This window comes from Pantoea sp. M_9, from assembly GCF_008631385.1.
Classification (GTDB): domain Bacteria; phylum Pseudomonadota; class Gammaproteobacteria; order Enterobacterales; family Enterobacteriaceae; genus Pantoea; species Pantoea eucrina.
In genome coordinates this window covers 1-163,290 of record NZ_VWUF01000008.1, presented here as the reverse complement: position 1 = coordinate 163,290, position 163,290 = coordinate 1, and the positions used below count along the sequence as shown (strand labels likewise).

The following is a 163,290-nucleotide window of genomic DNA, read 5'->3' as shown; positions in this document are numbered from 1 at the left end:
GAGCGAGGGAACCGCGCAGCGGCGGACGGGGCTGGCGCAGGGCCGGGGAGTGCAGAGGGCGCGGCCAGGCGTCCTCTGCCCGGTCGCCGTGCCGGGGCACAGGCTGCCGCCGCAGCTGACGGCGAACGGAACCGGCACCAGCCTCCGTGGCGAACGGAACCTGCCCCGGTGCAGCAGCACGCGGCCAGGGCGAAGGCTACCGCCCCATCTGACAACGAACTTACCGCCTCGCCTGCATCTCCGGCGCAAGCTGCTATGCTTGAAGATGGCAAAACATGGCTGAACCGATTACGCCGCCTCTCTCTCCGCCACGCCATAATCAGAGAAAACGCATTTTAATCAGCGGGCGTCTGTAGCACTGTGTGGAACCACTATTCCCAGCAAAGGGCGCAGACAAGGCGACGGTTGCCCGGCATTCTTTTGCCCACAATATTGCTAATCAAGGAGTTAAGCGATGAACCAGCTAGACGCACTAAAACAGTTCACCACCGTGGTGGCGGACAGTGGCGATATCGAATCCATTCGTCATTACAATCCGGAAGATGCCACTACCAACCCTTCTCTGATCCTGAAAGCTGCCGGTCTTGACGCTTATAAACACCTGATTGATGACGCCATCGACTATGCGAAAAAGCAGGGTGGCAGTAAAGAGACGCAGATTATCAACGCCAGCGACAAAGTGGCTGTCAACCTCGGCATGGAAATCCTGAAAAGCGTGCCGGGCCGCGTTTCAACTGAAGTTGACGCCCGCCTCTCTTTCGATCGCGGTATGTGCGTAACCAAAGCGGAAAAGCTGGTACGCCTGTATGAAGAGCACGGTATCGACCGCTCACGTATTCTTATCAAGCTCGCCTCAACCTGGGAAGGGATCAAAGCGGCTGAAGAGCTGGAGAAAAACGGTATTAAGTGCAACCTGACGCTGCTGTTCTCCTTTGCACAGGCGCGCGCCTGCGCCGAAGCGGGCGTCTATCTGATCTCGCCTTTTGTGGGCCGCATTTACGACTGGTACAACACGCGCAAGCCGATGGACCCCTATGTGGTGGATGAAGATCCGGGCGTGAAATCTGTGCGTCGCATCTATGACTACTATAAAAAGCATCGCTACAGCACGGTGATCATGGGCGCCAGCTTCCGCAAAGTTGAGCAGATTCTGGCTCTGGCGGGCTGCGATCGTCTGACTCTCTCCCCTAACCTGCTGGAAGAGCTGGCGAACAGCAATGCGCCGGTTGAGCGCAAGCTGGAACCTTCTACCGAAGGTTTCCATCAGCCTTCCCCGCTGTCAGAAGCGGAGTTCCGCTGGGAGCACAACCAGGATCCGATGGCGGTTGAAAAACTCTCTGAAGGTATCCGCCAGTTCGCCGTTGACCAGCAGAAACTGGAAGATGTGCTGGCAGCACGCCTCTGATTGCACCACCGTTGAGTGCGGGCGAGCCGAGGCGGACCCGCTGATGCTTCACTACAAGGGAGAACCCTATGTCTTCACGCAGAGAGTTGGCTAACGCGATTCGCGCGTTGAGTATGGATGCGGTACAGAAAGCAAATTCCGGTCACCCAGGTATGCCGATGGGCATGGCCGATATCGCGGAAGTGTTATGGCGCGACTTCCTGAAACATAACCCCACTAATCCGGCCTGGGCCGATCGTGACCGCTTTATCCTTTCTAACGGCCACGGCTCAATGCTGCTCTATAGCCTGCTGCATCTCAGCGGTTACGATCTGCCGATGGAAGAGCTGAAAAACTTCCGTCAGCTGCATTCAAAAACGCCGGGACATCCGGAAATTGGCTATACGCCAGGCGTCGAAACCACCACCGGCCCGCTCGGCCAGGGTCTGGCGAATGCGGTAGGTCTGGCGATTGCTGAGCGTACGCTGGCCGCGCAGTTCAACCAGCCAGGACACGATATTGTCGACCATTTCACCTATGTGTTTATGGGCGACGGCTGCCTGATGGAAGGTATCTCGCACGAGGTCTGTTCGCTGGCGGGCACGCTGGGGCTCGGCAAGCTGATCGGCTTTTACGATCACAACGGCATTTCTATCGATGGTGAGACCGAAGGCTGGTTCACCGACGATACGCATAAACGCTTTGAGTCCTATAACTGGCACGTGATCGGCAGCGCTGAAGGCATTGATGGTCACGACGCCGACGCCGTTGCCGCCGCGATTAAAGAGGCGCAGAGCGTCACCGATAAGCCATCGCTGATTATCTGCCGCACTACCATCGGCTTTGGTTCGCCAAACAAGGCGGGCAAAGAGGAGTCGCACGGTGCCGCGCTGGGCGATGAAGAGATTGCGCTGACGCGTAAGCAGCTCGGCTGGAACTACGCGCCGTTTGAAATCCCGCAGGATATCTATCAGCAGTGGGATGCAAAAGAAGCGGGTTCCGCGCACGAAAAAGCCTGGGATGAGAAATTTGCCGCTTACCAGCAGGCGCATCCGCAGCTGGCGCAGGAGTTTAGCCGTCGTCTTAACGGCGAAATGCCGGCAGAGTGGGAAAGTCAAACCGCTGACTTTATCCGCGACCTGCAGGCGAATCCGCAGAAAATCGCCAGCCGCAAGGCGTCACAAAATACGCTGGAAGCCTTTGGCAAACTGCTGCCGGAATTCCTGGGCGGATCGGCTGACCTGGCACCGAGTAACCTCACCATCTGGTCAGGCTCAAAATCGATCAAAGAGGATGCGGCCGGGAACTATATCCACTACGGCGTGCGTGAGTTCGGGATGACCGCGATTGCAAACGGCATTGCGCATCATGGCGGCTTTGTTCCTTATACCGCAACCTTCCTGATGTTTGTTGAGTACGCGCGTAACGCCGCACGTATGGCTGCGCTGATGAAAGCGCGCCAGATCATGGTCTATACCCATGACTCTATCGGCCTGGGCGAAGATGGCCCGACGCACCAGCCGGTCGAGCAGCTGGCGAGCCTGCGTCTGACGCCTAACTTCAGCACCTGGCGTCCGTGCGATCAGGTCGAAACCGCAGTGGCATGGAAAGCAGCCGTTGAGCGTCATCACGGCCCGACCGCGCTGATCCTCTCCCGTCAGAACCTGCTGCAGCCCGAGCGCAGCCAGGCGCAGGTCGAAAACATCGCGCGCGGCGGCTATATCCTGAAGGATTGCGACGGCACGCCGGATGTGATTCTAATCGCCACCGGTTCAGAAGTGGAGATCACGCTGGGAGCGGAAGCCAAACTCAGCGCGGATGGCCACAAGGTCCGGGTCGTCTCACTGCCCAGCACCGATGTGTTCGACAAGCAGGATAGCGCCTACCGCGAATCTGTGCTGCCCACCACCGTACGCGCCCGCGTCGCGGTTGAAGCAGGTATTGCAGACTACTGGTACAAATATGTCGGCATCGACGGCAAAATCGTCGGTATGACCACCTTTGGTGAATCTGCGCCGGCCGGCAAGCTGTTCCCGGCCTTCGGCTTTACCGTTGAAAACGTGGTAAGCCAGGCGGAATCGCTGCTGAAACCGGCATAAGCCCCGCGGCCCTCCCCCGATAACGGTGAGGGCCGTTTTTTTTTTTCACTTTCTATACAAAAAAATCGCGTTTTCCCCTTCCCGCTCTGCGCAAACTGATTACTATAGGTTTTCTTCCGATCCTGATAGCGGACGCACTCCCGTTGAAAAAACCGACTTCATTTTTACTGGCCCTGATGGTCTCCGTGCTGCCTGTCAGCGGTATGGCACAGGTATCACCAGATCCCCTGCTGGCATCGCAGATTGTCGATCGCTATGCCGAACATATTTTTTACGCCAGCGGTGCAACCGGCATGGCGCTGGTCGCTATCGACGGCAATCAGCGCGTCTTTACCAGCTTTGGCGAAACCCGCCCCGGTAATAATGTCCGGCCGCAGCAGGACTCCGTTATCCGCATCGCGTCACTCAGCAAGCTGATGACCAGCGAAGTGATGGTGAAAATGGCCGAGCGCGGGCAGATCCGCCTGGATGACCCGCTCAGCCGCTACGCCCCGCCGGGGGCGCGCGTTCCGGCCTATAACGGCCAGTCGATCCGTCTGATCAACCTCGCCACCCACACCGGCTCGCTGCCGCGCGAACAGCCCGGCGGTAAACCGCACCGTCCGGTGTTTGTCTGGCCAACTAAAAGCGATCGCTGGCAGTGGCTGCGCAACGCCACGCTGAAAGCCGCGCCCGGCACTCAGGCGGCCTACTCCAACCTCGGGTTTGACCTGCTGGCTGACGCGCTGGCGAAAGCGGGCGGCACGCCCTATCCGGCGCTGCTGCAGCGGTTAGTCACGCGCCCGCTGGGGATGAAGGACACCACCTTTACCCCCTCACCGGACCAGTGCCAGCGCCTGATGGTGCCGGAAAAAGGTGCCAGCCCCTGTAATAACACGCTGGCGGCGATCGGCAGCGGCGGCGTCTACTCCACCCCTGATGATATGGCGCGCTGGATGCAGCAGTTTCTCGACTCAGCGGTAAGCCACCGCACGCCGCAGATCGATCGCCTGCAGACGCTGATCTACCGGCGCGATCAGCTGACCAAAGTGGAAGGGATGGATGTCCCCGGACGTGCCGATGCGCTGGGTATGGGCTGGGTCTATATGGCTCCCAAGGCGGGCCGGCCCGGTATCATCCAGAAAACCGGCGGTGCCGGCGGCTTCATTACCTATATGGCGATGATTCCGCAGCATAATCTTGGCGTGTTTGTGGTCGTCACCCGTTCACCGCTCAGCCGCTTTACGCCCATGAGCGATGGCGTAAATAATCTGCTGGCAGAGCTGGCGGGCAACAAGACGGGTTCGCCGATGATGATCGGCGCGATCCCCTGAAATCCGGATAGTCGCTCAGCGCGCCGGCTGGCTTACCCACAGCGTGGGCCAGTCGTCGCTGCTGTGCCAGGCATCGCAGATCTGCTCTTCCGCATATTCCGCCAGAACAAACGCGCTGCCATCAAACTGCCAGCGTGTTGCCGTACCGCAATCACCCAGCCCGCGATTTTTACTGAAGGTATAGAGCAGGCCATTACTGGCATCAAACTCGGCGTTCACCAGCTCCAGCTGCGTGTCGCTGCGCGCGGGGGGAGTAAAAGGCAGATTCAGCGTCAGCCCGCGTGATACGTAGGGCTGGCTGCGCGTCACTTCAAACGCCAGATCGATAACGTTATAGGCACCGGTTTCACAGCTGACCAGCAGCAGCGCTTTGCTGTCGGTCAGCGGCGCAACGCTCACCTCGCGCCGGAGCGGATCCAGCGAGCAGTTATCGGTAGTGATGCGCCAGGTTCCATAGTCGATCAGTCCGCTGGTCTCCTCCTGCGTCAGCGGCGCGGGCGGCGGGCCTGATGACGGCAGCGATGGCAGCGATGGCGGTGGCGGGAGATCCCACTTCGCTCCACGTCTGACCCATGCGCTGGTCCCGTTTACGCGCCCCTGCACATCATCCATCAGCAGCAGCGCCGCTTTCAGGCCGCGCAGCGGAACCACCGCTTTGGCCTGGTATGTCAGCTGTAGCGTACTCGCGTCCAGCGTCTGTCCCAGAAACTCATCAATCGCGATAGCGTTGCTGGTAGCAAGATGATGCGGCTCAACCGTCCAGTGTTTAAGGTCGGGCTTCAGGCGACGCTGATCCAGCAGCAGGTTATCTTTCAGCGGGCCACCCGGCAGCGCGCCGGTATAGGCGCTGCCGTAATCGATACGCAGCAGCGGGCGATCGTCGACGCCGGCGTGGCGCGACAGCGTCATCACCAGACCATTGTCGCCGGGAAAGCTGCGCGCCACGCAAAAAGCCGCATTGTTACAGGTGAGCTGCCAGTCAGAAAAAGACTTCTGCAGAGGTTCAGCCTGCACGCTGGCGCTGGCTGCCAGAGAGCTCAAGAGCAGTGACTTTATCCAATACGACATTAACAACCCGGTCCCCGAATTCCTTGAAAGAAAATCATAGCGCACTGCGTGCGTTATCAGCAGGCTGGAAGTGTGAAGCGGCCTGAAAAGCAGCATTAACTGCTTATTAAATCAGCGATTCATCATCGTACGGACAGGTTGTGCGCTGCGTTCCTATCATCCACTGCGCCTGACAGTGGCTCAATCAGATTTCCCCGACTATCAGGGCGGAGTCTGAAACGGTCAATCCCGCACAAACGGTCATAAACAGTCATGCTATGGTAGCTATGGATTAATAAGCTGGTGATCGGATCTGTTTTAACTGTGACGCTTCAGGGGTTAATTATGTGAGCCATATCAACATTGCATGCAAATAACCGTTAATCATTACATTGATAACCGAACTTATATCACTCAATAACGGGCCTCTTTTTTTACCACCGTGGACTCCTGCCCAGTCCACATTTTCCCGTGCCCGCTTCCAGTAATTTATAGCCATCGGAGGATAAGTATGTTGCCGATTGAGAGACAACAAAGAATTATTAATGAACTTAATATAAATGGCCGCGTAATTGTCTCAGAGCTGGTCACGCTATGTCAGGTTTCGCAGGAAACCATACGGCGCGACTTAAGTCAGCTGGAAAAAAGAGGATTATTACAGCGCAGTCATGGTGGTGCTGTTCCGGTAAAAAAACAGAACGCCAGCACTCCGGGAAATAACAGAGCTGGCAGAGAAAACGAATTATCTTTTCGGCAGCGTATTAATGAGCATGTCGATGCAAAAATGAGCATTGCCAAGCGCGCGCTCGATTTTATTACGCCGGGTGACTGTATTTTACTCGATAGCAGTACCACCTGCTGGTATCTGGCGCGCCAGCTGCCCGATATTGAGTTAACCGTGCTAACCAATTCGCTACGCATCGTGCAGACGCTGGCAGCGCGCGGCAGCATTCGCACTATCTGCCTTGGCGGAGAATATTCTGACCGCGATGAGGATTTTCACGGCGTAGTGGCTGAGCAGCCGCTGCGTGAATTTCAGATTAATAAGATCTTTTTTTCCTGTAGCAGTTTGGGTAATGACGGATATTTACGGGAAGGCAATGAGAATAACGCGCATTTAAAACAACAAATGTTGCTGGCCGCTGAAAGAAAACATCTGTTACTGGATGGCAGTAAATTTATGCGCCCCTCATTTGCCCGTGTTTGTCACTACCGTGATGTCGATTTTCTGATAACTGACCAATTAAAAGATAAAGAGCTGGAGCAGGAGCTGGCGTGGAATGGCGTTAACGTCATTGTCTGTTCTCAGCGTCATCAGTCCATGCAGCTAATTAAAAATTAACCAGGAGTCTGTATGAAAAAACATCTTATCGCCTGTTCTCTGCTTGCCCTGTTTGCCGCCACCGGCGCGCAGGCCGCTGATAAATTACGCATGGGTATCGTCGTTAAAATCGGGGGGATCCCCTGGTTTAACGCCATGGAAGCGGGCATTAAAAGTGAGGCGGCGAAGCGCGGCATCGATGCATGGATGGTAGGCCCTACCGCTGCCGACCCGGCACTGCAGGTGCGCGCCATTGAAGATTTGATTGCGCAGAAAGTCGACATCATCGGCGTGGTGCCTAACGATCCGAAAGTGCTGGAGCCGGTGCTGAAACGGGCGCGGGACGCCGGTATCGAAGTGATTACGCATGAGTCTCCTGGCCAGCAGGGTGCCAACTGGGATTTTGAGCTGGTTGACGCCGCCACCCACGGAATCAATCACATGAAAGCGCTGGCGAAGTGCATGCATGACGAAGGCAAATACGCCATGTACGTGGGCAGCCTGACCGTACCGCTGCATCAGCAGTGGACCGACGCCGCGCTCAATTATCAGAAAGAGCACTATCCCAACATGCAGCTGGTTACCGACAAATTTGGCGTCGGCGAATCGCTGGATGACTCCATCCGTACCACCAATGAGCTGATGTCTAAATATCCCGATCTGAAAGGGATTATGGCGTTTGGTTCACAGGGGCCGATTGGTGCCGGGCGTGCCGTTATGAACCGCAAAAAAATTGACCAGGTTTGCGTCATCGGCTCCTTCAGTCCGGGCCAGGGTGCCTCGCTGGTGCAGCGTAACGCTATTAAAGGCGGCTACATCTGGAATCCGGAAACCGCAGGTGAAGTCTTTGTGCGTATTGCCGACATGATGCAGAAGAAAGAGCCGATCACCGACGGTATGACGATTGAAGGACTCGGCAAAGTCAAAGTGGATGAAGCGACGCATACCATTCTCGGCAACAACACAGAGAGTCTGGATAAAGACAACCTGCCAAAACTGGTAAAAATGGGGCTCTGATATGCAAGAGGTCATTCCACAGACGCTAATTGCGCTCGAGAATCTGTCGAAAACATTTGGTGGCAACCGCGCGCTGAGCGATATCTCCCTGACCTTACTGGCAGGCGAAGTGCACTGTCTCGCTGGCACCAACGGCTGTGGCAAGAGCACCCTGATCAAAGTTATCTCCGGGGTGCACGCCCCGGACAGCGGCAGCCATATTACGCTGGGCGATGGCCCGGCGCTGCCGCGACTGACCACGCAACAGGCGCGTGATTTCGGTATTCAGGTCATCTATCAGGACCTGTCGCTGTTCCCCAACCTGAGCGTGGCGGAGAACATCGCGTTTGAGCATAACCTTAATGGCCTGCTGCGCTGGCACCGCAGCGCACGCCTGCGTGAAAGCGCGCGCAGCATTATAACCGAGCTGAAATTTGACCTCGATCTGGATGCGAAAGTCGCGGCGCTCTCAATTGCCCAGCGCCAGCAGGTCGCGATCTGCCGCGCGCTGGTCGCCGATGCGCGCCTGGTGATCATGGATGAGCCAACCGCCTCGCTGACCCGTACCGAGGTTAATCAGCTGCTGCGCACCGTGCGCTATCTGAAAGATAAAAATATCTGCGTGGTCTTTGTCAGCCACCGGCTCGATGAGGTGCTGGAGATCTCCGACCGCGTCACGGTGATCCGCGACGGCCGCAAAATGGGCTGCTGGCCCGCCCGGGAGATGACGCCACATCATCTGACCGAGTTGATGACCGGTCTGAAGCTCGACTATCAGCTGAAAGCGCCGACGCGCAACAGCGAGCGCGTGATCCTGGAGATAGATAATCTCACCCGCGCCGGTCAGTACCGTGACGTCAGCTTTAAACTTTACGAGGGTGAAGTACTGGGCCTATGCGGCCTGCTCGGCTCCGGACGTACCGAGCTGGCGCTGTCGCTGTTTGGCATGACGCGTCCCGACAGCGGCAAAATCTGGCTCGACAGCAAACCGGTCCGCTTCCGCGGTCATGAAGATGCGATCAAAGCCGGCATTGGCTATGTGTCGGAAGATCGCCTGACGCTGGGGCTGGTGCAGCAGCAGTCGGTGGCCGACAACATGGTGCTGCCGATCCTCGACAAACTGCAGAACCGCTTTCACCTGATCGATGAGTACCGCAAAAACAAACTGATCCTGCAGTGGATCCAGCAGCTCGGCGTGCGCGTCGCCGATCCGAATCTCGCCATCTCTACCCTCTCCGGCGGCAATCAGCAAAAAATTGTGCTGGCAAAGTGGGTTCTGACGCAGCCGCGTATTCTGATCCTCGATTCGCCTACCGTTGGCGTGGACGTCGGCGCCAAAGCCAGCATCTATCAGCTGATCCATGAGCTGGCGAAAGAGGGACTGTCGATCATCCTGATTTCTGATGAGGTGCCGGAGGTCTGGTACAACTGCGACCGTATCCTGCACTTCCGCGATGGCACCATTCATGCCGAATATCAACCCGATAGCGTCGAGCAGCAGCAGCTGGCGGAGGTGATCAATGCCTGATTTTTCCCGTTTACGTCCGCACTCCAGCCAGGGCTGGCTCGCCTGGGTGCTGCTGGCGTTCATTCTGTTTTTCTCTGTGACCAGCGATCAGTTTCTTACCGTACAGAACCTGCTGGATCTGGCGGAGAGCTACGCGGTCACCGGTATCTTTGCGCTGGGCCTGTTTGTAGTGCTGGTGACCGGCGGAATCGATATCTCTTTTGCCGCCGTTGCCTCAGTGGTGCAGTACCTGCTTGCATCCCTGTTTGTGCAGTTTCAGTTTGATAACGCGCTGCTCAGCATCGTGCTGGCGATCGTGTGCGGCACGCTGTTTGGCGTAATCAATGCGCTGCTGATCACTACGCTGCGGGTGGTCTCCATCATCATCACGATCAGCATGCAGTCACTGCTGTTCGGCCTGCTGATGTGGGTGACCGGCGGCCGCAGCCTCTATTCGCTGCCGGAGTGGTGGATCACCCTGCGTAACGTGCTGCCGTTCAGCTGGCAGGGCGAGAGCTTTCAGGTCGGCTTACCGCTGGCCACCATGCTGATCATTGCCGCGGCCACCGCACTGCTGCTGAACAAAACCAACCTCGGGCGCCAGCTTTATGCGGTGGGTGGCGACGCTGAGTCTGCGCGACGTATCGGCATTCGCGTCGGCCTAATCCACGTTTTTGCCTACGGCTGGCTGGGCGCAATGGCGGCGGTTGGCGGCCTGGTACAGGTCTATCGTATGGGAGAAGTGGTGCCTAATGCGCTGGTTGGCGGCGAGCTTGATGTGCTGGCGGCAACGGTGCTGGGCGGCGCCAGTCTGATGGGCGGTAAAGGCACGGTCAGCGGCACGCTGATGGGGGTCTTCCTGATCGCCATCCTGAAGAACGGTCTTAACCTGGTGGGCGTGTCTAACTACTTCATGAACATCGTGGTAGGCGGCGTCATCATGATCGCGATCGCCGTAACGCACTACAAAAAACGCAAAGAAACTGATGTCAGTTTCGTGTGACTGAGGGCATTGATGATGAAATCACTGACTGCACTGCGCCCTGACGGCACCAACCTTGGTCTGATGCTGCTTATCGCGCTGGCGCTGGCGACCTTTACGCTGATGCTGCCGGGTCGCTTCCTGACCGACTCCACTTTTATGAGCATGGCGTTTCAGCTGCCGGAGCTGGGATTACTCACGCTGGCGATGTTTATCGCCATTCTCAGCGGTGGCCTGAATCTCGCCATTATCGCCACCGCCAACCTGACCGCGCTGTTTATCGCCTGGACGCTGATGAGCGCTCTGCCCGCCGGTGCCGGAATGGCGCTGCAGCTGCTGTGGCTGTTTATCGCCATCATCGGCGCCATGCTGATTGCCGCCGCCATCGGCGTCGTCACCGGCCTGATGGTGACGCGCATCGGCGCGCATCCAATTCTGGTGACGCTGGCAACGATGATGACGCTGAACGGGATCGGTATCTGGCTGACTAAAGGCGCGGCCGTCAGCGGCATGCCGCCGGTGGTGCAGGCGCTGGGCGCTAATACGCTGCTGGGGATGCCGCTGCCGCTCTGGGTGTTTCTCATCGCCGCCGCGCTGCTGGCGCTGTTCCTCGGTAAAACCCGTGCCGGCAAATGTATCTATATGGGCGGCAGCAACATCAACGCGACCTGGTTTAGCGGCATTAACACCCACCGCATGGTGATGCTGGTTTACGTGATCTCCAGCCTGCTCTGCGTGCTGGCGGGCCTGATTATGATGGCGCGCTTTAACTCCGCGCGCATGGGCTACGGCGACGCCTACCTGCTGCTGACGGTGCTGGCGATTATCCTCGGCGGCACCGATCCCAACGGCGGCTTTGGTCGCGTCACCGGCGTCGTGCTGGCGCTGATTGCGCTGCAGGTGCTCTCAACCGGCTTTAACCTGATGAATATCAGCCAGCACGTCAGTCTGGCGATGTGGGGTGCGGTGCTGATTGTGGTACTCGCCTTTAAACAACTCAAAACCCGACTCAACGAACACCGTGCGGTAAAGCTCAGCAAGCTGGCCGCGGTGCTTAATCCTCTGACTGAAAAGAAGGAAGTATGATGCGTATTCAAATCTCCCCGTCACTGATGTGTATGAACCTGATGGAGATCAAGCACCAGCTGCAGGTTCTCGATTCGCGCGCTGACTTTCTTCACGTGGATATCATGGATGGTCACTACGTTAAAAACATCACGCTCTCCCCTTTCTTTATTGAACAGATCCGGCCTTATACCCGCGTGGCCATTGATGTGCACCTGATGGTGGAAGAGCCGACCGATTTTATTGAGGCGGTCGCCAGAGCGGGCGCTGACTATATCTGCCCGCACGCAGAAACCATTAACCGCGACGCCTTCCGCGTGATCAATCTGATCCGCAGCTTTGGTAAAAAAGTGGGGGTGGTGCTGAATCCCGCCACGCCGGTCTCCTTTATCCAGCACTATATTCACCTGCTGGATAAAATTACCGTGATGACAGTGGATCCTGGCTACGCCGGTCAGCCCTTTATTCCGGAGATGGTGGAGAAAGTGCGCGAGCTGAAAGCGCTTAAACAGCAGCACGGTTATCACTATCTGGTTGAGATTGACGGCTCCTGCAACACCCGCACCTATAACCAGCTGATTGGGGCCGGTGCAGAAGTGCTGATTGTCGGCACATCCGGCCTGTTCAATATTCATGATGATTTGGCGACCGCGTGGGAGATGATGCGCGACAGCATTGATGAAGCCCAGGGGCTGACGCAGGTGTCCGCATGAAACCACGCTGGCTCGGTATCGACATCGGCGGCACCGGTACGCGGCTGCAGCTGATGGAAGAAGGAGGCGTCTGGAGCAGCTTTCGCAAAGTCGCCACCGCCAGCTGGGCGCAGCAGCCCGACGCGCTGCTGGCGCTTGCTCAGCTCATCCGCGACACGCTGGAGCAGCAGCCGGTAAGCGGCATTATGCTGGGTCTGCCGGGTATTCTCAGCCGCGACCGGCAGCAGGTGATTTCGCTGCCCTTTATTCAGGCGCTGGATGGCCAGCCGGTCGCGGCGCGCCTCACCGCGCTGCTTGGCGTGCCGGTCGCGATGGACAAAGATGTGAACCATCTGATGCTGTGGGATCTGCTGCAGCTGGAGCAGCTGCCGGACAACGCCGTGGGTCTCTATCCTGGCACCGGTATGGGCAACAGCCTGTGGCTCAACGGTGGCTTTTATCACGGCGAGCATGGCGGTGCCGGCGAGCTGGGGCATATTCCGGTGGCGGGCAACGCCCTGCCCTGCCCGTGTGGCAACCACGGCTGTGCAGAAACGCTGACGTCGGGCCACTGGCTGAGCCGCTGGGCGGCACAGAACGCCGCCGATACGCCGATGCCGGCGCTGTTTACCCGCCACGGCGAACAGCCGGAGCTGCAGGCGTTTGTCCGGCGGCTGGCTGAACTTATCGCGACCGAAATGAATATTCTCGATCCGGAGTACCTGATCCTCGGGGGCGGCGTACTGGCGATGGCTGATTTTCCGCTGGCACAGCTGCGCAGCCAGATCCAGCAGCATCTGCGGCCACCGGTTACCCGTGAAAATCTGAAGATTATCTTCAGCCACTCAACCGACTACACGGGCTGCCGCGGTGCCTGTCTCGCCGCCGCACGCCTGTTCAGGAGCGTATGATGAAAGGAAAAGTGTGTGTTTTCGGTTCCTTTAATCTCGACATCGTGGCGGTGATGCGCCGCTTTCCGCTGCCGGGTGAGTCGCTGACGGCGCATCACAGTATGATGGGCGCAGGCGGCAAAGGGGCTAATCAGGCCACGGCGGCGCTGCGCGCAGGTGCGCGGGTGCACTACATCGGCAAAGTAGGCAATGACGATTTTGGCCTGTTTGCCCGCCGTCATCTGGAAAAGACCGGATTCGATGCCATTACGCTGTTTACCTGTAAAGAGAAGCCGACCGGCAATGCGCTGATTTACGTCGCGGGCGACGACGCGGAGAATATGATTTCAGTCTATCCCGGCGCCAATACCACCGTGACCGCAGCCGAAGTGACGCGCTGCCAGCCTACGGTCGCCGCTGCCGATATTCTGCTGGTGCAGCTGGAGAATAATCTCAGCGCTATCCAGCGTATGATCGATAACGCCCGCGCCAGCGGCACCTTTGTCATTCTTAACCCGGCACCGTGGCAGAAGATCGGCGATGCGCTGCTGGCAAAGGTCGATCTGCTGACGCCAAACAGCACCGAAGCGACCCAGCTCAGCGGCGTAACGGTAACCGATTTCGCCAGCGCACGCCGTGCCGCCGATGTGCTGCACCGTAAAGGCGCGCGCCAGGTCATTATTACGCTCGGCATGGCGGGAGCCCTGCTCTCAACGCCCGACCGGCAGCAGCGTATTCCGCTTTTTCCGGCGCAGCCGCGCGACACCACCGGCGCGGGTGACGCATTTAACGGTGCGCTTGCCGCGCGTCTCGCCTCAGGCGACGATCTGCCGCAGGCGGCGCGGTTTGCTGCAGCGTTTGCCTCGCTCTGCGTCGAGCGCGCTGGCGCAGCCGACTCAATGCCCTCCTACGCCGAGGCGCTGGCGCGACTGCAGGCGCATCCGGAGTGCGTGGTCGGGGAGATAGAGAACGCGGTGGCGTAACTGAAAGGCTGGCAGAGCTATTCAGCCATGCAGGCCGCGGAGGGCGCATCACAGCGCCCTGATTACGCCTTCAGCCAGCCGGCAAGCTGCGCATGCTGCAGCAGCATCATGGTTTTACCGTCACAAATGCGCCCATCTTTTACCATCGCCAGCGCCTGCGGAAACGACAGCTCCAGCACGGTTATCGCTTCATCTTCAACGCCACCGCCGCTGTTAGCACGCATCGCTTCACTATATTCTGCAGCAAAAAAGTGGATCAGTTCCGTAACGCCGCCGGGTGACATGTAGGCGGCAAAGAGTTTCTCAACCTTCCCCACCTGATAGCCCGTCTCCTCAATCGCCTCTTTACGGATGCAATCTTCGGGCGTGTCATCGTCCAGCAGCCCGGCGCAGGCTTCAATCAGCTCACCGCTTTCGTTACCGTTAACGTAAGTGGCAATGCGAAACTGACGGGTCAGCACCACGCTGTTTTTTTCACGATTGTAGAGCAGGATGGTTGCGCCGTTACCGCGATCGTATACTTCACGCTTGTGCTGTACCACCTCGCCATTGCTGCGGGTCAGCTCGTAGGTGTAATTGCGCAGCACAAACCAGTTTTCAGACAGGATTTTATTTTTAATGACGTTGATAGTGAATGCCATGAGCGCTCCGCTGCTTTGCTGAGAGAGGCTGAAATAATAGGCGGCAGCGGCGGGAAAAACTATCTGAATTACCTGCGCAGCGGCGGGTAAAAAAAACGGGAGCCAGGCTCCCGTTACGCTACAGAGAAAGGTTTAGCGTCCGCTTTCGTCCGCCAGCTGCGGTGACGCATCGCTGCTCTCATCCGCGTGCACCTCATGCTCTTTCATCGCCTCTGCCTGGACGCGCTTGCGCACGCCAAACCAGCCAAGCACCAGCAGTACGGCGATCAGAGGAATAGAAGCGATGGTATAGGTGCCGTTAGGGTAGTCGAACGCCATCAGCACCAGCACGCTGAGCAGGAACAGCAGCGTCAGCCAGGAGGTGAACGGCGCCCACGGCAGCTTAAAGCTGACATCTTCAGCCTTGCCCTCTTTGATCGCTTTGCGCAGACGCATCTGGCAGACCACGATAAAGCCCCAGGAAGAGATGATCCCCAGCGAGGCAACGTTCAGGACAATCTCGAACACCTGCGACGGCACGTAGTAGTTCAGCACCACGCCAACGATGTAAACCGCAACCGTGACCAGGATACCGGCATACGGCACCTGCTGCTTGCTCATCTTCGACATAAACTGCGGCGCTGAGCCGCCCATCGACATGGAGCGCAGAATACGACCGGTTGAATAGAGGCCGGAGTTCAGGCTGGAGAGCGCTGCGCTCAGTACCACAATGTTCATAATACTGCCGACATAGGGAACGCCCAGCTTTGAGAAGAAGGTCACAAACGGACTCTGTCCCGCCTGGTAGGCATTCCACGGCAGCAGCAGCACCAGCAGCACCACGGAACCCACATAAAACAGGCCAATACGCCAGATCACGCTGTTGATCGCTTTCGGCAGCATGGTTTTAGGATCTTTGCACTCGCCGGCCGCAGTTCCCACCAGCTCAATCGAGGCAAAGGCAAACACCACCCCCTGCACCAGCACCAGCGCGGCCATCAGGCCATGCGGGAAGAGACCGCCGTTGTCGGTGATCAGATGGAAGCCGGTCGCGTTGCCATCGAGCGGTTTGCCGGTACCGAGAAACACCACGCCAACAATCAGGAAGATCACAATGGCCAGTACTTTAACCAGCGCAAACCAGAACTCCATTTCGGCGAACCATTTAACGCCGATCATGTTCATGGTGCCGACAATGGCCAGCGCGCCAAGCGCAAATACCCACTGCGGTACGTCGCCAAACGCGCCCCAGTAATGCATATAAAGCGCCACCGCGGTGATATCGACAATCCCGGTCATCGCCCAGTTAACGAAATACATCCAGCCCGCTACATAAGACGCTTTTTCCCCGAGGAATTCACGCGCATAGGAGACAAAGCTGCCGCTTGAGGGGCGATGCAGTACCAGTTCGCCCAGCGCACGGAGAATAAAGAAAGAGAAGATGCCGCACACCAGATAGACCAGTGCCAGCGCCGGACCTGCCAGTTGCAGGCGTGCGCCTGCGCCGAGGAACAGACCGGTACCGATAGCCCCGCCGATGGCGATCATTTGTACCTGTCGGTTACCCATCGCTTTGTGGTAACCGGTATCGTGAGAGTTCAGCCAGCGCCTTCTCGCAGCACGCTGTTCGTCGGGCGTTTTTTTAGTATGTTTCATAGCTTTCCTGTTTGTCCTGACCATCAATCACCGGCTGACCAATCGTTTGCGCCTGCGGTGCGAAATGGAGTAAAAAACCGGTGCACGGGCAGTGGAACGATGCGCGTGGCGACCCGGGAAATTACGGCGATGAATCCTACCCGTTCTGCATGAACGAAGCAAAATATACTGGCTGGACGCACGATCTGATTTGTAAGAATCGGTCGTGACGCACAAAAAAAACCGGTCAGCAGCGTGACCGGTCAGGATGGCGTCAGAAAAGCAGGAATTCGGGCCGGGAAATGCCCGGTTGCGCAGCTCCCGGGTAACACATCAGCGATAGATTTCCGCGCTGCCGTTCCAGAGGCTGGAGTCGCCAGGATTCTGTGCGCCAATAACGCGAAAGTGTGTGGCGCCCATCTCTTCAGCTTTTTGCGACAGCTGGCGGGTAGCGTCATCCAGCGTGCCGCGCACGCCGCTGACCGATACGGTGCCTGCAGGCTGCATGTTTTGGGCATCCGCCTCGCTCAGCGGCGTAGCAGCCAGCGTGGAAAAACTTGCGGTGGCAAGCAGGGCCGCGCCAAAGAGGGTAATAGCTCGTTTCATAAGGATCTCCTGAGTGGCAGAAAATAGCGGGTGACAGGAGAAGTATTGGCAAGCCTGTGCAAACCAGGCCTGGCGGTCGGTAAATCTGTTTAATGTTTAGCCAGATTAATGTCTGTATTGCCGGGAAAGGTAAAGCAGCACGGCACCGGTTCCGCCGTCCGGCCGCGCAATATTTACATTTCTTCCATAATTACTCCACGTTTCTCTGATTTACACCGCGTAAAGTAGAGCGGGCAGGCGTCTGCAGAGTGTGCCCGCCCCGCCTGCCAGCGCGCCAGCCGTGCGCTGTTCACATAATAATGACAAGCTGCCGCTAAGGAGTAACAGAGTTATGTCGGACTTTTTTATCGACCGCCCGGTATTTGCCTGGGTTCTGGCGATTTTACTCTGTCTGTGCGGCACGCTGGCTATCACCTCGCTTCCGGTTGAACAGTACCCGGATCTCGCCCCGCCTAACGTCCGGATCACGGCCAATTATCCCGGCGCCTCTGCCCAGACGCTGGAGAATACCGTTACGCAGGTTATCGAACAGAATATGACCGGCATCGATAACCTGATGTATATGTCCTCAAACAGCAGCAATACCGGCCAGGTGCAAATTACGCTAACCTTTCTCGCCGGTACCGATCCCGATGAGGCGCGTCAGCAGGTGCAGAACCAGCTGCAGAGCGCGCTGCGCAAACTTCCGGCCGCCGTTCAGGCGCAGGGAGTTAACGTTAATAAAACCGGCGACAGCAACATTCTGATGATTGCGTTTGTCTCCACCGATGGCAGCATGGATAAGCAGGATATTGCTGATTACGTTGCCAGTAACATCCAGGATCCGCTCAGCCGTATCGATGGCGTCGGTCAGGTGGATGCCTATGGGTCACAGTACGCTATGCGTATCTGGCTCGATCCCGTCAAACTGACGCGCTATGCGCTCACGACCGCCGATATCATACAGGCGATTGAGTCACAAAATACCCAGGTCGCCGTCGGCCAGGTCGGCGGATTGCCGTCGGTAGAGAAGCAGGCGCTGAATGCCACGGTCAACGCGCAGTCCATGCTGCAGACGCCGGAGCAGTTTCGCGCCATTACCTTAAAAAGCAGCGGCAGCGGTGCAGTTGTCACGCTGGGTGATGTTGCCAGCATCGCCATGGGCGCAGAGAAATATGACTACCTGAGTCGCTATAACGGTCAGCCCGCATCAGGCCTGGGGGTTAAGCTGGCTTCCGGCGCGAATGAGATGAATACTGACCGGCTGGTCCGCGCCCGCGTCGCGGAGCTGGCGCACTATTTCCCCCCCGGCCTGGAAGCGAAAATTGCGTTTGAAACCACGCCTTTTGTTAAAGCCTCAATAAAAGATGTCGTCAAAACGCTGCTGGAAGCGATCCTGCTGGTATTTCTGGTGATGTATCTCTTTCTGCAAAATTTTCGCGCCACGCTGATCCCCACTATTGCGGTACCGGTGGTGCTGCTGGGCACGTTTACCGTGCTCTATATCTGCGGCTTCAGTATTAATACCCTGACCATGTTTGCCGTCGTGCTGGCCATTGGCCTGCTGGTTGATGATGCGATCGTGGTCGTGGAAAACGTTGAGCGCATCATGAGCGAGGAGGGATTATCGCCACGCGCTGCCACGCGCAAGTCAATGGGGCAGATACAGGGTGCGCTGGTGGGCATTGCGCTGGTTCTCTCCGCGGTCTTTGTCCCGATGGCCTTTTTTGGTGGCACGGTGGGCGCCATTTATCGCCAGTTCTCCATTACGATTGTCTCCGCTATGGTGCTGTCGGTACTGGTGGCGATGATCCTGACGCCCGCGCTCTGCGCCACGCTGCTTAAGCCGCTGAAACAGGGTGAACAGCACGGTCAGCGCGGATTTTTCGGCTGGTTTAACCGCGCGTTTAACGCCAGCACTCAGCGCTACGAACGAGGCGTTGCGCGACTGCTGCGCCAGAGTGGCCGCTGGATGCTGCTCTATGCCGCACTGATCGGTCTGATGGCTTTTCTGTTCTTGCGGCTGCCGACCTCTTTTCTGCCGCTGGAAGATCGCGGCGTATTTATGACGCAGATTCAGCTGCCGCCGGGTTCAACGCTGCAGCAGACCTCCCGCGTGGTTGAGAAAGTTGAACGTTACTACCTCACGGCGGAAAAAGAGAACGTCACGTCCGTGTTTGCCACCATTGGCTCCGGGCCTGGCGGCAACGGCCAGAATGTGGCGCGGCTGTTTGTCCGCCTCACGCCCTGGGATCAGCGCCCCGGTGACGACCGCACCTCTTTTGCCATTATTGAACGCGCCACCCGCGCATTTACCGCGATTGCTGAAGCGCGTGTGGTCGCCAGCAGCCCCCCGGCCATCAGCGGCATGGGCAGCTCATCGGGCTTTGACCTGCAGCTGCAGGATCACAGCGGTATCGGGCACACGCAGATGATGGCAATGCGCGATAAGCTGCTGGCGCTGGCGTCAGCCGACCCGGCGATGTCGCGCGTGCGGCATAATGGCCTGGATGACACGCCACAGCTGCAGATCGATATCGATCAGCGCAAAGCGCAGGCGCTCGGCGTCTCGCTGGATACCATCAATCAGACCCTCTCTACCGCCTGGGGATCGACCTATGTGAATGATTTTCTCGATCGCGGCCGGGTTAAAAAGGTCTATGTGCAGTCGGCACCGGAGTTTCGCATGCTTCCCGGCGATATCAATAAATGGTACGTGCGCAACAGCAGCGGCGGCATGGTGCCCTTCTCTGCGTTTGCCACCAGCCGCTGGGAAACCGGCTCACCGCGGCTGGAACGCTATAACGGCTACGCCTCGCTGGAAATTGTTGGCGAAGCGGCCAGCGGCGTCAGCAGCGGAACCGCTATGGATGAGATGGAGAAGCTGGTGGCGCAGCTGCCGCTCGGGGTAGGCTTCCAGTGGACCGGCGCATCTTATCAGGAACGATTATCCGGTGCACAGGCCCCGGCGCTCTATGCTATTTCGCTGCTGGTGGTGTTTTTGTGTCTCGCTGCGCTTTATGAAAGCTGGTCTATTCCCTTTTCGGTAATGCTGGTTGTGCCGCTGGGTGTTGTCGGTGCTCTGCTGGCAACATGGCTGCGCGGACTCGAAAACGATGTCTATTTTCAGGTCGGGCTGCTGACGGTGATTGGGCTTTCGGCGAAAAACGCGATTCTGATTGTGGAGTTTGCCAATGAGATCAACAGCAAAGGTCGTGAGCTAAAGGAGGCCACTCTTGAAGCCGCGCGGCAGCGCCTGCGTCCGATATTAATGACTTCGCTTGCCTTTATGTTTGGCGTCCTGCCGATGGCGATCAGCAGCGGCGCGGGTTCAGGCAGCCAGCACGCGGTAGGAACCGGCGTTCTGGGCGGTATGCTGACCGCCACGCTGCTGGCTATTTTCTTTGTACCCCTGTTCTTTGTGCTGGTCCGGCGTCGCTTTCCGCTGCGTGAGAAACCGCACGATTAGCCGGCATGAAAAAAGCCGCCGGAAGAGGCTCCCGGCGGCCTTATTGATGTGTGTGGTCAGAATCGCAGCAAGAGGGGAAACGCCCTGCTTTCCTCGTCACGCGTTACTTACGTAACATCGCTTCGATAAATTCTTTCCAGTTCCCCAGTTCATATTCAACCATGACAACCTCTCTTATTGTAATGGCAATTGTACGCCGATTTTTTCTGCAGGTGAATACGTTTCCACCTCTTATCACTATCGGCAAAAGCGGGGAAAAGCTGCAATTTTCTTTTTTGTGCCGTGACGCACATTTCTGCAAGCCACTGTCTGAGCTGGAAAATATTTTTTTATTTGCGCAGTAGCACAATTCTGCCATTAAGATAATCCTCACCCGTCAGATAATCAGACAGCGCGTGTTTTACGACCTGAATGAAAGCGCTTACTGGCCCTGATTAGCGTTTTCGATTAAAGCCCGCAGATGATGAAAAATGCAGGCAATATCCACCGACGCTCACCGCGTGCAACCCGCTGTGGTAAACTCGCGCGCAGATTTTTTTGCAGAACGGGAAAGAGCTATGACAGCGCAGTGGGTGATGTACGGAATCAAAAATTGCGACACCGTAAAAAAAGCGCGCAATGCGCTAACCGCGTCCGGCATCGACTACCGGTTTCACGATTATCGCGCGGATGGACTGGATGCCGCGCTGCTGCAGCACTTTATCGATCGGCTTGGCTATGAAGCCCTGCTGAATACGCGCGGTACCACCTGGCGCAGGCTGCCAGAGGCAGAACGTGCCGCGATTAAGGATGCCGCCAGTGCCAGCGCCGTAATGCTGGCACAGCCCGCCATCATCAAACGTCCGCTGCTTGCCGCCCCCGATGGCAGCCTGCTGCCGGGCTACAGCGCCGATCTTTACCACGCTTTTATTCAGGAGAAGTCATAACATGTTCTGTCCGGTTATTGAGCTGGCTCAGCAGCTCATCCGTCGTCCTTCGCTAAGTCCGGATGATGCGGGCTGTCAGGCCCTGCTGATCGCCCGCCTGGAAGCGATCGGTTTTCAGATTGAGCAGATGCATATTAATGACACGCTAAACGTCTGGGCCACGCGCGGTCACGGTGAAACCTTAGCGTTTGCCGGACACACTGACGTCGTGCCGCCCGGTGATGCAAACCGCTGGATCAACCCGCCGTTTGAGCCGACTATCCGCGATGGCATGCTGTTCGGGCGCGGTGCCGCCGATATGAAGGGCTCACTGGCAGCGATGGTGGTCGCCGCTGAACGTTTTGTCGCAGCGCATCCACAACACAAGGGCCGCCTGGCGTTTCTGATCACCTCCGATGAAGAGGCCAGCGCGGTCAATGGCACGGTTAAAGTGGTGGAGCGCCTGATGGCGCGTCATGAACGGCTGGATTACTGCCTGGTGGGTGAGCCCTCCAGTACAGAGATCGTCGGGGACGTGGTGAAAAACGGCCGGCGCGGTTCAATGACCGCAAACCTGACGCTGCACGGCGTGCAGGGCCATGTCGCCTACCCGCACCTGGCGGATAATCCGGTACACCGTGCCATGCCGGCGCTGAATGAGCTGGTGGCTACCGAGTGGGATCAGGGCAACGCATTCTTTCCGCCAACCAGCATGCAGATTGCGAATGTGCAGGCGGGTACCGGCAGCAATAACGTTATTCCCGGCGAATTTTTTGTTCAGTTTAACTTTCGCTTCAGCACCGAGCTGACCGATCAGATGATTAAAGATCGCGTGACGGAACTGCTGGACCGCCATCAGCTGCGCTATACGCTGGAGTGGACCGTTTCCGGACAGCCCTTCCTGACGTCACGCGGCAGGCTGGTCGATGCCGTGGTAAACGCCGTAACGCACTATAATGAAGTTAAGCCGCAGCTGTTAACCACGGGTGGCACTTCCGACGGGCGTTTCATTGCCCGTATGGGCGCGCAGGTGGTAGAGCTTGGCCCGGTTAACGCCACAATTCATAAAATCAACGAGTGCGTCAAAGCATCAGATCTGCAGCTGCTGAGCCGCATGTATCAGCGCATTATGGAGCAGCTGATCGCCTGACCGCATAAACAAGGAGACGGGGCATGGAGTGGTTAAAAGAGTACTGGTGGATCCTGGTGATTGTGCTGATGGTGGGCGTACTGATGAACGTCTATAAAGATCTCAAGCGCATCGATCATAAGAAATATATGGATAACCGTCCGGATTTACCCCCGCATCGCGATTTCAACGATAAGTGGGATGATGAAGATGACTGGCCAAAGAAAAAATAGGCCAGGGCGCATAAATACGTCAGGGGGCGCATAAATGCGCCCCCTACGGGCAATTGTAGGGGGGGCATTCATGCCGCCCTTGCCGCAAATGGGCAACGGACGCGTAAATAACCAGGGGCGCATGAATACGCCAGGGGCGCATGAATACGCCAGGGGCGCATGAATACGCCAGGGGCGCATGAATGCGCCCCCTACGAAATTGTAGGGGCGGCATTCATGCCGCCCGTCCTCTACAGCAACATCACAACATCGTCGTCGTTGGGTTTGGCACCGCTCAATGCTTCATCAAAATAGCGGCGCGGTATGGTATAGCGCAGATGATGCAGCGCCCGCGCCATACTGCGTTCATCTATTGCATGCGGCAGATCGTCCACCACATCCAGCGTCACATCGCCGCCCAGCTCGGTCAGACGCTGGTTCGCCGCTTCAGCATGCTGTAGCGGTACCTGTTCGTCATCGTCGCCGTGAATAAGATGAATGGTATTACGCCTGCTGGCGCGTTCCGGCAGCGTGGTATAGCGTCCGCTAAACGCCACCACCCTTCCCGCCAGCTCTGGCTGCGCTTTTACGCCCTCCAGAACCATGGTGCTGCCCTGCGAGAATCCGACCAGCGCCGTCGCTTCGGGCCTGACGCCAGCAGCACGCTGCCAGTGCCGGACAGACTCGATAAATAGCGGCATAACCGCATCAACACACTGCTGCGGCGAGCGATCCTGAGCAGGATAGTCCATAAACCACTGGCGGCCCTGCGGCACATTACCGGTATAAGGCGCACCTACTGATACCACCTGCGCTTCCGGAAACGCCTCAGCAAACCAGCTGCCAATCTGTGCCATCGCATCAGGGTTATCATCAGCGCCGTGGTAAAGCAAAAAAAGCTGAGCAGCCTGCACCGGCTGCTGAACAACAACATATCGTAAAGCCATACTGACCTCCTGTATTCACTATACGCCGCGGCCAGCAGAGTGATATCGGGAAAATTTGAACAAGAGCGCTGATTTATTGCAACAACGTCAGCCGCTGTTGCCAGGCCTGCGCTGCCTGCGGATCGAGCCGTTCAAGCGCCTCAGCCGTCTCCTGACGCAGCCGCTGTACCACCGCCTTGCGGCCGCTGAGACCGGCGCTGCTGCCCGCCTCGCTCAGCGTCTGTTTCTGAAGCAGTATGGCCTGCATTAACGGCTGCGGCTGTATGCGCACCAGCCGCTGCAGCACCGCATAGCTCGCCTCGAACGGGCGCTGTGCCCAGGCAAAACCTGCCAGCAGCGCCACATCCTCTTCATTAATATTCTGCGACAGCCCCGCTCCGTCCGGCAGCGGCAAATCGATGAGATCGTTTAGCCAGACGGCATCGCGCGCCAGACGCTGCGCCGCCTGCGCCTGCAGCTGTTTCCCGGCCGGCGTCAGCGCACAGATGGCCATTGCGGCATAGCAGCCGCTGCTCGCTTCACGCTGCGATCCGACCCGCACCAGCGTAAAGCCGCAGGCGTGCCAGAAGCGCCACAGCGCCGCTGTGTAACCAAAGCTCACCGAGAGAAAATCACAGCCGGCGGCCTGCTGACGCGCCTGCGCAACCAGCGCCCGGCCAGTGCCCTGCTGACGGCGGGCGGCCGTCACCGCAATGCGGCTGATACGCAGAGAGCGCAGCGTAGCCGCCGCGCTGAAACCGGCGTGTGCCGCCAGTGACTGTGCGACCAGATTACCGCGCGGGCGACGCGTGCCGGCCCAGACAGCCTGCGCCAGCTCTGCATCCAGCCCACCCTCTTCAACCAGCCACAGGGCACCGGCCACGCTCTCTGCTGCGCCAGCCAGCCAGAGCTGCATTCCCGGCGCGTCCAGCAGGCGGCGCAGATCGAGCGGCGAGGTGCGGTAGTGCGCGCTTGCCAGCAGACGATAGCCCGCCTCCAGCGCGGCGGGGTCCGCATCCGGCATCGCTCTGTATAACGTGATTTCAGATGCCGGTGCGGCGCGATCCGCCTCTTCAAACAGCAGCGCGCGATTAAGCCACTGCTCCAGCGGATCCTGAGCGCTCCAGCGCAGGGGCTCATCCAGCGTGAAATAGCGGACGTCAGGCAGGGTGGCGCAGAAGCGCAGCAGAAAACCGCGTCCGGTGCCCTCGTACCCCTGCACGGTTGTGGTCAGCAGCACGCGCGGAAAGCGTGCGACCAGCTGCAGCAGCAGCGGCGCCGGGATCGCGGCTGCCTCGTCGACGATCAGCCATGCAGGCAGCGGATCGACCGGCTGCTGCAGGATCGCATCAGGAGCCATGAAGGAAAACTGCTCACCGGCAAACTGCGCCAGCACCGCTGTTGACACCTTCGCCGGAGCGGTGACCAGCGCGTGCGTTGTATTACGTGCCAGCATGCCAGCCAGCGCCGACTTGCCGCGCCCGCGCGGTGCGGTAACCACCGCCACCCCGAAAGCGATCGCCTGCAGCTGAGCAAGAATAGCCGCCTGCTGCTGTGGCGCCTGGCATTGCCAGCGCGGCCAGACACCTGCGGCCGGCTGACGCACCGGCAGATGCTGGCGCTGCAGCAGCACCTCTTCATCTGCCAGCATCAGCTGCTGCAGGCGACGTATAAAGCGGGGCGTGGCGATGGGCTCTGCGACATCGGCCCAGCGCAGGCTGTCCGCATCAGCAGCTGTCGCCCAGCTCTCCCACGGCGGCGTCAGCAGCAGCAGCCAGCTGCCGGCGCGCAGCGTACCAGCCAGCGCGGCAAAGGCCTCAGCGTGAAAGCCGTGCCGCGCGTCGAACAGCGCATGGGTAAACTCGCGACCCAGCAGCGTACGCAGCGCTGCCGGGGCAACGTGCGGCGTCAGGTCGCTGGCGTTGCTAAGCGTGATCCAGTCACCCGGCAGCGCCTGCTGCCATAAACCGGCCTGCTCGCGCGCCCACTCTGCGTCACCGGCAATAACCGCTAAGCGGCGGATGCCTGCCTGCTGCATCGCCGCCGTGATAACCGCACAAGACATCAGTTAGTGGCGAAGGTGTTGCACTGGCCCGGATCGCCGCCGTCATAACCGCGTTTAAACCAGGTATAGCGCTGTTCAGATGTGCCGTGCGTAAAGCTGTCCGGCACCACACGCCCCTGGCTCTGCTGCTGCAGGCGGTCGTCACCAATCGCTTCCGCCGCGTTAAGCGCTTCCTGCAGATCGCCCACTTCCAGAATGTTCTGCTGCTGCATATAGTGGCCCCAGACGCCGGCAAAGCAGTCCGCCTGCAGCTCCATTTTCACTGACAGCTGATTCACCTGTTTCTCACTGGCGCCCTGCTGCATCTCACGTACTTTTGGCTCAATACCCAGCAGCTTCTGCACATGGTGACCCACCTCATGCGCAATGACGTAGCCCTGCGCAAAGTCACCGCCTGCGCCCAGTTTGGTTTTCATCTCATCGTAGAAAGAGAGGTCGATATAGACGCTCTGGTCAGCCGGACAGTAAAACGGCCCCATCGCCGCCTGACCGGTTCCGCAGTGGGTGCGCGTCACGCCGCGATACATCACCAGTTTGGGTGGCACATACTGTTTATTCATCTGCTTAAACAGCTTGTCCCAGGTGTCTTCGGTTGTCGCGAGGATCACCGAGGTGAATTTCGCCGCCTCGTTATCCTGCGCGGAGTCCACCTGACGCTGCTGCACCGGTGCGCTGCCACCGCCACCCAGCAGGCCGGTAAGGTCATAGCCGTAATATCCGGCTACCGCCACAACGACCAGCAGGATAATGCCGCCTTTCCCGCGCGGCAGCCGGATCTGTCGCCCGCCACCGCCAAAACCTGATGATTCGCCGCGACGATCTTCCACATTGTCGCTTTCACGACGCCCTTGCCAGCGCATGGCCTGCTCCTGTTTATTTATCTTCAGATAGGCATGATTTTAGATGGCGCCAGGCATAAGCACCAGCGTTGCAGGCAGGCAGATAACGGATATAAAAAAGGGCCGTCTGTAAAGACGACCCGATATCACCTGCTGCGTAATGCGGATTAGTCGAGTTTGACCCCGAGGCGGTGCGCTACGGCTTCATACGCTTCCACGACGCCGCCGAGGCTCTGACGGAAACGGTCTTTGTCCATTTTGTCCATGGTCTCTTTGTCCCACAAACGCGCGCCATCGGGTGAGAACTCGTCGCCCAGCGTGACTTCACCGTTAAACAGACCAAACTCCAGCTTGAAATCGACCAGGATAAGACCGGCATCATCAAACAGTTTGCTCAGCACCTCGTTGGCTTTATACGTCAGCTCCTGCATACGCGCCAGGTTCGCTTTACTTACCCAGCCAAAGGTTTCGCAGTAAGACTCGTTGACCATCGGATCATGTTTGGCGTCATCTTTCAGGAAGAGATCAAACAGCGGCGGACTGAGCAGCATACCCTCTTCCACCCCAAGGCGTTTGACCAGCGATCCGGCCGCGCGGTTGCGGATCACGCACTCTACCGGCACCATCTCCAGCTTTTTCACCAGCGCTTCGTTATCAGACAGCAGCGCTTCCATCTGAGTAGGAATGCCCGCTTCCTGCAGTCTGGTCATAATAAAGTGGTTAAACTTGTTGTTCACCATGCCTTTACGATCAAACTGTTCGATTCGTGCCCCGTCTCCTGCTGATGTATCGTTGCGGAACTCAAGTACCAGCAAATCCGGATTGTCGGTACTGTATACGGTTTTCGCTTTACCGCGATACAACTCAGCTCGCTTTTGCATCTTGTTAACTCCAGACATGAAATAACCCGTGTTCAGCGGTGTTCCACCGCGCGACGACTGCGTGACGCAATCGTTTACCTCGCCGGGCGCCATTATGCCAAAATCAAAACAAAAAGGCCGGAGAATCTCCGGCCTTTACACAATTATTTATTCAGTGCGCCCTGCATGACGGCCACCAGCGCATCGTTCTGCGCCTGGGTCAGCACGTGCCCCTTAGGATCGATAAACTGCAGACTGCTGCGGTTATCAAGGTCGCCTACCTGCAGCTTATAGTCACCGTTCGGCAGCTCCGGATCTTTGGCACCAATCGCGTCAAACGCGCTGCTGCCCGGCTGCTTATAGGTCACTTTCAGACTGCCCTGCGAACGGTTGTCATCCGTCACTTCCATGCCAGCACGCTGCAGCGCCGCCGGCAGTCGCTGCCAGGTGACGTTAAACGGCGAGCGCAGGATCAGCAGCGGCAGGCCAGTCTCATCCGCACCGCTCTGTACGTCGATCTGCCCGGTCGCACGTCCGGCGGCTGCATCCTGACTGGCGGTATCGATCTTATCCAGACCGGTACTGAGATCGTTAAGCATCTGGCCAGTATAGCGCTGAACCTGTGCCGGTGACGTCACCGTCTCCCCCTGCTGCTGCAGCTCAAGCAGACGCACCGTCAGGACCTGCTGATACCCCTGGTTCTGCACGCTGATCTGATAGCGGCCGCGATACTGATTATCTTCATCTGCGCGGTTCCACTGCACCCAGTCGGTGGTGAGCTGTTGCCCGGCATCGTTACGCTGGGCAATCGGGAACTTGTAGGATTGCACCACGTTGACCACCTGTGACCAGATAGAACCGCGGTTGCTCTCCAGCGCCAGTACGCCGGTATTACCGGTGAACTGCGCGCGCGTACCGTTCATCAGCGCCAGCGGCTGCGCCGGCGGACGAATATCGAGTGCTTTACCCAGCGCGCCATTAGCTACGCGATGCGGAACCTCATAGTCGCCGTTCTGTATCGGCAGTATTGCCCCTGCCGGCGCGTTCAGATCGCGCAGTTCAGGCGTCTGAAGATAGGACTCATCGCCGCTCACCTGGCGCTTGTAACGCTGATCGCTGGAACAGGCTGTCAGCAGCATCAGAGTGGAGAGACCTGCTACCGTTACCAGCGTCGAGCGCTTAACTGAAAAACTCATTGATTCTCCCTAAATTAACGCAGACCCGCTTTAATAAGTGCCTGCGCCGTTTTTTCCTGGCCCGCGCTGGTCAGCGGCGTCATTGGCAGGCGCAGCGTGTCATCCGCGATCAATCCCAGCTGTTTTGCGGCCCATTTTACCGGAATAGGATTGGGCTCACAGAAAAGCGTCTGGTGCAGATGCATCAGACGCTGATTCAGGTGACGCGCTTCGGCAAATTTGCCTTCCTGCGCCAGCGCACAGAGTTCAGCCATTTCACGCGCCGCAATGTTAGCGGTGACAGAAATGACGCCTTTGCCGCCCAGCTGCATGGAATCCAGCGCAGTGGCATCATCGCCGCTGACAATAATAAACGCGTCACCAACCAGCTGTTGGATCTGTGAAACCCGCGATAAGTTCCCGGTCGCTTCTTTAATACCGATAATATTTTTAATTTCAGCCAGGCGCGCCACGGTCTCCGGCAGCATATCGCAGCCGGTACGCGACGGAACGTTATAGAGCATCTGCGGCAGATCGGTGCTTTCCGCAATCGCTTTGAAGTGCTGGTAAAGCCCTTCCTGAGTCGGACGATTGTAATAAGGCGTCACGGTCAGGCAGCCGACCACGCCGGTGCCGGTAAAGCGTTTTGTCAGAGAGATCCCTTCAGCGGTGGCGTTAGCGCCCGTTCCGGCGATAACCGGAATACGGCCATCGGCCAGCTCCAGGGTTTGCATCACCACGTCACCATGCTCTTCATGGCTGAGCGTTGCAGATTCGCCGGTGGTGCCAACAGAAACGATCGCTGCGGTTCCGCTGGCGACATGATAATCAATCAGTTTTTTCAGACTCGGGCGGCAAACCTGGCCCTGGTCATTCATAGGCGTAATGAGTGCAACAATACTTCCGGTGAACATGGGCTATCCCCTCGACAAACAAGTGCCTCATGTTACGTTTTACCTTCAAAGAAAAGCAAGCGAGCCAGCCCATTCCCGCGCTTGTCAGCAGTTTTTTTTATGTTTACCTTATAGTTATTAGCGAACGTACAGGAAAACTCATTTTGTCGCAGCCACAGCCGCATCATCTGGTCATCACTGCTCTTGGCGTCGATCGTCCGGGTATCGTTAACGCCATTACCCGCCACGTCAGCAGTTGCGGCTGCAATATAGAAGATAGCCGTCTGGCGATGCTCGGCGATGAGTTCACCTTTATTATGCTGCTTTCCGGCAGCTGGAACGCCATTACGCTGATTGAATCCACGCTGCCGATGAAAGGTGCTGAGCTGGAGCTGCTGATTGTCATGAAGCGGACGAACGCGCGCGCGACGCCACCGATGCCGGTGACGGTTCGCATTCAGGTAGAAGTTCCCGATTCGCCACGCATCATTGAGCGCTTTACCGATCTGCTTGATAAACATCAGCTGAACATCGCTGAGCTGGTGTCGCGTATTAACCCGGCTCAGGACAATGAACAGCCGGTACTCTATATTCAGATGACAGCACACAGCCCGGCTAACCGGGTAAGCGCACCGATAGAGCAGGCGTTTAATCAGCTGTGTGAAGAACTGCATGCACAAGGCTCAATTCGCCTCTATAGTGTCACCGACGACAGCAGCAATGTCCTGTAATCAGGCTCCGGGTTATTTCGCCACACACTCTGTTGCAGCAGCATAACGTGTTGTGAAATAACCCTGAGGTAAACGTCCGGCCAGCCAGCAGGCTCTGCCGGGTGTCATACCCGCAGCATGAATAAAAAACGGAGAGTTGTGATGAATCCACTGAAAGCCGGTGATACCGCACCGAAATTTAGCTTGCCCGATCAGGATGGCGAACAAGTAAATTTGGCCGACTTCCAGGGACAGCGTGTTCTGGTCTATTTCTACCCGAAAGCGATGACGCCAGGCTGTACCACTCAGGCCTGCGGCCTGCGTGACAACATGGACGAGCTGAAAAAAGCGGGCGTTGAGGTACTGGGTATCAGCACCGACAAGCCGGAAAAGCTGTCCCGTTTTGTTGAGAAAGAGCTGCTGAATTTCACGCTGCTTTCTGATGAAGATCACCAGGTGTGCGAGCAGTTTGGCGTCTGGGGTGAGAAGTCATTTATGGGCAAAAGCTACGACGGCATCCACCGCGTCAGTTTCCTGATTGGTCAGGATGGTAAAGTGGAAAAGGTGTTCGACAGCTTTAAAACTGCAGACCATCACGATATCGTGCTTGATTACGTGAAGTCTGCCTGATCAAAAGCGGTGCGCCTTTGCTGCGCACCGCTTCCCGCGATGTCTTACTCTGCGATCTGCCGTTCCGGCGTGGTTTCCGGCCAGGCGCGTACAACCGCTTTTACCAGCGTAGCCAGCGGAATAGCAAAAAATACGCCCCAGAAGCCCCACAGTCCGCCAAAAATGACCACGGAGAGAATAATCACCAGCGGATGCAGATTCACCGCTTCTGAAAACAGCACCGGTACCAGTACGTTGCCATCCAGCGCCTGAATCACCAGATACACCACCATCAGCGTCCAGAAATCGCTGCTAAGCCCCCACTGAAACAGCCCGACGCCAGTGACTGGCAGCGTGACGGCCAGCGCGCCCACGTAAGGGATCAGCACCGAAACGCCCACCAGCACCGCCAGCAGCAGCGCGTAATTGAGCCCCAGCACTAGAAAGGCGATCCAGGTGACAACGCCTGTCACCACCATCTCCAGCACTTTGCCGCGAATATAGTTGGTGATTTGCTGATTCATCTCTTTCCATACCGTGCCCGCCAGCCCGCGATTGCGCGGCAGCACGCGCCGCACCGCGTTCAGCATCTGCTCTTTATCTTTTAGCAGGAAAAACACCATCAGCGGGACCAGCACCAGATAGATCATCAGCGTCATCAGACCGACCAGCGAGGCCAGTGAATAGCGCACCAGGGATTCGCCCAGGCCGGTCAGGCGGCTGCGCAGATTCTCTACGATGATATCGATAATGCCTGCATCCACCAGCGCCGGAAAACGCTGTGGCAGCGCAGCCGCTGAGACATACAGCTTATTGAGCATATTGGGCAGATCGCGCGTCAGATTGATGCCCTGCTGCCAGGCAACCGGCGCCACTATTAGTACCATAACCAGCAGAATGCCGGCGAAGAGTATTAACACGATGCTGGTTGCCCAGCTGCGGCTACAGCCGATACGCTGCAGCCGCACCACGGGCCACTCCAGCAGATAAGCCAGCACCAGCGCCACCAGCAGCGGCGCCAGCAGCCCGCTAAAGAAAAACAGAATGCAGAACGCCGCCAGCAGGATCGCCAGCAGGCCAATCGCCTGCGGATCGCTGAAGCGACGCTTGTACCATTGAAACAACAGAGACAACATCAACCTTATCCTTTTACTGCCCCGGCACGGCACGCTGCCGCCCGCTTATCGATCCGCACATCAGCGCATAATGCTGCTGACCAGTGCGTTATGGTCGGCAATCATCACACAGTTTCGTCCGGCGTGCTTGGCCTGATAGAGCGCCGCATCCGCCTGCCGGAGACTCTCCTCCTGCGTGCCCTGCTGCGGCTGCCAGCAGGCGATGCCCACCGAGAGCGTGATATGACCGGGCGGATCGATCCAGCTCTCCGCAATGCTGACGCGTACCCGCTCGGCGATAACCCGCGCCTCTTCGACCGTGGTGGCCGGCAGCAGCATCAGAAACTCTTCGCCGCCGTTACGGCAGACCACATCGGTCTGACGGGCGTTGCTGCGCAGCGTCTGCGCGACCTGCTTAATGACGTTATCACCCGCGCCGTGGCCAAAATTATCATTTACCCGTTTAAAGTGGTCGATATCCAGCGCCAGCACGGCAAATGGCTGCTGCATCGCCTCAAAATAGTCGAGCACGGCGTGCAATCCCCGCCGGTTAAGCAGTTGCGTCAGGGGATCGCTTTGTACTTCTGAGTTAAGCCGCCCGATTTTATCCTGTACTAGTCCGATACCGGTCAGCAGCGCCCGCTTTACCTGCGCCGCCTCAAAGTACCACGCACGAATGCCGCCGATCTCTGCTGACACCCCCTGCGTATCCATCTGGCTCGCTTTCCGCGACAGCTGCCAGAGCGGCAGCGCGATCAGCCGCGCCAGCACGATCGCTACCAGCAGCGTCAGCAGCGCAAACGGCACCGAGTTTTTCAGCACGTTCAGCAGCAGACCGGCAAGCGGCGCCAGCGTGAGCGCCGCAGGCTTAAGCGCCACGACCATCCAGCCGGTACCGGGCACCACAGCGTAGCCAATCAGCTTATTGCTGCTGTTCTCTGTGATCTGCGCGGTGCCGCTGCTGCGCTCCGCCCGCTCGCGTTCGCTGATAATCGCCGGCACGCTTTTACCCACCAGCTGGCTGTTCTGGTGATAAAGCACCTGATTGTTGCGGTCCAGAACAAAGACCTGCGTTCCGTCACGATAATATTGCTCGCCCAGCAGCGCATTCAGGATGCTTTTTTTCTTCAGATAGAGCGTGCCGCCCACGTAACCCAGATAGCGGCCTTCGCTATTCCAGATCGGCCATGAAACAAACACGATCAGGTTGTTTGCGGCCGAAATCACTGCCCGGCTGACCAGCGGCTGCCGCTGCGACAGCGCTTCCCGTGAGGCCTGACTGGTGAGCTGCATGCCTTTCAGCGTCAGGGATTCCGGTGAGATCGCTTTAACGATGCCATTACTGTCTACCACCGCAACAGAGTTAAAACTGCTGGTCTGCTCACGCAGGCGATTTACTTCCTGCTGCGCAAGTGCTTCATCATCAAACGCCTGACCCAGCAGATTAGCGCTGAAGTGCAGCTGCGACTGTGCCTGCTGAAAGAAAAGTTCCGTGGTGGTCGCCAGCTTGGTCGCATAGGCGCGGTTGGCTTCCAGCGTGGTTTCAATCAGCACCATGCGCTGTACGCGCCAGGTTGCATAAAGCGTGTTCGCCAGCGTGATGACAATACTGACTATTGCCAGCAGCGCGATCAGCGTTCGCAGGTCAGTTTTGGGCCGGATTCGCATCAGCATAACGCCGCCGCGCGGATAGGTTGCTTCATAGATTTACGTGCCTGACGCTGTGGTGATTGAGGAGGGTCACTTATTGTTATAAAAGAGAGACAAGTGTACACCGCTCAGGTCGTTTCAGCACGGATCATCCTGCTGCTCTGGCAACAGAACTCTGTTTTACGCTGGATCGGTTTGCGGAGGGAGGCAGGGAAGTGACAGCGGCCTGCACCGCTGTCAGCGCATGTTACAGCATTAAAAAGGCGTACCCTTCATTCTGCAGCGTGGCGACCGTCGTGCCGCTGGAGAGCGTATGGGTCACACGGGTATCGATCCAGTCACGCTGCAGCTGGTGAAACGCCACGGACTGGTCGCAGATAGTAACTTTGACGCCCGCTTTTTTCAGCTCATCGATCAGTTTCAGGTTCGGGTTATCGAAACCGTACGCCTTATGAAACTGCTCGTTGTTCAGCGCAGCCGGTACGGCATCGCTGTTGATGGAGACCACAAAGTTTAGCTGATTAAGCGGCACGCCCGCCGCATAATAGAGGTTGGTCACGCGCGCCACGCGCTCCAGGCCCAGGTTAGCCTGGTGAATATCGCCTTCGCTGCGGTTGATCTGAAACACAATTTTATTGCTCAGCCCGGGTGTCGTTGCCGGGTTGTAGTCAGGCGTGTTCACGAAGTGAATTTTGCCATAGCCGGCGATTGCCGGCGTGCTCCAGAAGTCAGCAGGCTCCGCTTTTTTATCGGCGAATTTACCGCTGACCTTATCCACCAGCTCAGGAAGCTGTAACACATTGCCGCCGACAAATCCTGCCAGCGCGGCGATAACAATATAAGACGCTACACGCATTCTGTTTCTCCTTAACCGAAACGATTACATCTGCAAAAGGGCATAGCCCTGATTTTCCAGCGTGGAGACCGTAGTCGGGCTGGAGAGCGCATGGATCACGGAACGATCGATCCAGGCATTGGGATAGTGGTGAAAGGCAACAGACTGATCGCAAACGGACACTTTTACGCCCAGCTTATTCAGCGCATTGATCAGCGGCAGATTAGGGTTATCGATGCCATAAAACTGTCTGAAGTGGCTGTTATCCAGCGTGGCAGGCGTCGCATCGCCGGTCATAGAGACAACAAATTCCAGCTGATCAACAGGAACGCCGGAGGCAACGTAGAGGTTAACCACGCGCGCAACCCGCTCCAGCCCGAGGTTAGGACGTTTGATGTCACCCTCATTTTTGGTGAGCTGGAAAACCACCTTATTGCTCAGGCCGGCCACCGGCTTAAATGCGGCATCCGCTTCGTAATGAATTTTGCCATAGCCTTCAACGGCGGGCGTGCTCCAGAATCCTTCGGGATCGGCAGGCTCAGCGGTAAAATGTTTCGCTACACGCTGATAGAGGTCGTCTCCTTTAATTATTCCTGCTCCGACCACGCCTCCCAGAACAGCAATCAGGGCGTAGCTTACTGCTGAACGCATACATACTCTCCGGCATACACGGCACGTGTATTAACAGTCCATAGGGAAAAAAAGTGCCTTATCTATACCACAGCGTATGCGGAACGGCGTGACTGACCGGCGCGGTGTAATCGCGCTTTAGTTGCGCACAACATAATTAGCGATGCTGATTAAACAGTGAATTCGATGGTCATTGTGGCAGCGCTGCAGAATAGGATGGCCGGGAAATCGGTTTACTTGTGCTTACTGGCCGGGTTGACGAACGGATCAATCCTGACCATTAATTTCTGTTAAGGTCCGTTTTCATCCCGCGCTGATGATAAAAAAAGCTGATGGAACAGAGTGATAGTTAAGGCCGGGTCAGCCCTGTTTTTCAGAGAATACCTGGAAAAATCCATGCCAGATTCAATATTTTTGAGCAACTTTACGTAACTTTGAATTCATTGCAGCATAACCTTATATCTGTCGCTGCATTACTGTTCAGTTTTTTGCGGCAAATCAGCGACTCATCGCTCTGCACGCTCTGTTTTGCGCTTCTGCGACCGCTCTCTTTGCAACCCGTCGGCCTGCGGTTAAGATAGCGACAGAGCAGAAAACCCGATTCACATCGAACATTTACCCTCTCTTCTGTCCGGCGACAGATGAGCATCATCAGGATCGAGGCATGTTAAAACGACTGCGTATCTCCGTACTGGCCACCCTCATTCCTGCGCTGCTGCTGACGCCAGCCCTCAGCGCACGCGCCGACCTCAGTGATAATCTGCCCGACATCGGCACGACGGCGGGTTCCACGCTCTCTATTAATCAGGAACTGCAGATGGGCGATTTTTACGTGCGCCAGCTGCGGGCCAGTGCGCCACTGATTCAGGATCCGCTGCTGAACCAGTACATTAATGCGCTGGGGCAGCGTCTGGTCGCGCACGCCGGTTCAGTGCGCACGCCGTTTCACTTTTTCCTGATCCAGAATGACGAGCTCAACGCCTTTGCCTTTTTTGGCGGCAACGTGGTGCTGCACGCTTCACTGTTCCGCTATACCGATAATGAGAGCCAGCTCGCCTCGGTGATGGCGCATGAGATTTCACACGTGACGCAGCGCCATCTGGCGCGCGCCATGGAGGAGCAGAAACGCAGCGCGCCGCTGACCTGGGTTGGCGCGCTGGGTTCTATTCTGCTGGCGATGGCAAATCCGCAGGCGGGGATGGCGGCGCTGACCGGTACGCTGGCAGGCACCCAGCAGGGCATTATCAGCTTTACGCAGGGTAATGAGCAGGAGGCGGATCGCATCGGTATTCAGGTGCTGCAGCGGGCCGGTTTTGATCCGCAGGCGATGCCCGCTTTCCTGGAGAAGCTTGCCGACCAGACGCGCTTCTCCTCCCGCCCGCCGGAAATTCTGCTGACGCACCCGCTGCCCGACAGCCGTCTCTCTGACGCGCGCAACCGCGCAAACCAGATGCGTCCGGTGGTGGTACAGTCGTCGCAGGATTTCTATATGGCGAAGGTGCGCGTGCTTGGCATGTATCCTACCGGCCGCAATCAGCTCACCGACGATCTGCTGAATGAGTATGCGAAAGGCAATCTGCGTGAACAGCAGGCCGCGCAGTATGGCAAAGCGGTGCAGTTTCTGCAGGCCAAAGATTTTGCGAATGCTAAACGTACGCTGGCGCCGCTGCTGGCGAAGCAGCCTGACAACGTCTGGTTCCTTGATCTGATGACCGATATCGATCTGGGGCTCAACCAGCCGCAGCAGGCGATCGCTATGCTGAGCAGCGCCCGCGGCGGCGGCACTAATCCGGTGCTGCAGCTCAACCTGGCTAACGCTTATGTCGAAGCGAAACAGCCCGCCAGCGCCAGCCGCATCCTCAACCGCTATACCTTTGCCCATCCGGACGATCTTAACGCCTGGGATCTGCTGGCGCAGGCGTCGGCGGCACAGGGATTACGCGATGAAGAGCTGTCAGCGCGGGCGGAGAGCCTGGCGCTCAGCGGCCAGCTCGATCAGGCTATTACCGCGCTGGGCAGCGCCAGCGCACAGGTGCCGCTTGGCAGCCTGAAGCAGGCGCGTTATGACGCGCGTATCGATCAGCTGCGTGAGCTGCAGCGGCGTTTCCGGCAGTATCAGAAAGGGTAACGTCAGAGTCCGAGCGTCTCTTTAACAAACGGGATCGTCAGTTTGCGCTGGGCACTGATAGAGGCGCGATCGAGACGATCCAGCGTTTCAAACAGCGTGCGCATTTCACGATCGAGACGCTTCAGCAGAAAACGCCCGACATCTTCCGGCAGCTCAAAACCGCGCAGCCCGGCGCGCAGCTGCAGCGCCTGTAATTTATCCTCATCTGAGAGCGGCTGCAGACGATAGATTTGTCCCCAGTCGAGACGAGAGGCCAGATCGGGCAGGCCGAGACTGAGCTGGCGCGGCGGCCGATCGCCGGTGATCAGCAGGCGGGTTTTACCGGTTTCAAGAATGCGGTTATAGAGGTCAAATATCGCCATCTCCCACTCCGCTTCCCCGGCGATACACTCAATATTGTCGATGCAGACCAGCGCCAGATTCTCCATGCCTTCCAGCACCTCCGGCACAAACCAGGTCCGCTTATCCAGCGGCACATAGCCTACCGCTTCATCGCGGGCAGACATTTCGGCGCACGCCGCGTGCAGCAGGTGACTGCGTCCACCACCTTCGCGCGACCAGAAGTAGAGATAGCTGCCGTGTTGCTGCGCCAGTGCGCCGCGCAGTGCGGCAAGCAGCGACGGATTCTCCCCTGGCCAGAAGCTGGCAAAGGTTTCATCATCGGGTAAGTAGAGTGGCAGTGAGAGCTGTGCCGGCGTGTTCAGAAGTACCTCAGCAAGTGAGCGGGCAGAAAACGGCGCAAGTTTATCACGATCCTCTGCAGAGATGAACCGGGCGTCCCTGCCCGGCGGTCGCGCTTAGCGATCCTGCTGCTCCTGCGCCTCCAGCACCACCTCTTCCGGGCGTAAAATATTGATAACCCGGAAAATCAGCGCCAGCGCAACGCCGACCAGCGTGGCCAGCGCCATGCCTTTTAGCTCTGCCGCACCGATATGAACTTTGGCACCGCTCACGCCGATGATCAGGATCACCGAGGTCAGGATCAGGTTCTGCGCTTTGTTGTAATCCACTTTTGATTCAATCAGCACGCGAATACCGGAAGCGCCAATCACGCCATACAGCAGCAGCGATACGCCACCCATCACCGGCACCGGGATCGCCTGAATCGCTGCCGCCAGCTTGCCCACGCAGGAGAGCAGAATGGCAAAAATCGCCGCCCCGCCAATAACCCAGGTGCTGTAAACGCGGGTGATCGCCATCACACCGATGTTTTCACCATAGGTAGTATTGGGCGTTGATCCAAAAAAGCCGGAGAACATGGTTGAGAGGCCGTTCGCGAACATGGAGCGGTGCAGCCCCGGATCGCGGATCAGATCTTTCTTCACAATATTTGCCGTCACGACCAGATGCCCGACGTGTTCGGCAATCACCACCAGCGCGGCAGGCAGAATGGTCAGCATGGCCGCCCACTCAAAGCGTGGCGTGTAGAAGGTTGGCAGCGCAAACCAGGGCGCGTTCTCCACGCTGCGCCAGTCAACAATGCCCAGCATTGATGAGAGCGCATAACCCACCAGCACACCAATCAGAATCGGGATGATGGCAAGAAAACCGCGAAACAGTACGGAGCCGAACACCGTAACCGCCAGCGTCACCATGGAGATCAGTACGGTGGTGCTGTCCGGTGCCGTACCTTCTGCCGGTAGCAGGCCCGCCATATTGGCCGCCACGCCTGCCAGCTCCAGCCCGATCACGGCGACAATAGCGCCCATCGCGGCGGGTGGAAACATCACATCCAGCCAGCCGGTGCCCGCTTTTTTCACAATCAGCGCCACAATGCAGAACAGCAGACCACACAGGATAAAGCCGCCCAGCGCCACTTCGTAACCCAGCGGCAGCAGCAGCAGTACCGGTGAAATAAAGGCGAAGCTGGAGCCGAGATAAGCAGGTATTTTACCTTTGCAGATAAACAGATAGAGCAGCGTACCTGCGCCGTTAAACAGCAGCACGGTCGCCGGGTTAATATGAAACAGGATCGGCACCAGCACCGTGGCACCAAACATCGCAAACAGATGCTGCAGGCTGAGTGGAATGGTTTGCAGCAGCGGCGGGCGTTCGCTCACCCCAATGGCACGTCTCGTCATCGTATCCCCTTCCCTTCCTGTATGACAGGCGGTTAATTACTGTTTTTTTGTTAAAAAAAAGCCGACTCTCTGGTCGGCTGCTCAAATACTATTTTTTGAAAATGGTAATGCATATTCTGCCTGCAGCTGCAGGCCGGGCGTTGCTGGCGGCAATGGGTTCACGGCCAGCGCGAAGCCTGCCGGCGCAGGCAACGGTTTCGGGCACTGCCCGAAGGCAACGCGACCAGCAAAACAGCCCGGAGTAAACATTACTTCGTGCCGAAGATCTTATCGCCGGCATCGCCGAGACCCGGAATGATATAGCCTTTCTCATTCAGCCCCCGATCGACTGACGCGGTGTACAGCTCAACGTCCGGATGCGCTTTCTCCAGCGCGGCAATGCCTTCCGGTGCCGCCACCAGTACCAGCACCTTGATGCTGCTGCAGCCCGCTTTTTTCAGCAGGTCGATGGTGGCAATCATTGAGCCACCGGTCGCCAGCATCGGATCGACAACCAGCGCCATGCGCTCTTCGATGTTAGAGACCAGCTTCTGGAAATAGGGCACCGGCTCCAGCGTCTCTTCATCGCGGTAGACACCCACCACGCTGATACGCGCGCTCGGCACGTGCTCCAGTACCCCTTCCATCATGCCAAGACCGGCACGCAGAATAGGGACGACGGTAATTTTTTTACCTTTGATTTGATCAACATCAACCGGGCCGTTCCAGCCTTCAATCGTTACGCGTTCGGTTTCAAGATCGGCGGTGGCTTCATAGGTCAGCAGGCTGCCCACTTCCGAGGCCAGCTCGCGAAAGCGTTTGGTGCTGATATCATGCTCACGCATCAGGCCCAGTTTGTGTTTAACCAGCGGGTGTCTGACTTCCACGATTTTCATGATTGTTCTCCCGGAATTGAGTTGAGCTAAAAAAAAATCGCCGGATTATACCGCCTTTTTGCTTTTGCGCCACAGCGGATCGCGCAAGGGGATGGCTGCCTGTCCTGAGAATAGCGGAATCAAGAAAATCTGACACAACGAATATCGGGCGTGAGATCAGACTCGCAAACGTTTGCCTGCGCTGTTAGAATTGCCGCGCTTAATTTTTGCCACCAATCGCAATCGCGTGGGGATTCCGCAGTGACCGACAAAACCTCTCTCAGCTACAAAGACGCCGGTGTTGATATTGATGCTGGTAACGATCTGGTTGACCGTATTAAAGGCGTAGTAAAGAAAACCCGCCGCCCGGAAGTAATGGGTGGGCTGGGCGGCTTTGGCGCGCTGTGTGCGCTGCCGCAGAAATATCGCGAGCCGGTGCTGGTTTCGGGAACGGATGGCGTCGGTACCAAACTGCGCCTGGCGATGGATCTTAAGCGTCACGACAGCATCGGCATCGATCTGGTTGCGATGTGTGTAAACGACCTGGTGGTACAGGGCGCCGAGCCGCTGTTCTTCCTCGACTACTACGCTACCGGCAAACTGGACGTTGATACCGCCTCTGCGGTGATCACCGGTATTGCCGAAGGCTGCCTGCAGTCAGGCTGTGCGCTGGTAGGGGGAGAGACGGCGGAAATGCCGGGCATGTATCACGGCGAAGATTACGATGTCGCCGGCTTCTGCGTCGGCGTGGTGGAGAAATCGGAGATCATCGACGGCAGTAAAGTTCAGGATGGTGACGTCCTGATTGCCCTGGGGGCAAGCGGCCCGCACTCCAACGGCTATTCGCTGGTGCGCAAGATTCTGGAAGTCAGCGCCACCGATCCGGAACGCGAGCAGCTGGAAGGTAAGTCGCTGGCCGATCACCTGCTGGCCCCGACCCGCATCTATGTAAAAAATATTCTGAGCCTGATTGAGCAGGTTGATGTGCACGCCATTGCCCATCTTACTGGCGGCGGCTTCTGGGAAAACATTCCGCGCGTGCTGCCTGACAATACGCAGGCGGTACTGGATGAGCAGAGCTGGCAGTGGCCGGCGGTGTTCAGCTGGCTGCAGCAGGCGGGTAACGTCAGCCGCCATGAGATGTATCGCACCTTTAACTGCGGCGTCGGCATGGTGATTGCCCTCAGCCCGGCTGAAGCAGACAAAGCGGTCCAGCTGATGCAGGATGCCGGTGAGCAGGCGTGGAAAATCGGCGTTATTAAAGCGTCTGATTCCGCAGAGCGTGTGGTTATCAATTCATGAAAAAACTGGTTGTACTGATCTCCGGCAACGGCAGCAATCTTCAGTCCATCCTTGACGCCTGCGCCAGCGGGCGGATCAACGGCAGCGTTGCTGCCGTTTTCAGTAATAAAGAGAGCGCTTATGGCCTGACGCGCGCGCAGCAGGCGAGCGTGCCGGGCCTGGCGTTGTCGCCCCGCGACTTTCCCGATCGCGAAGCTTTTGATCGCCAGCTGATGCAGGAGATAGACGCCTTTGAGCCCGATCTGGTAGTGCTGGCAGGGTATATGCGCATTCTCAGCAGCGCCTTTGTTGCGCACTATCACGATCGCCTGCTGAACATCCACCCTTCCCTGCTGCCAAAATATCCTGGCCTGCATACCCATCGCCAGGCGCTGGAGAACGGCGATAAAGAGCACGGCACGTCGGTGCATTTTGTCACCGATGAGCTGGATGGCGGTCCGGTCGTTCTTCAGGCGCGGGTACCGATTTTTCCCGGTGATGATGAAGCAGAGATAACGGCACGCGTGCAGCATCAGGAGCATGCCATCTATCCGCTGGCCATTAGCTGGTTCACCGATGGCCGGCTGGTGATGCGCGACGGAAAAGCATGGCTGGATGGTCAGCCTCTGCCCGCACAAGGGTACGCCCCGTAAGGGGTGCCTGAGGCGCATAAATGCGCCCGTTCGATAGCCCGCAACCCGGGGCGCATGAATGCGCCCCCTACGTTTATCGTCCCCCCCGTAGGGGGCGCATTTATGCGCCCCTGGGTGGATTCCCATGCGGAACGCGATGACGCCCGTTCGATATCCTGAACCCCGGGGCGCATGAATGCGCCCCCTACATTTATCCCCATCCCCCCGTAGGGGGCGCATTGATGCGCCCCTGGGTGAATTTACGTACGAAAGGTGATGACGCCCGTTCGATATCCTGCATCCCGGGGCGCATGAATGCGCCCCCTACGTTCATCGTCCCCCCCGTAGGGGGCGCATTGATGCGCCCCTGGGTGAATTTACGTACGAAAGGTGATGACGCCCGTTCGATATCCCGAACCCCGGGGCGCATAAATGCGCCCCCTACATTTATCCCATGCCCCGTAGGGGGCGCATTAATGCGCCCCTGGGTCAGAACGCGATGACGCCCGTTCGATATCCCGCGGCCCGGGGCGCATGAGTGCGCCCCCTACGTTTATCGTCCCCCCCGTAGGGGGCGCATTGATGCGCCCCTGGGTGAATTTACGTACGAAAGGTGATGACGCCCGTTCGATATCCCGNACGTTTATCGTCCCCCCCGTAGGGGGCGCATTGATGCGCCCCTGGGTGAATTTACGTACGAAAGGTGATGACGCCCGTTCGATATCCCGCGGCCCGGGGCGCATGAATGCGCCCCCTACATTTATCCCCCGCCCCGTAGGGGGCGCATTGATGCGCCCCTGGGTTAGAACGCGATGACGCCCCCGGTAACCGGCGTTAACCAAACCGGCCGGTAATGTACTCTTCGGTGCGGCGTACACCGGGTGCGGTGAAAATCCGATCGGTTTCGCCGAACTCAATCAGCTGTCCCTGATGCATAAACGCGGTGTAATCAGACACGCGGGCCGCCTGCTGCATATTATGCGTCACCAGCACCAGCGTGAAATGCGCTTTCAGCGTGGTCATCAGCTCCTCAATGACCAGCGTTGAGATAGGGTCGAGCGCGGAAGTGGGCTCATCCAGCAGCAACACCTCCGGCTCAATGGCAATTGCCCGGGCGATCACCAGCCGCTGCTGCTGACCGCTGGAGAGCGTCAGCGCGTTCTGCGACAGATGATCTTTCACCTCTCCCCAGAGCGCCGCCGCGCGCAGTGCGCGTTCGCATGCTTCATTTAAAACCCGGCGGTCGCGCACCCCCTGCAGACGCAGGCCATACACCACATTCTCATAGATCGATTTGGGAAACGGATTAGGGCGCTGGAACACCATGCCGATGCGCCGCCGCAGGGCAGGCAGATCCTGCCCTGCCTGCATTACCGGCAGCCGATCAAGCAGGATTTCGCCTTCGGTTCGGCAGCCGCTAATCATATCGTTCATACGGTTAAAACAGCGCAGCAGCGTGGATTTTCCGCAGCCGGATGGTCCAATCAGCGCCGTAATGCGGTTTTTCGGGATCTGCAGATCGATAGCGTTCAGCGCCTGGCGCTCGCCGTACCAGAGCGATAGCTTGTTTACGCTTAGCGCAATGTTCTCAGTGGACGTCATATTTCAACCTTGTTAGTGCGTCATCAGCCGGTAGCGTTCGCGCAGCCGATGGCGCAGCACCATCGCCAGCAGATTCAGCGACAGAATAATCATGACCAGCAGCAGCGCAGTGGCATAAACCAGCGGCCTGTCGGCGTCGATGTTCGGGCTCTGAAAGGCCAGATCGTAAATCTGAAAGCCGAGGTGCATAAATTTGCGGTCAAGATGCAGATAAGGGAATACGGCGTCTACCGGCAGCTCCGGCACCATTTTGACCACGCCGACCAGCATCAGCGGCGCCGTCTCTCCCGCTGCGCGCGCCACCGCCAGAATCAGTCCGGTGAGCATCGCCGGCACCGCCAGCGGCAGTACCACCCGCCACAGCGTTTCCGCCTGCGTTGCTCCCAGCGCCAGCGATCCCTGACGCAGCGTATCGGGTATCCGTGACAACCCCTCTTCTGTCGCCACAATCACTACCGGCAGCGTCAGCAGTGCCAGCGTCAGCGACGCCCACAGCAGGCCCGGCGTACCAAAGGTCGGGTTCGGCAGCGCCCGGGAAAAGAAGAGCTGATCGAGCGTGCCGCCGATCAGCCAGACAAAAAAACCGAGACCAAATACGCCATAAACAATAGAGGGGACGCCCGCGAGATTTACCACGGCGATACGCACCAGCCGCGTCAGGGCGTGACGTCCGGCATACTCATGCAGCCAGACGGCAGCTACTACGCCGAGCGGCATAACGATGACCGACATCAGTACCACCATCAGCACCGTGCCAAAGATAGCCGGAAACGCGCCGCTCTCGCTGCCGCCAGCCGCCGGTGAGTCGCTGACAAACTGCCATACCTGCCGCAAAAAGTGCTGCGTTTTTTGCGGCAGGCTCATGTGATTGGGATACCAGGCCGCAACGATTTGCGCCAGCGGGATAGTATGTTCTGCACCCTGTGCGTCGCGCAGGATCAGCGTATCGCGCTGGCTCGCCTGCTGCAGATGCGCCAGCTGCTGAGCCAGCGCGCTGAAGCGACGATGCAGCGCCGCGCTGTTAGCATCAAACTCTGACTGCTGCTGCAGGCCAAAACGCTGCTCGCGCTGCTGCTCATCCGCCTGCTGCTGCAGATTTTCCAGCTGCGCATTGAGCCGCGCCATATCGATACGGCGAATATCCTCTGCCTGGCGCAGCAGATCCTGTACCTGCTGCAGGCGCTGCTGCAGCAGCGCATCACGGTTGTGTGCGGTGAGCGTCTCGTTGTCTTCCCGCAGCGCCACCAGCCAGCCGTACGCGTTACCGCCGTTGCGCCGTTGCAGCACCAGCACGTCACGCGGCTGTTCCGCGAGCGCGGGTCCGGCGCTGTAAATGACGCGGAAATCGGGGGCGGCAATATCGCGGTTGCCGGTTTTTACCAGGTAACGCCATCCGCTACTCTGCCGCTCTGCCTGCAGCGTCTCGCCCAGCAGCGTAACCGGCGACGCGCCGGGAGCCTGAAACTGATAGCGATCCACCGGCTGCGGCCAGAATGCGCGCACGCCCTGCCAGCCAAGCAGGCCAATCAGCAGCGTAAATGCCAGTAAACAGACCGCCACCGCACCCGCCGTCAGCCAGCGCCAGCGATCGTTCTGACGATGTGCGTTTTTCATCCCTGTCCCTCATGCTGGCCATAACGCCGGCGCAGCCGCTGGCGGATCACTTCTGCTACCGTGTTGATAACCAGCGTAAACAGCAGCAGCAGCAGCGCGCTGAGAAACAGGATGCGGTAGTGCGCACTGCCCGCTGCCGCCTCCGGCATCTCTATCGCAATATTCGCTGACAGCGCGCGCAGCCCGGCAAACAGCCCGCCTTCGCTCACCGGCGTGTTGCCGGTGGCCATCAGCACGATCATCGTCTCGCCCACCGCCCGGCCAAAACCGATCATCAGTGCGGCAAAAATCCCGGCAGAAGCGCCGGGCAGCACGACCCGCGTCAGGGTCTGCCACGGCGTGGCACCCAGCGCCAGCGATCCCTGTCCGAGCGCCCCCGGCACGCTGAACAGCGCATCTTCTGCCAGGGTAAATATCAGCGGCACCAGCGCAAACCCCATTGCCACTGCGGCAACCAGCAGATTGCGCTGTTCGTAGTGGATAAGCTGTTCACCGGCGTCCGGCCAGAGCAGGGCTGCCAGCCATAGCGTCAGCAGCGTGACCAGCAGCAGCAGCGGCAGAAGCAACAGCACCTCGACACCCGGACGACGCCAGCGCGCCGGCAGACGCGGGCTCAGCACGCCGCACAGCAGCAGCGTAGCGGCCAGGATCACCGGCAGCAGCAGCACGCCCGCCAGCGCATGGCTGATATGCGGTGCCATCCAGATACCGGCAATCAGGCCGATCACCACGCTCGGCAGCGCGCCCATCATCTCAATGCCGGGCTTAACCCAGCGCCGCAGTCCCGGCGACATAAACCAGGCGGTGTAGATAGCGGCAGCCAGCGCCAGCGGCGTGGCAAACAGCAGCGCCAGCGCGGCGGCCTTGAGGGTACCGATAACCAGCGGAACCAGGCTGAACTTCGCCTGATAGCTGTCACCGGCAGCGGTGGATTGCCACACCCAGTCAGCGTGCGGATAATTTTCATACCAGATTTTCTGCCACAGGCTACGCCAGGTGACATCAGGCCACGGGTTATCAATCCGGAACTGCTGCCAGCGCCCGGCGCGCTCCACGATCACGCCGTCGCCGCGCGGCGAAAAGGCAATTGCTTGTATGCCCGGCGTCAGCTGACGCGTGAGGATCGGGCCTGACTGTTTGCTGGCAAACAGGCTGAGTACGCCCTGCGCATCCCAGCTGGCAAATACCCGGCGCTGTGACTCTGTCACCACGCCCTGCGCCCCCTGCGAGCCGTGCCAGGTTTTGATTTTTTGCAGGCGCGGACCGCGCTCGCCGGTAATGGCAAACCACTGGCTGACACCGCGATCGTCTCTGATCAGCAGCGTCCGGCCACCCGCCAGCATATGCAGGCTCGCAACCGGCTGCGTCAGCGCCTGCGTTTCGCGCAGCTGCGCGCCCTCAGCGCTAATCTGCCACACCTGCAGCTGGCGTTCACGGCTGGTAAAGAGCTGCGTGCCGTCAGGCGACAGCAGCAGCTGGTCGGCATGCTGCTGCGGCAGCATAATCTGACTGACAGGCTGCTGACTGGCCAGCGTCAGCACGCTGATCCCCGACGGCGTCTGTGCAGCAATACGCCACTGCCCGTCGCCGATGTGCGCCAGCGCCATCTGGCTGACGGCACCCTGCGGCAGGCGCAGCGGCCGATCGCCCAGCGGAAAATACCACTCGCCGCGATCGTGCTCTATCCGCGGCTGCATCAACAGCAGTGCGCCCTGCACGTTAAGTAACACGGCATCAGCCGCGCTGCTGGTCACGGCGGCCTGCGGCGCGTCCGAAAGCGCCAGCGCCGGTCCGGCGGGGTCGCCGTTAAGCGGAATAAAGCGCGCTTCATGACGGCTGATGCGCCAGCCCAGCGTGCCGCTGCTGCCCAGCGCCAGCGCCGGCGTTTTATCCCACAGCTGCTGGCTGAGCGCAGGCTGAAGCTGTGGCGCGCTGAACAGAGGCAGGACTACCCAGATAAGCCAGAAGAACAGCAGCAGCATCAGCAGCAATATTCCTGCGCCGCACGCCGTCACCATGCGCCGCACGAAGCGATCGATGGCGCGCCGGCGACGGTCATTAAATTCAACAGGAATATGGTTTATGCTCATGCCGGTCAGGGATTCAGATTAGAGAGTCGCTATGTTGCCCGTAGCGGATTGATAAGACAACTGTTGCGGTTGGACAAGCCTGCCATACTCTAGCAATAATGGTGAAGGAGACTGAGCGGAGCCGCACCACTGCGCGCCTTGCGCCGGACATATCGTCCCGCCACAGCATCACGGAGTCAGAATGGGTCAGGAAAAGCTGTATATAGAAAAAGAAATAAGCTGGTTATCCTTTAATGAACGTGTGCTGCAGGAAGCGGCGGATAAAAGTAACCCGCTGATTGAGCGCATGCGGTTTTTAGGGATCTATTCCAATAACCTTGAAGAGTTCTACAAGGTGCGCTTTGCCGATCTGAAGCGGCGCATTCTGATCAGCGAAGAGCAGGGTAAACCCACTCCCCTGCGGCATCTGCTGAAAAAGATCCAGCAGCGGGTACTGAAGTCCGATCAGGAGTTTGACGCGCTCTATAATGAACTGCTGCTGGAGATGGCGCGCAACCAGATTTTCCTGATCAACGAACGCCAGCTCTCACCCAATCAGCAGGAGTGGCTGCGCCACTATTTCAAACATCAGCTGCGTCAGCACGTTACGCCGATCCTGATCAACCATGACACCGATCTGATTGAGTTTCTTAAGGATGACTACACCTATCTGGCGGTGGAGATCATTCGCGGCGAGGATATCCGCTATGCGCTGCTGGAGATCCCGTCAGACAAAGTGCCGCGTTTTATCAACCTGCCGGCCGAGTCACCGCGCCGTCGCAAGCCGATGATCCTGCTGGATAACATTCTGCGCTACTGCCTGGATGAGATTTTTAAAGGCTTCTTTGACTACGATGCGCTGAACGCCTACTCCATGAAAATGACGCGCGATGCCGAATATGACCTGGTCACGGAGATGGAGTCGAGCCTGCTGGAGCTGATGTCCTCCAGCCTGAAGCAGCGGCTTACTGCCGAACCGGTGCGCTTTGTCTACCAGCGCGATATGCCCGATGCCATGGTGGAGATGCTGCGCCACAAGCTCTCTATCTCTAACTATGACTCCATTGTGCCAGGCGGCCGCTACCATAACTTCAAAGATTTTATCGGCTTTCCCAACGTCGGCAAAAGTAACCTGGTCAACCGGCCGCTGCCGCAGATCCGCCACATCGGCTTTGATGGCTTCCGCAATGGCTTTGACGCCATCCGCGATCGCGATGTGCTGCTCTACTACCCCTATCACACCTTTGAGCATGTGCTGGAGCTGCTGCGTCAGGCGTCGTTCGATCCCAGCGTGCTGGCGATTAAAATCAATATCTATCGCGTAGCCAAACACTCCCGCATTATGGATGCGATGATCCACGCGGCGCATAACGGCAAAAAAGTGACGGTGGTGGTTGAGCTGCAGGCGCGCTTTGATGAAGAGGCGAATATCCACTGGGCCAAGCGGCTGACTGAGGCGGGCGTGCACGTTATTTTCTCTGCGCCTGGTCTGAAAATTCACGCCAAGCTGTTTCTGATTTCCCGCCGCGAAGGTGAAGAGGTGGTGCGCTATGCGCATATCGGCACCGGCAACTTTAATGAGAAGACCGCGCGCCTGTATACCGACTACTCTCTGCTGACCGCTGACGCGCGCATCACGAACGAAGTCCGCCGCGTATTTAACTTCATTGAGAACCCCTATCGCCCGGTTACTTTTGAACATCTGATGGTGTCGCCGCAGAATTCGCGGGCCGTACTCTATCAGCTGATCGATACCGAGATCGCCAATGCGCAGCAGAGCAAGCCGTGCGGGATAACCCTTAAAATCAATAACCTGGTAGACAATGGCCTGGTCGACAGGCTCTATGCAGCCTCGTCAGCCGGGGTGAAAATTAACCTGCTGGTGCGCGGTATGTGCTCGCTGATCCCGGACCTGCCAGGCATCAGCGAAAATATTCGCATCACCAGCATTGTTGATCGTTATCTTGAGCACGACCGGGTGTATATTTTTGAAAATGGCGGTGAGAAAAAGGTGTTTCTCTCTTCGGCTGACTGGATGACGCGCAACATCGATTACCGCATTGAGGTCGCCGTGGCGGTGCTCGATCCGCGTCTTAAACAGCGGATTCTGGATATTATCGCCATTCTGTTAAGTGATACGGTGAAAGCACGTATCGTAGACAAAGAGCTGAGTAACCGTTATGTTCCGCGCGGCAATCGCAGGAAAGTGCGCTCGCAGCTGGCGATTTACGATTACATCAAGAGACTGGAACAACCCGAATAACGCCTATGCCAATTACTCCGAAGAGTACGCCGAAGCCGCAGGAATTTGCGGCCATCGATCTCGGCTCAAACAGTTTTCATATGGTGATCGCCCGCGTGGTGGATGGCGCCATGCAGGTTCTGGGACGCCTCAAGCAGCGGGTGCACCTGGCTGACGGGCTGGACGCGCAGAACCGGCTGAGCGAAGAGGCGATAGTGCGCGGCCTGAGCTGCCTGGCCCTGTTCGCTGAGCGACTGCAGGGCTTTAGCGCCGCCAACGTGACCATTGTCGGCACGCACACGCTGCGCATCGCGACCAATGCCGAAGAGTTTTTGCAGCGCGCCGCAGAGGTGATCCCCTATCCGATTGAGGTGATCTCCGGTAACGAAGAGGCGCGCCTGATCTTTATGGGCGTTGAGCACACTCAGCCAGAAAAAGGGCGCAAGCTGGTTATCGATATCGGCGGCGGGTCAACCGAGCTGGTGATCGGCGAGGATTTTGAGCCGCAGCTGGTTGAGAGCCGCCGCATGGGCTGCGTCAGCTTCGCTAACCTCTATTTTCCGAAAGGCGAAATCAGCCAGGATAATTTCCGCCGCGCCCGCCTCGCCGCTACGCACAAGCTGGAGACGCTGGCGTGGCAGTATCGCCTGCACGGCTGGCAATATGCGCTGGGCGCCTCCGGCAGCATCAAAGCCGCCTGTGAAGTGCTGCTGGCAATGGGCGAGAAAGAGAAGCGCGTGACGCCTGACAATCTCGATATGCTGGTCGGTGAAGTGCTGAAGCATAAATCCTTTGACGCGCTGAGCCTGCCGGGCTTATCTGAAGAGCGCAAAGCGGTGTTTGTGCCTGGCCTTGCGATTCTGTGCGGCGTCTTTGATGCTCTGGCAATCCGCGAACTGCGCCTCTCTGACGGCGCGCTGCGCGAAGGCGTACTCTATGAGATGGAGGGCCGTTTCCGCCATCAGGATATCCGCAGCCGCACCGCACAGAGTCTGGCGAACCACTATGCGATCGACAGCGATCAGGCGCGCCGCGTGCTGGAGACGACAGAGCAGCTCTATCTGCAGTGGCAGGAGCAGAATCCGAAACAGGCGAACCCGCAGCTGACCGCTCTGCTGAAATGGGCGGCGCTGCTGCATGAGGTCGGGCTGACCATTAATCACAGCGGTATGCAGCGGCACTCCGCCTATATCCTGCAGCACTCCAATATGCCTGGCTTTAATCAGGATCAACAGATGCTGATCGCCACGCTGGTACGCTTCCATCGTAAAGCGGTGAAGCAGGATGAGATCCCGCGCTTTACCCTGTTTAAGAAAAAGCAGGTGCTGCCGATGATTTTTCTGCTGCGCCTCGGCACGCTGCTGAATAACCAGCGTCAGGCGACCACGCGCCCCGATGCACTGAAGCTCTCAACGGACGATGGTCACTGGACGCTCACCTTCCCGGCCGGTTTTCTCAGCCAGAATACGCTGGTGCAGCTCGATCTGGAGCGCGAGCAGGCGTACTGGAGCGATGTAACCGGCTGGAAACTGCTGCTGGAAGAGGAGTAACGCGGGCCGTCCGCCCGCTGTCTGACAATGACAATACGCCCTGATAACTGGTTTACAGAAAAATATGATTTATCGCCGGTGCACTCTGAAGTGCGCGCGGCGCTGCCGAAGCTGACGCCGGGCAACGCGCTGGATCTCGGCTGCGGTAAAGGCCGCAACAGCCTTTATCTCAGCCAGCACGGCTTTAACGTCACCGCCTGGGACGCTAATCCGGCAAGCCTTGACTACCTGAATACGATTATTGCTGCCGAACAGCTGCCGAATATTCAGACGGCGCTGTGCGATCTCAACCAGCTGCGCTTCAACGGCAGCTATCAGTTTGTGCTCTCGACGGTGGTGATGATGTTTCTGCAGCCGGAGACGATCCCGCAGCTGATTGCCGATATGCAGGCCAGTACGCAGAAGTATGGCTACAACCTGATTGTGGCGGCGATGAGCACCGCTGACTACCCCAATACGCAGGCGTTTCCGTTTACCTTTAAATCGGGCGAGCTGAGCCACTACTACCGCAACTGGCACATCGTAAAATATAACGAGGATGTCGGCGAACTGCACCGTCGTGACGCTGACGGCAACCGTATCAAATGTCAGTTTGCTACTTTGCTGGCGCAAAAGGCGAGCTACTGAAGCAGAGCACGGTTCGCGGCGCCTGATGCATCGCTTCCGTGCTTATTTTTCATACAGCGATTGACCCCGCCCGGCAACTGTGACTAAATATTGCTATCGCCCTGAAGGGTATCAACAGGAACACCCGCGTGAACAGCGCCCTATCACCACGAAGACGTCCCAAAACCGGCACCATGACCCGCATCGTTTTGCTGATCAGCTTTTTTATTCTGGCTGGTCGCCTGATCTTTATCATTCCCGGTGCCATTGAGCATCATCAGCAGAAAAAGACCCTGCCGGAACCGGCAACGCTGAGCAGCAGCGAGACACGCTAACGCTGCAACTGGCGCCTTTGTTCTGCCCGTTCTGGCGGTAACACGCTACACTTTGTGCTGACTTTACAGACACAAAGGACGCGTTATGTCTGCCTCGCACGCACAACAACTAACCGAATCCCGCCAGCGCATTCTTTCACTGCTGCTGAGCAAACAGGACTTAGTGGATGTCCTGCTGGATAAATCCGTCGATCTCAACGCGGCAGAACTGCGCGAAGTAGCCGCCTGGCGCCAGCAGCTGGAGCAGGAGCTGGCCCCGCTGCACGCCGCCGACCTCGCTGATATTCTGGAAGCGCTGCCGGAAGAGGAGCGCCGGGCGCTCTGGCAGCTGGTGCCCTCCGAACAGCGTGGTCGCGTGCTGGTTGAAGCCTCAGAGACCGTCTGGGAGAGCCTCACCGAGGGCATGAGCGACCGCGAGATCCTGCGCGCGATTGAACCGCTGGATATCGACGATCAGGTTTATCTGGCGCGCTATCTGTCGCGCGATCTGACCGGCCGCCTGCTGACCACGCTGGAGCCGCAGCTGCGCGCGCGCCTGCTCGATGTGATTGAGCTCGATCGCGACCGCGTAGGCCGCATTATGGATTTCAATATTCTCACCGTGCGCGCCGACGTCACCCTTGCCACGGTGCTGCGCTTTCTGCGCAAGCGCAGCAGTATGCCCAACGGCACCGATAAAATATTTATCACCAATGCGCAAAACCAGCTGCTCGGCGAGCTGCCGCTGACCGATATTCTGCTCAATAAGCCCAAAACGCTGGTCGCAGATGTGATGAATCCCCGCCCCACTACGTTTCAGCTCAATGACAACGCCGAGGATGCCGCCAGCGCCTTTGAGCGCTATAACCTGATCTCTGCCGCCGTTACCGACGCCAAAGGCAAACTGATTGGCCGTATTACCGTTGAGGATGTGATCGATCTGGTTAACCAGGAGAATGAGAGCAACATCCGTAAAATGGGCGGGATCAGCCAGGAGGAGGATGTCTTTGCGCCGGTGCGTAAAGCGGTGAGCAAGCGCTGGACGTGGCTGGCGATTAACCTCTGCACCGCATTTATCGCCTCGCGCGTCATCGGCCTGTTTGAAGCCACGATTTCACAACTGGTGGCGCTCGCGACTCTGATGCCGATCGTGGCGGGCATTGGCGGCAATACCGGCAACCAGACCATTACCATGATTGTGCGCGCGCTGGCGCTGCATCAGGTGGAGCCTGGCAACTTCTCCTTTCTGATTGGTCGCGAGCTGGGCGTGGCGCTGATCAACGGCCTGTTCTGGGGCGGCATTATGGGCGGCATCACCTGGCTGATGTATGACAATATTCAGCTTGGCGGCGTGATGATGCTGGCGATGGTGCTGAACCTGCTGCTGGCGGCGCTGATGGGCGTGCTTATTCCGCTGATCATGACCAAAATGAAGCGTGATCCGGCGGTGGGGTCCAGCGTGCTGATCACCGCGCTTACCGACACCGGCGGCTTCTTTATCTTTCTCGGTCTGGCCACGCTGTTTTTACTGCCGCACTGAGGCATGACAGCTGCGCCTTTATACTGGCGCAGCTACACTCACTCATACTCTTATCCGATGGAGATACAGCATGTTTAACGCAGGCGATTTTGTGCAGTCGAAAACCGGTGGTCCTAAAATGCAGGTGCTGCGTGCAGAGGGCGATATGCTCTGGTGCGCCCGTATCGACGACCCGCTGAAAAAAGAGATTGAGATTAGAGCAGACAGCGTCAATCTCTATCATGAAGAGGGCGACTTCGGCGTCTGCTGAGTGCCCGGCGCGCCGCAATTCGCGGCGCCCCGTCAGGGATTATCCTTCTGCACGTTATCCCGGCCGATACCGCCAATAAACGGCAGCCGCAGCCGTAGCGGCGTGAAATCCACGCCCAGATTAAGCCCCAGCAGGTTCATCTCAACCCCCTCTTCCGCACCGACCGTCACGCCCAGTACGCCCAGCAGCGACAACTGCAGACCGCGCCCCGATGGCGGCAGCCCTATCGGGTGCAGCAGCGAGCGGTAATCCTTACCAACCGCATTTGCCGGCAGGTCGAGCTTCAGCGCCGGCACTTCGCGACCAATATGCGCCAGAAAGGTATTGCTGTTTGGTCCCGGCCAGGCGCGATAGGTGGCGGGCCACGGGTAAGAGCGGATTGCCGCCTCAATCTGCGGGATCATCGCCTGCGCTGCCGCCCCGCGGTGATCCACCAGCAGACGCGGACGGGCGCCATACCAGTAGCCATCCGGCAGGTTGCGGTTACGCCGCACCTTGTCACCGCTGCCCCAGCTGATCACCTCATAGCGGTTATATTGCGTCTCGCCGGCGCGCTTAAAGATGATCCACGGATGCACCGCCACCGCGCCTTTCCAGCCGTAAGTAGGTGCCGCATAGACCTGCACCACCGCCTCGCTGGCGTAGCGCTGCGGATCGGGTGCGAGTCCGGCGGAGTCGCGCCGCGCGGTGGCCCAGCCGCCCTGCCCGGTCTGCAGGTCGCCGCTGCGCGTCGCCTGCGCCAGGCTCGCCGCCAGCGACAGGATCACGGCGCAAAGAAAAGTCAGCAGGATAAGTTTCACAGGCAGCATTCAGGGTGTCCGGGCAGAGAAAAAGTGCGCCATTATGCAGCAAAACGGCGTCTGTTTATTCACCAACTATGCGCTGGCAGGCAATACGAAGGCAAACACATCATCGTGTGCTGCCGCTGCGCTTCAGCCATAAAAAAGCCCGCACGCGGCGGGCTTTATGTCAGGAGGGGGTTATTCCCACTCAATCGTCGCCGGTGGCTTACCGGAGATGTCATACACCACGCGGGAGATGCCGTTGACTTCATTGATGATGCGGTTGGAGACGCGGCCAAGGAAATCGTATGGCAGATGCGCCCAGTGTGCGGTCATAAAGTCGATGGTTTCCACCGCGCGCAGTGAGACGACCCAGTCATACTTACGGCCGTCGCCCATTACGCCAACGGAACGCACCGGCAGGAACACGGTAAACGCCTGGCTCACTTTATTGTAGAGATCCGCTTTGCGCAGCTCCTCAATAAAGATGGCGTCGGCGCGGCGCAGCAGATCGCAATACTCTTTCTTCACTTCGCCCAGCACGCGCACGCCGAGACCGGGTCCCGGGAACGGGTGACGATAGAGCATGTCATATGGCAGGCCCAGCTCAAGACCGATCTTGCGCACTTCATCTTTGAACAGCTCTTTCAGCGGCTCAACCAGGCCCATCTTCATCTCTTTCGGCAGGCCACCCACGTTATGGTGCGATTTGATGACGTGCGCTTTACCGGTGGCAGAAGCGGCGGACTCAATTACGTCCGGATAGATGGTGCCCTGCGCCAGCCACTTCACTTCGGTCAGCTTCAGCGCTTCTTCATCGAACACCTCAACAAACACGCGGCCGATGATTTTACGCTTGGCTTCCGGATCGTTTTCACCCGCCAGCGCATCGAGGAAGCGCGCTTCCGCCGGTACGTGGACAATGTTCAGACCGAAATGGTCGCCAAACATATCCATCACCTGCTCCGCTTCATTCAGGCGCAGCAGACCGTTATCAACAAATACGCAGGTCAGGCGATCGCCAATGGCGCGGTGCAGCAGCATCGCGGTCACCGAGGAGTCAACGCCGCCGGAGAGGCCGAGGATCACGCGGTCGCTGCCTACCTGCTGGCGGATACGCTCAACGGCGTCTTCAATGATTTTCGCCGGCGTCCAGAGCGCTTCACAGCCGCAGATATCGCGGATAAAGCGCTCCAGCATGCGCAGTCCCTGACGGGTGTGCGTCACTTCCGGATGGAACTGCACGCCGTAAAATTTCTTCTCTTCATTCGCCATGATTGCAAACGGACAGGTTTCAGTGCTGGCGACGGTGACGAAGTCAGCCGGAATTGCGGTGACTTTATCGCCGTGGCTCATCCAGACATCCAGGAGCGGCTTGCCGGCGGCGCTGATCGCATCTTCGATATCACGCACCAGCGCGCTCTGCGTGGTGACTTCCACCTGCGCATAGCCAAACTCGCGCTCATTTGAGCCTTCAACCTTGCCGCCCAGCTGCATCGCCATGGTCTGCATGCCGTAGCAGACGCCCAGTACCGGCACACCAGCGTTAAAGACGTACTCAGGCGCACGCGGGCTGTCCAGCTCGGTGGTGCTCTCAGGGCCACCTGACAGGATAATTCCGTTCGGATTAAACGCACGGATTTGCTCTTCGGTGACATCCCACGCCCAGAGTTCGCAGTAGACGCCCAGCTCACGCACGCGGCGCGCAACCAGCTGCGTATACTGCGAACCAAAATCGAGGATCAGGATACGATGTTTATGAATATTTTCAGTCGTCATTGAGGCATTTCCAGTGGGATGGACTTAACAATAAAAGCGCCCGGCCAGAGCCGGGCGGGAAATCTTCAGGGATCAGGAACCCATGCGGTAGTTCGGTGACTCTTTGGTGATGGTCACATCGTGCACGTGACTCTCATTGATGCCGGCGCCGCTGATGCGGACAAACTCCGCTTTGGTGCGCAGGTCATCAATGGTCGGGCAGCCGGTCAGACCCATGCAGGAGCGCAGGCCACCCATCTGCTGATGGACGATCTCTTTCAGGCGGCCTTTATAGGCAACGCGGCCTTCGATGCCTTCCGGCACCAGCTTATCTGCGGCGTTGTCGGTCTGGAAGTAACGGTCAGAAGAGCCTTTGGACATTGCGCCGAGCGAGCCCATGCCGCGGTACGATTTGAATGCGCGCCCCTGATAGAGTTCGATCTCGCCCGGAGACTCTTCGGTGCCGGCCAGCATAGAGCCAACCATCACTGCGGCTGCGCCTGCAGCGATCGCTTTAGCGATATCGCCGGAGAAGCGGATACCGCCATCTGCCACGACCGGAATACCGGTGCCTTCCAGCGCCGCAACGGCGTCAGAAACAGCGGTGATCTGCGGAACGCCCACGCCGGTGACGATACGGGTGGTGCAGATAGAGCCGGGACCGATACCTACTTTCACCGCGCTAACGCCCGCTTCAGCCAGCGCCAGGGCACCGGCGCCGGTGGCAACGTTGCCGCCAATGATTTCAAGGTCAGGATATTTGGCGCGGGTTTCACGAATGCGCTGCAGTACGCCTTCAGAGTGGCCGTGCGAAGAGTCAATCAGCAGCACATCAACGCCCGCGGCAACCAGCGCATCCACGCGCTCTTCGTTACCGGCGCCGGCACCCACCGCCGCACCTACACGCAGACGGCCCTGCGCATCTTTACAGGCGTTAGGTTTACGTTCAGCTTTCTGGAAATCTTTTACGGTAATCATGCCCAGCAGGTGGAAGCTCTCATCTACCACCAGCGCTTTTTCAACGCGCTTTTCATGCATCCTCTGCAGCACCACTTCGCGCGCCTCCCCCTCTTTTACCGTAACCAGACGCTCTTTCGGCGTCATGACCGCGGTAACCGGCAGCGACAGATCGGTTACAAAGCGCACATCGCGACCGGTGATGATCCCCACCAGCTCGTTACCGGCGTTGACGACCGGATAGCCGGCGAAGCCGTTGCGATCGGTAAGCTCTTTCACTTCCGCCAGCGTCGTGGTTGGCAGCACGGTCTGCGGCTCTGTTACCACGCCACTCTCATGCTTTTTCACCTTACGCACTTCATCAGCCTGACGCTCAATCGACATATTTTTATGAATAAAGCCGAGGCCGCCTTCCTGTGCCAGCGCGATCGCCAGACCCGCTTCGGTCACGGTATCCATCGCCGCAGAGAGCATAGGAATGTTCAGACGGATGTTTTTAGTCAGTTGGGTGCTGAGGTCAGCGGTGTTGGGCAATACAGTGGAGTGAGCGGGAACGAGCAGGACGTCGTCAAATGTGAGGGCTTCTTTCGCGATTCTTAGCATTGCAATATCTCCACCTGGGGGCGTTGAAAACAGATAAAATATTGCCGCGGCATTATACAGGACGAAACCGATTGCCTCTACTGCTTTTTCTGAAAAAGTCTTGATCCTGCGCAGCAGCCCTGTAGTATCGATGAATTAACCCTCTGATTTAAAATTTGATCTTCATCACATGTCGCTACCTGCAACCGCCAATATTTTTACCGTCAGCCGCCTCAACACCACGGTGCGCACGCTGCTGGAAAATGAGATGGGCCTGGTGTGGCTCAGCGCTGAGATCTCCAATTTCACGCAGCCCGCGTCCGGCCACTGGTACTTCACGCTGAAAGATGATGGCGCCCAGGTGCGCTGCGCGATGTTCCGCAACAGCAACCGGCGCGTGACGTTCCGGCCGCAGCACGGGCAGCAGGTGCTGGTGCGGGCCAGCGTCACGCTGTATGAGCCGCGCGGCGACTATCAGTTAATCGTTGAAAGCATGCATCCGGCGGGTGAAGGCCTGCTGCAGCAGCAGTTTGAGCAGCTGAAAGCGCAGCTCAGCGCAGAAGGGTTGTTCGATCAGCAGTTCAAACAGCCGCTGCCCGATCCGGCCCGCCAGGTCGGGGTGATCACCTCCGCAACCGGCGCCGCGCTGCATGATGTGCTGCGCGTGCTGCACCGCCGCGATCCCTCACTCCCGGTGGTTATCTACCCCACCGTGGTGCAGGGTGCCGATGCGCCCGCTGCCGTTGTGCGTGCCATCGAACTGGCCAACCAGCGCAACGAATGTGACGTGCTGATTGTCGGGCGCGGCGGCGGCTCGCTGGAGGATCTCTGGTGCTTCAACGATGAGCGCGTGGCGCGTGCGATTTTTGCCAGCCGCCTGCCGGTGGTCAGCGCCGTGGGGCATGAAACGGATGTCACCATCGCCGATTTTGTCGCCGATCTGCGCGCGCCCACGCCCTCTGCCGCCGCTGAGATTGTCAGCCGCAATCAGGTTGAGCTGCTGCGGCAGCTGCAGTCACAGCAGCAGCGCATGGAGATGGCGATGGACTACTATCTCGCCGGGAAGCTGCGTTACCTCACGCAGCTTCAGCATCGCCTGCAGCAGCAGCATCCGCAGCTGCGCCTGGCGCGGCAGCAGACCGCCCTGTTTCAGCTGCAGCGTCGCTTAGGCGCAGCCGCCGATCGGCAGCTGCGCAGCGCGCAGCGCCAGCAGGATCGGCTGCTGCAGCGGCTCAGTGCGCAGCAGCCACAGGGGCGCATCCTGCGCGCGCAGCAGCAGCTTGCGCACTGGCACTACCGGCTGCAGCAGAGCATGCAGCAGCAGCTGGGGCAGGATCGCCAGCGCTTTGGCACGCTGATGGCGCAGCTCGAAGGGGTCAGTCCGCTGGCGACGCTGGCGCGCGGCTTCAGCGTTACCACCGATGCGCAGGGCGAGGTTGTAAAACAGATCGCGCCGCTGCAGCCGGGCGACAGGCTGCGCACCCGGCTGGAAGATGGCTGGGTGGAGAGCGAAGTCACCGCCCTCACGCCGCTGAAACGCCGCCGTAAACCCCGCCAGTCCTGACCAGTCCGGCAGGGAGATCCCCTCCCTGCCTGCACGTTCCCTGCTCTGCCTGCCCCCGGTCTATACTCTTTGCATACCCATCACCCAGGGAGTCCGGCATGTCATACAGCGTAATTCCCCCCTATATCCTGCGTAACATCATCAACAACTGTGCAGGGCCGCAACAGGAGTCGGCGCGCCGCACGCTTACCCACGTTCAGCAGCTAATGGCGGAGCCGCACCGCGTCATCGCACCGGCGGATATCGCCCGGCCAGGCCAGGTGCTGCGCGCCATTTTTGATGCCGGAGAGAGTCAGACGCTGCCCGGCACGCTGATACGTCAGGAAGGCGAGCCTGGCAACGGCGACGTGGCCGCAGATGAAGCCTGGGACTATCTGGGCGTCACTTATGATTTTTTCTGGAACGTTTATCAGCGCAACTCGCTCGACAACAAAGGGCTGAAGCTGGACGGCACCGTGCACTACGGCCAGAATTATCAGAACGCTTTCTGGAACGGCCAGCAGATGGTCTTTGGCGACGGTGACGGCGAGATTTTTAATCGCTTCACCATCGCGATTGACGTGGTCGCCCATGAACTGACGCACGGCGTCACGGAAAGCGAAGCGGGACTGATCTACTTTCAGCAGGCGGGCGCGCTGAATGAGTCGATGTCTGATGTTTTTGGCTCGCTGGTAAAACAGTATCAGCGGCAGCAGCGCGCGGAGGAAGCGGACTGGATCATCGGCGAAGGGTTACTGGCTAAAGGCATTAACGGCAGCGGTCTGCGCTCAATGTCAGCACCCGGCACCGCCTATGATGACCCGCTGCTGGGTAAAGATCCGCAGCCGGCGGATATGGCGCACTATATCGAAACGCGTGATGACAACGGCGGCGTGCATCTCAACTCCGGTATTCCTAACCGCGCGTTTTATCTTGCGGCCACCGCGCTGGGCGGCTTTGCGTGGGAACGCGCCGGTCAGGCGTGGTATGACACGCTGTGCGACAAAACCCTGCCGCAGGACGCTGATTTCAGCACCTTTGCCCGCTTTACCGTTGAACATGCGGCAAAACGCTTTGATCGGCAGGTCGCGGAGCAGATCCAGGCCGCCTGGCAAGAGGTGGGTGTGAAGTGAACATAGAACTGACGGATGACGCCATCGTAGAGCTGGCGCGGGAGGGCGGCTTCGCCTTTATTCCCAAACTGCGTAAAGAGCGGCGTTTTGCGCTGGCTCAGCTGCCGGAGCCGCAGAAACAGCGGGTCTGCCAGGTGCTGGAGCAGGCGCTGCCGCTCGGCGAGCAGGCGGAACAGGCTGCCTCCGCAGGCAGTGGCGATCAGCACTATTTCCGTATCCAGATCACCTACGCCACCCACCATGAGGCGGGTGCTATCGTGATTTACGTAGCGGAAAAAGATGCGCCGCCAGCGCTGCAGGCGCTGTGGCAGAACGGAGAGTAGGCAAAAAAAAGGCCGGCATCCTCTGCCGGCCCTGCTGCTCTTACTTGCTGTCTGGCAGCGCGTAAGCAATCACATAATCCCCGCGATCCGGCGACTGGCGTGCGCCACCGGCAGAGATCAGGATGTACTGCTTGCCATTTTTGGGCGAGACATAGCTGATTGGGCCACCCTGGCTGCCGACCGGCAGGCGCGCTTTCCACACCTCTTTACCGGTTGAGCTGTCAAAGGCGCGCAGGTAGTAGTCCTGCGTACCGGCAATAAACACCAGTCCGCCCTGCGTTGCCAGCGTACCGCCCAGCGTTGGCATACCTACCGGCATCTGCGCGTGCATTTTGATACCAAACGGGCCGGTATCCTGCACGGTACCTACCGGCACCTGCCAGACGATCTGACGCGTTTTCATGTCGATGGCTGAAAGCGTACCAAACGGCGGGGCCTGACACGGAATGCCGAGCGGCGACATAAAGCGGTTTTTATTCACCGCATACGGCGTGCCCTTAAGTGGTACGGCGCCCATGCCGGTGTTAACCGATTCACCGCCGTTGCTGCCGCGGGCCACTTTGCTGGTGTCCTGCGGGATCATCTGTACCCACAGGCCGAGGCGCATATCATTGACGAACATATACTGGTTGTTGGGATCAAACGAAATGCTGCCCCAGTTTAGACCACCCAGCGACCCTGGGAAGCTGAGCGATTTGTCCGTGTCCGGTACGGTGAACAGACCGTCATAGCGCATGCCTTTAAACGCGATACGGCACGCCAGCTGGTCAAACGGCGTCGCGCCCCACATATCGGATTCCGTCAGCGTCTGGTTGCCGATATTGGGCATCTCAACCGAGTGCGGCTGGGTTTTGGTGTACTGCTCGTTCGGGATGTGCCCCTGCGGCATCGGCCGCTCTTCCACTTTGGTCAGCGGCTTGCCGGTCAGGCGATCCAGCACCCAGATCATGCCGGTTTTTGCCCCGATGACCACCGCCGGTTTGGTGGTGCCATCCTTCATCGGGAAGTCGACCAGACTTGGCTGCATCGGCAGGTCGAAATCCCACAGGTCGTTATGGACTGTCTGATAGACCCACTTCTGTTTGCCGGTAGTGGCATCCAGCGCGAGGATAGATGCACCGTAGGTGTGATCGAGCTTTGTGCGATTCGCGCCCCACAGATCCACTGACGAGCTGCCCATCGGCAGGAACACGGTGTTCATCGCCGGATCGTAGGAGAGCGGCGCCCAGGAGTTTGGCGTGCTGCGGGTATAATCCTGGCCCGGCATCAATACCGCATTCGGATCGTCATTGCCCGGATCGAACGCCCAGCGCATTTTACCGCTGATCACATCAAAGCCGCGCAGTACGCCACCTGGCATATCGGTCTGCACGTTGTCCGCCACGCGACCGCCGACTACCACGGTGGTACCGGCAACCTGCGGTGCAGAGGTCAGCTGATAGAGCGGATCGGGCGCCTTGCCCAGCCCCTGCTTCAGGTCAACCACGCCGTTGTTGCCAAAGCTGGCGCAGAACTCGCCGTTGTCGGCGTTAATCGCGATAAGACGCGCATCGATCGTGTTCATCAGGATACGGCGCTGGCAGCTGTCGCCTGCGGCCAGAACCGGTGCCGGCACCGGCGTGGAGCCTGGCTGCGTGGGCTGCGTTACCGGTTTAGTGGCGTCAAAATAGGCCAGACCGCGGCAGCGGTTCCACACTTCCGCCTGCGCGTTGATTTCACGCTTCCAGATCTGCTTACCGCTGTCTGCTTCTACCGCAATCACATTGTTGTGCGGCGTACAGAGATAGAGCGTGTTGCCGACCTGCAGCGGCGTCTGCTGATCTTCAGCGCCATTGCCGGTCGGGCTGAGCGGCGTGTCGCCGGTACGGAAGGTCCAGGCAACCTGCAGTTCGTTAACGTTGTCACGCGTGATCTGATCAATCGCCGCAAAACGATCCCCTTCCGGGGTGCGGCCGTAGCTGCTCCAGTCCTGCTGCGGTTTGCTTTTATCTGTTGGGATCAGCGGCAGCTGCGACCCGGTAAAAGCCACGGTCGGATGCGGCTGAAACATCTGCACCACGGTGACGATCATGCCAGCTGCAATCAGCGCTGACAGCGCGTAAGAGAGCGTTGCCAGCGGCGCTTTGCCTTCGCTTTTGCGCAGCGCAGGCCACGTCAGGAATGCGAACAGCATCAGGCCCGCCGGCACCATCAGCCGGGAAACCAGCGGCCAGAAGTGCCAGCCGGCATCCATTACCGCCCAGATCAGGGTTCCGATAAACGCCAGGGCCAGCAGCGTCACCGCTGACGCTTTGCGCCGCACAAACTGGATCGCCGACGCTGTCATAACGATACCGGCAATCAGAAAGTATTTACTGCCACCCAGCACCACCAGTTTACCGCCGCCAATAGCGAAAAACAGGCCGATCGCCAGCAGCACCAGCCCGAACAGCACGGACCAGATGCTGAGTCCCCTGCCGGGGCGAGTGGAATGTTCTGCCTTCACACAAACTCTCCTGAAAAATAGTGCATGCCGCCTGTCCGGCTTCGTCGCGGGACACAGCAGCACCCTGTTTAATGACGAACCGCAAAGCAGTCCGCAACCGCGCACTCATGCATGAGAACGCGACATATCAGGGCGAGCTCACCATAAGGCGGCAGGATTGTACCAGATGGTACAATTGAAAGTGAACGATCATAACGCAGGGTTTACCGGCCAATAGCATTTTTGCTACATCTGCCGCGCTAAGCCACTGTTAAATCACAGGCAAAAAAAAGAGCCCGGCGGGCTCTTTTTGACTTAACGCTTATTCTTTTTCAGGTGCGCCAGCAGGCGCTTGCGCTTGCGCTGCTGCGTCGGCGTCAGCAGATTGCGTTTGCCGGCATACGGGTTATCCCCCTCTTTGAACTGAATACGGATTGGCGTACCCATGACGTTCAGCGAGCGACGGAAGTAGTTCATCAGATAACGCTTGTAGGAATCAGGCAGATCTTTTACCTGATTACCGTGAATAACCACGATAGGCGGGTTGTAACCACCGGCGTGCGCATATTTCAGCTTAACGCGACGACCCCGCACCAGCGGCGGCTGATGATCTTCTGCTGCCATATTCATAATCCGCGTCAGCATAGAGGTGTTTACGCGTTTGGTTGAGCAGTCGTACGCTTCCGTTACGGATTCAAAAAGGTTACCTACGCCGCTGCCGTGCAGCGCCGAAATAAAGTGTACGCGGGCAAAATCGATAAAGCCGAGACGATAATCCAGCGTCTCTTTCACTTCATCTTTCACTTCCTGCGACAGGCCATCCCATTTGTTGACCACAATCACCAGCGAACGTCCGCTGTTGAGGATAAAGCCCAGCAGGGAGAGATCCTGGTCGGAGATACCGGCACGCGCGTCAATCACCAGCATCACGACGTTAGCATCTTCGATCGCCTGCAGGGTTTTGATCACCGAAAACTTCTCAACGGTATCGGTGATCTTGCCACGCTTGCGCACCCCGGCGGTGTCGATCAGGATATATTCGCGCTCGTCGCGCTCCATCGGTATATAGATGCTGTCACGCGTCGTGCCTGGCATGTCATAAACCACCACGCGATCTTCACCAAGAATACGGTTAGTGAGCGTTGACTTACCTACGTTAGGACGACCCACGATAGCCAGCTTAATCGGCAGGCCGGTCGGATCAAACTCCTCTTCCTCTTCGGCCTCTTCGCCACTCTCTTCTGCGGCTAACGCGGCCCAGTAGGCTTCGTTTTCATCCTCTTCGCTCACTTCCTGCGGGTCTGCCACATCCATCCACGGCAGCAGCGCGGTTTCCAGCAGCGAGGTAACGCCGCGACCGTGCGACGCGGCAATCGGATGAATATCACCCAGACCGAGCGCGTAAAAGTCCAGCACGGCGGCATCGGCGTCCAGGCCATCCGTTTTGTTCGCTACGAGGAACGTCGCTTTTTCACGGGAGCGCAGATGATTAGCGATCTGCTGATCCGCCGGCATAACGCCTGCGCGGGCATCAACCATGAACAGCACCACATCCGCTTCTTCAATCGCCAGCAGCGACTGCTCCGCCATGCGGTTCTCTACGCCCTCTTCGGTGCCATCAATACCGCCGGTATCGATAACAATAAATTCGCGCCCTTCCACTTCGGCGCGACCATATTTGCGATCGCGAGTCAGTCCAGGGAAATCGGCCACCAACGCATCACGGGTGCGCGTTAAGCGGTTAAACAGCGTGGATTTCCCCACATTGGGACGCCCAACCAGCGCGACCACAGGTACCATAACACTTGCCTCAGTTTAAAAATGAATCGCCCGAATGGCGTGAGTATAACGACATTTGCCGCCCGCTTCAGGCTTAAGGCGCCTAGAATATCACGCCTGACAAAAAACAGAACGGCTCCTGACGAATCAGGAGCCGTAATTACTGACGGAAATCCGTTCCCGCGCGCTCAGAACTTAACGGCTGATGGCGTAAACCTCGCCGCCTTTCGCCTGAATCAGCAGTCTGTCACCGGCCACAACCGGCTCGGTCTGGAAGCCGTCGCTGTCCAGTTTCTGCTGTGCCACAAAGCGACCATCCAGGGTATTGATCCAGTGCACGTAACCTTCGCTGTCTGCCACAACCAGATAACCGTTAAACAGCACCGGTGCCGTCAGATTACGGTGCAGCAGATCGCTCTGACGCCACAGCGCTACGCCGCCATCGGCGTTAAGCGCAATCACGCGATCGTCCTGATCCACCAGATAGATGCGTCCGGCGTCGACAATCAAATCCTTAACGCCGCCGATTTCACGCTTCCACATAATCTGACCGGAACGCAGGTCGAGTGCGGTCAGGTTACCGTTGTACGCCAGCGCATAGACCACGCCATTAACGATAACCGGCGTGGTATCGACGTCACTCAGACGATCAATCTCCGTCGCGCCGCTCGGCTGTGAAATGCGCTGCTGCCAGATCAGCTGCCCCTGGTTCAGGATCACCGCGCTGACGCGACCGTTATCACCGCCAACGATAGCGCCGCCAAAGGCGACCGCAGGCGCAGACTCACCGCGCAGCGAAAGCGCCGGCATATCGAGGTTTACGGTCCATTTTACCGCACCGCTGCTCTGATCCAGTCCCTGCAGCATACCGTTACTGGTGTGGACCAGTACCAGGCCATCGCTGACCACCGGACGGGAGAGCGCTTCACCGGCGACTTTGGTCTGCCACGCCAGCGAGCCGTCGCTGCTGTTGAGTGCAAATACCTGCCCGCGCTCGCTGCCGATATAGATCCGATCGCCGCTGGCGGTAACGCCGCCGGAGAGCAGCGCAGAGATGTTTTTCGAGAAGAAACCGGTCTTCTCAGAGAGATCGACTTTCCACTTCTCTTTACCGTTGCTGGCGTCCAGCGCCTTTACCACGCCAAAACGGTCGGCAGCGTAAACGGTGCCGTCCAGCCATGCCGGATGCAGGTTGGAGTAGAAATCGCCAATGCCGTCGCCTACTGACGTGCTCCAGACAGTTTCCGGCGTGAACTGATTTTCCACTTTCGGCAGCGGAGCCATCTTCACTACATCTTCTTCGCCGCTGAATAGCGAGCAACCGCTGAGCAGAGTGACGGAAATCAGCCCTGGCAGCAGGTATTTACGTAATTCCATGTGCGCTCTCTTGTCTGGCTTAACTTAAGTTATCTATTTTCATCTGCAGCATCTGCTTCAGTGCCGGAGAAGCCTGCGAACCCACGCCTTTACTCCAGGCATCGCGCGCGCCCTGCTTGTCACCTTTGCTCAGCAGTGCTTCACCGCGAATATCTGCCACAATCGCGCTCCAGCCGTCACCCTTGACGTTATCCAGGGTAGCCAGCGCGGCATCAGCCTGCTTCTGCTGCAGCTGAATACGTGCCAGACGCAGGTTGATGACCGCCTGCAGGTTGGCATCTTTGGTGTCGTTTAGTCCTTTCTGCAGCAGCGCAATGGCTTTATCAAGCTGGCTGGTCTCAACGTACTGCTTCGCGAGGTCCAGCGCGGCCAGCGCACCGTAGGTATTGCTGTTTTCGCTGGCGAAGCTGGCAACGGCCTCCAGGCTTTCCGGTTTATCCGCCTGCATCGCGCTGGTGAGCTGCTGATACTGTGCGGAGGCCGCTTTACCTGAATTTTCCTGATGCGAACTCCAGTAGCGCCAGCCGCCCAGCGCCGCGATCCCCACTACCACGCCAATCGCCAGCGCTTTGCCGTTATCGGCGAAAAAGCGGCGCAGCGCATCAACCTGTTCATTCTCGTTGCTGTAAACTTCCACGCAATCCCTCTCCTTAAAATGGCTGTTGCCGCGTGCTGCTTACTGCAGCAGCGTCTGCAACGTCGCAGCGGCGTCCTGCTGAGCCAGCGTCTGCTGGTCGCCGGTGCGCAGATCTTTAATTACCACCTGGCCCGCTTTCACTTCATCTTCGCCGAGCACCAGCGCAATGCGTGCGCCCCATTTATCTGCACGGGCGAACTGCTTCTTAAAGTTGCCGCCGCCGAAGTTGGTCATCAGCTTCAGCGCCGGGTTGGCATCACGCAGCGTTTCCGCCAGCTGCATAGCCGCAGACTGAACGCCCTGCCCTGAAGCGATAACATAGACATCGACAACCCGCGTCGGTTCAAATTCAGGATTCACCGCCTGCACCAGCAGCACCAGCCGTTCCAGACCCATAGCAAATCCTACCGCTGGCGTGGCACGTCCGCCCAGCTGCTCAACCAGGCCATCGTAACGCCCGCCGCCGCATACGGTGCCCTGCGAGCCGAGGCTGCTGGTGACCCACTCAAAGACGGTGCGATTGTAGTAGTCGAGGCCGCGCACCAGACGCTGGTTGACGCGATAGCGAATACCGGCATCATCCAGCAGCGCGCAGAGTCCGGTGAAGTGGGCGCGCGACTCTTCATCCAGGAATTCGCCCAGCGTTGGCGCATCATTCAGCAGCGCCTGGATCTCCGGATTTTTGCTGTCCAGCACGCGCAGCGGATTGGTGTACATGCGGCGTTTGCAATCTTCATCCAGCACATCCTGATGCTGCTCCAGAAACGCCACCAGCGCACTGCGGTAGTCCGCGCGCGCCGCCAGAGAGCCGATAGAGTTCAGCTCCAGTTCAACGTGGTCAGCGATGCCCAACGCTTTCCACCAGCGTGCGGTCATCATGATCAGCTCAGCATCAACATCCGGCCCCTGCAGGCCAAACACTTCAACGCCCATCTGATGAAACTGACGATAGCGTCCTTTCTGCGGACGCTCGTAGCGAAACATCGGACCGACATACCAGAGGCGCTGCTCCTGGTTATAGAGCAGGCCATGTTCAATACCGGCACGTACGCAGCCCGCTGTGCCTTCCGGACGCAGCGTCAGGCTCTCGCCGTTACGATCTTCAAAGGTGTACATCTCTTTTTCAACCACATCGGTCACTTCACCAATGGCACGGCTGAACAGCGGGGTATGCTCGACGATTGGCAGACGGATTTCACTGTAGCCATAGCTGGCCAGCACCTGCTTCAGGGTGCCCTCAATACGCTGCCAGATTGCGGTATCAGCTGGCAGGAAGTCGTTCATCCCGCGAATCGCTTGAATATTCTTCGCCACGTTAAAATCTCTTAATACAAAAAAACCTGTCCGGCATCATACCTTATGAGGATGAAACCGCACAGGTTCATTCATAAACTGGTGCGCGCCGGGCGCGCACCGCCTGGTTATTTTTCCAGCTGCTGCACGCTGATTCGACGACTCTCATCCAGCATGGATGCTTTGGCACGAATGCGCGCTTCCAGCTGATCGATCATGTCATCGTTGTCGAGACGATCGCGCTGACGAACGCCATCCTCGTAGAAACCGCTTTTCTTGCTGCCGCCGGTGACGCCGAGCGTCGAAACGGTAGCCTCGCCCGGACCGTTGACTACGCAGCCGATAATGGAGACATCCATTGGCGTAATGATGTCTTCCAGCCGTTCTTCCAGCGCATTCACGGTACCGATCACATCAAACTCCTGACGTGAGCAGGTCGGACAGGCGATAAAGTTAATCCCGCGTGAACGGATGCGCAGCGATTTCAGGATGTCATAGCCAACCTTTACCTCTTCTACCGGATCGGCCGCAAGCGAAATACGCAGCGTATCGCCGATGCCCTCTGCCAGCAGCAGACCAAGGCCGATTGCCGACTTCACCGCGCCCGCACGCGCGCCGCCTGCTTCGGTGATCCCGAGATGCAGCGGCTGATCGATCGCTTTTGCCAGCAGGCGGTAAGACTCTACGGCCAGGAACACATCAGAAGCTTTAACGCTGACTTTGAACTGATCGAAGTTCAGACGATCGAGATGATCGACATGGCGCATAGCGGATTCCAGCAGCGCCTGCGGCGTGGGTTCGCCATACTTCTCCTGCAGATCCTTCTCCAGCGAACCGGCGTTCACCCCGATACGAATCGGAATATTGTAGTGGCGGGCGCAGTCCACAACCTGACGAATACGTTCGTTGTTGCCGATGTTGCCCGGATTGATACGCAGGCAGTCGACGCCATACTCCGCCACTTTAAGAGCGATACGGTAGTCAAAGTGAATATCCGCTACCAGCGGCACGTTGACCTGTTGCTTAATCAGTTTAAAGGCTTCCGCCGCGTCCATGGTCGGCACCGAGACGCGCACGATATCCACGCCCACGCGCTCCAGCGCGCGGATCTGGTTGACCGTAGCCTCCACGTCGGTGGTGCGGGTATTGGTCATGGACTGAACGGCGATGGGAGCACCATCGCCGACTGGCACCTTGCCGACGTAAATACGCGTTGATTTGCGACGGATAATGGGTGCTTCGTTATGCATATTTTCTCTCCACAATTCCCCGGAAAGCGCGCTGCGCGTTATTGCGCACCCAGCGTCAGACGGGCAACCTGGTTATTACGGATAAAACGACTTAAATCAACGGGCTGATTCTGATATTGCACGTCAACCGCACGCGGTGCGCCAATTTTCAGACGATACGGAGGCGTGCCCGAGAGGCTGAGCTTGCCACCGCTGCGCTGTATCCCGCTGAACAGTTTTTTGCCGGTTGCATCGCTGACTTCCAGCCAGCAGTCGGCCTTGAAATTCATGACAACAGCGTTGGGGTCGCCTGCAGGCTGGCTGACAGCCGCGTTCGCGGTTGGCATGCTGCCGGCCGCGACGCTGTTGGCCGGTGCCGGTGAAGTGGCCGCTGGCGGCGCATTATCAACCGGCGCCTGGGAAGGAGAAACGACCGCGTTATCACCAGAGGGGGCAGAAGAGGCTACCGGCGCGCGGATGCTGTTATCCGCGCTGCCTGCGGTGCTGCTCTGTGAGGTCACCGCGCCGGCACCGTTATCCACCGGCGTGCCGGCGGCATTGGTGTCGCTGTCACTGGTGCTGTCGGTGCTGGTATCGCCCAGCGGAATCGACTGGCCGCTGTCACTGCTGCCGTTCTGATCGGCCATCGAGACCAGATCGTCCTGCGAGGCTTTGTGATTCTGCCACCACCAGGCGCCGGTCAGGCCGATAACAACAAACGCCACCAGCCAGGTGAAGATCATTAGCCAGCCATCGCGCTTTTTACGGCGCTTGCCCAGCGAGAAGCTCTGCATCGGCGCAATTTTAGCCGCGCGCACCGGCGCCTGCTTTGCCATCATCGGCAGCAGATCGTCTTCCGGTACATGTACCAGGCGGGCGTAGGAGCGAATATAACCGCGCAGAAAGGTCGAGGCGAGATCGGCCGGCGACTTATCCTCTTCAATGTCACGCACGGTGGAAAGTTTCAGGCACAGGCGCTCAGCGACGTTTTGCTGCGTCAGCCCCATCTGCTCACGGGCCAGACGCAGGCGTTCACCTGTGGAATGTACTGCAGATTTTTCTTGAGTGGCTTCAGTATTCATTAGCTAAATAACGCTGGTACTGTATCGATTGTGGAAAACTTCGCGCCAACCGGTCGCCATAACGTGTAACGTCAGCAGCGTTTCCCTGTTGCGCGGCGAAACGTATCTGTAACCACAGACTCTCTGCCGTTGCGGGCAGACGCTGATGGTAGAGTTCTAAAAGCACGGGAAGCATTTTTCCTGCCGGCTGCATCAGCTGCCGTTCACCCTCCTCCAGCAGCCAGTTTCCCTGCTCAGGTGCGGCTTCCAGCGCCTGCAGCAGCCGTTTGCGCCCGGCGGCCTCGTCGCCCGCCTGCAGATAACAATAGCCTGAAATCAGAAGGAGATCCTGACGGGCATCGCTCTCCGGCGCCGCGCTTGCCAGCTTAAACTGTTGATGCGCTTCGCCATACTGCCCTAATCTGCAGAGAAACGCACCGTAATTGTTAGCGACATAACCATTAGCGGGCGCTAACTGTTGTGCCCGCTGGTAGTACCGGCGCGTCTGTATACTATTCTGCTGCGCCTGAGCAACCCGCGCCAGCGCCAGGGGCACGCGGTAATCTGCAGGAGCCACACGCTGCGCCTGCAGCAGATTGCGTTCAGCAGCCGCTAAATTGTTTGCGGCTAAATAGTGCAGTCCCAGCTGCAGACGAATATCCGCCGCACGATGTGATGATGAGCCGGTGACACACCCGGTTACAACAAAGCCGGCCGCAACGGCAATACCTAATCCTTTTAACATAGCGCTCTCCCTGCGAATAAACCGGGAGAGTGCCACGCTTTACGCCCGCAGCGAATCGGCGGGCGTGCGGTTTCAGATCGCCTTCACAGAGATAGCGTCACCCGCCATCTTTTTACGCAGCGTACGCTTGGTACGGTCGATCACATCGCCCGCCAGCTGACCGCAGGCCGCATCGATATCATCGCCGCGGGTTTTACGCACGATAGTGGTAAAGCCATAGTCCATCAGCACTTTAGAGAAGCGATCGATACGGCTGTTGGAGCTGCGGCCATAAGGTGCCCCCGGGAAGGGGTTCCATGGGATCAGGTTGATCTTGCAGGGCGTATCCTTCAGCAGCGCCGCCAGCTCATGCGCATTGTCAGTGCTGTCGTTGATATGATCCAGCATCACATACTCAATGGTCACGCGGCCCTGATTGGCATTGGATTTGCCGATATAACGCTTCACCGCTGCCAGGAAGGTTTCGATATTATATTTTTTGTTGATCGGGACAATTTCATCGCGAATGGTATCGTTCGGCGCGTGCAGCGAGATCGCCAGCGCTACGTCAATCATATCGCCAAGCTTATCCAGCGCCGGCACAACGCCTGAGGTAGAGAGCGTGACGCGGCGCTTGGAGAGGCCAAAGCCAAAATCATCCAGCATAATATCCATTGCCGGCACGACGTTGTTCAGATTGAGCAGCGGCTCGCCCATGCCCATCATCACCACGTTGGTGATAGGACGCTGGCCGGTGACTTTCGCAGCACCAATAATTTTGGCCGCGCGCCATACCTGACCAATAATTTCGGAAACGCGCAGGTTGCGGTTAAAACCCTGCTGCGCCGTGGAGCAGAATTTGCACTCCAGCGCACAGCCTACCTGAGAAGAGACGCACAGCGTGGCGCGCTCCGCCTCCGGAATATAGACCGTCTCCACCAGCTGATCGCCTACGCGAATCGCCCATTTGATGGTGCCGTCGCTGGAGCGCATCTCCTCCGCTACTTCCGGCGCGCGGATCTCTGCGCGCTGCATCAGCTTGCCGCGCAGCACTTTGTTGATATCCGTCATCTGCTCGAAATCGTCGCAGCAGTAGTGGTAAATCCACTTCATGACCTGATCGGCACGGAACGGCTTCTCGCCCATTTCGATAAAAAATTCACGCATCTGCTGACGATTGAGATCGAGCAGGTTAATTTTTTCGTTTTTAGGAGAAACCACGGCGGGGGACGCGTCAGCTGGCGTCACAATCTGTTCGGACATAATAATCTCTGGCCTCGTTGTTACACGTTACGGCTCTGGTTAGGAAGAAGAAAAAACAGCGCCCCGGCTGAGCCAGGCTCAACAGGGGCGCATTATTGTACTATAACTGCGGCACGATGCCAGGGTAACCGTTTTACGCCAGCGTAAAAGGTGTAAACTCCCCTGTCCGCTTCAGCCGCAATGCACTTAGCGGGTGCGCGCGCAGACTTCGTTTTCAGCGAAGAAGTAAGCGATTTCACGGGCAGCAGACTCTGCAGAGTCAGAACCGTGGGTCGCGTTTTCGGTGAAGCTGTCTGCGTAATCTGCACGCAGGGTGCCTGCCAGTGCGTTGTCCGGGTTAGTCGCACCCATCAGGTCACGGTGACGCTGAACGGCATTTTCGCCTTCCAGAACAGAAACCACTACCGGGCCAGAGGTCATGAACTCAACCAGACCATCAAAGAATGGACGGCCTTTGTGCTCAGCGTAGAAGCCTTCAGCCTGCTCTTTGGTCAGGTGCAGCATTTTTGCGCCAACGATTTTGAAGCCCGCGCTCTCAAAACGGTTGTAGATAGCACCGATAACGTTCTTAGCAACGGCGTTTGGTTTAATGATGGAGAAAGTACGTTCGATTGCCATGATTACCTCTGAATTAGCATCCTGAATAAACCGGGAACCCTCTCCCGGTAAGAAAAACGCGCCGATTATAGGGAGATCGACGCGTGTTGCCTATGAGTGATTGGTGGAATTATTGAAAATAATTGCTTTTTGCGGTGCAGGCTGCACCGTGACGCACCTGCCGCGGGTTTACTCCCGGTGCCACAGGCCGGATATCTTCAGCAGAACAGATGCTGCATTTTCATCCCGTGGCGCTCACTTTAGCCATTGCGGGCTTGAGATAGCCTGCACATTCCCGGAGACTGACCTTTTCCCTGATAAGAGAGAAGATGGCAATGACGGCTCCCCTGTTTGTATCTGCTGAGTGGCTGCATGAGCACTACGGTGATGAAGAAGTACAGGTGCTGGATGCGCGCATGGTTCCGCCGGGTCAGGATGCAGTGCGCGATGTCACCGCAGAGTATCTGGCCAGTCACCTGCCGCAGGCAGCTTTCTTTAATATTGAAGCGCTTTCCGATCACACCAGCCCTTACCCGCATATGATGCCCCGCCCGGAGAGTTTTGCTGTCGCAATGCGCGAGCTGGGGGTGATGCAGGATAAGCATCTGATTGTGTATGACGAGGGCAATCTCTTTTCTGCCCCGCGCGCCTGGTGGATGCTGCGCACCTTTGGCTGTCAGCGCATCTCCATTCTGGCCGGCGGTCTGCAGGGCTGGAAAGCCGCAGGTTTTACCACCGCAGACGGCCCGGTGACGCTGCCGGAAGGTGACTTCGCGGCACACTTCGACAGCAGTCAGGTGAAGCGACTGAACGATGTACTGCTGCTCAGCCATGAAGGGGGCGCGCAGATTGTGGACGCGCGCGCAGCAAACCGCTTTAACGCTGAGGTGGATGAGCCGCGTCCCGGCCTGCTGCGCGGACATATTCCGCACAGTCTGAATCTGCCGTGGAACAGTCTGGTAGAAAACGGCGCGCTGAAACCCGCCGCCGAACTGCGTCAGCAGTTTGCGCAGGCAGGTGTGGCGCTGGATAAGCCCATCGTTGCCAGCTGCGGCTCGGGCGTAACGGCGGTGGTGCTGATTCTGGCGCTGACGGCGCTGGGCGTTCGCGACGCAACGCTCTATGACGGATCCTGGGGTGAATGGGGCAGCCGCGACGATTTACCGATCGAAAAATAGTCACCCGCCTGAAACCAGGGCGCCATTAATGGCGCCCCTACGGCAAATTTTGCACTTGACGCGCCCCGCCGGATCCGTACCCGCCNAACCAGGGCGCCATTAATGGCGCCCCTACGGCAAATTTTGCACTTGACGCGCCCCGCCGGATCCGTACCCGCCCGGAACCAGGGCGCCATTAACGGCGCCCCTACAGAAAATTTTGCACCCATCCCCCGTAGGGGGCGCATTAATGCGCCCCGCGTTACGCGCGGACCAGGGCCATACACATCAACCTGCGGGAATTAAATGATGCGCTGACTGCCTTTAAAATCGCGCAGAAAACTGCCCCAGCGCCGCTCATAAAATGGCGTGATATGCGCGGTAAAAAAATGGCTGACGCCCTGCTGTCCGGCATCCACCTCGCAGATATCAACAGGCGCATCATCGGTCAGCGTATCGGTCGCCACGCTGCCTGCGGCCTGAATAATCTCATCGATATCACTGTCAGCTTCGATACCAATCAGCAGATTAGGCGCGTCGTTCACGCTTTCACGCAGGCTGGCAATGTAGGCGCGGCGCACCTGTTTATATTTAGCAAACAGCTGGGTCAGGGAGTCGATCATCTGTGCCGGCGGCTCAGCCACCTCTGACAGCAGCAGCGCGTGGCCGCCCTCCAGCACCGTCTGCTGGCTCAGCGCACTTCCCTCTTCACCCAGCAGATGCGCGATTTCACCCGGCGTAAACTCTTTACCAGCCGGTAACTTCGGATTCAGAAACAGCGCTTCACCCAGCGTCATCTCAAACAGCGTACGTGCCGGCAGGCGCAGCCACGGTTGTTCATCCGCTATCGCCTCGCGCATAGCCTTCTCAGAGCTGAAGAACGGGATCACGCTGCCGCCCCCCTCTTTCTCCCAGTGCTGTAACTCGACGGGCGAGGTCGCGTTAAACTGTTCAGCCGGGCTTTCGCCTGGCACCCAGACATCTGCGGCCAGCAACAGCTGAAAAAACTCCGGGCGATGTGCCGGTTCGGTGGCCGCCAGCTTCAGCACCTCTTCAAGACGATTACTCATGCGTGTTTCATTCCAAAAAAGCGGGCAGGAGATAGCCTGCCCGAAGCGGGATTATTTCAGTAACAGGTTGGCAAGGGTACGCACGCCGAGGCCGGTTGCGCCCGCTGACCACTGATCCACCGCGCTTTTGCGGTAGGTGGCGGAGCAGTCGATATGCAGCCAGCCCTGCTGATATTTTTCAACAAACCACGAGAGAAAGGCGGCCGCGCTGCTGGCGCCGGCGGCGTGAGCCGGGCTGGCGATGTTGTTGAGATCGGCAAAATTTGACGGCAGATGGCTGCGGTGAAACTCCGCCAGCGGCAGACGCCAGAACGCTTCATTTTCGCCGGTGGCGCTGCCCAGCAGCGACTCAGCCAGCACATCGTCGAAGGTAAACAGCGCGTGATAATCATTGCCAAGCGCCGTTTTGGCTGCGCCGGTCAGCGTGGCCGCATCAATCAGCAGCTCCGGCTGCTGCGCGCTGGCGTCAATCAGGCCATCCGCCAGCACCAGACGCCCTTCCGCATCGGTATTCATCACCTCAACGGTTTTACCGTTGCGGTAGCGGATGATATCGCCAAGACGGAATGCGTTGCCGCTGACCATGTTATCGGCGCAGCAGAGATAGAGTTTTACGCGCTTCGTCAGCCCGCGGGCAATCGCCAGCGCCAGCGCGCCGGTGACGGTCGCCGCTCCGCCCATATCGGACTTCATCGAGTCCATAAATGCGCTCTGCTTCAGGCTGTAGCCGCCGGTATCAAAGGTGATCCCTTTACCGACCAGACAGGCGTAAACCGGTGCATCTGCGTCACCGGTCGGGTTGAAGTCGAGCGCCAGCAGCACCGGCACGCGCGATGAGCCACGCCCGACGGTATGGATACCGCTGTACCCCTGCTCGCGCAGATCTTCGCCTTTGGTGATGCGATAGCTGACGGCATCGCCACCCGCGTCTCTGATCAGATCGATAGCGCTGTGCGCCAGCTGCTCCGGACTCAGGTCTTCCGCGGGCAGGTTAATGGTATCGCGCACCCAGTCAATAATTTGCAGACGACGATCGAATTCAGCGCGATCGCTGTCGCTGAGCGCCGGCCATTCCACCTGGCGCGCGCCTTTCGGGCTGCGATAGCCCTGCCAGAATGCCCAGCACTTTTCCAGATCCCAGTCGTCACCGCACAGCGCAACGTGACGGATCCCCTGGCTGTCGAGCTTACGCGCCGCGCGCTGAATCGTCAGCAGCGCATCACTGCCCGTAAGGTGCAGCGTCATACCACTCTCGCTGCTGCTCAGCAGGGCTTTTTCGCCCCAGCGCGCATCAGCAGGCTGCGTGCTGAGCGTAATATTCATCGGTTGTGTTGTCATCGCGTCGCTCCGTTTACGTTTGGTCTCATTCCACGCCAGACCGGCGCGGAGTGGCATGGATCAGCGGGCGGCTGCCGGGGCAACGGCCCGCATCCGGCTGACAGCTTTATTGACCAGCGCAATCGCGTAGTCAATCTCCTCCTGCGTGGTGAAACGCCCCAGCGAAAAGCGCAGCGAACTGTAGGCCAGCTCCGGCTCAACGCCCATGGCGCGCAGCACATAGGAAGGTTCCAGACTTGCCGAGGTACAGGCTGAGCCGGATGAAAGCGCCAGATCTTTCAGCGCCATAATCAGTGATTCACCCTCAACCTGCGCAAAGCTGACGTTGAGGATATTTGGCGCGCTGTGCATCAGCGAGCCGTTGAGCTGTACGCCGCTCAGCTGGCTGATACCCTGCCAGAGCCGCTGACGCAGCGTGGCGAGTCGCGTCATCTCTTCTGCCATCACCTCGCCTGCCAGCGCATAGGCTTCACCCATACCAACAATCTGATGCACCGGCAGCGTTCCGGAACGCATACCGCGCTCGTGTCCGCCGCCGTGCATCTGTGCGTCAATCTTTACCTGCGGCTTGCGGCGTACCCAGAGCGCACCAATGCCTTTCGGTCCGTAGAGCTTATGCGCCGAGAATGACATCAGATCCACCGGCAGCGTGCTGACGTCAAGCGGCAGCTTGCCCACGCTCTGCGTGGCATCCACGTGGAACAAAATGTCACGCGCGTGACAGAGGGCGCCCAGCGCCGCAATATCCTGGATGACACCCGTTTCGTTGTTCACGTGCATCAGCGACACCAGCACGGTATCGTCGCGCAGCGCGGCAGCCAGCATATCCGGCGTGACAATACCGTCGCTGCCGGGCGTCAGCCAGGTCACATCAAACCCTTCGCGCGCCAGCTGCAGGCAGCTATCGAGTACCGCTTTGTGTTCCGTCTGGCTGGTAATGATATGCCGTCCGCGCGCCTGACGGGCGTGTGCTGCCCCTTTAATGGCAAGGTTATCCGCTTCGGTCGCGCCGGAAGTGAAAACTATTTCGCGTGGATCGGCGTTAACCAGCGCCGCAATCTGGTTGCGGGCAACATCCACGGCCTCTTCAGCCTGCCAGCCAAAGCGGTGGGAACGGGATGCGGGATTACCGAAGGTGCCATCCAGCGTCAGACACTGCATCATTCTGCTGGCGACCCGTGGATCCACAGGCGTGGTCGCTGCGTAATCCAGATAGATCGGTAATTTCATGACGCTGTAACTCCGTAAAATAAAACACAGGTCTTTATAGCATGATTCAGCCTGCAGAGAGTAAACCGGTCATGCGGCCGGTGACGGGAGCGCTAACAGCACAAAGCCCCGGGGGCTTAATCGCTAAGCGCCCGGGGCTTTGTAAAAGTCAGTCTTCAGTCAGGCAATACGTTTGCGATCAGGCACGCAGATTAACGTTGATGGTTTCCTGCACGCGGTGCTGCTGAAAACGACGGTTATCCACGCTGTTCTGACGATCGGCAACATCCAGGATTTCCTGATTATTCACCAGCTCAGCCAGCGTAATATTGTTCAGGAAATCGCTGATGCGCTCGCTGAGATCGCGCCACAGAACGTGAGTCAGGCAGCGTTCGCCACCCTGACAGCCCTCTTTACCCTGACATTTGGTCGCATCCACCGACTCATCTACCGCGGTGATCACCGCACCTACCGCGATAGCATTGGCATCTTTGCCCAGCAGATAACCGCCACCCGGCCCGCGCACGCTGGCAACCAGGCCGTGCTTACGCAGACGCGAGAACAGCTGCTCCAGATAGGAGAGTGAAATCCCCTGACGCTCGGAAATATCCGCCAGCGGTACCGGCCCCTCATGCGAATGCAGGGCTACGTCCAGCATAGCGGTAACGGCATAGCGTCCTTTGGATGTCAGTCTCATAGCGTAAAACCTCGTCGGCATCCGCCCTTACTCAGGCGGGTTATCGGTGGAATGTCAGTCAGCGCAGTCTGCCATTCCCGAGTATTTTGGTCAACTATTTAACTGAGTAATTTACTCAACTATTTAACCTGGTGTTTTACTCAACTATTACCCTTGTCGCCTTTGGGTTTTTCAAAGGAGGAGAGCATACCGCGCAGAATATTCAGCTCATCGCGTTCCGGACGGGCGCGCGTATAGAGGCGGCGCAGTTTGCTCATCACCTGGCTCGGCGTGCCGGTACGGATAAAGCCGCTCTCCAGCATCATCTGTTCGATATGCTGATAAAAGCGCTCCAGATCGTCCACCAGCGGATAAGGAGAGGCTTCATATTCCGGCTGCGGAGCCGCTTTTTCCTGCGCATCCAGCCACGCCATACGCACTTCATAAGCGATGATCTGCACCGCCATCGCCAGATTCAGCGAGCTGTACTCCGGATTAGCCTGAATAGCTACGTGATAATGGCACTTCTGCAGCTCATCGTTGGTCAGTCCGACGCGCTCACGACCAAACACCAGCGCGACCGGTGCCTGCTGCCCCTCTTCCACGCTCTTGATGCCGCACTCGCGTGAATTCAGCATCGGCCATGGCAGCGACCGTGAACGGGCGCTGGTGCCGACCACCAGGCTGCAGCCGGCAATCGCCTCATCCAGCGTATCAACAATGCGGGCGTTGCCGATAACGTCGCTGGCACCCGCCGCAAGAGAGATCGCCTGCGAGTCGGGTTTAACCAGCGGATTCACCAGATAAAGGTTGCTTAACCCCATGGTTTTCATGGCGCGGGCAACAGAACCCATGTTGCCGGTATGGGACGTTTCAACCAGTACAATTCGGATATTTTGCAGCATAATTATGAGCGGGTGAGAAAATGATGGCGCGTATCCTAACATAAATGCAGGACATTTGCTGAACACGCTGCTATACTCCGCGCCGTTTTCCCCGTTCTTTAACATCCAGCGAGAGATACCGATGCATCCGATGCTCAACATCGCCGTGCGCGCAGCGCGCAAGGCCGGAAATTTAATTGCCAAAAATTACGAAACCCCGGACGCTGTCGAAGCCAGCCAGAAAGGCAGCAACGACTTCGTGACCAATGTTGACCGTGACGCAGAAAGCCTGATTATCGAAGTCATTCGTAAATCTTACCCACAACATACCATCATCACCGAAGAGAGCGGTGAGCTGGCGGGTGAGGATCAGGATATTCAATGGGTAATCGATCCGCTGGATGGCACCACCAACTTCATCAAACGTCTGCCACACTTCTCCGTCTCTATTGCCGTGCGCATTAAAGGCCGCACTGAAGTGGCTGTGGTTTACGATCCAATGCGTAATGAACTCTTCACCGCCGTACGCGGTCAGGGCGCACAGCTGAATGGCTATCGTCTGCGCGGCAGCAACGCCCGCGATCTGGATGGCACCATCCTGGCGACCGGCTTCCCGTTCAAGGTTAAGCAGCACGCGACACCATACATCAATATTGTTGGCAAACTGTTTACCCAGTGCGCAGACTTCCGTCGCAGCGGTTCAGCCGCGCTGGATCTGGCTTATGTCGCAGCCGGCCGCGTGGATGGCTATTTCGAAATTGGCCTGAAGCCGTGGGATTTTGCAGCGGGTGAGCTGCTGGTACGTGAGGCTGGCGGTCTGGTCACTGACTTCACCGGCAACCACGGTTATCTGCACTCAGGTAACATCGTAGCCGGTAACCCGCGCGTCGTGAAAGCCATGCTGGCTAACATGCGCGATGAGCTGAGCGAAGCGCTGAAGCGCTAAGCAAAAAAAGGCGGCCCGCGGGCCGCCTTTTTTAATGGTACTGATTAGCGACGTTCGTGCGTTAACACCTGACGCGGCTGAGTGCGGCGACCTACACCACCCAGAATCGCTGCCAGTACAGCTTCGATAATCAGCATGATGAAGGTGAACCAGCTCGCTTTCGCCGTAGCAGCGGCAGCCTGTTCTGCTGCTTCACGTGCTTTCTGCTCCGCTTCCTGCTTCAGCTGCTGATACTTCTGCATCGCCTGCTGATAGCTCTGCTCTGCCTGGTTAACAATCTGTTCCGCTTCCTGGTCACTCTTACCGGTACGCGCTTTGATAATATTTTTCAGCGCATCGCGGTCAGCAGCCTGCAGCGTATCAGAATGACGGCTCAGCACGCCTTTAAACCAGTTACTCAAATCAGCATCCGCGTTCTGCGGATTTTGTGCCGTATTTTTTGCCTGGTTCTCAGCGTTGTTCGCTTCGTTATTTGCATCCTGCTGCAGATTTTCTGGTTGTAATTCCGGCTTGCCGGTCTGGCGCAGCGTGGTCTCCAGCTCATTCTGCAGATCGTCGAGGTTAATATTATTTTCCTGCAGCTTCTCTTTCGCCATATTGGTCAGCGAAGGCGCAACAGAAGAAATACCATTACCCAGCGCGTTTACACCCGAACCCAGAATATTAAAGGCGCCGCCAATAATACCGCTCGCCAGTGAGAAAGCCAGCCACAGAGTAATAAGCGTACTGACACCAAACATCAGTAAACCGTGCAGTGCGCCTTCACGCTGAGCCAGACGGCCGGCGATATAACTACCTACCGCCATCGCAATCAGCATGCTGGCACCGGTCCAGATCAGCGCGCCAGTACCAAGATGCTCCAGAGGATTTTGCTCCTGCTGTGGATCAATGGTCGTAGCACCAATTGCCGTACCCAATACTCCCAGTAATATATGAACAATCAGCGCAGCAATAACACCTGCAAATATTGCGCTCCATGAAATGCGTTTTAACGGTAGTCCCGCATGGGTATCGGTCACGGTCTCCGTGATGCCATTATGAGTCCGGATTTCAGGCATGGTATTCTCCTCGCAAAAAACGACGACTGATAAAAAGTTTATTTTAAAAAAGTTAATTCTCAGCTGATGTCATTTAGCGTAGACAGAGAATGCTATTTACACCAGAGGCGCACAGCAGGATATTTTTCTCTGATGGCAGAAAATTAAACATCCAGCAGATTCCGCGTGGCCGGATGTTTATCATGAGCCCGGTTAAAAGGGGCGCAGGCCATTGCTGGCAGCGGGGAGTGCACTCTGCCACAGAAGCGCGCCGGCCAGTATCAGCGCAATCGCCCCCAGCAGCATGAGCAGCGCCATCACTACCGCGGTCCGTTTTTGATCGGCTGCTGAACGGCTCAATCTCGCTGCCAGCACACGTGAACGCTGAACCACAACGCCCAGCAGCGACACCGTCAGTGCGGTTCCCAGCGCCATTGCCAGCGCAGCAGCCACGCCCCACAGATAAACATCAATCACTTTAGCGAATAGCAGCATCATCAGCGCCCCGGAACAGGGGCGCAGACCCATGGAAAGGACCAGCAGCAGCTGAGTCCTGAAGCTCACCGCGTGCGCCAGCTGATGCGCATCCGGTACATGCGTATGGCCACATGCGCAGGATGCGTCATGCTGATGCTGCGCATATATTGTCCGGATCTGCCAGCCCGCTGCCGGATGCAGGGCTGCCCGCAGCGATTTCACGGCGCGCCAGCCCAGCCAGCAGCCCAGCGCGATAACCAGCAGGTAGCTCCCCTTTTCCAGCCAGTAGCTGCTGAGATGGAGCTGGCGCGATGAGGTCTGCAGTACCACCAGCATCAGCGTGACCAGGGCAACGGCTACCCCGCCCTGCAGCAGCGCAGCCAGCAGAGTCAGACGAATGCTGGTGCGCAACTGCGCAGGGTGCGTCGCTAAAAAAGTGGCGATCACCACTTTGCCATGCCCCGGTCCCAGCGCGTGCAGGACGCCATACGCCAGGCTCAGCAGCAGCAGCGTTATCCCCGCCTGGCGCGGCTGTGCCGCAACCTGCTGCAGCAGCTGTGTCAGGGAATGGTTAAGCGCTTTTTGCCACAGCACGCTCTGTAACAGGATGTGCGGCCAGGCGTGCCAGAGCAGCATTGCGGTCAGCAGCAGCAACAGCCCGGCGGCGGGCAGCGGCCAGCGACGCCGCATGGGGAGCGGAATATTCAGCGACATATCAGCGTCACCGTCTGGGCAAACTGGCGGCCCAAATCCATATCTTCCGGCGGCGCGTCAGCTTTATCCAGCGACAGCGCATACTGCTGTAGCGACGCGTCCGGCTGTGGAGTTGTGAGCTTCAGCTGGCAGTGCGCCTTTAGGTTCTCATCCATGGCAATATCCTGTGAGGTCTCATACTGCATATCAACAAAATAGCTGGGATCAAACGTCAGCATACGGTAACGCTTCCCGGCCAGCGGCTGCGGCTCGCCCAGCGGCACAATAAATTCGAGCACGGCCTTGTGTCCGCTACGCGACAAATTGTACTCCTGCGGCAGATTAAGAAATTTTATCCGCGTTTTCTCCTGCCACAGCTCGGTAAAATAGTGCTGACCCAGCACGTTAGCCATCACCTGGGCCGCCAGCTTTTTCCATACCACGTCGCCTGGCCTGGCCTGCCCGGCATCATAAAGCAGGTCGGCGGAGGTGATTTCGTCCATCGTCCAGACCATTTTTATGCCGGTCAGCCGATCGTTCTGGCTTTTCAGCTCTGCTTTCATCGTAATAAAACTGTGCGGATGGCATGCAGCCGCAGCGGAGAAAAACAGCGTAACCAGTAAAAGCGCAATTTTCATATGTTATAAAGTAACAATTTATAAGGTAAAGGTTTACGTGGTCCGAAAAAACTGTGACCCGCCCTGAAGCTCTGAGTAAAAGTCTGCACTGATAGCGTAATTTCAGCGCGATATTGGCTATTCTTAGCTGAAAAATGAGCTGCGGATAAAATACGTGATGAGTTTTGCGCCTGCTACAGCACCGCTCTTCAGCCGTTCCCAGCGACGTTGCCATCTGTTACTGCTGTTATTTCTGCCCGCTCCCGCCCTGACGCTCGATAAACTGTGCCAGCTGAACGGCGTTGATCCTGCGGTTGCCCGTCAGGATATCGCGGATGTGGGCGATGAGATACAGCGCTTTCATCAGCTGGAACTGCATCAGATGGTGGATGGCAGCTTTCGCATTCACGGCACGGAACTGGACAGAAGACTCTGCCTGATCCACTGGCTGCGACGCGCGCTGCGCCTGTCGCAGGCGTTTGTCTGCGACCATTTTGTTCCCGCACTGCGTCAGCGACTCAAAGTTCTGCAGATCGAAAAAGCGCTGTGGGATGAGATCAACCTGCAGGCGCTGATCCAGCACTGCAGCCTGCGGCTGATGCGCAATTTCTCTCCCCGCGACCAGCTTTTTCTGCTTATTTTTATGAAGTATGCCCTTTGCCAGCGTCAGGCGGCGCTGTTCAGCGAGCGGCAGCGCAGCTGGCTGGCAGAGAAAGCGGAGCGTGCCGCAGCAGACGATGTCATTCACCACTGGCAGAAACGCTGTCATCTGATGCCCGATGCCAGCGAAACTGATTTCTGGACGCTGCTCTTTAGTCTGATTCATGCGCCTGACGCCACTCAGCTGAGCGCGCCACAGGCGCACCGGTTGATGAGTGCCACAGAAGCGCTGATTGCGCGTTTTGAACAGCTGGCAAAAACGCGCATCCGCAACCAGCATGAGCTGAAGCTCCAGCTCTATACCCATCTGGCGCAGGCGCTGGACCGCAGCCATTTCTCCATTGGCATCGATAATAGCGTGGCGCTGGATGTGGCGCGGCTCTATCCGCGGCTGATGCGCACTACCGAGCGCGCGCTGTACCATTTCAGCAGCGACTTTGGCACGCAGTTCAGCGCGGAAGAGACCAGCCTGGTGGCGGTGCTGTTTGGTGCCTGGATGATGCAGGAGAGCGCACTGCAGGAGAAGCAGGTACTGCTGCTGACCGGCGTCGACGCCGCGCTGGAGCAGCTGCTGGAGCAGCAGCTGCGCGACATGACGCTGCTGCCGATCAATATAACCTATCAGGATATGCTGCACTTCCAGCGCGAGGGCGCACCGCGCGATGTGGCACTGGTGGTCACCCCCTATGCTATTTCGCTGCCGCTCTTTTCGCCGCCGCTGATCCACGCAGAACTGCCGTTAAGCGATCATCAGCAGCAGCGTATTCTTCAGCTGCTGGACGCCTGAGCCGCAGGACGCAGGAACAGCGCCGGCAGCGCCACCAGCGCCATGACCCAGAAGAGATGCCCCTGCAGATGGGTAAACAGGACGCCGCAGATCATGGTCATCACGGCAATCCCGCCCCCCATCGCCAGCGCCGAGTAAAGCGACTGCAGGCGAATCACCTCGGTGCCTTTACGTGCAGCGATAAAGCGCATCGCCGCCAGGTGACAGATGGTAAAACTGCCGCAGTGCAAAATCTGTGCGACAACCAGCAGCGGCAGCGCGGTTGTGGCGCCGAGCAGCGACCAGCGCAGCAGCGCGCAGACACCGGAAAGCAGCAGCAGATCGCGCGCGCTCCAGCGTCTGAACAGCCGGTTGCTGAGGGCAAAGATTATAATCTCCGCCACCACGCCGAGTGACCACAGATACCCCACTACGGAGGCGGAGTAGCCCGCCTGCTGCCACCAGATGGCACTGAAGCTGTAGTAGGCGGCATGCGCGCCCTGCAGCAGCGTAACGCAGATCATAAAACGCCAGACGCTCTTTTCCCGCAGCAGATCGCGCCACGCCGCCCAGCCGCCGCTGGCGCCCTGTCGCGCCTCCCCCTGCGGACGCGTCTGCGGTGGCAGCAGCATTCCACTCAGCATGGCCACTACGCCCAGACTCAGCAGCAGCAAAACCGCCTGATAAGAGTAAGCGCTGACCAGCATGCCGGTGAGCGCCGAGCTGATGACAAACGCCAGCGATCCCCAGAGCCGCACCGGACCGTAGGCCAGCCCAATCTGGCGCGTCCAGGTTGCCGCCAGCGCGTCGCTCAGCGGCACCAGCGGAGAGAAAAAGAGATTGAACCCCACCATGACCAGCAGCAGCCAGAGCCACTGACCGCCGAACCAGAAGCCGAGGGCGAACAGTGCGGTCAGAAGCGCCAGCAGCCGCAGCGCGACAATCAGCTGAGCCGGATTTTTAACCTGCGAGGCGATAAGCAGGCTGCCGGCGAAGCGCGCGACCATGCCACAACCGAGCAGCAAGCCAATTTTTTCCGCATCAAGTCCGCTGCCCTGCAGCCAGACGCTCCAGAAAGGTAAATAGANAAAAAAAGTAGGTGAAATAGCTCAGTCCCAGCCATCTGGCTGATGCGATGGTCATGCTCTCTCCTGTGGCGCGCGCCACTGCCTGCGGTTTGGGCGCTACTTTGGCAAAGCACCGGCCAAAAAGAAACCCGCAGAGCGGATCAATTGTGCGCTAAGCAGCGGAAAATACGCCAATAAAAAAGGATGGCCGGAGCCATCCTTTTTTTATCAGCTAAAACCTGTCAGGCATAAACGGGCAGACGGGCACAGATATCGAGCACTTTCTGTTTGGTGCGTTCGATGGTGGCTTCGTCATTCACGTTATCCAGCACGTCGGCGATCCAGCCAGCCAGTTCACGCACGTCTGCTTCTTTGAAGCCGCGACGGGTTACCGCTGGTGTACCGATACGCACGCCAGAAGTCACAAACGGGCTTTTCGGATCGTTTGGCACGCTGTTTTTGTTCACGGTGATATTTGCACGTCCCAGCGCGGCATCCGCTTCTTTACCGGTCAGGCCTTTGCTCACCAGATCGATCAGGAACAGATGGTTATACGTACCGCCGGAAACGATGTTGTAACCGCGCTCCAGCAGGACTTCAACCATCGCTTTAGCGTTTTTAGCCACCTGCTGCTGATAGGTTTTGAACTCCGGCTCCATCGCCTCTTTGAAAGCCACGGCTTTACCGGCGATGACGTGCATCAGCGGGCCGCCCTGGCCGCCAGGGAAGACAGCTGAGTTGAGCTTCTTATACAGTTCCTCATCTCCGCCCTGCGCCAGAATCAGGCCGCCACGCGGACCCGCCAGCGTTTTATGCGTCGTCGTGGTCACGATATGCGCGTGCGGAACCGGGTTAGGATAGACATCAGCTGCCACCAGACCTGCCACGTGAGCCATATCCACGAACAGCCAGGCGCCGATGCTGTCAGCGATTTCACGCATTTTTGCCCAGTCGCAGACGCCGGAGTAGGCAGAAAAGCCGCCGATGATCATTTTTGGCTTATGCGTCTGTGCCAGCTCGGCCAATTCGTCATAGTTAATTTTGCCGGTTTCATCGATGCCGTACGGGATAACGTTGTAGAGTTTTCCGGAGAGATTGACCGGTGAACCGTGGGTCAGGTGACCACCGTGTGCCAGATTCATGCCCAGAATGGTATCACCCGGCTGCAGCAGCGCGGTGTAAACAGCGAAGTTTGCCTGCGAACCAGAGTGAGGCTGAACGTTGGCAAAATCTGCACCAAACAGCGCTTTTGCGCGGTCGATTGCCAGCTGCTCAACGATATCAACATATTCACAACCGCCGTAGTAGCGCTTGCCCGGATAGCCTTCCGCGTATTTATTGGTGAGCTGTGAACCTTGCGCCTGCATAACGCGCGGGCTGGTGTAGTTTTCTGAAGCGATCAGTTCAATGTGCTCTTCCTGACGCACTTTCTCCTGCTCCATAGCCTGCCACAAATCGGCATCATAATCGGCAATGTTCATATCACGCTTTAACATCCGCATCTCCTGACTCAGCAACTTTAACGGCAATTTAAGCCCCCGCTTAGGGGCGAAGGCCAACAGTGTAAACGGTTTTGCCAGGGGACGATAGCGCCAGGGTGCTCTTTTTACGCAAACGATTGGCATGCCGCTGGAACGCCTTTTTTACGCTTTAGCTGCACGCAGAAAAAGGGCATGGATTGACGGACGGTAAGCGTAAACCGCCCGGAATGCGTACCCGGCTCGCGCTAAAAGCCGCTGCTGCCGGTTTACAGCCGGACGTGCGCGGCATAAGATGCATTTAAAATACATCTTTTAAATTATCCGCTGAGGAACACACCATGCTCGACGCTCAGACTATCGCGACCATTAAATCTTCCGTACCCACTATTGCAAAAATGGGACCCGCTCTTACCGGCTGTTTTTACCACAAACTGCTGAACGATCATCCTGAACTGAAAAATGTGTTTAACATGAACAATCAGCGCAGCGGCGATCAGCGTGAAGCCCTGTTTAATGCAATTTGCGCTTACGCCACCCATCTGGAGGATTTACCAGCGCTGCTGCCGGCGGTCGAGAAAATTGCGCAGAAGCACGCCAGCCTGAATATCCGGCCTGAACAGTACGATCTGGTAGGCGCCACGCTGCTGGCCACCATCAAAGAACAGCTCAATCCGGGCGATGAGGTACTTACGGCCTGGGGTAAAGCGTATGCGCTGCTGGCGCAGGTCTTTATTGAGCGTGAAGAAGCTATCTATCAGGCTTCTGAGCAGAAGAGCGGTGGCTGGCGCGGCCTGCGTGACTTTCGTATCCGCCGCATCACGCCGGAAAGCAGCGTGATTACCAGTCTGGAGCTGGTTCCCAATGACGGGCAGCCGGTGGCCGGTTTCCTGCCGGGGCAATATCTGACGCTCAGCCTGCGTCTGACAGAAAACGGGTTTATGCAGCATCGCCAGTACTCGCTGACGCACGCGCCTGACGGCAAAGCCTACCGTATTGCTGTCAAACGTGAAGCGCACGGCACCGTGTCGGGCTGGCTGCACGACTGCGCCCGGGTGGGAAATATTGTGCAGTGCAGCGCGCCGGCGGGTGATGTCGTGCTGCAGACCACACCAGCGACGCCGGTGACGCTGATCTCAGCGGGCGTCGGCCAGACGCCAATGTTAGCGATGCTCGCGGTGCTGGCGCAGCAGCAGCATCCGGCAGCTGTGACCTGGCTGCACGCGGCTGAAAATGGCGCGCAGCACGCCTTTGCGCGGGAAGTTGCCGCGCTGGGCGCCACCCTGCCGCACTTTCGCAGTCACGTCTGGTATCGCCAGCCTGCCAGCGACGATGCCGGCCGGTATGATGCAGCGGGCGTAATGGATCTGGCCTGCGTGTCAGCGGAGCTGAACCAGCCGGATCGCGCGTTCTGGCTCTGCGGGCCGCTGCCGTTTATGCAGTTTGTCGCTCGCCAGCTGCTGGATGCAGGCGTCGATACCGCACGCATTCACTATGAGGTTTTCGGCCCGCACAAGGTGCTGTAACCGCGGCAATAAAAAAGCCTGCCGCAGGCAGGCTTTTACTGTGACGCCGGACAGAGGATCAGATTGCCTCCTCATCCTCTTCGCCGGTGCGGATACGCACCACGCGCGCCACGTCAAATACGAAAATTTTACCGTCGCCGATTTTGCCGGTCTGCGCCGTTTTCATGATGGTTTCCACGCAGGTATCGACGATGTCATCCCCGACAACCATCTCGATTTTTACCTTGGGCAGAAAATCGACCATATATTCGGCACCACGATAGAGCTCGGTGTGACCTTTCTGGCGTCCAAACCCTTTAACTTCGCTCACCGTCATCCCGGTGATGCCGACTTCCGCCAGCGCTTCACGCACATCATCAAGTTTGAATGGTTTAATAATTGCATCGATCTTTTTCATCGCAGATCCCTTTTTCGCTCCCTCCATGACGGACGGATAACAGAAAGTATATATCGCTAACGGCGCCTGTGGCGCGGCAAACTACTCTTTAAAGTCGCTGGCGTCCAGCTCATGACGAGACAGCAGCTTATAGAACTCGGTACGGTTACGTCCAGCAAGACGCGCAGCGTGAGTAACGTTGCCTTTGGTCATCTGCAGCAGCTTGCGCAGATAGTTCAGCTCAAACTGGTTGCGCGCTTCCGCAAAGGTAGGCAGCGCGGTGTTCTCGCCCGACAGCGCCTGCTCCACCAGCGCTTCACCAATCACGGGTGCAACGGTCAGCGCAACGCACTGCTCAATGACGTTAACCAGCTGACGGACGTTACCCGGCCAGCTGGCGCTGACCAGCCGCTTCATTGCACCGGCAGAGAAGCTGCGGACGAATGGCTTGTGGCGTCCGGCGGCCTGACGCAGTAAATGGTTAGCCAGCAGCGGAATATCTTCAGCACGCTCGTGCAGCGCCGGAAGTTTAAGATTCACCACATTGAGCCGGTAGTAAAGATCTTCCCGAAAACTCTTTTTCTCCATCGCTTTTGGCAGGTCGCGATGGGTGGCAGAAAGGATACGTACGTTGATCTCCACATCCCGGTTACTGCCCAGCGGACGCACTTTGCGCTCCTGCAGCACGCGCAGCAGTTTGATCTGCAGCGCCGGAGGCATATCGCCAATCTCATCCAGAAACAGCGTGCCGCCCTCTGCTGCCTGAAATAATCCTTCGCGCGCGCTGACCGCCCCGGTAAATGCGCCGCGCGCGTGGCCAAACAGCTCTGACTCCAGCAGCTGCTCCGGCAGTGCGCCGCAGTTAATGGCGATAAAGGGTTTCACCGCGCGCGGACTGGCAGCATGGATTGCCTGTGCCAGCACCTCTTTCCCGGTGCCGCTCTGACCGTTGATCAGTATGGAGACGTCCGACTGCGCCACCATATGCGCCTGCTCCAGCAGCCGCTGCATCAGGGGATTCCGGGTGACAATCGCTTCGCGCCACCGGTCGTCACTGACCGGTGCACGCAGCGCCAGCGCCTCATCGATCGCTTTATACAGCGCATCGCGATCCACGGGCTTGGTGAGAAAGCTGAATACCCCCTGCTGCGTGGCAGAAACCGCATCGGGTATGGAGCCGTGCGCGGTCAGGATAATGACCGGCAGCCCGGCGTGACGCCGCTGAATTTCGCCAAACAGCGCCAGCCCGTCCATCTCATCCATACGCAGATCGCTGATGACCACATCCGCTGGCTCTTTCTGCAGCTGACGCAGCGCCTCAGCCCCGCTGGCGGCAGTAACGACCTGAAAACCTTCGCTGCTGAGACGCATCCCGAGCAGCCTGAGCAGGCCAGGGTCATCATCTACCAGCAGTAAACGGGCACGTGCACTCATGGCTGCTCTTCCCGGCTTTCATCCCCGGCGTGCGGGCTGTCGCTGCTGTCCGGCGCTTTACGCGACGAAAGCTGGCGCTCTATGTCAGTCAGCCGCTCCAGTTTGCGCTGGGTTTCGTTCAGCGCCTGGTGCAGCCGGGCCTGCTGATGGCGCAGGGCATCCAGTTCGCTATCGTGACTCTGCTGCAGCGCGCTGTAGCGGCTGCGCGCCTCGCTCAGCTCCAGCTGTGCAGCCTGGTTACTGCGCCACAGCTGGATCAGCGGACGCACCGTTGCGGGAAAGTCTGCGCTGTAGCTGTCAAGCGTGGCGATATACTGACGGCGCTCAACCGGCGTAACGTTACCGTTCGCCAGTAGAATGCCCTGCTTGAAGGCGCGCGCCCAGCTCTGCACCGGCCAGCGGCGGGCCTCCGCGCGGGCTTCCGCCGCCGAAAACCGTTCGCTGCAGTCAATCGCTCGCTGCCAGTAAAGCGGATTGTTTACCGCCGCTGCGGTTTCAGCAGGCCATACGTTCTGGCAGGCGGTGGTAAGGTAGTCCGGCAGCCGGGTATCGGGTTCTGTGACGCTGATATGCTCACGCTGGGGCATGGGCACCGCATGCGGCTGGCAGGCGCTCACGCCGCTCAAAATAAGTACGCTCAGAAGAGCTTGTCTGATAAGGCGTTTCATGGTTCAGGTTTCCTGGCACCGGCGGGTAAAATAATGCGGAAACAGACATCTGCCTCTTTGTGACTGACCAGCTGCAGGTCTCCCTGCATGCGACGCAGACAATCTTTTGCAATGCTCAGGCCCAGGCCGCTGCCTTTTACGGGCCCCTGCCGCTGCTGGCTGCCCTGATAGAAAGGTTCGAAGATCATCGCCTGCTCCTCTGGCGGAATCGGGGTACCGCTATTCGCCACGTCAATCCACACCCGGTCGCCTTTTTGCCGGCTGTGCAGCCAGATGTTACCGGATTCACGACCATAGTTCACGGCGTTCGAGTAGAGGTTATCGATAACGCGCTCCAGCAGCGTCGCTTCCGCCAGACAGCGGGTGGCCTGCAGATCAACGTGCGTTTTTATTCGCCGGGCGCTGGCAGGCAGCGAATGCACGCGGGTGACAGCCGCCACGATCGCATCCAGCGCGACCGGCTCCGGAGTAAGCGGCATCTCGTTCAGCTTGCGGTTGTAATCCAGCAGCTGCTCAATCAGGCGCTGCAGATGGCGACTGCTGCTGTCGAGAATAGCGACGATCTCCTGCTGCTCTGCGTTGAGCGGCCCGGCAACGCCATCGGCCAGCAGCTCTGTGCCTTCGCGCAGGCTGGCGAGCGGCGTTTTCAGCTCGTGTGAAAGATGACGTAAAAATTCATGTCGCTGCGCCTCCAGCCAGCTCAGCCGTTCGCTAAGCCAGGCAATACGCTGTCCCAGCGAGCGCAGCTCACGCGGTCCGCGAAAGCTGACGTTATTTTCCAGCGACTGCCCTTCCCCCAGCCGGTTGATCATCCGCTCCACGCGCTTTACCGGCCCGATAATCATGCCGGTAAACAGCAGCACCAGCATCAGCGTAACCAGGAACAGGATCAGCGCCTGCCAGCCAAAGAACTGACCGCGTTCGGCGATATCGCGCTGCAGCTGCAGCCCGCGGGAAAACACCACGTCGCGCGTCGCCTGCACCATACGCGCGTTAGCGTCAGAAAAGCGCTCCAGCGCGGCGGCACCGGATGCTGAAGGATTACCGTTTTCGCAGGCGGCCGTGGCGAGCTGCGGCAGCGTACTGCGCAGCAGGGTAAACGTGGGCAGTTCCGGCAGGCTGGCCGCATGGCTGTTCAGCATCTGCCCGTAGCGCGTCCACTGGGTGGTATAGAGTCTGGCCAGCGCAGCATCACCGAGCACGCAATATTGACGATAGCTGCGCTCAAGCTCCAGGGCGGTGCGGGCCATCGCCTCGCTGCGCCGCACGTCGGTAAAGGTGTTGCGATTGGTGTCTGCCGCCTGATTACTGAGCGCAGAGAGGCTTTCCCACGCCTGCCACGCCAGCACCAGCAGCGGCAGCAGCACCAGTAAAAAGGCCATCAGAACCAGTTGTCGCAGGGATCGGGGAAACGGACGCCATCTCATACTGCCGCGCTCTCGTAAAAAGTGTGCTGCAAGCATGCTAGCTAACTCTGGCGCGCTTAGAAAGCCGGAAATGCAAACAGCAGACCCGAAGGTCTGCCGCTTAGAAAAGGTGGAGCCTAACTCAACGTTACGTCCGGTGCTTGATAACGCTGCAATGCAGCCGATTATCGGTCAGGTGGACGGCAGGCTCCGTTTGGTGCGTCATTCAGGGTTCTGTGAGCTCTGCCGTAAATTACGGGGCAATCACAGACAGGCGAATGAGCCACGTCCTGATTATAGCAACTATCGTGCCACTTTTTAAAACTCTTTATTTATCAGAGTGACGCCATAGCTGCGCTGCGCCCGGCAGGTAGCCGTGAGCTGCTGACCGCATAAAAGTGTCTCTGCTTAGCGACGCATTTAGCTTGGATTTTTCCGATTGATATAAATCAACGAGTTAAGTGTCTCCAGAAAGAGACAGTGCGGCAGGCGATGTGTCGGAACTGAGCGACAGTCGTCTGCGTCAGATAAAAAAGCCGCCCTTTACTGCGGCGGCTTTTTTTACTGTTTACAGGCACCTGCTGTGAAACGCAGATTAGCCCAGCTGCTTACGCGCATTACGGAAAATGCGCATCCACGGGCTGTCTTCGCCCCACTCTGCCGGATGCCAGGAGTTGCTGACGGTACGGAAGACGCGCTCCGGATGCGGCATCATGATCGTAACGCGACCGCTTTCGTTGGTGACCGCCGTGATACCGTTTGGCGAGCCGTTCGGGTTAGCCGGATAGCTTTCGGTCACTTTACCGAAGTTATCCGTGAAGCGCAGTGCCACCAGGCCTTTTGCTTCCAGCGCCGCCAGATGGGCGCCGTCGCGCACTTCAACAAAGCCTTCACCGTGTGATACCGCAATCGGCATGCGCGAACCCGCCATCCCCTCCAGCAGCAGCGACGGACTGGCCGCCACTTCCACCAGGCTGAAACGCGCTTCAAAGCGCTCAGACTGATTGCGGACAAAACGCGGCCACAGCTCGCTGCCGGGGATCACTTCGCGCAGGTTTGACATCATCTGACAGCCGTTGCAGACCCCCAGCGCCAGCGTCTGTGGACGATGGAAGAAGTTTTCAAACTCGTCGCGCACGCGCCCGTTAAACAGGATCGATTTTGCCCAGCCTTCGCCGGCACCCAGTACGTCGCCGTAAGAGAAGCCGCCGCACGCCACCAGCGCATGGAACTCCTCCAGGCCGCGACGTCCCGCCAGCAGATCGCTCATGTGCACATCCACAGCGGTAAAGCCGGCGCGGTGGAACGCTGCTGCCATCTCAACGTGTGAGTTCACACCCTGCTCGCGCAGCACGGCGATGCGCGGGCGCACGCCGGTGGCGATCATCGGCGCAGCCACATCCTCTTCCGGCCGGAAGGTCAGCTGAGCGTTCAGCCCCGGATCGCTGTCGTTTTGCTTCGCCTCATGCTCCTGATCGGCACAGGCCGGATTATCACGCAGGCGCTGCATCTGCCAGGTGGTTTCGGCCCACCAGGTACGCAGCGTCGTGCGGCTTTCGCTGTAGACCGGATGCTCGCCGGCGCGGATCACAAAACGGTCGCCCGGCAGCGCCTTGCCAATCACATGCAGCACGCTGCGCAGACCGTGGTCAGCAAACACCTTCTCTACCGCCGCCAGATTGGCCGCGTTGATCTGCAGCACCGCACCCAGCTCTTCGGTGAACAGCGCCGCCAGCGCATCGCTGCCCAGCGCGGCGATATCCGCCTCAATACCGCAGTGGCCGGTAAAGGCCATCTCCGCCAGCGTCACCAGCAGCCCGCCGTCGGAACGGTCGTGGTAAGCCAGCAGCTTCTGTTCGCTGACCAGCGTCTGGATAGCGTTGAAGAAGCCCGCCAGCTGTGCGGCATCGCGCACGTCAGCCGGCTTATCGCCCAGCTGACGATAGACCTGCGACAGCGCGGTTGCGCCCAGCGTGTTGGCACCGTTACCGAGATCCACCAGCAGCAGCAGGTTATCCTGCTCCGCCTGCAGCTGCGGCGTTACGGTACGCCGGACATCTTCCACGCGCGCAAACGCGGTGATTACCAGCGAGAGCGGCGAGGTCATTTCGCGCTCTTCATTGCCCTGCTGCCAGCGGGTTTTCATCGACATGGAGTCTTTGCCGACCGGGATAGTGATCCCCAGCGCCGGGCAGAGCTCTTCGCCAACGGCTTTGACCGCTTCGTAAAGGCCGGCATCCTCACCTGGATGTCCGGCTGCTGCCATCCAGTTCGCAGAAAGCTTCACGCGCTTCAGTGAACCAATCGCGGTCGCGGCCAGGTTAGTGAGCGCTTCGCCTACCGCCAGACGCCCGGAGGCGGCAAAATCGAGCAGCGCGACCGGGGCGCGTTCGCCCAGGGCGAAAGCCTCGCCGTGATAGCTGTCGAGGCTGGCCGTGGTCACGGCGCAGTTTGCCACCGGGATCTGCCACGGCCCCACCATCTGATCGCGCGCCACCATGCCGGTCACGGAACGGTCGCCGATGGTGATAAGAAACGTTTTCTCAGCCACCGTGGGCAGATGCAGCACGCGGTTAACCGCATCCGCAATCGTGATGCCGTTACGCTGCAGCGCGTCGCCTTTTGCCTGCTGCCGCGTGACGTCGCGCGTCATTTTTGGCGTTTTGCCCAGCAGAACATCCAGCGGCATGTCGATAGGCTTGTTGTCAAAATGGCTGTCGCTCAGCGAGAGGTGCTGCTCTTCAGTCGCCTCGCCAATTACCGCGTAAGGGGCGCGCTCGCGCTGGCACAGCTCATCAAACAGCGCCAGCTTCTCTGGCGCAACGGCCAGCACATAGCGCTCCTGCGACTCGTTACACCACACTTCCAGCGGGCTCATGCCCGGCTCATCGCTGAGAATGTCGCGCAGATTGAAGTTACCACCGCGTCCGCCATCACTGACCAGCTCGGGCATGGCGTTAGAGAGACCGCCTGCGCCGACGTCGTGAATAAACAGAATCGGGTTGGCTTCGCCCAGCTGCCAGCAGCGGTCGATCACTTCCTGACAGCGGCGCTCCATTTCCGGGTTGTCGCGCTGCACTGAGGCAAAATCGAGGTCGGCATCGGACTGACCGGAGGCCATGGATGAGGCCGCACCGCCGCCGAGGCCGATATTCATCGCCGGCCCGCCCAGCACAATCAGTTTGGCGCCCACGACGATCTCGCCTTTCTGCACGTGATCCGCACGAATATTGCCAATACCGCCTGCCAGCATGATCGGCTTATGGTAGCCGCGCAGTTCAACGCCGTTGTGGCTGTTAACCTGCTCTTCATAGGTGCGGAAATAACCGTTCAGCGCCGGACGGCCAAATTCATTGTTAAACGCTGCGCCGCCCAGCGGGCCTTCGGTCATGATATCCAGTGCGGTAACAATACGATCCGGCTTGCCGAAATCCTCTTCCCACGGCTGCTCAAAGCCCGGAATGCGCAGATTGGAAACGGAAAAGCCGGTCAGACCCGCTTTCGGTTTGGCGCCACGCCCGGTTGCGCCTTCATCGCGGATTTCACCACCTGAACCGGTGGCGGCACCCGGCCAGGGAGAGATAGCGGTTGGATGGTTATGCGTCTCTACCTTCATCAGGATATGCGCGGCTTCCTGATGAAAAGCGTACTCGCCCTGCTGCGCATCAGCGTAGAAGCGGCCAACTTCCGAGCCTTCCATCACGGCAGCGTTATCTTTATAGGCTGACAGTACGTGATCGGGATGCTGCTCAAACGTATTTTTGATCATCTTAAACAGCGATTTGGGCTGTTTTTCGCCATCGATGATCCAGTCAGCGTTGAAAATTTTGTGGCGACAGTGCTCTGAGTTCGCCTGCGCAAACATATAGAGTTCAATGTCGTTGGGGTTGCGACCCAGACGGGTAAAGGCATCCAGCAGGTAATCTATTTCGTCATCCGCCAGCGCCAGGCCCAGCGTGCTATTCGCCTGCTCCAGCGCCTGACGTCCGGTTCCCAGCACGTCAACGCTCTGCAGCGGCTGCGGCGCGTGATGAGCAAACAGCTGCTCTGCCGCCTGCAGATCGCTGAATACGCACTCCATCATGCGATCGTGCAGCAGGCCAGCCAGCTGCTGCCACTGCGTTTCTGTCAGCTGCGGCGCCTGAACATAGAACGCCAGGCCGCGCTCCAGGCGCTTAACCTGCGGCAGATCGCAGTTGTGAGCAATGTCCGTGGCTTTCGATGACCAGGGAGAGATAGTGCCGGGACGCGGCGTAACCAGCAGCAGACGCCCTTGAGGCGCATGTTCAGCGAGAGAAGGGCCATATTTCAGCAGACGCTGCAGGCGGGCGTGTTCATCCGCGCTGAGCGGTGCGGCAACATCAGCAAAATGGACATACTCGGCGTAAATATCACTCACCGGCAGATGAGCGTTCTGAAAGCGGGTCAGCAGTTTGTTTACACGAAATGCTGACAGAGCGGGCGAACCACGCAGAATTTCCATCATTAAAGATCTCTCGTCTTCGAAGCGCCGGGCGACGCTTCATTGGGCGCAACAGGGAAAACGGGCGGTATTATAGAGAAAGCGCGCGGGTAACGAAACCGTTTGCGCAGAAAAACTGCCATACGGGATTTGCCTGAATTTTGCGCAAAACTTGCTATATGAGTTGCCCTGTTTCGCTTTGTTGCGCAAAATGCCCCTCGCTCTGGGAGTAAAAAACAATACCAATACTGCCTTTAAAGGACAGAGGCCTGTGAGCCATTAAGAGACAACTATTTGAAACGCCTAAAATTAAATTATCTGTTTATCGGTCTGATCACCGTGCTGCTGGCGCTGGCGCTGTGGCCGGCAATCCCCTGGTACGGGGGCGATCGGGACGCGCTGACAGCGATCAAATCACGCGGTGTGTTGCGCATCAGCACCGTTAATTCGCCACTGACCTATTACACCGTCAATCAGGCACCGGCTGGCATGGATTACGAGCTGGCAAAGCGCTTTGCAGACTACCTCGGCGTCAGGCTGGAAGTCACTGTGCGACCCAGCCTGGGCGATCTGTTTGACGACCTTGATGACGGAAAAGCCGATCTGCTCGCCGCCGGGCTTATCTATAATAGCGAGCGTCTGGCGCACTATCAGGCCGGCCCCAGCTACTATTCGGTGTCGCAGCAGCTGGTTTACCGTATCGATAAACCGCGTCCGCGCACGCTGGGCGATCTGAAAGGCCGTCTGGTGGTGCAGTCCGGCTCAGCCTATCTCTCTACGCTGCGGGCAGAAAAAGCCAACAGCTATCCCGATCTCGACTGGGCCATCGCCACCGATCAGGGACAGAAAGCGCTGCTGGAGGCGGTGGCTGACGGCAAGCTCGACTACACGGTAGGCGACTCGGTAACCGTGGGCCTGCTGCAGCGTATTCATCCGCAGCTGGCGGTAGCCTTTGATATTACCGATGAAGAGCCGGTGACCTGGTATCTGCCGCGCAATGCTGACAGCAGCCTTAACGCGGCCATGCTCGATTTCTACAGCCAGATGGGTGAAGAAGGCACCATGGCGCGGCTGGAGGAGAAGTATCTCGGTCACGTTGGCACGTTTGATTATGTTGATACCCGCACCTTCCTGCGCGCGATTGACAATACGCTGCCGGATATCAAACCGCTGTTTGAGAAATATGCGGCGAGCATGGACTGGCGCCTGCTGGCGGCGATCTCCTATCAGGAGTCGCACTGGAATCCGCAGGCGACCTCGCCCACCGGCGTGCGCGGCATGATGATGCTGACGCGCAACACGGCAGATAGTCTCAACGTTGATGACCGGCTCGATCCGGAGCAGAGCATTCGCGGCGGCAGTGAGTATCTGCAGCGCATGATGGATAAAGTGCCGGCGAGCGTGCCTGATGACGAGCGCATCTGGTTTGCGCTGGCAGCTTACAATATGGGATATGCGCATATGCTCGACGTGCGCCGGCTGACGGCAAAACAGGGCGGTAACCCTGACAGCTGGGCGGATGTGAAGCTGCGTCTGCCGATGCTCAGCCAGAAGCGCTACTACGCGCAAACCACTTATGGCTATGCGCGCGGGCATGAAGCGTATAACTACGTGGAGAATATCCGCAAATATCAGCTAAGTCTGGTGGGCTATCTGCAGGAGCAGGAGCGCCGCCTGGCGCAGCGTTCGGCGCTGGAAGCGGAGCTGGGCGCCGGTTATCCGGCGGTTGAGCCTAAAATTGCCATGAACTAATTTGCGCGCTGTGCCTGACGCAGCGCGCGCTTCTGCTCGCGCCGCATACGAAAAAAGTCGCTCAGCATGCCGGCGCACTCCTCCGCCAGCACGCCGCAGGCAATCTCAATCTGATGGTTCATCCCCGGGTGCCCCAGCACATCCAGCAGCGAACCGGCCGCGCCGGTTTTTACATCTTTTGCGCCGTAGACCAGGCGGGTAATGCGGCTGTGGACCATGGCGCCGGCGCACATGACGCACGGCTCCAGCGTGACATAGAGCGTGGTATCCAGCAGGCGGTAGTTATCCAGCACCTTGCCACCCTGGCGCAGCGCCATGATCTCCGCGTGTGCCGTGGGATCGCACTGGCCAATCGGCCGGTTCCAGCCCTCGCCTATGACCTTGTCTCCCTGCACCAGCACGGCTCCGACCGGCACCTCACCCTGCTCCCGGGCACGCTGCGCCAGCTGCAGCGCATAACGCATCCAGTATTCATCAGTTTGTGGCTTCACCGGGTAACTCCTGCAGAATCAAAAGGCGGCGCATTATAGACAAAAACGCCGCGCGATTCACTCCAGCTGCTGCAGTTCACCGCGCGGCGTTACGCGCCAGCGATGCTGGCAGAAAAACAGCAGCGGGTTATCCTGCTTGCTGTCGCTATAGCCGCTGTAGAGCTGCAGCGGCGTGCCAATCTGCTCTTCCAGCTGCGCCACCTTTTCGTGGCCCAGGCAGCGCATCGCCAGCACGCGTCCGCCGCGTCCTGGCCGCATCTGACTGGCAATCAGCTTCACACGCGGCAGAAATGCGGAATCAAAATAGACCTGCTCCACCAGCGACTGCGGTGAGCCGGTAATCAGCCACACGTCTGCATCGCTGCTCTGCAGGTAATCGGTCAGGCGCTGCTGCACTACCGGAAACGCCACTACCCGCTCGCGGAACCACTGCGCAAACTCCGCTTCACGCGCGCGCAGGCGCGTTTCACTGTGTCCGAACGTGATCGCCCAGAGTAGCAGACTCATTGGCCAGCGCGCTGCCCGACCTTTAATCAGCAGCCCGAGGCCAATAACCGGCAGCAGCGGCACCACCAGCAGCAGATTCAGCGGCTGCCGGCGCAGTAAAAAGCGCATAAAGGTGCCAAACATATCCTGCTGATGCAGCGTGCCGTCCAGGTCGAAAAATACGACGCGACGTTGCGAGTCCTGTGTCAAACCCCTCTCCTTTTTTAAATCAGTTGCTGCTCTAAAGTGTAGCCAGCAACCGCGCTTAGCGAAGCTGTGATTTTTAATTCCGCTAGCTACAAAGCCCACTGAATAGTTTATTCTTGGTAGCACGGAGTATTGACTATTGCTGCGCATGCTGCGGAGACGTTACCCGCGCCATGCTATAAAACCGGGAGTAAGGATCGAACATGAGTTCACTGCTGCGAATCCGCCAGCTCTATCCCCGGCTGGCGCTGAATGAGCGCCGGCTGGCCGATTTTTTACTGTCACAGCCCGATCGGGCGCGCCATCTCAGCTCGCAGAAGCTGGCTGAAGAGGCGGGCGTCAGCCAGTCGAGCGTAGTGAAGTTTGCGCAGAAGCTGGGTTATAAAGGATTTCCCGCGCTGAAGCTGGCGCTGAGTGAATCGCTGGCGGATCGCGATGCGATCACCGTGCATAACCATATCCTCAGTGACGATCCGCTGAAGATCGTGGGAGAGAAGCTGCTGACGGAGAAGATCTCCGCGATCCGCGCCACGCTCGATATCAACAGCGAAGAGAAGCTGATGGAGACGCTGCATCTGCTGAAAAGTGCCAATCGCATTCTGCTGGTGGGTATCGGGGCATCCGGCCTGGTGGCGAAAGATTTCTCCTGGAAACTGATGAAAATCGGTATCAATGCAGTGGCAGAGCAGGATATGCACGCCCTGCTCGCCAGCGTACAGGCGATGGCGCCGGGCGATGTCCTGCTGGCGATCTCCTACACCGGCGAACGGCGCGAAATCAATCTGGCGGCGCAGGAAGCGGCCGCTATCGGCGCGGATGTGGTGGCCTTTACCGGTTTTACGCCAAACGCGCTGCAGCAGTGCGCGTCAATCTGCCTCTATACCGTTGCAGAGGAGCAGAGCACGCGCAGCGCGGCAATCTCCTCAACCAGCGCCCAGCTGGCCCTGACAGACTTGCTGTTTATGGCGCTGGTGCAGCACGATCCGGAGCGGGCATCGAGCCACATCCGCCACAGCGAAGCGCTGGTGAAAAAGCTGATATAAGCGTCAAACCAGCTTATAATGACCGCGTTTTTATTGAGGATTAATGGACGTGAAGAATGGCGTTACTGATTACGGCGAAATGTATTAACTGCGACATGTGTGAGCCGGAGTGTCCCAATCAGGCTATCGCGCTGGGTGAGGCGATATATGAAATCGATCCGGCGCGCTGCACCGAGTGCGTGGGGCATTATGAAACGCCAACCTGCCAAAGCGTCTGTCCTATCGATAATACGATTATCAGCGACCCGCAGCGCGCCGAAAGCCGCGACGCGCTGTGGGAGAAATTCGTGCAGCTCTGGCCGCACTGAGCACGTAACGCTCAGTCCTCGATGATTACCGTGGCACAGGCGTAGTGGCGCTCATCAGCCAGCGTCACGTGCACACGCTGCACGCCCAGCCGTTCAGCAATGATGCTCGCCTGCTCAAAAAAGCGCAGACCCGGTTTTCCCAGCGCATCGTTGAACACCTCAAACTGATTAAACGCCAGTCCGCCACGGATCCCGGTGCCAAAGGCTTTGGCCGCCGCCTCTTTTACGGCGAAGCGCTTGGCAAGAAAACGCACCGGCTGCTGATGCGCCTGATACTGCTGCCACTCCGCGTCACTCAGTACGCGGCGCGCCAGGCGATCGCCGGATCGTTCGATAACGCCGGCGATGCGCTCAATTTCCACGATATCGCTGCCGAGGCCGAGAATCGCCATCAGCGCCGCGCTTCCCGCATCAGCTGCTTCATTTCGCTTACCGCATCTGCCAGCCCGCTGAAGAGCGCGCGGCCGATAATGGCATGGCCGATATTCAGCTCATGCATCTCCGGCAGCGCCGCAATTGGCTGCACATTGTGATAAGTCAGCCCGTGGCCGGCATTGACCTTCAGCCCGAGAGAGGCGGCGTAGTGCGCTGCTTCACGAATACGCATCAGCTCGGCGTCACGCGCCTGCCCTTCCGGCGCTTCGGCGTACGCGCCGGTATGAATTTCGATATAAGGCGCGCCGCTGGCAACTGCTGCGTCAATCTGCCGGCGATCGGCATCGATAAACAGTGACACCAGTATGCCCGCCTCTGACAGCTGCTGTACCGCTGCGCTGACGCTCGCCTGCTGGCCCGCCACGTCCAGGCCGCCCTCCGTGGTGACCTCCTGACGCTTCTCCGGCACCAGGCAGACAAAGTGCGGCCGGATGTCACAGGCGATAGCGATCATCTCATCTGTGACCGCCATCTCCAGGTTCATTCGCGTCTGAATGGTATCGCGCAGGATACGCACATCGCGATCGGTGATATGCCGGCGGTCTTCCCGCAGATGCACGGTAATACCATCAGCGCCCGCCTGCTCGGCCACGAAGGCAGCCTGTACCGGATCGGGATAGTGGGTGCCACGCGCGTTACGTACGGTAGCGATATGATCAATGTTGACGCCTAACAGCAACTCAGCCATAACTACGCTTCTCTTGGTTTAATGTCAGTGCAGTGTATCGCGACGATACGTTCAGGTGGTCTGACCGCCGCTACGCCTGCGGCGCATCAGGTTTCTTCTTTGGAATAAACTGGCGAAACAGCTCCTGACTCTTCAGCGGTTTGCCGCCGAGATAGGGCTTTAGCGCAATGCGCGTAAAGCGCTTGGCGGCCCGCAGGCTATCGGCATCGGGGAAACTGCGCGCTTCAATGGCGCGCAGCTGGTGACCGGTAAAGCTGCGCTGATTCAGCACCAGGCTGGCGATAAAGCCCTTCTCTTCGCGGTAGCTGTAGGTCATGGCGTCGTCGATCGCCTCGCCGCTGCCGGCGCAGTGCAGAAAATCGACGCCGTAGCCGAGATGCCCGAGCAGCGCCAGCTCAAAACGGCGCAGCGCCGGTTCCGGCGAGGCGGTGCCGGCAGCCAGCTCCTGAATACAGTTCAGATAATCGAAAAAGAGTTCAGAAAAGGGGATCTCCTGCTCCAGCACGCGCGACAGCAGTTCATTGACATAGAGACCGCAGTAGAGCGTGATGCCGCTGAGCGGCAGCGCCAGCGAAACCGCTTCAGCATTACGCAGCGTTTTGACTTCACCGCGTCCGCCCCAACGGACCAGCAGCGGCGTAAAAGGCTGCAGGGTGCCTTTCAGCTGAGAGCGACGCGAGCGCGCGCCTTTAGCCAAGACGCGAACGCGTCCCTGACTTTCCGTAAAGAGATCGAGCAGCAGGCTGGTTTCGCTGTAAGGGCGACTATGCAGCACAAACGCGCGTTGCCAGCCTTCCATCGGTTACAGATCGTCTGTGTAGCCCAGGCTGCGCAGCGCACGTTCGTCGTCAGCCCAGCCCGATTTAACTTTCACCCAGAGTTCAAGGTGCACTTTGGCTTCAAACATCTCTTCCATGTCACGCCGCGCTTCAATGCCGATGGTTTTGATTTTCGACCCTTTATTGCCAATCACCATTTTCTTCTGGCCTTCACGCTCCACCAGAATCAGGCCATTGATGTCGTAGCCGCCGCGCTCGTTGGCCACAAACTGTTCAATCTCAACGGTCACGGAGTAAGGCAGCTCGGCGCCCAGGAAACGCATCAGCTTTTCGCGGATGATCTCTGAAGCCATAAAGCGCTGTGAGCGGTCGGTGATGTAATCTTCCGGGAAGTGGTGCTCCGCCAGCGGCAGGCGCTTGCGGGCAATCTCAGCAATGGTATCGACATTTTTGCCATTCTCAGCAGAGATCGGCACGATATCGAGGAAATTCATCTGCTGGCTCAGGAACTGCAGGTGCGGCAGCAGGATACTTTTATCCTGAATGTTATCCACCTTGTTTACCGCCAGCACCACCGGGACTTTGCCGTCGCGCAGTTTGTTAAGCACCATCTCATCATCTGGCGTCCAGCGCGTGCCTTCCACGACGAAAATTACCAGTTCCACGTCGCCAATTGAGCTGCTGGCAGCACGGTTCATCAGGCGGTTAATCGCCCGCTTCTCTTCCATATGCAGCCCGGGCGTATCCACGTAGATCGCCTGATAGGCGCCCTCGGTGTGGATGCCCATAATACGGTGGCGCGTGGTTTGCGGTTTGCGTGAGGTGATCGAGACCTTCTGCCCCAGCAGCTGGTTCAGTAAGGTTGATTTACCGACGTTGGGCCGGCCTACAATCGCGACAAAGCCGCAATAAGTTTCGTGTTCGCTCATTCGGGTCCTGACTTAGTCAGCGCCGGGATGGCGCTGTCGTAAAACAATTTATTCGAGTCCAAGCTTAATCAAAGCCTGTTCGGCGGCAGCCTGTTCCGCTTTGCGGCGGCTGGAGCCTACGCCTACAACCGGATCGGCCATGCCACTCACCTGACAGTGAATGGTGAACTCCTGGTCGTGCGCTTCGCCCCGCACCTGCACCACCAGATAGGAAGGCAGCGGCAGATGGCGACCCTGCAGATACTCCTGCAGGCGCGTTTTGGGATCTTTCTGTTTATCGCCCGGGCTTATCTGCTCCAGACGGTTCAGATACCAGTCGAGAATCAGCTTCTCAACGGTCTGGATATTACTGTCGAGGAAGATGCCGCCAATCAGCGCCTCTACCGTATCCGCAAGGATCGACTCACGACGGAAGCCGCCGCTTTTCAGTTCGCCTGGTCCAAGACGCAGGCACTCGCCCAGTTCAAACTCACGCGCCATCTCAGCCAGCGTATTGCCGCGCACCAGCGTGGCGCGCATGCGGCTCATATCGCCTTCGTCCACGCGCGGGAAGCGGTGATAAAGCGCGTTGGCAATTACATAGCTGAGAATTGAATCGCCAAGAAATTCAAGCCGCTCGTTATGCTTGCTGCTGGCGCTGCGGTGTGTCAGGGCCTGCTGCAAAAGTTCCGGATGAGTAAAAGTGTAGCCCAGTTTGCGCTGCAGCTTAGTAATGAGAATGGGGTTCATGCGATTCCAGTTGTTCTGTGCGTCTGTAACTCTGCATACGAAACAGGGCTGATAGCAGCGCGTTCTGTTTCGTGTGCAGTGGCTTCCTGTCAGACAGGAAGCCACCCGTATTTAGTGAATGCCGCCGATACGGCTCAGGCGTACGCCTGTCGGCCACTCACCTTCCTGTTTTTCAAAGCTCATCCAGATAGCGACCGCTTTACCGACCAGATTCTTCTCAGGCACAAAGCCCCAGTAGCGGCTGTCGGCGCTGTTGTCACGGTTATCGCCCATCATGAAATATTGACCCTGCGGCACCACCCAGGTCGCCTGCGGCTGGCCCGGCTGCTGATAGTACATGTTCGCCTGGCTCTGCGCCTCATTCACCAGCAGAATATTGTGCGTCACATCGCCCAGCGTCTCTTTGCGCGTCCCGAGACGCAGGCCACCGCGCAGCGTTTCACCCTGCGGTTTACGGAAGAAGCCGTTGCCGGTCTCGTTGCCGTCAAAGCCGCTGAACGTCTGGATAAAGTCGCTTGGCTCAATATTGGTATAGGTGACCGGCAGCGCCGTATCACATTTACCGTTACCGCAGCCAGGATTGATGGTCAGCGTTTTGCTGAACGGATCAAACACCACTTTGTCACCCGGCAGGCCAATCACGCGCTTAATGTAGTCAACGCTGGGATCTTTCGGATATTTAAACACGGCGACATCGCCGCGCTTTGGATGTCCGGTCGGGATCAGCGTGGTCTGCGTAATGGGATCTTTAATACCGTAGGCAAACTTCTCCACCAGAATAAAGTCGCCAATCAGCAGCGTTGGCATCATTGAGCCGGAGGGGATCTGAAAGGGTTCAAAAATAAATGAACGTACAATCAGTACCACCGCCAGCACCGGAAATACCGATGCCGCCGTTTCAATCCAGCCCGGCTGCGCAGCCACTTTCGCCAGCGTTTTGCTGTCGAGCGAGTTACCCGCCTGCGCCTGTGCAGCGGCCTGTTTTGCCCGACGCTCAGGTGCCCACTTCACGCGATCGATACACCAGATGATGCCGGTCAGCAGCGTAGCGATAACCAGAATCAGGGCGAACATGTTAGCCATTGTGGTTCCTTATTTGCTGTCTTTACCGACATGCAGAATGGCGAGGAAAGCTTCCTGCGGCAGCTCAACGTTGCCGACCTGCTTCATGCGCTTCTTACCATCTTTCTGTTTCTGCAACAGTTTTTTCTTACGGCTGACGTCACCGCCGTAGCATTTTGCCAGTACGTTTTTACGCAGCTGCTTCACGGTCGAACGCGCAATGATATGGTTGCCAATCGCCGCCTGAATCGCGATATCAAACTGCTGGCGCGGGATCAGATCTTTCATCTTCTCTACCAGCTCGCGACCGCGGTACTGCGAGTTATCGCGGTGGGTGATCAGCGCCAGGGCATCAACACGCTCTGCGTTAATTAATACGTCCACGCGCACCATGTCTGACGCCTGGAAACGCTTGAAGTTATAATCCAGCGACGCATAGCCGCGCGACGTCGATTTCAGACGGTCGAAGAAGTCGAGTACCACTTCAGCCATCGGGATATCGTAGGTGAGCGCAACCTGGTTGCCGTGGTAAACCATATTGGTCTGCACGCCACGCTTCTCCACGCACAGGGTAATCACGTTACCCAGATACTCCTGTGGCAGCAGCATGTGACACTCTGCAATCGGCTCACGCAGCTCTTCAATATTGTTGAGCGGCGGCAGCTTGGCCGGGCTGTCGACATATACCACTTCGCCATCGGTGGTCTGCACTTCATACACAACCGTTGGCGCAGTGGTGATCAGATCGAGATCGTACTCGCGCTCCAGGCGCTCCTGAATGATCTCCATATGCAGCAGACCCAGGAAGCCGCAGCGGAAACCAAAGCCCAGCGCGGTTGAACTCTCTGGCTCATAGAACAGAGAGGCGTCGTTCAGGCTCAGCTTGCCCAGCGCGTCGCGGAATGACTCATAGTCATCTGAACTCACCGGGAAAAGACCGGCATAAACCTGCGGTTTAACCTTTTTAAAGCCAGGCAGCGCTTTGTCTGCCGGGTTGCGCTGCAGCGTCAGCGTATCGCCCACCGGCGCACCCAGAATGTCTTTGATGGCGCACACCAGCCAGCCCACTTCCCCGCACTTCAGTTCGGTGCGGTCAACCTGTTTGGGTGTGAAGATACCCAGGCGGTCAGCGTTATATACCTGACCGGTACTCATGACTTTAACCTTCTCGCCCTTGCGCAGCGTCCCGTTTTTAATACGGATCAGGGAAACAACGCCAAGGTAGTTATCGAACCAGGAATCGATAATCAGCGCCTGCAGCGGGCCATCCGGATCGCCTTCCGGTGCCGGGATATCGCGCACCAGGCGCTCGAGCACATCCGGTACGCCGATACCGGTTTTAGCCGAGCAGCGCACGGCATCTACGGCATCGATACCCACGATATCTTCAATCTCTTCGGCTACGCGCTCAGGATCGGCAGCGGGCAGGTCGATCTTATTCAGTACCGGTACCACTTCCAGATCCATTTCCATGGCGGTATAGCAGTTCGCCAGCGTCTGTGCTTCAACGCCCTGTCCTGCATCGACCACCAGCAGCGCCCCTTCACAGGCCGCCAGCGAGCGGGAAACTTCATACGAGAAGTCTACGTGGCCCGGGGTGTCGATAAAATTGAGCTGGTAAGTTTCACCGTCTGGCGCTGTGTAATCGAGCGTGACGCTCTGCGCTTTAATCGTAATACCGCGCTCGCGCTCCAGATCCATGGAATCAAGAACCTGCGCCGCCATCTCACGATCGCTCAGGCCACCACAAATCTGAATCAGACGATCGGAGAGCGTTGATTTGCCGTGGTCAATGTGAGCAATAATAGAGAAATTTCGTATGTGCTTCATTTATATGAATATCTTCACGTAGAGAATCAGTTGAAAACGTGAGCACAGACACATTCAGGCAAGCGATCTTTACCCGGAACCCTGTCGGCCTCATTAATGACGTCGCATATTACACTGTTAACGCCGCGCGTTAAAGAATGGAACCTGTGGGATTTGCAACAGAATTCAGCGGGTAAGCGGAAATGAAAAGGCCGCACAGCAGGCGGCCCAGGCGGCATCAGCTGACATCTTCAACCCGCAGCGCATCAGGCGGAAGCGCAACGCTGAGGATCACCGGCTGAAAGGCTTCGCGTCCGGCGTAGCGGGATGAGACGCCTTTGGCAATGATAAAGCCTCCCACGCCGCCAAGCAGCGCCCCGCAGGCGGCCGCAAGGTCGCTGTGAAACAGCATCTGGAATATACCAGCCACAGCAAACAAGCCAAACAGCGGCGTCATATAGACCAGCAGCGCTGAGCCGAGCAGGCTGCTTTCGCGAATGCCTAACTCAATGCGCTGACCCGGCTGTAGCGGCTCAGCGCTGGGAATGGTCATGACGTGGGCGTTCTTTGGCCCCAGCTTGTTGAGCGCATGGCTGCCGCAGCCTTTACGCGCTGAACAGCTGTTGCAGGAAGTTTTCGCTTCAGAATGCAGCGTGGCAATGCCATCCTGCCATGCCACCACGGTGGCCCACTCTCTCATCATTTTTTTGCCCCTGCATCAATAGCGCTGGCGATTCGTTTCGCGGTTGCAGGCGGTAATTCGCCCACCACGGTGATCTCCTGATTATCGCGCACAACGGTCTGCACCGTACGACGTCCCGTGCGCAATTGCTGAGGCACGCTATTTTTATCGGCAGGCGCTATGTTGATGGCAAAACTAAACAGCCCGTCGCTGTAGAGACGCGATTCAACGGTTTTGTTCATAGCGGGTATCGCGCGACGGCTTTGCGAAATCAGCTTCATGCCCGCCGGTATCCAGCCAGGCTGCCAGCTGAGTTCCACTTTGTCGCCCGCCGGCAGTGAGAGCGACGGCGGCAGATTGGCTTTCTCAAGCCCCTGCATCAGATTGCGCACGCCCTCATCGACGGCAAAGCTGATAACGCGGAACTGCTCCAGCGTTTCACCATCGCGATCCAGCAAGTCGATTCGCAGCGGCAGTTTGGTATCCACGTCCAGCCAGACTACATAGCTGTAGCGGGTACCGTCACGGGAGACGATACGCACAACTTCGCACATCTGGTCAGCCATACGCGACCGCCCTACCGGTACAAAGTCATACGCCTGACCGAGTCGGGAAAAATCAGCAAACATCAGCGAGGGCAGCGCGTCGATAATATGGTTGCCCGGCAGTGAAAACGGATCCAGCCCGGGTTCAAAATAGCTGATGTCGTTACCGCGCTGGATCACTTCACGGCGCGGACCATCCATCTGCAGCAGCTGCGCAAAGACGCGCTTGTCCACTACGGCGTGACGATAGCGCAGAGACTCAATGCCCAGTCGTGAGACATTGATATATGCAAATTCATAATTGAGATTTTGAGTCGCCTGCTCCATCTGCTGTAACAACGCCCCGGAAGACGACGTCTGTGCCGGGGCGGTTGATGTCCAGAGCAGGCTGCCGGCCATGAGGCTAACGGCGCACCAGAGCTGCTTCATTACTGCTGTTGAGTTCCTAACGACTGCGTTCCGGGAACGGTGGCCTGCGCCTGCTGCGGTACGCTGTTTTCAAACTGTACCTGATCGGCATGCAGACGACGCTGCAGTTCGTAATCCTGCAGCATGGCGTTAACGCGACGCCGCTGATCCTGAACCTGCTGATTTGAACTGTTGCTCTCAAAGGCATCAGACGGTACGCCCAGGCTTACCGGTGACGCTTTACCCATCATTGGCAGCGTATTAAACGCCGGAGCATCTGAGGATGCTGCTGCCCCATCGGCAGAAGAGCCATTGTAGTGCTGCACGCCAACAATGACCGCCAGTGACACGCAGGCGGCGACGCCAATTTGCGTGACTGATGCTACCCAGTTGCCGCCGCGACGCCAGAACGGCATTTTTTGCCAGCGTGCCGGTTCCGGCTGCGCTTCAGGGATCAGCGGTGTTGCCGCAGGGCGCAGCGGTTCGTTTTCAATGGCCGCGGCCACGCGGGCGGAGATATCAAAATGCAGCACTTCGCCTACATCCCCGCGCAGCGTATCGCGAATAAGATGGTAGCTCTCCCAGCTTTTCTGAAGTTCGACATCCTTTGACAACGAGGACAACAGCTCGCTGTCTAACGTTTCACCATCCATTAAAGCGGAAAGTTTTTCTTTCTGCATGCCTTGGTACCCTTTCAGTAGCCGTTATCACTAACGTTGGATAAGCGGTTGAACCTTGTTATCAATGGCTTCCCGGGCACGAAATATGCGCGATCGGACAGTACCAACCGGGCAATCCATAATGGCAGCGATCTCTTCATAGCTCAGGCCATCCAGCTCTCTGAGCGTGATAGCCATACGGAGATCTTCAGGAAGTGACTCAATTGTCCGAAAAACAATTTGTTTCAGTTCGTCAGACAACATTAAGTTCTCAGGGTTCGATATTTCTTTTAACGCGCCCGCACTTTCGAAGTTTTCTGCATCAATTGCATCTACGTCGCTGGAAGGCGGACGACGGCCCTGAGCCACCAGATAATTTTTTGCCGTGTTTACCGCGATGCGGTAAAGCCACGTGTAAAAAGCGCTATCCCCGCGGAACGACTCCAGCGCGCGATAGGCTTTGATAAATGATTCCTGTACCACATCGGGCACGTCACCCGAAGGGACATAGCGTGAAACCAGGCTCGCCACTTTATGCTGGTATCGGACCACCAGTAAGTTAAAGGACTTTTGATCTCCTTTCTGAACCCGCTCAACGAGAACCTGATCCGTTAACTGCTCGCTCATCCGAGGTAATGTCTCCCCAAAACTCTTTTATGCGTAAGTGGACTGCCAGGACATCTCATACCCGTGAGCAAGCATGCGCTTTGAGTTCTGTTCTGGCCTGAAGTTCACTACGACCTGTTTTTTTCATCGCGGCATTGCAACCCGTTATGACGCAGCGGCTGACCCGCTTTCAATGGCTTATGCAGTGCCGATCGGTGCTGGCAGAGTAGCGTAAGGCGATCTCTTTTTCATCTTTATTACTCTTCTTTTCAGCATAGCTGACGGCAGCGCGCAAAATTCGCTAAGTTGCAACACGATGCAGCAGGGATCCTGCGATCGTAATGGCAGATCGCGTCGGCGATTGCCGCGCTGTGCCGGAAAATAATCAGCGAAAAAGATAGAAGTCTGTTACCAGGCTCAGCCAGTCAGCGGAGTAGCTTTTGTCTTCATTACGGACCGCCAGCCGCTCCTGTATCAGCTCACCGGCAGAAGGTGAAAAGCCCAGTACCAGCCGGTTAGGCGGCCGATGTGCATAAGGCGCGACGTCGTAGCGCAGCCGCAGATGCCAGCCATCGGCGCGGGCGAGCTGCACCAGCGCCTCGCCGCTATCCACCGGCAGCACCACGCAAAACAGCCCCTCTTCTTCGATAAGCTGTGCCGCGCACTGCAGCAGTGTGGCATGATCGAGCGTAGCAGTACTGCGTGCCGCGTCCCGTGCTGCGCTGGATGAGGCCATGCCGGGCACAAAAAAAGGCGGATTGCTGACGATCAGCGAGTAGCGCTTTTCGCACTGTTTACTCCAGTTAAGGATATCAGCCTGATGCACGCTGATACGGGCGGCCCACGGCGACGCCTGCACATTCTCCTTCGCCTGCGCGGCGGCTTCGCTATCAAGCTCAACCGCATCCAGCGTGACCTGTTCCGGCGTGCGCTGCGCCAGCATCAGGGCGATAAGCCCGCTACCGCAGCCAATATCCAGGATACGCCGCGCCCCGGCCACTGGCGCCCACGCCCCCAGCAGCACGCCATCCGTGCCAACCTTCATTGCACAGCGATCGTGTGCGACAAAAAATTGTTTAAACGTAAACCCATCTTTTCTTAATGTTGCCCGCGCTGGCGGCTGGTACTGAGACATGCTTTCGGCCATTGAATTGTTATCTGGCGAGAGTGTAACGTGGTCGCACAATGAATTCATCTGCGCCTGATGAACACAAACAGATGAAGATTGCGGCCGATCTGTCTATAATCAGCGCCCCAAACTGAGGTAGAACATGACAGTAACCACATTCTCCGAACTCGAACTCGACGAAAGCCTGCTGGATGCCCTGCAGGAAAAAGGTTTCACGCGCCCGACGGCCATTCAGGCTGAAGCCATTCCTGCCGCGCTGGAAGGCCGTGACGTGTTAGGTTCGGCACCCACCGGAACGGGGAAAACCGCCGCCTATCTGCTGCCCGCATTACAGCACCTGCTGGACTTCCCGCGTAAGAAGTCGGGTCCGCCGCGTATCCTGATCCTCACCCCTACCCGCGAACTGGCGATGCAGGTGGCCGATCAGGCGCGTGAGCTGGCGAAGCATACCCATCTGGATATCGCCACCATCACCGGCGGCGTTGCCTATATGAACCACGCTGAAGTCTTCAGCGAAAATCAGGATATTGTGGTAGCGACCACCGGCCGTCTGCTGCAGTACATCAAAGAAGAGAACTTTGACTGCCGTGCGGTAGAAACACTGATTCTCGATGAGGCGGACCGCATGGTCGATATGGGCTTTGCCCAGGATATCGAGACCATCGCCGGTGAGACGCGCTGGCGCAAACAGACGCTGCTCTTCTCCGCCACGCTGGAAGGCGAGCACATCAAAGATTTTGCTGAACGCCTGCTCAACGATCCGGTCGCGATTGAAGCCGACCCGAGCAAAAGCGAACGCAAGCGCATTCAGCAGTGGTACTACCGTGCTGATAACCTTGAGCACAAAACCAAACTGCTGGTGCACCTGTTAAAGCAGCCGGAAGTGAAGCGTGCGATTGTGTTTGTGCGCAAGCGCGAACGTCTACACGAGCTGGTAACCTGGATGCATGAGGCGGGCCTGCGCAGCAGCTACCTCGAGGGTGAGATGGTACAGGCGAACCGTAATGAAGCGATTAAACGCATCAACGACGGTCGCGTTAACGTGCTGGTTGCCACTGACGTTGCGGCGCGCGGTATCGATATTGATGACGTGACGCACGTGATCAACTTTGACCTGCCGCGTACGGCAGATACCTACCTGCACCGCATTGGCCGTACCGGCCGTGCCGGCCGCAAAGGGATCGCCATCTCGCTGGTAGAAGCGCACGATCACGTTCTGCTGGGTAAAATCAGCCGCTACGTGAATGAGCCGCTGAAATCGCGCGTGATTGATGAGCTGCGTCCTGAATCGCGTGCGCCGAGTGCTAAAGTCACCGGAAAGCCGTCGAAAAAGGCGCTTGCCAAACGCAAAGAGAAAAAAGCGAAAGAAGACGAAAAACCGCGCGTGAAAAAACGCCATCGCGACACTAAAAACATCGGTAAACGTCGCAAGCCAAGCGGATCAACCACACCGGAGTCCGGTGCGGAATAAAACGTCACCGCAGTAAAAAAAGCGCCTGAACCGGCGCTTTTTTTTTACTTTCAGCGGGCTTTACGTGCCACTGCCACGCAGGCCAGCGCGAACCCCGGTAAAATACGCCTTTCAAACAGCGCCTGCGTTCCGGGCCGCTTCCGCGCTGACCTGCAGCATGAGCAACTTTTCATCGCTGCTTCAGTTACAGGCTCTCTGTAAAGGTACGGGTGATGACATCGCGCTGCTGCTCGGGCGTCAGGGCGTTAAACCGCACGGCATAACCGGATACGCGAATGGTCAGCTGCGGATACTTTTCGGGATGCTTAACTGCATCCTCCAGCGTCTCCCGCTGCAGTACGTTGACGTTAAGGTGCTGCCCGCCCTCAACGCGCACCTGCGGCTTCTGCTCCAGGGGCACTTCACGGTACGCCATCTCACCCAGCTCGCTCAGGGCAACCACCTGATCTTCCTCATAGAGGCCTCTGGCGCACAGACAGCGCGCCTGCCCCGCCTCTTCATCCAGCAGCCAGAATGAGTTCAGCAGCAGCGGGTTATGGGTTTGGGTAATTTGAATGCCGGTAATCATAGCGATCTCCAGAAAGGGGCGTTCTGTCTCTGAACGCCGTTGACAGATAGACAGGCTGGTATATCACCGGGACGCTGCCAGCGCTTTGACCTGCATCAAGCTGAAACGGCGGGGTTAATCCTTCTGCTCCCGCGCTGAAGCAGCTAAGCTAAGAAAAACTATCGTCAGGAGTTAACCATGAGTGACAAGCTGACCTGGCACGATGTGCTGGCAGATGAAAAAGAGAAGCCCTATTTCAAAGAGACGCTGCAGGCGGTTGCGCAGCAGCGGGCAGCGGGCGTGACCGTTTATCCGCCACAGAAAGATGTGTTTAACGCGTTTAAACTGACAGAGCTGGGCGATATCAAGGTGGTGATTTTGGGTCAGGATCCCTATCACGGACCAAATCAGGCGCACGGCCTGGCTTTTTCGGTGCTGCCTGGCGTGGCCATTCCGCCCTCTCTGCTTAATATGTACAAAGAGCTTGAACAGGATATCGACGGCTTTCAGCGTCCTCAGCACGGTTTTCTGGAGAGCTGGGCCACGCAGGGGGTAATGTTGCTGAATACGGTACTGACCGTTGAGGCGGGCAAAGCACACTCGCATGCGCGGCTTGGCTGGGAGACGTTTACTGACAGGGTGATTGATGCCATCAATACGCACCGTGAGGGCGTGGTTTTTCTGCTGTGGGGATCGCATGCGCAGAAGAAAGGCAGCATCATTGATGCGCAGCGTCACCATGTGCTGAAAGCGCCCCACCCTTCTCCGCTCTCTGCGCACCGCGGCTTTTTAGGCTGCCGGCACTTTTCACAGACCAACGCGCTGCTCAGCAAGGCGGGAGAAACGCCGATCGACTGGACGCCGGTACTGCCCTGAAACAACAACGGCCGCGTCAGGGCGGCCGTTGTGATCTACTACTCTGCTCAGGCTTTGGCTTTAGAGACCGCCACCATGGCCGGACGCAGCAGGCGACCATTCAGGGTATAGCCACGCTGCATTACCATCAGTACATGGTTCGGCTCAACTTCATCCGATTCCATCATCGACATCGCCTGGTGCAGATCCGGGTTGAACGGCACGTGGGTGTCGCCCACCACTTCAACGCCAAACTTACGCACGGCGCCAAGCAGCGATTTCAGCGTCAGCTCGATGCCTTCAATCATTGAGGCGAGCCCGGTGTTCTCTTTATCAGCCACTTCCAGCGCGCGTTCCAGGCTATCAATCACTGGCAGCAGCTCGTTGGCAAATTTTTCCAGCGCAAATTTATGCGCTTTTTCGACGTCCATTTCTGCACGGCGACGGATATTTTCAATTTCCGCCTGCGCACGCAGCTGCGCTTCACGCACGCCACCCTGCGCCTGGGTCAGCTCCGCTTCCAGTTGCGCAATGCGCTCATCACGCGGATCCACCTCAGTTGCTGTCTCCGCGTCCGCCGGCTGTTGATCCTGTTGAATTTCGTCTGAGACTTGCTCGTTTGGGGTGTTCTGTTCTTTACTACTCATGAATTTCTCCGCGTTTTGCACATTCATTTCGCTGGTTGGCTTATTATGGGGATCGGTTTGACGGTTTCAAGTGAACCCATCACATTGCCAGGCCGTTTTGGCTTATGAGGAATACCCGCCACATGAACAAACACTTTAGCTGCATCGGGATCGTGGGTCATCCGCGCCATCCAACCGCGTTAACCACCCATGAGATGCTCTGGCGCTGGCTGACCGATAAAGGATACGAGGTGATTGTCGAACAGCAGATTGCGCGCGAGCTGAGTTTAACCGATGTCAAAACCGGCACGCTGGCGGAAATAGGACAGCAGGCCGATCTGGCCGTAGTGGTCGGCGGTGATGGCAATATGCTGGGCGCAGCCAGAGTGCTGGCCCGCTACGATATTAAAGTCATCGGCATTAACCGTGGCAATCTCGGCTTTCTGACCGATCTAGACCCGGATAATGCGCAGCAGCAGCTGGATGATGTCCTGCAGGGCGACTATTTTGTCGAGAGCCGCTTTCTGCTTGAGGCGCAGGTCTGCCGCGATACCTGCTCACCGCGCATTGGCAGCGCCATCAATGAAGTGGTGCTCCATCCGGGAAAAGTGGCGCATATGATTGAGTTTGAGGTCTATATCGACGAAGTGTTCGCCTTTTCTCAGCGTTCCGATGGCCTGATTATCTCTACCCCTACCGGCTCCACCGCCTACTCGCTCTCCGCAGGCGGGCCTATTCTTACCCCTTCGCTTGATGCCATTGTGCTGGTGCCGATGTTCCCGCACACGCTGTCGTCGCGCCCGCTGGTCATCAACAGCAACAGTACCATTCGCCTGCGTTTCTCCTCACTGCGCAGCGATCTGGAGATCAGCTGCGACAGCCAGATTGCCCTGCCAATTCAGGAGGGTGAAGATGTGCTGATCCGGCGCAGCAGCAGCCACCTTAATCTTATCCATCCTAAAAACTATAACTACTTCAATACATTAAGCTCAAAACTCGGCTGGTCGAAAAAATTGTTCTAGAAATCAGTGCTGGCTACTTTACTGGTTAAAAAACCAGTTTATACTGTACGAAAAACCATATCTGTTTTTCTATACAGGTGATTGTATGCTGGCACAACTGACCATCAGTAACTTCGCAATCGTTCGTGAGCTTGAGATCGACTTTCATCGCGGTATGACAGCGATCACCGGTGAGACCGGCGCAGGTAAATCTATTGCCATTGATGCGCTGGGCCTCTGCCTCGGCGGACGGGCGGAAGCGGATATGGTGCGTCAGGGCGCAAGCCGGGCTGATATCTGTGCCCGCTTTCAGCTGAAATCATCGCCGTCAGCGCAGCGCTGGCTGGTCGATAATCAGCTGGATGACGGTAATGAGTGCCTGCTGCGTCGCGTTATCAGCGCGGATGGCCGCTCGCGCGGCTTCATCAACGGCACGGCCGTACCGCTCTCACAGCTGCGCGAGCTGGGCCAGCTGCTGATTCAGATCCACGGTCAGCACGCGCATCAGCTGCTGCTGAAAACCGATCACCAGAAGCACCTGCTCGATGCTTACGCGGCGCATGACGGGCTGCTGACGGAGATGCGTCAGCACTACCAGCGCTGGCATCACAGCTGCCGTGTGCTGGCGCAACATCAGCAGCAGTCGCAGGAGCGTGAAGCGCGCCGCGAGCTGCTGCAGTATCAGCTGAAAGAGCTGAACGAGTTTGCTCCGCAGGCGGGTGAATATGAGCAGATTGATGAAGAGTATAAGCGTCTCGCTAACAGCGGGCAGCTGCTCTCTACCAGCCAGCAGGCGCTGCATATCCTTGCCGACGGCGAAGATACCAACCTGCAGAGCCTGCTCTACAGCGCCCGCAACATGCTCAGCGAACTGGTCTCTCTGGATGATAAAGTCAGCGGCGTATTTAACCTGCTGGAAGAAGCGGCGATTCAGCTGAGCGAAGCCAGCGACGAACTGCGTCACTACTGCGAACGTCTCGATCTTGACCCTAATCGACTTTACGAGCTGGAGCAGCGGCTGTCGCGGCAGATTGCGCTGGCGCGCAAGCATCACGTTGCCCCTGAAGCGCTGCCGGCTCTGCATCAGCAGCTGCTGGAAGAGGCGGAACTGCTGTCGCAGCAGGAGAGCGATCAGGAGAGCCTGCAGCACGACGTGGTGATGCATCACAAAGCCGCTATTACCTGCGCTGAAACGCTGCATCATCAGCGCGAAAAATCCGCTCATGAGCTGTGCGATCTCATTACGCAAAGCATGCGTACTCTGGCGATGCCGCACGGGCAGTTTGCGATTGTGCTGGAGTTTAATCCCGATCAGCTGACGGCCGAAGGTGCCAGCCGCATCGATTTCCGGGTGACAACCAACCCTGGTCAGCCGCTGCAGCCGCTCGGTAAAGTCGCCTCAGGTGGTGAGCTGTCGCGTATCGCGCTCGCTATTCAGGTGATCACCGCGCAGAAAATGGAAACCCCGGCCATGATTTTCGACGAAGTGGATGTCGGTATCAGCGGGCCTACTGCTGCTGTCGTAGGCAAGATGCTGCGTCAGCTGGGTGAGTCGACGCAGGTCATGTGTGTAACGCACCTGCCGCAGGTTGCAGGCTGCGGTCATCAGCACTTCTTTGTCAGCAAAGAGACCGACGGTGCGATGACAGAAACGCATATGCAGCCGCTGGATAAGCGGTCACGTCTGCAGGAGCTGGCACGTCTGCTGGGCGGCAGCGAAGTCACGCGTAATACGCTGGCGAACGCCAAAGAACTTTTAGCAGCCTGAGACCGCACTTTTTTCCGGCCTGATGGTCATATGCATGCTCTGTAGAGGTTCCCAACCGGGAAAAGGTCTATTATCATCGGCGGTGATATCGCCATAATAAAAGCCTGCCGCGTGCAGAGTTCAGAATGTAATGGCAACAAAACTGCCTGCTGAAAGGCGTTTGGCCCGAAAAAAGGAATGTACAGATGCGCTTTAAGACGCTGACTGCTGCGGCAGTGGTAATGTTGATGACAACCGCCGGATGCTCCATGCTGGAGCGCGTTGTCTATCGTCCGGATATTAATCAGGGGAATTACCTGGCCGCTAACGATGTCGCCAAGATCCACACCGGCATGACGCAGCAGCAGGTAGCCTATACGCTGGGCACCCCGATGATGCACGATCCCTTTGGCAGCAACGTCTGGTATTACATTTTCCGCCAGGAACCTGGTCACGAGCGCGTGAAGCAGCAGACGCTGACGCTGACGTTTGATCGCAGCGGAGTCCTGACGAATATTGATAACAAGCCGCGGCTCGCGGGTCAGAAAAACAGTTAAGCTGACGACAGCAAAAAAGGCGCCCCGGGCGCCTTTTTTAATGCTCAACGTCAGCTATTTCTTTGTGGCGGCACGCTCAGCGCGCTGGCGGCGCAGCTCTTTCGGATCGGCAATCAGCGGCCGGTAGATCTCAACCCGATCGCCCTCTTCAACCGTATCACCGAGCTTAACCGGCCGGCTGAAAATCCCGGTTTTATTCTGCGCCAGATCGATATCCCGGCGCAGCTGCAGCAGGCCCGATGCCTCTATCGCCTGCTCTACCGTAGCGCCCTGCTCCAGCGTAACCTCGCGCAGATACTGCTTATCCGGAAGCGCATAAACCACTTCCACGCGGATCTTAGTCACGATAGACCTCTTTGGCACGCTGGGTAAACGCCTGCACCATGCTGTTTGCCAGCTCTTTAAACACGCGCCCGAATGCCATCTCAACCAGCATATTGGTGAACTCAAAGTCGAGGCTCAGCTCAACCTTGCAGGCGTCATCACCCAGCGAGATAAATTTCCAGCCGCCGGTCAGCTTACGGAACGGGCCATCAACCAGCTGCATATGAATGCTCTGGTTATCAGTCAGCGTATTGCGCGTGGTGAAGGTTTTACTGATGCCCGCTTTTGAGACATCGACCGCAGCGGTCATCTGATGACCGCTGTTATCCAGCACGCGACTGCCGGTGCAGCCAGGAAGAAATTCAGGATAGGCATCCACGTCATTCACAAGCTGGTACATCTGTGCAGCGCTATAGGGAACCAGCGCTGAGCGGCTAATCTGAGCCATAAGGGTTCCTGTTGGTCACAAAACCATTGAATTGTACCATTTTAGGCTATTAAACAAAAATTCATGCTTTTGCCAGCTGTGCTAAAATAGGATGTTTTTTACCGCCCCGCAGGACATGGGGATGCGCCCACAAACTGAGTAATGTAGACTACGCCGCACTATGACAAAGAAAAAAGCTCACAAACCCGGTTCAGCCACCATTGCCCTCAATAAACGCGCGCGCCACGAATACTTCGTCGAAGAGGAGTTCGAAGCGGGTCTGTCGTTACAGGGATGGGAAGTTAAAGCACTGCGCGCCGGTAAAGCCAATATCAGCGAAAGCTATATCATGCTGCGCGACGGCGAAGCGTTTCTGTTTGGCGCCACGTTCCAGCCGCTGATCGGTGCCTCAACGCACGTGGTATGCGACCCTACGCGCACCCGCAAACTGCTGCTGAAAGAGCGCGAACTCGCTTCACTGTTTGGCAGCGTTAACCGCGACGGTTATACCATCATACCGCTTTCGCTCTACTGGAAGAACGCCTGGGCCAAGCTCAAAATCGGCGTCGCACGCGGTAAGAAAGAGCACGATAAGCGCTCTGATATCAAAGATCGCGAGTGGAAGATGGATAAAGCACGAATTATGAAGAGCGCCAGCCGTTAAGCACTGGATTCTTTTATAGATTTGCGCTACAGTTTAACAACTTGGGGCTGATTCTGGATTCGACGGGATTCGCGAAACCCAAGGTGCATGCCGAGGGGCGGTTTGCCTCGTAAAAAGCCGCAAAAAAATAGTCGCAAACGACGAAAACTACGCACTAGCAGCTTAATAACCTGCTTAGAGCCCTCTCTCCCTAGCCTCCGCTCTTAGGACGGGGATCAAGAGAGGTCAAACCCAAAAGAGATCGCGTGGATGCCCTGCCTGGGGTTGAAGCGTTAAAACTAATCAGGCTAGTCTGTCAGTGGCGTGTCTGTCCGCAGCTGCCAGGCGAATGTAAAGACCGACTAAGCATGTAGTACCGACGGTGTAGTAATTTCGGACGCGGGTTCAACTCCCGCCAGCTCCACCAAAATTCTTCAAAGATGGTTCCAGAGCCATCCGCAGAAGTCCTGAAAGCCCGCACGGCACAAGCCTTGCGGGCTTTTTTGTGTCTATAGACTTCCGACACGATCCGCTTGAATCCAGTGAAAATTGGTACACGAATTGGTACACGTTATAAGATGTACCAAAATCGTGTACCAATTATGGATGGAAACCAGTCATGGCGCGGATGACACGCCCACTTACCAATAATGAAATCCTCAAAGCTAAGCCTCAAGAGAAAGACTTCACGCTGCACGATGGCGACGGACTTTTCCTGCTCGTCAAAACTTCGGGTAAAAAGCTGTGGCGTTTCCGCTACCAGCGACCAAATAGTAGTAGTCGCACAAATCTGAGCCTAGGCTCTTACCCCGCCCTGACGCTGGCTGTCGCACGCCAAATGCGTGACCAATATCTGTCGCTGCTTGCGCAGGGGATCGATCCGCAGAAGCAGCAAGAAGAAGTATCAGAACAACGACAAATCGAACTGGATAGCATTTTTTCAGTTGTAGCCGGAAGGTGGTTCCAGCTCAAAAGCAAAAGCGTCACCGAGGATTACGCGAAGGATATTTGGCGATCGCTGGAGAAGGACATCTTCCCTATGATTGGTGAGATTCCTGTTCAGGCACTCAAGGCCAGAACGATCGTTGAAGCATTGGAGCCGATTAAAGCTCGCGGCGCACTGGAAACTGTTCGCCGGTTAGTGCAGCGCATTAACGAGATCATGATTTTTGCAGTCAACACAGGGTTGATTGACGCGAATCCTGCTTCGGGCGTTGGTATGGCTTTCGAAAGGCCAAAAAAACAGAACATGCCAACATTACGACCGGAAGAACTGCCAAAGCTAATGCGCTCATTAGTTATGTCCAATCTCTCAATCACGACTCGCTGTTTAATTGAGTGGCAGCTTCTTACCCTTGTGCGGCCTTCAGAAGCCTCTGGAACGAAGTGGGCAGAGATCGACTTCGATTTAAACCTTTGGGTTATTCCAGCGGAGCGCATGAAGGCCAAGCGCGAACATGTCGTTCCTTTATCGAAACAAGCTCTCGATATTCTTGAGGTTATGCGGCCTCTAAGCGCCAACCGGCAATATGTTTTTCCAAGCCGAAACGATCCCAAACAGCCAATGAATAGCCAAACTGCGAATGCTGCATTAAAGCGAATAGGTTATGGCGGTAAGTTGGTTGCTCATGGTCTGCGTTCCATAGCGAGCACAGCACTTAATGAAGCCAGTTTTAATCCTGATGTTATCGAGTCAGCACTTGCACATAGCGATAAAAACGAAGTGAGGAGAGCCTACAACCGTTCAACTTATCTTGAGCAACGTAAAGACATGATGAGTTGGTGGGGCACTTTTACCTATAAAAGTTAGCTCAACCTGAAAGGAAGCCAATTGCGCCCAAGAATTACACAACGAGGCCAGCGCGCAATGCTATCCCCGCCACGCCTGCCCGCTTTATGTATCGTTTTTCATGCAGGTGCATAAAGCCACTCAAGCCGCGCCTTGTGTGGTCTCAACACATCCCGCTAACGCATGATTTTGCATGCAGATCCATGCACTCTAAGCATGCACGGCTCTTTACAAACCGGCTTGCCAGAAAAAAGGCTTTAAAACGGCTAATGGCAGATACAAAAAAGCCGCTGGTTAAGCAGCGGCCATAGGGATTAATTAATACTTCGAAACGCTGAGCCATATCGTCCCAGCGTCTGACGTTCTTTGGCTATAACCGGCGCGATATCTTCCACCGGTTCCTGTGGTGGCGCTGTAATAACTTTGGTAATGCTTTCATTCGTTTTGAAAGTGCAGGAGCAATCCAGATTGGTGCACTGGTGATAACGTTCCTTCACCTGCTCAGACATGTAGCGGCTGGATTTGGTATGCGCCGGGCTTTTGCAGTATGGACAGTGCATCATGAGCGATGCTCCTGCTCAAGCTTCTCACGGCGGGCTTTAAGTTCTGCCCCCAGTTGCATGCGTCTGGCAGGGCTGCCATAGAGGTTCATATCCACGCCCGTAAGCGCCGGGCGATGCAGGCCGACCTGCGCAAGCTCCGGGTCTTCCAGCAATTGCGCATCGCTCACGCGGCTCGCAAGCTTTATTAGTTCTTCACCGATAATCCGGGCGACGTACTGTTCCGGCTTTTCGTTGTCGTTCTCCTCGGGCGACCGGGCCAGCATCCTTAAGCGCAGAGCGTGCAGCAGCTTCGGGCTGACGCAGCGCAGGGCTGACTTCCAGTAAATGTCTGCAATGCCATTGAGGGCGCTGCGATGCGCTTCAACCAGGCGCTTGCCGGTCGCACAGCATGAGAGCATGTTGCTCTGCTTATCCAGCTCCAGCACCTCAATCAGGCCGGTGAACTCCCCGGCCAGCTCGCGGCTGGCGATGCGCTGGCTATGTTCGGCCTTAAGCTCGTCAGTCAGTTTCCCCCGTGAGCTGCGAAAACGCGCGCGCCAGTTGCTCTCCGCTTCCTTACCGGCCTCAATGGCCGCCTGCCGCTCCTGTTCGCAGCGTGTAATGTCGTTGCATGTGGCGTTGTAGGATTTCATCTCCGCGGCGTGAGCCTCTCTGGCCGTGGTGACGCTCTGTGCGTGCTGCTTCATCTGGTCTGCCTGTGTCATGGTCATCTTCCGTCTTTTGTAAAGGATGAGGTGATTCTGCCGTGTACCACAGGACAAAACATTCTCTTGCTGTCTGCTCATTGGCCAACGGACAGCGGTCATCAGAGCTACTGAAGAAGCATTGAGGTTTTAGTTTTATATAAAACTGTTCACTACTCTGCACCTTAAGGAAAAATATAATAAATACAGTAATTAAAGGGGTGAACACTTCAAGGTCAACTATTCACCGGGTGTTCACCACTGTTCACCCTGCTTTTAAGAGCCTTTTTTCTGGCGAGCTTTATTGAATGTTTTTTCCTTTCAATAACTCTTTCCTGACCAGAAATAACTGTTTGATTTTTGCCTGCTGGTGGATATTGGTGGATATTGACGGATATTGACCGATACGGGCAAACGCGACCCATTTTTGCTCACCGACAGGCAAAAATGGGGTTGTTTACACCGGGAAAAATATTCTCAAAATAGGGAGTTACCAAAAGACACACCCGGAACCGGGCAGCACCGGCCGGATTCATTATGAGGTAACACCATGCACGCAGTTTCATCCTCTTTATCTCTTGCAGCGCCTGTCACTGGAGAGATTTTTTATCCTCGTGATCGCTTTATGCGCCTGCCAGAAGTGATCAACACCTGTGGCCTGTCACGCTCGACCATTTATGACTTAATCAGCCGTGAGCAGTTTCCTGCGCAAATTTCCCTTGGCGGTAAAAACGTTGCCTGGTCGGCGTTAGAGATCGACGGCTGGATGCAGACGCGTATCGCTCATCGTGCTGGAGGTACAGCATGATCACCCTAAATTTCGATATCCGCTCATTTCCGTTAACTAAAGATGAAGCAACCCTCATCGCTGAAAGCCTCACAAACGCGCTTAGTGATAAGCCACCTACTTCAGCTGCTTTTAACAGCGGGATGCACGGCCATATTTCGGTTCTAAGCAAAAAAGCGCAATCAAGAAATCACATAACGGGCAAAGCTGACAGCGAACGCCGATCAATTCCGCAGCAGTCCGATCAAGTCCTGACCGATTGCTAAGGAAAACACGCCAATGAATAAAAAAAGCCTTTTCTCTGGCGAGCGGTCGTTATACAGTTTTCGTGCTGCCGCAAAATCGGCAGCCGGGCGTAGGAACCCGAGTTACTTATTGGCGACACAACACGCGCCATGCGTGTTTTTTTACGTCGTTGCCTTAGTGCGCCATTTTTTAGCGCAGCGGTTCTTATGCCGTTGTGCCGTCAAAATAATGGTGGCTCAGGCGGGGCAGCCTTCGGGCTGGCCGGTTTCCAATAAGGCCGGTATTCCTACCCCCGTCTGGGCTACCACCCTTGAGCGTAGGAACTCTGGTGGTAGCTGTTATAGCTACTTATTGGAGATTGTCATCATGACGATGGTTCTTGCCGCCTCTTACCCTGAATTCATTTTTATTTTTGCCGCCGTGCTCCGCAACGATCACGCTGCCCGTCCCTGCATGCTGCGTTGTGCAGCAAAAGACGAGCGCACAGCCCGTGCCAAATTCGTTCGCGACTATGTTCTGAGTTTTGCTGGCCGGTTGCCGGTAAAGGCGGTGATCGCATGAACACACTTTCTCAGCGCCTGAATAACAACGACACCTACCCTATCCCACACGCGGACTTTCTACGTTTGCAGCACGCACATTTAGTCGGAGTTACCGTGCTCGACATGTTCGAGTCTATTAACAGCTCAAGTAATCGTGATTGCCTGCCGGACGGTGCAGCGCTTGCTTCGGTTGTCGCCCTTCTCACCGACCAGCTCGGCAAAGTTGTTGAAACCTGTGAATCCCTTATGTTCGCCACGGAGGCTCGCCATGATGACCGCTAATAATTCCTGCTTACCTGTTGAAGTCTGCACTGCCGTTTACCGTCGCGCGCTGGCGCAGGGTTATCTCAACGCCTGCAAAATGCTGGGCATCACCGTTTCGGCAACGCTCGACGAGCTACAGATGACCATCGCGCTTGAGCTGGAAGGATTCTACGTGCGTCGCCACGGCGCAGAAGCCGGAATGGAAATGGCCTGCACCATGCTGGGCGATATGGTTGAGCCTGACCTGCTCACCTCGCCGCCGCGCCTGACGCGTCTTGGCGCAACCATGATGGATGAACTTTTTTGCAGCCAGCTTGCCGCAACCCGCCGCGCCACGTTGCACTAAGGGAGATCGAGCAGATGAAACATATTGTCTCTGACACGGTAAAGGCGGCCGCCGGATTCTGGCCGCAGCTGTTGCCCGCGCTCGGCATCAGCATTCATGCCAGCGGCAAACATGGCGCATGCCCGGTTTGCGGCGGTAAAGATCGTTTTCGCTTTGATAATCAGGACGGGCGCGGGACGTGGCACTGTAATCAGTGCGGAGCCGGTGACGGTTTGAATCTGGTTGAAAAGGCGCTCGACGTCAGTGCCAAAGATGCGGCAATCAAAATCGCCGATATGCTCGGCGCGCTTCCACCAGTATCAAAAGCACCGGTGAACACTGTTGATAAAGCCGTCGCACAATCTGAGGCCGCCGCACGGGCGCAAAATTTGATCGCCGCCGCCGTCAGCCGCACGGATAACACCTACTTATTGTCAAAAGGGCTGCACAGCACTAATGCGTTAACGCTTGGTGCCGGGCTGCGCTGTGGTGGTGTCGCTTTTGTAGCCGGTGATCTGCTTGTCCCGCTTACCGACGAAACCGGCAATACCGTCAACGTTCAGCTTATCAGCGCGGCTGGCGACAAGCGCACCCTGCCCGGCGGACAGGTGAAAGGCGCTTATCACCTTGCGGGCAAATCTGACAGCAAAACGCTGTGGCTCACCGAGGGTTACGCAACCGGCCTGACGGTTCAGCGCCTGACCGGGCAGCCGGTTTATATTGCGCTCAGCGCGAATAATCTGCCGTCACTTGCTGCACAGCTGCGTAAAGCCAATCCAGATGCGCTGATGCTGATTGCCGCCGATCGCGATGAAAACGGCACTGGTCAACTAAAGGCAGATGAAGCCGCGAAGGCGTGCAAAGGTAAGGCTGCTTTACCGCCAAAAACCGGCGACTGGAACGACGTCTGGCAAGCACAGGGCGACATCGCGACGCAGGCTCTACTTACCGCCTTCACTCAACCTCACAAGCCAAGCCCATTTGAGTCGGTGAGCGAGGCCGATCTCAAAGCCATGAGCGCCAGCGAAAAAGCTGAGCTGCTGGTCGATCACTACGGGCAGGCGCTGGCCGTGCCGCCTGTAGGCGAGGAAATCTGCCGCTATGATAACGGCGCTTGGCAGGTGATGCCGGTGCAGATGCTTCGCCGTGAGATCGCCGCGCTGTTTCAGAAGGTGCGCGCACCGTTTTCAGCAGCCGGAATCGGCAGCGTACTTGATACGCTCAAGCTAATGGTGCCACAAATGGGTGAACCGGCACGCCGTCTGATTGGTTTTCGTAACGGCGTATTTGATACGACGAACGGCTCTTTTAGCCCGCACCGCCGCGAGAACTGGCTGCGCACGGTAAACAGCGTTGATTACTCCGCGCCGCGCCCCGGTGAAAATCTCGCAGACCACGCGCCGAACTTCTACCGCTGGTTAACGCGGGCGGCCGGGCACAATAACGACAAGCAGGAGCGCATCCTCGCGGCGTTATTTATGGTGCTGGCAAACCGCTATGACTGGCAGATGTTCCTGGAGGTAACAGGTCCTGGTGGAAGCGGGAAAAGCGTATTAGCCTCAATCGCCACGCTGCTCGCTGGCCGCGATAACACCACGTCAGCCACCATCGATACGCTGGAATCATCACGGGAACGCGCCAGCGTGGTCGGATTTTCGCTAATTATTCTACCTGATCAGGAGAAATGGAGCGGCGACGGCGCAGGGATCAAGGCGATTACTGGCGGCGATGCGGTAGCTATCGATCCCAAGTATCGCGATGCCTATTCAACACATATTCCGGCGGTGATTCTTGCCGTGAATAACAATCCAATGCGTTTCAGCGATCGCAGCGGTGGAGTATCGCGTCGCCGGGTAATCCTGACGTTCCCGGAAGTGATACCGGCTAAAGAGCGCGACCCGCAGTTACTGGATAAAATCAACGTTGAGCTGGCCGTGATAGTTCGTCATCTAATGCAGCGCTTCACGTCACCAGACGAAGCGCGCGACCTGTTACAGGCTCAGCAGTCATCCGGCGAAGCGCTGGAAATAAAGCGACAGGCCGATCCACTGGTCGATTTCTGTGGCTATCTGATGCCACTGAGCACGCCGAACGGGCTGTTCATCGGCAATGCCAATATTCGCCCGATTAACCCGAAGCGCTATCTCTATCATGCGTATCTGTCATTTATGGAATCGCGTGGGCATCAACACCCGCTCAGCCTGACGGCTTTCGGGCAGGCTGTACCACAGACGCTAAAAGAGTATGAGCGCGTACTTCTCAAACGTCGAACGAACAACGGCATACAAACCAATCTGACGTTACATGAAGACAGCAAGGCAGATTGGCTGCCAGCATGCGCCCTTTAAATCAGTCAAACACAAACCGGCCTAGGCCGGTTTTTTATTTAATGCAATTTCACTTTATTGTATATAAATAACCAACAAAATATAAAAATAAAAAATTCTATAACTTATTTCAACTTTCAATCACAATCAACCCACCAGAACCTCTTGCAATTTATCTCTAAGGTTACTCTTATTATCAGCGGCAATAAGATATATTTTATGATCTTCATTCATCTTATTGTGATCATTTATAATTTTCCTTACTCTTTCTGTAAACCCTGAGCTGACAATTAGCACACCTCTTTTACCCGTTCGATTTACTTCATGTATGAAATCTTGGGCAGTGCTTAACCCCAGCAACCTTCTATAACTTTTCACTTCAACTATATAGCTTTTATTTTTCACGCTTACTTCGAAGTCATAACGACGATCGTGACCATCCATATGAGAGCTAATCACCTCGCCAATATCATTTAGAACCTCACCTACAGCCTCTTCAAACTCTAGTTGAGTTGTACTAGTGCCTCTATTGCCAGAAATCATATCAGTCGGGACTATGTCAATTTCTGTTTCTTTATCGATTCTATTTTTTCTTAAAATACTTAATGCACCAACCAGTGTTGCAATCAAACCTAGCATTGATGATGAAAAAGTTATCAATGACGTTTGGTCAATCCATCCATCATCGTTTTTCTTCGGGGGAACGTAAGAAGAACGAATAGATTTAATTTTTTCAATTAGAGATTCTCTTTTCTCTAATGGTATGAATTTATTAGTAACAAATCGATCTTGCACTTGCAATAAAAGCTCATCAGATGTAAATGGATAATGTGAAGACTGTTCAAGCTCCTTACCTTTAATAAGTGAATTTATGTCACCAATCGATAACTTCTTATCATAAAAGAGCAACTCCTGAACATCATTTATCAAGCTTTCATGAGTAATGTTTATCTTTGCTGTATTAATTTCCTTTACATAGCCTGGAACATATATTAGAGAGAAATAGAACGTACCAAAAACACCAATACAACTAAAAATATTCCATCCGTTTTTTATGGCCCAAGAAAATAGTTTCTTCAATTTAAAATCCTTATTAAAAGCGAGTCATAAAAATTTACAGTTAGATTGCATCCAAACCGAATTGTCACACAAGGTAATTATTTATCTGTGATAGTTTCCGTTGTTTGAATTTTATGCTGTAACTTAATTTTACTCTGATATGAAAAGGAATAACATGATTTGTTCTTTAACGATTTTTGACAAAACCTTCCGTCTTCATCCCTCCCTCTAATCGCATTATGTTGATTCATATAGAAAATATATAGATAAATTGACCATTAAGTCCTCACTTACTTTGCCTGGCATACCGATTATGCTGGTTCAAATCAAAGGTGATCACATGTAGTGCATACGAGTGCACATCCCGACTGAAGTCATTCGCCGCCTAAGGCACTGAATTTTATGCATAAAAAACAACAGTGAACAGTGTGAACACTTTTATCATAAATCATTTTATTTTGGATTTAACGCCAGGCATTCGTTATCCTTGCCCTTTCGTTCCGAGGAGTGAGATCCAATAATTGGTACACGTTTAGGTACACGATACAAAGCTAAATTGGCTAAAAACAAATAATTTCATAAAGTTGCAATACCAATTCAGATTCCGCCAGCGGACCCGAAAGCCCCTACAACATAATCCCCACAGGGTTTTGCACCTACTGCTTACCAACCCAGACTTACCGTACAGCTCATTCACCTTATTCTCTAACTCACTTCCCCCCATACGGCTCCCCCACCCATCCAAACAATAAATCACCCTAAAAACCTGCATTCATCATTTGAAAACCCGCCCCTGAGCAACAATCCCCTGCGACTGTTTTCACAGCTGACCTAACCCCTCAATACGTTTTCATTCACTTACAGTTTTATCCTGGAGCGCAACGTTGCTCAATGTGCCACTCTTAACTACGCTCATATCACCAAATACGTTAAATGAGGGACTATGATGAAAAAGACCATTATTGCTGTATCTGCTTTCCTGCTGGCTTCTTCCGCGTTTGCGGCTACCACACACGCAACTGACGATACGGTCGCTAACGCTCAGGCTGGCGCTAATACCGCGAAAGAGAAACTGCATCAGGCACAGCATCAGGGCGAAGAGCAGCGTCTTAAAGCGAAGCACGCGGCACAGGGCGAGCGCGACAGCATGACCAGCAAAGTCAGCGAAGGCACCCAGAAAACCTGGAACAAGACCAAAGAAGGGACTGAGAAAGGCTGGGATGCGACCAAAGAAGGCGCACAGAAAGGCTGGAACAAAACCAAAGAAGGTGCCAGCGATCTGAAACAGAAAGTCAGCGAGTAAGCTGCACTGCTGTGATAAAAAGGCCGCTCTGCGGCCTTTTTGTTTTTCCGCTGCCGCATTTTGCATCCGGCACCATAACTCCCTACACTACGCCTATTCTCTGCAAGCTTAACGGTTACTTATGTCTGAAACCTTCACACGTCAGCCGCTGCCGCTGCCCGGCGGACACAATAAAGTGCTGCTGCACTCCTGCTGTGCGCCCTGCTCCGGCGAAGTGATGGAAGCGATGCTCGCCTCCGGCATCGACTACACCATTTTCTTCTACAACCCGAATATTCATCCGCTGAAAGAGTATGAGCTGCGCAAAGAGGAAAATATCCGCTTTGCTGAGCAGTTTGGCGTGCCGTTTGTGGATGCTGACTATGACAAAGATAACTGGTTTGAGCGCGCGCGCGGCATGGAGTGGGAGCCGGAACGCGGCGTACGCTGCACCATGTGTTTCGATATGCGCTTTGAACGCACCGCGCTTTACGCGCACGAGCACGGCTTTCCGGTGATCACCAGTTCGCTCGGGATTTCACGCTGGAAAGATATGAAGCAGATCAACGACTGCGGCGTGCGGGCGGCGGCGCACTATCCGGATATGCTCTACTGGGAGTTTAACTGGCGTAAAGGCGGCGGCTCGTCGCGCATGATTGAGATCAGCAAGCGCGAGCGCTTCTATCAGCAGGAGTACTGCGGCTGCATCTATTCACTGCGCGATACCAATCGTCACCGCGTGGCCGGCGGCCGCGAACGCATTGAGATCGGGGTGCAGTATTACGCGCCTGACGACGCGTAAACCGGCCCGAATCATCACCAGGCGAGCGCGTCACCTTTATAATCAAGGTAGTGATGACCACCCTCGCCACGATAGCGCTGCAGCTGGGTAACCATCCCTGCCGCGCTCTCTTCTGCCGTGATATCGGCGTTCTCGCCACCCATATCGGTTTTCACCCAGCCCGGATGCAGCGACAGCAGCGTCGCTCCCTGCGGTCGCATCTCTTTTGCCAGCGCGCGGCTCAGCATATTGAGTGCCGCCTTGCTGGCCGAGTAGAGCGGCATCGCGGCGACGCGGTTTTCATTCAGGCTCGCCAGCTGTGACGTGGTGATCCCGACCACGCTCTGCTTATCACGCAGCAGCGGCAGCAGGCCCTCCGCCAGCCGCACCGGAGCTACCGCGTTAGTGAGAAACAGCTCGCTCAGCTCCGCATCCTCTGCCTGCTGCAGCTGCTGCGCATCCGGGCCAAAGATGCCGGCGTTGATCAGCACCGCATCAAACTGCTCACCCTGTAACTGCTGCAGCAGCGTCGCCCGCGCCGTGGCGTCGGTGATATCCAGCGCCAGCCAGCGCAGCCGCTCGTGCTGGTATGATACCGCCGTGCGGCGGAAGGTGGCGGTCACGTCCCAGCCCGCCTGTAAAAACTGCTGTACCACCGCAAGCCCGATCCCTTTTGAAGCACCGATAATCAACGCGCGTTGTGACTGGCTCATACCTTTCTCCCGGACAGATAGCGAAACGGGCAGCGTATGCTGCCCGCGATGAACTAACGTAACACTAACGTTAGCACGGTAATCACCGTCATCATTAACACCAGATGGCAGACCACCTTTGTCAGTTCCGGCTTTTTCATCGCTCCTCCTGCAGATCAGAACCACTGACCAAAACGTTTGATGTAGAGGGTCTTCATGCCCTGCGCCACCAGGCAGTAACCGCACAGCGTCGCCACCAGCCACGGAAAGTAGGACCACGGCAGCGGCGTCAGCCCGACGCTGGCCCCCAGCGGTGAGAACGGCAGCAGGACGCCAGCGATCATGACGCAGGCGGTGGTCAGCAGCACCGGCAGCGCGGCGCGGCTCTGAATAAACGGGATTTTGCGGGTGCGCAGCATATGCACCACCAGCGTCTGCGACAGCAGTCCCTCGACAAACCAGCCCGACTGAAACAGCGACTGCATCTCTGGCGTATTCGCGGCAAACACATACCACATCAGCGCAAAAGTGGTGATGTCGAACAGAGAGGAGGTCGGTCCGATCCACAGCATAAACCGTTTAATATTACGCGCGTCCCACCGGCGCGGCTTCTGCAGAAACTCTTTGTCCAGCTTGTCCCACGGCATCGCCAGCTGCGAGATGTCATACATCAGGTTCTGAATCAGCAGGTGGATCGCCAGCATCGGCAGAAACGGAATAAACGCGCTGGCGACCAGCACCGAGAACACGTTGCCAAAGTTAGAGCTGGCGGTCATGTTGAGGTACTTGATGATATTGCCGAAGGTCTCGCGCCCTTTGATGATCCCCTCCTCCAGCACCAGCAGATCTTTCTCCAGCAGAATGATATCGGAGGACTCTCTGGCGATATCCGCCGCGCTGTCTACGGAGATCCCGACATCGGCCGCGCGCAGCGCCGGGGCGTCATTGATGCCGTCGCCCAGAAAACCGACGGTATGCCCCTGCTGCTGCAGCGTCGTCACAATGCGCGCCTTCTGCAGCGGCGTGAGTCTGGCAAACACCGCGCTCTGCTGCACAGCCTGCGCCAGCTGCTCGTCGCTCATCTGCGCCAGCTGCTCACCGGTTACGATGGCGCCGCTGTCGATACCCACCTCTGCACAGATGCGCGCGGTCACCACCGGATTATCTCCGGTCAGGACTTTTACCGCGACGCCGTTATCGCGCAGCGCGCTGACCGCCGGTGCGGCGCTGGCTTTGGGCGGATCCAGAAACGTCAGCAGCCCTTCTATAATGAGGTTCTGCTCATCCGCAACGTTCAGCGCCTGCTGCAGACCCGGCTCGTTAAGTACGCGGCTTGCCACCAGCAGCACGCGAAAACCCTGCTGATTATACCCGTGCGCCAGCGCCAGCAGCTCCGCGCGCCGGGCCTCATCCAGCGGCTGAATCAGCCTGCCTTCACGCTCTGCCACCGCGATGCTGAGCATCTCTTCAACGGCACCTTTGCAGATCAGCAGCTGCTGGTTAAGCCGGCGGTTACGTACCACAACCGACACGCGCCGCCGGACAAAATCAAACGGCAGCTCATCGATTTTGCTCCACGCGTCGCTGACCGCACTGCCCAGGCGCGCGCCGCCATAGTGCAGAATGGCGCGATCGATCGGATTCGCGGTGCTGCTCTGGTAAAGGCTGTTGAGCCAGCTCAGCATCAGCACGCGGCTGTTCTCCACCCCGGCGCAGTCGACGTGCTGTGCCAGCGTAATGTTGTCCTGCGTCAGGGTGCCGGTTTTATCCGTACACAGCACATCCATCGCGCCCAGGTTCTGAATCGCGTTCAGGCGTTTTACAATCACCTTGCGCCGCGACATGGCGATAGCCCCTTTTGCCAGATTAGAGCTGACGATCATCGGCAGCATCTCTGGCGTCAGGCCCACCGCGACCGCCAGCGCAAACAGAGAGGCTTCCAGCCAGTCGCCTTTGGTGAAGCCGTTAAGCAGCAATACCACCGGCACCATCACCAGCATAAAGCGGATCAGCAGCCAGCTGACGCTATTTACCCCGCGATCGAACGCCGTCTGGCTGCGGTTACCGGTCAGCGATGTTGCCAGCGTGCCGAAATAGGTATCGCATCCGGTGGCGACGACCACCCCCTTTGCGCTGCCGCTGGCTACGCTGGTCCCCATCAGGCAGATGCTGCCGATCTCCAGCAGCGACCTTCCCGCTTCACGCGCGCCGGCCGCTTTACCGGTGACATGATCGGTGATGTCATATTTCTCCACCGGCAGCGACTCACCGGTCAGGATCGCCTGGCTGATAAACAGATCGCGCGATTCCAGCAGGCGAATATCGGCCGGCACCAGATCGCCTGCGGAAAGACAAATGATATCGCCCGGCACCAGTGAGCCGGTATCCACTCCCCTGCGCACCGGCGACGCCTGCAGTGAGGAGCGTCGTACCACCGTTGCGGTGGTGCGCACCATCGATTTCAGCGCCTGCGCCGCTTTATTGGTACGAAACTCCTGCCAGAAGCGCAGCAGTCCGCTCAGCGTGACCATGGTGAGGATGATTGCGATACCGGTCAGATCGCTCTCTTCGCCCCGCTGCCGCGGTATCCAGTAGTCAGTGAAAAAACAGACGACGGCCAGCGCCATCAGCACATAGATAAACGGATTGCTGAACGCCTGCAGCAGCTGCAGCAGCACCGGCGGCGCTTTAGCGTGCAGCGCTTCGTTAGGGCCATAGTAGTGCAAGCGCGCAGCGGCTTCTTCTTCGGTCAGGCCGGAAGCCTGGCTGCACAGCCGTACCAGCGTTTCATCCGCGGTAAAGCCCGCTTCCTGTTCAATCCGGTAAAGCGGCGACTGCAGATCCTTTTTCCGGTTATTCCGCTGCAGATTATATTTCATATTATTCATGTGACACCCCGATGGTGTTATTCAGGCAGGCGCTATCCTGCGCCAGACGCATAATAAGCAGAGAGAGCCTGCTAATTAATCAGCACGCTGAACCCGCAATTATCGGGCAAAAAGATGACGCGCTTTTAATTAATAAAAAGCGTGACGATCCCGCACCAGATAAAAGTGAGCCAGTGAATTTGTGTGGCGTAATACCTGACTGAAAATGCGCAGTCAGGTTTAACGCGCAGCAGACAGGTGCACGCTGAGGATCAGCGTGCGCATCGGGGCGGTGGAAATAGCGCGTTGTAAATCAGAGACATAATAACTCCCGCGAACCTGTGTTGGTTATCAGCATTGAGTGTCCGGGAGCATTCTGCAGAAAACAGAATGTGCCGCTTGCCAGAGTGGCAAGCAGCAGGAAAAGGATCCGTGCTTCAGCTTGCCCTGTATCGCCATCGATAAAGTTGACTGTTCAACGAGATCCTCCAGATAGTTAATTGCCGTTATTATATTTACGCGGTTAATGAAGTAAAGATGAATATAGCGCATGAGCGTTTTATCTAAATTTTGTTGCCGTTTGGTTGAGCAAGCTATTAACGCTTTGCGACAGTCGCCTCATTCATCGGAAGAAAAGCCGGGGCTGAAACATTTCTGAAAAAGCGTATCTGATGCGTACTATGCTGGTTATTAGCGGCCATAACCCTTATAACAGAACCGCCGGTCTTAGAACCTAAAAGCATATGCATAGCCATAAATAGACTATTCTTCACTGGTACGCTCTCGTAAACTCGCGTTACTTTTTTAAGGCAAGGAAACAACATGAAAAAAATTATTCCCTCACTGCTAGCGCTGTCGCTGGTGGCCGCCTTCTCTGCGCACGCTGTCACACCCAAAGATACGCTGGTGATTGCACAGTCTACCGATGATGCTGACAGCTTCGATCCGGCGCAGGGTTTTGAACTCACCACGGTACAGTCATTCACGAATATCTATCAGCGCCTGGTTCAGTCCGATCCGCAAAACCCGACCGACCTGAAACCGACGCTGGCGACCTCATGGCAGCCGGGCAGCGATAACCGCAGCCTGACGTTTGAGCTGCGTAAAGATGCGACCTTTGCCAGCGGCAACCCGCTGCGCCCGGAAGATGTGATCTTCTCGCTGGGTCGCGTGGTTAAACTCAATCTTGACCCCTCTTTTATCCTGACGCAGCTCGGCTGGAATAAAGATAACGTTGATAGCTTCCTGAAAAAGGTGGATGACCAGCACGTACAGATCAGCTGGAACGTTAACGTCAGCCCGGCCTATGTGCTGAGCCTGCTCTCGGCACCGGTCTCTTCTATCATCGATGAAAAAACGGCCCAGGCTAATGCGAAAAACGGTGATTTCGGTCATGCGTGGCTGGGCACTCACTCTGCCGGCAGCGGCCCGTATCAGATTCGCAAAGTCGTGCTGCATGAAGCGGTTCTGCTGACGGCAAACCCCTCTTCTCCCGCCGGCGCGCCAAAGCTGAAGAACATTCTGATCAAAAACGTACCGGAGCCTGCGGCGCGCCGCCTGCTGCTGGAACAGGGTGATGTGGATATCGCACGTAACCTGGGCGCTGACCAGATTGCCGCGCTGAAAGGCAAGGCGGGCGTCAAAACTGATGCGATCCCGATGGCGTCGCTCTATTACATTCAGTTTAACGTCGGCAAAGATCCGGTGCTGAAAAATCCGGCGCTATGGGAAGCGGCACGCTATCTGTTCGATTATAAAGGCATTGCCGATAACCTGCTGAAAGGGCAGTTTGAAGTGCATCAGACCTTCCTGCCAAAAGGCTTCCTGGGCGCGCTGAATGAAACGCCATACAGCTACGATCCGGAAAAAGCCAAAGCGATTCTGAAGAAAGCGGGCCTGACCAATGTGAGCTTTACGCTCTCCACCAGCAACCAGCCGCCTTATCTTGATATCGCTCAGGCGCTGCAGGGCAGCTTTGCGAAGGGCGGCGTAAAAGTTGAGGTGCAGCCGGGCCTCAGCTCTGAAGTCTCAACGCGCGTTAAAGCGCATCAGTTTGAAGCGACGCTGAACGCCTGGGGTGCCGATTATTTCGATCCCAACACCAACGCCGCCTCATTTGCCTATAACCCGGAAGATGGCAGCAAAACCATCGCCTACCGCTCTGACTGGCACATTCCGGAGCTGAGCAAACAGACGCTGGCCGCGACAGCGGAAGCGGACAGCAACAAACGCGCAGAACTCTATCAGGCGATGCAGCGCGAAGTGCTGAAAAACTCCCCGTACGTGATTGGCCTGCAGGCGCGTAACCTGGTGGCGCTGCGCGACAATCTGAAAGGCTATGTGCAGGGTATCAACCCCGATATGGTCTATTACGCGCAGGTCTCTAAATAATGTCTGTATCTGCTTCACAGACCGGGTTCGCCCGGTCACTCTGGCAGCGCGGCAGCCGCCTTGTCACCAGCCTGCTCTCGCTGCTGGTGACGCTGCTCGGGCTGCTGGCGTTTACCTTTATGCTGTCGCACCTCTCACCGGTCGATCCGGTGCAGCAGATTGCCGGCGATCACGCCAGCGAAGCGACCTACGCGCAGGTACGGCACGATCTCGGACTTGACCAGCCGGTGCTGGTGCAGTTCTGGCGCTATATCAGCCATCTGGCGCGCGGCGATCTGGGTCTCTCTCATCTGACGAATCAGCCGGTGAGCGCCGATCTGCTGCGTACCTTCCCGGCCACGATTGAGCTGGCCACCTGCGCGATGATCTTTGCCGCCGTGTTTGGCGTGGCGCTGGCGCTGCTGGCGGCGTGGAAGCCGGGCAGTGTTATCGACAACGTGGCGCGTTTTATTTCGCTGCTGGGCTATTCGGTGCCGGTGTTCTGGCTCGGGCTGCTGGGCCTGCTGCTGTTCTACGCGGTGCTGCACTGGTCAGCCGGACCGGGCCAGCTGGATGATATCTGGGTCTATACGCTGGAACCCAAAACCGGCTTTGTGCTGATCGACAGCTGGCTCTCCGGCGATCCGGAGATGTTCCGTAATGCGATTGCGCACCTCTGGCTGCCGGTCGTGATCCTCGGTCTGCTGGCGATGGCGGGCATTACCCGCCTGCTGCGTGCCGCACTGCTCGAAGAGAGCAGCAAAGAGTATGTGGTACTGGCACGCGCAAAAGGCGCAGGCCGCACGCGCATTCTGCTGCGTCATATCCTGCCCAACGTCACCGGTACGCTGATCACCGTAATTGCGCTCTCCTATGCCACGCTGCTGGAAGGTTCGGTGCTGACAGAGACCGTATTCGCGTGGCCGGGCGTGGGCCGCTATATGACCAACGCCCTGTTCTCAGCGGATGTGCCGGCTATCCTTGGCGCCACGCTGCTGATTGGCGGCTGCTTTATTCTGCTTAACGCCGTGGCTGACGCCCTGACCTGGTTAACCGATCCGAGAACCCGATGACTCAACAACTTCACGAACTGGAAAGCGTGCGTCCGCGTCGTCGTCGGGCGCGCGTGACCTCCCTCTCCATCGGCCTGACGCTGGTGGTGATTCTGATTGCGATGGCGCTGCTGGCCCCCTGGCTGGCCCCGTTCGATCCGAATGTGCAGACCATTAACCAGCGCCTGCTGCCGCCCTCCGCGCTGCACTGGTTTGGCACCGACGGCTTTGGCCGCGATCTGCTGTCGCGCGTGATTTACGGCGCGCGCCCGACGCTGCTGCTGGTGTCGCTGATCCTGGTGCTGACGATCCCGGTGGGATTACTGATTGGTATTACCGCCGGTTACGTCGGCGGCTGGACCGAGCGCGTGCTGATGCGCATTACCGATATTTTCCTGTCGCTACCGAACCTGGTGATTGCGCTGGCGCTGGTCGCCATGCTCGGTCCGGGCCTGATGAACGGCGCACTGGCGCTGGCGCTGACCAGCTGGCCGCCGTTTGCCCGCCAGGCGCGTGCAGAGACGCTGGCGCTGCGCCGCAGCGACTATCTTGCCGCCGCGCGCATGCAGGGTATCACCGGCCTGCGGCTGATGTTCGGCCATATTCTGCCGCTCTGCCTGCCGACTGCCGTTGTGCGTGCTGCACTCAGCCTCGGCGGTATTATTCTCTCCGCTGCCGGTCTCGGCTTCCTCGGTATGGGCGTACAGCCCCCTACTGCCGAATGGGGCTCGATGGTTGCCGAAGGGAGTAAAGTGATTTTCGATCAGTGGTGGGTGGCGGCTGCGCCCGGCGCTGCGATTCTGTTCGCCAGCCTGGCGTTTAACCTGACAGGCGATGGCCTGCGCGATCGACTGGATACCCGCCATGCCAAATGAGTTATTGATTGATGCCCGCGGGCTGAGCATCCGCAGCGGCGACGCGCTGCTGGTGGATAACATCAGCTTTCAGATTGGCCGCGAACGCGTGGCGCTGGTCGGTGAGTCCGGCTCCGGCAAATCGCTCACCGCACGCTCGCTGATGGGCCTGCTCTCCCCCTCCCTGCAGCTGCAGGCTGAACGTCTGCAGATTGCCGGTGCTGATGCTCAGCGTCTGCAGGAGCGTGACTGGATCACGCTGCGCGGCGGTAAAGTGGCGATGGTGATGCAGGACCCGAAATATGCGCTTAACCCGACGCGCACCATCGGCTGGCAGGTGGAAGAGCCGCTGATTCTGCATCGCAAGCTGAGCCGCGCTGAGCGACGCGAGAAAGTGTGTGAGATGCTGGCCGCCGTTGGCCTGCCTGAACCGCGTCAGCTGATGAAGCGCTACCCGCACCAGCTCTCCGGCGGTATGGGTCAGCGCGTGATGCTGGCGATTGCGCTGATCACCGATCCGGAGCTGCTGATTGCTGATGAACCAACCTCCGCGCTCGATCACGCCATGCGCGACCAGGTGCTGGCGCTGATCCGCCAGCTGGTGGAGCAGCGTAATATGGGGCTGCTGCTGATCAGCCACGATCTGCAGCAGGTTTCAGAGCACTGCGAACGGGTGATGGTGATGTATAAGGGCCGGCTGCTTGATACGCTGCCGGCCGCACAGCTCTCTCATGCTACCCACCCTTATACCCGCACGCTGTGGGCTTGTCGTCCCGGTAAGGCGACGCACGGCGAACGTCTGCCGGTGCTGGATCGCGCCGCGCTGGAGAGAGAGAATGATTGAGTTATCAAACCTGAGCGTCGCCCATAAGCACGGCTATGAGCTGCGTACCGTGGTGCACGACGTCTCCCTGCAGGTCGCTGCCGGTGAATGTTTTGGTCTGGTTGGTCCCTCAGGCTGCGGCAAATCGTCGCTGCTATGGGTGCTGGCGGGTCTGAATCCGCACTGGCAGGGCGAGATGACGCTGGCGCAGACGGCAGTCCAGCCCGGTAAAGCCTTTACCGGCCAGCTGCGGCGCGATGTGCAGATGGTGTTTCAGGATCCGTATGCCTCGCTGCATCCGCGCCATCGCCTGCGCCGCACGCTGGCGGAGCCGCTGAAGTTGTTAAAGCGCGATAATATCGATGACCGCATCGACGCAGGCTTTCGTCACGTGGGTCTCGATCCGGCGCTGGCGAACCGCTATCCGCATCAGCTCTCGGGCGGACAGCGCCAGCGCGTGGCGATTGTGCGCGCGCTGCTGCTGGAACCTAAAATCCTGCTGCTGGATGAACCGACATCGGCGCTGGATATGTCAGTCCAGGCGGAGATCCTCAACCTGCTGAACGATCTTAAACAGAACGACGGGCTGACCATGGTGCTGGTCAGCCACGATCCAGATGTTATCGATCATATGTGCGACCGCGCGGCGCATATGGCGCAGGGACGGATCGTGGGATAACGGCGCACGGGTTCCGGGTCGCATATGCCTGCACCACATCTGCAGGGTGCGCATTGATGCGCACCTTCTATTCAGGCGCACTCCACTAAAAATTCAGGAACTGTTATGACGGTGAAATTACGCCCTCTGGAACGGGAAGATCTGCATTTTGTTCATCAGCTGGATAATAATGCCAGCGTGATGCGCTACTGGTTTGAAGAGCCTTATGAGGCATTTGTTGAGCTCTCCGACCTCTATGACAAGCATATTCACGATCAGACCGAACGGCGCTTTGTGGTCGAGTATGAAGAGGAAAAAGCGGGACTGGTCGAGCTGGTGGAGATTAACCATGTACACCGCCGCGCGGAGTTTCAGATCATCATCGCACCGGGGCATCAGGGGAAAGGTTTAGCCAGCAAAGCGGCCCGGCTGGCCATGGATTACGGTTTTTCCGTGCTGAATCTCTACAAGCTCTATCTGATTGTTGATCAGGAGAATGAGAAAGCGATTCATATCTACAGTAAGCTGGGCTTTGAAGTCGAAGGCGTGCTGAAGCATGAATTTTTTATCAACGGTGAATACCGCAACACCATCCGCATGTGTATTTTTCAGCAGCAGTACCTGGCGCAGCACAAATCCGGCAACGCCATGGTCAAGCCCACCGCCCAGTAAGCAGCGAATTTTACAGGTTTGCCAGGGGCGCATGAATGCGTCCCCTACGGCGCCTGAACCCTTCGCAGGGGCGCCATTAATGGCGCCCGGGCCGACGTTGCCGGGAATCTGCCAGGGGCGCATGAATGCGCCCCCTACGACACCTGAACCCTTCGTAGGGGCGCCATTAGTGGCGCCTGGCCAACGTTGCCGGGAATCTGCCAGGGGCGCATAAATGCGCCCCCTACGACACCTGAATCCCTCGTAGGGGCGCCATTAATGGCGCCCTGGCCGACATTGCCGGGAATCTGCCAGGGGCGCATCGATTTGTCAGGGGCGCATGAATGCGCCCCCTACGACACCTGAATCCCTCGTAGGGGCGCCATTAATGGCGCCCTGGCCAACGTTGCCGGGAATCTGCCAGGGGCGCATGAATGCGCCCCCTACGGCGCCTGAACCCCTCATAGGGGCGCCATTAATGGCGCCCTGGCCGACGTTGCCGGGAGTCTGCCAGGGGCGCATGAATGCGCCCCCTACGGCGCCTGAATCCCTCGTAGGGGCGCCATTAATGGCGCCCTGGCCGACGTTGCCGGAAATTTGCCAGGGGCGCATCGATTTGCCAGGGGCGCATGAATGCGCCCCATACGACACCTGAATCCCTCGCAGGGGCGCCATTAATGGCGCCCTGGCCGACGTTGCCGGGAATCTGCCAGGGGCGCATGAATGCGCCCCCTACGGTAATCCTGAGGCACCTGAACATTCTACCAGGGGCGCATGAATGCGCCCCCTACGGCGCCTGAAACCTTCGTAGGGGCGCCATTAATGGCGCCCTGGCCGACGTTGCCGGGAGTCTGCCAGGGGCGCATCGATTTGCCAGGGGCGCATGAATGCGCCCCCTACGAACCCGCGGGAGTTAGCGGCCGCGCGCGCCCGTTACGTTCAGCACCGGCTGCGGATGATCCGGCTTCAGGGTATACATCCCGCCATAGAACGGATCGACTAACAGCCAGCCCGGGAAGCCGAGCAGCGGAATATTTCCCAGCACGTACCAGAGATTGGCACTCGCCTCAATGGGCAGCGTCAGCGGGACATAGCCCGGGCTTTCCAGCATGACCTGATAATGTTTTTTGCCGAAGTAACTGCCGTTTGATTTTGCCAGGTCCACGGTCTGAGGCGTGTAGCCCTGCGCCACCGCGCGCCCGGTCTCATCCTGTACCGTAAAGCGGGCGCCTTGCGGAATGGAGTCGATTTTTACCGGCTGCGTGTCTGTACCGACAATAGTGGCACAGCCGCTTAGCAGCAGCGCGCAGGCGGGAAGAGTGTGTCGCAAGTTCATAGCAGATCCGCATCAGAGTCAGAGAGCACAGTGTAAACCGTGCTCTCTGGCTTTTCACTGACGATAATCGCGCTATCAGTGTGCTTTTTTTGTGCTTATTCAGCGTTGACAACAGGCAGCAATTGCCCGGATATCCTCAGGCGACGTCCGGCAGCAGCCGCCAATCAGCTGCGCACCCGCCTGCTGCCATTCGTTAAACTTCTCCTGCAGCGTGCAGCCTGAGGGTGCTGAGTGCCAGCTTTTACTCTCTGCATCATACTGCTCGCCCGAGTTAGGGTAGACCAGCAGCGGCTTCTGCGTCAGCGCCTGCAGCGTCCGCAGCGCCGGCGTGACGCTCTCCAGCGCGATACAGTTGATCCCCACCGCCACCACCTGCGGTGCCGCGTTGATCACCTTCATCACGCTCTCAAGCGGCGTGCCGTCGCTGATATGCTCTGCATCACGCAGCGTAAACGAAAACCACGCGCTGCTTTGCGGAAATTCAGCCAGCAGCGCGATCAGCGCCTGCGCTTCACCAAACGACGGCAGCGTTTCACACGCCAGCAGATCGACACCCGCCTCCAGCAGCGCCGCCACGCGCGGCCGGTGGAAATCTTTCATCTCTTCCGGCGGCAGCGCATAATCGCCGCGATATTCGGCCCCGTTTGCCAGATAGGCGCCCCACGGCCCCACCGAACCGGCGACCAGCAGCGGCGCCGTGGTGCCGGAAGCGGCGTGATAGTCATCGCGTGCACGCTGCGCCAGCGTCACGCTCAGGCGAATCAGCTCGCCCGCTTTGCCGCTCTCCAGGCCGCGCGCGGCAAAACCGCGCGGCGTTGCCTGATAGCTGGCGGTGATCGCCACCTGCGCGCCGGCAGCAAAGTAGTCGCGGTGCACGGCATAAATCAGTTCCGGCTGCTCCATCAGCACCTTTGCTGACCAGAGGGAATCTGCCAGATCGCAGCCGCGCGCCTCCAGCTCGGTGGCCAGTGCGCCATCAAGGATCAGCGGACGGGTCTGGATGAGTGCTTCAGCAATCGGGTTACGCGGCATGGTTGCTCTCCTGCGTCTTAAGGGGTTTACGTCGCCGGGTAACATAGTAAGCAGCATAACAGAGCAGTACAAACGGAATACCGCACCAGAGCGCAATGCGCTGCGACGGATCGAAGGCCAGCCCCACGCACGCCAGCAGGCAGAGCACAAACCCCAGCACCGGCACCACCGGATAGAATGGCGCGCGCCAGGCGAGCTGTCTGATATCCTTGCCGGCACGCACATAGCGCCGGCGGAAAACGTAGTGCGAGGCGCAGATACTGAGCCAGACGGCCACCACGGCAAAACCGGAGATCGCCGACAGCGCCACAAATACCGTATCCGGCGCGATCACGCTGGAGAAGAGCGCCAGCAGGCCACCCAGCATGCTGATGGTGATCGCCAGCACCGGAATGCCGCGCCGGTTCACGCGCGCAAAACAGCGCGGCAGCGTATTTTCATTCGCCAGCGACCAGAGCATGCGTCCGGAGGCATAGAGGCCGGAGTTAGCGGCGGAGAGGATCGCCGTGAGAATCACAAAATTGAAGATGTCAGCTGACCAGGGAATACCGATTTTTTCAAACACCAAAACAAACGGGCTCTTGACGATGCCCGCCTGATCCATCGGAATAAGTGCCGCCAGCACAAACACCGTGCCGACAAAAAAGATAATCAGGCGCGCGACGGTAGTACGGATAGCCAGCGGCAGCGCTTTCTGCGGATTCTCGGTCTCCCCTGCTGCAATCCCAATCAGTTCAGTACCGGAAAACGCAAAGTTCACCGCCACCATGGTCATCAGAATCGGCAGCGTGCCGTGCGGCAGCCAGCCCGACGCCGTCAGGTTATGCAGGCCAGGCGCGGCAGAGCCATCTTTCAGCGGGATAAAGCCAAACATCGCGGCGCCGCCCAGCACAATAAAGGCGATGATGGTGACCACTTTAATGATTGAGAACCAGAACTCACCTTCGGAAAAAAAGCGTGTCGAGATGGTATTCAGCAGATAGATAGCCAGACAGAACACCAGGCACCAGAGCCAGACCGGCACCGCCGGGAACCAGTACTGCATACAGAAACCGGCCGCGGTCAGGCTCGATCCCAGCGCCACGGTCCAGGTGAGCCAGTAGAGCCAGGCGACGGTATAGCCCGTGGCCGGGCTCAGATAGCGTGCGGCATAGACGTGAAACGCGCCGGTTTCCGGCATCGCTACCGCCAGCTCGCCCAGGCAGGCCATGACCAGCCAGACCACCAGCGCGCCAATCAGATAGGCCAGCAGCGTGCCCGCTGCACCGGTGGTTGAGATGATATAGCCGGTATTGAAAAACAGGCCGGTGCCAATGACGCCACCCAGCGACAGCATCACCAGGTGCCGCACTTTCATCGTGCGTTTGAAACTTTCCTGCGGAGGGGTATTCGCGCTTTGCATACTGATAATCCATATGGACGTCTAAACTTCTATATGGATACAGAGTTATACGCATCCGCGCTGCGTTTTGCAACGTGGCAGAAACCGGGGATGGTACAGGCCGGGAGAGCCCCGCGTTAACGGGGCGGGAAATCAGGCGCCAAACACGCCCTGCAGATAGCGCTCCAGCGCAACGCGAGAACTGAAACCGTGGGGAATACCGTAGTGTTCCTGTGAATCACCCATCAGGTAGAGAGGGAATTGCGTGTAGTGATCGCAGGTTTTCATCTCTGAGGCGGGCTCAGCAAAGTGCTGGCTTTTCTCTTTCAGCGTAGGATGGATCACCAGCGCCGTGCGTCCCAGACGCGCCTCACGGTTAACATAGACGTAGTTTTCACCACGGCGGTAACCATAGGTTTTTGGCGTCAGAACATCCATTTCGAATCCTGCTTTCTCCAGTACGCGCGCAACCTCATCCGGACGTAAATACATGCTTGCTCCTCTCTTCTCACAGCCCCGCAACCTTACAACAGACCTATGGTACAGACATTCGGATTTTCCCTAAAGCCTGGCATAGCGCTGCGTTTAATCACGTATCGTCTACACTTAGTATTACGTTTTAAATCAAAGGGAGCGAAAAATGTTTAATCGAACCACTAAAAACGATGACATTGATATCAATCAGGATGTAAACGATCTGGCTGATTCGCTGGAAGCGTTGCTCAAGTCTTATGGCAGCGATGCTAAAGATGAAGTCGACAGCGCGCGCGACAAGGCGCAAAAATTGCTGAAGCAGACCCGTGCGAAAATGAACGGCAATAGTTCAGTTTCCCAGGCGGCGCGCGATGCCGGCTATCAGGTTGACGCCTATGTACGCGATAAGCCGTGGCATGGCGTAGGAGTGGGTGCCGCCGTAGGTCTGGTTCTGGGTGCACTGCTGGTCTCCCGCCGCTAACCGGCACACGATTCTGAAAAAGCCCTGCTGATGCAGGGCTTTTTTTTGCCTTTCAGCGACCAGAAAAATTTTTTCTATTGCAAAAAGCGCAGCCTGCCTGGGTTGTTGTACCGCCAGAGCAATACCCCCTTCGGTTATCGGGTTGACCGCAGCAAGCACCACATCTAGTATTTAGTTACACAAAAGGCACTACATATTGATTTATGACCGGTTGCGACTGGTAACAGCCGCTATCTTCCTGTCACTAAAAGGAAATGCGAATCATGAGCATTATTATTTACACTAAGAGTAACTGTGTCCAGTGTGATACCACTAAAAATGCCCTGGACCGCTGCGGCATGACGTATCAGCTCATCAACCTTGATACCGCGCCTGAAGCGCTCGGAGAACTCAGAGCGCTGGGATACCGCCAGGTGCCGGTTGTCATGACGCCGGATGACAGCTGGAGCGGTTTCCGTCCGGATAAAATTGCTGCGCTGCGGCACTCCGCTGCGGTAAGTGAATAGCGCCATGTATCCGCTGGTCTATTTTTCCAGCCGGTCAGAGAACACACACAGGTTTATTACCCGCCTGGCGCTGCCGGCGCACCGCATCCCTGCAGAAGCTAACCAGCGGCTGCAGGTTGACCACCCCTATATTCTGGTGGTGCCGAGCTATGGCGGCGGCGGTGTGCAGGGTGCCGTCCCGCGCCAGGTGATTCAGTTTCTTAACGACAGCGCAAATCGTCGCGGCATCCGTGGCGTCATTGCCGCCGGCAACCGCAATTTCGGCAGCGGTTTCTGCCTGGCAGGCGACATCATTGCGCGTAAATGTCAGGTGCCCTGCCTTTATCGCTTTGAAATGATGGGCACGCCGGAAGACATTGCGCAGGTTAAAGCAGGAGTAACCCAATTTTGGCAACAGCAGACACCCTGAACAGCACGCAGCTCGATTACCACGCGCTGAACGCGATGCTGAATCTGTATGACACAGCGGGTCATATTCAGTTTGAAAAAGATCGCGAAGCGGCGCGGCAGTTTTTCCTGCAGCACGTTCAGCCCAATACGCTGACCTTCAGCTCCGCCGCTGAGCGGCTGCGCTATCTGGTTGAGGAAGGCTACTACGAAGCCAGCGTCCTGAATCAGTATGACTTTCGCTTTCTCTGCGCGCTGCATGATGAAGCGGATGCGCAGAATCACCGCTTTCACACCTTCCTCGGTGCCTGGAAGTTTTACACCAGCTATACGCTGAAAACCTTTGATGGCAAACGCTACCTGGAGACCTTCACCCAGCGCGCCTGTATGGTGGCGCTGACGCTGGCGCGCGGCGATGAGCAGCAGGCGCGGGCGCTGCTGGCAGAGATCCTGAGCGGCCGTTTCCAGCCCGCCACGCCCACGTTTCTGAACTGCGGCAAGCAGCAGCGTGGTGAGCTGGTCTCCTGCTTCCTGCTGCGTATTGAAGATAATATGGAGTCGATTGGCCGCGCGGTGAACTCTGCCCTGCAGCTCTCTAAACGCGGCGGCGGCGTGGCGTTTCTGCTTTCTAACCTGCGCGAAGCGGGGGCGCCGATCAAGCGTATCGAAAACCAGTCATCCGGCGTGATCCCGGTCATGAAGATGCTGGAGGATGCGTTCTCTTACGCTAATCAGCTGGGCGCGCGTCAGGGTGCCGGTGCGGTCTGGCTGAACGCCCATCATCCCGATATTTTGCGCTTCCTCGATACCAAACGTGAAAACGCGGATGAAAAAATCCGCATCAAAACGCTCTCGCTGGGCGTAACGATCCCGGATATCACCTTTCAGCTGGCAAAAGAGAACCGGGATATGGCGCTGTTTTCGCCGTATGACGTTGAGCGCATCTATGGCAAAGCGTTCGGCGATATCAGCATCAGCGAGCACTATGACGCGATGCTGGCGGACGATCGTATCCGCAAAACCTATATCAACCCGCGCGACTTTTTCCAGACGCTGGCAGAGATCCAGTTTGAGTCGGGCTACCCCTATATCATGTATGAGGACAGCGTTAACCGCAGCAATCCGATTGCCGGGCGCATTAATATGAGCAACCTCTGCTCAGAAATTTTGCAGGTCAACAGCGCCAGCGAACTGAATGAGGATCTCAGCTACCGGCGCACGGGCAAAGATATCTCCTGTAATCTCGGCTCGCTTAATATCGCACACGCGATGGATTCCCGTGACCTCCCCCGCACCGTGGCGGTGGCCGTGCGGGCGCTCACTGCCGTGTCAGAGATGAGTGAGATCGCTTCGGTGCCGTCCGTCGCCGAAGGCAATCGCCGTTCACACGCCATTGGCCTCGGGCAGATGAATCTGCACGGCTATCTGGCGCGGGAAGGTATCGCCTACGGTTCAGAAGAGGCGCTGGATTTCACCAACCTCTACTTTTACTGCGTCACGTTTCACGCACTGCGTACCTCAAACCAGCTGGCCCGGGAGCGTCAGCGCAGCTTTGACGGGTTTGAACAGTCGCACTACGCCAGCGGAGCGTACTTCGATAAATATATTACGTGCAGCTGGCAGCCGCGCACCACGCGCATTGCGCAGCTATTTGACGATGCCGGTCTTGTTCTGCCGACGCAGGCTGACTGGCAGGCGCTGCGGTCGGCGGTGATGCAGCACGGGCTGTTTAACCAGAATCTGCAGGCGATCCCGCCAACCGGTTCTATCTCCTACATCAACCACGCCACCTCAAGTATTCATCCGATTGTGTCGCGCATTGAGATCCGTAAAGAGGGTAAAACCGGACGCGTCTATTATCCGGCGCCGTTTATGACCAATGAAAACCAGGCGTTTTATCAGGATGCCTACCAGATTGGTCCGGAAGCGATTATCGATACCTATGCTGAAGCGACCCGGCATGTCGATCAGGGATTGTCGCTGACGCTGTTTTTCCGCGACGACGTCACCACGCGCGATATCAACAAGGCGCAGATTTACGCCTGGAAAAAGGGCATTAAAACGCTCTATTACATTCGCCTGCGTCAGATGGCGCTGCAAGGCACGGAGGTTGAGGGCTGCGTCTCCTGCGCCCTGTAAAATTATGATGAAACTTAATGCTATTCAGGCGATTAACTGGAATCGCCTGCAGGATGATAAAGATCTTGAGGTCTGGAACCGTCTGACCAGTAATTTCTGGCTGCCGGAAAAAGTGCCGCTCTCCAACGATCTGCCTGCGTGGCAGGCGCTGGAACCGGCGCAGCAGCAGCTGACCATCCGCGTATTTACCGGCCTGACGCTGCTCGATACGATTCAGAATGTCGTGGGCGCACCGGGCCTGATGCCGGACGCCGCCACGCCGCACGAAGAAGCGGTGCTGTCAAATATCAGCTTTATGGAGGCGGTACACGCCCGCTCCTACAGCTCGGTTTTCTCCACGCTATGCAACACGGCGGACGTTGACGCTGCCTACCGCTGGAGCGAAGAGAACGCCGCGCTGCAGAAAAAAGCGCAGATCATTCTGGCGCACTATCAGGCGGACGATCCGCTGAAGAAAAAGATCGCCAGCGTTTTCCTGGAGTCGTTTCTGTTTTACTCCGGCTTCTGGCTGCCGATGTACTGGTCCAGCCGGGGCAAGCTGACTAACACCGCCGATCTGATCCGCCTGATCATTCGCGATGAAGCGGTTCATGGTTACTATATTGGCTATAAATATCAGCAGGCGCTGCAGCACGCCGATGCCGCACGGCGTGAAGCGCTGCAGCAGTTCGCTATCGATCTGCTGCTGGAGCTGTATGAAAACGAACTGGCTTATACCGATGCGCTGTATGGGGAATCGGGCTGGGCGGAAGAGGTGAAAGCTTTTCTGCACTACAACGCTAATAAAGCGCTGATGAATCTGGGCTATGAAGCGCTGTTTCCGGCAGAGATCGCAGCAGTTAACCCGGCGATACTGGCGGCATTGTCGCCCAACGCAGATGAAAACCACGACTTCTTCTCCGGCTCCGGCTCCTCCTATGTCATGGGCAAAGCTGTGGAAACAGAAGATGAGGACTGGGATTTCTAGCGGCGCGCAGCCTGTTTTCCGCACCACGGGAGAGCCTCTGTGGTGCTACCCTCCTCTTCTTCCCGCACGGTAAAAGCCAGCGCAGCGTGCGCTATAGCGTACTGGTACGTCCTGTTAATTATCACAACTATGAAATAATTTTTTCGGTTACTATTATCCCCATATGATTATTTCACTGTGTATCCGCTCATGAGTTCATCTCCGGCACGCCTCAGTGCCCCATTAGTGGCGCTGATGTCAGTCGCGACAGGGCTGGCGGTGGCCAGTAACTACTATGTGCAGCCGCTGCTCGATACGATTGCGCATCAGTTTGGTCTCTCTGTCAGCGTAGCGGGCTTTATCGTGACCACCGCGCAGCTTGGCTACGCCTGTGGATTGCTGCTGCTGGTGCCGCTGGGCGATATGCTGGAACGCCGCGCTCTGATTGTTTTGATGAGCCTGCTGGCGGCGGGCGGCATGATGCTGACCGCCCTCTCCTCTTCGCTGACGCTGATGCTGCTGGGTACGGTGGTAACCGGTCTCTTCTCGGTGGTAGCACAGCTTCTGGTGCCGCTGGCTGCCACGCTGGCTGCTCCGGAAAAGCGTGGCAAAGTGGTAGGCACGGTCATGAGTGGCCTGCTGCTGGGCATTTTACTGGCGCGTACCGTTGCCGGCGCGCTGGCTCAGGTTGCCGGGTGGCGCAGCGTTTACTGGTGCGCCAGCGTGCTGATGATCCTGATGGCGCTGGCGCTGTGGCGCTATCTGCCGCGCTACCAGCAGCGCGTGCCGCTTAACTATCTGCAGCTGCTGCGCTCAATTTTTTCCCTGTTCAGCGCCGACCGGGTGTTACGTACCCGGGCGCTGACCGGCTGCCTGAGTTTTGCAAACTTCAGCATGCTCTGGACTTCAATGGCCTTTTTACTCGCTGCACCGCCGTGGAATTTCAGCGAGGGCGAGATCGGCCTGCTGGGTCTGGCAGGCGCTGCAGGCGCGCTGGCCGCACGTCAGGCGGGCGGACTGGCAGACCGGGGCAAAGCAAAACTCACCACCAGCGCCGGACTGGTGATCATGCTGATCTCCTGGGGCGTGACCGCACTGGGCAGCAGCAGCCTGCTGGCGCTGATTGCCGGTATTGTGCTGCTGGATCTGGCGGTTCAGGGCGTACATATCACTAACCAAAGCGTTATCTATCGCACCCTGCCCGAAGCGCGTAATCGCCTGACGTCCGGCTATATGACCAGCTATTTTACCGGCGGTGCGCTGGGTTCGGTGATCTCGGCTAACGCCTTTCATCTGTTTGGCTGGTATGGCGTCTGTGCGGCGGGTGCTCTGGCGACGCTGCTTAATCTGGCAATCTGGTGGCGTAACGCCAGCGCAGAGCCTGCATGAGCAAGAAAAATAGCGTAAATCGGTAAGCTGCGCTGTCCATTAACAGGTGAGTTTGATATCGTTAGCAGTGTACTTATTCACCGTAGTTATTTTTACTCTCGAAATTATCCCATAGCGAAGCGGTTAGCACGCTGAATGTGATATTTCTACGTTGCAATCAAGAGGTTTTTTTAGATGGAAAGTTCGTTTACTCCCATTGAGCAGATGCTGAACGTCCGGGCAAATCGTCATAAAGATTTTCCGCTGCAGGAAATTATCCTGACCCGCCTGTGTATGCATATGCAGGGCAAGCTGCTGGATAACCGCAACAAAATGCTCAAGGCACAGGGAATTAACGAAACCTTATTTATGGCGCTGATCACGCTGGACGCGCAGGAAAACCAGAGCATTCAGCCATCGGAACTGAGTGCGGCGCTGGGCTCTTCGCGCACCAACGCCACGCGCATTGCGGATGAACTGGAAAAGCGCGGCTGGATCGAACGCCGTGAAAGCGACAACGATCGCCGCTGCCTGCATCTGCATCTGACGGAAAAAGGCAACGAGTTTCTGCGTCAGCTGCTGCCGCCTCAGCACCAGAGCCTGCAGTATCTCTGGTCGTCACTGAGCGCCACCGAGCAGGAGCAGCTGGAAGCCATCACGCGCAAACTGCTTAACCGTCTGGATAAAATGGACGAAGATCAGGTTATCGCTTCACTCTCTCGCTAATAGCAAGAAGTGCGACACAACCCCCTGCCGAAATCGCTATTTTAATTTTCCTTTATCTGGCCAGCGCCTTTTGCGCTGGCTTTTTCGATTCGGGTCACCGTGTTGATGGATCAGCACACCCCGGCTTATGGCATAACGTGGAGAACGACATGAGTGCGACAGCGGAAGCTCAAAGCCCGCAACAGCCTGCAAACAAGAAGAAGAAGCGTAAAATTGCGCTGATCCTGCTGGCTGTCGTGTTTATTGTGGCCGGTATTGGCTATCTGACTTACTGGTATCTGGTATTGCGTCATTTCCAGGAGACTGATGATGCCTATGTAGCAGGCAATCAGGTGCAGGTGATGGCGCAGGTTTCCGGCAGCGTTAACAAAGTATGGTTTGATGATACCGATCGCGTCAAAAAAGGCGACGTGCTGGTCTCACTGGATAAAACCGATGCGCAGCAGGCCTTTGAAAAAGCGCAGACCGCCCTGGCCACCAGCGTGCGGCAGACGCATCAGCTGATGATCAACGGCAGGCAGTATCAGGCCACTATCAAGCTGCAGCAGACAGCTCTGGAACAGGCTGAAGCCGATCTGAAGCGCCGCGAACCGCTGGGCGCCTCAAATCTGATCGGCCGTGAAGAGCTGCAGCACGCGCGTGACGCCGTGGCGACCGCGAAAGCGCAGCTTGACGTCGCTGTGCAGCAATATAATGCCAACCAGGCGATGATCCTGAATACCAGTCTGGAAAATCAGCCTGCGGTGCAGCAGAGCGCTGCTGCCCTGCGCGACGCCTGGCTTAATCTGCAGCGTACCGATATTCGCAGCCCGATAGATGGCTATGTTTCACGCCGCAGCGTGCAGGTAGGCTCGCAAATCGCCACCACCACCCCGCTGCTGGCCGTAGTGCCCGCCACCAATCTGTGGGTAGATGCCAACTTTAAAGAGACGCAGCTTGCCGGCGTCCGCATCGGCCAGTCTGCAACCGTGGTCAGCGATATCTATGGCGATGATGTGGTCTATCACGGCAAGGTCGCGGGGCTCGATATGGGAACCGGCAGCGCCTTCTCACTGCTGCCCGCGCAAAACGCTACCGGCAACTGGATCAAAGTCGTACAGCGCCTGCCGGTGCGTATTGAACTGAACCCGGATGAAGTGGCGGCGCATCCGCTGCGCATCGGACTCTCGACTCTGGTGAAAGTTGATACGCAGAACAAAGAGGGTGCAGTGCTGGCAGGCGCCGTTCGTCCGCAGGCCGCCTATGAGAGCAACGCGCTGGCGATTGATCTTGCACCGGTGAACCAGATGATTACCGCTATCGTTCGTGCCAACGCGGGCTGATCCGCCGGAGACTGTTATGGCACAAAAACCGCTTGAGGGCGCGCCACTTGTTCTGATGACTATCGCCCTGTCGCTGGCGACATTCATGCAGGTGCTCGACTCAACTATCGCCAACGTGGCGATCCCGACCATTGCCGGTAATCTGGGCGCGTCGAATTCACAGGGCACCTGGGTTATCACCTCGTTCGGGGTGGCTAACGCCATCTCGATCCCGATTACCGGCTGGCTGGCAAAGCGCATCGGTGAAGTGAAGCTCTTTACCTGGGCAACCATCCTGTTTGCACTCGCCTCCTGGGCGTGTGGCATGTCAGAAAGCCTGGAAATGCTGATCTTTTTCCGTATTCTGCAGGGAATTGTGGCTGGTCCGCTGATCCCGCTGTCGCAAAGCCTGCTGCTGAGTAACTATCCCCCGGCTAAACGCAGTATTGCCCTGTCGCTGTGGGCGATGACGGTGATCGTTGCGCCAATCTGCGGCCCGATCCTGGGCGGCTGGATCAGCGATAACTATCACTGGGGCTGGATCTTCTTTATCAACGTGCCGATTGGCATCGTGGTGGTGATGCTGACGCTGCAGACGCTGCGCGGCCGTGAAACCAAAACCGAGATCCGCCCGATCGATATTGTCGGTCTGGTGCTGCTGGTGGTCGGCATCGGCGCGCTGCAGGTGATGCTGGATCGCGGTAAGGAGCTCGACTGGTTCAGCTCAACAGAGATTATCGTGCTGGCGGTGGTGGCGGTGGTGGCGCTGGCGGTGCTGCTGGTGTGGGAGCTGACGGACGATCATCCGATCGTTGACCTGTCGCTGTTTAAAATGCGCAACTTCACCATTGGCTGTCTGTCGATAAGCCTGGCCTACATGCTCTATTTCGGCTCCATTGTTCTGTTGCCGCAGCTGCTGCAGGAGGTCTACGGCTATACCGCCACCTGGGCCGGACTCGCATCTGCGCCGGTCGGAATTATTCCGGTGATCCTCTCACCCATTATCGGCCGGTTCGCCCACAAGCTCGATATGCGCCGGCTGGTGACCTTTAGCTTTATCATGTACGCCGTCTGTTTCTACTGGCGCGCCTACACCTTTGAACCCGGCATGGACTTCGGCGCATCCGCCTGGCCGCAGTTTATTCAGGGCTTTGCCGTGGCCTGTTTCTTCATGCCGCTGACCACCATTACGCTGTCGGGACTGCCGCCGGAGCGCCTCGCCGCTGCCTCCAGCCTCTCTAACTTTGTGCGTACCCTGGCAGGATCGATCGGAACCTCTATTACCACGACCCTGTGGACCAACCGTGAGTCGATGCATCACAGCTATCTGAGCGAATCCGTCAATCCTTACAATCAGAATTCGCAGGAGATGTATGCGCAGCTGGAAGGCATGGGCATGAGCCACCAGCAGGCGTCTGCGTGGATTGCGCGGGAGATCACTAATCAGGGCCTGATTATTTCAGCCAATGAGATTTTCTGGGCGTCTGCGGGGGTATTTGTGATTCTGCTGGTGCTGGTATGGTTTGCCCGTCCGCCATTTGGTGCAGGCGGCGGAGGGGGTGGCGCGCACTGAGCCGCCACCATGCAAAACGGGCCGCGATGGCCCGTTTTTTTATGCGTTCTGACGCCACCATTCGGCCAGCAGAATACCGGTTGCTACCGAGACGTTCAGGCTCTCGACGTTGCCGGTTCCGCCAATCGACAGGTTGAGTTCGCCCTGCCGGAAGGTGCTGTCTGACAGCCCTTCCCGCTCCTGACCCAGCACCAGTACCATTTTCGCCGGCAGTTCGGCGCGCGCCAGCGGCGTGCCCTCATGGCTCGACGTGGTCACGATGGTGTAGCCCGCCTTGCGGAACGCATCAAGGCTTGCAGCGAAATCTTCGCCGTTGATCGCCTGTACGTGCTCAGCGCCGCCTTCAGCAGTACGCACGGCGGCGCCCGACTCCAGCTGCGACGCGTCATTCACCAGCAGCCCCTTCACACCAAAATGCGCGCAGCTGCGCATAATGCCGCCCAGGTTGTGCGGGTTGCTGACATCTTCCAGCGCCAGCACGCAATCTTTACGCTCTGCCTTTTTCAGCCACTCTGATACCGCCATGCCGCTGCGCTTTTTGATAATAAAGCAGACGCCGCCGTGATGTTCGGTACCCGACGCTTTCGCCAGCTCAGCCTCCTCAACCACGTGATACGCTTTGCGGTTTGCGGCCAGCCAGCGCAGCGTTTCGCGGAAGCGCGGCGTAACGCTCTGGACAAACCAGGCGCGCACGATGCTCTCCGGACGGCTCAGGAACAGCGCCTGACAGGCGTTTTCGCCATAGACGCGCGTCTCTTCCTGGCGCTGACGGCGGATCTGCTCGGAATCGATTACCGGCTTCGCGTCAGCGGCGTCAGCTGCCGGGCTGCCGGCAGCGGCAACCGGCGGGCGGGATACGGTGCGCCACGGCGAATCACTGAAGCCGCGATCGTCGCGATCGTTACGCTCAGGGCGGCTGCTGCGCTCGCTGCGATCATTACGATCCGTGCGGCGGCCGCGTCCGGTACCATCGCTGCTGCGCGGCGCGCGTGAGCGGCCAGCGTCATCACGGCTGCGTGAGCGACCGGAATCGTCGCCGCTGCGCGGCGCGCGCGATCGATCGCTTTCGTCATTATTGCGATTGCTGCGGGGAGCAGAGCGACGATTATCTTCCTGGCGCGCAGCAGGACGGCCGCCTTTGCCGGTACGCGGATTTGGCTTACTGCCGCCCTCCTCTTCACGTACATACATCACTTTTACCTTGCCGCTTTTGCCTTTAAATTCGTCGTTCATCTGTTCCTCCAGCATTGAGAGCGCGAAGATTACCTGATGTGCCAGCGCTTAGCTATCAACTATTGAACCTATTGGGTAATCCAGATTGAGCATAGCATTCAGCTTTTTCATAATACGACTCTATCATCAGATTTACAGGACCGGTTTGAGATGACAATAAATACTGTATGCGCCGGCTGTCAGGCAGTTAACCGCGTTCCCGAAGCGCGTCTGACCGACGGTGCCAAATGCGGTCGCTGCGGCGAAGCGCTTTTCAACGGCGAGGTGGTTAATGCCACAGCCGCTACGCTGGATAAATATCTGCAGGATGACCTGCCGGTCGTGATCGACTTTTGGGCGCCGTGGTGCGGCCCCTGCGTGAACTTTGCGCCCGTGTTTAAAGAAGTCGCGGCTGAACGCAGCGGCAACGTGCGCTTTATTAAAGTTAATACGGAAGCTGAGCAGGCGCTCAGCACGCGTTTTCGTATCCGCACCATCCCGACCATCATGATTTTTAAACGGGGCGAAATGGTCGATATGCTGAATGGCGCGATGCCGAAAACGCCGTTTAATGAGTGGCTCGACGAAAACCTGTAATTACTGAAGGCCAGCAGATTGCTGGCCTTGCTTTCCCCCTTCTATTACACTGACGTTTTTCCTGCCCTGCCTGTCTATGTCTGAAAATGCTGTTCTGCGCTTACGGGCGCAACGTCTGGCCCGCGCCACGCGGCCCTTTCTCGCGCGCGGTAATCGCGTTGTGCGCTGTCAGCGCTGTCTGTTGCCAGACAGGCACTGCCTGTGTGCCACGCTGCAGCCGCAGCAGTCGCGCAGCCGCTTCTGCCTGGTGATGTTCGATACTGAACCGATGAAGCCCAGCAATACCGGACGCCTGATTGCCGATGTGCTGCCGGATACCCTCGCCTTCGGCTGGTCGCGAACGGAGCCTGACCCCGCGCTGCTGGCAGCAGTGCAGAGCAGCGACTATCAGCCGGTGGTGGTGTTCCCGGCCTCTTATGCCGATCCCGGACGTGAGGTGCTGACTGCGCCGCCGATCAGCGGTAAACCGCCACTGTTTATCATGCTGGATGGCACCTGGTCTGAGGCGCGCAAAATGTTCCGTAAAAGTCCGTGGCTGGACCATTTTCCGGTGATGTCGCTTAGCGTAAGCACCCCGTCGCGCTATACCCTGCGGGAGGCGCACGGCGAAGGACAGCACTGCACGGCAGAGGTCGCTGCGGCGCTGCTTGCTCAGGCGGGCGACAGCGCGGCCGCCAGCGCCCTGCAGCAGCACTTTGAACAGTTCCGTCACGCCTACCTTGCGGGCAAACCCCATCATCCGGTTCATACCCAGCAGGCGATAAACAGCAGCGAAAACTGAAGCTGGCTCGCAGCCTGACAGCAGCAAATCGGTTTTCGCCGTAAAAGCGTTTACAATCATGCCAATCCCGACAGCAGGAGTGGATGATGAGTCAACGTGGACTGGAAGCGCTGTTAAGACCTAAATCGATTGCGGTAATTGGCGCCTCGGTAACGCCGGGGCGTGCCGGCTATTTCCTGATGCGCAATCTGCTGGCGGGCGGATTCAGCGGTCCGGTGCTGCCGGTTACGCCAAAATATAAGGCGGTACAGGGCGTGCTGGCATGGCCCGATATCGCCAGTCTGCCTTTTGCTCCCGATCTGGCTATTATCTGCACCCATGCAAAGCGCAACCCAGAGCTGCTGCAGCAGCTGGGCGAAAAAGGCTGCAGAGCCTGCATTATTCTCTCCTCACCCGCCAGCCAGCTTGAGACGCTGAAAACCTGCGCCAGCCAGTGGCAGATTCGCCTGCTCGGTCCTAACAGCCTTGGACTGCTGGCCCCGTGGCAGGGGCTGAATGCCAGCTTCTCGCCGGTGCCTATCGCTAAAGGGCGTATTGCTTTTGTTTCGCAATCTGCCGCGGTCTCAAATACTATCCTCGACTGGGCGCAGCAGCGGAATCTCGGCTTCTCCTGGTTTATCGCGCTGGGCGACAGTCTCGATATTGATGTCGATGACGTGCTCGATTTTCTGGCCCGCGACCCGAAGACCAGCGCTATCCTGCTCTATCTGGAACACCTGAGCGATGCCCGGCGTTTTGTCTCCGCCTCGCGCAGCGCCTCACGCAATAAGCCTATTCTGGTCATTAAAAGCGGACGCAGCCGGGAAGCGCAGGCGATGATTGGCACCCTGAGCGGCCTGGATGCCGCCTGGGATGCCGCGATACAACGCGCCGGCCTGCTACGCGTGCAGGATACGCATGAACTTTTCTCTGCGGTTGAATCACTCAGCCACATGCGCCCGCTGCGCGGCGAGCGTCTGATGATCGTCAGCAACGGCGCTGCGCCGGCTGCTCTGGCGCTGGATGCGCTCTATGCGCGCAGCGGTAAGCTGGCTTCGCTGGATGAAGCGATGCGACAGAGAGTGGCCTCACTGCTGCCGGAGGGCGCTGGCCGGGGAAACCCGCTGGATTTAAAAGATGACGCCACACCTGCCCGCTACGTTGCCTGCATTGAACTGCTGCTCGACAGTCATGAGTTTGACGCCCTGATGATTATTCACTCCCCCAGCGCAGTTGCGCCAGCGACCGAGACGGCGGAGCAGATTATTGCCGCACTCGCGCGTCATCCGCGCGGCCGGCAGATCACGCTGCTGACTAACTGGTGCGGTGAATCCTCATCCCAGGCGGCGCGGCGCGCCTTTACCCAGGCCGGCATTCCGACCTGGCGCACGCCGGAAGGCACCGTGACCGCGTTTATGCATCAGGTCGAGTATCGCCGTAACCAGAAGCAGCTGCGGGAAACGCCGGCGCTGCCGCCGGGACTGCAGCAAAACAGCGCTAAAGCGCATCAGCTGCTGCAGCAGGCTCTTGACCGCGGTGTGACCACGCTGGATACCCATGAGGTGCAGCCCGTTATGCAGGCTTATGGTCTGACAACGCTGCCTGGCTGGATTGCCAGCGACAGTCAGGAAGCGGTCACTATTGCTGAGCAGACGGGCTATCCGGTAGCCCTCAAACTGCGCTCGCCCGATATCGCCCATAAATCTGAGGTACAGGGTGTGATGCTCTATCTGCGCAGCGCTGCGGAAGTCAAACAGGCCGCACAGGCTATTTTTGAGCGCGTGCGCAGCACGCACCGGCAGGCGCGCGTTGATGGCCTGCTGGTACAGAGTATGGCCAGCCGGGCTGGCGCTCAGGAGCTGCGTGTAGTGGTAGACCAGGATCCGCTGTTCGGTCCGATTATCCTGCTCGGCGAAGGAGGGGCTGAATGGCAGCCTGATAAGCAGGCCGCCGTAGCGCTGCCGCCGCTGAATATGACGCTGGCGCGCTATCTGGTGATTCAGGCGATAAAAAGCGGCAAGATCCGCAGCCGCAGCGCGCTGCATCCGCTCGATATCGCCGGGCTGAGCCAGCTGCTGGTACAGGTATCAAACCTGGTAGTGGATTGTCCGGAGATCCAGCGACTTGATATTCATCCGCTGCTGGCATCGGCAGACACCTTTACCCTTATTGATGTCACGCTGCAGCTGGCTCCCTTTAGCGGCGACAGCGAGGCGCGGCTGGTTATCCGCCCTTACCCACAGCATCTGGAGGAGCAGGTTGAGCTGAAAGATGGCCAGCACTGCCTGTTTCGCCCAATCCTGCCTGAGGATGAGCCGCAGCTGCGCGCTTTTATTGCACAGGTGACTAAAGAAGATCTCTACTACCGCTATTTCAGTGAAATCAGCGAATTTACCCACGATGATTTAGCCAATATGACGCAGATAGATTACGACCGCGAAATGGCGATTGTGGCGGTACGCCAGCGGGAAGGCGCTGAAGAGATTATCGGCGTTACCCGGGCGATATCTGACGCTGATAATGTCGATGCCGAGTTTTCAGTGCTGGTTCGTTCCGATCTCAAAGGGCTGGGTATGGGGCGACGGCTGCTGGAGAAGATGATTCGCTATACCCGCGATCACGGTCTGCAACAATTGAACGGTATAACCATGCCGCACAATAGCGGCATGATTACGCTGGCGCGTAAACTTAACTTTCGCGTGAATATTCAGCTTGATGATGGCATTGTCACGCTTAATTTACCGTTGATTGACGTCGTAACGCCGCCTGTAGAGAACGGTAAAAATCCTCCTCAACAGGTGAGTTAATGTTATTATTTGACGTTAGGATCATGATTTGATGGCAAAAGGCCATACAAATGAACAGAGAAGAAGTGCACTGTGATGTTGTCTAAATTTAAACGCAATAAACACCAACAACACCTCGCACAGCTGCCTAAACTGTCACAATCTGTGTCGGATGTGACCACGCTTTTTTNTTTCGCGAAACGCTGCTGGCAAAAATTGCAGCGGCAGAAAAACGCATCTGTATTGCTGCGCTCTATCTGGAAAATGATGATGGCGGCCGCAGTGTTATGGAAGCGCTGTATGCGGCGCGTCAGGCTCGTCCGGCACTGGATATCGCCATTCTGGTGGACTGGCATCGTGCGCAGCGTGGACGTATCGGTGCAGCGCGCGGCCTGACCAATGCGGACTGGTACTGCGAGATGGCTACCCGGCATCCGGATATTGCTATTCCGGTTTATGGCATTCCGGTCAATACGCGGGAAGCGCTGGGCGTCCTGCATCTTAAAGGTTTTATCATCGACGATACGCTGCTTTACAGCGGAGCCAGCCTGAATGATGTCTATCTGCATCAGCATGAGCGGTACCGCTACGATCGCTATCAGCTGATTCATAATCCGCAGCTGGCGAATGCGATGTATGAGTGGATCGATGAAAACCTTAAACAGTCTGACGCGGTCAACCGCCTCGATCAGGCTGAGCGCCCTTCCAGCCCGGAAATCAAAAATGAAACGCGTCAGTTTCGCAGCGAGCTGCGCAGTTTTCATTATCATTTTACCGGTGATGCCGGCAACGATACGCTGGCAGTGACGCCGCTGGTGGGCCTGGGCAAGCGCAGTTTACTTAACAAAACTATTTTCCATCTGATGCCCTGCGCCGAGCAGAAGCTGACGCTCTGCACACCCTACTTTAATCTGCCCGCCATTCTGGTGCGGAACCTGATCCATCTGCTGCGTCAGGGCAAGGAAGTTGAGATTATTGTCGGTGATAAGACGGCGAACGATTTCTATATTCCGCCGTCTGAGCCCTTTAAAGTAATCGGCGCCCTGCCCTACCTTTATGAGATCAACCTGCGTCGCTTTCTCAGCCGCCTGCAGTATTATGTTGATAACGGTCAGCTAACGGTACGCCTGTGGAAAGATGGTGAAAACAGCTATCACCTGAAAGGCATCTGGGTGGATGATGAGTGGATGATGATCACCGGCAACAATCTCAATCCGCGCGCGTGGCGTCTGGATCTGGAAAATGCGGTATTGATTCACGACCCACTTAATCAGCTGGCGGAGCAGCGCGAGAAAGAGCTGACGCTAATCCGCGAACATACTACGGTAGTCACTCACTTTCGCGAGCTGGAAAGTATCTCTGACTACCCTGCCAAAGTGCGCAAGCTTATCCGTCGACTGCGGCGCATCCGCATCGATCGGCTGATTAGCCGGCTGCTGTAAAGTCATGCGGACGTGCATCCTCTGTATAGCGTTGCTGTGTAGCGGATGTGCGCATCAGGCGCAGGATCGCTGGACCGGTAAAGATAAAGCGCAGCACTATGTCGCTTCAGCGCTGCTTGCCGCCGCCGGCAGCGAAATCTCCCGTCATCAGCAGCAGGATAACGCCCAAAATATGGGTTTTGGCCTGATGTTTTCTCTCAGTTTTGGCGCGGCGAAAGAGCTCTATGACAGCCGTGCGGCAGGAAGCGGCTGGAGCTGGAAAGACCTCGCGTGGGATGCCGCCGGCGCTGCCAGCGGCATCATGCTCTGGAATATCCGTCACTGACTACAGCGCAATTCCTTTACCCTTGCGATGCAGCATCAGTGAGACCAGGAAAGAGAGCGCGCCCATTGCTGAGACATACCAGAAGAAGCTGGTTTCAATGCCCTCCCTTTTCATCAGCAGAGCGACATATTCAGCCGAGCCGCCAAAAATCGCGTTGGCTACCGCATAAGAGAGTCCTACGCCCAGCGCACGCACCTCCGGTGGAAACATCTCAGCTTTAAGGATCCCGCTGATGGCGGTGTAGAAGCTGGTGATAATGAGCGCCAGCATAACCAGCAGGAATGCGACCCAGTGGCTCTCGGTATGCTGCAGCAGCAGCAGAACAGGTACAGTACAGGTTGCGGCACCCGCGCCAAATATCATCATGGAAGCACGCCGTCCGATTTTATCTGATAGCGCACCGACAACAGGCTGGATCACCATAAAGACCAGTAACGCCCCCGTCATCAGACCGCTGGCACTGCGCGCGTCCATTCCGGCACTGTTGACCAGGTACTTCTGCATATAAGTAGTGAAGGTGTAGAAGCTCAGCGAGCCGCCGGCGGTAAAGCCCAGCACCATAAAGAATGCGCGTGAGTGATTGCGCAACAGCCCGATAACGCTGCCCGCATCACGATGCGCGCGATGTGACTTTTCAGAGGTTTCATTCAGAGAGCGCCGCAGCCAGAGTGCGACGATAGCCAGTCCGGCACCGATGAAAAACGGGATACGCCAGCCCCAGCTGCGCAGCGCCTCATCATCCAGCAGCTGTTGCAGTACCACGACGGTTAACACCGCCATCAGCTGGCCGCCAATCAGCGTCACATACTGAAAAGAAGCATAAAACCCTTTGCGGCCTTCCAGCGCGACTTCACTCATATAGGTTGCGCTGGTGCCATACTCACCACCCACTGACAGCCCCTGAAACATACGCGCCAGCAGCAGAATAACCGGCGCGGCTATGCCAATTTCGCCATAGCCTGGCAAACACGCAATGACTAAAGAGCCCAGACACATCATGCAGACCGAGATCAGCATAGACGTTTTACGTCCGTGCTTATCGGCAATATAGCCAAACAGCCAGCCGCCGATCGGGCGCATCAGAAATCCTGCAGCGAATACCCCGGCAGTTTGCAGAAGCTGGGTGGTGGTATCACCTGCCGGAAAAAAGACATGAGCAAAATAGAGGGAGAAAAAAGAGTAAACGTAAAAGTCAAACCACTCGACCAGGTTACCGGACGACGCACCGATAATTGCCCGGATCCGTTGCCGGGTCTCTGCTGCTGATACAGGCGGTCTGCTGTTTTGATGTTCCTGATGGGTCATGCTTTACCTCATTTCCTTGCGAAGAAAGAACGCGAAGCGGGTAGTAAAACATTAGTTTGCCCGATAAGGGAATTGGCTCTGCTCCGGAATGAGAAGCGATAATAAAGAATGAGGAGAGCAGCTGCCGCTGCTGGATATCAATCAGCCTGACCGGATCGCAGACTTTATCGTCAGCTGGCTGAAGAAAGGTTAACTTTTACGCACTTCCAGGTTTTCTGCAGACGTAAAAAAGCCCTGAACGCGTGTTCAGGGCTCTCTTACTGGATGGATGCCTGGCAGTTCCCTACTCTCGCATGGGGA

Annotated in this window: 147 protein-coding genes, 1 other RNA gene and 2 pseudogenes; 72 read left to right on the top strand and 78 right to left on the bottom strand. The window is 57.4% G+C overall.

Features of this window, described 5'->3' with window-relative positions:
- The first annotated feature begins 454 nt into the window (after positions 1–454).
- The 3 genes from tal to ampH all read left to right on the top strand — a co-directional run bounded on the left by tal (position 455) and on the right by ampH (position 4,796).
- On the top strand, positions 455–1,405 hold the full coding sequence (gene tal, locus F3I15_RS13035; protein WP_150018192.1) for a transaldolase: 951 nt from the start codon (positions 455–457) through the stop codon (positions 1,403–1,405).
- A gap of 68 nt (positions 1,406–1,473) precedes the next feature.
- Complete coding sequence (gene tkt, locus F3I15_RS13030; protein WP_039379483.1) at positions 1,474–3,483, top strand: transketolase; 2,010 nt, start codon at positions 1,474–1,476, stop codon at positions 3,481–3,483.
- Positions 3,484–3,626: 143 nt separating this feature from the next.
- A complete protein-coding gene (gene ampH, locus F3I15_RS13025) occupies positions 3,627–4,796 on the top strand; it encodes a D-alanyl-D-alanine-carboxypeptidase/endopeptidase AmpH (protein ID WP_150018191.1) in 1,170 nt (389 codons plus the stop codon).
- Between the two features lie 15 nt (positions 4,797–4,811).
- On the opposite strand, the gene F3I15_RS13020 is transcribed toward ampH, so the two are convergent.
- Complete coding sequence (locus F3I15_RS13020; RefSeq protein WP_150018190.1) at positions 4,812–5,864, bottom strand: DUF1176 domain-containing protein; 1,053 nt, start codon at positions 5,862–5,864, stop codon at positions 4,812–4,814.
- A 490-nt stretch (positions 5,865–6,354) separates the two neighbouring features.
- Here F3I15_RS13020 and F3I15_RS13015 point away from each other — a divergent pair, with 490 nt between their 5' ends.
- From F3I15_RS13015 to F3I15_RS12980, 8 genes are read left to right on the top strand one after another with little or no spacing between them, the layout of a single operon-like run.
- The gene (locus F3I15_RS13015; RefSeq protein WP_150018189.1) at positions 6,355–7,185 is read left to right on the top strand and encodes a DeoR/GlpR family DNA-binding transcription regulator; all 831 of its coding nucleotides are present in this window, start codon (positions 6,355–6,357) and stop codon (positions 7,183–7,185) included.
- Between the two features lie 12 nt (positions 7,186–7,197).
- Positions 7,198–8,181: a substrate-binding domain-containing protein gene (locus F3I15_RS13010; protein ID WP_039379493.1), complete on the top strand. Its 984-nt coding sequence runs from the start codon at positions 7,198–7,200 to the stop codon at positions 8,179–8,181.
- Between the two features lies 1 nt (position 8,182).
- Entirely contained in the window at positions 8,183–9,688 is a 1,506-nt protein-coding gene (locus tag F3I15_RS13005) for a sugar ABC transporter ATP-binding protein (RefSeq protein WP_039379496.1), read from the top strand.
- Entirely contained in the window at positions 9,681–10,670 is a 990-nt protein-coding gene (locus F3I15_RS13000) for an ABC transporter permease (RefSeq protein WP_039379498.1), read from the top strand. The genes F3I15_RS13005 and F3I15_RS13000 overlap by 8 nt, the downstream gene beginning before the upstream one ends.
- A 15-nt stretch (positions 10,671–10,685) precedes the next feature.
- Positions 10,686–11,735, top strand: a complete 1,050-nt coding sequence (locus F3I15_RS12995; protein WP_150018200.1) for an ABC transporter permease — start codon at positions 10,686–10,688, stop codon at positions 11,733–11,735.
- Positions 11,735–12,427, top strand: coding sequence for a D-allulose 6-phosphate 3-epimerase (gene alsE / locus F3I15_RS12990; RefSeq protein ID WP_150018199.1), 693 nt, complete (start codon positions 11,735–11,737; stop codon positions 12,425–12,427). Before F3I15_RS12995 ends, alsE begins: the two co-directional genes overlap by 1 nt.
- Positions 12,424–13,317 carry an allose kinase gene (gene alsK / locus F3I15_RS12985; protein WP_150018188.1) on the top strand — a complete coding sequence of 298 codons (894 nt, stop codon included), beginning with the start codon at positions 12,424–12,426 and terminating at the stop codon, positions 13,315–13,317. Before alsE ends, alsK begins: the two co-directional genes overlap by 4 nt.
- Positions 13,317–14,279, top strand: coding sequence for a ribokinase (locus F3I15_RS12980; protein ID WP_039379505.1), 963 nt, complete (start codon positions 13,317–13,319; stop codon positions 14,277–14,279). The genes alsK and F3I15_RS12980 overlap by 1 nt, the downstream gene beginning before the upstream one ends.
- 62 nt (positions 14,280–14,341) lie before the next feature.
- Here F3I15_RS12980 and nudK read toward each other — a convergent pair whose 3' ends face one another.
- From nudK to F3I15_RS12965, 3 genes are all read right to left on the bottom strand, one after another.
- The gene (gene nudK, locus F3I15_RS12975; protein WP_150018187.1) at positions 14,342–14,920 is read right to left on the bottom strand and encodes a GDP-mannose pyrophosphatase NudK; all 579 of its coding nucleotides are present in this window, start codon (positions 14,918–14,920) and stop codon (positions 14,342–14,344) included.
- 132 nt (positions 14,921–15,052) lie between these two features.
- On the bottom strand, positions 15,053–16,555 hold the full coding sequence (ansP, locus tag F3I15_RS12970) for an L-asparagine permease (protein ID WP_039379509.1): 1,503 nt from the start codon (positions 16,553–16,555) through the stop codon (positions 15,053–15,055).
- Positions 16,556–16,867: 312 nt separating this feature from the next.
- Positions 16,868–17,140, bottom strand: coding sequence for a DUF1471 domain-containing protein (locus F3I15_RS12965; protein WP_150018186.1), 273 nt, complete (start codon positions 17,138–17,140; stop codon positions 16,868–16,870).
- Between the two features lie 331 nt (positions 17,141–17,471).
- Between F3I15_RS12965 and acrD the strand changes: the two genes are divergently transcribed.
- A complete protein-coding gene (acrD, locus tag F3I15_RS12960; protein WP_150018185.1) occupies positions 17,472–20,588 on the top strand; it encodes a multidrug efflux RND transporter permease AcrD in 3,117 nt (1,038 codons plus the stop codon).
- 103 nt (positions 20,589–20,691) lie between these two features.
- Here acrD and ypfM read toward each other — a convergent pair whose 3' ends face one another.
- Positions 20,692–20,751 (bottom strand): protein YpfM, encoded by a 60-nt coding sequence (ypfM, locus tag F3I15_RS18470; protein ID WP_113655867.1) that lies wholly within the window; start codon positions 20,749–20,751, stop codon positions 20,692–20,694.
- A gap of 394 nt (positions 20,752–21,145) precedes the next feature.
- Here ypfM and F3I15_RS12950 point away from each other — a divergent pair, with 394 nt between their 5' ends.
- The 3 genes from F3I15_RS12950 to F3I15_RS12940 are packed head-to-tail and all read left to right on the top strand — an operon-like array spanning position 21,146 to position 22,855.
- A complete protein-coding gene (locus F3I15_RS12950; protein ID WP_071667924.1) occupies positions 21,146–21,514 on the top strand; it encodes an ArsC family reductase in 369 nt (122 codons plus the stop codon).
- A gap of 1 nt (position 21,515) precedes the next feature.
- Entirely contained in the window at positions 21,516–22,643 is a 1,128-nt protein-coding gene (gene dapE / locus F3I15_RS12945; protein WP_150018184.1) for a succinyl-diaminopimelate desuccinylase, read from the top strand.
- 23 nt (positions 22,644–22,666) lie between these two features.
- The gene (locus F3I15_RS12940) at positions 22,667–22,855 is read left to right on the top strand and encodes a YpfN family protein (RefSeq protein ID WP_039379517.1); all 189 of its coding nucleotides are present in this window, start codon (positions 22,667–22,669) and stop codon (positions 22,853–22,855) included.
- Positions 22,856–23,085: 230 nt separating this feature from the next.
- Here the strand turns inward: F3I15_RS12940 and ypfH are convergent, their stop codons facing one another.
- The 6 genes from ypfH to dapA form a co-directional block, all read right to left on the bottom strand.
- Entirely contained in the window at positions 23,086–23,781 is a 696-nt protein-coding gene (gene ypfH / locus F3I15_RS12935; protein ID WP_150018183.1) for an esterase, read from the bottom strand.
- A 73-nt stretch (positions 23,782–23,854) separates the two neighbouring features.
- Entirely contained in the window at positions 23,855–25,825 is a 1,971-nt protein-coding gene (locus F3I15_RS12930) for a tRNA(Met) cytidine acetyltransferase TmcA (RefSeq protein WP_150018182.1), read from the bottom strand.
- Complete coding sequence (locus F3I15_RS12925; protein ID WP_039379523.1) at positions 25,825–26,685, bottom strand: neutral zinc metallopeptidase; 861 nt, start codon at positions 26,683–26,685, stop codon at positions 25,825–25,827. The genes F3I15_RS12930 and F3I15_RS12925 overlap by 1 nt, the downstream gene beginning before the upstream one ends.
- Before the next feature lie 146 nt (positions 26,686–26,831).
- The gene (gene purC, locus F3I15_RS12920) at positions 26,832–27,545 is read right to left on the bottom strand and encodes a phosphoribosylaminoimidazolesuccinocarboxamide synthase (protein ID WP_039385608.1); all 714 of its coding nucleotides are present in this window, start codon (positions 27,543–27,545) and stop codon (positions 26,832–26,834) included.
- Between the two features lie 143 nt (positions 27,546–27,688).
- Positions 27,689–28,720, bottom strand: coding sequence for an outer membrane protein assembly factor BamC (bamC, locus tag F3I15_RS12915; RefSeq protein ID WP_150018181.1), 1,032 nt, complete (start codon positions 28,718–28,720; stop codon positions 27,689–27,691).
- Positions 28,721–28,734: 14 nt separating this feature from the next.
- On the bottom strand, positions 28,735–29,613 hold the full coding sequence (dapA, locus tag F3I15_RS12910; RefSeq protein ID WP_150018180.1) for a 4-hydroxy-tetrahydrodipicolinate synthase: 879 nt from the start codon (positions 29,611–29,613) through the stop codon (positions 28,735–28,737).
- 143 nt (positions 29,614–29,756) lie between these two features.
- Between dapA and F3I15_RS12905 the strand changes: the two genes are divergently transcribed.
- Positions 29,757–30,323 carry a glycine cleavage system transcriptional repressor gene (locus tag F3I15_RS12905; protein ID WP_039379528.1) on the top strand — a complete coding sequence of 189 codons (567 nt, stop codon included), beginning with the start codon at positions 29,757–29,759 and terminating at the stop codon, positions 30,321–30,323.
- 141 nt (positions 30,324–30,464) lie between these two features.
- Positions 30,465–30,932 (top strand): thioredoxin-dependent thiol peroxidase, encoded by a 468-nt coding sequence (gene bcp / locus F3I15_RS12900; protein ID WP_150018179.1) that lies wholly within the window; start codon positions 30,465–30,467, stop codon positions 30,930–30,932.
- Positions 30,933–30,976: 44 nt separating this feature from the next.
- Here the strand turns inward: bcp and F3I15_RS12895 are convergent, their stop codons facing one another.
- The 4 genes from F3I15_RS12895 to F3I15_RS12880 all read right to left on the bottom strand — a co-directional run bounded on the left by F3I15_RS12895 (position 30,977) and on the right by F3I15_RS12880 (position 35,162).
- Positions 30,977–32,047, bottom strand: coding sequence for an AI-2E family transporter (locus F3I15_RS12895; RefSeq protein WP_150018178.1), 1,071 nt, complete (start codon positions 32,045–32,047; stop codon positions 30,977–30,979).
- A 60-nt stretch (positions 32,048–32,107) separates the two neighbouring features.
- Positions 32,108–33,700, bottom strand: coding sequence for a sensor domain-containing diguanylate cyclase (locus F3I15_RS12890; RefSeq protein WP_150018177.1), 1,593 nt, complete (start codon positions 33,698–33,700; stop codon positions 32,108–32,110).
- A 223-nt stretch (positions 33,701–33,923) separates the two neighbouring features.
- The gene (locus F3I15_RS12885) at positions 33,924–34,532 is read right to left on the bottom strand and encodes a DsrE family protein (protein ID WP_094111938.1); all 609 of its coding nucleotides are present in this window, start codon (positions 34,530–34,532) and stop codon (positions 33,924–33,926) included.
- A gap of 24 nt (positions 34,533–34,556) precedes the next feature.
- Positions 34,557–35,162: a DsrE family protein gene (locus F3I15_RS12880; protein WP_150018176.1), complete on the bottom strand. Its 606-nt coding sequence runs from the start codon at positions 35,160–35,162 to the stop codon at positions 34,557–34,559.
- A 643-nt stretch (positions 35,163–35,805) separates the two neighbouring features.
- Between F3I15_RS12880 and F3I15_RS12875 the strand changes: the two genes are divergently transcribed.
- Positions 35,806–37,269, top strand: coding sequence for a M48 family metallopeptidase (locus F3I15_RS12875; RefSeq protein ID WP_150018175.1), 1,464 nt, complete (start codon positions 35,806–35,808; stop codon positions 37,267–37,269).
- A gap of 2 nt (positions 37,270–37,271) precedes the next feature.
- Here F3I15_RS12875 and hda read toward each other — a convergent pair whose 3' ends face one another.
- The 3 genes from hda to upp all read right to left on the bottom strand — a co-directional run bounded on the left by hda (position 37,272) and on the right by upp (position 40,225).
- Complete coding sequence (hda, locus tag F3I15_RS12870; RefSeq protein WP_223810716.1) at positions 37,272–37,973, bottom strand: DnaA inactivator Hda; 702 nt, start codon at positions 37,971–37,973, stop codon at positions 37,272–37,274.
- A gap of 93 nt (positions 37,974–38,066) precedes the next feature.
- Entirely contained in the window at positions 38,067–39,350 is a 1,284-nt protein-coding gene (gene uraA, locus F3I15_RS12865) for a uracil permease (RefSeq protein ID WP_104085278.1), read from the bottom strand.
- A gap of 248 nt (positions 39,351–39,598) precedes the next feature.
- Positions 39,599–40,225, bottom strand: coding sequence for a uracil phosphoribosyltransferase (upp, locus tag F3I15_RS12860; RefSeq protein ID WP_150018173.1), 627 nt, complete (start codon positions 40,223–40,225; stop codon positions 39,599–39,601).
- A 240-nt stretch (positions 40,226–40,465) separates the two neighbouring features.
- On the opposite strand from upp, the gene purM reads away from it, so the two are divergent.
- Entirely contained in the window at positions 40,466–41,506 is a 1,041-nt protein-coding gene (purM, locus tag F3I15_RS12855; RefSeq protein ID WP_150018172.1) for a phosphoribosylformylglycinamidine cyclo-ligase, read from the top strand.
- Positions 41,503–42,138 carry a phosphoribosylglycinamide formyltransferase gene (gene purN / locus F3I15_RS12850; RefSeq protein ID WP_150018171.1) on the top strand — a complete coding sequence of 212 codons (636 nt, stop codon included), beginning with the start codon at positions 41,503–41,505 and terminating at the stop codon, positions 42,136–42,138. The genes purM and purN overlap by 4 nt, the downstream gene beginning before the upstream one ends.
- Before the next feature lie 813 nt (positions 42,139–42,951).
- Here the strand turns inward: purN and pstB are convergent.
- The 3 genes from pstB to F3I15_RS12835 are packed head-to-tail and all read right to left on the bottom strand — an operon-like array spanning position 42,952 to position 47,423.
- Positions 42,952–43,719: a phosphate ABC transporter ATP-binding protein PstB gene (gene pstB / locus F3I15_RS12845; protein ID WP_150018170.1), complete on the bottom strand. Its 768-nt coding sequence runs from the start codon at positions 43,717–43,719 to the stop codon at positions 42,952–42,954.
- A gap of 12 nt (positions 43,720–43,731) precedes the next feature.
- Complete coding sequence (gene pstA / locus F3I15_RS12840; RefSeq protein WP_150018169.1) at positions 43,732–45,333, bottom strand: phosphate ABC transporter permease PstA; 1,602 nt, start codon at positions 45,331–45,333, stop codon at positions 43,732–43,734.
- The gene (locus F3I15_RS12835; RefSeq protein ID WP_150018168.1) at positions 45,330–47,423 is read right to left on the bottom strand and encodes an ABC transporter permease subunit; all 2,094 of its coding nucleotides are present in this window, start codon (positions 47,421–47,423) and stop codon (positions 45,330–45,332) included. Before F3I15_RS12835 ends, pstA begins: the two co-directional genes overlap by 4 nt.
- 181 nt (positions 47,424–47,604) lie before the next feature.
- Here F3I15_RS12835 and ppk1 point away from each other — a divergent pair, with 181 nt between their 5' ends.
- From ppk1 to F3I15_RS12805, 6 genes are all read left to right on the top strand, one after another.
- A complete protein-coding gene (ppk1, locus tag F3I15_RS12830; protein ID WP_039379564.1) occupies positions 47,605–49,665 on the top strand; it encodes a polyphosphate kinase 1 in 2,061 nt (686 codons plus the stop codon).
- A 5-nt stretch (positions 49,666–49,670) separates the two neighbouring features.
- On the top strand, positions 49,671–51,194 hold the full coding sequence (gene ppx / locus F3I15_RS12825; RefSeq protein ID WP_150018167.1) for an exopolyphosphatase: 1,524 nt from the start codon (positions 49,671–49,673) through the stop codon (positions 51,192–51,194).
- A gap of 27 nt (positions 51,195–51,221) precedes the next feature.
- Positions 51,222–51,821, top strand: coding sequence for a tellurite resistance methyltransferase TehB (tehB, locus tag F3I15_RS12820; RefSeq protein WP_150018166.1), 600 nt, complete (start codon positions 51,222–51,224; stop codon positions 51,819–51,821).
- Positions 51,822–51,949: 128 nt separating this feature from the next.
- On the top strand, positions 51,950–52,135 hold the full coding sequence (locus F3I15_RS12815) for a YfgG family protein (protein ID WP_039379573.1): 186 nt from the start codon (positions 51,950–51,952) through the stop codon (positions 52,133–52,135).
- Between the two features lie 85 nt (positions 52,136–52,220).
- Positions 52,221–53,654 (top strand): magnesium transporter, encoded by a 1,434-nt coding sequence (mgtE, locus tag F3I15_RS12810; RefSeq protein WP_150018165.1) that lies wholly within the window; start codon positions 52,221–52,223, stop codon positions 53,652–53,654.
- 70 nt (positions 53,655–53,724) lie between these two features.
- A complete protein-coding gene (locus F3I15_RS12805) occupies positions 53,725–53,904 on the top strand; it encodes a DUF2158 domain-containing protein (RefSeq protein WP_104085283.1) in 180 nt (59 codons plus the stop codon).
- Positions 53,905–53,936: 32 nt separating this feature from the next.
- On the opposite strand, the gene F3I15_RS12800 is transcribed toward F3I15_RS12805, so the two are convergent.
- From F3I15_RS12800 to guaB, 3 genes are all read right to left on the bottom strand, one after another.
- The gene (locus F3I15_RS12800; RefSeq protein ID WP_039379583.1) at positions 53,937–54,713 is read right to left on the bottom strand and encodes a DUF3750 domain-containing protein; all 777 of its coding nucleotides are present in this window, start codon (positions 54,711–54,713) and stop codon (positions 53,937–53,939) included.
- Positions 54,714–54,884: 171 nt separating this feature from the next.
- Complete coding sequence (guaA, locus tag F3I15_RS12795) at positions 54,885–56,465, bottom strand: glutamine-hydrolyzing GMP synthase (protein WP_108569447.1); 1,581 nt, start codon at positions 56,463–56,465, stop codon at positions 54,885–54,887.
- A 72-nt stretch (positions 56,466–56,537) separates the two neighbouring features.
- The gene (gene guaB / locus F3I15_RS12790) at positions 56,538–58,004 is read right to left on the bottom strand and encodes an IMP dehydrogenase (protein WP_150018164.1); all 1,467 of its coding nucleotides are present in this window, start codon (positions 58,002–58,004) and stop codon (positions 56,538–56,540) included.
- 169 nt (positions 58,005–58,173) lie between these two features.
- Between guaB and xseA the strand changes: the two genes are divergently transcribed.
- The 3 genes from xseA to F3I15_RS12775 all read left to right on the top strand — a co-directional run bounded on the left by xseA (position 58,174) and on the right by F3I15_RS12775 (position 60,982).
- Positions 58,174–59,547 (top strand): exodeoxyribonuclease VII large subunit, encoded by a 1,374-nt coding sequence (gene xseA / locus F3I15_RS12785; RefSeq protein ID WP_150018163.1) that lies wholly within the window; start codon positions 58,174–58,176, stop codon positions 59,545–59,547.
- Positions 59,548–59,645: 98 nt separating this feature from the next.
- Positions 59,646–60,659 carry a M4 family metallopeptidase gene (locus tag F3I15_RS12780; protein WP_150018162.1) on the top strand — a complete coding sequence of 338 codons (1,014 nt, stop codon included), beginning with the start codon at positions 59,646–59,648 and terminating at the stop codon, positions 60,657–60,659.
- A complete protein-coding gene (locus F3I15_RS12775) occupies positions 60,656–60,982 on the top strand; it encodes a protealysin inhibitor emfourin (protein ID WP_104085286.1) in 327 nt (108 codons plus the stop codon). The genes F3I15_RS12780 and F3I15_RS12775 overlap by 4 nt, the downstream gene beginning before the upstream one ends.
- Positions 60,983–61,022: 40 nt before the next feature.
- Here the strand turns inward: F3I15_RS12775 and F3I15_RS12770 are convergent, their stop codons facing one another.
- The 10 genes from F3I15_RS12770 to ndk form a co-directional block, all read right to left on the bottom strand.
- On the bottom strand, positions 61,023–63,467 hold the full coding sequence (locus F3I15_RS12770; protein ID WP_150018161.1) for a glucose/quinate/shikimate family membrane-bound PQQ-dependent dehydrogenase: 2,445 nt from the start codon (positions 63,465–63,467) through the stop codon (positions 61,023–61,025).
- 294 nt (positions 63,468–63,761) lie between these two features.
- Positions 63,762–65,246 (bottom strand): ribosome biogenesis GTPase Der, encoded by a 1,485-nt coding sequence (gene der, locus F3I15_RS12765; RefSeq protein ID WP_150018160.1) that lies wholly within the window; start codon positions 65,244–65,246, stop codon positions 63,762–63,764.
- 174 nt (positions 65,247–65,420) lie between these two features.
- Positions 65,421–66,602 carry an outer membrane protein assembly factor BamB gene (bamB, locus tag F3I15_RS12760; RefSeq protein ID WP_071667898.1) on the bottom strand — a complete coding sequence of 394 codons (1,182 nt, stop codon included), beginning with the start codon at positions 66,600–66,602 and terminating at the stop codon, positions 65,421–65,423.
- Positions 66,603–66,621: 19 nt separating this feature from the next.
- Positions 66,622–67,239 (bottom strand): YfgM family protein, encoded by a 618-nt coding sequence (locus F3I15_RS12755; protein ID WP_150018159.1) that lies wholly within the window; start codon positions 67,237–67,239, stop codon positions 66,622–66,624.
- Between the two features lie 39 nt (positions 67,240–67,278).
- Positions 67,279–68,553: a histidine--tRNA ligase gene (gene hisS / locus F3I15_RS12750; RefSeq protein ID WP_039379615.1), complete on the bottom strand. Its 1,275-nt coding sequence runs from the start codon at positions 68,551–68,553 to the stop codon at positions 67,279–67,281.
- Between the two features lie 107 nt (positions 68,554–68,660).
- Positions 68,661–69,782, bottom strand: a complete 1,122-nt coding sequence (gene ispG, locus F3I15_RS12745) for a flavodoxin-dependent (E)-4-hydroxy-3-methylbut-2-enyl-diphosphate synthase (protein WP_039379618.1) — start codon at positions 69,780–69,782, stop codon at positions 68,661–68,663.
- Positions 69,783–69,820: 38 nt separating this feature from the next.
- Positions 69,821–70,843: a cytoskeleton protein RodZ gene (gene rodZ, locus F3I15_RS12740; RefSeq protein ID WP_150018158.1), complete on the bottom strand. Its 1,023-nt coding sequence runs from the start codon at positions 70,841–70,843 to the stop codon at positions 69,821–69,823.
- The gene (pilW, locus tag F3I15_RS12735) at positions 70,833–71,567 is read right to left on the bottom strand and encodes a type IV pilus biogenesis/stability protein PilW (RefSeq protein WP_150018157.1); all 735 of its coding nucleotides are present in this window, start codon (positions 71,565–71,567) and stop codon (positions 70,833–70,835) included. Before pilW ends, rodZ begins: the two co-directional genes overlap by 11 nt.
- A gap of 72 nt (positions 71,568–71,639) precedes the next feature.
- Positions 71,640–72,809, bottom strand: coding sequence for a bifunctional tRNA (adenosine(37)-C2)-methyltransferase TrmG/ribosomal RNA large subunit methyltransferase RlmN (locus tag F3I15_RS12730; RefSeq protein WP_039379627.1), 1,170 nt, complete (start codon positions 72,807–72,809; stop codon positions 71,640–71,642).
- 186 nt (positions 72,810–72,995) lie between these two features.
- Positions 72,996–73,427, bottom strand: coding sequence for a nucleoside-diphosphate kinase (gene ndk / locus F3I15_RS12725; protein WP_039379630.1), 432 nt, complete (start codon positions 73,425–73,427; stop codon positions 72,996–72,998).
- A gap of 314 nt (positions 73,428–73,741) precedes the next feature.
- On the opposite strand from ndk, the gene sseA reads away from it, so the two are divergent.
- Positions 73,742–74,584, top strand: coding sequence for a 3-mercaptopyruvate sulfurtransferase (gene sseA, locus F3I15_RS12720; RefSeq protein WP_150018156.1), 843 nt, complete (start codon positions 73,742–73,744; stop codon positions 74,582–74,584).
- 281 nt (positions 74,585–74,865) lie between these two features.
- Here sseA and sseB read toward each other — a convergent pair whose 3' ends face one another.
- The 5 genes from sseB to trmJ all read right to left on the bottom strand — a co-directional run bounded on the left by sseB (position 74,866) and on the right by trmJ (position 79,761).
- Complete coding sequence (gene sseB / locus F3I15_RS12715) at positions 74,866–75,633, bottom strand: enhanced serine sensitivity protein SseB (RefSeq protein WP_150018155.1); 768 nt, start codon at positions 75,631–75,633, stop codon at positions 74,866–74,868.
- A gap of 51 nt (positions 75,634–75,684) precedes the next feature.
- A complete protein-coding gene (gene pepB / locus F3I15_RS12710) occupies positions 75,685–76,971 on the bottom strand; it encodes an aminopeptidase PepB (protein ID WP_150018154.1) in 1,287 nt (428 codons plus the stop codon).
- 60 nt (positions 76,972–77,031) lie between these two features.
- Positions 77,032–78,201, bottom strand: a complete 1,170-nt coding sequence (locus F3I15_RS12705) for an IscS subfamily cysteine desulfurase (RefSeq protein ID WP_150018153.1) — start codon at positions 78,199–78,201, stop codon at positions 77,032–77,034.
- Positions 78,202–78,379: 178 nt separating this feature from the next.
- Positions 78,380–78,877, bottom strand: coding sequence for a Fe-S cluster assembly transcriptional regulator IscR (iscR, locus tag F3I15_RS12700; protein WP_039379638.1), 498 nt, complete (start codon positions 78,875–78,877; stop codon positions 78,380–78,382).
- A 140-nt stretch (positions 78,878–79,017) separates the two neighbouring features.
- On the bottom strand, positions 79,018–79,761 hold the full coding sequence (trmJ, locus tag F3I15_RS12695) for a tRNA (cytosine(32)/uridine(32)-2'-O)-methyltransferase TrmJ (protein ID WP_039385614.1): 744 nt from the start codon (positions 79,759–79,761) through the stop codon (positions 79,018–79,020).
- Between the two features lie 121 nt (positions 79,762–79,882).
- Between trmJ and suhB the strand changes: the two genes are divergently transcribed.
- Positions 79,883–80,686 (top strand): inositol-1-monophosphatase, encoded by an 804-nt coding sequence (suhB, locus tag F3I15_RS12690; protein ID WP_150018152.1) that lies wholly within the window; start codon positions 79,883–79,885, stop codon positions 80,684–80,686.
- A 44-nt stretch (positions 80,687–80,730) separates the two neighbouring features.
- Here the strand turns inward: suhB and F3I15_RS12685 are convergent, their stop codons facing one another.
- The 3 genes from F3I15_RS12685 to F3I15_RS12675 form a co-directional block, all read right to left on the bottom strand.
- A complete protein-coding gene (locus F3I15_RS12685; protein WP_039379643.1) occupies positions 80,731–81,744 on the bottom strand; it encodes a TIGR04086 family membrane protein in 1,014 nt (337 codons plus the stop codon).
- A 192-nt stretch (positions 81,745–81,936) separates the two neighbouring features.
- A complete protein-coding gene (locus tag F3I15_RS12680; protein ID WP_150018151.1) occupies positions 81,937–82,914 on the bottom strand; it encodes a nickel/cobalt transporter in 978 nt (325 codons plus the stop codon).
- Complete coding sequence (locus F3I15_RS12675) at positions 82,905–83,531, bottom strand: DUF1007 family protein (protein WP_150018150.1); 627 nt, start codon at positions 83,529–83,531, stop codon at positions 82,905–82,907. Before F3I15_RS12675 ends, F3I15_RS12680 begins: the two co-directional genes overlap by 10 nt.
- Before the next feature lie 157 nt (positions 83,532–83,688).
- Here F3I15_RS12675 and csiE point away from each other — a divergent pair, with 157 nt between their 5' ends.
- Entirely contained in the window at positions 83,689–84,957 is a 1,269-nt protein-coding gene (gene csiE / locus F3I15_RS12670; protein WP_150018198.1) for a stationary phase inducible protein CsiE, read from the top strand.
- On the opposite strand, the pseudogene F3I15_RS12665 reads toward csiE, so the two are convergent.
- Positions 84,939–86,079, bottom strand: a pseudogene (locus tag F3I15_RS12665) (3-phenylpropionate MFS transporter). The gene csiE and the pseudogene F3I15_RS12665 sit on opposite strands and share 19 nt — an antisense overlap.
- 166 nt (positions 86,080–86,245) lie before the next feature.
- Positions 86,246–87,499: a serine hydroxymethyltransferase gene (glyA, locus tag F3I15_RS12660; RefSeq protein ID WP_150018149.1), complete on the bottom strand. Its 1,254-nt coding sequence runs from the start codon at positions 87,497–87,499 to the stop codon at positions 86,246–86,248.
- Between the two features lie 323 nt (positions 87,500–87,822).
- Here glyA and hmpA point away from each other — a divergent pair, with 323 nt between their 5' ends.
- Complete coding sequence (gene hmpA, locus F3I15_RS12655) at positions 87,823–89,007, top strand: NO-inducible flavohemoprotein (RefSeq protein ID WP_150018148.1); 1,185 nt, start codon at positions 87,823–87,825, stop codon at positions 89,005–89,007.
- A 58-nt stretch (positions 89,008–89,065) separates the two neighbouring features.
- Here the strand turns inward: hmpA and glnB are convergent, their stop codons facing one another.
- The 5 genes from glnB to purL form a co-directional block, all read right to left on the bottom strand.
- The gene (gene glnB / locus F3I15_RS12650; protein WP_007886217.1) at positions 89,066–89,404 is read right to left on the bottom strand and encodes a nitrogen regulatory protein P-II; all 339 of its coding nucleotides are present in this window, start codon (positions 89,402–89,404) and stop codon (positions 89,066–89,068) included.
- Between the two features lie 81 nt (positions 89,405–89,485).
- Entirely contained in the window at positions 89,486–90,817 is a 1,332-nt protein-coding gene (glrR, locus tag F3I15_RS12645; protein WP_150018147.1) for a two-component system response regulator GlrR, read from the bottom strand.
- Entirely contained in the window at positions 90,814–91,485 is a 672-nt protein-coding gene (qseG, locus tag F3I15_RS12640) for a two-component system QseEF-associated lipoprotein QseG (RefSeq protein ID WP_150018146.1), read from the bottom strand. The genes glrR and qseG overlap by 4 nt, the downstream gene beginning before the upstream one ends.
- Entirely contained in the window at positions 91,482–92,912 is a 1,431-nt protein-coding gene (locus F3I15_RS12635) for a HAMP domain-containing sensor histidine kinase (RefSeq protein ID WP_108569437.1), read from the bottom strand. Before F3I15_RS12635 ends, qseG begins: the two co-directional genes overlap by 4 nt.
- Before the next feature lie 574 nt (positions 92,913–93,486).
- Complete coding sequence (gene purL / locus F3I15_RS12630) at positions 93,487–97,377, bottom strand: phosphoribosylformylglycinamidine synthase (RefSeq protein ID WP_150018145.1); 3,891 nt, start codon at positions 97,375–97,377, stop codon at positions 93,487–93,489.
- Positions 97,378–97,647: 270 nt separating this feature from the next.
- Between purL and mltF the strand changes: the two genes are divergently transcribed.
- Positions 97,648–99,105 (top strand): membrane-bound lytic murein transglycosylase MltF, encoded by a 1,458-nt coding sequence (gene mltF, locus F3I15_RS12625; protein ID WP_150018144.1) that lies wholly within the window; start codon positions 97,648–97,650, stop codon positions 99,103–99,105.
- Here the strand turns inward: mltF and tadA are convergent.
- Entirely contained in the window at positions 99,102–99,596 is a 495-nt protein-coding gene (gene tadA / locus F3I15_RS12620; RefSeq protein WP_150018143.1) for a tRNA adenosine(34) deaminase TadA, read from the bottom strand. The two genes, mltF and tadA, sit on opposite strands and share 4 nt — an antisense overlap.
- Positions 99,597–99,653: 57 nt before the next feature.
- Entirely contained in the window at positions 99,654–100,292 is a 639-nt protein-coding gene (gene yfhb / locus F3I15_RS12615) for a phosphatidylglycerophosphatase C (RefSeq protein WP_150018142.1), read from the bottom strand.
- 200 nt (positions 100,293–100,492) lie between these two features.
- Here yfhb and F3I15_RS12610 point away from each other — a divergent pair, with 200 nt between their 5' ends.
- On the top strand, positions 100,493–101,332 hold the full coding sequence (locus F3I15_RS12610; RefSeq protein ID WP_150018141.1) for a MurR/RpiR family transcriptional regulator: 840 nt from the start codon (positions 100,493–100,495) through the stop codon (positions 101,330–101,332).
- 56 nt (positions 101,333–101,388) lie between these two features.
- Positions 101,389–101,640 carry a YfhL family 4Fe-4S dicluster ferredoxin gene (locus tag F3I15_RS12605; protein ID WP_071667884.1) on the top strand — a complete coding sequence of 84 codons (252 nt, stop codon included), beginning with the start codon at positions 101,389–101,391 and terminating at the stop codon, positions 101,638–101,640.
- Positions 101,641–101,651: 11 nt separating this feature from the next.
- Here the strand turns inward: F3I15_RS12605 and acpS are convergent, their stop codons facing one another.
- The 12 genes from acpS to F3I15_RS12545 all read right to left on the bottom strand — a co-directional run bounded on the left by acpS (position 101,652) and on the right by F3I15_RS12545 (position 112,106).
- On the bottom strand, positions 101,652–102,032 hold the full coding sequence (gene acpS / locus F3I15_RS12600) for a holo-ACP synthase (RefSeq protein WP_039379688.1): 381 nt from the start codon (positions 102,030–102,032) through the stop codon (positions 101,652–101,654).
- Positions 102,032–102,763 (bottom strand): pyridoxine 5'-phosphate synthase, encoded by a 732-nt coding sequence (gene pdxJ / locus F3I15_RS12595; protein WP_094111706.1) that lies wholly within the window; start codon positions 102,761–102,763, stop codon positions 102,032–102,034. The genes acpS and pdxJ overlap by 1 nt, the downstream gene beginning before the upstream one ends.
- 70 nt (positions 102,764–102,833) lie before the next feature.
- Positions 102,834–103,562: a DNA repair protein RecO gene (recO, locus tag F3I15_RS12590; RefSeq protein WP_039379693.1), complete on the bottom strand. Its 729-nt coding sequence runs from the start codon at positions 103,560–103,562 to the stop codon at positions 102,834–102,836.
- A gap of 3 nt (positions 103,563–103,565) precedes the next feature.
- Positions 103,566–104,471 carry a GTPase Era gene (era, locus tag F3I15_RS12585; protein WP_150018140.1) on the bottom strand — a complete coding sequence of 302 codons (906 nt, stop codon included), beginning with the start codon at positions 104,469–104,471 and terminating at the stop codon, positions 103,566–103,568.
- A gap of 48 nt (positions 104,472–104,519) precedes the next feature.
- Positions 104,520–105,200, bottom strand: a complete 681-nt coding sequence (gene rnc / locus F3I15_RS12580; protein WP_039379698.1) for a ribonuclease III — start codon at positions 105,198–105,200, stop codon at positions 104,520–104,522.
- Between the two features lie 111 nt (positions 105,201–105,311).
- Entirely contained in the window at positions 105,312–106,283 is a 972-nt protein-coding gene (gene lepB / locus F3I15_RS12575; protein WP_104085297.1) for a signal peptidase I, read from the bottom strand.
- Positions 106,284–106,292: 9 nt separating this feature from the next.
- Entirely contained in the window at positions 106,293–108,092 is a 1,800-nt protein-coding gene (gene lepA / locus F3I15_RS12570; protein WP_039379703.1) for a translation elongation factor 4, read from the bottom strand.
- A 217-nt stretch (positions 108,093–108,309) separates the two neighbouring features.
- On the bottom strand, positions 108,310–108,774 hold the full coding sequence (rseC, locus tag F3I15_RS12565; RefSeq protein WP_150018139.1) for a SoxR-reducing system protein RseC: 465 nt from the start codon (positions 108,772–108,774) through the stop codon (positions 108,310–108,312).
- A complete protein-coding gene (gene rseB / locus F3I15_RS12560) occupies positions 108,771–109,727 on the bottom strand; it encodes a sigma-E factor regulatory protein RseB (RefSeq protein WP_071667883.1) in 957 nt (318 codons plus the stop codon). The genes rseC and rseB overlap by 4 nt, the downstream gene beginning before the upstream one ends.
- On the bottom strand, positions 109,727–110,386 hold the full coding sequence (gene rseA / locus F3I15_RS12555; RefSeq protein ID WP_150018138.1) for an anti-sigma-E factor RseA: 660 nt from the start codon (positions 110,384–110,386) through the stop codon (positions 109,727–109,729). Before rseA ends, rseB begins: the two co-directional genes overlap by 1 nt.
- 30 nt (positions 110,387–110,416) lie before the next feature.
- On the bottom strand, positions 110,417–110,992 hold the full coding sequence (gene rpoE / locus F3I15_RS12550) for an RNA polymerase sigma factor RpoE (protein WP_039379714.1): 576 nt from the start codon (positions 110,990–110,992) through the stop codon (positions 110,417–110,419).
- A gap of 364 nt (positions 110,993–111,356) precedes the next feature.
- On the bottom strand, positions 111,357–112,106 hold the full coding sequence (locus F3I15_RS12545) for a tRNA1(Val) (adenine(37)-N6)-methyltransferase (RefSeq protein ID WP_150018197.1): 750 nt from the start codon (positions 112,104–112,106) through the stop codon (positions 111,357–111,359).
- Between the two features lie 136 nt (positions 112,107–112,242).
- Between F3I15_RS12545 and srmB the strand changes: the two genes are divergently transcribed.
- Complete coding sequence (gene srmB / locus F3I15_RS12540; protein WP_150018137.1) at positions 112,243–113,571, top strand: ATP-dependent RNA helicase SrmB; 1,329 nt, start codon at positions 112,243–112,245, stop codon at positions 113,569–113,571.
- 184 nt (positions 113,572–113,755) lie between these two features.
- Here the strand turns inward: srmB and grcA are convergent, their stop codons facing one another.
- On the bottom strand, positions 113,756–114,139 hold the full coding sequence (grcA, locus tag F3I15_RS12535; RefSeq protein ID WP_039379718.1) for an autonomous glycyl radical cofactor GrcA: 384 nt from the start codon (positions 114,137–114,139) through the stop codon (positions 113,756–113,758).
- A 177-nt stretch (positions 114,140–114,316) separates the two neighbouring features.
- Here grcA and ung point away from each other — a divergent pair, with 177 nt between their 5' ends.
- Positions 114,317–114,994 (top strand): uracil-DNA glycosylase, encoded by a 678-nt coding sequence (gene ung / locus F3I15_RS12530; RefSeq protein WP_094111711.1) that lies wholly within the window; start codon positions 114,317–114,319, stop codon positions 114,992–114,994.
- Between the two features lie 47 nt (positions 114,995–115,041).
- On the opposite strand, the gene grpE is transcribed toward ung, so the two are convergent.
- A complete protein-coding gene (gene grpE, locus F3I15_RS12525) occupies positions 115,042–115,620 on the bottom strand; it encodes a nucleotide exchange factor GrpE (RefSeq protein ID WP_071667881.1) in 579 nt (192 codons plus the stop codon).
- A 122-nt stretch (positions 115,621–115,742) separates the two neighbouring features.
- Here grpE and nadK point away from each other — a divergent pair, with 122 nt between their 5' ends.
- The 3 genes from nadK to bamE all read left to right on the top strand — a co-directional run bounded on the left by nadK (position 115,743) and on the right by bamE (position 118,904).
- Positions 115,743–116,621 (top strand): NAD(+) kinase, encoded by an 879-nt coding sequence (nadK, locus tag F3I15_RS12520; RefSeq protein WP_039379723.1) that lies wholly within the window; start codon positions 115,743–115,745, stop codon positions 116,619–116,621.
- Between the two features lie 85 nt (positions 116,622–116,706).
- Positions 116,707–118,368: a DNA repair protein RecN gene (gene recN / locus F3I15_RS12515; RefSeq protein WP_150018136.1), complete on the top strand. Its 1,662-nt coding sequence runs from the start codon at positions 116,707–116,709 to the stop codon at positions 118,366–118,368.
- A 185-nt stretch (positions 118,369–118,553) separates the two neighbouring features.
- Positions 118,554–118,904 carry an outer membrane protein assembly factor BamE gene (bamE, locus tag F3I15_RS12510; protein WP_150018135.1) on the top strand — a complete coding sequence of 117 codons (351 nt, stop codon included), beginning with the start codon at positions 118,554–118,556 and terminating at the stop codon, positions 118,902–118,904.
- Positions 118,905–118,958: 54 nt separating this feature from the next.
- On the opposite strand, the gene F3I15_RS12505 is transcribed toward bamE, so the two are convergent.
- Both F3I15_RS12505 and F3I15_RS12500 read right to left on the bottom strand, forming a co-directional pair.
- A complete protein-coding gene (locus F3I15_RS12505) occupies positions 118,959–119,249 on the bottom strand; it encodes an RnfH family protein (RefSeq protein ID WP_039379730.1) in 291 nt (96 codons plus the stop codon).
- The gene (locus F3I15_RS12500) at positions 119,242–119,676 is read right to left on the bottom strand and encodes a type II toxin-antitoxin system RatA family toxin (RefSeq protein ID WP_039379733.1); all 435 of its coding nucleotides are present in this window, start codon (positions 119,674–119,676) and stop codon (positions 119,242–119,244) included. The genes F3I15_RS12505 and F3I15_RS12500 overlap by 8 nt, the downstream gene beginning before the upstream one ends.
- Positions 119,677–119,836: 160 nt before the next feature.
- Here F3I15_RS12500 and smpB point away from each other — a divergent pair, with 160 nt between their 5' ends.
- The 3 genes from smpB to F3I15_RS12485 all read left to right on the top strand — a co-directional run bounded on the left by smpB (position 119,837) and on the right by F3I15_RS12485 (position 122,108).
- A complete protein-coding gene (gene smpB, locus F3I15_RS12495; RefSeq protein ID WP_065648644.1) occupies positions 119,837–120,319 on the top strand; it encodes an SsrA-binding protein SmpB in 483 nt (160 codons plus the stop codon).
- A 43-nt stretch (positions 120,320–120,362) separates the two neighbouring features.
- Positions 120,363–120,725, top strand: a transfer-messenger RNA (tmRNA) gene (gene ssrA, locus F3I15_RS12490).
- Positions 120,726–120,917: 192 nt separating this feature from the next.
- Positions 120,918–122,108: an integrase domain-containing protein gene (locus F3I15_RS12485; RefSeq protein ID WP_150018134.1), complete on the top strand. Its 1,191-nt coding sequence runs from the start codon at positions 120,918–120,920 to the stop codon at positions 122,106–122,108.
- Between the two features lie 293 nt (positions 122,109–122,401).
- Here the strand turns inward: F3I15_RS12485 and F3I15_RS12480 are convergent, their stop codons facing one another.
- Together F3I15_RS12480 and F3I15_RS12475 are read right to left on the bottom strand one after the other, a co-directional pair.
- Positions 122,402–122,650, bottom strand: coding sequence for an ogr/Delta-like zinc finger family protein (locus F3I15_RS12480; RefSeq protein ID WP_150018133.1), 249 nt, complete (start codon positions 122,648–122,650; stop codon positions 122,402–122,404).
- A complete protein-coding gene (locus tag F3I15_RS12475; RefSeq protein WP_223810715.1) occupies positions 122,647–123,354 on the bottom strand; it encodes a hypothetical protein in 708 nt (235 codons plus the stop codon). The genes F3I15_RS12480 and F3I15_RS12475 overlap by 4 nt, the downstream gene beginning before the upstream one ends.
- A gap of 529 nt (positions 123,355–123,883) precedes the next feature.
- On the opposite strand from F3I15_RS12475, the gene F3I15_RS12470 reads away from it, so the two are divergent.
- From F3I15_RS12470 to F3I15_RS12445, 6 genes are read left to right on the top strand one after another with little or no spacing between them, the layout of a single operon-like run.
- On the top strand, positions 123,884–124,141 hold the full coding sequence (locus F3I15_RS12470; RefSeq protein WP_150018132.1) for an AlpA family transcriptional regulator: 258 nt from the start codon (positions 123,884–123,886) through the stop codon (positions 124,139–124,141).
- A complete protein-coding gene (locus F3I15_RS12465) occupies positions 124,138–124,386 on the top strand; it encodes a hypothetical protein (protein ID WP_150018131.1) in 249 nt (82 codons plus the stop codon). Before F3I15_RS12470 ends, F3I15_RS12465 begins: the two co-directional genes overlap by 4 nt.
- Positions 124,387–124,399: 13 nt before the next feature.
- A complete protein-coding gene (locus tag F3I15_RS12460; RefSeq protein WP_150018130.1) occupies positions 124,400–124,927 on the top strand; it encodes a host cell division inhibitor Icd-like protein in 528 nt (175 codons plus the stop codon).
- Entirely contained in the window at positions 124,924–125,190 is a 267-nt protein-coding gene (locus tag F3I15_RS12455) for a hypothetical protein (protein ID WP_150018129.1), read from the top strand. The genes F3I15_RS12460 and F3I15_RS12455 overlap by 4 nt, the downstream gene beginning before the upstream one ends.
- Positions 125,177–125,518, top strand: coding sequence for a DUF5375 family protein (locus F3I15_RS12450; protein WP_150018128.1), 342 nt, complete (start codon positions 125,177–125,179; stop codon positions 125,516–125,518). Before F3I15_RS12455 ends, F3I15_RS12450 begins: the two co-directional genes overlap by 14 nt.
- A gap of 14 nt (positions 125,519–125,532) precedes the next feature.
- On the top strand, positions 125,533–127,845 hold the full coding sequence (locus F3I15_RS12445; protein WP_150018127.1) for a primase-helicase zinc-binding domain-containing protein: 2,313 nt from the start codon (positions 125,533–125,535) through the stop codon (positions 127,843–127,845).
- A 126-nt stretch (positions 127,846–127,971) separates the two neighbouring features.
- Here F3I15_RS12445 and F3I15_RS12440 read toward each other — a convergent pair whose 3' ends face one another.
- Positions 127,972–128,904 (bottom strand): restriction endonuclease, encoded by a 933-nt coding sequence (locus F3I15_RS12440; protein ID WP_150018126.1) that lies wholly within the window; start codon positions 128,902–128,904, stop codon positions 127,972–127,974.
- A gap of 925 nt (positions 128,905–129,829) precedes the next feature.
- Between F3I15_RS12440 and F3I15_RS12435 the strand changes: the two genes are divergently transcribed.
- On the top strand, positions 129,830–130,186 hold the full coding sequence (locus F3I15_RS12435; RefSeq protein ID WP_150018195.1) for a hypothetical protein: 357 nt from the start codon (positions 129,830–129,832) through the stop codon (positions 130,184–130,186).
- 121 nt (positions 130,187–130,307) lie between these two features.
- On the top strand, positions 130,308–130,967 hold the full coding sequence (locus F3I15_RS12430) for an epoxyqueuosine reductase QueH (protein ID WP_065648639.1): 660 nt from the start codon (positions 130,308–130,310) through the stop codon (positions 130,965–130,967).
- Positions 130,968–130,981: 14 nt separating this feature from the next.
- Here F3I15_RS12430 and F3I15_RS12425 read toward each other — a convergent pair whose 3' ends face one another.
- Both F3I15_RS12425 and mgtA read right to left on the bottom strand, forming a co-directional pair.
- On the bottom strand, positions 130,982–131,659 hold the full coding sequence (locus F3I15_RS12425; protein WP_150018125.1) for an SDR family oxidoreductase: 678 nt from the start codon (positions 131,657–131,659) through the stop codon (positions 130,982–130,984).
- Positions 131,660–131,814: 155 nt separating this feature from the next.
- Positions 131,815–134,526: a magnesium-translocating P-type ATPase gene (gene mgtA / locus F3I15_RS12420; RefSeq protein WP_150018124.1), complete on the bottom strand. Its 2,712-nt coding sequence runs from the start codon at positions 134,524–134,526 to the stop codon at positions 131,815–131,817.
- Positions 134,527–135,327: 801 nt separating this feature from the next.
- On the opposite strand from mgtA, the gene F3I15_RS12415 reads away from it, so the two are divergent.
- From F3I15_RS12415 to speG, 6 genes are all read left to right on the top strand, one after another.
- On the top strand, positions 135,328–136,896 hold the full coding sequence (locus F3I15_RS12415) for an ABC transporter substrate-binding protein (protein WP_150018123.1): 1,569 nt from the start codon (positions 135,328–135,330) through the stop codon (positions 136,894–136,896).
- Positions 136,896–137,948 carry an ABC transporter permease gene (locus F3I15_RS12410; protein ID WP_065648635.1) on the top strand — a complete coding sequence of 351 codons (1,053 nt, stop codon included), beginning with the start codon at positions 136,896–136,898 and terminating at the stop codon, positions 137,946–137,948. The genes F3I15_RS12415 and F3I15_RS12410 overlap by 1 nt, the downstream gene beginning before the upstream one ends.
- Entirely contained in the window at positions 137,945–138,802 is an 858-nt protein-coding gene (locus tag F3I15_RS12405) for an ABC transporter permease (protein WP_065648634.1), read from the top strand. Before F3I15_RS12410 ends, F3I15_RS12405 begins: the two co-directional genes overlap by 4 nt.
- A complete protein-coding gene (locus tag F3I15_RS12400; protein WP_150018122.1) occupies positions 138,792–139,625 on the top strand; it encodes an ABC transporter ATP-binding protein in 834 nt (277 codons plus the stop codon). The genes F3I15_RS12405 and F3I15_RS12400 overlap by 11 nt, the downstream gene beginning before the upstream one ends.
- On the top strand, positions 139,618–140,283 hold the full coding sequence (locus F3I15_RS12395) for an ABC transporter ATP-binding protein (protein WP_039379752.1): 666 nt from the start codon (positions 139,618–139,620) through the stop codon (positions 140,281–140,283). Before F3I15_RS12400 ends, F3I15_RS12395 begins: the two co-directional genes overlap by 8 nt.
- A 105-nt stretch (positions 140,284–140,388) precedes the next feature.
- On the top strand, positions 140,389–140,934 hold the full coding sequence (gene speG, locus F3I15_RS12390; RefSeq protein WP_150018121.1) for a spermidine N1-acetyltransferase: 546 nt from the start codon (positions 140,389–140,391) through the stop codon (positions 140,932–140,934).
- 892 nt (positions 140,935–141,826) lie between these two features.
- On the opposite strand, the gene F3I15_RS12385 is transcribed toward speG, so the two are convergent.
- From F3I15_RS12385 to F3I15_RS12370, 4 genes are all read right to left on the bottom strand, one after another.
- Positions 141,827–142,249 carry a hypothetical protein gene (locus F3I15_RS12385; protein ID WP_094111732.1) on the bottom strand — a complete coding sequence of 141 codons (423 nt, stop codon included), beginning with the start codon at positions 142,247–142,249 and terminating at the stop codon, positions 141,827–141,829.
- A gap of 99 nt (positions 142,250–142,348) precedes the next feature.
- Complete coding sequence (gene mmuM / locus F3I15_RS12380; protein ID WP_150018120.1) at positions 142,349–143,281, bottom strand: homocysteine S-methyltransferase; 933 nt, start codon at positions 143,279–143,281, stop codon at positions 142,349–142,351.
- A complete protein-coding gene (mmuP, locus tag F3I15_RS12375; RefSeq protein WP_150018119.1) occupies positions 143,271–144,683 on the bottom strand; it encodes an S-methylmethionine permease in 1,413 nt (470 codons plus the stop codon). The genes mmuM and mmuP overlap by 11 nt, the downstream gene beginning before the upstream one ends.
- Positions 144,684–144,815: 132 nt before the next feature.
- Positions 144,816–145,154 carry a DUF2002 family protein gene (locus F3I15_RS12370; RefSeq protein WP_039379762.1) on the bottom strand — a complete coding sequence of 113 codons (339 nt, stop codon included), beginning with the start codon at positions 145,152–145,154 and terminating at the stop codon, positions 144,816–144,818.
- Between the two features lie 148 nt (positions 145,155–145,302).
- Here F3I15_RS12370 and F3I15_RS12365 point away from each other — a divergent pair, with 148 nt between their 5' ends.
- The 9 genes from F3I15_RS12365 (at position 145,303) to emrB (ending at position 154,563) form a co-directional block, all read left to right on the top strand.
- Entirely contained in the window at positions 145,303–145,617 is a 315-nt protein-coding gene (locus F3I15_RS12365) for a DUF883 family protein (protein WP_150018118.1), read from the top strand.
- Positions 145,618–145,880: 263 nt separating this feature from the next.
- A complete protein-coding gene (gene nrdH, locus F3I15_RS12360; protein WP_150018117.1) occupies positions 145,881–146,123 on the top strand; it encodes a glutaredoxin-like protein NrdH in 243 nt (80 codons plus the stop codon).
- A gap of 4 nt (positions 146,124–146,127) precedes the next feature.
- The gene (gene nrdI / locus F3I15_RS12355; RefSeq protein WP_039379768.1) at positions 146,128–146,532 is read left to right on the top strand and encodes a class Ib ribonucleoside-diphosphate reductase assembly flavoprotein NrdI; all 405 of its coding nucleotides are present in this window, start codon (positions 146,128–146,130) and stop codon (positions 146,530–146,532) included.
- Positions 146,511–148,649 carry a class 1b ribonucleoside-diphosphate reductase subunit alpha gene (nrdE, locus tag F3I15_RS12350; protein ID WP_150018116.1) on the top strand — a complete coding sequence of 713 codons (2,139 nt, stop codon included), beginning with the start codon at positions 146,511–146,513 and terminating at the stop codon, positions 148,647–148,649. Before nrdI ends, nrdE begins: the two co-directional genes overlap by 22 nt.
- 7 nt (positions 148,650–148,656) lie before the next feature.
- Entirely contained in the window at positions 148,657–149,616 is a 960-nt protein-coding gene (gene nrdF, locus F3I15_RS12345) for a class 1b ribonucleoside-diphosphate reductase subunit beta (RefSeq protein ID WP_370513345.1), read from the top strand.
- A gap of 189 nt (positions 149,617–149,805) precedes the next feature.
- Positions 149,806–150,984 carry an MFS transporter gene (locus tag F3I15_RS12340; protein WP_150018114.1) on the top strand — a complete coding sequence of 393 codons (1,179 nt, stop codon included), beginning with the start codon at positions 149,806–149,808 and terminating at the stop codon, positions 150,982–150,984.
- 174 nt (positions 150,985–151,158) lie between these two features.
- Positions 151,159–151,689, top strand: a complete 531-nt coding sequence (mprA, locus tag F3I15_RS12335) for a transcriptional repressor MprA (protein ID WP_039379772.1) — start codon at positions 151,159–151,161, stop codon at positions 151,687–151,689.
- A gap of 149 nt (positions 151,690–151,838) precedes the next feature.
- On the top strand, positions 151,839–153,011 hold the full coding sequence (gene emrA / locus F3I15_RS12330; protein WP_150018113.1) for a multidrug efflux MFS transporter periplasmic adaptor subunit EmrA: 1,173 nt from the start codon (positions 151,839–151,841) through the stop codon (positions 153,009–153,011).
- Between the two features lie 16 nt (positions 153,012–153,027).
- Positions 153,028–154,563 (top strand): multidrug efflux MFS transporter permease subunit EmrB, encoded by a 1,536-nt coding sequence (gene emrB / locus F3I15_RS12325; RefSeq protein ID WP_039379775.1) that lies wholly within the window; start codon positions 153,028–153,030, stop codon positions 154,561–154,563.
- A gap of 39 nt (positions 154,564–154,602) precedes the next feature.
- Here emrB and F3I15_RS12320 read toward each other — a convergent pair whose 3' ends face one another.
- Positions 154,603–155,796, bottom strand: a complete 1,194-nt coding sequence (locus tag F3I15_RS12320; RefSeq protein WP_150018112.1) for a tRNA/rRNA methyltransferase — start codon at positions 155,794–155,796, stop codon at positions 154,603–154,605.
- 156 nt (positions 155,797–155,952) lie between these two features.
- On the opposite strand from F3I15_RS12320, the gene trxC reads away from it, so the two are divergent.
- The 5 genes and pseudogenes from trxC to F3I15_RS12295 all read left to right on the top strand — a co-directional run bounded on the left by trxC (position 155,953) and on the right by F3I15_RS12295 (position 161,685).
- Positions 155,953–156,372 (top strand): thioredoxin TrxC, encoded by a 420-nt coding sequence (gene trxC, locus F3I15_RS12315; protein WP_150018194.1) that lies wholly within the window; start codon positions 155,953–155,955, stop codon positions 156,370–156,372.
- 76 nt (positions 156,373–156,448) lie between these two features.
- Positions 156,449–157,153, top strand: coding sequence for a tRNA-uridine aminocarboxypropyltransferase (locus F3I15_RS12310; protein WP_150018111.1), 705 nt, complete (start codon positions 156,449–156,451; stop codon positions 157,151–157,153).
- Between the two features lie 86 nt (positions 157,154–157,239).
- The gene (locus F3I15_RS12305) at positions 157,240–159,939 is read left to right on the top strand and encodes a bifunctional acetate--CoA ligase family protein/GNAT family N-acetyltransferase (protein ID WP_150018193.1); all 2,700 of its coding nucleotides are present in this window, start codon (positions 157,240–157,242) and stop codon (positions 159,937–159,939) included.
- Between the two features lie 75 nt (positions 159,940–160,014).
- Positions 160,015–161,360: pseudogene (gene pssA / locus F3I15_RS12300) on the top strand (CDP-diacylglycerol--serine O-phosphatidyltransferase).
- Between the two features lie 4 nt (positions 161,361–161,364).
- Positions 161,365–161,685 carry a YfiM family lipoprotein gene (locus tag F3I15_RS12295; RefSeq protein ID WP_150018110.1) on the top strand — a complete coding sequence of 107 codons (321 nt, stop codon included), beginning with the start codon at positions 161,365–161,367 and terminating at the stop codon, positions 161,683–161,685.
- Here the strand turns inward: F3I15_RS12295 and F3I15_RS12290 are convergent, their stop codons facing one another.
- Entirely contained in the window at positions 161,686–162,990 is a 1,305-nt protein-coding gene (locus F3I15_RS12290) for an MFS family transporter (RefSeq protein ID WP_150018109.1), read from the bottom strand.
- Positions 162,991–163,290 lie beyond the last annotated feature (300 nt).

Bases quoted from the DNA above. Each gene is read 5' to 3' on its own strand.
- der (WP_150018160.1), bottom strand. From the start codon at position 65,246: ATGGTACCTGTGGTCGCGCTGGTTGGGCGTCCCAATGTGGGGAAATCC.
- F3I15_RS12805 (WP_104085283.1), top strand. From the start codon at position 53,725: ATGTTTAACGCAGGCGATTTTGTGCAGTCGAAAACCGGTGGTCCTAAA.
- srmB (WP_150018137.1), top strand. From the start codon at position 112,243: ATGACAGTAACCACATTCTCCGAACTCGAACTCGACGAAAGCCTGCTG.
- F3I15_RS12450 (WP_150018128.1), top strand. From the start codon at position 125,177: ATGATGACCGCTAATAATTCCTGCTTACCTGTTGAAGTCTGCACTGCC.
- F3I15_RS13000 (WP_039379498.1), top strand. From the start codon at position 9,681: ATGCCTGATTTTTCCCGTTTACGTCCGCACTCCAGCCAGGGCTGGCTC.
- F3I15_RS12895 (WP_150018178.1), bottom strand. From the start codon at position 32,047: ATGTTGTCTCTGTTGTTTCAATGGTACAAGCGTCGCTTCAGCGATCCG.
- tkt (WP_039379483.1), top strand. From the start codon at position 1,474: ATGTCTTCACGCAGAGAGTTGGCTAACGCGATTCGCGCGTTGAGTATG.
- suhB (WP_150018152.1), top strand. From the start codon at position 79,883: ATGCATCCGATGCTCAACATCGCCGTGCGCGCAGCGCGCAAGGCCGGA.
- ppk1 (WP_039379564.1), top strand. From the start codon at position 47,605: ATGGGTCAGGAAAAGCTGTATATAGAAAAAGAAATAAGCTGGTTATCC.
- F3I15_RS12435 (WP_150018195.1), top strand. From the start codon at position 129,830: ATGAAAAAGACCATTATTGCTGTATCTGCTTTCCTGCTGGCTTCTTCC.
- F3I15_RS12610 (WP_150018141.1), top strand. From the start codon at position 100,493: ATGAGTTCACTGCTGCGAATCCGCCAGCTCTATCCCCGGCTGGCGCTG.
- F3I15_RS12675 (WP_150018150.1), bottom strand. From the start codon at position 83,531: ATGAAAATTGCGCTTTTACTGGTTACGCTGTTTTTCTCCGCTGCGGCT.
- emrB (WP_039379775.1), top strand. From the start codon at position 153,028: ATGGCACAAAAACCGCTTGAGGGCGCGCCACTTGTTCTGATGACTATC.
- acrD (WP_150018185.1), top strand. From the start codon at position 17,472: ATGTCGGACTTTTTTATCGACCGCCCGGTATTTGCCTGGGTTCTGGCG.
- F3I15_RS12705 (WP_150018153.1), bottom strand. From the start codon at position 78,201: ATGAAATTACCGATCTATCTGGATTACGCAGCGACCACGCCTGTGGAT.
- F3I15_RS12930 (WP_150018182.1), bottom strand. From the start codon at position 25,825: ATGTCTTGTGCGGTTATCACGGCGGCGATGCAGCAGGCAGGCATCCGC.
- F3I15_RS12730 (WP_039379627.1), bottom strand. From the start codon at position 72,809: ATGTCCGAACAGATTGTGACGCCAGCTGACGCGTCCCCCGCCGTGGTT.
- ansP (WP_039379509.1), bottom strand. From the start codon at position 16,555: ATGAAACATACTAAAAAAACGCCCGACGAACAGCGTGCTGCGAGAAGG.
- F3I15_RS12305 (WP_150018193.1), top strand. From the start codon at position 157,240: ATGAGTCAACGTGGACTGGAAGCGCTGTTAAGACCTAAATCGATTGCG.
- pdxJ (WP_094111706.1), bottom strand. From the start codon at position 102,763: ATGGCTGAGTTGCTGTTAGGCGTCAACATTGATCATATCGCTACCGTA.
- F3I15_RS12365 (WP_150018118.1), top strand. From the start codon at position 145,303: ATGTTTAATCGAACCACTAAAAACGATGACATTGATATCAATCAGGAT.
- F3I15_RS12415 (WP_150018123.1), top strand. From the start codon at position 135,328: ATGAAAAAAATTATTCCCTCACTGCTAGCGCTGTCGCTGGTGGCCGCC.
- F3I15_RS12925 (WP_039379523.1), bottom strand. From the start codon at position 26,685: ATGCGCTGGCAAGGGCGTCGTGAAAGCGACAATGTGGAAGATCGTCGC.
- F3I15_RS12340 (WP_150018114.1), top strand. From the start codon at position 149,806: ATGAGTTCATCTCCGGCACGCCTCAGTGCCCCATTAGTGGCGCTGATG.
- F3I15_RS12605 (WP_071667884.1), top strand. From the start codon at position 101,389: ATGGCGTTACTGATTACGGCGAAATGTATTAACTGCGACATGTGTGAG.
- guaB (WP_150018164.1), bottom strand. From the start codon at position 58,004: ATGCTAAGAATCGCGAAAGAAGCCCTCACATTTGACGACGTCCTGCTC.
- glyA (WP_150018149.1), bottom strand. From the start codon at position 87,499: ATGTTAAAGCGTGATATGAACATTGCCGATTATGATGCCGATTTGTGG.
- F3I15_RS12890 (WP_150018177.1), bottom strand. From the start codon at position 33,700: ATGCTGATGCGAATCCGGCCCAAAACTGACCTGCGAACGCTGATCGCG.
- recO (WP_039379693.1), bottom strand. From the start codon at position 103,562: ATGGAAGGCTGGCAACGCGCGTTTGTGCTGCATAGTCGCCCTTACAGC.
- pilW (WP_150018157.1), bottom strand. From the start codon at position 71,567: ATGTTAAAAGGATTAGGTATTGCCGTTGCGGCCGGCTTTGTTGTAACC.
- bamB (WP_071667898.1), bottom strand. From the start codon at position 66,602: ATGGAATTACGTAAATACCTGCTGCCAGGGCTGATTTCCGTCACTCTG.
- F3I15_RS12500 (WP_039379733.1), bottom strand. From the start codon at position 119,676: ATGGCTCAGATTAGCCGCTCAGCGCTGGTTCCCTATAGCGCTGCACAG.
- F3I15_RS12680 (WP_150018151.1), bottom strand. From the start codon at position 82,914: ATGTCGCTGAATATTCCGCTCCCCATGCGGCGTCGCTGGCCGCTGCCC.
- sseB (WP_150018155.1), bottom strand. From the start codon at position 75,633: ATGAGTAATCGTCTTGAAGAGGTGCTGAAGCTGGCGGCCACCGAACCG.
- F3I15_RS12455 (WP_150018129.1), top strand. From the start codon at position 124,924: ATGAACACACTTTCTCAGCGCCTGAATAACAACGACACCTACCCTATC.
- xseA (WP_150018163.1), top strand. From the start codon at position 58,174: ATGTCGCTACCTGCAACCGCCAATATTTTTACCGTCAGCCGCCTCAAC.
- rodZ (WP_150018158.1), bottom strand. From the start codon at position 70,843: ATGAATACTGAAGCCACTCAAGAAAAATCTGCAGTACATTCCACAGGT.
- pstA (WP_150018169.1), bottom strand. From the start codon at position 45,333: ATGAAAAACGCACATCGTCAGAACGATCGCTGGCGCTGGCTGACGGCG.
- purN (WP_150018171.1), top strand. From the start codon at position 41,503: ATGAAAAAACTGGTTGTACTGATCTCCGGCAACGGCAGCAATCTTCAG.
- F3I15_RS12995 (WP_150018200.1), top strand. From the start codon at position 10,686: ATGAAATCACTGACTGCACTGCGCCCTGACGGCACCAACCTTGGTCTG.
- F3I15_RS12885 (WP_094111938.1), bottom strand. From the start codon at position 34,532: ATGCGTGTAGCGTCTTATATTGTTATCGCCGCGCTGGCAGGATTTGTC.
- speG (WP_150018121.1), top strand. From the start codon at position 140,389: ATGACGGTGAAATTACGCCCTCTGGAACGGGAAGATCTGCATTTTGTT.
- dapA (WP_150018180.1), bottom strand. From the start codon at position 29,613: ATGTTCACCGGAAGTATTGTTGCACTCATTACGCCTATGAATGACCAG.
- ypfH (WP_150018183.1), bottom strand. From the start codon at position 23,781: ATGGCTTTACGATATGTTGTTGTTCAGCAGCCGGTGCAGGCTGCTCAG.
- bamC (WP_150018181.1), bottom strand. From the start codon at position 28,720: ATGAGTTTTTCAGTTAAGCGCTCGACGCTGGTAACGGTAGCAGGTCTC.
- uraA (WP_104085278.1), bottom strand. From the start codon at position 39,350: ATGACGAGACGTGCCATTGGGGTGAGCGAACGCCCGCCGCTGCTGCAA.
- bamE (WP_150018135.1), top strand. From the start codon at position 118,554: ATGCGCTTTAAGACGCTGACTGCTGCGGCAGTGGTAATGTTGATGACA.
- pepB (WP_150018154.1), bottom strand. From the start codon at position 76,971: ATGACAACACAACCGATGAATATTACGCTCAGCACGCAGCCTGCTGAT.
- F3I15_RS12405 (WP_065648634.1), top strand. From the start codon at position 137,945: ATGACTCAACAACTTCACGAACTGGAAAGCGTGCGTCCGCGTCGTCGT.
- F3I15_RS12940 (WP_039379517.1), top strand. From the start codon at position 22,667: ATGGAGTGGTTAAAAGAGTACTGGTGGATCCTGGTGATTGTGCTGATG.
- ung (WP_094111711.1), top strand. From the start codon at position 114,317: ATGAGTGACAAGCTGACCTGGCACGATGTGCTGGCAGATGAAAAAGAG.
- nrdF (WP_370513345.1), top strand. From the start codon at position 148,657: ATGAAACTTAATGCTATTCAGGCGATTAACTGGAATCGCCTGCAGGAT.
- mmuM (WP_150018120.1), bottom strand. From the start codon at position 143,281: ATGCCGCGTAACCCGATTGCTGAAGCACTCATCCAGACCCGTCCGCTG.
- nrdH (WP_150018117.1), top strand. From the start codon at position 145,881: ATGAGCATTATTATTTACACTAAGAGTAACTGTGTCCAGTGTGATACC.
- grpE (WP_071667881.1), bottom strand. From the start codon at position 115,620: ATGAGTAGTAAAGAACAGAACACCCCAAACGAGCAAGTCTCAGACGAA.
- F3I15_RS12880 (WP_150018176.1), bottom strand. From the start codon at position 35,162: ATGCGTTCAGCAGTAAGCTACGCCCTGATTGCTGTTCTGGGAGGCGTG.
- qseG (WP_150018146.1), bottom strand. From the start codon at position 91,485: ATGAAACGCCTTATCAGACAAGCTCTTCTGAGCGTACTTATTTTGAGC.
- purL (WP_150018145.1), bottom strand. From the start codon at position 97,377: ATGATGGAAATTCTGCGTGGTTCGCCCGCTCTGTCAGCATTTCGTGTA.
- sseA (WP_150018156.1), top strand. From the start codon at position 73,742: ATGACGGCTCCCCTGTTTGTATCTGCTGAGTGGCTGCATGAGCACTAC.
- F3I15_RS12410 (WP_065648635.1), top strand. From the start codon at position 136,896: ATGTCTGTATCTGCTTCACAGACCGGGTTCGCCCGGTCACTCTGGCAG.
- F3I15_RS12635 (WP_108569437.1), bottom strand. From the start codon at position 92,912: ATGAGATGGCGTCCGTTTCCCCGATCCCTGCGACAACTGGTTCTGATG.
- F3I15_RS12295 (WP_150018110.1), top strand. From the start codon at position 161,365: ATGCGGACGTGCATCCTCTGTATAGCGTTGCTGTGTAGCGGATGTGCG.
- F3I15_RS12485 (WP_150018134.1), top strand. From the start codon at position 120,918: ATGGCGCGGATGACACGCCCACTTACCAATAATGAAATCCTCAAAGCT.
- F3I15_RS12545 (WP_150018197.1), bottom strand. From the start codon at position 112,106: ATGTCTCAGTACCAGCCGCCAGCGCGGGCAACATTAAGAAAAGATGGG.
- F3I15_RS12290 (WP_150018109.1), bottom strand. From the start codon at position 162,990: ATGACCCATCAGGAACATCAAAACAGCAGACCGCCTGTATCAGCAGCA.
- F3I15_RS13020 (WP_150018190.1), bottom strand. From the start codon at position 5,864: ATGTCGTATTGGATAAAGTCACTGCTCTTGAGCTCTCTGGCAGCCAGC.
- F3I15_RS12445 (WP_150018127.1), top strand. From the start codon at position 125,533: ATGAAACATATTGTCTCTGACACGGTAAAGGCGGCCGCCGGATTCTGG.
- nrdI (WP_039379768.1), top strand. From the start codon at position 146,128: ATGTATCCGCTGGTCTATTTTTCCAGCCGGTCAGAGAACACACACAGG.
- glnB (WP_007886217.1), bottom strand. From the start codon at position 89,404: ATGAAAAAGATCGATGCAATTATTAAACCATTCAAACTTGATGATGTG.
- F3I15_RS12800 (WP_039379583.1), bottom strand. From the start codon at position 54,713: ATGCTGCCTGTGAAACTTATCCTGCTGACTTTTCTTTGCGCCGTGATC.
- lepB (WP_104085297.1), bottom strand. From the start codon at position 106,283: ATGGCTAACATGTTCGCCCTGATTCTGGTTATCGCTACGCTGCTGACC.
- upp (WP_150018173.1), bottom strand. From the start codon at position 40,225: ATGAAAATCGTGGAAGTCAGACACCCGCTGGTTAAACACAAACTGGGC.
- glrR (WP_150018147.1), bottom strand. From the start codon at position 90,817: ATGAGTGCACGTGCCCGTTTACTGCTGGTAGATGATGACCCTGGCCTG.
- F3I15_RS12425 (WP_150018125.1), bottom strand. From the start codon at position 131,659: ATGAGCCAGTCACAACGCGCGTTGATTATCGGTGCTTCAAAAGGGATC.
- dapE (WP_150018184.1), top strand. From the start codon at position 21,516: ATGTTCTGTCCGGTTATTGAGCTGGCTCAGCAGCTCATCCGTCGTCCT.
- F3I15_RS12480 (WP_150018133.1), bottom strand. From the start codon at position 122,650: ATGATGCACTGTCCATACTGCAAAAGCCCGGCGCATACCAAATCCAGC.
- purC (WP_039385608.1), bottom strand. From the start codon at position 27,545: ATGCAAAAGCGAGCTGAGTTGTATCGCGGTAAAGCGAAAACCGTATAC.
- grcA (WP_039379718.1), bottom strand. From the start codon at position 114,139: ATGATTACCGGCATTCAAATTACCCAAACCCATAACCCGCTGCTGCTG.
- F3I15_RS12950 (WP_071667924.1), top strand. From the start codon at position 21,146: ATGACAGCGCAGTGGGTGATGTACGGAATCAAAAATTGCGACACCGTA.
- F3I15_RS12980 (WP_039379505.1), top strand. From the start codon at position 13,317: ATGAAAGGAAAAGTGTGTGTTTTCGGTTCCTTTAATCTCGACATCGTG.
- csiE (WP_150018198.1), top strand. From the start codon at position 83,689: ATGAGTTTTGCGCCTGCTACAGCACCGCTCTTCAGCCGTTCCCAGCGA.
- F3I15_RS12965 (WP_150018186.1), bottom strand. From the start codon at position 17,140: ATGAAACGAGCTATTACCCTCTTTGGCGCGGCCCTGCTTGCCACCGCA.
- F3I15_RS13015 (WP_150018189.1), top strand. From the start codon at position 6,355: ATGTTGCCGATTGAGAGACAACAAAGAATTATTAATGAACTTAATATA.
- lepA (WP_039379703.1), bottom strand. From the start codon at position 108,092: ATGAAGCACATACGAAATTTCTCTATTATTGCTCACATTGACCACGGC.
- F3I15_RS12475 (WP_223810715.1), bottom strand. From the start codon at position 123,354: ATGACACAGGCAGACCAGATGAAGCAGCACGCACAGAGCGTCACCACG.
- mgtE (WP_150018165.1), top strand. From the start codon at position 52,221: ATGTCTGCCTCGCACGCACAACAACTAACCGAATCCCGCCAGCGCATT.
- rnc (WP_039379698.1), bottom strand. From the start codon at position 105,200: ATGAACCCCATTCTCATTACTAAGCTGCAGCGCAAACTGGGCTACACT.
- F3I15_RS12685 (WP_039379643.1), bottom strand. From the start codon at position 81,744: ATGCCTGAAATCCGGACTCATAATGGCATCACGGAGACCGTGACCGAT.
- mgtA (WP_150018124.1), bottom strand. From the start codon at position 134,526: ATGAATAATATGAAATATAATCTGCAGCGGAATAACCGGAAAAAGGAT.
- ppx (WP_150018167.1), top strand. From the start codon at position 49,671: ATGCCAATTACTCCGAAGAGTACGCCGAAGCCGCAGGAATTTGCGGCC.
- F3I15_RS12395 (WP_039379752.1), top strand. From the start codon at position 139,618: ATGATTGAGTTATCAAACCTGAGCGTCGCCCATAAGCACGGCTATGAG.
- F3I15_RS12875 (WP_150018175.1), top strand. From the start codon at position 35,806: ATGTTAAAACGACTGCGTATCTCCGTACTGGCCACCCTCATTCCTGCG.
- tal (WP_150018192.1), top strand. From the start codon at position 455: ATGAACCAGCTAGACGCACTAAAACAGTTCACCACCGTGGTGGCGGAC.
- rseC (WP_150018139.1), bottom strand. From the start codon at position 108,774: ATGATGAGAGAGTGGGCCACCGTGGTGGCATGGCAGGATGGCATTGCC.
- ispG (WP_039379618.1), bottom strand. From the start codon at position 69,782: ATGCATAACGAAGCACCCATTATCCGTCGCAAATCAACGCGTATTTAC.
- alsE (WP_150018199.1), top strand. From the start codon at position 11,735: ATGCGTATTCAAATCTCCCCGTCACTGATGTGTATGAACCTGATGGAG.
- ndk (WP_039379630.1), bottom strand. From the start codon at position 73,427: ATGGCAATCGAACGTACTTTCTCCATCATTAAACCAAACGCCGTTGCT.
- F3I15_RS12460 (WP_150018130.1), top strand. From the start codon at position 124,400: ATGAATAAAAAAAGCCTTTTCTCTGGCGAGCGGTCGTTATACAGTTTT.
- F3I15_RS12400 (WP_150018122.1), top strand. From the start codon at position 138,792: ATGCCAAATGAGTTATTGATTGATGCCCGCGGGCTGAGCATCCGCAGC.
- mmuP (WP_150018119.1), bottom strand. From the start codon at position 144,683: ATGCAAAGCGCGAATACCCCTCCGCAGGAAAGTTTCAAACGCACGATG.
- nudK (WP_150018187.1), bottom strand. From the start codon at position 14,920: ATGGCATTCACTATCAACGTCATTAAAAATAAAATCCTGTCTGAAAAC.
- recN (WP_150018136.1), top strand. From the start codon at position 116,707: ATGCTGGCACAACTGACCATCAGTAACTTCGCAATCGTTCGTGAGCTT.
- iscR (WP_039379638.1), bottom strand. From the start codon at position 78,877: ATGAGACTGACATCCAAAGGACGCTATGCCGTTACCGCTATGCTGGAC.
- alsK (WP_150018188.1), top strand. From the start codon at position 12,424: ATGAAACCACGCTGGCTCGGTATCGACATCGGCGGCACCGGTACGCGG.
- rseB (WP_071667883.1), bottom strand. From the start codon at position 109,727: ATGAAGCAGCTCTGGTGCGCCGTTAGCCTCATGGCCGGCAGCCTGCTC.
- smpB (WP_065648644.1), top strand. From the start codon at position 119,837: ATGACAAAGAAAAAAGCTCACAAACCCGGTTCAGCCACCATTGCCCTC.
- mprA (WP_039379772.1), top strand. From the start codon at position 151,159: ATGGAAAGTTCGTTTACTCCCATTGAGCAGATGCTGAACGTCCGGGCA.
- rpoE (WP_039379714.1), bottom strand. From the start codon at position 110,992: ATGAGCGAGCAGTTAACGGATCAGGTTCTCGTTGAGCGGGTTCAGAAA.
- F3I15_RS12320 (WP_150018112.1), bottom strand. From the start codon at position 155,796: ATGAACGACGAATTTAAAGGCAAAAGCGGCAAGGTAAAAGTGATGTAT.
- rseA (WP_150018138.1), bottom strand. From the start codon at position 110,386: ATGCAGAAAGAAAAACTTTCCGCTTTAATGGATGGTGAAACGTTAGAC.
- F3I15_RS13005 (WP_039379496.1), top strand. From the start codon at position 8,183: ATGCAAGAGGTCATTCCACAGACGCTAATTGCGCTCGAGAATCTGTCG.
- acpS (WP_039379688.1), bottom strand. From the start codon at position 102,032: ATGGCGATTCTCGGCCTCGGCAGCGATATCGTGGAAATTGAGCGCATC.
- F3I15_RS12370 (WP_039379762.1), bottom strand. From the start codon at position 145,154: ATGTATTTACGTCCGGATGAGGTTGCGCGCGTACTGGAGAAAGCAGGA.
- F3I15_RS12465 (WP_150018131.1), top strand. From the start codon at position 124,138: ATGATCACCCTAAATTTCGATATCCGCTCATTTCCGTTAACTAAAGAT.
- F3I15_RS12835 (WP_150018168.1), bottom strand. From the start codon at position 47,423: ATGAGCATAAACCATATTCCTGTTGAATTTAATGACCGTCGCCGGCGC.
- F3I15_RS12385 (WP_094111732.1), bottom strand. From the start codon at position 142,249: ATGAACTTGCGACACACTCTTCCCGCCTGCGCGCTGCTGCTAAGCGGC.
- F3I15_RS12470 (WP_150018132.1), top strand. From the start codon at position 123,884: ATGCACGCAGTTTCATCCTCTTTATCTCTTGCAGCGCCTGTCACTGGA.
- era (WP_150018140.1), bottom strand. From the start codon at position 104,471: ATGAGCGAACACGAAACTTATTGCGGCTTTGTCGCGATTGTAGGCCGG.
- nadK (WP_039379723.1), top strand. From the start codon at position 115,743: ATGAACAAACACTTTAGCTGCATCGGGATCGTGGGTCATCCGCGCCAT.
- trmJ (WP_039385614.1), bottom strand. From the start codon at position 79,761: ATGCTGCAAAATATCCGAATTGTACTGGTTGAAACGTCCCATACCGGC.
- F3I15_RS13010 (WP_039379493.1), top strand. From the start codon at position 7,198: ATGAAAAAACATCTTATCGCCTGTTCTCTGCTTGCCCTGTTTGCCGCC.
- F3I15_RS12310 (WP_150018111.1), top strand. From the start codon at position 156,449: ATGTCTGAAAATGCTGTTCTGCGCTTACGGGCGCAACGTCTGGCCCGC.
- F3I15_RS12780 (WP_150018162.1), top strand. From the start codon at position 59,646: ATGTCATACAGCGTAATTCCCCCCTATATCCTGCGTAACATCATCAAC.
- bcp (WP_150018179.1), top strand. From the start codon at position 30,465: ATGAATCCACTGAAAGCCGGTGATACCGCACCGAAATTTAGCTTGCCC.
- F3I15_RS12430 (WP_065648639.1), top strand. From the start codon at position 130,308: ATGTCTGAAACCTTCACACGTCAGCCGCTGCCGCTGCCCGGCGGACAC.
- pstB (WP_150018170.1), bottom strand. From the start codon at position 43,719: ATGACGTCCACTGAGAACATTGCGCTAAGCGTAAACAAGCTATCGCTC.
- hmpA (WP_150018148.1), top strand. From the start codon at position 87,823: ATGCTCGACGCTCAGACTATCGCGACCATTAAATCTTCCGTACCCACT.
- guaA (WP_108569447.1), bottom strand. From the start codon at position 56,465: ATGACGACTGAAAATATTCATAAACATCGTATCCTGATCCTCGATTTT.
- emrA (WP_150018113.1), top strand. From the start codon at position 151,839: ATGAGTGCGACAGCGGAAGCTCAAAGCCCGCAACAGCCTGCAAACAAG.
- tehB (WP_150018166.1), top strand. From the start codon at position 51,222: ATGACAATACGCCCTGATAACTGGTTTACAGAAAAATATGATTTATCG.